At 66.4% G+C, this 206359-nt stretch carries 202 protein-coding genes, 2 tRNA genes and 2 pseudogenes (1 of these 206 only partly in view); 142 read left to right on the top strand and 64 right to left on the bottom strand.

Annotated features, from left to right (window positions below; all coding sequences use genetic code 11):
• Positions 1 to 188: pseudogene (locus AB7I40_RS14980) on the top strand (alanine dehydrogenase); the annotation flags it as partial.
• 7 nt (positions 189 to 195) lie between these two features.
• On the opposite strand, the gene AB7I40_RS14975 reads toward AB7I40_RS14980, so the two are convergent.
• The 4 genes from AB7I40_RS14975 to AB7I40_RS14960 form a co-directional block, all read right to left on the bottom strand.
• Positions 196 to 963, bottom strand: coding sequence for an amino acid ABC transporter ATP-binding protein (locus AB7I40_RS14975; RefSeq protein WP_428347391.1), 768 nt, complete (start codon positions 961 to 963; stop codon positions 196 to 198).
• The gene (locus AB7I40_RS14970) at positions 960 to 1871 is read right to left on the bottom strand and encodes an amino acid ABC transporter permease (protein ID WP_428347390.1); all 912 of its coding nucleotides are present in this window, start codon (positions 1869 to 1871) and stop codon (positions 960 to 962) included. The genes AB7I40_RS14975 and AB7I40_RS14970 overlap by 4 nt, the downstream gene beginning before the upstream one ends.
• Positions 1868 to 2788 (bottom strand): transporter substrate-binding domain-containing protein, encoded by a 921-nt coding sequence (locus AB7I40_RS14965; protein WP_428347389.1) that lies wholly within the window; start codon positions 2786 to 2788, stop codon positions 1868 to 1870. The genes AB7I40_RS14970 and AB7I40_RS14965 overlap by 4 nt, the downstream gene beginning before the upstream one ends.
• 125 nt (positions 2789 to 2913) lie before the next feature.
• Positions 2914 to 3771: a helix-turn-helix domain-containing GNAT family N-acetyltransferase gene (locus tag AB7I40_RS14960; protein ID WP_428347388.1), complete on the bottom strand. Its 858-nt coding sequence runs from the start codon at positions 3769 to 3771 to the stop codon at positions 2914 to 2916.
• Between the two features lie 87 nt (positions 3772 to 3858).
• Between AB7I40_RS14960 and AB7I40_RS14955 the strand changes: the two genes are divergently transcribed.
• Genes AB7I40_RS14955 through AB7I40_RS14935 form a run of 5 tightly spaced genes read left to right on the top strand, consistent with a single transcriptional unit; the run spans position 3859 to position 8226 of the window.
• Entirely contained in the window at positions 3859 to 5208 is a 1350-nt protein-coding gene (locus AB7I40_RS14955) for an FAD-dependent oxidoreductase (RefSeq protein WP_428347387.1), read from the top strand.
• Between the two features lie 36 nt (positions 5209 to 5244).
• A complete protein-coding gene (locus tag AB7I40_RS14950; protein WP_428347386.1) occupies positions 5245 to 5967 on the top strand; it encodes a helix-turn-helix domain-containing protein in 723 nt (240 codons plus the stop codon).
• Positions 5968 to 5987: 20 nt separating this feature from the next.
• Positions 5988 to 6659 carry an arsenate reductase ArsC gene (locus AB7I40_RS14945; RefSeq protein WP_428347385.1) on the top strand — a complete coding sequence of 224 codons (672 nt, stop codon included), beginning with the start codon at positions 5988 to 5990 and terminating at the stop codon, positions 6657 to 6659.
• A complete protein-coding gene (arsB, locus tag AB7I40_RS14940) occupies positions 6659 to 7780 on the top strand; it encodes an ACR3 family arsenite efflux transporter (RefSeq protein ID WP_428347384.1) in 1122 nt (373 codons plus the stop codon). Before AB7I40_RS14945 ends, arsB begins: the two co-directional genes overlap by 1 nt.
• On the top strand, positions 7777 to 8226 hold the full coding sequence (locus tag AB7I40_RS14935; RefSeq protein WP_428347383.1) for a low molecular weight phosphatase family protein: 450 nt from the start codon (positions 7777 to 7779) through the stop codon (positions 8224 to 8226). Before arsB ends, AB7I40_RS14935 begins: the two co-directional genes overlap by 4 nt.
• Here the strand turns inward: AB7I40_RS14935 and AB7I40_RS14930 are convergent.
• Positions 8224 to 8296 (bottom strand) — tRNA-Lys (locus AB7I40_RS14930). The genes AB7I40_RS14935 and AB7I40_RS14930 overlap by 3 nt on opposite strands.
• 153 nt (positions 8297 to 8449) lie before the next feature.
• Here AB7I40_RS14930 and AB7I40_RS14925 point away from each other — a divergent pair.
• The 9 genes from AB7I40_RS14925 (at position 8450) to pstB (ending at position 14947) form a co-directional block, all read left to right on the top strand.
• Positions 8450 to 8707, top strand: a complete 258-nt coding sequence (locus tag AB7I40_RS14925; RefSeq protein WP_428347382.1) for a GlsB/YeaQ/YmgE family stress response membrane protein — start codon at positions 8450 to 8452, stop codon at positions 8705 to 8707.
• 258 nt (positions 8708 to 8965) lie between these two features.
• Positions 8966 to 9169 (top strand): cold-shock protein, encoded by a 204-nt coding sequence (locus tag AB7I40_RS14920; protein ID WP_137064226.1) that lies wholly within the window; start codon positions 8966 to 8968, stop codon positions 9167 to 9169.
• A gap of 166 nt (positions 9170 to 9335) precedes the next feature.
• Positions 9336 to 9512, top strand: a complete 177-nt coding sequence (locus tag AB7I40_RS14915; RefSeq protein ID WP_428347381.1) for a hypothetical protein — start codon at positions 9336 to 9338, stop codon at positions 9510 to 9512.
• Positions 9513 to 9562: 50 nt separating this feature from the next.
• The gene (locus AB7I40_RS14910; RefSeq protein WP_428347380.1) at positions 9563 to 9856 is read left to right on the top strand and encodes a metal-sensitive transcriptional regulator; all 294 of its coding nucleotides are present in this window, start codon (positions 9563 to 9565) and stop codon (positions 9854 to 9856) included.
• A gap of 65 nt (positions 9857 to 9921) precedes the next feature.
• Complete coding sequence (locus tag AB7I40_RS14905; protein ID WP_428347379.1) at positions 9922 to 10788, top strand: NUDIX hydrolase; 867 nt, start codon at positions 9922 to 9924, stop codon at positions 10786 to 10788.
• A gap of 157 nt (positions 10789 to 10945) precedes the next feature.
• Positions 10946 to 12070, top strand: a complete 1125-nt coding sequence (pstS, locus tag AB7I40_RS14900; protein ID WP_428347378.1) for a phosphate ABC transporter substrate-binding protein PstS — start codon at positions 10946 to 10948, stop codon at positions 12068 to 12070.
• 58 nt (positions 12071 to 12128) lie between these two features.
• Positions 12129 to 13088, top strand: a complete 960-nt coding sequence (pstC, locus tag AB7I40_RS14895) for a phosphate ABC transporter permease subunit PstC (protein ID WP_428348099.1) — start codon at positions 12129 to 12131, stop codon at positions 13086 to 13088.
• A complete protein-coding gene (pstA, locus tag AB7I40_RS14890; protein ID WP_428347376.1) occupies positions 13085 to 14152 on the top strand; it encodes a phosphate ABC transporter permease PstA in 1068 nt (355 codons plus the stop codon). Before pstC ends, pstA begins: the two co-directional genes overlap by 4 nt.
• Positions 14153 to 14167: 15 nt before the next feature.
• Positions 14168 to 14947, top strand: coding sequence for a phosphate ABC transporter ATP-binding protein PstB (pstB, locus tag AB7I40_RS14885; RefSeq protein ID WP_428347375.1), 780 nt, complete (start codon positions 14168 to 14170; stop codon positions 14945 to 14947).
• Positions 14948 to 14957: 10 nt separating this feature from the next.
• On the opposite strand, the gene AB7I40_RS14880 is transcribed toward pstB, so the two are convergent.
• From AB7I40_RS14880 to AB7I40_RS14870, 3 genes are all read right to left on the bottom strand, one after another.
• Positions 14958 to 15956 carry an anion permease gene (locus tag AB7I40_RS14880; RefSeq protein ID WP_428347374.1) on the bottom strand — a complete coding sequence of 333 codons (999 nt, stop codon included), beginning with the start codon at positions 15954 to 15956 and terminating at the stop codon, positions 14958 to 14960.
• A gap of 2 nt (positions 15957 to 15958) precedes the next feature.
• Positions 15959 to 16576 (bottom strand): DUF47 domain-containing protein, encoded by a 618-nt coding sequence (locus AB7I40_RS14875; protein WP_428347373.1) that lies wholly within the window; start codon positions 16574 to 16576, stop codon positions 15959 to 15961.
• 76 nt (positions 16577 to 16652) lie between these two features.
• Positions 16653 to 18839, bottom strand: a complete 2187-nt coding sequence (locus AB7I40_RS14870) for an RNA degradosome polyphosphate kinase (protein WP_428347372.1) — start codon at positions 18837 to 18839, stop codon at positions 16653 to 16655.
• 76 nt (positions 18840 to 18915) lie between these two features.
• Between AB7I40_RS14870 and AB7I40_RS14865 the strand changes: the two genes are divergently transcribed.
• Together AB7I40_RS14865 and AB7I40_RS14860 are read left to right on the top strand one after the other, a co-directional pair.
• Positions 18916 to 19158 (top strand): hypothetical protein, encoded by a 243-nt coding sequence (locus AB7I40_RS14865; protein WP_428347371.1) that lies wholly within the window; start codon positions 18916 to 18918, stop codon positions 19156 to 19158.
• On the top strand, positions 19158 to 19964 hold the full coding sequence (locus AB7I40_RS14860; RefSeq protein WP_428347370.1) for an alpha/beta hydrolase: 807 nt from the start codon (positions 19158 to 19160) through the stop codon (positions 19962 to 19964). Before AB7I40_RS14865 ends, AB7I40_RS14860 begins: the two co-directional genes overlap by 1 nt.
• Positions 19965 to 19967: 3 nt before the next feature.
• Here the strand turns inward: AB7I40_RS14860 and mshD are convergent, their stop codons facing one another.
• Both mshD and AB7I40_RS14850 read right to left on the bottom strand, forming a co-directional pair.
• Positions 19968 to 20801, bottom strand: a complete 834-nt coding sequence (gene mshD / locus AB7I40_RS14855; RefSeq protein ID WP_428347369.1) for a mycothiol synthase — start codon at positions 20799 to 20801, stop codon at positions 19968 to 19970.
• A gap of 3 nt (positions 20802 to 20804) precedes the next feature.
• Entirely contained in the window at positions 20805 to 21521 is a 717-nt protein-coding gene (locus AB7I40_RS14850) for a response regulator transcription factor (RefSeq protein ID WP_428347368.1), read from the bottom strand.
• A 52-nt stretch (positions 21522 to 21573) separates the two neighbouring features.
• Between AB7I40_RS14850 and AB7I40_RS14845 the strand changes: the two genes are divergently transcribed.
• The 5 genes from AB7I40_RS14845 to AB7I40_RS14825 all read left to right on the top strand — a co-directional run bounded on the left by AB7I40_RS14845 (position 21574) and on the right by AB7I40_RS14825 (position 24343).
• Complete coding sequence (locus AB7I40_RS14845; protein WP_428347367.1) at positions 21574 to 21876, top strand: MoaD/ThiS family protein; 303 nt, start codon at positions 21574 to 21576, stop codon at positions 21874 to 21876.
• A gap of 44 nt (positions 21877 to 21920) precedes the next feature.
• On the top strand, positions 21921 to 22391 hold the full coding sequence (locus AB7I40_RS14840; RefSeq protein WP_428347365.1) for a TlpA family protein disulfide reductase: 471 nt from the start codon (positions 21921 to 21923) through the stop codon (positions 22389 to 22391).
• Positions 22392 to 22675: 284 nt separating this feature from the next.
• A complete protein-coding gene (locus AB7I40_RS14835) occupies positions 22676 to 23146 on the top strand; it encodes a DUF4395 domain-containing protein (RefSeq protein ID WP_428347364.1) in 471 nt (156 codons plus the stop codon).
• Positions 23147 to 23198: 52 nt separating this feature from the next.
• Complete coding sequence (locus AB7I40_RS14830; protein WP_428347363.1) at positions 23199 to 24047, top strand: sulfurtransferase; 849 nt, start codon at positions 23199 to 23201, stop codon at positions 24045 to 24047.
• Positions 24047 to 24343, top strand: coding sequence for a DUF1416 domain-containing protein (locus AB7I40_RS14825; protein WP_428347362.1), 297 nt, complete (start codon positions 24047 to 24049; stop codon positions 24341 to 24343). The genes AB7I40_RS14830 and AB7I40_RS14825 overlap by 1 nt, the downstream gene beginning before the upstream one ends.
• Before the next feature lie 96 nt (positions 24344 to 24439).
• On the opposite strand, the gene dtd is transcribed toward AB7I40_RS14825, so the two are convergent.
• Positions 24440 to 24865: a D-aminoacyl-tRNA deacylase gene (dtd, locus tag AB7I40_RS14820; RefSeq protein ID WP_428347361.1), complete on the bottom strand. Its 426-nt coding sequence runs from the start codon at positions 24863 to 24865 to the stop codon at positions 24440 to 24442.
• Between the two features lie 61 nt (positions 24866 to 24926).
• On the opposite strand from dtd, the gene AB7I40_RS14815 reads away from it, so the two are divergent.
• On the top strand, positions 24927 to 25772 hold the full coding sequence (locus tag AB7I40_RS14815; RefSeq protein WP_428347360.1) for a 3-keto-5-aminohexanoate cleavage protein: 846 nt from the start codon (positions 24927 to 24929) through the stop codon (positions 25770 to 25772).
• Positions 25773 to 25782: 10 nt separating this feature from the next.
• On the opposite strand, the gene AB7I40_RS14810 is transcribed toward AB7I40_RS14815, so the two are convergent.
• Positions 25783 to 26142 carry a DsrE family protein gene (locus tag AB7I40_RS14810; RefSeq protein ID WP_428347359.1) on the bottom strand — a complete coding sequence of 120 codons (360 nt, stop codon included), beginning with the start codon at positions 26140 to 26142 and terminating at the stop codon, positions 25783 to 25785.
• A gap of 129 nt (positions 26143 to 26271) precedes the next feature.
• Between AB7I40_RS14810 and AB7I40_RS14805 the strand changes: the two genes are divergently transcribed.
• The 5 genes from AB7I40_RS14805 to AB7I40_RS14785 are packed head-to-tail and all read left to right on the top strand — an operon-like array spanning position 26272 to position 29130.
• On the top strand, positions 26272 to 26772 hold the full coding sequence (locus AB7I40_RS14805) for an FABP family protein (RefSeq protein ID WP_428347358.1): 501 nt from the start codon (positions 26272 to 26274) through the stop codon (positions 26770 to 26772).
• Complete coding sequence (locus tag AB7I40_RS14800) at positions 26769 to 27218, top strand: Fur family transcriptional regulator (RefSeq protein WP_428347357.1); 450 nt, start codon at positions 26769 to 26771, stop codon at positions 27216 to 27218. Before AB7I40_RS14805 ends, AB7I40_RS14800 begins: the two co-directional genes overlap by 4 nt.
• Positions 27219 to 27259: 41 nt before the next feature.
• Positions 27260 to 28198 (top strand): YgfZ/GcvT domain-containing protein, encoded by a 939-nt coding sequence (locus AB7I40_RS14795; protein ID WP_428347356.1) that lies wholly within the window; start codon positions 27260 to 27262, stop codon positions 28196 to 28198.
• A 44-nt stretch (positions 28199 to 28242) separates the two neighbouring features.
• A complete protein-coding gene (locus AB7I40_RS14790; protein WP_428347355.1) occupies positions 28243 to 28602 on the top strand; it encodes a phosphomannose isomerase type II C-terminal cupin domain in 360 nt (119 codons plus the stop codon).
• On the top strand, positions 28603 to 29130 hold the full coding sequence (locus AB7I40_RS14785; RefSeq protein ID WP_428347354.1) for a hypothetical protein: 528 nt from the start codon (positions 28603 to 28605) through the stop codon (positions 29128 to 29130).
• Here AB7I40_RS14785 and AB7I40_RS14780 read toward each other — a convergent pair.
• On the bottom strand, positions 29127 to 30533 hold the full coding sequence (locus AB7I40_RS14780; RefSeq protein ID WP_428347353.1) for a polysaccharide biosynthesis tyrosine autokinase: 1407 nt from the start codon (positions 30531 to 30533) through the stop codon (positions 29127 to 29129). The genes AB7I40_RS14785 and AB7I40_RS14780 overlap by 4 nt on opposite strands.
• 169 nt (positions 30534 to 30702) lie before the next feature.
• Here AB7I40_RS14780 and AB7I40_RS14775 point away from each other — a divergent pair, with 169 nt between their 5' ends.
• The 11 genes and pseudogenes from AB7I40_RS14775 to AB7I40_RS14725 all read left to right on the top strand — a co-directional run bounded on the left by AB7I40_RS14775 (position 30703) and on the right by AB7I40_RS14725 (position 43083).
• Positions 30703 to 31107: a hypothetical protein gene (locus AB7I40_RS14775; protein WP_428347352.1), complete on the top strand. Its 405-nt coding sequence runs from the start codon at positions 30703 to 30705 to the stop codon at positions 31105 to 31107.
• A gap of 71 nt (positions 31108 to 31178) precedes the next feature.
• Positions 31179 to 32939 (top strand): DUF4012 domain-containing protein, encoded by a 1761-nt coding sequence (locus AB7I40_RS14770; RefSeq protein WP_428347351.1) that lies wholly within the window; start codon positions 31179 to 31181, stop codon positions 32937 to 32939.
• Complete coding sequence (locus tag AB7I40_RS14765; protein ID WP_428347350.1) at positions 32936 to 34804, top strand: polysaccharide biosynthesis protein; 1869 nt, start codon at positions 32936 to 32938, stop codon at positions 34802 to 34804. The genes AB7I40_RS14770 and AB7I40_RS14765 overlap by 4 nt, the downstream gene beginning before the upstream one ends.
• Positions 34804 to 35940 carry a DegT/DnrJ/EryC1/StrS family aminotransferase gene (locus AB7I40_RS14760; RefSeq protein WP_428347349.1) on the top strand — a complete coding sequence of 379 codons (1137 nt, stop codon included), beginning with the start codon at positions 34804 to 34806 and terminating at the stop codon, positions 35938 to 35940. Before AB7I40_RS14765 ends, AB7I40_RS14760 begins: the two co-directional genes overlap by 1 nt.
• A complete protein-coding gene (locus AB7I40_RS14755; protein WP_428347348.1) occupies positions 35937 to 36563 on the top strand; it encodes a sugar transferase in 627 nt (208 codons plus the stop codon). Before AB7I40_RS14760 ends, AB7I40_RS14755 begins: the two co-directional genes overlap by 4 nt.
• A complete protein-coding gene (locus AB7I40_RS14750) occupies positions 36556 to 37200 on the top strand; it encodes a NeuD/PglB/VioB family sugar acetyltransferase (RefSeq protein ID WP_428347347.1) in 645 nt (214 codons plus the stop codon). The genes AB7I40_RS14755 and AB7I40_RS14750 overlap by 8 nt, the downstream gene beginning before the upstream one ends.
• A complete protein-coding gene (locus AB7I40_RS14745; protein WP_428347346.1) occupies positions 37197 to 38435 on the top strand; it encodes a glycosyltransferase family 4 protein in 1239 nt (412 codons plus the stop codon). The genes AB7I40_RS14750 and AB7I40_RS14745 overlap by 4 nt, the downstream gene beginning before the upstream one ends.
• Positions 38428 to 39705, top strand: coding sequence for a nucleotide sugar dehydrogenase (locus AB7I40_RS14740; RefSeq protein WP_428347345.1), 1278 nt, complete (start codon positions 38428 to 38430; stop codon positions 39703 to 39705). Before AB7I40_RS14745 ends, AB7I40_RS14740 begins: the two co-directional genes overlap by 8 nt.
• A 9-nt stretch (positions 39706 to 39714) precedes the next feature.
• Positions 39715 to 40524, top strand: a pseudogene (locus AB7I40_RS14735) (lipopolysaccharide biosynthesis protein); the annotation flags it as partial.
• A 466-nt stretch (positions 40525 to 40990) separates the two neighbouring features.
• A complete protein-coding gene (locus AB7I40_RS14730; RefSeq protein WP_428347344.1) occupies positions 40991 to 41824 on the top strand; it encodes a glycosyltransferase in 834 nt (277 codons plus the stop codon).
• Positions 41818 to 43083 carry an O-antigen polymerase gene (locus AB7I40_RS14725; RefSeq protein ID WP_428347343.1) on the top strand — a complete coding sequence of 422 codons (1266 nt, stop codon included), beginning with the start codon at positions 41818 to 41820 and terminating at the stop codon, positions 43081 to 43083. Before AB7I40_RS14730 ends, AB7I40_RS14725 begins: the two co-directional genes overlap by 7 nt.
• Positions 43084 to 43134: 51 nt before the next feature.
• On the opposite strand, the gene AB7I40_RS14720 is transcribed toward AB7I40_RS14725, so the two are convergent.
• From AB7I40_RS14720 to cysC, 4 genes are read right to left on the bottom strand one after another with little or no spacing between them, the layout of a single operon-like run.
• Positions 43135 to 44409, bottom strand: a complete 1275-nt coding sequence (locus AB7I40_RS14720) for a sulfate adenylyltransferase subunit 1 (RefSeq protein ID WP_428347342.1) — start codon at positions 44407 to 44409, stop codon at positions 43135 to 43137.
• On the bottom strand, positions 44409 to 45323 hold the full coding sequence (gene cysD, locus AB7I40_RS14715; RefSeq protein ID WP_428347341.1) for a sulfate adenylyltransferase subunit CysD: 915 nt from the start codon (positions 45321 to 45323) through the stop codon (positions 44409 to 44411). Before cysD ends, AB7I40_RS14720 begins: the two co-directional genes overlap by 1 nt.
• Before the next feature lie 59 nt (positions 45324 to 45382).
• Entirely contained in the window at positions 45383 to 46408 is a 1026-nt protein-coding gene (locus AB7I40_RS14710; RefSeq protein WP_428347340.1) for a sulfite exporter TauE/SafE family protein, read from the bottom strand.
• A gap of 38 nt (positions 46409 to 46446) precedes the next feature.
• A complete protein-coding gene (cysC, locus tag AB7I40_RS14705; protein WP_428347339.1) occupies positions 46447 to 47652 on the bottom strand; it encodes an adenylyl-sulfate kinase in 1206 nt (401 codons plus the stop codon).
• A gap of 38 nt (positions 47653 to 47690) precedes the next feature.
• Between cysC and AB7I40_RS14700 the strand changes: the two genes are divergently transcribed.
• The 3 genes from AB7I40_RS14700 (at position 47691) to AB7I40_RS14690 (ending at position 49957) form a co-directional block, all read left to right on the top strand.
• On the top strand, positions 47691 to 48671 hold the full coding sequence (locus tag AB7I40_RS14700) for an asparaginase (RefSeq protein WP_428347338.1): 981 nt from the start codon (positions 47691 to 47693) through the stop codon (positions 48669 to 48671).
• A 120-nt stretch (positions 48672 to 48791) separates the two neighbouring features.
• Positions 48792 to 49163 carry a helix-turn-helix domain-containing protein gene (locus AB7I40_RS14695; protein ID WP_428347337.1) on the top strand — a complete coding sequence of 124 codons (372 nt, stop codon included), beginning with the start codon at positions 48792 to 48794 and terminating at the stop codon, positions 49161 to 49163.
• 59 nt (positions 49164 to 49222) lie between these two features.
• Positions 49223 to 49957 carry a hypothetical protein gene (locus AB7I40_RS14690; protein ID WP_428347336.1) on the top strand — a complete coding sequence of 245 codons (735 nt, stop codon included), beginning with the start codon at positions 49223 to 49225 and terminating at the stop codon, positions 49955 to 49957.
• 48 nt (positions 49958 to 50005) lie between these two features.
• Here AB7I40_RS14690 and rfbD read toward each other — a convergent pair whose 3' ends face one another.
• Positions 50006 to 51400 carry a dTDP-4-dehydrorhamnose reductase gene (gene rfbD, locus AB7I40_RS14685; RefSeq protein ID WP_428347335.1) on the bottom strand — a complete coding sequence of 465 codons (1395 nt, stop codon included), beginning with the start codon at positions 51398 to 51400 and terminating at the stop codon, positions 50006 to 50008.
• Entirely contained in the window at positions 51400 to 52398 is a 999-nt protein-coding gene (rfbB, locus tag AB7I40_RS14680; protein ID WP_428347334.1) for a dTDP-glucose 4,6-dehydratase, read from the bottom strand. Before rfbB ends, rfbD begins: the two co-directional genes overlap by 1 nt.
• A 64-nt stretch (positions 52399 to 52462) precedes the next feature.
• On the opposite strand from rfbB, the gene rfbA reads away from it, so the two are divergent.
• Positions 52463 to 53323 (top strand): glucose-1-phosphate thymidylyltransferase RfbA, encoded by an 861-nt coding sequence (gene rfbA / locus AB7I40_RS14675; protein ID WP_428347333.1) that lies wholly within the window; start codon positions 52463 to 52465, stop codon positions 53321 to 53323.
• 10 nt (positions 53324 to 53333) lie between these two features.
• Here the strand turns inward: rfbA and AB7I40_RS14670 are convergent, their stop codons facing one another.
• Both AB7I40_RS14670 and AB7I40_RS14665 read right to left on the bottom strand, forming a co-directional pair.
• The gene (locus AB7I40_RS14670; RefSeq protein WP_428347332.1) at positions 53334 to 54284 is read right to left on the bottom strand and encodes a GDP-mannose 4,6-dehydratase; all 951 of its coding nucleotides are present in this window, start codon (positions 54282 to 54284) and stop codon (positions 53334 to 53336) included.
• Positions 54281 to 55273, bottom strand: coding sequence for a GDP-mannose 4,6-dehydratase (locus tag AB7I40_RS14665; RefSeq protein WP_428347330.1), 993 nt, complete (start codon positions 55271 to 55273; stop codon positions 54281 to 54283). The genes AB7I40_RS14670 and AB7I40_RS14665 overlap by 4 nt, the downstream gene beginning before the upstream one ends.
• Positions 55274 to 55373: 100 nt before the next feature.
• Here AB7I40_RS14665 and AB7I40_RS14660 point away from each other — a divergent pair, with 100 nt between their 5' ends.
• The 5 genes from AB7I40_RS14660 to AB7I40_RS14640 all read left to right on the top strand — a co-directional run bounded on the left by AB7I40_RS14660 (position 55374) and on the right by AB7I40_RS14640 (position 58508).
• Complete coding sequence (locus tag AB7I40_RS14660; protein ID WP_428347329.1) at positions 55374 to 55793, top strand: ArsR/SmtB family transcription factor; 420 nt, start codon at positions 55374 to 55376, stop codon at positions 55791 to 55793.
• On the top strand, positions 55790 to 56275 hold the full coding sequence (locus tag AB7I40_RS14655) for an SRPBCC family protein (RefSeq protein ID WP_428347328.1): 486 nt from the start codon (positions 55790 to 55792) through the stop codon (positions 56273 to 56275). Before AB7I40_RS14660 ends, AB7I40_RS14655 begins: the two co-directional genes overlap by 4 nt.
• On the top strand, positions 56272 to 56820 hold the full coding sequence (locus AB7I40_RS14650) for a TIGR03086 family metal-binding protein (protein WP_428347327.1): 549 nt from the start codon (positions 56272 to 56274) through the stop codon (positions 56818 to 56820). The genes AB7I40_RS14655 and AB7I40_RS14650 overlap by 4 nt, the downstream gene beginning before the upstream one ends.
• A gap of 73 nt (positions 56821 to 56893) precedes the next feature.
• Positions 56894 to 57709 carry an N-acetylmuramoyl-L-alanine amidase gene (locus AB7I40_RS14645; RefSeq protein ID WP_428347326.1) on the top strand — a complete coding sequence of 272 codons (816 nt, stop codon included), beginning with the start codon at positions 56894 to 56896 and terminating at the stop codon, positions 57707 to 57709.
• Positions 57710 to 57734: 25 nt separating this feature from the next.
• Complete coding sequence (locus tag AB7I40_RS14640; protein ID WP_428347325.1) at positions 57735 to 58508, top strand: N-acetylmuramoyl-L-alanine amidase family protein; 774 nt, start codon at positions 57735 to 57737, stop codon at positions 58506 to 58508.
• An 89-nt stretch (positions 58509 to 58597) separates the two neighbouring features.
• Here AB7I40_RS14640 and typA read toward each other — a convergent pair whose 3' ends face one another.
• Positions 58598 to 60487 carry a translational GTPase TypA gene (gene typA, locus AB7I40_RS14635; protein ID WP_428347324.1) on the bottom strand — a complete coding sequence of 630 codons (1890 nt, stop codon included), beginning with the start codon at positions 60485 to 60487 and terminating at the stop codon, positions 58598 to 58600.
• Positions 60488 to 60602: 115 nt separating this feature from the next.
• Here typA and AB7I40_RS14630 point away from each other — a divergent pair, with 115 nt between their 5' ends.
• Positions 60603 to 60890: a protealysin inhibitor emfourin gene (locus AB7I40_RS14630; protein ID WP_428347323.1), complete on the top strand. Its 288-nt coding sequence runs from the start codon at positions 60603 to 60605 to the stop codon at positions 60888 to 60890.
• A 10-nt stretch (positions 60891 to 60900) separates the two neighbouring features.
• Here AB7I40_RS14630 and AB7I40_RS14625 read toward each other — a convergent pair whose 3' ends face one another.
• The gene (locus AB7I40_RS14625) at positions 60901 to 61590 is read right to left on the bottom strand and encodes an aspartate/glutamate racemase family protein (protein ID WP_428347322.1); all 690 of its coding nucleotides are present in this window, start codon (positions 61588 to 61590) and stop codon (positions 60901 to 60903) included.
• Between the two features lie 9 nt (positions 61591 to 61599).
• Positions 61600 to 61959 carry a thiol-disulfide oxidoreductase DCC family protein gene (locus AB7I40_RS14620; protein ID WP_428347321.1) on the bottom strand — a complete coding sequence of 120 codons (360 nt, stop codon included), beginning with the start codon at positions 61957 to 61959 and terminating at the stop codon, positions 61600 to 61602.
• 97 nt (positions 61960 to 62056) lie between these two features.
• Between AB7I40_RS14620 and mshA the strand changes: the two genes are divergently transcribed.
• Together mshA and AB7I40_RS14610 are read left to right on the top strand one after the other, a co-directional pair.
• Complete coding sequence (mshA, locus tag AB7I40_RS14615) at positions 62057 to 63310, top strand: D-inositol-3-phosphate glycosyltransferase (RefSeq protein WP_428347320.1); 1254 nt, start codon at positions 62057 to 62059, stop codon at positions 63308 to 63310.
• Positions 63307 to 63798, top strand: a complete 492-nt coding sequence (locus AB7I40_RS14610) for a YbjN domain-containing protein (RefSeq protein WP_428347319.1) — start codon at positions 63307 to 63309, stop codon at positions 63796 to 63798. The genes mshA and AB7I40_RS14610 overlap by 4 nt, the downstream gene beginning before the upstream one ends.
• Here AB7I40_RS14610 and AB7I40_RS14605 read toward each other — a convergent pair.
• From AB7I40_RS14605 to AB7I40_RS14595, 3 genes are all read right to left on the bottom strand, one after another.
• Complete coding sequence (locus tag AB7I40_RS14605) at positions 63767 to 64681, bottom strand: DMT family transporter (RefSeq protein WP_428347318.1); 915 nt, start codon at positions 64679 to 64681, stop codon at positions 63767 to 63769. The genes AB7I40_RS14610 and AB7I40_RS14605 overlap by 32 nt on opposite strands.
• 181 nt (positions 64682 to 64862) lie before the next feature.
• Positions 64863 to 65540, bottom strand: coding sequence for a response regulator (locus AB7I40_RS14600; RefSeq protein ID WP_428347317.1), 678 nt, complete (start codon positions 65538 to 65540; stop codon positions 64863 to 64865).
• Positions 65537 to 66670, bottom strand: coding sequence for a sensor histidine kinase (locus AB7I40_RS14595; protein ID WP_428347316.1), 1134 nt, complete (start codon positions 66668 to 66670; stop codon positions 65537 to 65539). Before AB7I40_RS14595 ends, AB7I40_RS14600 begins: the two co-directional genes overlap by 4 nt.
• 121 nt (positions 66671 to 66791) lie before the next feature.
• Between AB7I40_RS14595 and phoU the strand changes: the two genes are divergently transcribed.
• Complete coding sequence (gene phoU, locus AB7I40_RS14590; RefSeq protein ID WP_428347315.1) at positions 66792 to 67448, top strand: phosphate signaling complex protein PhoU; 657 nt, start codon at positions 66792 to 66794, stop codon at positions 67446 to 67448.
• A gap of 25 nt (positions 67449 to 67473) precedes the next feature.
• Here the strand turns inward: phoU and AB7I40_RS14585 are convergent, their stop codons facing one another.
• Together AB7I40_RS14585 and AB7I40_RS14580 are read right to left on the bottom strand one after the other, a co-directional pair.
• Positions 67474 to 68220 carry a phosphoglyceromutase gene (locus AB7I40_RS14585; protein ID WP_428347314.1) on the bottom strand — a complete coding sequence of 249 codons (747 nt, stop codon included), beginning with the start codon at positions 68218 to 68220 and terminating at the stop codon, positions 67474 to 67476.
• Between the two features lie 19 nt (positions 68221 to 68239).
• Positions 68240 to 68785 (bottom strand): hypothetical protein, encoded by a 546-nt coding sequence (locus AB7I40_RS14580; protein WP_428347313.1) that lies wholly within the window; start codon positions 68783 to 68785, stop codon positions 68240 to 68242.
• 222 nt (positions 68786 to 69007) lie between these two features.
• Between AB7I40_RS14580 and AB7I40_RS14575 the strand changes: the two genes are divergently transcribed.
• Together AB7I40_RS14575 and AB7I40_RS14570 are read left to right on the top strand one after the other, a co-directional pair.
• Positions 69008 to 69493 carry a CarD family transcriptional regulator gene (locus AB7I40_RS14575; RefSeq protein ID WP_428347312.1) on the top strand — a complete coding sequence of 162 codons (486 nt, stop codon included), beginning with the start codon at positions 69008 to 69010 and terminating at the stop codon, positions 69491 to 69493.
• Positions 69494 to 69550: 57 nt separating this feature from the next.
• Positions 69551 to 70210, top strand: coding sequence for a 2-C-methyl-D-erythritol 4-phosphate cytidylyltransferase (locus AB7I40_RS14570; RefSeq protein WP_428347311.1), 660 nt, complete (start codon positions 69551 to 69553; stop codon positions 70208 to 70210).
• Between the two features lie 10 nt (positions 70211 to 70220).
• Here AB7I40_RS14570 and AB7I40_RS14565 read toward each other — a convergent pair whose 3' ends face one another.
• The 12 genes from AB7I40_RS14565 to AB7I40_RS14510 form a co-directional block, all read right to left on the bottom strand.
• Positions 70221 to 70529 (bottom strand): hypothetical protein, encoded by a 309-nt coding sequence (locus AB7I40_RS14565; protein WP_428347310.1) that lies wholly within the window; start codon positions 70527 to 70529, stop codon positions 70221 to 70223.
• Complete coding sequence (locus AB7I40_RS14560) at positions 70526 to 71338, bottom strand: IspD/TarI family cytidylyltransferase (protein WP_428347309.1); 813 nt, start codon at positions 71336 to 71338, stop codon at positions 70526 to 70528. The genes AB7I40_RS14565 and AB7I40_RS14560 overlap by 4 nt, the downstream gene beginning before the upstream one ends.
• 65 nt (positions 71339 to 71403) lie before the next feature.
• The gene (locus AB7I40_RS14555) at positions 71404 to 72729 is read right to left on the bottom strand and encodes an NAD(P)H-dependent oxidoreductase (RefSeq protein WP_428347308.1); all 1326 of its coding nucleotides are present in this window, start codon (positions 72727 to 72729) and stop codon (positions 71404 to 71406) included.
• The gene (locus AB7I40_RS14550) at positions 72726 to 73133 is read right to left on the bottom strand and encodes a PTS glucitol/sorbitol transporter subunit IIA (RefSeq protein WP_428347307.1); all 408 of its coding nucleotides are present in this window, start codon (positions 73131 to 73133) and stop codon (positions 72726 to 72728) included. Before AB7I40_RS14550 ends, AB7I40_RS14555 begins: the two co-directional genes overlap by 4 nt.
• Positions 73130 to 73501, bottom strand: a complete 372-nt coding sequence (locus tag AB7I40_RS14545) for a hypothetical protein (RefSeq protein WP_428347306.1) — start codon at positions 73499 to 73501, stop codon at positions 73130 to 73132. Before AB7I40_RS14545 ends, AB7I40_RS14550 begins: the two co-directional genes overlap by 4 nt.
• Before the next feature lie 39 nt (positions 73502 to 73540).
• Entirely contained in the window at positions 73541 to 74116 is a 576-nt protein-coding gene (locus tag AB7I40_RS14540; protein WP_428347305.1) for a hypothetical protein, read from the bottom strand.
• On the bottom strand, positions 74113 to 74733 hold the full coding sequence (gene srlA / locus AB7I40_RS14535; RefSeq protein ID WP_428347304.1) for a PTS glucitol/sorbitol transporter subunit IIC: 621 nt from the start codon (positions 74731 to 74733) through the stop codon (positions 74113 to 74115). Before srlA ends, AB7I40_RS14540 begins: the two co-directional genes overlap by 4 nt.
• Positions 74734 to 74883: 150 nt before the next feature.
• Positions 74884 to 75288 carry a transcriptional regulator GutM gene (locus AB7I40_RS14530; RefSeq protein WP_428347303.1) on the bottom strand — a complete coding sequence of 135 codons (405 nt, stop codon included), beginning with the start codon at positions 75286 to 75288 and terminating at the stop codon, positions 74884 to 74886.
• A 1-nt stretch (position 75289) separates the two neighbouring features.
• A complete protein-coding gene (locus AB7I40_RS14525; protein ID WP_428347302.1) occupies positions 75290 to 76261 on the bottom strand; it encodes a sugar-binding transcriptional regulator in 972 nt (323 codons plus the stop codon).
• A 93-nt stretch (positions 76262 to 76354) separates the two neighbouring features.
• Positions 76355 to 77647, bottom strand: a complete 1293-nt coding sequence (locus AB7I40_RS14520) for a dihydrolipoamide acetyltransferase family protein (protein ID WP_428347301.1) — start codon at positions 77645 to 77647, stop codon at positions 76355 to 76357.
• The gene (locus AB7I40_RS14515; protein WP_428347300.1) at positions 77647 to 78657 is read right to left on the bottom strand and encodes an alpha-ketoacid dehydrogenase subunit beta; all 1011 of its coding nucleotides are present in this window, start codon (positions 78655 to 78657) and stop codon (positions 77647 to 77649) included. The genes AB7I40_RS14520 and AB7I40_RS14515 overlap by 1 nt, the downstream gene beginning before the upstream one ends.
• Positions 78658 to 78683: 26 nt before the next feature.
• Entirely contained in the window at positions 78684 to 79661 is a 978-nt protein-coding gene (locus AB7I40_RS14510) for a thiamine pyrophosphate-dependent dehydrogenase E1 component subunit alpha (RefSeq protein ID WP_428347299.1), read from the bottom strand.
• Positions 79662 to 79781: 120 nt separating this feature from the next.
• Between AB7I40_RS14510 and AB7I40_RS14505 the strand changes: the two genes are divergently transcribed.
• The 4 genes from AB7I40_RS14505 to AB7I40_RS14490 all read left to right on the top strand — a co-directional run bounded on the left by AB7I40_RS14505 (position 79782) and on the right by AB7I40_RS14490 (position 82240).
• Positions 79782 to 80300, top strand: a complete 519-nt coding sequence (locus AB7I40_RS14505; protein ID WP_428347298.1) for a 2-C-methyl-D-erythritol 4-phosphate cytidylyltransferase — start codon at positions 79782 to 79784, stop codon at positions 80298 to 80300.
• Positions 80301 to 80435: 135 nt separating this feature from the next.
• Complete coding sequence (nirD, locus tag AB7I40_RS14500) at positions 80436 to 80789, top strand: nitrite reductase small subunit NirD (RefSeq protein ID WP_428347297.1); 354 nt, start codon at positions 80436 to 80438, stop codon at positions 80787 to 80789.
• Complete coding sequence (locus tag AB7I40_RS14495; protein WP_428347296.1) at positions 80786 to 81487, top strand: sirohydrochlorin chelatase; 702 nt, start codon at positions 80786 to 80788, stop codon at positions 81485 to 81487. The genes nirD and AB7I40_RS14495 overlap by 4 nt, the downstream gene beginning before the upstream one ends.
• Positions 81488 to 81655: 168 nt before the next feature.
• Positions 81656 to 82240, top strand: a complete 585-nt coding sequence (locus AB7I40_RS14490) for a TetR/AcrR family transcriptional regulator (protein WP_428347295.1) — start codon at positions 81656 to 81658, stop codon at positions 82238 to 82240.
• Here AB7I40_RS14490 and ispF read toward each other — a convergent pair.
• Complete coding sequence (gene ispF, locus AB7I40_RS14485; RefSeq protein ID WP_428347294.1) at positions 82228 to 82707, bottom strand: 2-C-methyl-D-erythritol 2,4-cyclodiphosphate synthase; 480 nt, start codon at positions 82705 to 82707, stop codon at positions 82228 to 82230. The two genes, AB7I40_RS14490 and ispF, sit on opposite strands and share 13 nt — an antisense overlap.
• A 33-nt stretch (positions 82708 to 82740) precedes the next feature.
• Between ispF and AB7I40_RS14480 the strand changes: the two genes are divergently transcribed.
• From AB7I40_RS14480 to AB7I40_RS14455, 6 genes are all read left to right on the top strand, one after another.
• A complete protein-coding gene (locus AB7I40_RS14480; protein WP_428347293.1) occupies positions 82741 to 84279 on the top strand; it encodes a molybdopterin-dependent oxidoreductase in 1539 nt (512 codons plus the stop codon).
• A 21-nt stretch (positions 84280 to 84300) separates the two neighbouring features.
• Positions 84301 to 85716, top strand: coding sequence for a cysteine--tRNA ligase (gene cysS, locus AB7I40_RS14475; RefSeq protein WP_428347292.1), 1416 nt, complete (start codon positions 84301 to 84303; stop codon positions 85714 to 85716).
• A gap of 1 nt (position 85717) precedes the next feature.
• A complete protein-coding gene (rlmB, locus tag AB7I40_RS14470) occupies positions 85718 to 86665 on the top strand; it encodes a 23S rRNA (guanosine(2251)-2'-O)-methyltransferase RlmB (RefSeq protein WP_428347291.1) in 948 nt (315 codons plus the stop codon).
• A gap of 2 nt (positions 86666 to 86667) precedes the next feature.
• Positions 86668 to 88155, top strand: a complete 1488-nt coding sequence (locus AB7I40_RS14465) for a metallophosphoesterase (protein WP_428347290.1) — start codon at positions 86668 to 86670, stop codon at positions 88153 to 88155.
• Between the two features lie 62 nt (positions 88156 to 88217).
• Positions 88218 to 88589, top strand: coding sequence for a DUF5709 domain-containing protein (locus AB7I40_RS14460; protein WP_428347289.1), 372 nt, complete (start codon positions 88218 to 88220; stop codon positions 88587 to 88589).
• 37 nt (positions 88590 to 88626) lie between these two features.
• Positions 88627 to 89775: an acyl-CoA dehydrogenase family protein gene (locus AB7I40_RS14455; RefSeq protein ID WP_428347288.1), complete on the top strand. Its 1149-nt coding sequence runs from the start codon at positions 88627 to 88629 to the stop codon at positions 89773 to 89775.
• Between the two features lie 96 nt (positions 89776 to 89871).
• Here the strand turns inward: AB7I40_RS14455 and AB7I40_RS14450 are convergent, their stop codons facing one another.
• Together AB7I40_RS14450 and AB7I40_RS14445 are read right to left on the bottom strand one after the other, a co-directional pair.
• On the bottom strand, positions 89872 to 91089 hold the full coding sequence (locus AB7I40_RS14450; RefSeq protein WP_428347287.1) for a DUF4032 domain-containing protein: 1218 nt from the start codon (positions 91087 to 91089) through the stop codon (positions 89872 to 89874).
• A gap of 18 nt (positions 91090 to 91107) precedes the next feature.
• Positions 91108 to 92937 (bottom strand): glycoside hydrolase family 13 protein, encoded by a 1830-nt coding sequence (locus AB7I40_RS14445; RefSeq protein WP_428347286.1) that lies wholly within the window; start codon positions 92935 to 92937, stop codon positions 91108 to 91110.
• Between the two features lie 249 nt (positions 92938 to 93186).
• On the opposite strand from AB7I40_RS14445, the gene AB7I40_RS14440 reads away from it, so the two are divergent.
• The gene (locus tag AB7I40_RS14440; protein WP_428347285.1) at positions 93187 to 96039 is read left to right on the top strand and encodes a hypothetical protein; all 2853 of its coding nucleotides are present in this window, start codon (positions 93187 to 93189) and stop codon (positions 96037 to 96039) included.
• A gap of 7 nt (positions 96040 to 96046) precedes the next feature.
• On the opposite strand, the gene AB7I40_RS14435 is transcribed toward AB7I40_RS14440, so the two are convergent.
• Positions 96047 to 97630 carry an alpha/beta hydrolase gene (locus tag AB7I40_RS14435; RefSeq protein ID WP_428347284.1) on the bottom strand — a complete coding sequence of 528 codons (1584 nt, stop codon included), beginning with the start codon at positions 97628 to 97630 and terminating at the stop codon, positions 96047 to 96049.
• Positions 97631 to 97727: 97 nt separating this feature from the next.
• Between AB7I40_RS14435 and AB7I40_RS14430 the strand changes: the two genes are divergently transcribed.
• Positions 97728 to 97800, top strand: a tRNA-Thr gene (locus tag AB7I40_RS14430).
• A 17-nt stretch (positions 97801 to 97817) separates the two neighbouring features.
• Here the strand turns inward: AB7I40_RS14430 and AB7I40_RS14425 are convergent.
• From AB7I40_RS14425 to AB7I40_RS14405, 5 genes are all read right to left on the bottom strand, one after another.
• Entirely contained in the window at positions 97818 to 98969 is a 1152-nt protein-coding gene (locus AB7I40_RS14425) for a tyrosine-type recombinase/integrase (RefSeq protein WP_428347282.1), read from the bottom strand.
• Complete coding sequence (locus AB7I40_RS14420; RefSeq protein WP_428347392.1) at positions 98970 to 99137, bottom strand: helix-turn-helix domain-containing protein; 168 nt, start codon at positions 99135 to 99137, stop codon at positions 98970 to 98972.
• Between the two features lie 423 nt (positions 99138 to 99560).
• Entirely contained in the window at positions 99561 to 99848 is a 288-nt protein-coding gene (locus AB7I40_RS14415) for a hypothetical protein (protein ID WP_428347281.1), read from the bottom strand.
• Between the two features lie 91 nt (positions 99849 to 99939).
• A complete protein-coding gene (locus AB7I40_RS14410; RefSeq protein ID WP_428347280.1) occupies positions 99940 to 101079 on the bottom strand; it encodes a hypothetical protein in 1140 nt (379 codons plus the stop codon).
• On the bottom strand, positions 101076 to 101783 hold the full coding sequence (locus AB7I40_RS14405; RefSeq protein ID WP_428347279.1) for a hypothetical protein: 708 nt from the start codon (positions 101781 to 101783) through the stop codon (positions 101076 to 101078). Before AB7I40_RS14405 ends, AB7I40_RS14410 begins: the two co-directional genes overlap by 4 nt.
• Positions 101784 to 101972: 189 nt before the next feature.
• Between AB7I40_RS14405 and AB7I40_RS14400 the strand changes: the two genes are divergently transcribed.
• Entirely contained in the window at positions 101973 to 102731 is a 759-nt protein-coding gene (locus AB7I40_RS14400; RefSeq protein ID WP_428347278.1) for an L-threonylcarbamoyladenylate synthase, read from the top strand.
• Entirely contained in the window at positions 102728 to 102934 is a 207-nt protein-coding gene (locus tag AB7I40_RS14395) for a hypothetical protein (protein WP_428347277.1), read from the top strand. The genes AB7I40_RS14400 and AB7I40_RS14395 overlap by 4 nt, the downstream gene beginning before the upstream one ends.
• A gap of 209 nt (positions 102935 to 103143) precedes the next feature.
• Here the strand turns inward: AB7I40_RS14395 and AB7I40_RS14390 are convergent, their stop codons facing one another.
• Positions 103144 to 103518, bottom strand: a complete 375-nt coding sequence (locus tag AB7I40_RS14390; RefSeq protein WP_428347276.1) for a VOC family protein — start codon at positions 103516 to 103518, stop codon at positions 103144 to 103146.
• Positions 103519 to 104117: 599 nt separating this feature from the next.
• On the opposite strand from AB7I40_RS14390, the gene AB7I40_RS14385 reads away from it, so the two are divergent.
• The 4 genes from AB7I40_RS14385 (at position 104118) to AB7I40_RS14370 (ending at position 106836) form a co-directional block, all read left to right on the top strand.
• A complete protein-coding gene (locus AB7I40_RS14385; protein WP_428347275.1) occupies positions 104118 to 104360 on the top strand; it encodes a hypothetical protein in 243 nt (80 codons plus the stop codon).
• Positions 104361 to 104507: 147 nt separating this feature from the next.
• Positions 104508 to 104909: a hypothetical protein gene (locus tag AB7I40_RS14380; protein WP_428348098.1), complete on the top strand. Its 402-nt coding sequence runs from the start codon at positions 104508 to 104510 to the stop codon at positions 104907 to 104909.
• Positions 104909 to 105499 (top strand): hypothetical protein, encoded by a 591-nt coding sequence (locus AB7I40_RS14375; protein WP_428348097.1) that lies wholly within the window; start codon positions 104909 to 104911, stop codon positions 105497 to 105499. The genes AB7I40_RS14380 and AB7I40_RS14375 overlap by 1 nt, the downstream gene beginning before the upstream one ends.
• 200 nt (positions 105500 to 105699) lie before the next feature.
• A complete protein-coding gene (locus AB7I40_RS14370; protein ID WP_428348096.1) occupies positions 105700 to 106836 on the top strand; it encodes a DUF4365 domain-containing protein in 1137 nt (378 codons plus the stop codon).
• 170 nt (positions 106837 to 107006) lie between these two features.
• Here AB7I40_RS14370 and AB7I40_RS14365 read toward each other — a convergent pair whose 3' ends face one another.
• Positions 107007 to 108206, bottom strand: a complete 1200-nt coding sequence (locus tag AB7I40_RS14365) for an ATP-binding protein (RefSeq protein WP_428348095.1) — start codon at positions 108204 to 108206, stop codon at positions 107007 to 107009.
• A 362-nt stretch (positions 108207 to 108568) separates the two neighbouring features.
• On the opposite strand from AB7I40_RS14365, the gene AB7I40_RS14360 reads away from it, so the two are divergent.
• The 3 genes from AB7I40_RS14360 (at position 108569) to AB7I40_RS14350 (ending at position 111961) form a co-directional block, all read left to right on the top strand.
• A complete protein-coding gene (locus AB7I40_RS14360; protein WP_428348094.1) occupies positions 108569 to 110491 on the top strand; it encodes an AAA family ATPase in 1923 nt (640 codons plus the stop codon).
• A gap of 98 nt (positions 110492 to 110589) precedes the next feature.
• Positions 110590 to 110934: a hypothetical protein gene (locus AB7I40_RS14355; protein ID WP_428348093.1), complete on the top strand. Its 345-nt coding sequence runs from the start codon at positions 110590 to 110592 to the stop codon at positions 110932 to 110934.
• 631 nt (positions 110935 to 111565) lie between these two features.
• The gene (locus tag AB7I40_RS14350; RefSeq protein ID WP_428348092.1) at positions 111566 to 111961 is read left to right on the top strand and encodes a hypothetical protein; all 396 of its coding nucleotides are present in this window, start codon (positions 111566 to 111568) and stop codon (positions 111959 to 111961) included.
• A 422-nt stretch (positions 111962 to 112383) separates the two neighbouring features.
• Here the strand turns inward: AB7I40_RS14350 and AB7I40_RS14345 are convergent, their stop codons facing one another.
• The 5 genes from AB7I40_RS14345 to AB7I40_RS14325 form a co-directional block, all read right to left on the bottom strand.
• On the bottom strand, positions 112384 to 114951 hold the full coding sequence (locus AB7I40_RS14345; protein WP_428348091.1) for a bifunctional FO biosynthesis protein CofGH: 2568 nt from the start codon (positions 114949 to 114951) through the stop codon (positions 112384 to 112386).
• Positions 114948 to 115631, bottom strand: coding sequence for an NADPH-dependent F420 reductase (gene npdG / locus AB7I40_RS14340; protein WP_428348090.1), 684 nt, complete (start codon positions 115629 to 115631; stop codon positions 114948 to 114950). Before npdG ends, AB7I40_RS14345 begins: the two co-directional genes overlap by 4 nt.
• A gap of 72 nt (positions 115632 to 115703) precedes the next feature.
• Positions 115704 to 117050 carry a thiolase family protein gene (locus AB7I40_RS14335; RefSeq protein WP_428348089.1) on the bottom strand — a complete coding sequence of 449 codons (1347 nt, stop codon included), beginning with the start codon at positions 117048 to 117050 and terminating at the stop codon, positions 115704 to 115706.
• Positions 117051 to 117232: 182 nt separating this feature from the next.
• Positions 117233 to 117865: an alpha/beta hydrolase fold domain-containing protein gene (locus AB7I40_RS14330; RefSeq protein ID WP_428348105.1), complete on the bottom strand. Its 633-nt coding sequence runs from the start codon at positions 117863 to 117865 to the stop codon at positions 117233 to 117235.
• A gap of 396 nt (positions 117866 to 118261) precedes the next feature.
• Entirely contained in the window at positions 118262 to 118678 is a 417-nt protein-coding gene (locus AB7I40_RS14325) for a hypothetical protein (protein WP_428348088.1), read from the bottom strand.
• Positions 118679 to 118877: 199 nt separating this feature from the next.
• Here AB7I40_RS14325 and AB7I40_RS14320 point away from each other — a divergent pair, with 199 nt between their 5' ends.
• The 26 genes from AB7I40_RS14320 to AB7I40_RS14195 all read left to right on the top strand — a co-directional run bounded on the left by AB7I40_RS14320 (position 118878) and on the right by AB7I40_RS14195 (position 144063).
• Entirely contained in the window at positions 118878 to 120287 is a 1410-nt protein-coding gene (locus AB7I40_RS14320) for an aldehyde dehydrogenase family protein (protein WP_428348087.1), read from the top strand.
• A gap of 10 nt (positions 120288 to 120297) precedes the next feature.
• Entirely contained in the window at positions 120298 to 122247 is a 1950-nt protein-coding gene (locus tag AB7I40_RS14315; protein WP_428348086.1) for a primary-amine oxidase, read from the top strand.
• 2 nt (positions 122248 to 122249) lie between these two features.
• Positions 122250 to 123014, top strand: coding sequence for an SDR family NAD(P)-dependent oxidoreductase (locus AB7I40_RS14310; protein WP_428348085.1), 765 nt, complete (start codon positions 122250 to 122252; stop codon positions 123012 to 123014).
• 128 nt (positions 123015 to 123142) lie between these two features.
• Complete coding sequence (locus tag AB7I40_RS14305; RefSeq protein WP_428348084.1) at positions 123143 to 124711, top strand: ABC transporter substrate-binding protein; 1569 nt, start codon at positions 123143 to 123145, stop codon at positions 124709 to 124711.
• 59 nt (positions 124712 to 124770) lie between these two features.
• Positions 124771 to 125718 carry an ABC transporter permease gene (locus AB7I40_RS14300; protein WP_428348083.1) on the top strand — a complete coding sequence of 316 codons (948 nt, stop codon included), beginning with the start codon at positions 124771 to 124773 and terminating at the stop codon, positions 125716 to 125718.
• Positions 125715 to 126575, top strand: coding sequence for an ABC transporter permease (locus AB7I40_RS14295; protein ID WP_428348082.1), 861 nt, complete (start codon positions 125715 to 125717; stop codon positions 126573 to 126575). The genes AB7I40_RS14300 and AB7I40_RS14295 overlap by 4 nt, the downstream gene beginning before the upstream one ends.
• Positions 126572 to 128437 (top strand): ABC transporter ATP-binding protein, encoded by a 1866-nt coding sequence (locus AB7I40_RS14290; RefSeq protein ID WP_428348081.1) that lies wholly within the window; start codon positions 126572 to 126574, stop codon positions 128435 to 128437. The genes AB7I40_RS14295 and AB7I40_RS14290 overlap by 4 nt, the downstream gene beginning before the upstream one ends.
• Positions 128438 to 128448: 11 nt before the next feature.
• Entirely contained in the window at positions 128449 to 128856 is a 408-nt protein-coding gene (locus tag AB7I40_RS14285; RefSeq protein ID WP_428348080.1) for a nuclear transport factor 2 family protein, read from the top strand.
• An 8-nt stretch (positions 128857 to 128864) separates the two neighbouring features.
• Positions 128865 to 130253: an aspartate aminotransferase family protein gene (locus tag AB7I40_RS14280; RefSeq protein ID WP_428348079.1), complete on the top strand. Its 1389-nt coding sequence runs from the start codon at positions 128865 to 128867 to the stop codon at positions 130251 to 130253.
• Between the two features lie 23 nt (positions 130254 to 130276).
• On the top strand, positions 130277 to 131164 hold the full coding sequence (locus tag AB7I40_RS14275) for an LLM class F420-dependent oxidoreductase (protein WP_428348104.1): 888 nt from the start codon (positions 130277 to 130279) through the stop codon (positions 131162 to 131164).
• Positions 131161 to 131580, top strand: a complete 420-nt coding sequence (locus AB7I40_RS14270; RefSeq protein ID WP_428348078.1) for a nuclear transport factor 2 family protein — start codon at positions 131161 to 131163, stop codon at positions 131578 to 131580. The genes AB7I40_RS14275 and AB7I40_RS14270 overlap by 4 nt, the downstream gene beginning before the upstream one ends.
• Complete coding sequence (locus AB7I40_RS14265) at positions 131570 to 132712, top strand: class II histone deacetylase (protein WP_428348077.1); 1143 nt, start codon at positions 131570 to 131572, stop codon at positions 132710 to 132712. Before AB7I40_RS14270 ends, AB7I40_RS14265 begins: the two co-directional genes overlap by 11 nt.
• 17 nt (positions 132713 to 132729) lie before the next feature.
• Positions 132730 to 134190, top strand: coding sequence for an aldehyde dehydrogenase family protein (locus AB7I40_RS14260; RefSeq protein WP_428348076.1), 1461 nt, complete (start codon positions 132730 to 132732; stop codon positions 134188 to 134190).
• Between the two features lie 25 nt (positions 134191 to 134215).
• Positions 134216 to 134914: a GntR family transcriptional regulator gene (locus tag AB7I40_RS14255; RefSeq protein WP_428348075.1), complete on the top strand. Its 699-nt coding sequence runs from the start codon at positions 134216 to 134218 to the stop codon at positions 134912 to 134914.
• Positions 134904 to 135845: an NAD(P)-dependent oxidoreductase gene (locus AB7I40_RS14250; RefSeq protein ID WP_428348074.1), complete on the top strand. Its 942-nt coding sequence runs from the start codon at positions 134904 to 134906 to the stop codon at positions 135843 to 135845. Before AB7I40_RS14255 ends, AB7I40_RS14250 begins: the two co-directional genes overlap by 11 nt.
• Before the next feature lie 75 nt (positions 135846 to 135920).
• Entirely contained in the window at positions 135921 to 137063 is a 1143-nt protein-coding gene (locus tag AB7I40_RS14245) for an acyl-CoA dehydrogenase family protein (RefSeq protein ID WP_428348073.1), read from the top strand.
• Positions 137064 to 137072: 9 nt separating this feature from the next.
• Entirely contained in the window at positions 137073 to 138635 is a 1563-nt protein-coding gene (locus AB7I40_RS14240; protein ID WP_428348072.1) for an AMP-binding protein, read from the top strand.
• Positions 138632 to 139096: an FAS1-like dehydratase domain-containing protein gene (locus AB7I40_RS14235; RefSeq protein ID WP_428348071.1), complete on the top strand. Its 465-nt coding sequence runs from the start codon at positions 138632 to 138634 to the stop codon at positions 139094 to 139096. Before AB7I40_RS14240 ends, AB7I40_RS14235 begins: the two co-directional genes overlap by 4 nt.
• 41 nt (positions 139097 to 139137) lie before the next feature.
• Positions 139138 to 139536 (top strand): hypothetical protein, encoded by a 399-nt coding sequence (locus tag AB7I40_RS14230; protein ID WP_428348070.1) that lies wholly within the window; start codon positions 139138 to 139140, stop codon positions 139534 to 139536.
• Positions 139487 to 140497, top strand: a complete 1011-nt coding sequence (locus AB7I40_RS14225) for a thiamine pyrophosphate-dependent dehydrogenase E1 component subunit alpha (RefSeq protein WP_428348069.1) — start codon at positions 139487 to 139489, stop codon at positions 140495 to 140497. Before AB7I40_RS14230 ends, AB7I40_RS14225 begins: the two co-directional genes overlap by 50 nt.
• Positions 140490 to 141473 carry an alpha-ketoacid dehydrogenase subunit beta gene (locus AB7I40_RS14220; RefSeq protein ID WP_428348068.1) on the top strand — a complete coding sequence of 328 codons (984 nt, stop codon included), beginning with the start codon at positions 140490 to 140492 and terminating at the stop codon, positions 141471 to 141473. Before AB7I40_RS14225 ends, AB7I40_RS14220 begins: the two co-directional genes overlap by 8 nt.
• A complete protein-coding gene (locus AB7I40_RS14215; RefSeq protein WP_428348067.1) occupies positions 141470 to 141703 on the top strand; it encodes a biotin/lipoyl-containing protein in 234 nt (77 codons plus the stop codon). The genes AB7I40_RS14220 and AB7I40_RS14215 overlap by 4 nt, the downstream gene beginning before the upstream one ends.
• Positions 141704 to 141738: 35 nt before the next feature.
• The gene (locus AB7I40_RS14210; RefSeq protein WP_428348066.1) at positions 141739 to 142395 is read left to right on the top strand and encodes a 2-oxo acid dehydrogenase subunit E2; all 657 of its coding nucleotides are present in this window, start codon (positions 141739 to 141741) and stop codon (positions 142393 to 142395) included.
• Positions 142392 to 143048, top strand: a complete 657-nt coding sequence (locus AB7I40_RS14205) for an RraA family protein (protein WP_428348065.1) — start codon at positions 142392 to 142394, stop codon at positions 143046 to 143048. The genes AB7I40_RS14210 and AB7I40_RS14205 overlap by 4 nt, the downstream gene beginning before the upstream one ends.
• Positions 143045 to 143683, top strand: a complete 639-nt coding sequence (locus AB7I40_RS14200; RefSeq protein ID WP_428348064.1) for an RraA family protein — start codon at positions 143045 to 143047, stop codon at positions 143681 to 143683. Before AB7I40_RS14205 ends, AB7I40_RS14200 begins: the two co-directional genes overlap by 4 nt.
• Before the next feature lie 5 nt (positions 143684 to 143688).
• Positions 143689 to 144063, top strand: coding sequence for a RidA family protein (locus tag AB7I40_RS14195; protein ID WP_428348063.1), 375 nt, complete (start codon positions 143689 to 143691; stop codon positions 144061 to 144063).
• Positions 144064 to 144838: 775 nt separating this feature from the next.
• Here the strand turns inward: AB7I40_RS14195 and AB7I40_RS14190 are convergent.
• The 4 genes from AB7I40_RS14190 to AB7I40_RS14175 all read right to left on the bottom strand — a co-directional run bounded on the left by AB7I40_RS14190 (position 144839) and on the right by AB7I40_RS14175 (position 147976).
• A complete protein-coding gene (locus AB7I40_RS14190; protein ID WP_428348062.1) occupies positions 144839 to 145750 on the bottom strand; it encodes an alpha/beta hydrolase in 912 nt (303 codons plus the stop codon).
• Complete coding sequence (locus AB7I40_RS14185; RefSeq protein WP_428348061.1) at positions 145747 to 146478, bottom strand: carboxymuconolactone decarboxylase family protein; 732 nt, start codon at positions 146476 to 146478, stop codon at positions 145747 to 145749. The genes AB7I40_RS14190 and AB7I40_RS14185 overlap by 4 nt, the downstream gene beginning before the upstream one ends.
• Positions 146475 to 147215 (bottom strand): SDR family NAD(P)-dependent oxidoreductase, encoded by a 741-nt coding sequence (locus AB7I40_RS14180; RefSeq protein WP_428348103.1) that lies wholly within the window; start codon positions 147213 to 147215, stop codon positions 146475 to 146477. The genes AB7I40_RS14185 and AB7I40_RS14180 overlap by 4 nt, the downstream gene beginning before the upstream one ends.
• Positions 147216 to 147304: 89 nt before the next feature.
• The gene (locus tag AB7I40_RS14175) at positions 147305 to 147976 is read right to left on the bottom strand and encodes an RraA family protein (protein ID WP_428348060.1); all 672 of its coding nucleotides are present in this window, start codon (positions 147974 to 147976) and stop codon (positions 147305 to 147307) included.
• Positions 147977 to 148130: 154 nt separating this feature from the next.
• Between AB7I40_RS14175 and AB7I40_RS14170 the strand changes: the two genes are divergently transcribed.
• Entirely contained in the window at positions 148131 to 149231 is a 1101-nt protein-coding gene (locus tag AB7I40_RS14170) for a flavin reductase (protein WP_428348059.1), read from the top strand.
• A gap of 38 nt (positions 149232 to 149269) precedes the next feature.
• The gene (locus tag AB7I40_RS14165; protein ID WP_428348058.1) at positions 149270 to 149947 is read left to right on the top strand and encodes a GntR family transcriptional regulator; all 678 of its coding nucleotides are present in this window, start codon (positions 149270 to 149272) and stop codon (positions 149945 to 149947) included.
• 120 nt (positions 149948 to 150067) lie between these two features.
• Here AB7I40_RS14165 and AB7I40_RS14160 read toward each other — a convergent pair whose 3' ends face one another.
• Positions 150068 to 151039, bottom strand: a complete 972-nt coding sequence (locus tag AB7I40_RS14160; protein ID WP_428348057.1) for a hypothetical protein — start codon at positions 151037 to 151039, stop codon at positions 150068 to 150070.
• Entirely contained in the window at positions 151036 to 152055 is a 1020-nt protein-coding gene (locus AB7I40_RS14155) for an amidohydrolase family protein (RefSeq protein ID WP_428348056.1), read from the bottom strand. Before AB7I40_RS14155 ends, AB7I40_RS14160 begins: the two co-directional genes overlap by 4 nt.
• A 186-nt stretch (positions 152056 to 152241) precedes the next feature.
• On the opposite strand from AB7I40_RS14155, the gene AB7I40_RS14150 reads away from it, so the two are divergent.
• The 23 genes from AB7I40_RS14150 to AB7I40_RS14040 all read left to right on the top strand — a co-directional run bounded on the left by AB7I40_RS14150 (position 152242) and on the right by AB7I40_RS14040 (position 181823).
• Positions 152242 to 153576 (top strand): Rieske 2Fe-2S domain-containing protein, encoded by a 1335-nt coding sequence (locus AB7I40_RS14150; protein WP_428348055.1) that lies wholly within the window; start codon positions 152242 to 152244, stop codon positions 153574 to 153576.
• Complete coding sequence (locus AB7I40_RS14145) at positions 153573 to 153851, top strand: hypothetical protein (RefSeq protein ID WP_428348054.1); 279 nt, start codon at positions 153573 to 153575, stop codon at positions 153849 to 153851. Before AB7I40_RS14150 ends, AB7I40_RS14145 begins: the two co-directional genes overlap by 4 nt.
• Entirely contained in the window at positions 153848 to 155320 is a 1473-nt protein-coding gene (locus AB7I40_RS14140) for an aldehyde dehydrogenase family protein (RefSeq protein WP_428348053.1), read from the top strand. The genes AB7I40_RS14145 and AB7I40_RS14140 overlap by 4 nt, the downstream gene beginning before the upstream one ends.
• Complete coding sequence (locus AB7I40_RS14135) at positions 155317 to 156990, top strand: thiamine pyrophosphate-binding protein (protein ID WP_428348052.1); 1674 nt, start codon at positions 155317 to 155319, stop codon at positions 156988 to 156990. The genes AB7I40_RS14140 and AB7I40_RS14135 overlap by 4 nt, the downstream gene beginning before the upstream one ends.
• Positions 156991 to 157001: 11 nt before the next feature.
• On the top strand, positions 157002 to 157931 hold the full coding sequence (locus AB7I40_RS14130; protein WP_428348051.1) for a PDR/VanB family oxidoreductase: 930 nt from the start codon (positions 157002 to 157004) through the stop codon (positions 157929 to 157931).
• A gap of 35 nt (positions 157932 to 157966) precedes the next feature.
• Positions 157967 to 159067, top strand: a complete 1101-nt coding sequence (locus tag AB7I40_RS14125) for an LLM class flavin-dependent oxidoreductase (RefSeq protein WP_428348050.1) — start codon at positions 157967 to 157969, stop codon at positions 159065 to 159067.
• Positions 159067 to 160041, top strand: coding sequence for a lipoyl synthase (gene lipA / locus AB7I40_RS14120; RefSeq protein ID WP_428348049.1), 975 nt, complete (start codon positions 159067 to 159069; stop codon positions 160039 to 160041). Before AB7I40_RS14125 ends, lipA begins: the two co-directional genes overlap by 1 nt.
• A gap of 164 nt (positions 160042 to 160205) precedes the next feature.
• Positions 160206 to 160589 carry a helix-turn-helix domain-containing protein gene (locus AB7I40_RS14115; RefSeq protein WP_428348048.1) on the top strand — a complete coding sequence of 128 codons (384 nt, stop codon included), beginning with the start codon at positions 160206 to 160208 and terminating at the stop codon, positions 160587 to 160589.
• Positions 160590 to 161088: 499 nt separating this feature from the next.
• Entirely contained in the window at positions 161089 to 162396 is a 1308-nt protein-coding gene (locus AB7I40_RS14110; protein ID WP_428348047.1) for an NDMA-dependent alcohol dehydrogenase, read from the top strand.
• 268 nt (positions 162397 to 162664) lie between these two features.
• Positions 162665 to 163690 (top strand): sugar ABC transporter substrate-binding protein, encoded by a 1026-nt coding sequence (locus tag AB7I40_RS14105; protein WP_428348046.1) that lies wholly within the window; start codon positions 162665 to 162667, stop codon positions 163688 to 163690.
• Positions 163691 to 163728: 38 nt separating this feature from the next.
• Positions 163729 to 165255, top strand: coding sequence for a sugar ABC transporter ATP-binding protein (locus AB7I40_RS14100; RefSeq protein ID WP_428348045.1), 1527 nt, complete (start codon positions 163729 to 163731; stop codon positions 165253 to 165255).
• Entirely contained in the window at positions 165252 to 166298 is a 1047-nt protein-coding gene (locus tag AB7I40_RS14095; RefSeq protein WP_428348044.1) for an ABC transporter permease, read from the top strand. Before AB7I40_RS14100 ends, AB7I40_RS14095 begins: the two co-directional genes overlap by 4 nt.
• A gap of 40 nt (positions 166299 to 166338) precedes the next feature.
• Positions 166339 to 167811, top strand: a complete 1473-nt coding sequence (locus AB7I40_RS14090) for an aldehyde dehydrogenase (RefSeq protein ID WP_428348043.1) — start codon at positions 166339 to 166341, stop codon at positions 167809 to 167811.
• Positions 167812 to 167855: 44 nt separating this feature from the next.
• A complete protein-coding gene (locus AB7I40_RS14085) occupies positions 167856 to 169463 on the top strand; it encodes an AMP-binding protein (RefSeq protein WP_428348042.1) in 1608 nt (535 codons plus the stop codon).
• Positions 169460 to 170503: a CaiB/BaiF CoA transferase family protein gene (locus AB7I40_RS14080; protein WP_428348041.1), complete on the top strand. Its 1044-nt coding sequence runs from the start codon at positions 169460 to 169462 to the stop codon at positions 170501 to 170503. The genes AB7I40_RS14085 and AB7I40_RS14080 overlap by 4 nt, the downstream gene beginning before the upstream one ends.
• 105 nt (positions 170504 to 170608) lie before the next feature.
• Positions 170609 to 171841, top strand: a complete 1233-nt coding sequence (locus tag AB7I40_RS14075; RefSeq protein WP_428348040.1) for a PucR family transcriptional regulator — start codon at positions 170609 to 170611, stop codon at positions 171839 to 171841.
• Between the two features lie 183 nt (positions 171842 to 172024).
• Positions 172025 to 173260, top strand: coding sequence for a thiolase family protein (locus AB7I40_RS14070; RefSeq protein ID WP_428348039.1), 1236 nt, complete (start codon positions 172025 to 172027; stop codon positions 173258 to 173260).
• Between the two features lie 5 nt (positions 173261 to 173265).
• The gene (locus AB7I40_RS14065; protein WP_428348038.1) at positions 173266 to 174690 is read left to right on the top strand and encodes an aldehyde dehydrogenase family protein; all 1425 of its coding nucleotides are present in this window, start codon (positions 173266 to 173268) and stop codon (positions 174688 to 174690) included.
• Between the two features lie 98 nt (positions 174691 to 174788).
• A complete protein-coding gene (locus AB7I40_RS14060) occupies positions 174789 to 175787 on the top strand; it encodes a zinc-binding dehydrogenase (protein ID WP_428348037.1) in 999 nt (332 codons plus the stop codon).
• Positions 175788 to 175794: 7 nt separating this feature from the next.
• Entirely contained in the window at positions 175795 to 176961 is a 1167-nt protein-coding gene (locus AB7I40_RS14055) for an acyl-CoA dehydrogenase family protein (RefSeq protein ID WP_428348036.1), read from the top strand.
• Positions 176958 to 177800, top strand: coding sequence for an HpcH/HpaI aldolase/citrate lyase family protein (locus AB7I40_RS14050; protein WP_428348035.1), 843 nt, complete (start codon positions 176958 to 176960; stop codon positions 177798 to 177800). The genes AB7I40_RS14055 and AB7I40_RS14050 overlap by 4 nt, the downstream gene beginning before the upstream one ends.
• 215 nt (positions 177801 to 178015) lie before the next feature.
• Positions 178016 to 178639: an FAS1-like dehydratase domain-containing protein gene (locus AB7I40_RS14045; protein WP_428348102.1), complete on the top strand. Its 624-nt coding sequence runs from the start codon at positions 178016 to 178018 to the stop codon at positions 178637 to 178639.
• Positions 178640 to 180203: 1564 nt separating this feature from the next.
• Positions 180204 to 181823, top strand: a complete 1620-nt coding sequence (locus tag AB7I40_RS14040) for an AMP-binding protein (protein WP_428348034.1) — start codon at positions 180204 to 180206, stop codon at positions 181821 to 181823.
• A 748-nt stretch (positions 181824 to 182571) separates the two neighbouring features.
• Here the strand turns inward: AB7I40_RS14040 and AB7I40_RS14035 are convergent.
• Positions 182572 to 183516: a LysR family transcriptional regulator gene (locus AB7I40_RS14035; protein WP_428348033.1), complete on the bottom strand. Its 945-nt coding sequence runs from the start codon at positions 183514 to 183516 to the stop codon at positions 182572 to 182574.
• A gap of 414 nt (positions 183517 to 183930) precedes the next feature.
• On the opposite strand from AB7I40_RS14035, the gene AB7I40_RS14030 reads away from it, so the two are divergent.
• The 16 genes from AB7I40_RS14030 to AB7I40_RS13955 all read left to right on the top strand — a co-directional run.
• Positions 183931 to 185124: an amidohydrolase family protein gene (locus tag AB7I40_RS14030; RefSeq protein ID WP_428348032.1), complete on the top strand. Its 1194-nt coding sequence runs from the start codon at positions 183931 to 183933 to the stop codon at positions 185122 to 185124.
• A gap of 55 nt (positions 185125 to 185179) precedes the next feature.
• Positions 185180 to 185614 carry a metal-sulfur cluster assembly factor gene (locus AB7I40_RS14025; protein WP_428348031.1) on the top strand — a complete coding sequence of 145 codons (435 nt, stop codon included), beginning with the start codon at positions 185180 to 185182 and terminating at the stop codon, positions 185612 to 185614.
• Positions 185611 to 186354, top strand: coding sequence for an SDR family NAD(P)-dependent oxidoreductase (locus AB7I40_RS14020; RefSeq protein ID WP_428348030.1), 744 nt, complete (start codon positions 185611 to 185613; stop codon positions 186352 to 186354). The genes AB7I40_RS14025 and AB7I40_RS14020 overlap by 4 nt, the downstream gene beginning before the upstream one ends.
• Before the next feature lie 39 nt (positions 186355 to 186393).
• On the top strand, positions 186394 to 188196 hold the full coding sequence (locus AB7I40_RS14015) for an ABC transporter ATP-binding protein (protein ID WP_428348029.1): 1803 nt from the start codon (positions 186394 to 186396) through the stop codon (positions 188194 to 188196).
• 33 nt (positions 188197 to 188229) lie between these two features.
• Positions 188230 to 189468 carry an aromatic ring-hydroxylating oxygenase subunit alpha gene (locus AB7I40_RS14010; RefSeq protein WP_428348027.1) on the top strand — a complete coding sequence of 413 codons (1239 nt, stop codon included), beginning with the start codon at positions 188230 to 188232 and terminating at the stop codon, positions 189466 to 189468.
• 17 nt (positions 189469 to 189485) lie between these two features.
• Complete coding sequence (locus AB7I40_RS14005; protein ID WP_428348026.1) at positions 189486 to 190586, top strand: amidohydrolase family protein; 1101 nt, start codon at positions 189486 to 189488, stop codon at positions 190584 to 190586.
• Between the two features lie 94 nt (positions 190587 to 190680).
• Positions 190681 to 192321: an ABC transporter substrate-binding protein gene (locus AB7I40_RS14000; RefSeq protein ID WP_428348024.1), complete on the top strand. Its 1641-nt coding sequence runs from the start codon at positions 190681 to 190683 to the stop codon at positions 192319 to 192321.
• A gap of 78 nt (positions 192322 to 192399) precedes the next feature.
• Positions 192400 to 193356 carry an ABC transporter permease gene (locus AB7I40_RS13995; protein WP_428348023.1) on the top strand — a complete coding sequence of 319 codons (957 nt, stop codon included), beginning with the start codon at positions 192400 to 192402 and terminating at the stop codon, positions 193354 to 193356.
• Positions 193353 to 194183 carry an ABC transporter permease gene (locus AB7I40_RS13990; protein WP_428348022.1) on the top strand — a complete coding sequence of 277 codons (831 nt, stop codon included), beginning with the start codon at positions 193353 to 193355 and terminating at the stop codon, positions 194181 to 194183. Before AB7I40_RS13995 ends, AB7I40_RS13990 begins: the two co-directional genes overlap by 4 nt.
• Before the next feature lie 171 nt (positions 194184 to 194354).
• Positions 194355 to 196100, top strand: coding sequence for a CocE/NonD family hydrolase (locus AB7I40_RS13985; protein ID WP_428348021.1), 1746 nt, complete (start codon positions 194355 to 194357; stop codon positions 196098 to 196100).
• A 574-nt stretch (positions 196101 to 196674) separates the two neighbouring features.
• Positions 196675 to 198240 carry an ABC transporter substrate-binding protein gene (locus tag AB7I40_RS13980; protein WP_428348020.1) on the top strand — a complete coding sequence of 522 codons (1566 nt, stop codon included), beginning with the start codon at positions 196675 to 196677 and terminating at the stop codon, positions 198238 to 198240.
• A 191-nt stretch (positions 198241 to 198431) separates the two neighbouring features.
• Positions 198432 to 200183, top strand: coding sequence for a CocE/NonD family hydrolase (locus AB7I40_RS13975; protein ID WP_428348019.1), 1752 nt, complete (start codon positions 198432 to 198434; stop codon positions 200181 to 200183).
• Between the two features lie 13 nt (positions 200184 to 200196).
• Positions 200197 to 202479 (top strand): CoA transferase, encoded by a 2283-nt coding sequence (locus AB7I40_RS13970; protein ID WP_428348018.1) that lies wholly within the window; start codon positions 200197 to 200199, stop codon positions 202477 to 202479.
• A 323-nt stretch (positions 202480 to 202802) separates the two neighbouring features.
• Positions 202803 to 203771 carry an ABC transporter permease gene (locus AB7I40_RS13965; protein WP_428348017.1) on the top strand — a complete coding sequence of 323 codons (969 nt, stop codon included), beginning with the start codon at positions 202803 to 202805 and terminating at the stop codon, positions 203769 to 203771.
• A complete protein-coding gene (locus AB7I40_RS13960; protein WP_428348016.1) occupies positions 203771 to 204682 on the top strand; it encodes an ABC transporter permease in 912 nt (303 codons plus the stop codon). The genes AB7I40_RS13965 and AB7I40_RS13960 overlap by 1 nt, the downstream gene beginning before the upstream one ends.
• Positions 204672 to 206359, top strand: partial view of a dipeptide ABC transporter ATP-binding protein gene (locus tag AB7I40_RS13955; RefSeq protein WP_428348015.1) — the 5' portion only. The gene runs 115 nt beyond the window's last position; the window shows 1688 of its 1803 coding nt (coding positions 1–1688); its start codon is at positions 204672 to 204674; its stop codon lies off the right edge, out of view. Before AB7I40_RS13960 ends, AB7I40_RS13955 begins: the two co-directional genes overlap by 11 nt.

Below are 206359 nucleotides of genomic sequence, written 5' to 3'. Positions count from 1 at the left end.
CGTATGCGTTGACGAATGTGACGTTGCCGTATGCGGTGGCGTTGGCGGACAAGGGGTGGGTGCGGGCGTGTCGTGAGGATCGGTCGTTGGCGTTGGGGCTCAATACTCATGGTGGTGAGTTGACCTATGCGCCGGTTGGTGAGGCGCATGGCATCGCGGCTGTGTCCCTGGACGACGTACTGGCCTGACGGGCGCTCAGAGCACCGCGTCGAGGAACGTGCGCGTCTCCTGGTGTCGGGTCCGGGTGAACAGCTCCTCCGGGGTGCCCTGCTCGAGGATGACTCCCTCGTGGAAGAAGGCCATGCGGTCGGCGACCTCGCGCGCGAAGCCCATCTCGTGAGTCACCACCATCATCGGCATGTGCAGGTCCAGGGCGAGGCGCTTCATCACACCCAGCACCTCGCCGGTGAGCTCGGGGTCGAGGGCTGAGGTCGGCTCGTCGAAGAGCATCACCTCCGGCTCCATCGCGAGTGCCCGCGCGATCGCGACGCGCTGCTGCTGGCCGCCGGACAGGCGGATCGGGTGTTCGTCGGCCTTGTCCGCAAGGCCGACGCCGTCGAGCAGCTCGAGTGATCGCCGGCGGATCGAGGCGCGGTCGTCCCCGCCGCGGCGGCCCAGCGCCAGTGGTCCCGACATGACGTTGTCCAGGGTGGTCAGGTGGGGGAAGAGGTTGAACTGCTGGAACACCATGCCGACGTGGATGCGGACCTGGCGGATCTGTTCGCGCTTGCGGCGGGTCCGGTGCCCCCCGGACAGACGCTGCCCGGCGATCTCGACGGTCCCTTCGGTGGGGTCCTCGAGGAAGTTCACGCAGCGCAGGAGAGTGGACTTGCCGGAGCCAGATCGACCGAAGATGACGATCACCTCGCCCTGGTGCAGGTCGAGGTCGACCCCGCGCAGCACCTCGTTGTCCCCATAGGCCTTGCGCAGTCCCGAGATCCGCACGACGACGTCGCCGCTCATGCGCCACCCCCCGCGCCCGCGTGGGGCGGCGTGATCGCTTTCGCGATCGACCCGGCGTCGCGCACGTAGCCGGTGGCCATCCTGGCCTCGAGCCGATTCTGGAGCAGTGAGAAGAGCGCGGTCAGTGCCCAGTAGAACAGTGCGACCAGCACGTAGGCCTCGAGGTTCTTGAAGTCGGCCTTGCCGACCAGCTGGCTGCGGCGGAAGATCTCGGCGCTGGCCGCCGTCACGCCGAGGAACGAGATGAGTGCGGTGTCCTTCATCATCGCGATGAACTCGTTGCCGGTCGGCGGGATGATCACTCGCATCGCCTGTGGCAGGATCACCCGCCGCATCTTGGTCACGTACGTCATGCCCAACGCATCGGCGGCCTCGCCCTGGCCGTGGCTGACCGACTGGATCCCGGCTCGGAAGATCTCGGTCATGTAGGCGCCGTAGTTGAGGCCCAGCGCGATCGTGCCGGCGGTGGCTGCCTCGAGGATCAGTGCCTGCTCGAAGTTCGTGCCGAGGTCGGGGAAGCGGTCGACGAGGTTGTTGCCGATCTGGGGCAGGGCTAGATAGATGAGGAACATCTGCACGATCAGCGGGGTGCCGCGGAAGAACGACACGTAGAAGCCCGCGACACCGAAGGCGATGGGGTTGCGCGACAACCTGGCCAGCGACCCCAGGGTCGCGAGCACGATCGCCAGGATGATCCCGCCCAGCGCGATCAATAGCGTGAACCGCAGGCCGCCTGCGATGAAGGTGAAGTTCTCCTTCATCCAGTCCGTGTCGTAGTCGGCGAGGTAGAACAGGGTGCCGACGCCGGCGAACAGCACTGCCCAGACCGCGGCCACCTTGAGCCGGAACGGAACCCGCGCCGAGGCGAGGGCGATCTGCTCCCAACGATCTCCGGGCCGGTCGGTCACTGCTGGACCGTGAGGTCGAGCCCGTCGTACCACTTCTTCGACATCGCGGTGAGTGTGCCGTCGGCGTGCATGTCGGCCACGATCTGGTTGGCCGCCTCGGCCAGGCTGGCCGGGTCGAGCTCGGCGCTCTTGTCGATCGCGACGCTGAGCGGTTCGTAGAACAGCGGGTCGCCGACCAGCTTCACCGGGTTGCCCTCGTTGATGTAGCCCTGACCGGTGGTCGAGGAGGTGATCACCGCGTCGAGGCGGCTGCCGTCACCGAGCGCCAGGTCCTGCAGTGCGGTCGTGTCGGTGTCGTAGCCCTTGATGACGGCGTCGTCCACGACGAAGTCGAAGGTGAAGCCGGCGATGTCGAGCGACTTGTCGAGGAACTGCTCGTAGGTGCAGCCGCTGCAGACGCCGACCTTCGCGCCGTCCAGGTCGGTGCTGAGGTCGCTGATGCTCGTGTTGTCGGCGTTCACCAGCGCGACCGCGGGGGTGAAGTAGTAGGGGTCGGTGAAGTCGAGGACCTCCTGGCGGTCGTTGGTCGGGGTCATCGATCCGACACTCATGTCCCAGCGTCCGTTCCAACCTCCCGCCGTGATGACGTCCCAGGACGGGGTCTCCCACGCGATCTCCACGCCGAGGCGCGTGGCGATCTCGGTCGCGACGTCGATGTCGAAGCCCTCGTACTTCTGCTCCTTGGGCAGGTACTTCGACTGCGGTGGGTACGCCGGGTCCGTGGACACCGTCAGCACTCCCTTGTCACAGATCTGGGCGAGGAGGTCGCCGCTGGCGTCGGTGTTCTCGCAGACGGTGTCTCCACCTGCTGCTGGGGTGTCGCTCGCGGAGCCACCACCACCGGTGTCGGCATCGCCACAGGCGACGAGGACGAGGGCCGAGATCGTCAGGATCGGAAAGAGTAGGACCTTGCGCATGTCGGGCTCCTAGCAGTGACAACAGACGGCGATGTGAGACTGACACGCCTGATCTTGCTTGGGAAGGGTCTTGCGACGGGAGAATCGTTGCGACCCCAGCTCGCGACGGACCCGGCGAGCGGCCCTCAGGCCGTCTCGCTGCGACGCTCGAGCAGCACGGTGTCGCGCCAGATCCCGTCAAGCTGGGCGATCCGTGTGCGCACCGCCAGCGTGCGATAGCCGGCCGAGTGGTGCAGCGCCAGGCTGGCTCGATTCTCGGGGAAGATGGAGGTCTGCAAGGTCCACAGCCCGGCGCGGTCCGCCTCGGTGACCTGGGTGAACAGGAGTGCCTTGCCCACCCCGCGCCCGCGCGCCTCCTCGGTGACGTACACCGATGTCTCACCGACACCGGCGTAGCAGTCGCGGGTGGAGACCGGCATGACCGCAGTCCACCCGACCACCTCGCCGCCGAGCTCGGCGACCCACGCCAAGCCCGGTATCCACTTGGCCCGCAGCTGTTCGGCGCTCGGCAAGGTGGTCTCGAAGGTCGCGTTGCGGGTGGCCAGACCTTCGCCGTAGATCGCGAGTACGGCGGGCAGGTCGGCGTCGGCCGGGACTCGGGTGGTGACGTCCGCCGGGAGATCATCGGGACAGCAGGGGGGCGAGGACAGGGTGCCCATCACGACGTCTGCGGCGTGCGGGAGTCCGGTGCAGCAGGCGGGATTGACCGAGACCATGCTGGCGGTCCCGACCTTGTCGACCACCACGAAGCCCACCCTCTTGAGCAGCTCGACGTGGTGGGAGCACGTGGACTGGCTGACACCCAGGACCGCCGCGAGGTCGCCGATCCGCATCGAGGCGGACGGGGTCGTGGACAGCGCATGGAGCAGTCGCACCCGGGTCGGGTCGGCGAGCAGGGAGAACCACTCGGCGTAGTTCTCGGCGTCTGCCTTGCTGAGGCTCGGTGCCGGTCGCGGGGCGGCTGCGACGGGTGAGGACGTCATGGGTCAACCGTACCTTGCTTTCATCGAGGACCATCGATACAGTCATGCATCGATGTTCGTCGATGCAATAGTCCCGAGGAGCCTTTCATGCGATACCCCGTGGTCATCATCGGTGCAGGCCCCATCGGACTGGCCGCCGCCGCCAACGCCGCCGGGCGAGGCATGCCCTTCGTCGTCCTCGAGGCCGGGTCTGATGCCGGTGCTGCCGTCGGTGAGTGGGGCCACGTCCGACTGTTCTCGTCCTGGTCCGAGCTCGTCGACCCCGTGGCGCGGCGGCTCCTCGACGCCGCGGCCTGGGAGGCCCCGGACGAGACGGCCTACCCGACCGGGGCGGAGTGGCGCGAGCGCTACCTCCAGCCGCTCGCCGACCTGCTCGCGCAGGTGCCTGACGGGGAGGTCCGTTACGGGGCCTGCGTGACCGGCGTCGGGCGCTCCGGTCGTGATCTGCTGGTCGACTCAGGGCGCGAGGCCGACCCGTTCGCCGTACACCTGCGGACCGAGGGTGGGGCCGAGCGTCTCCTGGCCAGTGCCGTGGTGGACGCAACGGGCACCTGGGGCCGACCCAACCCCCTCGGGGCCGACGGCTACCCGGTACTGGGTGAGCAGGAGTCCGCCGACCGGATCACCTACGCGATCCCCGACTTCCGCGACCCCAAGGTCCGAGCGCGGTACGCCGGCAAGCATGTCGCGGTCGCCGGCAAGGGCGCCTCGGCCCAGGGTGTCCTGGTCGGCCTGGCTCAGCTCGCCGACGACCACCCCGGGACCCGGGTGTCCTGGCTGCTGCGTCGGCCAGGTGTCGGGGACGCCTTCGGTGGTGGCGACAACGATCAGCTCGAGGAGCGAGGACGGCTCGGTCAGGCGGCCAAGACGGCGGCGGCGCGAGGTCAGGTCACAGTGGTGACCCAGTTCCGCACCACGTCGGTCACCGGCGAGGAGGACGGACGACTGCGTCTCGTCTCGACCGACGGTCAGGAGGTGACCGAGGTGGACGAGGTCATCGTGGTCACCGGTTTCCGGCCGGACTTCAGTTTCCTGTCCGAGGTGCGGCTGGACCTCGACCCCACGCTGGGGTCCGCCCGCGCCCTGGCCGACCAGATCCATCCCGACCACCACTCCTGTGGTGACGTGGCGCCCCACGGCTACCGGGAGCTCGCCCAGCCGGAACAGGGGCTCTACCTGGTCGGCATGAAGTCCTATGGACGTGCTCCCTCGTTCCTCGCGATGACCGGTTTCGAGCAGGTCCGGTCGGTGATGGCGGCACTCGACGGCGATCTCGAGGCCGCTGGGCGCGTCGAGCTCGTCCTTCCGGAGACCGGCGTGTGCAACGGTGCGGGAGCCTTCGACGACCCCGATGGGGCCTTGGGTCAGGGAGGTTGCTGCGGCGCCCCGGCCGCCGCCGAACCGCAGCTGATCACGCTGGGTCGGGCGGGCGTTTGACATCGTCGCATTAACTCAATCATTATTGAGTCAATGATGACTGAGCGATCAAGGTCGGGTGAGGTCGATCCTCGCGTGCGCATCCTGGCCGCCATCGCGGACCCGGTGCGGCTCCGGGTGCTGGACGCCCTCGTCCTGGGCGACGTGTCGCCGGGAGAGATCGTGGCCCAGCTCGGATTGACCTCGAACCTTCTCGCTCACCATCTCGGGGTGCTGGAACGCGAGGGCCTGGTGACCCGGCACCGCTCCCAGGCGGACCGGCGCCGCAGCTACCTGCACCTGGTGCCCGGCGCCCTCGACGGGCTGCTTCCCGGCCAGCCGTCGAGCCTCACGGGGACCTCGCGCGTCGTGTTCGTCTGCACGGCGAACTCCGCACGTTCGCAGCTGGCCGCTGCGTTGTGGTCCCGGACCAGTGCGCTGCCTGTGACCTCGGCCGGCACCAAGCCTGCCGCGTCCGTGGCTCCGGGCGCCCTCGCCGTCGCCCAGCGGCATGACCTGCCGATGGCCCAGACGGCTCCGCGGTCTCTGGGAGACCTGGACGCTCGGGACTACGTGGTGACGGTGTGCGACCACGCCTACGAGGAGCTGAGTCGCAACGGCGGCCTGGGACCGCTGGAGCGACGCCAGCACTGGTCGGTCCCCGATCCGGTCCGAGACGGGAGCGCCCAAGCGTTCGAAGACGTGTACGCCGACCTCGAGGGCCGCGTCTCGACCCTCGCCCACCACCTCATCCCCGAGCTCGACCGAGCGCCGGCCTGACGGCCGTCAAGGAGCACGACATGTCCGACCCTGTGCACGAGATCACCCTCGACCAGCAGCTCGCGCTGCGGGTCGCCGCCTCCCGCCTGGCGGAGGAGTTCTCCGGGACCTTCAACGCCGAGACCATCGAGCGGTTCCTGACCTCCTCCTATGACCAGTTCGCGGGCCAGGCCGTGATCGTGAACTACCTGCCGCTGCTGGCCGAGCGTTTCGCGCGACAGCGGCTGCACGCCCTGTCGCGGATCGAGAGCCTCGCCACGGATGGTCGGGCGGCGGTGCTGTTCCTCTGCACGCACAATGCGGGCCGCAGCCAGATGGCGATGGGTTTCTTCGCCCACCACGCGGGCGAGGCAGGGATTGCCTGGTCGGGCGGCACCGAGCCTGGGATCGAGGTGAACCCCGCCGCCGTGGCAGCCATGGCCGAGCGAGGCATCGACATCTCACACGAGTACCCGAAGCCCTGGACCGACGAGGTGGTCAGGGCGGCCGACGCCGTCATCTCGATGGGGTGTGGCGACGCGTGCCCGGTCTTCCCGGGCAAGCGTTACGAGGACTGGGACCTGACCGACCCCGACGGTCTCGCCGTGGAGGACGTGCGCTCGATCCGCGACGACATCGAACGACGGGTCCTGATCCTCATCGACGAGCTCGGGATCCCCCGCGCTCCTGACCTCAACCCGACAGGCTCCTGATGACCCAGCAGACCCCCGGCACCTCCGCGCCGACGGAGGGAGGGGCGGGCCCGGACACCTCCGACGTCCTCCACCGGCTCTCGACCCTCGATCGGTTCCTGCCGGTGTGGATCGGCGTCGCCATGCTCGCCGGGCTGTTGCTGGGGCGTCTCGTTCCCGGCCTGGACGACGCGCTGGCAGCCGTGGAGATCGGTTCGGTCTCCCTGCCCATCGCCATCGGGTTGTTGGTGATGATGTATCCGGTGCTGGCCAAGGTCCGCTATGACGAGCTCGGTCACGTCACGGGTGATCGGCGGCTGCTCGCCACCTCGATCCTGCTCAACTGGGTGCTGGGCCCGGCGCTCATGTTCGCCCTCGCCTGGCTCCTGCTGCCGGACCTGCCGGACTACCGCACCGGGCTCATCATCGTCGGGCTGGCCAGGTGCATCGCGATGGTCCTCATCTGGAACGACCTGGCCTGCGGTGACCGTGAGGCTGCAGCGATCCTGGTGGCGATCAACGCCGTCTTCCAGATCCTCGCCTTCGCGTTCCTCGGCTACTTCTACCTCCAGGTGCTGCCCGGTTGGCTGGGGCTGGAGCAGACGCAGCTCGACGTCTCGGTGTGGGGCATCGCGAAGAGCGTCCTGGTCTTCCTCGGCATCCCGCTGCTGGCCGGCTTCCTGACCCGGACCTTCGGGGAGCGAGCTCGCGGCCGTGAGTGGTACGAGTCTCGGTTCCTTCCGAGGATCGGCCCGGCGGCCCTCTATGGTCTGCTGTTCACCATCGTCATCCTGTTCGCGCTCCAGGGCGACACGATCACCAACCAGCCCCTCGACGTGGCCCGCATCGCGGTGCCGTTGCTTGCCTACTTCACGTTGATGTGGGGCGGCTCGATGCTGCTGACGTGGGCGCTCGGCTTCGACTACCCACGCGCGACCGCGGTGGCGTTCACCGCCGCCGGCAACAACTTCGAACTCGCCATCGCTGTCGCGATCGGGGTCTTCGGGGTCACCTCGGGCCAGGCCCTCGCCGGGGTGGTCGGCCCGCTGATCGAGGTGCCCGCCCTCGTCGCACTCGTCTACGTCGGACTCTGGGCACGCCGGTTCTTCCACGAGCACGAGACGGACGGAGCCCGCAGATGACCAGCGCTGAACAGCCCGTGCCACAGGTCGTGTTCGCCTGCGTGCGCAACGGCGGCCGCTCGGTCATCAGCCGGGTGCTGGCCGAGCACTACGCGCAGGGCCGCGTCATCGCGCTGTCGGCCGGCACCCAGCCCGGGGAGCACATCCACCCCGAGGTCGCCTCGGTGCTGGAGAAGCTCGGCCTCGACACCTCGCGCGAGAAGCCCACGCTGCTGACCCGCGAGGCCATCGCAGCCAGCACCATGGCCATCACCCTCGGTTGCGGGGAGGAGTGCCCCTACGTCCCCGGAGTGACGTACGTCGACTGGCCGGTCGCCGACCCCGGCGGCCAGGACGAGGCGACGGTCCGCGCGATCATCGCCGACCTCGACGTCCGGGTGCGTGCCCTGCTGGTCGAGCTGGTCCCGGGCATCGAGCTCGGGCCCAGCGTGCTGCGAAACGAGTAGGCCCCGTGGGACTCGAACCCACAACCAACGGATTAAAAGTCCGGAGCTCTGCCAATTGAGCTAGGGGCCCGCAGGCGGCCCGGCGCCGCCCTGTTGTGCGTGGTCAGTATGCCTGAGACCGAGGTGGGGGCCCGAACTCCGGGTGCGCGGTCCAACCAGTCCGGCGATAGCGTGGAGTCCCTGGGGCTCCACCCCGTGGCCCCATCAAGCAGGAGGACAGAACATGATCGGTTTCATCGTGGCCGGCCTCATCATCGGGGCCCTTGCCCGACTCATCAAGCCCGGCAAGCAGAACCTCGGCATCCTGATGACCCTCGGACTGGGCCTCGTCGGCTCCATCATCGGCGGCCTGATCGCCAGCTTCTTCGACACCGGCAGCATCTGGGAGCTCAACGTCCTGGGCTTCGTGCTCGCAGTCGTCGCCGCCGTACTCCTGATCGGGGTGGCCGAGGGCCTCTCGAGCAAGAAGTCGACTGTCTGAGAGGCGCCGTCAGGGATGCCGATTCTCGCCGTCGCGAGAACGTGTTGCCCTCAACAGTGCTGATATGGCGATGAGTTGGTACGCTCATCGTGCAACAGGTGCAAGTTCCAGCAGGTAGACGCCCGCGGAGTTTGTGATCCAACGGCGTTTCTTCTTCGTGTGTCTGCAAGTCACGCAAGTCGGAGCGACGTGTCACCGCATCTGATGCGGGGCCGTTGAAGTGACGGCCTTTCGCCCCGATAACAGGAGTAACGAGCAATGGCTCAAGGCACCGTGAAGTGGTTCAACGCCGAGAAGGGTTTCGGTTTCATCGCGCAGGAGGACGGCGGAGACGACGTCTTCGTGCACTACTCGGCCATTCAGACCCAGGGCTACAAGTCCCTGGACGAGAACCAGAAGGTTGAGTTCGATGTCACCCAGGGTCCCAAGGGCCCCCAGGCGGAGAACGTTCGCGCTCTCTGATCGAAACCTCAGGACAGCACCTGTCCTGAACTAGTGGGAAGAGGCTCCGACCTTCGGGTCGGGGCCTCTTTCCCTGTCCGGTGAAGAAATCTGTGTCACCCTGTGATTCCCAGCGCAAATTGGGCAGGCTGTAGGGAAGCAACCGCACGAGCGAGAGGTGGACCGGGTGCACGACCAGTTCGACATCTCCCTCGAGGACAGCGACCTGCTGACCGAGGTTGAGCTGACCACCAATCTGATCATCGCCGCGAGCGAGTCAGACGGGCCGCTCACCCTCGAGGCGATCGACAAGATCCTGGGCATCGGGCCGGTCCCGCCAGCGCCCCGCCCGCCGTCGAACTGAGTCGTTCGGCCACCTCTGACCTGATACCCCAGGGGGGTATTCTCGGTCCTATGACAGAACACCACCACGGCTACATCCAGCGGCAGGACGACTACCTCAAGCGTCTCAAGCGGATCGAGGGCCAGGCCCGCGGCCTGCAGCGGATGGTCGAGGAGGAGAAGTACTGCATCGACATCCTCACCCAGATCGCCGCGACCACGAAGGCGCTGCAGGCGGTCAGCCTGGGGCTGCTCGAGGACCACATGAACCACTGCGTCGTCGACGCCGCGCGCCAAGGCGACCGCGAGGCCCAGGAGAAGGTCAAGGAAGCGGTCGACGCGATCAGCCGCCTCGTGCGCTCCTGAGTCCGCAGGGCGCGGACCCGGGTCGGGCCCTTGCATCGACGCACAGAGATGTGAGACTAACGACCATGTCGACCGCGCCCTCGCTGCCCGACGTACGCGCCGCCGGGGCCGTCGTGACCCGGACCGGCGGGCAGGTGCTGCTCGTGCACCGGCCGCGCTACGACGATTGGTCCTTCCCCAAGGGCAAGCTCGACCGCGGTGAGCACGTGACCGCAGCCGGGGTGCGCGAAGTGGCGGAGGAGACCGGGCTGGACATCCGGCTCGGCCCGCCGCTGCGGGCTCAGCGCTACGCGGCCGGCAACCGGATGAAGACCGTGAACTATTGGATGGGCCGCGTGATCGGCGATGACGACGTGAGTCGCTACGCCGCCAACGCCGAGATCGACGAGGTGGCCTGGGTGCCCTTCGACGACGCCATGAGCCTGCTCAGCTATCCCTATGACCGCGAGACCCTGCGCGAGTCCACGTTGGTCCGCAAGAAGACCCGTGCCTTCGTCGTCCTGCGCCACGCCCAGGCCCGCGCCCGGCGTACGTGGCGCAAGGACGACCGGCTCCGCCCCCTGCTCAAGGCAGGGACGCTCCAGGCCCAGCGCGCGGTGCCGGTGCTTGCGGCGTACGACGTCACCCGGCTCGACACCTCCAGCAGCCTGCGCTGCCAGCAGACGCTCGCGCCGTACGCCGACGTGACCGGTCTGCGGCTGCGATCGCACGACGGGCTGAGCGAGGAGGACGCCTCCGCCAGCAGCGTGCTGCGCATCGTGGACAAGCTCGTCGACCTCAACGAGGGCGTCGTGGTGTGCACCCACCGGCCGGTCCTGCCCAGCGTCTTCGACGCCCTCGGGATGGCCGAGGTGCGCCTCGAGCCGGGCGCCATGGTCGTGGCCCACCTACGCAAGGGCAAGGTCGTCGCGACCGAGCGTCACGGCTGCTGACTGCTCGCGTTCATGTGACGTACGCCGCAACGCGGTGCGGGTGTCGTCGAATGGGCCGCGAGCGTTCACCCCTCGTTCACCGGCGCCCATGTATCCAGTCACCTGGCCTGCCTAGTTTTCGTGGTGTCCTTCCCTCACGAATTCAGGAGACACCGAAGTGAACCGCACTTCTATCCGCCGGGCCGTTGTCCCGACCGTTGCTGCTCTCACCGTGGGCTTCGGCCTCGCCGCGTGTGGCGCAGGCAACGACGACAGTGGCTCCGACACCGGAAGCTCAGACGCCGCCTCGAGCCTCAGTGGCACGCTCGCCGGTGGCGGCGCGAGCTCGCAGGACAAGGCCCAGCAGGCCTGGCGCGCCGGCTTCCAGACCGCGAACCCCGACGTCACCATCACCTACGACCCGGTCGGCTCGGGCGACGGTCGTGCCAACTTCATCTCCGGTGCCTACGCGTTCGCCGGCTCCGACTCCTACATGAATGACGACGAGGGCGAGCTCTCGGCCGCCGCCGAGACCTGCGGCGGCGAGGACCCGATCGAGGTCCCGGCCTACGTCAGCCCGATCGCGGTCATGTTCAACGTGGAGGGAGTCGACTCCCTGAACCTGTCGGCCAAGACGATCGCCGAGATCTTCGACGGCAAGATCACCAACTGGAACGACCCGGCCATCGCCGAGGCCAACCCGGACGCCACCCTGCCGGACCTGGCCATCTCGCCCGTCCACCGCTCGGACGACTCCGGCACCACGAACAACTTCACCGACTACCTGTCGAAGGCCGGTGAAGGCGCGTGGAGCTACGACCCCGACGGCATCTGGCCCATCAAGAGCGGTGAGGCTGCCGAGGGCACCTCGGGCGTCGTGGGTGCGGTCACCGACGGCAAGGGCGCGATCGGCTACGCCGACGACAGCGCCGTCAAGGACACGGAACTCGGTGTCGTGTCGGTCCAGGTCGGCGACGGCTTCGAGGCACCCTCTCCTGAGGGCGCTGCGGCCGTGGTCGCGGTTTCTCCGGCCGTCGAGGGGCGTCCCGAGGTGGACATGGCCGTCGACATCGACCGGACCACCACTGAGGCCGGGGCCTACCCCGTCGTCCTGGTGTCCTACCTGATCGCCTGCCAGACCTACGAGGACGCCGAGCAGGCCAGCCTGGTGGAGGGCTTCCTGTCCTACATCATCTCCTCCGACGGCCAGGCCGCCTCGGCTGCCGAGGCCGGTTCCGCGCCGCTCGAGGCGAGCATCCAGAAGCGGGCGGCCGACATCGTCGGCGCGATCGCAGCCAAGTAACTCTCCGACGACACCATGAGGTGCGGCGGCCCGGTTTCCACCGGGTCGCCGCACGTCCATGACTGAACACGAGGCAGGAGCCACGGTGAGCGCCACCCGCATCAACGACAAGCCGCCCCGGCAGCTGGGCGACCGCGTCTTCGCCGGCACAGCACTGGCCGCGGGTCTCACGATCCTGCTGGCCCTGGCCGGGGTGTTCTTCTTCCTCGCGCTCGAGGGGGCCCCGGGGCTCAGCGCTCCCGAGGCCATCTACCGACCCGCCACCGACTTCTGGTCCTACGTCGGACCGCTCGTCTTCGGCACCACGCTGGCGGCGGTCATCGCACTCGTCCTCGCCGTGCCGTTCGCGATCGCCATCGCCCTGTTCATCTCGCACTACGCGCCCCGCCGGCTGGCCACCCCCGTCGCCTACGTGATGGACCTGCTGGCCGCCGTACCCAGCGTCGTCTACGGCCTCTGGGGCGGTGGCGTGCTCAACGTCGCCATCCAGCCCGCCCTGGTCTGGCTCTACGACCACTTCAGCTGGATCCCGTTCTTCGCAGGTCCGCCCTCCTCCACCGGCAAGACGATCCTGACCGCCGGCATCGTGTTGGCGATCATGGTCCTGCCGATCATCAGCGCCCTGTCGCGCGAGGTGTTCGCACAGACGCCGCGCCTCAACGAGGAGGCCGCGCTCGCGCTCGGAGCCACCCGCTGGGAGATGATCCGGATGGCGGTCTTCCCCTACGGCCGCTCGGGCATGGTCTCGGCGGTCATGCTCGGCCTGGGACGTGCGCTCGGTGAGACCATGGCGGTCGCCATGGTGCTGTCGGCCACCCCGATCGTGACGCTCAACCTGATCTCGAGCACCAACCCGGCCACCATCGCCTCCAACATCGCCTCCAACTACAAGGAGGCGACCCCGGACAAGCAGGCGCTGCTCATCGCCACCGGCCTGGTGCTGTTCGCCTTCACCTTCGCGGTGAACTTCGCGGCCCGCTGGATCGCCGGCCGCAGTGATCGGAGGCTCAACCGATGAGTGTCGAACTGCAGAAGGCTCCCGAGTCGATGCCGCTCACCCAGGCCCAGCTCCCGCGATGGGCCGGGGTGCTGGTCGCTGTCGTGGCCCTGGCCGCCGCGGGGCTGCTCGCGATGATCCTCGGCGCGGGGCTGGTGGCCGTGTGCGTCATGGCCGTGGTCCTCTTCGCGGTGGCGTTCCCGGCCTGGTCGCTGGCGGTGGAGAACCGGCGCAAGGCGGTGGACCGCCTGGTCACCACCCTCATCTGGACCGCCTTCGGGGTCGCCTGCGTGCCGCTGGTCTGGCTGCTCCTCACCGTGGTGAAGAACGGCCTCCCGACGATCCTGCACAACTTCCCGGCCTTCCTCACCTACGACATGCGCAACGTCATCGGCGACGCACAAGGGGGGCTCTACCACGCCATCATCGGCACCCTGCTCGTCACGCTGGCCGCCACCCTGATCTCGGTCCCGGTCGGGCTCTTCGCGGCCATCTACCTCGTGGAGTACGGCAAGAAGAACCGCATCGCCAGGGTGATCACCTTCCTGGTGGACGTGATGACCGGCATCCCCTCCATCGTGGCGGGCCTGTTCGCCCTGTCCCTGTTCACCCTCATCTTCGGACCGGGCATCCGCATCGGGCTGGGTGGCTCGGTCGCGCTGTCCCTGCTGATGGTGCCGACGGTGGTGCGCTCGGCGGAGGAGATGCTGCGACTGGTCCCCGACGACCTGCGCGAGGCGTCGTACGCCTTGGGCGTGCCGAAGTGGCGCACGATCACCAAGATGGTGCTGCCGACCGCGCTCGGCGGCATCGTCACCGGCGTCGTGCTGGCGATCTCCCGCGTGATCGGGGAGACCGCGCCGCTGCTGGTCGTGGCCGGCTTCGCCGACTCGGTCAACTTCAACCTCACCGACGGGCGGATGATGACGCTGCCGGTGTTCATCTTCACCCAGTACGCCGCAGCCACGCCCAAGGGCACCGACTACGCCTGGGGCGGCGCGCTGGTCCTCATCGTCATCGTGATGCTGTTGAACCTCATCGCTCGCATCATCGGCAAGATCTTCGCCCCCAAGACCGGGCGCTGAAAGGGAAACTGACTCATGGCCAAGAGCATCGACGTCTCCGACCTCGACATCTACTACGGCGACTTCCTCGCCGTCCAGGGCGTCAACATGACCATCAAGGCACGCTCGGTGACCGCGTTCATCGGCCCGTCCGGGTGTGGCAAGTCAACGATGTTGCGCTCGCTGAACCGGATGCACGAGGTGATCCCCGGCGCGCGTGTCGAGGGCAAGGTGATGGTGGACGGACAGGACCTCTACGGCGACAACGTCGACCCGGTCGCCGTACGGCGCCAGATCGGCATGGTCTTCCAGCGGCCCAACCCGTTCCCCACGATGTCGATCTATGACAACGTGCTGGCCGGCAACCGGCTGAACTCCAAGAAGCTCAAGAAGGCCGCCTCCGACGAGATCGTGGAGCGGTCGCTGAAGCACGCGAACCTCTGGAACGAGGTCAAGGACCGGCTCAACAAGCCGGGCATGGGGCTCTCGGGCGGGCAGCAGCAGCGCCTGTGCATCGCCCGCGCGATCGCGGTGGAGCCGGAGGTGCTCCTCATGGACGAGCCCTGCTCGGCCCTCGACCCGATCTCGACCTCAGCCATCGAGGACCTGATCCACGCCCTGAAGACCGACTACACGATCGTCATCGTCACCCACAACATGCAGCAGGCGGCACGGGTGTCGGACGAGACCGGCTTCTTCAACCTCAAGGCCACCGGCGAACCGGGTCACCTGGTGGAGTTCAACTCGACCCAGAAGATGTTCGCCAACCCCGACAACGAGGCCACCGAGGCCTACATCTCGGGCCGCTTCGGCTGAGGTGGAGGGGTCAGGCACCCAGGATCGGGTGCAGGATCAGGTAGCACCCACCTGCGACGAGGCCGGCCATCGGGAAGGTCAGGACCCAGGCGGTGACGATCGACTTGGCGACGCCCCAGCGCACCGCTGAGAGGCGCTTGGTGGCCCCGACCCCCATCACTGCGGACGTGATGGTGTGCGTGGTCGAGATGGGCGCCTGGTAGAGGTAGGCGGTCGTGTAGAGCACGCTCGCCGCGACGGTCTCGGCGGCGAAGCCACGGGCCGGGTCCAGGTGGATGATCCGGCGCCCCAAGGTCCGCATGATGCGCCAGCCACCCGACCAGGTGCCCAGCGAGATGGCGCCGGCCGCGGCGATGATGACCCATAGCGGCAGACCGTCGCTGGCCGTGACGTAGCCCCCGGTCAACAGGGCCAGGAAGATCACGCCCATCGTCTTCTGTGCGTCCTGGAGGCCATGTCCGAGCGCCATGGCGGCCGCCGAGGCGGTCTGGGCCAACCGGAAGCCGCGCATCGTCTTCTGCGGGTTCTGCCGTCGGAAGAGCCACATGATGGCCAGCATCAGCAGGAACCCGAGGGTGAAGGCCACGATCGGCGACAGGATCATCGGGATGACCACCTTGTCCACCACCGTCGCCCACTGCACGGTCGTGCCGGAGACCACGGCTGCGCCGACCAGGCCGCCGATGAGGGCGTGCGAGGAGGAGGAGGGCAGGCCGTAGTACCAGGTGATCATGTTCCAGGCGATCGCGCCCAGCAGACCCGCCATGACGATCACCAGGCCGTGGGACCCGCTGGGCGGCGTGATGACGTCTGAGACCGTCTTGGCCACCTTCTGCCCGAGGAAGGCGCCCAGGAAGTTCATGACCGCGGCCATGGCGAGCGCGACGCGCGGGGTCAGGGCCCGGGTGGAGACCGACGTGGCGATGGCGTTGGCGGCATCGTGAAAGCCGTTGGTGTAGTCGAAGACCAGAGCAACGACGACGACCGCGATGATGATCGCGAGGTCCACGCTCAGGACTCCTTGACCGCGATCTGCTCCACGATGTTCGCGACCTTCTCGAAGGCATCGATGGCGCCTTCGAGCGAGGTCACGATGTCCTTGAGCTTGAGCACCTCCAGCGCCTTGAACGAGCCTCCGAACAGGTGGGCCAGCGTACGGCGGTAGTTCTTGTCGCCGGTGTTCTCCAGCCGGTTGATCTCGATCCAGTACTCCTCGAGATCCTTGAGGCCACGCAGCTTCGGCATCGACTCCGCCGTGAGCTCGGCACAGCGCTGGAGCACCTCGACCTGTTCGGACAGCGAGGGCGGGAAGTTCTGCACCTCGTAGAGCAGCACGAGGTCGACCGCCTCGTCCATCATGTCCATGACGTCGTCCAGGCCCGAGGCCAGCGAGTAGATGTCCTCACGGTCGAAGGGGGTGACGAAGGTGCTGTTGACCCGGCGGACGATCATGTGGGTCGTCTCGTCGGCGTCGTGCTCCGCGGCGCGCATGCGGGCCGCGACATCGACGCGGTCACTTCCGTCGGCCAGCATCTCCGCGAGGAGGTCGGCGCCGACCACGAGGTGTTGCGCGGCCTCGGTGAAGAGGTCGTAGAAGGTCGAATCGACCGGCCGGAACTTGAAACCCACGGCGAACTCCTGGTGAGCGAGGCCTGAACGCGTCACATGCTAGGGGCAGGTACGCCGTGCCGTGCAACCCGGGCGCTCAGGAGCGGCGTTGGCGCTGCCTCTCGATCAGGGTCTCCTGCAGGTGGACGCTCTGCCCGTTGTGGTTCCACTCGCCGTCCGAGCCGAGCTCCCAGGCGCCGGTCTCGGCGTCGAAGGCAAGGTCGAGGCCGCTGCCCACGCGTTCGATGATCTCCGGCGAAGGCAGCTTCACCAGCACCTCGACCCGCCGTTCGAGGTTGCGGTGCATCAGGTCCGCCGAGCCGATCCAGGCCACCGGGTCGCCACCGTTCTCGAACCAGAAGACGCGGCTGTGCTCCAGGAACCGACCCAGGATGGAGCGGACCTCGATGTTCTCCGACAGACCGGGCACGCCGGGTCGCAGCGCACAGATGCCGCGCACCAGCAGCTGCACCCGCACGCCCTTCTGGGAGGCCAGGTAGAGCGCGTCGATCGTTGCCTCGTCGACGACCGAGTTGGCCTTGAGGCGGATGAGTGCCGGACGACCGGCCTTGTGGTGCTGGATCTCCTGGTGGATCTGGGCGATCAGGCCGTCACGAACCGAGTCCGGGGCCACCAGGAGCTGCTCGTAGGAGGCGTTGCGCGAGTAGCCACTGAGGTTGTTGAACAGGTGGGCGACGTCCTCGCCGATCGCCTCGTTGGTGGTCAGCAGGCCGTAGTCCTCGTACAGCCGCGCGGTCTTGGAGTTGTAGTTGCCGGTGCCGATGTGGGTGTAGCGACGGATGCCCTCAGGTTCGTCGCGCACCACCATGGCCAGCTTGCAGTGGGTCTTCAGGCCCACCAGTCCGTAGACGACATGGCAGCCGGCGTGCTCGAGCTTGCGCGCCCAGCGGATGTTGTTGGACTCGTCGAAGCGCGCCTTCAGCTCGACGAGCACCAGGACCTGCTTGCCGGCCTCCGCGGCATCGACGAGGGCGTCGATGATGGGGGAGTCCCCGGACGTGCGGTAGAGGGTCTGCTTGATGGCCAGCACGTGGGGATCGGCCGCGGCCTGCTCGATGAAGCGCTGCACCGAGGTGCTGAACGAGTCATAGGGGTGGTGCAGCAGGACATCGGTGCGCTTCAGTGCCTTGAAGACGTCGACCGGGGAGGCCGACTCCACCGGAGCCAGGAGTGGGTGGGTGCTGGGCAGGAACGCCTCGTACTTGAGGTCCTGCCTGTCGAGGTCGGCGATGTCGTGCAGTCCGCGCAGGTCGAGCGGGCCGGGGAGCCGGTAGACCTCGTGCTCGGTGACGTCCAGCTCGGAGACGAGCAGCTCCAGGACGGTCGGGTCGATCGACTCCTCGACCTCCAGGCGGACCGGGGGGCCGAACTTGCGCCGCAGCAACTCCCGTTCGAGAGCCGCGAGCAGGTTCTCCGCGTCGTCCTCCTCGACCTCGAGGTCCTCGTTGCGAGTGACCCGGAAGGTGTGGACCTGGAGCACGTCCATGCCGGGGAACAGCCGCTTGAGGTGCTCCCCGATGACGTCCTCCAAGGGCACGAAGCGCTGGTTGCCCAGCGGCACGAACCGGTGGAAGATCGGCGGCACCTTGACCCGTGCGAAGTGCTCCTTGTCGGTCTTGGGGTTGCGCACCAGCACCGCGAGGTTGAGCGAGAGCCCCGAGATGTAGGGGAACGGGTGTGCCGGGTCGACCGCCAGCGGTGTGAGCACCGGGAACACGCGGTCGCGGAACAGGCGCTTGCAATGCTTCTGCTCCTCGCGGTCGAGGTCCTCCCACCGCACGACGTCGATCCCCTCCTCGTTGAGCGCCGGAGCGATCAGGTCGCGGAAGATCTCGGCGTGGCGCTGCATGAGGGTGCTCGCGTGGGCCCAGATCGACTGCAGCACCTCCCGCGGGAGCTGGCCCGATGCCGATCGCACCGCCACGCCGGCTGCGATCCGGCGCTTGAGGCCGGCCACGCGGACCATGAAGAACTCGTCCAGGTTGCTGGTGAAGATCGCCAGGAAGCGGACCCGCTCCAGCAGCGGCAGGGTCGGGTCCTCGGCCAGTTCGAGCACCCGCTGGTTGAAGTGCAGCCAGGAGACCTCGCGGTCGAGGAACCGGTCGTCGAACTGCTCGACCGCGGCCGTCGACTCGGGGGACGGCGTGTAGGGGGGCTCGATGTCGAACGTGTCGCTCGCCACGATCCGAAGTCCCCCGTCGACCGGGCCCTCCTCGATCGAGCCGGCGACGTGCGTGGGCAGGCGTGTGGATTCCGGAGCCATGGGGTGAAGTCTGACAGGCTCACGTGAACAACTGGTGGTGCTTCTGCGAGGTGGTCGGTGGGAGTAGTTTCCCCGCATGGCTCCCACTGCGTCCGTTCGGCTGGCCGACGGCTCCATCGCTGCTCGCCGCGGACTGCTCGCGGGGCTCCTTGCGCTCCCCTCGCCGCTGAGACAACGTCTGGCCGGACCCCCAGCCGTCCTCGACGGGCAACTGCTCGACGTCGACACCCAGCTCGTGCTGCGCCTACAACGGCTGGCCCGCGAGGACGGCATCGAGCGGCTGCCGGTCGGCTCCGGGTGGATGCCCAGTCGCGGGTGATGGCCGGACGGCAACCGATCGCTGCGGTGCGCGACACCCGGCTGGGTGCGGTGCCAGGACGCGTCTACGTGCCACAGGCGCTGCTGCCAGCCACCCAGCCCCGCCCCACTCTGGTCTTCCTGCACGGCGGCGGATTCGTGTACGGCGGCCTCGACAGCCACGACGGAGTCTGCCGGCTGCTGGCCGAGCGGGCCGGCGTACAGGTGATCGCGGTGGACTACCGGCTCGCACCCGAGCATCCGTTCCCCGCGGCGTACGACGACTGCGTGGCCGCGTACGCCTGGATTCTGGAGCATGCGGTCGAGCTGTCGGTGGACCCGGAGCGGGTGGCCGTCGGTGGTGACTCGGCCGGCGGCAACCTGGCGATCGGGGTCGCCCGGGCCGCGGCCGAGGCAGGGCTCCCGCTGGCGTGGCAGCTGCTCGTCTATCCCGTGACCGACATGGTGAACCGCAGCGGGAGCCGGGACCTGTTCGCGCAGGGCTTCTTCCTCACCCAAGGATTCATGGACCTGGCGGCGGACAGCTATCTGCCCCAGCGGGAGGACCGAGCCGACCCTCGCGCCTCGCCGTTGCTGGCCGAGCCACCGCCCGGACTCGCCCCCGCCCTGGTGGTCACGGCCGGGTTCGACCCGCTGCGCGACGAGGGCGAGGCGTATGCGCAACAGCTCAGCCGGGCCGGGATCGAGGTGACGCTACGTCGCGAGGACGCACTGATCCACAGCTTCCTCAACTGGGTCGCCGTGGGGCGGACGTCGCGGGCCGCGGTGCTGTCGATCGCCGACGACCTCGCGGCCGCGCTGCGCTGAGGTTCAGGCCCTGCGGTACTGCACGTGGGTGTCGGCGGGCTGGTGGGTGAAGCCCAGGCCCTCGTAGACCGCACGCGCGGGCCGATTGTCGGACTCCACGTAGAGGATCACCTCGTCGGTGTCGGCGAGGTGGTGCAGCCCGGCGAGGGTCAATGCCTTCCCGAGCCCCCGTCCCTGTGCCTCGGGGGCGATTGCGACCACGTAGACCTCGCCGAGCGAGCGGGAGTGCCGCTTGGTCCAGTGGAAGCCCAGCAGCTCCTCGCCGGCCACGGCCACCAGCAGGCCGGGCGCCTCGAACCATGGCTCGGCCATCCGTTCGGCCAGACCGGCCGCGTCCATGCTGCCCTGCTCGGGATGGTGGGCGAACGCCGCCGCGTTGACCCGGATCACCTCGTCCTCGTCCCCGGCCCGAAAGCCCCGGATGGTGATCCCCGCGGGCTCGTCGAGGTCCGCCAACGGCAGGTCGGTCGCTCGACGCATCACCCAGAGCTCCCGGACCGGCTCGAAGCCGTGGCGGGCCGCGAGGCGAGCCGCGGCTGGGTGGTTGCCGTGCGACCAGGCCAGGGTCGCCTCACCGGCACTGGCCGCCGCGAGCGCTGTGCCCACGCCCTCACTGCGGTGCTCGGGCGCAACGGCGAGGTCCAGGCTTCCGTCATGGAGGAAGGCGAAACCGGCATCCGCGATGCGCCACAGCCGCGACCCGTCCAGACCGTGGTGCTTGAGACGCAGCCGACTGGCCTCGTCGAGCGGGTCGTGGCCGTCGGCGAGCACACAGGCAGCGCGGATCGCTTCCAGTGCCTGGCTCGCGGCCGGCTCGAAGACGCTGGTCTCGATCACGGGTCAGGCTTCGGCGCGGACGTCGGAGGTGTCCTTCTCCTTGGCGGGCAGGACGAAGCGATAACCGACGTTGCGCACGGTGCCGATCAGCGTTTCGTGCTCCGGCCCGAGCTTGGCGCGCAGACGCCGCACGTGGACGTCGACGGTGCGGGTGCCGCCGAAGTAGTCGTAGCCCCAGACCTCCTGCAACAACTGCTGCCGGCTGAACACGCGGCCGGGGTGCTGGGCCAGGAACTTGAGCAGCTCGAACTCCTTGAACGTGAGGTCGAGCGGACGGCCACCGAGCTTGGCGGTGTAGGTGGCGTCGTCGACCACGACCTCGCCGGAGCGGATGACGTGGGACTCCGGGTCGTCTGCCTCCCGCTGGGCGGCCAGTCGGCCGATCGAGAGTCGGATCCGGGCCTCGAGCTCCGCGGGACCGCAGGTGTGCAGCACGACATCGTCCATCGCCCAGTCGATCGCCACGACCGCCAGACCACCCTCGGTGACGATGAGGAGCACCGGGACGTCGCTGCCGGTGGTGCGGATCAGGCGGCACAGGTCGCGGGCGTGCGCCAGGTCCTGCCGGCCGTCGACCAGGACCAGGTCGGAGTCCGGCGCCTCGAGCAGCGCGCTGCCCTCGGCCGGGAGGATCTTCACGGTGTGGCCGAGCAGGGACAGCGCGGGCATCACCTCAGCGCTGGGCTGCAAAGCGCTGGTCAGGAGCAAGAGCGTGCTCACGGCATCTCCTCTGGCGGGCCGGGCCCTGATCGGATGAGCAAGGATATCGGACATGGACACCAGCATCGATTCGTCAGACTATTCCGAGACTGGCGTCGTCACGGTTCACTACTGGGCTTCGGCCCGTGCCGCGGCCGGGGTCGACGCCGAGCGGGTGGCGGTGACTGCCCCGATCACCCTCACCGAGCTGATCGATCTGCTGGTCGCTCGCCACCCCGGCACCAACCTGGTCGACGTACTGCATGCCTGCTCGGTGCTGCGCGGCGACGAGCCGGTGAAGAACCGGGACCCGGCCACGGTGCTGCTGCGTGCTGGCCAGACGGTGGAGTTCCTGCCGCCCTTCGCGGGCGGGTAGTCGGGGGTGGGAATGGTCCCGGGGACCCGGGCGTTCTGACGTTCGTGAGCCCTGGTCAGATCGTGCTGCTCGTCGCCGTCGTGGCGACTCTGGGCTTCGGCGTCTGGCGGGCCCTGACCGACGGTCGGTTCCGGGGGACCCACGCGGTGAAGGGCGTCGCTTCAGCTGGCTCGAGCGGCGAGGAGGTGGTCCCGGCCTCCAGGTCGCTGCCGCCGCCGGTGGTCATCGAGGGTGTCGAGTACGGCGAGCGCGCGACGCTGCTCCAGTTCTCGAGCGCGTTCTGCGCTCCGTGTCGTGCGACTCGTCGGGTGCTGTCGGAGGTGACCGCCGTCGTGCCGGGCGTGAGCCACGTGGAGATCGACGCGGAGCATCACCTGTCGCTGGTGCGCGAGCTGGGCATCCTGCGCACGCCCACCACGCTGGTGCTCGATGCGGACCGGCGCGAGGTACGCCGAGCGGCAGGAGCCCCCCGCAAGGAGGATGTGCTCGCCGCCCTCTCCGAGGCCATCTCATGATTTGGGACGCGTGTCCAATGGATGAGACGCGGAGTTCTGTGCGGAGGGCCGTTGCCCCTACTCTCGAGACCATGTTCACGACCATGCTGACCAAGCGCCGCGCAGTGGATCACTGCCGCACGCGCTCGTCGCTGTGTCGAATGTCCTGACGGGCGCCTCGACCAACCCTCTTTAATCTACTGAACTACTAGATTAATCTCGAGGTTGGACTCCCCAGCCGGGGACCGAGATCGCGCCTGTGCCCATCCCAGGCAGTTCCACAGGCCCATTCGAGCAGGAGTGACATGTCCACCCTCAGCACCCAACGATCAACCTCGGCACTCGGTGGCCGGATCGACCCCCGCGGCCAGCAGTTCGCGGCCGGCATCACCGCAGTCGTCCTGATCGCCGTACTCCTGCTTGCCCCGAGCCCGGCAGGGGTGGCGTTGCTGGCGCTCCAGACCGTGCTCTTCGCCGTCGGCGCCGGCCTCGGCGTCCAGCGCACACCGCATACCTGGGCCTACCGCAACCTGCTCCGCCCGCGACTCGGCCCTCCCGCCGAGCTCGAGGACCCCGAGCCGCCGCGGTTCGCACAGGCCGTGGGCCTGACCTTCGCCCTGGTCGGCCTGGTCGGCTTCCTGGCGGGCGTGTCGATCGTGGGCCTGGTCGCCACCGGCTTCGCGCTCGCCGCTGCGCTGCTCAACGCAGTCTTCGGACTCTGCCTCGGCTGCGAGCTCTACCTCCTGATCCAACGGGTCCGTCCCGTCACCTCCTGACCCACCCCACCAGACCCCGCGCCGGACTTCGGCGCACAAGAAAGGTAAGAACATGAGCCGCGAGAACTCGCTCGTCACCGCCCAGTGGGTGGAGGACAACCTCGACAACCCCCAGGTCGTTGTCGTCGAGGTGGACGAGGACACCACCTCCTACGACAAGGGCCACATCCGGGGAGCCATCAAGCTCGACTGGACCACGGACCTCCAGGACCAGGTCCGTCGCGACTTCGTCAACAAGGCCCAGTTCGAGGCGCTCCTGTCCTCGCGTGGCGTCGGCAACGACCACACCGTCGTTCTCTACGGCGGCAACAACAACTGGTTCGCGGCCTACGCCTACTGGTACTTCAAGCTCTACGGCCACCAGGACGTCAAGCTCATGGACGGTGGCCGCAAGAAGTGGGAGCTCGACTCCCGCGAGCTCACCGACGAGCTGCCCACCCGTGAGGCGACCTCCTACACCGCGACCGAGCAGGACACCTCGATCCGCGCCTTCCGCGACGAGACTGTCGCTGCGATCGGCGTCAAGAACATCATCGACGTGCGCAGCCCGGACGAGTACGCCGGCCGGCTGCTCGCTCCCGCCCACCTCCCGCAGGAGCAGGCGCAGCGTGCCGGTCACGTCCCCACCTCGCTCAACGTGCCGTGGAGCAAGAACGCCAACGACGATGGCACCTTCAAGTCCGACGAGGACCTGAAGGCGCTCTACGCCGAGGTCGGCATCGACAACACCAAGGACACCATCGCCCTGTGCCGCATCGGTGAGCGCTCCTCGCTGACCTGGTTCGTGCTCAAGGAGCTCCTGGGCCACGACAGCGTGAAGAACTACGACGGCTCCTGGACCGAGTACGGCTCCCTCGTCGGCGTGCCCGTGGCCCTCGGCGACGAGCCGGGTGTCGCCTGATGTGCGGCGCGACCGAGGGCGGGCTGTCGCTGGACGGCGTCAACGTCGCCAAGGAGGCCGTGATCCAGGGACAGGTCACCCGCGACGGTGAGCCGGTGGGCAGCGCCTACGTGCGATTGCTCGACCGCACCGGTGAGTTCACCGCCGAGGTGCCCACCTCGGCCACCGGGCACTTCCGGTTCTTCGCCGGTGACGGCGAGTGGACGCTGCGCACGCTGGCTCCCAAGGCTGAGCCCGTCGACAAGCAGGTCGTGGCCGCGGTGGGTTCGGTGGCAGAGGTCTCCATCGCCATCTGACCCGTCGCAGACGCGCGTCGAAAACGCACCGACCCGTCGCAGATGTACCGACATCTGCGACGGGTCGACGCATGTGCGGTGTACATCTGCGACAGGTCAGCGGTCGAGGATGAGGGTGACGGGTCCGTCGTTGACCGAGGACACCTGCATGTCGGCACCGAAGACCCCGCGCTCGACCTGCGCGCCCAGCCCCGCGAGCTCGTCGCAGAAGGCGTCGTACAGAGGCTCGCTGACGGGGCCCGGAGCCGCGGCGATCCAGGTGGGGCGCCGGCCCTTGCGGGTGTCGCCGTACAGCGTGAACTGGGAGATGACCAGGATCGGGGCATCGATGTCACTGGCGGACCGCTCGTCGCGCAGGATGCGAAGCTCCCAGAGCTTGCGGGCCAGCCACTGGACCTCGGCGGTCCCGTCGTCGTGGGTCACGCCGAGGTAGACCAGCAGTCCCGGCGCAGGCAGGCGGCCGACAACCTTCCCGCCAACCGCCACTTCTGCTTGAAGAACTCGCTGTACGACGGCACGCATCCGCAATTCCTTCGCTCACCACGGGTTGAGTCGGTCGGGCACACTCTGTCACGATGACGCCATGAGTGCCGTGCCCGCCGACCGCCTGCTGATCACTGTCGCCCCGACCGGGGCCGAGACCACCAAGGCCGACTGCCCCCAGCTCCCGACCACGCTGGAGGAGCTGGTGGCGACCGCCAAGGAGTGCGAGGCCGCTGGCGCCGCCATGATCCACGTCCACATCCGCGACGACGAGCACCGGCCCACGTTGGATCTCGGTCGCTTGACCGACACCGTGACTGCGCTCAAGGAGTCCACCGACCTCGTCGTCCAGCTCTCGACGGGTGGTTCGGTCCACGATCCGCTGGAGTCCCGGCTCAAGGTGCTCGATGCCGAGCCCGACTCGTGCAGCCTGACGATGGGCACCACCAACTTCGGCGACGACGTGTTCCTCAATCCCTGGCCCTTCGTGTGCGAGCTCTACCAGCTCAGTCAGGACCGCGGGGTCGTGCCGGAGTTCGAGCTGTTCGATCTCGGCCAGGTGCACGCCCTCAACCGGCTGCTCGAGCGCTACGGCCTCCCGGCCGGCGGCAAGGTCCACGTCGATCTGGTGATGGGTGTCCCCGGCGGCATGAACGGCACCACGGACGCCTTGGTTGCTGCCGTCAGGGATCTCCCGGCGGCCACCACGAGCTGGTCGGCTACCGGGATCGGCCGCTCGACCCTCGCGGTGATGCTGGCCTCGCTCTCCAAGGGCGGTCACCTGCGGGTGGGCATGGAGGACGTCCTCACCCTCAGTCGCGGCGTGCCGGTGGAGTCCAACGCCCAGCTGGTGCAGCGGGCGGTCGAGGTCGGGCAGCTGGCGCAGCGCACCCCGATGACGCCCGACGAAGCCCGCAGCCTGCTGGGCCTCGACAACCTCCGGTGATCCCGGCGACTCAGTAGACCAGGGCCTGCACGCCGTCGGCCAGGATCTCCTCGGTGAACACCGCGGCTCCGGCGATCCGGATCCCGGGCAGCACGTCGGCGGCGTTGATGCCGCGTCGGTCCGCGCACTGCGTGCACAGCGTGACCTGACCCCCCTTGAGGATCCCGGCGAGCAGGTCGGCCAGCGGCGTCGCCAAGGGCAGAGTGAACGCCTCGGCGCGGCCTGGCACGGCGAACCACGCCGCCTCGCCCGTCAGCCAGAGCCCGACGTCAGCTCCCGAGGCGACCGCGGTGGCGGCCACCGTGAACGCCTGGTTGCACCGCTCCGCGTCCTCGCCGCCACACGTCACCTTGATCCGCAGGCTCCTCATGGCGCCAGACTAGACTCCCGGTCATGGAGGCCGTCTTCGTCGCGATCATGCTCGCTGTGGTGGTCGCACTCGGGGTGGCCGCGCTCTGGGCGGCGTACAAGCTCCTGTAGACGAGGAAAGCAGTCATCAATGGCCTTCGAGATCCCCGAGAACATCCACCCCAACTGCGCCCGGCTCGCCTGGATGATCGGCACCTGGGCAGGCAACGGGCACGGGGAGTACCCGGGAATCGAGGCGTTCCAGTTCGGCCAGGAGATCATCTTCCAGCAGGACGGCCGCCCGTTCATCCACTACATGAGTCGAGCCTGGATCGTCGACGCTGACGGCAACCACGTCCGTGAGGCCGCCCAGGAGACCGGGTTCCTGCGCCCCCAGGAGGACGGCACGCTTGAGCTGGTGCTCAGTCACAACCTCGGGTTCACCGAGGTGTGGCACGGCGAGCTCCACGCCGAGCAGCCGCGCTTCGAGATCGTCACCGACGCGGTGGCCCGCACCGCCACGGCCAAGGAGTACGTCGGCGGCAAGCGGCTCTACGGCTACGTCAACGGTGACCTGCTCTACGCCTTCGACATGGCGGCCATGGGCCAGCCGCTGCAGCCGCACACCCATGCCCAGCTCGTGCGCCAGTGAACGACCAGACCCCTGCCGAACTGGCTGACCGGCTCCGCGGCAGCGGCTACCGCCTCACGCCGCAGCGCGAGCTCATCCTCCGCGCCGTGCAGCGCCTCAGTCACGCGACTCCCGACGAGGTCCTCGCCGAGGTACGCCGGGAGTCCGCCGCGGTCAACCTGTCGACCATCTACCGCACCCTCGAGGTGCTGGAGGAGCTCGGGCTGATCCGCCACGCGCATCTCAGCGACCGCGCCCCGACGTACCACTCGGCCACCGGTGAGGACCACTTCCACGTGGTCTGCCGGAATTGTGGCCGGGTCACGTCTGTTGACCCAGAGGTGGCCAGTGAGTTCGTGGCCCGACTGGGCGCCGAGCACGGCTTCGTGCCGGATCTCGGACATCTCGCGGTCTTCGGTGCCTGTGTCGACTGCGATGCGCCACCGGCGCCGCACCACCACGACTGACCAATCGACGCGACAACGACGAGCACAGGGACAGGGACGACATGCTGGACGTGGCGGGCGCAGTGGCGGCCAACGGGATCGATGCGAGGGTGGCGGCGCACTACGGGTCCTTCAACGCCGAGCAGTTGGTGCTGGAGGCCGGTGACGGCTTCGTCGACCTGTCGCACCGCGACGTGCTGCGCGTGGCTGGGCCGGACCGGTTGTCCTGGCTGCACTCGATCACGACCCAGTACTTCACCGACCTTCCGGTGGGCCGGCAGGTCACCGCGCTGATCCTCAGCCCCCAGGGGCACGTCGAGCATGCCTTCACCGGGATCGACGACGGAGAGGCGTTCACCGCGCATACCGAGCCCGGCGCCGGTGCCGCGTTGATCGGCTACCTGGAGCGCATGAAGTTCATGACGCGGGTCGACATCACCGACGAGAGCGCCGCGCTGGCGGTCAGCTGGCGCCCGGTCGCCACCGACGCCGGCGTCGGCAAGTTCGACCTGGTGCCGCGTGAGCAGTTCGCGGCGTACGCCGAAGCGGCCGGGCCCGCCTGCGGCGTCTGGGCGTACGACGCCCTGCGGATCGCTCGCGGCGAACCCCGCTTCGGGCTGGACACCGATCACCGCACGATTCCCAACGAGGTCGGCTGGATCGACACCGCCGTGCACATGGACAAGGGCTGCTACCGCGGCCAGGAGACAGTGGCGCGCGTGCACAACCTCGGTCGACCGCCGCGGCGCCTGACCCTCCTGCATCTCGACGGGTCGGAGAACCTGCTGCCCCAGGTGGGCAGCGAGCTGCGAGCGGGGGAGAAGGTCGTGGGCAGGGTGGGCACGTCGGCGCGCCATCACGAACTCGGCCCGATCGCCCTCGCCCTGGTCAAGCGCAACGTGCCGCTGTCCGACGAGCTCGACGCAGGCGGGCTGCCGGCGGCGCAGGAGGTCATCGTCGATCCTGAGATCGGGCGCCACTTCCGTCCGCTCAAGGGTTAGCGAAGTCCGGCCCGCGGCACCCGGCCGCCGGTTACCCTTGAGTCATGTCTCTCGATTCCGCTCAGCGCCCCTGGGGATCCTGGCACGTCCTGGATGTCGGTCCCGGCTACAAGGTCAAGCGCATGCACGTCAGCCCGGGCGAGCGGATGTCCTACCAGACCCACAGCCACCGCTCTGAGCACTGGGTCGTGATCTTCGGGATCGCCACCTGCCTGATCGACGGTGAGCTCCAAGTGGCGCGACCCGGGGAGTCCGTCGACGTCCCCGTCGGCGCGGCCCACCGGATCAGCAACGAGCACAGCGAGGACCTGGTGATCATCGAGGTCCAGCACGGTGCCTACACCGGCGAGGATGACATCTGTCGGCTCGCCGACGACTACGGGCGGCACGAGGCCGAGGTCTGAGTGAAGGTCCTGTTCGTCTGCACGGCCAACATCTGCCGTTCGGCGTATGCCGAGGTGACGGCACGCCATGGCGCTGCTGGCGTGCTCTCCTTCTCCAGTGCGGGGGTGCACGGCTTCCCAGCGGCCGGGATGGAGAGCCTGATGGCATCCGAGGCCGAGGCGCGGGGCGTCTCGAGCGCCCGCTTCCGCAGTGCCCGGCTGACGACTGCGATGATCGACGACGCTGACCTGGTGCTCACCGCCGAGACGCGGCACCGGCAGTTCATCCTGGAGGAGCGTCCAGTGGCCATGAGGACGACGTTCACGCTTGGCCAGTTCGCCCGAGGGCTCGACAGGGTGGACGCGCCCTCGGCCGACCTGATCGCCCAAGTCCGAGCGCAGGCACCCACGTCGCGGCCCGAAGACGACGTCGCCGACCCCTACGGTCGCGGGCCCGATGCCGCGAGTCGGGCCGCCCACGAGATCGACGACCTGCTTGCCCAGATCCTGCCGGCACTCGAGCTGGCGGCGAATGCGCCGGCGGTCTAGCTGACGGAGGTGGCCGTGTCGCCGACCGACTTGCGGCGCTTCCCTGCTTCGGGGGCGTAGCCGTAGCCGTACCCGTATCCATACCCGTAGTTGCCACCGCGCTTCTTGGGCACCATGTTGAACACGACCCCCAAGGTCGAGGCACCCACCGAACCCAGTCGGTCATGGGCGCCGCGCAACTGCTCGCGCGTGGTGTGGCCGTGCCGCACGATCATCAGGGCACCGTCGGTCTGCTCCGCCAGTAGCGCAGCGTCAGTGACCGGCAGCAGCGGGGGAGCATCGATCACGATCGTGTCGTACTCAGCCCTCAGCTTCGCCAGGAGCTCGTGCATCGCCTGGGACTGCAGGAGCTCGGCGGGGTTGGGTGGGATCGCGCCGCTGGACAGGACATGCAACCCGGTCTCGTGCACCTGGATGGCGTCGGCGACGGGGATCTTGCCCAGCAGCACGGTGGTCACCCCGACGCTGGCTTCCAGCCCGAGCATCTGCGCGACCTGGGGCCGGCGAAGGTCGCCGTCGATGATCAGGATCCGGCGTCCGGTCTGGGCCATCGTGATCGCGGTGTTCACCGCGGTGGTGGACTTGCCTTCGCCGGGCACGGAACTGGTCACGACGAAGGCTTTGTTGGCACTGTCGATGTCGACGAACTGAAGGTTGGTTCGCAACACTCGGAACGCCTCGACCCGGGGCTCGTGCGAGCTGAGCGAGGTCACCAGGGGTCTCCTGCTGGTGTCCGGGTCGTAGGCGATGCCGGCCATGATCGCGGCGCCCGCGGCAGCGGTCACGTCCTCGGCGGTCTTGACGGTGGTGTCGAGGATCTCGCGAAGCACCGCGATGCCGAATCCGAGGAGCAGCCCGACCACCAGGGCCAACCCCAGGTTGCGCAGGGGTTGCGGCGAGATGGCTCCGGTGGGCAGGTTGGCGGAGTCGACGATCGTTGCCTTCAGGGCCGGGTTGGCCTGGCCGGGGGCAGTCTCCAGCTCGGCTACCAGGGAGGCCAGCTCGGCACTGTAGGACCGAGCGAGGCGCTGAGCGGTGTCGGGGTCGGGGTCGACGACCGAGATGTCGAGGAGCACGGTCTCCGGAACAGCCGACGCCGTCACCTTCGCGGCGAGCTCACTTGCGGTCAGCTCCAGCCCCTCGGCGTCGATGACGCGCTGCGCAAGCTCCTTGCCGGTGACCAGGTCGGCGTACGACGCCACGCGTTGGGTGGAGAACAGGCTGCCCTGGTAGGCATCGCTGCTGGTGCTGGAGTTGGTCGACACGAAGATCTGCGAGGTCGACTGGTACTGCGGGGTCGATCTCAGGGTGACGAGCCCGGCGACACCGACCGTGACGACGAGGCTGGCGACGATGAGAAGCCACCGGCGACGAAGGATGCGCAGGTAGTCACGGAGTTCCACGAGATGGGTCCTTCCAAAGGACAAGCGACTCCCACCGTAGGTCATGGTGGCAGGAGTTCTGCTTTCTCGGCTCTCCCTGATGGGCTGCTTGACACCCTGTGACACTGTGAGATGTCGGGCCGCATCGGGCGGCCTGCTGCTCCACCCTCTCGGAAGCCGAAGTGATTCTATGAAGGTCCTCACCGGACTGGTCAGTGCCCTGCTCGTCTCACCTTCGGCGCTGATGGTCATGCCGGCGGCGCACGCCGACCCGTATCCCCACACTGTTGACACCACCTGTCACGCACGGTTGCAGGACAGCACCATCACCCGGCGCATCAAGCCGCAGGTCGCCTTCCGGATCACCACACAGGGCAATGCCACACCCAACGCCCGGGTCGGCATCCGGATCAGCCGCGACTCCAACGAGAGGACCGTGCTGCGGACGAGCAGGTACTACTCCGGCGGCACCGAGAACTGGGCGTTCCCGCGACTCAAGGCCGGTCGGTACACGATCGTGTTCCGTGCCCAGACCGCCGCGCGCTCGGTGTACAAGAACTGCTCGGACGCCAGCTTCCTGCGGGTCACCCGCTGATCTGAATCGCCGTCCACCTCTCCCGGCTCGCTGCCGGGAGCTAGCTCGCCCTCTCGGGAAGTAGCTCTGCCATGCGCTTCAAGCGTGCCCTCCTGCTCGTCGTGTTGCTCGCCTTGCTGGTGGTTGGGTACGCCGGCTGGCGAGTCACCCAGGTTCGTTCAGACCTGCAGACGGCCTCGACCAGTGCCTCGCGGCTGCAGGACGCCCTCGCGGCCGGTGACCAGCAAGCCGCGGAGCGGGAACTGGTGCTCCTGCGCGACAGCAGCGCCTCTGCGTCGTACCGGACAGGTGGCCCCTTGTGGTCGACGCTGTCGGCGGTCCCGTTCCTCGGCGACGATGCCGCCGCGGTACGTACGGCCAGCCGGGCCCTGGAGGCGTTGACCCGCGATGGACTCACCCCACTGGTGAGGTCCTCGGCCGGGCTGGAGGCTGGCGCGTTCACCCCGAACAACGGGACCTTTCCGTTGGCGGGCGTGACCGCCCTGGCGAAGCCGGTGGCAGCGGGGGCGACGGCATTCCTCGCGGCCGACGAGCTCCTTGCGGGGGTCGACACGAATGGGTTGGTCGGCCCTGTACGGAGCCCTTTCGAGGAGCTGGCCACGGTGGTTCATGAGAGTGCCGGTTCGCTCAGCTCCGCCGACCGGGCCATCCGACTCCTTCCCACGATGCTGGGCAGCCAGCGTGCGCGGCGCTACCTCCTGATCTTCCAGAACAACGCCGAGGTCCGGGCCAGCGGCGGGATGCCGGGCGCTGTGGCCGTTCTCGAGGCCGACCAGGGTCGGGTCAGGATGACGCGCCTGGCGACCGCCAGCGACTTCCGGCAACTTGCCGAACCGATCCTGCCCCTCACCGAGGACGAGCAGGAGGTCTTCGGCGACCAATTGGGCGTCTATTTCCAGGACGCCAACTTCACCCCGGACTTCGCGAGGACGGCTGCTCTGATGGCGGCCCGTTGGCAGCAGCGGTACGACGAGCGCCTCGACGGCGTGCTCTCGGTGGATCCCGTGGCGATGTCCTACCTCCTCGGAGCCACCCGGCCGGTGACCGCCGGAGGCATCGCCCTGTCCGCTGACACCGTCGTGGAAGAGCTGCTCAACCGGACCTACCTCCGTCTCGAGGACCCGGCCGAGCAGGACGCCTTCTTCCGTGACGTGGCCCAGCAGGTGTTCGAGGCACTCTCCTCGGGCACGGGCTCACCCCAGGTCCTGATCGAGGCGCTGGCTCGCGGCGCCAGCGAGGGTCGCCTGAAGGTCCACTCCTTCGACGCCGACGAGCAGCAGGCTCTCGGCGGCACCCAGGTTGCCGGGGAGTTTCCCGGCGCCAGCGTCCCGGCCAGTCCTCGTCCGCAGGTCGGGGTCTTCCTCAACGACGCCACCGGGTCGAAGATGTCCTACTACCTCGGCTACGAGACGCGGGTGGCCTCGGTCTCGTGCACCGACGATCGGCAGCAGCTGACCGGTCGCCTCACCATGGCCTCGAGGACCCCGCGGGGCGCCCGATCACTACCGGTGTCCATCACCGGCGGCGGCGTACATGACATCCCGCCCGGGTCCCAGCTGGTTGCCACCGATGTCTATGGGCCGGTTGGTGGGTCGATGAGCCACTTCGTGCTCGACGGCAGGAGACTCGCGGTCAAGCAGAAGGAGTACGACGGGCGTCCCGTGGTCTCGCTCGCGCTCTACCTGGATCCGGGACAACAGGTCGTCGTCACCTGGCGCATGGTCACCGGACCTGGCCAGAACGGCGACGTCGCGGTCAGTGTGACTCCCGGCGTGCACCCCGAGGATGAGTCCTCTGTGAGTGCCAGCGCTTGCGGCGCTGATCGCTCGTGAGGGCGATCTGGATCCGGGTGGCGCGTGCCCTACGGGTTCACCGCACCCGCGTGCTGATGCTCTTCGACGCTGGCGCGCTGCTGACGTCGTACGTCGTGACGCTGCTGCTGCACGATGAGATCTCCGACGCCGTCACGCTCGGGCCGGTGGCGGCGCTGGCCATTGCGGCAGTGGTGATCCAGTGGTCGGGGGGCCTGATCTTCCGGGTGTACAGCGGCAGGGTCGCAGTGGCGTCGATCGAGGAGACCATCCTCTTGGGGTTGACCACGGTCGGCGGCGGCGTGTCGCTGGGCTTGGTGAACATGACGACCACGCCCCTCCCCGTGGCCAGATCCCTGCCGTTCACGGCCACCTTCATGGCGCTGTTCGTGATGATGGTCGGACGGGCCGCGTGGCGTCACGAGTCGGACAACAGCTTCGTGCTCTCGACGTCGCTGAGCGAGCCTGCGCTGATCGTGGGGGCCGGGTGGAGCGGCCGGCGACTGGCCGAGTCCATGCTGGTGTCGGACTCGCCGTGGTGGCCCGTCGGTTTCCTGGACGACGACGACTGGAAGCGGCACCGCAAGCACTACGGCGTGGCAGTGCTCGGCGGGACCAACGACCTGGCGGGCGCCGTTGAGGCCACGGGTGCGGAGTGCGTGGTGATCGCCATCCCCAGTGCCTCGGCAGATCTCATCAAGCGGGTGTCGGACACAGCGCGTGGCCTCGACATCGCTGTCAAGGTCCTGCCTTCGCTGCAGGAGACGTTCTCGGCCGGGGTCGACGTGAAGGATGTGCGCGACGTCGAGATCGGGGACCTGCTGGGACGCAGTGCGATCGAGACCGACATCGAGTCCATCGCCGGGTATCTCACCGGGAAGCGGGTGCTGGTCACCGGCGCCGGTGGGTCCATCGGGTCGGAGCTGTGCAGGCAGATCGACCGGTGGGCGCCAGCCGAGCTGATCATGCTGGATCGAGACGAGTCCGCCCTGCACGCCGTACAGCTGATGCTGCACGGCCGGGCTCTCCTCGACTCGCCGGAAGTCGTCCTGAACGACATCCGCGACGAGCCGGCGCTGCGTGAGGTCTTCCTCGAGCGGCGGCCGCACGTGGTCTTCCACGCTGCCGCGCTGAAGCATCTGCCGATGCTGGAGCAGTACCCCGTTGAGGCCATGAAGACCAACGTCCTGGGCACGGCCAACGTGCTGGCCGCAGCCGCCGAGGTGGGTGTGCAGCGCTTCGTGAACATCTCCACCGACAAGGCGGCCGATCCCACCAGCGTGCTCGGCTACTCCAAGAGGGTCGCGGAGCGGTTGACGTCCGAGCTGGCCGGCAACGCGGACGGCTCCTGGATCAGTGTGCGTTTCGGCAATGTCCTGGGCAGCCGCGGATCAGTGCTGATGTCCTTCGCCTCCCAGATCGCCTCAGGAGGCCCGGTCACAGTCACCGACCCGGAGGTCACGCGCTACTTCATGACCGTCGAGGAGGCGGTGCAGCTGGTGATCCAAGCCGGCGCGATCGGCTGCGCGGGAGACGCGCTGGTGCTCGACATGGGGCAACCCGTGAAGATCCTGGACGTCGCCCAACAGCTCATCGAGCAGTCGGGAAGGCCGGTCGAGATCATCTACACCGGCCTGCGCGGAGGCGAGAAGCTGCACGAGAAGCTCTTCGGGGTCGGAGAGACGGATCGGCGTCCCGAGCACCCGTTGATCTCGCACGTCGCGGTCCCGCCGTTGTGCTTCAGCGAGGTGCGCAGCCTGTCGCTCGGTCTGCCGAACAGCGGCATGCTCAGTCAGTTCAAGCAGTGGATGTGTGTTGCGGGAGAGCCCGTCGCGGCCTCCGCCACTCCTGGGGCGCGCGAGTGGCTCTCAGCGGCGGACCGCTGATGTCGGACCCGCCGATCCTGCTGTCGGCGCCGGACGTGGGCGAGCTCGAACAGGAGTACGTGATGCGTGCCCTGCGGTCCGGCTGGATCGCGCCGGCCGGTCCGGACCTGTCCGCGTTCGAGGTCGAGGTTGCCGAACGGGTCGGGACGTCGTACGCCGTCGCGCTGTCGTCGGGTACGGCGGCACTCCACCTGGCCCTGGTCTCGTGGGGCGTCGGCCCGGGTGACGTCGTACCGGTGCCCACCTTCACGTTCGCTGCCACGGTCAATGCGATCCGCTATGTCGGCGCTGAGCCGCACTTCGTCGACTGTGACCCGCTCACGGGCAACATGAACCCGCGGCTGCTGATCGAGGCGGTCGCTGACCTTCGGCGACGTGGGCGATCGATCCCCGCGATCATCTCGGTCGACATGCTGGGCAAGTGCGTCGACTACGACGCCATCGAGAAGATCGCGCAGGAGTGTGGCACCCGGCTGCTGTGCGACGCCGCGGAATCGTTCGGCGCCACGTCCCGAGGCCGTCCTGCCGGCTCCTTCGGCGGGGCCTCGGTGTTGTCCTTCAACGGGAACAAGATCATGACGACCTCGGGCGGTGGCATGCTGCTGACCCAGGACGCCGCCTTGGCCGAGCACGCCAGGAAGCTCTCGTCGCAGGCTCGGGAACCGGTGGCGCACTACGAGCATGCCGAGGTCGGCTACAACTACCGGCTCTCCAACCTCCTGGCGGCACTGGGCCGGGCGCAGCTCACCCGCCTCGAGGAGATGCTGAAGGTCCGGCGAATATGGCGGGAGCGCTACCGAGCGCTCTTCGCCGACCAGCCTGGCGTCCGGATCCTCGGTGGCGAAGACGACGCCGACGACAACTGCTGGCTGACGGCGATCGTGGTCGATCCGGGCACCTCGGAATGGTCGACTGACCAGCTCTCGGCTGCCGCGACCGAGGCCCGGATCGAGACCCGGCCGGTGTGGAAGCCGATGCACCTGCAGCCGGTCTTCGCTGGTCTGGGAGGCACCCTCGACGGCAGCTCGGACGGCCTCTTCCGGGACGGCCTCACGCTCCCGAGCGGCTCGGGCATGAGCGAGGCGGCCTTCTCGAGGATCGAAGCCGTCGTCAGAGGGGTGGTGACTCGGTCGTGACCTCCCACTCCTACGATCCCTACAAGCGGTCGGTCGACGTCCTGGTGTCAGCCATCGGGATCGTCGTGACGCTTCCGCTCCAGGCGGTGCTGGCCCTGCTGGTTCGGAGCACGGTGGGTTCACCGGCCGTGTTCCGCCAGGCGCGACCGGGCAGGCACGAGGTCATCTTCGAGCTCCTGAAGTTCCGGACGATGCACGAGCCGGACCCCGCCCGAGGTCTCGTGAGCGACGACCAGCGCCTCACCCGCCTCGGCAGATTCCTGCGTTCCTCGAGTCTCGACGAGCTTCCGTCACTGTGGAACGTGCTCAAGGGGGACATGAGCCTGGTCGGACCGCGGCCTCTCCTGGTGCGCTATCTCGACCGGTACACCCCGGAGCAACGACGCCGACACGAGGTCCGACCCGGCATCACGGGGCTCGCACAGGTGAGCGGCCGCAATGCGATCGGCTGGAGCGAGAAGTTCGCGAGGGACCTGGAGTACGTCGAGAGCCGCAGCCTGTGGCTCGATCTGCGAATCCTTTGTCGCACCCTCGTCGCGGTCACTCGCCGCCACGGCATCTCCGACGCGACGACCTCGACCATGACCGAGTTCCTTGGACGAGAGGTGAAGGACCATGGCTGAGCCCCTGGTGATCGTCGGCATCGGCGGCTTCGGTCGTGAGGTCGCCGATGTTGTGGAGGCGGTGAACGCTGCTGCGGTCGATCCGCCCTGGCACCTTCTCGGCATGATCGACGATCGTCCCAGCGCGGTGAATCTCGGTCGTCTCAACGATCGGCAGCTGCCGTTCCTCGGAGGCGTCGACGCGTTCCTCGCCTGCGGCACCCCGACGGCGTACGTCGTGGGCATCGGTTCGCCTACGGTACGACGCGACCTGGCGGCCAGGTTCGACGCAGCCGGCCTCGAGGCCGCAACGCTCGTGCACCCCTCGGCCACGTGCGGGTCCATGGTGTCGATCGGCGCGGGCAGTGTGGTGTGCCCCGGGGCACGACTCGGCACCAACTCCACCTTGGGACGCCATGGCCAGGTCAATGCCAACGCGACGGTCGGGCACGACTCGGTGCTGGGGGACTTCGTCAGCCTGAACCCACTCGCCGCGATCTCGGGCGACTGCGCCATCGGTGACAGCGCCCTGATCGGGGTCGCCGGGGTGGTGCTGAACGGGCTGGTGGTGGGCGCAGGGTCCACGGTCGGCGGCAGTGCCTGCGTCGTTCGAGACGTCGCGGAGAACATGGTCGTGCGAGGGGTGCCGGCACGATGAAGGTCGCCTACCTGCATCAGTACTTCAAGACGCCGAGCATGTCGGGCGGCACCCGGTCCTACGAGATGGCTCTGCGTTTCGTGGCTGCCGGTCACGAGGTGCACATGGTGACCACGCGCAGTGACCCCTCGGGTGAGCGCGGATGGTCGCTGGAGGTGATCGACGGCATCCATGTGCACTGGCTCAATCTCGCCTACGACAACAAGATGAGCCACCGTCGTCGGATCCTGTCCTTCGCCGCCTTTGCGCTCCGTTCCACGATACGGGTCCGGTTGCTTCGTGCCGATGTGGTCTTCGCGACCAGCACCCCGCTGACCGTGGCGGTGCCAGGCCTGCTCGCGACGTGGTTCGCGCGACCAAGGCTCGTCTTCGAGGTGAGGGACCTGTGGCCCGCCGTCCCGATCGCCCTCGGGGTCCTCAGGAACCGACAGCTCCAGGTGGCGGCGACCTGGTTGGAGCGATTGGCCTACCGCCGCTCGGCTGCCGTCGTCGCACTGTCGGAGGGAATGGCGGACGGGGTGCGCTCGACCGGCTGCGCGAGCCGCATCGCAGTGATTCCCAACTCCTGCGACAACAGGCTGTTCGACGTGGACCCGGCACGGGGCCGGGAGTTTCGCGGCGACCGGGCCTGGCTCGGCGACCGCCCGCTGGTGGTCTACGCAGGGACACTCGGTGTCGTCAACGGCGTGTCCTACATGGTCGACCTCGCCCACTCGTCCCTGCTCCTTGCGCCCGAGACCCGATTCCTCGTCGTGGGCGACGGGGTGGAGCACGACAAGGTGACGAGGTTCGCCCAGGACAGGGGCGTACTCGGACGGAACTTCTTCATGGAGCCGCCGTTGGCCAAGCGCGAGATGCCCGCTGTGCTGAGCGCCGCGGACGTCAGTTGCTCCTGGGTGATTCCGGTGGTCGAGCTCGAGGCGAACAGCGCCAACAAGTTCTTCGATGCCCTGGCTGCTCGACGGCCGGTCGCCATCAACCACGGGGGCTGGCAGGCGGATCTGATCAAGTCCCGCAGGCTCGGTGTCGTGCTGGATCCGGGTGACCCCGGGTCCGGTGCGGAGACCCTCAACTCGTTCCTCGCTGACGAATCAGCCGTCATCAGGGCGCGCAGCGCGGCGGGTGTGCTGGCCGCAGAGTCGTTCGACCGCGACCGCTTGGCCCAACAGTTGCTGGGAGTCATCAGCGACGCAGCGGGCCTGACCGACTTCAACGAGGAGAGAAACCATGTCTGACCTCGACAGCACAACGCAGAAGCCCCACCTGGTCGTGGTGGGCCTCGGTTACGTCGGGCTGCCGTTGGCGCAGGCTGCGGTCCGGGCCGGCTACGCGGTCACGGGCCTGGACCGATCGAGCGTCGTCGTCGAAGGCCTGAACCGGGGCGTGTCCCATGTCGACGACCTGAGTGACTCCGAGATCGGTGACATGTTGGTGCGCGGGTTCGTGGCCACCGTGGATGAAGGTGCCCTGGGTCAAGCGAACGCCGTGGTCATCTGCGTTCCGACCCCGTTGGCTGTCGACGGCAGCCCCGATCTCCTGGCTGTCACCTCGGCCGGGGCAGCCGTGGCCCGCCACCTGCAGAGGGGAACCCTCGTCGTCCTGGAGTCGACGACGGCTCCCGGGACCACCGAGGAGGTCCTCGCGCCGGTCCTGGCGCAGTCGGGTCTGGTCCTTGGCGAAGACTTCTTCCTGGCCTTCTCTCCCGAGCGGGTCGACCCAGGGAACGAGACCTTCAACATCACCAACACCCCGAAAGTGGTCGGTGGCGCGACACCGCGATGCGCTGCGGCAGCCGCTGAGTTCTACGGGCGAATCGTCGACACCGTCGTGTTGGCCAAGGGGACGAGGGAGGCCGAGACCGCGAAACTGCTCGAGAACACGTACCGTCACATCAACATCGCCCTGGTGAATGAGATGGCGCGGGTGTGTCACGAGATGAACATCGACGTGTGGGATGTCATTCGCTGCGCCGAGACGAAACCCTTCGGGTTCCAGGCGTTCCGTCCGGGCCCAGGAGTGGGTGGTCACTGCATCCCGATCGATCCCAACTACTTGAGTCACGCGGTCAAGACGTCGCTCGGATATCCGTTGAGATTCGTCGAACTCGCGCAGGAGATCAATCAGACCATGCCGGCGTACGTCTTCCGCCGGATCCAGGATCTCCTCAACCAGGACGCCGTGGCAGTCAACGGCGCTCGAGTCCTCGTGGTGGGCGTGACCTACAAGGCGAACATCGCGGACCAGCGTGAGTCGCCCGCCGACGCCCTGTTCGACTTCCTCAGTCGATCCGGGGCGCTCGTCGAGTTCCACGATCCCATGGTCGGGGGGTGGAGCCCGGGTGGCGTTCCGGTGCCGCGCGTCGAAGCGCTGAGCGCCGACGAGTACGACGTGGCAGTGATCCTTCAACACCACGACGCCATCGACAGCGACCAGGTCGTGAAGGCTGCCCGCCGCATCCTCGACACTCGCGGCAAGCTGGATGCGCCGAACGTCGAGCGGCTGTGAGCCAATGACATGGCGGTGGTTGCGATGACTGGGGCGATTGCCTCGGGAACGACGAGCATGCGGATGCCGCCCCGGACACTGGCGGTCTACTTCATGGCGAAGTTGGTGCCGGGTGTGCTGACGATGATGGCCGTACCAATGTGGGTCCGGCTGGTCGGTTTCGAGTCCTACGGTCGTTATGCACTCGCCTGGGCCGTTGCTGTCTGTGCTGCTTCCCTGGGCACGGGCTGGCTGAGGCAATCGGCGTTGCGGTTCGTTGGGTCGGAGCACGGTTCGTTTGGGCTACTGCCCGTGTCGGCGATTGTTGTTTCCATCATCGCCGCGGGAGGCTTCTGCGCCGTCTCCTATGGAATCGTCCTGGAAGGGGCCTCCCTGGGTACTGCGGCCCTTGTTGGTCTCTTCGGGTCGTCCATTGCTGTGGCTGCGATCGTTACGACCGTGCTGCAACGAGACGCCCGGTCTCGTACGTACAACCTCCTCGAGACAATCAAGGTGCTGGCGACGGTCTTGCTGGGAGCTGCCTTCATCACCGTCGGATTCCACGGGGCGGGTGTCATCGTTGCCAGCGCCACAGTGGCGAACGTGTGCGGGGCAGCGGCTCTTGTGCCCAACTTGCGGCGGTCGCAGCAACTTCGTAGGTCGGAGTCGACAGGCACCAGGCCACTCAGTGTCCTGCCACTGTGGTGGAAGTACGGGTGGCCGATGTCCCTCTGGCTCGGCTTGTCCCCAGTTCTGCTGTACCTCGACCGCATGGTCCTGGCAATGTTCGCGGACGCACAAACTGTCGGGAGGTACGCAGCAGTATCCGACCTCTTGGTTAGGGGTGTTGCCATGTTGGCGTTCCCTGTGACCATGGCACTGCATCCGCTCGTCATGCGAGCCGTCAATGACGGACGCCGCGTCGAGGCGTTGCACGCTGTCAAGCGGTGGACGTTGGGGATGCTGCTGGCCCTCGCGTTGGGCACTGCCAGTGCGATAGCGGTAGGCCCCTTCATTTTGGGCGCGCTGCTCGGTACAGAACCGCCGTCTAGAGCCATTGTGGTGCCCTTGCTGCTGGGAGCGGGATTGTGGCAGGTCGCTCAACTCGCTCACAAGCCGATGGAAGTCAATCGGCAGACAGCACTCATGTTGGGGCTGCTGGTCGCTGCGGTGGCACTGGAGGTCGCCGTAGCCCTCGGCTCGGTTCGTATGTTGGGGGACCGCGGAGTCGCGCTCGGGCTTGTCGTAGGTGCCGTCTCATACCTTCTTGGCGTGGCATGGTTCACGCTCCGGAGGTGCGCCCGCGATGGATAACCATGTTCGCTTCATTGCCGTTTCCTACTTTGGCAGTGCCGACGCCGCCGCACTGGTCGAGTCGCTGATGGGGCAGTGGGATCCGCGATGGACGCTCGTCCTCGTGGACAACAGCCAAAGCCCATCGGAATTGGCTGCTCTGGAGGTGTTGGCGTCCATGGACCAACGCGTGCAAGTGTTGGATTCGAGAGGCAACCTGGGCTACTACGGAGGTGCCTCCGCAGCTTTGAGATTGTTGCCCGCCAGTCCAAGATGGACATGCGTGTGCAACGTCGATCTGACGGTTGCGAACGATGCCGTCGGTGAGGTGTTGAGAGATTCCGAGTCATCCATCGGCGTCTTGGCGCCCGGAATCTGGTCCCAGAAGACTGGCCATGACCAGAATCCCTATATGCGGAGTCGGCCGTCGCGACGGGCTACCTTCCTGCGATATTGGATGTTCCGCTGGACCCCAGTGGCTCGAATCTTGGTGGCGGCTTCTGCACTGAAGGGTGGTCTCCGCGTTAGGCCGAGACTCGCGCTTGATACCTCAAGCGATATCTACGCACCACACGGCGCGTGCATCTTCTTCTCAACTCGCTACTTCCAGGCAGGCGGCGACTTCGAGCATCCAGTGTTCCTGTTCGGTGAGGAGATCACCGTTGCCGAGAACTGCGCTCGGCTCGGACTGAAGGTTGGCTATCGACCGCAGGTGCGTGTCTACCATAATGAGCATCGCGCGACAGGAACGTGGCGCTCGAAGAATGTCCTGAATGCCCAGCGAGAAGCTGCTCGCTTCTTGAGGGCAGTTTTGGGTGGCCCCAGGCGAGGAGGGAGTGGGTGCTGACTCCATCCCGAATCTTTGCAGCCTATTGGCTTGCCCTGATCGCGGCGGCTTTGATTTTCTACCCGGGGAGTCTTCTCAGTTGGGGAACTATCCGACTGATCTTGCTGATGGTCGGCGCCTTCACTCTCGGCGTGCTGATCGCCGGTCATGGAGGGTCAGGCGGCAAGACACCCGCGAAAACCGGGCCATCAGTCGACACCTCCAAACGCCGACTATTGGTCGGCATGGTGCGGCTTGGTGTGTTATGCAACGTGCTTGCAGCCGTGCTCGCCCTACGGAGTCACGGGTTCGCCGTAACCCAGGTCCTATCGCTGCCCGGGCTTCTGAGCACGGCGAACAGTGTCACGGTCGCTCGCTACTCGGGCGCCGGAGGATCACTTTTCGTGCCGCCGCTTCTCGGGATTGGATATGCAGCGGCCCTCGTCTCCCCGACTCTGCGGTTCTACGGCGCCGGTTGGCTCACTGTCTTGGCTCCGGTTCTTTCGAGCCTCGCCTTTGCGGCGGTTACAACCGAGCGCCTAGGACTCCTGATCAGTGCGGCTCTTACTGCGGGGAGTCTGATTTCGAATAGCGTTGTGGCGACGGGTTCCGCGCCGAGACTGTCAAAGCGCATTGTCGCCGGTGCATTGGTGGCTGGCCTGACGCTCGGCGCAGCCTTTACTTCAGTTGCTTTCATCCGAGTGGGAAGAATCGACCCTCAAATTGCTGATGTGATCTACCAAAAGCAGAAGGTGTACGCACTGGGGTCACTTCCGGCCTTTTCTGAATGGCTGGAGCGCAATAATGCAACGCCAGTCCAAGGCGTACGCCCCGGTTGGGGCACCTCCACATTGGCGGGAGTCGAGTACGTTACCGGCAGGAGCCGTGAAGCGACCCGGGCCTACGATGAATTTGAAATGATTGATAGCCAGGGATCGCGAAGCAACGTCTATACCGTCTTCAGGGGGCTAATCATGGACTTCGGAGTCGCCGGGGCAATTCTCCTGTTGGCCCTGGCAGGCTTCGTGTTCGGCCGGGTCTTCAGGAGAGTGCAAATCACTCGTTCTTTGCCATGGGCGGCCGTCCTCGCGTGTTTCTACGCGGTGATCTTGCTGACGAACACCATGGCTATCACGTCATTTACCAATGTTATTGGAGCCATGGTGTTGGGTGTGGCCACGCTCGCATGGCGGAGTCCTGGGCGTGCCAGAGAGAATGGCACCCAGCGGCTGGGGTCACCGCCTCCGCCTAGGACGAAGCGGCGGCGGCTTCTCACGTGAAACGCCCGCCGGAGCAGTGCTCCGACGGGCGTCCGCGTGTTCGAGGGCGTGTCAGCTGGCGTTGTTGATCATGCCCGCGCCGACGGTGATGCCGGTCGCCTCGTCGATCAGGATGAACGAGCCCGTGGTCCGGTTCTTCGAGTAGGGATCGCACAGCAGCGGCACCGTGGTGCGCAGCTGGACGCGGCCGATCTCGTTGAGGCCGAGCTCCTTGGTCTCCTGGTCGCGGTGGAGCGTGTTGACGTCGAGGCGGTACTGCACGTCCTTGACCAGGGCCCGGGCGGTGCGCGTGGTGTGCTTGATGGCGAGTTTCTGGCGCGGACGCAGCGGCTCGTTGGTCATCCAGCAGATCATCGCGTCGATGTCCTGGCTCGGCTTGGGGGCGTTGGCGGGCCGTGCGATCATGTCGCCGCGCGAGACGTCGACGTCGTCCTCGAGGCGGACCGTCACCGACATCGGCGGGAAGGCCTCGTCGATCTCCTTGTCGAACAGGTCGATGCCCGCGATCTTGGAGGTCATGCCGCTGGGCAACACGATCACCTCGTCACCGGGCTTCATGACACCGCCGGCCACCATGCCGCCGTAGCCGCGGTAGTCGTGGTGCTCGTCGGACTTCGGGCGCACGACGTACTGCACCGGGAACCGCACGTCGACCAGGTCGCGGTCGGAGGCAACGTGGACGTGCTCGAGGTGGTGCATCAGGGTCGGACCGCTGTACCACGACATCTTCTCGGAACGGGTCACCACGTTGTCGCCCTGGAGCGCGGAGATCGGGATGATCTCGAGGTCCGGGATCGACAGCTTGGTCGCGAACGACGTGAACTCGGCATGGATCTTCTCGTAGACCTCCTCGGAGAAGTCGACGAGGTCCATCTTGTTCACGCAGAGCACCAGGTGGGGCACCCGCAGCAGCGACAGGATGACCGCGTGGCGACGCGACTGCTCGGTGAGGCCCTGCCGGGCATCGACGAGCACGAGGCCGAGGTCCGCGGTGGAGGCACCGGTGACCATGTTGCGGGTGTACTGCACGTGACCGGGGGTGTCGGCGATGATGAACTTGCGGGCCGGGGTGGCGAAGTAGCGGTAGGCCACGTCGATCGTGATGCCCTGCTCGCGCTCGGAGCGCAGACCGTCGGTCAGGAGCGCAAGGTCGGTGTAGTCGTAGCCCTTGGAGGCGCTGGTGGACTCCACCGCCTCGAGCTGGTCCTCGAAGATGGACTTGGAGTCGAGCAGCAGCCGACCGATGAGGGTCGACTTGCCGTCATCGACGGAACCAGCCGTCGCGAACCGCAGCAGGTCCATCTGGTGCATGGTCTCTTCAGGCATCAGAAGTAGCCTTCCTTCTTGCGGTCTTCCATGGCGGCTTCGGAGAAGCGGTCGTCACCACGGGTGGCGCCGCGCTCGGTCACCTTGGCGATGGCGATCTCGTCGATGATCTCCGCGGTGGTCGCGGCGGTGCTCTCGACGCAACCGGTCAGGGTCATGTCGCCCACGGTGCGGAAACGCACGGTGCGCTCGGTGATGGTCTCGTTGCCCTTGGTCTGAACGGCGTCCGAGGCCGACAGCAGCATGCCGTCGCGCTCGATGACCTGGCGCTGGTGGGAGAAGTAGATCGAGGGGATCTCGATCTGCTCGCGGTGGATGTAGTACCAGATGTCCAGCTCGGTCCAGTTGGACAGCGGGAAGATGCGCATGTGCTCGCCGGCGTGGATGCGCCCGTTGTAGAGGCTCCACAGCTCGGGGCGCTGCATCTTCGGGTCCCACTGGCCGAACTCGTCGCGGTGGGAGTAGACGCGTTCCTTGGCGCGGGCCTTCTCCTCGTCGCGACGGCCGCCACCGAAGGCGGCGGTGAAGCCCTCCTCCTCGATGGCGTTGAGCAGGGTGCCGATCTGCATCCGGTTGCGGCTGGTCTTGCCGTCGTCGACGATCACGCCGCTGGCGATGGCCTCGTCGACGCTGGCCACGACCATGCGGACCCCGAGGCGGTTGACCCAGTTGTCGCGCGTCTGGAGGACCTCGGGGAAGTCGAAACCGGTGTCCACCTGGAGCATCGGGAACGGGATCTTCGAGGGATAGAACGCCTTCTCTGCCAGGCGCAGCATCACGATCGAGTCCTTGCCGCCGGAGAACATCAGCACCGGCTTCTCGAACTCGGATGCGACCTCGCGGAAGATGTGGATGGACTCCGCCTCGAGCTGGTCGAGCTGACTCAGCTGGTAGTCGGCGTGGGTTTCAGTCATGTTTGAGGGTGGCCTCTCATCGGGACAGCAGTGGATATCCTAACCACCGCTGAGCGCTCTTATTTAGTCGGCGATGCGTCGTGGTCAGTTGGGCCGCCGTGGCGGTCGGCGCGCAGGGTCTCGATCTGTTCGACGGTGGGCGCTCCGAACATCGGCAGTCCCTCCTTCTTTCGCAGCAAACCCCACACCAGTGGAAGGAGGACGACCATCGCGACTCCGACGCCGGCGACCAGCATCGGGTGGGTGTCGTCCTTGCCGGCGCCCAGGGGGGCCCAGCCGGCCTTGTCGAGCAGGGCGACCCCGGACATGGTGAGGACCACCACGATCCCCCGCCGGATGATCGACTGGGGCACCTTGGGTGCGATCTTGCTGCCCAGGATCGTGCCGGGCACGGACCCCAGGATCAACGGGATCACCAGGCTCCAGTCGAGCCCGTTGATGATGATGTTAGAGATGGCCGCTGCCAGCACCAGCGGCACCGCCTGCACGAGGTCGGTGCCCACGAGCTTGAGGGCCGACAGTGTGGGGTAGAGCATCAGCAGGGCGATCATGATGACCGAGCCGGAGCCGACACTGGTCACGCCGACGAGCAGACCGCCGAGGGCGCCCACCAGCAGGGTCGGGATGGCGCGGATCACGGGCTCGGAGACACCCACGGGGGTGCCGTTGACCTCTTTGCGCAGCCCGACGTAGAGCCGCAGCGCATAGGTAGCGGCGGCCAGCAGCAGCGCGAAGCCGATGCATTCCTTCAGGAGCTTGTCGAGGGTCTCCGGTTCGCCGCCGGCGATGGCATGGATGATGAATGGCCCGAGCAGGGCCATCGGGACGCTGCCGAGGATGAGCCACTTGGCCAGCGAGAAGTTCGGGGAGCCCTCCCGCGAGTGCACGACCGCGCCGCCGGTCTTGTAGACCGCAGCTGCGGTCAGGTCGGCAGTGACCACGGTGGCGGCGTCCCCGACGCCGAGGAAGATCAGCGCCGGGGTCATCAGCGCGCCACCGCCCATGCCGGTGAGGCCGACGATCACGCCGACGAAGAAGCCAGCGGCGAGGATGGCGAAGAAGGATGCGGTGATCAGGTCGCTCATGGCTGGCCTTCGGCAGTCTGTGGTCGGAACACGTTAGTCTACTGACTCACAGTGGAATTGTGTGATTCCTGGGCCAGGTGGAGGTGCCCCGCGCTGGAGAGGCTGGTCAGCACGTCGTCCAGTGCGGCCCCGATGCTGCGACCGGTGGTGTCCACCCTCACCGCGGCGTCCTGCGGCTCCTCGTAGGGCGAGGAGATGCCGGTGAACTCAGGGATCTCGCCGCGGCGGGCCTTGGCGTAGAGGCCCTTGCGGTCGCGTCGCTCGCACTCCTCGAGCGGGGTCGCGACGTGGATCAGGAAGAACGCCCCGCCGGCCTCCTCCACCATGGCGCGCACCTGCTGCCTGGTCTCGTCGAACGGGGCGATCGGGCTGCACACCGCGACCCCACCGTGACGCGAGATCTCGGCGGCCACCCAGCCGATCCGCCGGATGTTGGTCTCGCGGTCGGCCTTGGAGAAGGTGAGCCCGGCGGACAGGTTGCGGCGGACGACGTCGCCGTCGAGGCTGGTCACGCTGCGACTGCCCTGTTCGAGGATCCGGTCCATGAGGGCCTGCGCCAGCGTGGACTTGCCGCTGCCGGAGAGCCCGGTGAAGAACAGCACCAGCCCCTGGCTGTCGGGGGCCGGCCGCTCGACGTCGAGGATGGCCCCGATGCTCGCCGGGAAGTCACTCTGGTCGTCGGCCAGGGCCACCACCGGGTCGTTGCCGGCAAAGTTGCCCACGACCTGGACCCCCAGCGCGTGATCGGCGTCAGGATCCTCTCGCGAGGCGAGGGCCACAGCCACCACGTGAGCCTCAGGCAGCAGGTCGGCGGCCGCAAGGGTGGCTCGGATCAACCCGACCTTCGACATGTCCTCGGGAGTCCCGGTGCCGACCAGCGCCAGGAGCACGACATGCCCCAGTCGGGCGAGCTGGTCGACCTGTCCGGTGGTGAGTGGGCCGCTCACCGGCACGAACGTGGCTCCGGCGTAGGCCTCCCGGGTCTGCGCGGGAGTGAGATACAGACGGCGGAACGGGCCGAACTGGGTGTGTGCGAGCGGCGTGACCGAGCCATCCGGGGCCACGGTGGCCAGCGGCAGACCCTCGGGGTCCACCAGCTCGACCACGCCATCGGCACCGTCCGGGCGCGCCAGGGTCACCGGCGAACCGGGCTCGTCGAAGCCCGCGAGAGGGGCAAGGGCGCCCGTGACGAGGAGCTCGAGGTCGTCGAGCTCACGGGGGGTCGGGCAGAACTGCTGGGTCACGGGCGTCATCCTGCCATTCCCGCCGTAGCCTTGCGGCCATGTCAGCACCAGTAGCCTCCCCAGACTCCCAACCGGTCATTGTTGCCCAGATCGTCCGGTCCCATTTTGTGGAAGGACACCACTACGGGTCGGTGGTCGCACTCGACTCCGACGGTGACCTCGACTGGTCCGTGGGGGCTGCCACCGCGCCGATCCTGCCGCGGTCCAGCAACAAGCCGCTCCAGGCGCTCGGGATGGTGCGGGCGGGCCTGGACCTGCCTGCTGACCTGCTGGCACTGGCCTGCGCGTCCCACTCAGGTGAGCCGTTCCACGTCGAGGGGGTACGCCGGATCCTGGCCGGCGCCGGGCTGTCCGAGTCGGACCTGCAGACGCCGCTGGGCTATCCACTGGACGACGACGCCCGCGAAGCCGTGATCCGGGCCGGCGGTCACCAGTCGTCGATCCTCATGAACTGCTCCGGCAAGCACGCGGCCATGCTGGCGACCTGCGTGGTCAACGGCTGGGACACCAGGTCCTACCTCGACCCGGCGCACCCCGTGCAGCAGGCGATCCTGGCTACCTTCACCGAGTTCACCGAGGAGCCGGCCACGGTCGCGGTCGACGGATGCGGGGCTCCGCTGCTGTCGACCTCGCTCGTCGGCCTGGCGCGCGCCTTCCGCCGGCTTGCGGTGGCCACCGGAGGTCCCGAGCGCCGGGTGGCCGAGGCGATCCGCCGCCACCCAGAGTTCGTCAGCGGCACCACGCGCGACGAGCGGGCCCTGTTGACCGCGATCCCTGGTGCGATCGGGAAGGCCGGCGCCGAATCCTGCTACGTGGTCGCGCTGCCCGATGGCCGTTCGTTCGCGCTCAAGACCGATGACGGCGCACCCCGGGTCCGCCCGGTCCTGATGGCCGAGGCCCTGCGGCGCTCCGGGGTCGACCGCGAGGTCGGGGTCGACGCCGTTGCGGTGACCCGGACCGGCGTACTCACCCTGCTCGGAGGCGGCGTGCCGGTGGGGGAGATCCGCGCCTGCTTCTAGCAGTTGCAAGCAGTACGGCGGCGTCAGAAAGCCTTGAAAATAAGGAGTTCTCGGTGCCGTGTGGGGCGGATCACGCCCTCTCAGTTTGCATTTGCTAACTCCAGCAAGCAGACTGGAGACATGGCAAAGGGGAAGGTCGGCAAGACCGTCGAGTCGCTCGGCGACTACCTCAAGGAGCAGCGGGTCGCCGCCCGTCTCTCGTTGCGGCAGCTGTCGGAGCAGGCCGGTGTGTCCAACCCTTACCTGAGCCAGATCGAGCGCGGTCTGCGGCGCCCCTCGGCTGAGGTGCTCAACCAGATCGCGAAGGCGCTGCGGATCTCCGCGGAGCAACTCTACGTCCGCGCCGGGATCCTCGATCCCGACGAGGATCCCGCGGGCTCGGTCGAACTCGCCGTCCTCGGCGACTCGGGCCTGTCCGAACGTCAGAAGCAGTCCCTGCTCGACGTCTACCACTCTTTCCTGGCCCTCAACAAAGACCTGGCCGGGGACTGAAGACCACCACCACGTCAGCCCGGAACCCCCGGGCCGCGCTGAACAGAAGGAGATTCGACATGCCGAAGACCACGTTCGACATCAAGACCGAAGCCACCCGCTCGCTGCTCGCCGGAGTCGGCGCGGCAGACCTGGCCGTCGAGGCCGTCCGCGACTACGTCGCCGACGTCTCCGCGAAGGCGGGCCACCTGCAGAAGAACGTCTCGAAGAACGTCACCGGCATCGACTACGACCCGGCCGCCCTGCGTGACCAGGCCGTCACCGCCGTCAACGCCCGCTTCGACGCCCTGAGCGCGGACGCCAAGTCCACGCGCGCCATGATCGAGGCCCGCCTCGTCGAGCTCCAGGCCCAACTGCAGGCCGAGGCCAAGGCGCTTCCCGCCAAGGTCCAGACCCTGATCGACGAGAACGTCGCCACCGCCGGTGAGACCTACACCGAGCTCGCCAAGCGCGGCGAGGACCTCGTCGGCCGGATCCGGAAGCAGGAGTCCACCCAGGCCGCCGTGACGTCCGCCAAGACCACGGTCGCCAAGGCGAAGACCACCAAGACGCAGGCCACCAAGTCTGCGAACGTGGCCAAGACCGCCGCCAAGAGCACCGCGAAGAGCACCACCAAGACGGCCAAGACGGCGACCAAGACCGCGACCAAGACGGCCGCCAAGAAGGCCGCCCCCGTCAAGAAGAGCGCCGCCACCGCCGAGAGCAGCGCCAAGGCCACCGTCACCGCAGCCAAGAAGACGGCTTCCACCGCCGTCGAGGCCGTGGTCGACGCCGCCGAGAAGATCGGCGACTGACCCAACGCGAGGAGTGCCCCGGACCTGTAGGTCCGGGGCACTCGAGCGTCACGGGCGGCGCACGTGGCGAGCGAGCGACTCCAGGGCGTCGGTTGCGGTGAATCCCGTCGCCTCCAGCTTGGCCAGGGACAGCACGCTGTGCCGGGGCCGCGGGGCGAGCGCCCTGCCCGCGCCGTACTCCTCGGTGCTGATGGCTCGCACGGCGTCGGGGTCCTGGCCGAGCAAGGTGAAGACGGTCTGGGCGACGGTGTGCCACGAGGTCGGTGGACCGCCGTTGGAGACGTGATAGGTGCCGTACGCCGCCGCGCTGTCGACCAGGTGCCGGGTCGCTCGAGCGAGCTCGTCGGTGAAGGTCAACCGCCCGAACTGGTCGTCCACCACGTCGGGGTGCACCCCGCGCCGGGCCAGGCCGACCATGGTGCGCACGAAGTTGGGCCCCTCGCCGATCAGCCAGCTGGTGCGGACCACGTAGTGCCGCGGTGCAGCGGCCGCGGCGAGCTCGCCGGCCGCCTTGCTCTGCCCGTAGACCCCCAAGGGCGCCGGCGGCTCCGACACCTCGTGCAGCTCAGCGGTGCCGTCGAACACGTAGTCGGTCGAGTAGTGCACCAGGGTCAGGTGGTGGGCCCGGGCAGCCTCGGCCAGGTGGGCCACCGCTGAGGCGTTGACGGCCCAGGCCAGCCGCCGACCCTCCTCGGTCTCTGCCTCGTCGACGGCCGTGTAGGCGCTCGCATTGAGCACGAGGTCGTACGACGACCAGGGCCAGGCCGCGACCGCCCCCGGGTCGGTGACGTCGAGCTCGTCTCGCCCCACGAGCTGCGCCTGCGGCCAGGCCGTCGCGAGGGCCTGACCCAGCTGACCGCCCGATCCGATGATGAGGGTGCGGCGCCGAGGCAGCGGTGTGACCTGCCCCAAGGACGGGTTGGCCCGGTCCTTGTCGGAGACCGACGAGTCCGCCAGGGGAACGGGCCAGGGGATCGCCAGGTCGGGGTCGTCCAGCCGCACCGCGACGTAGTCGACGGTGGGAGTCCAGTGGTCGTTGACCAGATAGGTGTAAGCGGTCGCGTCGACGAGCGTCTGGTAGGAGTTGCCCACCCCGCGCGGGACGAAGACCGCGGTCGTGGGGTCGATCTCGAGGTGGAACGTCGAACCGAACGAGTCACCCTCACGCAGGTCCACCCAGGCCGCGAACACCGCCCCGGTGGCGACCGAGACGAACTTGTCCCAAGGCTCGGCGTGGATGCCACGGGTGGCGCCGCGGAACTGGTTGAACGACACGTTGTTCTGCACCGGGGAGAAGTCGGGGAGGCCAGCGGCCACCATCTTCTCGCGCTGCCAGGCCTCCTTGAACCAACCGCGGGTGTCGGTGTGCACCGGCGTCCTCAGGACGAGCAGGCCCGGGATCGGGGTCTGCTCCACGGTGAGCCCGGCTCCAGGGGATGCCATCACTGGCCCTGCGCGGCGTACGTCGCCTCGGTGCGCTGCTTGTGGGGTCGCCACCAGTCCTCGTGCTGCTGGTACCACTCGATGGTCCGGGTCAGGCCTTCGCTGAAGTCCGCGTGGCGAGGCTCCCAGTCGAGCTCGGTGCGCAGCTTGGTCGCGTCGATCGCGTAGCGCAGGTCGTGGCCGGCCCGGTCGGTGACCAGGTCGAAGTCGTCGGCAGGGCGGCCGAAGTGCGCCAGGATCAGGGCCACCACGTCGAGGTTGTCGCGCTCGCCGTCGGCGCCGACGAGGTAGGTCTCGCCGATGCGGCCCTCGGTCAGGATGCGCCACACCGCCGAGGAGTGGTCCTCGACGTGGATCCAGTCGCGGACGTTGTGTCCGGCCCCGTAGACCTTCGGGCGGCCCCCGTCGATGACGTTGGTGATCTGGCGCGGGATGAACTTCTCGACATGCTGCCAGGGGCCGTAGTTGTTGGAACAGTTGGAGATGGTCGCCTGCACGCCGAAGCTGCGCACCCAGGCCCGCACGAGATGGTCCGAGCCGGCCTTGGCCGCCGAGTAGGGGCTGCTGGGGTTGTACGGCGTCGCCTCGGTGAACCGCGTGCTGTCCTCGAGGGCGAGGTCGCCGTACACCTCGTCGGTCGAGATGTGGTGCAGCCGGGTCCCATGGCGTCGTGCCGCCTCAAGGAGGCAGAAGGTGCCGACCAGGTTCGTGGTGATGAACGGCCCCGGTTCGTTCAGCGAGTTGTCGTTGTGCGACTCCGCGGCGAAGTGCACGACGGCATCGTGGGCGGCGACCAGGGGGTCCACCACTGCGGAGTCGGCCACGTCGCCGACCACGAGGGACACGCGGTCGGTGGGGAGCCCGTCGAGGGCCTCGCGCGAGGCGGCGTACGTCAGCTTGTCGAGGACCGTCACCCGCACATCGGTGTTCGCCATCAGGTGGTGGACGAAGTTGGCGCCGATAAAGCCGGCCCCACCCGTCACAAGCAGGCGATCCATGCGGCGCAGTCTACGAGCAGCCGGCGTCCGGGATCGGCGACCCCGACGCCCTAGGGTGAAGGGCATGCGCGGAATCATCCTGGCCGGAGGCACGGGCACCCGCCTGCACCCGATCACCCAGGGCATCAGCAAGCAGCTCGTTCCGGTGTACGACAAGCCGATGATCTACTACCCGCTCTCGACCCTGATGCTGGCCGGCATCCGGGACGTGCTGGTGATCACCACCCCGCACGAGGCGGAGGCCTTCGAGAGGTTGCTCGGTGACGGGTCGCAGTTCGGGATCTCGATCTCCTACGCCGAGCAGCCGCATCCCGATGGTCTGGCCCAGGCCTTCGTCCTCGGGGCCGACTTCATCGGCGCCGAGAAGGTGGCCCTGGTGCTGGGCGACAACATCTTCCACGGCCCGGGGCTCGGCACTCAGCTGCGCCGCTTCGCCGAGGTCGACGGTGCCGCGATCTTCGCCTACCAGGTCGCGAACCCCTCGTCGTACGGGGTGGTGGAGTTCGATGCCGAGGGACGTGCCCTGTCGCTGGAGGAGAAGCCGGAGCGTCCGCGCAGCCGCTACGCCGTGCCCGGTCTCTACTTCTACGACAACGACGTGGTGGCGCTGGCGGCGACGTTGCAGCCCTCATCTCGCGGCGAGCTCGAGATCACCGACCTCAACCGGCGCTATCTCGAGGCCGGGCGGCTCCAGGTGCAGGTGCTGCCGCGGGGCACGGCCTGGCTGGACACGGGCACCTTCGACTCCCTCAACGACGCCAGCAACTTCGTGCGCACCATCGAGGGACGCCAAGGCACCAAGATCGGCTCGCCCGAGGAGGTCGCCTGGCGGATGGGGTTCCTCACCGACGCCGAGCTCGTCGCCCGGGCCGGACCGCTGCGCGCGAGCGGGTACGGCGACTACCTGCTGAGCCTGCTCGACTGAGCTCCCGCGCTCATGCCGTCCGGTCGGCGGCGACCATCCTGGCCACGATCTCGGCAAAGCCGACGGTGGGTGTCCACCCGAGCGCTTCGCGGGCCAACGAGGCATCCCCGGTCAGGGTTGCCGGATCGTGCTCGCGCACCAGGCCCGGGTCGCTGGTGACCAGGGGCTCCCAGTCCACGAGGTCGACGCAGGCGAAGGCCGCCGCCACGAAGTCACGCACCGAGTGGCTCTGACCGGTGGCCACGACGTAGTCGCGGGCATCCTCGGCGCGGGACATCCGCACCAGGGCGTCCACGTAGTCCGGGGCCCACCCCCAGTCGCGGCGTACGTCGAGACTGCCGAGGGTGAGCCCGGAGGCTTCGCCGCGGGCGATCGCTGCCACCGTGGAGGTGATCCGGCGGGTCACGAACTGGCGCGGCCGGCGCGGCGACTCGTGGTTGTAGAGGATCGCCGCGGAGGCGGCCAGGCCTCGTTCTCGCCACAGCGCCACCCCTCGATGGGCCACGGCCTTGGCCTCCGCGTAGGGGCTCAGCGGGTGCAATGGCGTCTGCTCGGTCTGCGGGCTGAGTCGGGTGTCGCCGAACATCTCCGCGCTCGAGGCCTGGACGAGCCGCACACGATGACCTCGCGACTCCTGCACGGCGTGGGCCGACTCCATCAGCTCCACGGCCGCGGTGCCGTTGAGTCGGGCGGTGAGCTCCGGCTGGCGCCACGACTCGGCCACCGAGCTGAGGGCAGCCAGGTTGAAGACCTCGTCGGGGTCGATCTCGTGCAGCAGGGCCCTGACCGAGGCGCTGTCGGTGAGGTCGCCCGGGTGCAGCAGCACCGAGGCAGGGCAGTGCGGCGGAGGTGGTTCCGAGGCATGGTGGAGCGCGTGCACCTCGACACCGTCGGCGATCAGGCGCTCGGCGAGGTAGGAGCCGTCCTGGCCGCTGATCCCGGTGATGAAGGATCGGGTCACAGGTGGTGCTTCTGCTCGGCGAGATCGCTCTCGACCATCATCGCGACGAGCTCGTGGAAGCCCACCCGAGGCTGCCAGCCCAGCACTCGGCGTGCCTTGCCGGCGTCACCCACCAACCGGTCGACCTCCGCCGGGCGCAGGTGCTGGGCGTCCTGGCGGACATAGGGCGTCCAGTCGTCGATGCCGGCGCACGCGAAGGCGACGTCGAGCAGCTCGCGGACCGAGTGCGTCTGGCCGGTGGCCACCACGTAGTCGTCGGCGACGTCCTGCTGCAGCATCAGCCACATGGCCTCGACGTAGTCACCGGCGAAACCCCAGTCGCGCTCGGCGTCCAGGTTGCCCATCACCAGGTCGTCCTGCAGGCCGAGACTGATCCGGGCCACCGCCTGACTGACCTTGCGGGTCACGAACTCCGGCCCCCGGCGAGGTGACTCGTGGTTGAACAGGATCCCTGACGAGGCGTGCAGGGCGTACGACTCGCGATAGTTGACGGTGAGGTGGTGGCCGTAGGCCTTCGCGACGGCGTAGGGCGAGCGCGGCCACAGCAGGGTGCGCTCGTGTTGGGGTGACTCCTGCACCTTGCCGAACATCTCCGAGCTCGATGCCTGGTAGAACCGGACGGCCGACGTGTCGTCCCCGGAGTGCAGCCGGAGCGCCTCGAGCAGGTTGAGCACGCCGAGGGCGGTGACGTCGGTGGTGACGTGGGGGTTCTGCCAGGAGTAGGCGACGAACGAGACCGCGCCGAGGTTGTAGACCTCGTCGGGTTCGCAGGCGCGCAAGGCCCTCAGCAGGCTGCTCTGGTCGGTCAGGTCGCCGTGGTGGAGCCGTACGTCGGGCACCAGCTGCTCGACCAGCTCACGCTTCGGGTTGTGCTGACCCCGGATCAGCCCGTGCACGGCGTAGCCCTTCGCCAGCAGGAGTTCGGCGAGATACAGACCGTCCTGGCCGGTGATGCCGGTGATCAGGGCGGTACGACGGGGCGCGGACATGGTGGGATTGTGCCCGATGGCTTTACGCAACCAGATGGTTGACAAAGGATCACGCGGGGTTTAGGTTGAATTCAACCAACGAGTTGAGAAAGGTGGGGGAGTGACGGACCAGCTCTCGCGGGTCTTCCAGGCGCTGGCAGATCCGACCCGGCGCGACATCGTGGCCAGACTGGCCACCGATGACGCCACCGTGGGCGAGCTCGCCGCGCCGTACGACGTGAGCCTGCAAGCCATCTCCAAACATCTCAAAGTGCTCCAGGAGGCAGGCCTGGTCTCGCGCAGCCGCGACGCCCAGCGCCGGCCGGTGCACCTGGAGGCGGAGGTCTTCGACCTGATGACGAAATGGATCGAGCGCTACCGCGTGGAGGCCGAGGAGCGGTTCCGGCGCCTCGACGGGGTGCTGGCGGAGATGGTCTCGACAAGCTCGACCACCGACGCTCGCTCGACCACCGAAGGACGCTCGACCACCGACGCTCGCTCGAGCACCGAACATGACGTAAGTGAAGGGGAAGCATCGTGACCACGACCAAGCACGAGACCGAGATCACCGCACCGCCGGACCTGCCCACGATCACCATCGTGCGTGAGTTCGACGCGCCACGCGAGCGGGTCTTCCGGGCCTACACCGACCCCGAGCTGGTGGCGCGTTGGTTGGGCCCGCGCGACACCACCATGCGGATCGACGAGTGGGAGTCGGTGACCGGCGGGCACTACCGCTACGCCGCTGAGCGCAATGGGGAGGTGATCGCGTCCTTCTACGGCTCCTTCCACGAGGTGCGGCCGCACGAGCGACTGGTGCAGACCTTCACCTTCGACGGCTACCCCGATGGGGTCAGCCTCGAGACCATGACGTTCGAGGAGCTCGACGGCGGACGCTGTCGCCTGGTGGGGCTGTCGGTCGTCGACTCGATGGAGGTGCGTGACCTGATCATGTCCAGCGGCATGGACGTGGGCGTCAACGAGGGCTACCAGAAGCTCGACGAGCTGTTGGCGAGCCTGTGAGCGCCGCCAGCGAGCACCGCGTCGTCACCGAACGGTTCGGTGAGCTCGTCAGCGGAACCACCGATTGGGACGCCCCAGCGCCGGTCGAGGGCTGGGTGGCGCGCGACGTCGTCCGCCACCTCGTGGAGTGGCTCCCGCCCTTCCTCGAGACCGGGGCCGGCATCGCCCTGGCGAAGGGCCCGTCCTGCGACGAGGACCCGGTGGCTGCCTGGCGGTCGCACGCCGCAGCGGTGCAGGCGCTGCTCGACGACCCGGCCACGTCGACCCGCGAGTTCAGCCACCCGCGGGCCGGCAACGCCCCGCTGGCTGATGCGATCAACCAGTTCTATACGACGGACGTCTTCCTCCACACGTGGGACCTGGCCCGGGCGACGGGCCAGGACGAGACCCTGGATCCTGAGAAGTGCGCCATGCTCGTCGCCGGGATGGAGCCCTACGACGAGCTGCTGCGCAGCAGCGGACAGTACGGTCCGCGCGTCGAGGTCCCCGACGACGCCGACCCCCAGACCCGGCTCATCGCCTTCATCGGCCGCGACCCGCGCTGACCCCGCCGCAGCCCTGTCGGCGGGCCGACCTGACGGCCCGCCAGCGGCAGGGGCGCACACTAGACTCGCCTGAATGTGGCGACTGCTGAGTGCGCTCCTGCTCCTGGGTGGAGCGGTGGCCAGCGGCGTCCTTCTGCTCCACGGGACCGCCCAGGCGCCGGCAGCCCCGGACCCCCGCGTCCCAGCGGCGCTACGCCAGGCGGAGGCACCGTCGCGCTCCGTGGCCCGCCCGCTGGTAGGCCGCGTGATCGTCCTCGATGCCGGTCATCAGCTCGGCAACCGCAGCCACGTGGCGCAGATCAACGCGCCGGTCGCCGCAGGTGGGTTCGAGAAGGAGTGCAACACGACGGGCACCGCCACGAATGACGGCTACGCCGAGGCGAGTTTCACCTTCGACGTGACCCGTCGAGCAGCCGCCGAGCTGAGACGGCTCGGAGCCCGTGTGGTGCTCACCCGGCAGCACAACTCCGAGGACCTGTGGGGGCCTTGCGTCGATGTCCGCGGTCGGGCCGGCAACGACCTGGGCGCCGACCTGAAGGTGAGCATCCACGCCGACGGCTCGTGGGTGGGTCATGGCTTCCACGTGATCCGTCCTGCCCTGCTGCCCGGGTGGACCGATGACGTGTACGACGAGTCGGGCGAACTGGCCAGGCGGCTGCGCGACGCCCTGGTCGCCTCCGGCCATGCCACGTCGACCTATCGAGGAACCCGCGGGGTCGACGAGCGAGGTGACCTCGCCACCCTGAACCTGTCCGACGTGCCGGTGGCCATGGTGGAAGCGGGCAACATGCGCGACCCGGATGAAGCGGCGCTGATGAGGACGAGGCACGGACGACAGGGGTACGCCGATGCCGTGGTCGCCGGCGTGGTGGCGTTCCTGAGCGACTGATCACCGGGCGCCGTACCCTCGACGGGTGCGACGCCTGACTCTCCTCACCGCTCTCATCGCAGCCTTCCTCTCGTTTGCTGCGCCGACGAGCGCACAGCCGGCCCCCGATCAGCGCGACACCCAGCCGCAGGTCGCCCCGTTGACGGGACTGGTGATCGTGGTGGACCCCGGCCACCAGCTCGGCAACCACAACTTCCCTCGCCGGATCAACCGGCTCGTGCCGGCCGGTGGGTTCAAGAAGCCCTGCAACACCACGGGGACGGCGACCAACGGCGGCTACCCCGAGGCCACGATGGCCATGGCCGTGGCGAGGAAGGTGGCGGCGCGGCTGGAGAGGCTCGGAGCCCGGGTCATCATGACCCGGACCGCCAACCGGCAGGACCTGTGGGGCCCCTGCGTGGACGCGAGGGGTCGGCGCGGCAACAAGGTGGGGGCCGATCTCAAGATCAGCATCCACGGCGACGGGCACTACGGCGGGCGCGGCTTCCACGTCATCGCGGCGAGCGACCGACGGCCCTGGACCCACGACACCTACGCCGGGTCACGGCGCTTGGCGCTCGACGTCCGCGCTGCCCTGAAGGCACGTGGGCTGCCGGTGGCCAACTACATCGCCGGCAACGACGGGCTCGACTTCCGCAGCGACCTGGCCACGCTCAACCTGAGCGACATGCCCACCGTGATGGTCGAGCTGGGCAACATGCGCAGCCCGGTGGACGCGCGCCGGATGACCAGCGTGGCCGGACGCACGGCGTACGCGCGGGCGCTGGTGAGTGCCGCCCGGACCTACCTGACCCGCTGACGGGCAGGTGCGCGGGTGGGTCGCCCTCGGCCTCGGCTCACCCCGCCGGTTCGCCTGCATACCTTGATGAACCGTCGGCGGCGCCTGAGCTACTTGGAGGCCTTGCGGGCCCGCGAAGCGGTCTTGGCGCGCTCGTTGGCGTCCAGCACGACCTTGCGGATCCGCACCATCTCGGGGGTCACCTCGACGCACTCGTCGTCGCGGCAGAACTCCAGGCACTGCTCCAGTGAGAGGCGCCGCGGCGGGATCAGCTTCTCGAAGTTGTCGGAGGTGGCGGACCGGATGTTGGTCTGCTGCTTCTCCTTGGTGATGTTGACGTCCATGTCGTCGGCGCGGGAGTTCTCGCCGATGATCATGCCCTCGTAGACCTCGGTCGTCGGCTCGACGAACATGGTCCCGCGCTCCTGCAGGTTGGTCATCGCGTAGGCCGTCGCAGCGCCCTTGCGGTCGGCGACCAGGGACCCGTTGGTGCGCGAGCGGATCTCGCCGGCCCACGGCTCGTAGCCCTCGGAGATGCCGTGGGCGATGCCGGTGCCGCGGGTGTCGGTGAGGAACTCGGTGCGGAACCCGATGAGGCCGCGTGCCGGGACCAGGAACTCCATGCGCACCCAGCCGGTGCCGTGGTTGGTCATCTGCTCCATGCGGCCCTTCCGGGACGCGAGCAGCTCGGTGATGATGCCGAGGTACTCCTCCGGGGCATCGATCGTCAGACGCTCGAACGGCTCGTGGAGCTTGCCGTTGATCTCGCGGGTGACCACCTGCGGCTTGCCGACGGTCAGCTCGAAGCCCTCGCGGCGCATCTGCTCCACCAGGATGGCGAGCGCGAGCTCGCCGCGCCCCTGGACCTCCCAGGCGTCGGGGCGGTCGGTGGGCAGGATGCGCAGCGACACGTTGCCGACGAGCTCGGTGTCGAGCCGGTCCTTGACCAGGCGGGCGGTGACCTTGCCGCCCTTGGTGCGGCCGACCAGGGGCGAGGTGTTGGTGCCGATGGTCATCGAGATGGCGGGCTCGTCGACATGGATCAGGGGCAGCGCGATCGGGTTCTCGGGGTCGGCGAGCGTCTCACCGATGGTGATGTCGGGGATGCCGGCGATGGCGACGATGTCGCCGGGGCCGGCGCTCTCACCCGGCTTGCGCTCCAGGCCCTCGGTCACCAGCAACTCGGTGATCTTGACGGTCTTGGTGGTGCCGTCCCGCTTGATCCAAGCCACGTTCTGCCCCTTGGTCAGGGTGCCCTCGTGGACCCGGACGAGCGCCAGACGACCGAGGAACGGCGAGGCGTCGAGGTTGGTGACGTGCGCCTGCAGCGGTGCGCCCTCGGTGTAGACCGGGGCCGGGATCGTCTCGAGGATCGTCTTGAACAGCGGCTCGAGGTCACTGCCCTCGGGCATGGTGCCGTTCTCGGGAGCGTTGAGCGAGGCGATGCCGGCGCGACCCGAGGCATAGACGACCGGGAAGTCGAGCGCGTCCTGGCTGTGGGACTCGTCGAGGAGGTCCATGAACAGCTCGTAGGTCTCGTCGACGACCTCGGCGATGCGGGCATCACTCCGGTCGGTTTTGTTGACGACCAGGATCACCGGCATGTCGGCGTTGAGAGCCTTGCGGAGCACGAAACGGGTCTGCGGCAGCGGTCCTTCGCTCGCGTCGACCAGCAGCACGATGCCGTCGACCATGGACAGGCCGCGCTCCACCTCGCCGCCGAAGTCCGCGTGACCGGGGGTGTCGATGATGTTGATCGTCATCGGCTTGCCCTCGGCAGCGGGACCGGCGTAGTGCACGGCAGTGTTCTTCGCGAGGATCGTGATGCCCTTCTCCCGCTCCAGGTCACCGGAGTCCATGACCCGTTCGGCCACGCTCTCGGCCTGGTGCGCCGTGAACGCGCCCGCCTGCCGGAGCATCGCATCGACCAGCGTGGTCTTGCCGTGGTCGACGTGCGCGACGATCGCGACGTTGCGGAGGTCAATTCGGGTTTCGGACATGCGTCAGCCATCTGCTTTCAGAAAAGTTTGGGGAGCACTCCATTCTATCGACGCACGGCCACTGACCTAATCCGGTGCTCGTGACTGGGCCCGATTCCGGTGGTAGACCTGAATCATGACGAGCAGCTCCCAGCCGCCTTCCCTGCTCGAGGTCCGGCGATCAGGTGGCTTCGCCGGACTGACGACGAGTCGGACCCTTGACCTCGCGACGAGTGGAGCCCGTGCCGAGGAGGCCCGGTCGCTGGTGCGGCGGATCGACTTCAGTCAGGCGAGATCCGGCCCGTCCCACCCGGACGGCTACGTCTACCGGTTCCGGATCGGCGACACCGAGGTCACCGTGGCCGAGCAACACGTCGACGACGACCTGCGTCGGCTGGCCGAGCTGGTGCTCGACGAGGGCTGAGGCCCGTTCTTCAGGCCAGGGCCCGGTCCAGGGCCGCGGCCACATGCAACGACGTACACGGGAAGAGGGGGAGCTCGGCGTCGGCCTGCTTCACGAGCAGCTCCAGCTCGGTGCAACCCAGCAGCACCCCGTTGGCACCGTCGTCCCACAGGCGCTCGATCAGGTCCACCACCCGGCTTCGGGTGCGCGGCAGGACCACACCATGCACCAGCTCCTCGTAGATGGCGGTGTTGAGCCACTCGTGGTCAGCGGCCGGCGGCACGATCACCTCGAGGCCGTGGGAGGCCAGCCGATCGGTGAAGAACGGCTCCGACATGGCAACCGTCGTCCCGATCAGGCCGACCTTGGCCATGCCCTCGTCGAGACAGGCCTGCGCCACCACGTCGCCGAGATGCAGCAGCGGGATGTCGACCGCCGCCTCGACCTGCTCGGCCACCTTGTGGAAGGTCGTCGTGCACAACAGGAGGAAGTCGGCGCCCGCACGTTCGACGCCTTGGGCCGCATCAGCAAGCAGCGTCCCGATCTGGTCCCAACGCTCCTCGTCCTCGAACTGGGTCAGCTCCTGGAAGTCGACCGTGCTCAGCACCAGCTTGGGTGAGGACAGCCCGCCCAGGCGATCCTGGACGCCGAGGTTGAGAAGCCGGTAGTAGGAGGCGCTGCTCTCCCAGCTCATGCCGCCGATGAGTCCGATGGTCTGCACACGCGCATCCTAGGCGTTGCGGGGCATCTCGCACGCCGCAGTGCCCCCGGGGAGCTGATGGCGGTGGGCGGCGACCCACGCGTAGGCGGGACCGGCCACCGGGCGCAGCAGTCGACTGCCGATCCCGTGACCCGCCAGCCGGACGACGCCGTACTTCGAGGTGCGCAGCGCCATCGCGATCGCGTCGTGGCCCCGGTGGAGTCTCCCGTCGGCGACGAACCAGGCCGCTTCCAGGGCCATCTCCTCGCTCAACCCGAGCGAGGGCAGGTCACTCTCCTGCGCTGACTGGTAGCCGCACGTCGTGCCGAGGCGGATCATCACTCGCAGACTGCGTTGACAGAAACCGCAGTCAGCGTCGTAGATCAGCACTCTGCCAGTCTATGCAGGCCTCCAGAATCGGGAATGAACACACGGCCGCTGTCTGTTGCCCACTCTGGAGGACTCCGTACGACGAAAGGGTGCCGTTGTGCCACGCGTGGCGATGATCAGCCTGCACACCTCCCCACTGGATCAACCGGGGATCGGCGACGCCGGCGGGATGAACGTCTACGTGATCGAGCTGGCCAAGCGGCTGGCCGCCCGCGGCATCGAGGTCGACATCTTCACCCGCGCCACATCATCGGCGCTCCCGAGCGTGGTCGAGGCCGACGAGGGAGTCCTGGTGCGGCACATCCACGCCGGCCCGTTCGAGGGCCTCACCAAGGGTGAGCTGCCCGGCCAGCTCTGCGTGTTCGCTCGCGAGGTGCTGCGCGCCGAGGCCGGTCAGCCGGTGGGGGCCTACGACGCGGTGCACTCGCACTACTGGCTCTCGGGCCAGGTCGGCGCGCTGGCGCGCGATCGTTGGGGGGTGCCGCTGGTGCACTCCATGCACACCATGGCCAAGGTGAAGAACGCTGCCCTCGCGCTGGATGACACCCCTGAGCCCGTGGCCCGGGTGATCGGCGAGGAACAGGTGGTCGAGGCCGCCGACATGCTCATCGCCAACACCGAGATCGAGGCCAAGCAGCTGATCGAGCTCTACGACGCCGACCCCGCGCGGGTCGAGGTCGTGCACCCCGGGGTGGACCTGTCGGTCTTCGCCCCCCGGTCCCAGGCGAAGGCCCGCACCCGACTCGGCCTCCGACTCGATGCCCACGTCCTGGTCTTCGCCGGTCGCATCCAGCCGTTGAAGGCTCCCGACGTGCTGCTGCGCGCGGTCGCCGTCCTCCTGGACCAGTCGCCCGAGCTGCGGTCGCGGCTGGTCGTCCCGATCGTGGGCGGCCCGTCGGGCAGTGGGCTGGAGCATCCCGAGTCACTCGCCCAGCTGGCGACCGCGCTGGGCCTCGACGACGTCGTGCGTTTCGTCCCGCCGGTGCGGCAGTCTGAGTTGGCAGACTGGTGTGCGGCCGCCACGCTGGTCGCCGTACCGTCCTACAACGAGTCCTTCGGCCTCGTCGCCGCCGAGGCGCAGGCGACCGGCACCCCGGTGCTCGCCGCAGCAGTCGGTGGCCTGCCCACCGTGGTCCGCGACGGGGTCAGCGGACTGCTGATCGCCGGCCACCGCGATCGCGACTGGGCCGCGGCGATCCGCCGGGTGATCAGCGACGACGCCCTGCGCGCCGATCTGTCGGCCGGCGCGATCGTGCAGTCGCAGCAGTTCGCCTGGGAACGCACCGCTGAGCGCACCGTCGAGGTCTACCGTCAGGCCGCGCGAGCGATGCGGGAGGAGCTGGTCGGATGAGCACCGCAGCCGAGACTGTCCGCGCCTGGCTCAGCGACCAGGAGATCGAGCACGAGGAGATCGCCGACGGCGTCTTCTCCCTGAGCCTCCCGGGTGAGAAGAAGCTGCAGACCCCGTGCCGGCTGGACGTGGGCCCGCACGCGCTCGGCGTACACGCCTTCGTGTGTCGCAACCCCGACGAGAACCACGAGGGTGTCTATCGCTGGCTGCTGGAGCGCAACCTGAAGATGTACGCCGTCGCCTTCGCCGTCGACGCGGCCGGTGACATCTACCTCGACGCCCGGCTGCCAATGGGGTCGGTGACCCCGGATGAGCTCGACCGCCTCGTTGGGTCGGTGCTCACCTACGCCGACGGCTCCTTCAACACCATCCTCGAGCTCGGCTTCGCCAGCTCGATCCGCAAGGAGTGGGAGTGGCGCCGCTCTCGCGGTGAGTCCACGGCCAACCTGGAGGCGTTCAAGGGCTGGCTGGAGTCCGACGAGCGCTAGCGGTCCGCCGGCGGGAGATCAGGACACCGGCCACGCACAGGGCGCCCCCGACGTAGGCCAGCGGGGCGGGTGCTTCGTCCAACAGCACCCACGCCAGGGCGATCGCGATCACGGGGACCAAGAACGTGGTGATGGACAACCGAGCCGCCCCCATCCGCTTCAGCGCGTAGGCCCAGGTGCTGAAGGCGAGCGCCGTGGGGAACACACCCAGATAGACGATCCAGCCCCACGTGGCGAGCGGCTGGTGGGCAAGATCCGCGAGACCACCGGCGAACGGCAGTGCGGTCACGATGCCGATCAGGCAGGACAGGAAGATGAGTTCGAACGGGGGGATCCGTGCGGTCAGCGGCTTCTGGGCCACCACTCCGACGGCGTAGGTGATGGCCGCCAGCACCGTGAGGATCACGCCCCAGACGTCGCCTGTGCCGCTCTCCCCGTTCGCCAGGGAGATGACGGCCACGCCGCAGAACGCCACCGCGATGCCGATCAGCACCCAGGGCGTGAGCTGCTCTCCGAGGAACATCGCGGCCAACAGGGCGATCAGCAGGGGGCCGATCTGGATCAGCATGGCCGCGGTGCCGGCGTCGATGCGCCGCTCGGCCTCGTTGAGGGCCAGGTTGTAGACCCCGAACCACATCACCCCACAGGCCAGCAGCAACGGCCAGTCGCGGCGCGCGGGCCAGGTCGGCGTCCGGCGCAGCACCAGGATGCCCAGCACGATCGCGGCCACCGTGAGCCGGCCGAGGGTCAAGGCCCCCGGCGTCACCGTCTCCCCGAGGTGCCGGATGGCGACGAAGGCCGATGCCCACAGGAACAACGTGCACGCCGCCGCGGCGGCCGGTAGCCAGGTCCTGGTGAGCGGGGGAGTCGAGGTCGTGGTCACTGGCCCCAGTCTAGGAACAGGCGAGGTGTTGCGACACGCGGTTTTCGGACGTCGTACGTCGAGATCCAGCCGTCACTGCCGTCACACCTGTCAGGGAGTGCCGGCGGTTGTCAGCCGGTGCAGAGGCTGACAACCGACAGTTTCCCCGGCCGACCGGGGAAACCCGCGGCGGCCCTCGCTGCTAGAGGTCGAGCTTGTAGCCCAACCCGCGCACGGTGACCAGATAGACGGGTTCGCTGGGGTCGGGTTCGAGCTTGGCACGCAGGCGCTTGACATGGACGTCGAGGGTCTTGGTGTCACCGACGTAGTCCGAGCCCCAGACCCGGTCGATGAGCTGCCCACGGGTGAGCACCCGACCGGGGTTGCGCAGGAACATCTCCAGGAGCTCGAACTCCTTGAGGGGCAGTCGTTGCTGGTTGCCGCCGACGGTGACGACGTGACGTTCCACGTCCATCCGGACCGGTCCGGCCTCGAGTGTGGGGGGTGCGAGGTCGGGCTCGGACCCACGACGCAGCACGGCACGGATGCGGGCGACGAGCTCGCGCGGCGAGTAGGGCTTGGTGACGTAGTCGTCGGCGCCGAGTTCGAGCCCGACCACCTTGTCCACCTCGTCGTCCTTGGCGCTGACCATGATCACCGGAACGTTGGAGGTGGCCCTGATCTGGCGGCACACCTCGGTGCCGGGGATGCCAGGGAGCATCAGGTCGAGCAGCACGATGTCGGCGCCGTTGCGGTCGAACTCGTTGAGGGCCTCGTTGCCGTCGTTGGCGATCGCGACCTCGAACCCTTCCTTGCGCAGCATGTATGCGAGGGCGTCGCTGTAGCTCTCCTCGTCCTCTACCACCAGTACCCGGGTCAACCGCGTGCCTCCTGCTCATGTCGGGGGAGCGTCAAGGTGAACGTAGACCCCTGACCCTCCACGGACCACACCCGGACTTCTCCGCCGTGCGTGGCTGCTACGTGCTTCACGATGGACAGCCCCAGCCCTGTTCCCCCGGTGGAACGGTGCCGAGCCGGGTCCACCCGGTAGAAACGCTCGAAGATGCGGTCGATCTCGGCTGCCGGGATCCCGATGCCCTGGTCTGTCACCGAGATGTCGACGCTCCCGGCGTGGCCGCGGGCCGAGACCAGCACCGAGGACTCGGGACTGGAGTAGGCGACAGCGTTGGCCACCAGGTTGCCCACGGCGACCATGACCTGCTCGGGGTTGCCCAGCACCTCGAGCCCGGTCTCACCGGAGGCCACGACGGTGATGTGCTTGGCGCCCGCATCGATCGCGCTGGTGTCGATGGCGGTCGCCATGACCTCGTCCACCGCCAGCGGTCGGGGCTCCTCCAGCGGGTCGTCACCCTGCAGCCGCGACAGCTCGATGATCTGCTGCACCAGCCGGGTCAGCCGGTCGCTCTCGGTGAGCATCCGACCGGCGAACCGTTCCACGGCCTCGGGGTCGTCGGAGGCCTCCTGGACGGCCTCGGAGAGCAGGCGGATCGCTCCGACGGGGGTCTTGAGCTCGTGACTGACGTTGGCGACGAAGTCGCGGCGGATCGCCTCCACCCGGCGCTCCCGGGTCCGGTCCTCCACGAGCGCCAGCACCAACCGGGCGCCGAGCGGTGCCACTCGCGCCGTGACGTTGCGCGAAGGCAGACCGGAACCTCGCGACATCACCAGCTCGGTCTCGCGGATCTGGCCGTCGCGTCGCACCTTGCGCACGATGTCGGCGAGCTGGTCGTCGACCATCTCGCTGCCGCGCACCAGGCCGAGCGCGTACGCCGGCGCCGAGGCCTTGAGCACGACGTCGTTCTCGTCGACCAGGACGGCGCTGCTGCGCAGCACGGACAGGACGGTCGCCACCCCGGGAGGTACGGCGGGGGTTCCGCTGGGGGGCAGCGTGTGCTGCTGCCGGTCACTGATGTGCCAGGCGAGCACGGCGCCTCCACCGACGACGGCGCCCAGGATGGCGGCAAGAAACGCCTGCGTCGTCGGATCCACACTGCGATCGTACGCACGGATTCACCGTGCGTTGGTCCGGGCGGAACGCGTGGGGACGATGTTCACTCCCAGTTCACCGGTCCGCCCCGACTGGTCACTTGGCCACCCTAGGGTCGGCGTCATGCGTGAGGCTTACACCGACCAACTCGATTCCATCTTCTCCGACCTCGTCTCGATTGCGCGCCGCGTCGAGCGTGCTGTCCACGACGCCACCGAGTCGCTGCTGACCGGCAACGTGGAGCTCGCCGAACAGGTGATCTCCCGCGACGCCGTCATCGACGTCGCCCGTGAACGGGTGGAGGACCGGGCGTTCTCGTTGCTGTCGCTGCAGCAACCCGTCGCCGGGGACCTGCGCACCATCGTGGCTGCGCTGCGCATGGTCACCGAGCTGGAGCGGATGGGCGACCTGGCCGGCCACGTCGCCAAGGTGGCCAGGCTGCGGGTCCCCGCGGTCGCCGTACCCCCGAGTGCCGAGCCGACCATCCGGCGGATGGCCGAGGTCGCGGAGGTCATGGTGCACGAGGTGGCGGGCATCATCGAGAACCGGGACATCGACGGTGCCGCCGACCTGCGCAAGGCCGACGAGGAGATGGACGACCTACGCCGCAACAGCTTCCGTGAGCTGCTCGGCAGCGGCTGGGAGCACGGCGTCGAGCCTGCCGTGGACGTGGCTCTGCTCGGGCGCTACTACGAGCGGATCGCCGACCACGCGGTCTCGATCGCCAACCGGGTGATCTTCGTGGTCACCGGGGAGCACCCGCCCAAGCGCGACGACTGAGACGGGCGATGCGAGGCGGGCCGGTTCAGCGGCCCTGGTTGGCCACGGCGGCCGCCGCGGCGGCAGCCGCCTCGGGGTCGAGGTACTCCCCGCCGGTGACGGTGGGGGCGAACGACGACTCGTCGAGCCGATAGACCAGCGGCATCCCGGTCGGGATGTTGAGCCCGGCGATGTCGGCGTCGCTGATGCCGTCGAGGTGCTTCACGACCGCGCGCAGGCTGTTGCCGTGAGCGGCCACCAGGACGGTCTTGCCGCTGGACAGGTCGGGGATGATGTCGGACTCCCAGTAGGGCAGCATCCGCGCGATGACGTCCTTGAGGCACTCGGTCGCGGGCATCTCGTCACCGAGGCCCGCGTAGCGCGGGTCACCGACCTGCGAGAACTCGTCGTCGGCGGCGATCGGCGGTGGGGGGACGTCGAAGCTGCGGCGCCAGAGCATGAACTGCTCCTCGCCGTACTCCGCGAGCGTCTGCTTCTTGTCCTTGCCCTGCAGGGCGCCGTAGTGGCGCTCGTTGAGGCGCCAGGACCGACGCACCGGGATCCAGTGCCGGTCGGCGGAGTCGAGCGCCAGGTTGGCCGTGGTGATCGCGCGACGCTGCACCGAGGTGTGCACGACGTCAGGCAGGATGCCGGCCTCCTTGAGCTGCTGCCCGCCGCGGACGGCCTCGCCGCGGCCTTTCTCGGTCAGGTCGACGTCGACCCAGCCGGTGAAGAGGTTCTTGGCGTTCCACTCGCTCTCGCCGTGGCGCAACAGGATCAGGGTGTGGGTCATGACCGGCTCCGTTGGTGGACTATTCGGTGGGGGAAGCTGTGTCGCTGGGGACGACGTCCCCGCTGACGTCGAGGCCTTCGAACTGGTTGGTCGCGGCGACCACGGGGACCGACATCACGATGTCCTCGGCGTTCTCGAGGTCGACGGTGATCGCCACGTAGTTGCCGGCGATGAAGTCGCCGGTCACGGTCACAGAAGTCACCGGGTCTGCGTCGGACAGGTTGACGATGGCGCCTGGACCGACGGTGAACGGGGTGAAGCCCGCCGTCTCGACCGCGATGTCCCCGGCGGACGGGGTGGGGGTCGGGTCGAGGGCCAGGACACGCTCGGAGGCGTTGCCCTCGTTGTTGGAGAAGGTGGCGAGGAAGGTGCCTCTGCCTGACTCCTCGGACACCACGACCGCGCTCAGGACGTCCAGCGGACCCTCGCGGTAGTCCACTCCGGCCGAGGAGACGTAGATCGAGTCGGTGGAGTAGTTGAAGCCGCAGGCGGACAGCGGTGCCGCGATCAGCAGCACCCCGGCCACGAGGGCCGCCGAGTGGCGCCGGGAACGGAGGAGGGACATCAAATCAGCCTTCGCGTCAGTGGCAGGTCCGTGCCGTTGGAGCAGTGGGCACAGCCTAGCGGTGTGGCGCCGGTGCCATCACCCCACCAGCACCCGAACACTTGCCCACCACAACAACTGGCTTTCTGTCAAGCCCCGATAGTGCCTCTGACCTGCGCAAACGCGTCCATCGACGCTGGGAATCCGTGTTAGACTGGTCACCTTGAAAGGGGTTCACTGCATATGACTTTCACCGTCGGCGAAACGGTTGTTTACCCAAATCACGGAGCAGCGGTCATCGAGGACATCGAGACCCGCACCATCAAGGGGGAGGACAAGAAGTACCTCGTCCTCCGCATTGTCGCCCAGCAGGACCTGGTTGTCCGGGTCCCGGCGTGCAATCTCGATCTGGTCGGCGTGCGTGACGTCGTCGACAAGGCGGGGTTGGACCGGGTGTTCGACATTCTTCGGGCCACGCAGGTCGAGGAGCCGACCAACTGGTCGCGTCGTTACAAGGCGAACCTTGAGAAACTGCATTCCGGTGATGTCATGAAGGTGTCGGAGGTCGTGCGTGACCTGTGGCGTCGTGAACGAGATCGAGGTCTGTCGGCCGGGGAGAAGCGGATGCTGGCGAAGGCTCGCCAGATTCTCGTTTCGGAGCTTGCGCTGGCGGAGCACACCAACGAAGACAAGGCCGAGGCTCTCCTCGACGAGGTCCTGGCCTCGTGATTTCCTTCGAATGCCCCCGGCTGAGGCCGGGGGCATTCGCATGTCCATGATGTGACCGTGACCGACCTGACCCTCCTCCTGGCCCTCACCGGCCGCGGAGACCTCCCCTTCGAGCTCCTCCATGGCGAGCCGCTCTACCTGCACGCGCTGCGCGCGCTCAACGAAGCCTTCCCCGGCGAGTGCCTGGTGAGCGTGCCCGCGGGGCAGTCGGGCCGGATCGCCGACCAGGTGTCAGCGGCCGAGCTGTCGGCCGACGTGGTCGACGGCGATGCCTGGTGGTCGCGGCTGGATCCTGATGCGGGCCGTGACCTGCTCGTCCACGACTCACTGTGCCCGCTGACGTCGGCTGCGTTCCTCCGTGACCTGGCCTATGGCGGGCTTGCCGACGCCGCCACCGACTGCTCCCGGGTGGCCTTCCGGCCAGTCACCGACACCGTCAAGCGCGTCGTGGACGGCCGCATCGTCGGCACGATCGATCGGGAGGGCCTGGCGGCCGTCACCTCGCCCGTGCTGCTCCGCGCCTCGGTGCTCGTCGGGGCCGTCGCGCGCGGTGAGGTGCCGCCCCTGGCCGACCTGGCCGCGCTGGTGGGCTGGCTCCGCGAACGGGGCACCGTCGAGCTCGTCCGGGCGCCGTCGCTGGCCCGGCGGGTCGACGACCCCTCAGCGGTCAACCTGCTCGAGTGCGTGGACGAGATGAGTCGTCGTACCCGCATGTGAGGCTCAGCGCCTACCGCCGCAGCAGCGACCAGAACTCCTGCACGAACTTCTTGGGCTGCCTCAAGACCGCCGCCGGCAGCTGCCTGGCGTAGCCCAGCGGGTCACGCGAGGCCCGGTGCCACATCCGCCGGGGCTTGCTCACGATGCGCTTCTCCAGGTCCATGGCGTACGCCGGCAGCAGGGCGCGCTGCGACACCTCCAGGTGGCTGCCGCACCTCGTGCAGCGCACGGACTCGAGCAGGCGACCGGCGTAGTGCAGCTCGTGGTCGGTGACGTCGTCGCAGGTCTCGCAGCGCAGGTCGGCGTGTTCGACGCTCATCGGGCCTCCCCGGGGTGGCGGCGTACCCGCCCGCGGTGGCGGCGGCTGACAGGCGGCTCCGCGGACGCCCCCGACAGGTCGTAGCCGGCCTTGGCCAGCAGGCGCTCGGCCAGGAACAGGTCCTCGGGGAAGGTGATCTTGATGTTGCCGGCATCGCCGGGGACACAGTGCACCGGCAGGTCGGTGTAGCGCTCGATGCAACTGGCGGTGTCGGTGCCCACGAAGCCGTCGGTGCTGGCGCTGCGGTAGGCCTCCAGCAGCGGTTGGGCCAGGAAGGCCTGAGGGGTCTGTACGGCGACCACCCGCTCGAGCGACGGCGCGCCCTCCCCGATGCTGGCCAGGTGCGGTTGGTCGCGCACCGGCAGGGCGCCGCCGTACTCCTCCGCGGCCAGGATGACGGCCTCGAACAGGGCGGTTCCGGCCAGGGGGCGGGCCGCGTCGTGGATCACCACGACATCCACCTCTCCGGCGCTGATGGCCGGTTCGAGTGCCTGCAGCGCCATCCACTCCGAGGCATGGCGACTGTCCCCGCCGGTCACGATCTGCACGGCGGGCGGGTCCACCTCGCGAGCCACGGCAGCCTCGACCACGTCACGATCCTCCTCGCGGACCACCAGCACCGTGTGGGTGATGGAGGGAAGCAGGCGGGCCCAACGGATGGACCAGGTGAACACCCGGCGACCGGCCAGGGGAAGCAGGACCTTGTTGGTGTGGTGCCCGCTGCGCCGGCCATCGCCGGCGGCCAGCATCACCAGGGCAGCCCGGGGGGTGGCCCGCACAGGAGCCGGGCGGGTGGTGGGGGACTGCACGCGGTGAGCGTACTGCCTGGTCTCCCCAAGCTCGACCCACGAGGAGCCACCCGCCCGGACCGGGCTCAGCCAGCCAGCAGGGTGCGCAGCTCGTCCAGGGTCGGGACCGGAGTGTCCTTGTCCATGGACTCCTGGATGCGGCGCATCTTCACGATCGCCGAGGACTCGACCAGCTCCACGTCGTCGTAGGTCAGCAGGTGGTCGACCGGAACGTCGTGCTTGAGCACCGCGCCGGCCAGCACGCCGAGCGGTACGCCGTTGGCCGCGGCGAAGTCCTCGGCCGGGTCGATCAGTCCGCGGACCGTCATCCCACCGATGCCGTCGATGCGCTCGCCGGCCTTGAGGGCCTTCTTGGTCTCGGCGCCGACCTCGGCGGTCCAGTGCTCGGAGGTGAGGCTGGCCCGCTTGTCCAGCACCATCTCGTAGACCGTCAACGGGGCTTCGATGCTGGCCAGGTGGTAGGGCCGGTAGAGCGCGAAGTACGGGCCGTCACCCATCTGCAGGTAGGTCATCTCGTGGTGCACGTAGGGATCGTGCGTGCGGATCACCACGAAGACGCCGGGTGCCACCGGGCCGGTGCAGTAGTCGACCACGCCGGGCCGGTCCAGCAGGCCGCCGTCCTCCACGAGCGCGAACGTCTCGTGCAGGGTCGGCACCGTGGAGGGCGGTCCGTGCATGCCGCGCTTGCTGACGCCCAGGCCGGTCGTGTTGGCCAGCGAGGCCATCTCGATCATGGCCTTGGAACCGTCCACGAAGCTGGTGAGCATCTTGGGGTTCATGCCCTTGGTAGCGGCGCGCTCGGCAAGGGTCTCGGGGTTGGCGTAGCGGTCGAGCGGGTTGTTCTTGCCCTTGCCGGCACAGATGACCTCGAAGTTCAGGTCCCGGGCGTAGTCGACGAGGATCTTGGTCTCGACGGGCTCGTCGCCACGGCACACCGAGTAGATGGCACCCGACTCCTGGGCCAGCTTGGCCAGGTAGCGGCCGACCGTGACGTCGGCCTCGACGGTGAGGGTGGCCACGTTGATGCCGGCCGACAGTGCCTGGATGGCCACGTTGACCGCCACGTCCGGCACCCCGGTGGCCTCGACCACGACGTCCAGCGGGAGCAGCCCGAGGTCGTCGAGACCCTCCAGCGCCACGCTCTCGCCGTTCTCGATCGCCACCGCGGCGGTCTCGGTGTCATGTGCGGAGGACGGCGTGATGCCGGCCTGCCCGAGGGCGTCGACGGCCCGCTCGCGCTGGACGTCGAAGACGGCCGAGAGCGAGATGCCGGGCATCCGGAGGAGTTGCGCGGCGAAGCCGCGACCCATCTGCCCGGCGCCCACCAGGCCGACCCGGAGGGGCCGCCCGGTCTGGTCGAGCCGTTCTTGGAGTCTGTCGCGATAGCTCATTGGTCCTGCTCCTCGGTGGTCCCGGCGGGACGTGTGATCCGGAAGGCGTCGCCGACTGCGAGCAGCGGGATGTCGCCCTTGCGGACGCACACGTCGCCGGGAAGCTTGGCCTCGGTCCGGCCATCGGCCTTGAGGTCGAGGTGACCGAGGTTGATCAGGTTGTCGCGGACCACGTGGCCGACGGCGAGCACCTCCATGGAGGTGTCCCCGAGATGAACCGTGTCGCCCGGCTGGGGCCCGTCCTCGGCGATGGACGCCTGGTGCAGGACGGAGATGTCGTGGAGCTCTTCGGGCGCGCCGGCAGCGAAGAAGATGAGCAGGCCATGGTCGAGGAACGCCTCGACCTGGCCGCCCACCTGCGTCACTGCCGACTCGTAGACCGCAGTCGAGTCGGCGGTCGTCATGCCTGTTCCACGTCCTCGGGCTTGACCCCGGAGACGAACAGCTCCTCGGTGATGAACATCGCCAGCGGCCCCGCAGGGCTGGTGGCGTGCACGTCGACCGTCTTGACCTTCTTCATCGGGTAGACGCCCACCCGGGCGGTTCCGCCGCAGTCGATGACCGCGACGGCGATCTTGTCGAACGGTGCCGAGCTCTTGAAGCCGTCGAAGGCTTCGCCACCCGTGAGGTCCGCGATCTTCTGCGCGACGGGGTGGATGCCGCCGCCGGTGATCGACGCGACCAGGGGCCGGTCGTCGGTGGGCGTGATGGTCAGGGGACCACCCCATCCGCCGCGACCCTTGCTGACCGTGACTGACTTGTATTCGCTCATGGTGTCCAACTCATTTCGTTTGCGGGTGGGCGTCTGCCGTCAGTTGCTCGTGCTGTAGAGCCCGAAGCTGGCGAAGTAGGCGATCACCACGGAGAGGGGCCCGGTGAACAGTCGGGAGATGAGGACGGCTGGAACGCCGATCTCGACTGTCTCCGGTTCGGCCTCACCGAGTGCGAGACCGACGGGGATGAAGTCACAACCGACCTGGGGGTCGATCGCGAACAGGGCAGGGAGGGCGTACTGCGGCGGAATGTCTCCCTGGGCGATCCGGGTCCCGAGGAGCACACCGACGACCTGGGCGATGACAGCGCCCGGGCCGAGGATCGGGGACAGGATCGGGATGGAGCAGAAGATGCTGATGGCCAGGAGGCCGATCAGGTTGCCGGCCAGCGGCTCCACGAGGTGGGCCAGCCAGTCGCCCAGCCCGGTCTCGTTGATGATGCCGATGAGCATGGCGATGAAGGCCATGAACGGCAGGATGTTGCGGATCACCGTGTCGATGGTGTCGCGGCCGGACTGGTAGAGGACCCCGACCACGCCGCCGACGGACTTGCCGACCGTGACGATGACCTTGTTCAGCCCGTCCAGGGCGCTGGTGCTCGTGGAGGTGCTCATGCCACGGCCTCCTTGTCGGTACGGCGCGACATCATGCGCGCGGTGATGTATTCGGTGACGATGCCGCGGATCAGGATGACCACCATGCCCACGATCAGGTAGCGCACAGCCAGGTCGGCGGTGCCCAGCCCGAGCTCGGTGATGCCGGCTGCGATGCCGAGGTAGACGAACAGCTCACCGGGGTTGGCGTGCGGGAAGATTCCGGTGATCGGGTGCACGAAGCTGACGGCCGAGTCGTAGAAGGCCGGCTTGTACTTCTCGGGCAGGAACCGGCCCATGGTGTAGGCCATCGGGTTGGTCAGGAAGAACACCGACAGCACCGGCAGCACCAGGTAGCGCACCGGGTACCACTGCAGGCCGGGACGACCGGCCATCTCGCCGAGCTTGTCGATCTTCTCCGGCCCGATCAGGCGGATCAGGGCGTTGACCGCGGTGAGCAGGACGACCAGGGTCGGGATGATGCCGACGACCAGGCCCTGGAAGGTCTCGCCACCGGCCTGGAAGAGGCTGATGAACCACTCTGCTGCCTTGGCCAAGGCCCCGAAGAACCCGGTCGGTTCGTCGACCGTGGGCTCCGCGGCCAAGGCGAAGACCGCCGTGAGGGATGTGAATGGCATGATTACTCCTGTCGAGTCGGTCCTCTGTTGAGAACCAGTTCGGTGATGCTTGCCCGGCATCTTGGGGTGTCAGCAGGCCTGGCCCGCCTCGATGTGTTTCTCTCGTACGTCGGTCGTGGGCTCCACCCCGCGCCCGGCGTACGGGTTTTTTCAGACGCGTGCGTCGCTCGGTGTGCGGCTCCCTCCCACCTTGAGCAGCTCGACGGCCTGACGCGCGGCCTCGCGCTGCGTGCGGGAAACGCCTGGGAGCTCCTGGGATCCGGTGACCACGGAGGTCCTCAGGTCCAGGAGTCCGGGAAGGGGACGAGCCCGAGCGAACGTCGTCCACCCCCGGAGCATGATGGCGTCACGGATGACGCCGGACTCGTCGACCGCGATCGCGACGAAGGCGCGGCCTCCGCGGTAGCGACGTCCGGCCACCCCGACGCTGACCCTGCCGGAGACCCGCAGCTTGCGGACCTCTTCGTTGAAGGCCATCGACTGCTTGTAGGTCAAGAAGAGCTGCACGATCCAGCCGGCGACGACTGCGGCGAGCAGGTAGAAAACGGGATCCATGTCAGTGGTCCTCTGGTTGGCGGGACTGGCTCAGGACGCTGCGAGCGAGGCTCTCGTCGCAGACCAGGGAATCGATGATGTGACCACGCAGGGCACCGAGGACGCCGGGTGTCTTGGCCCGGCCGGAGGCGACTCCGACCACATTGGGGATCGCGATCAGGTCACTCAGGGAGACACCGAGGACGTGGTCCTCGACGGCACCGTGCACGGCCTGACCGTTGGCGTTGTAGTAGCGCGCCGCCACGTCGCCCACGGGGCCGGCGTCCCAGAACTCCTTCTCCTCGTCGGCGGAGAGGTCGAGGGAGTTGAGGATCGCGGCCGAGGACCCGTGGCCGGGGGTGCCGATCCCGACGAACGCCAGCTCGGCACCGCGGGCGGCGCTCAGCGCGTTGTCCACCGACGGCTCGGCGAGCATGATGTCGCGCGCCTCCCGGGAGGAGTACGTCGCCGGCGAGTGCAGGAAGCGGTACGACGACCCGAGCCGGGCCGACAGCTCCCGGACCAGCTCGTGGCCGCTGATCTCGTTGCTGATCGAGGACATCCCGCCGACCAGCTGCACGACCTGGGCGTTGTAGTCGTGATCCGCCGTGACCGCCCACACCATGGACTGCAGGGAGTGCCCCCAGGACATGGCGACCGTGGTGGAGTCCTTGAGCTGCTGGACGAGCAGCTGGGCAGCCAGGGCGCCGACCTGGGCCACGACCCGGTCGGCACCGCCGGCGGCGCGCTGGGCGACCAGCACGTCCTGGAGGCCGAACGTCTTCTTGAGCGCGGTCTCCAGGTCACGGGCCCGCCCGGCCGGGTCGTTGACCCGGATCTCGACGATGCCTTGGCGCTGGGCCTCGGTGAGCATCCGCGACACGTTGGAACGGCTGGTGCCCAACACCTTGGCGATGTCGGCCTGCGACTTGCCGTCCAAGTAGTAGAGGCGCGCCGCCTGCATCAAGGTGCGGGGATCGCGTGGTGCGGGCATTTTCACCTCCGTGCGGATAGTCATCACATCTGTTCCAAGGACTTTTATAGGGGTGTGGCGTACGTCACGTCAAGCATTTGCCGGACATTTGGTTCAAATGCCAGCGCCCAGCCGTCGCGACATGCGGTCCAGCAGCTCTGCCGCGTGAGCTCCGTCCGCGACCCGGTGGTCCACGGTGAGACCCGCGTGCACCGTCAGGGCCAGCCCCACCCCGCCCGGGACCGCCACCGGCCGCTGCCGGATCGTGCCGAGCGACAGCACGCTGGCCTGCGGTGGCGTCAGGAGCGCCTGGAAGCGGTCCACACCCAAGCCGCCGAGGTTCGAGACCGAGCCGTTGGCGATCGCCATGTAGGCCTTGTCCAGCTTCCCCGTGTGGGCGGCCTTCACCATGGCCCTGATCTCCGCATCGAGCTCCTGGGCATCACCCAGGTCCGGCTCGGTCAGGGTCGGGACCAGCAGGCCACGGTCGGTGGCCACGGCCAGAGCGACCGCAGGCGGGCCGCTCTCCGTCGCCTGATCGTTCTCCCAACGGCACAGCAGGTCCGGGACCTCGCGAAGCGACGCGGCGTACGCCCGGACCAGGACGGTGGTCCAGGAGACCCCACGCCGCTGGGTGTTGGCGGCGTCCAGTTCGAGCTCGCGCCAGACCGTGAACTGCGGGATCGTGGCGCTCGGCGTCATCTTGCGGGCCACCGCGGCCCGGATGGCCGCCTTGCGGGCGTCGCTCGGGGGTGCCTTGGGGGCAGCCTGGGGTGCTGGCTTGGGGGCCGCCTTGGCGACTGCTGTCGGGACGGGTTCTTCAGCGGCGTGGCGAGGCTCGGGACGTGGCTCGGGAGCTGCTGGTTCGACGAGCGCCTCGACGTCCGGCACACGCACCAGGCCCTCAGGGCCGGTGCCGGTCACCGTCGCCAGGTCGATGCCGTGCTCGTTGGCCAGGCCACGGGCACGGGGGATCGCGGCCACCGGGCCGGTGGGCTTCGGGGGCTCGGGGGTGGTCTCGACAGGCTCGACCACCGAGGGCGGCTCGGGGGTGGTCTCGACAGGCTCGACCACCGAGGGGGGCTCGACCACCGAGGGGGGCTCGACCACCGAGGGTGGCTCGACCACCGAAGGGGAGCTCAGCAGGTCGCCGAAGCCGCCGCCGGTGTCCTCGCCCTCGACCCAGCCGATCGGCTCGCCGACGTCGACCATGCCGGACTCGACCACGATCTCGACCAGGGTGCCGGCGACAGTGCTCTCGACCTCCATGTCGACCTTGTCGGTCATCACCTCGCAGACGACGTCACCTTCGGCGATCTCGTCGCCGACGTTGACCATCCACTCCGACACCTCGCCCTCGGTCATCGTCATCGACATCTTGGGCATCCGGATTGCCAGGCGAGCCATCAGGACTCCTTCATGATGGTGAGGGCGGTGTCCACGATGTCGGCCACCTGCGGCACCGACGCAGTCTCCAGCTGGGGTGCGTAGGGGATCGGGGCATTGAGGCCGCTGAGCCGCTTGATCGGCGCCAGAAGTCGGTAGATCGCAGGGGACTCGGTGATCCTCGCCGCGATCTCGGCGGTGAAGCCGGCGTGGCCCGGCGCCTCCTGCACCAGCAGCGCGCGCCCCGTCCGTGAGACGTCGGCGATGATCGGCGCGTCGTCCAACGGGGTGAGGGTGCGCGGGTCGAGCACCGACACGTCCACGCCCTGCTCGGCCAGGGTCGCAGCGGCCTCCAGTGAGCGCGACACCATCACGCCCGTGGCGACGATGGTCAGGTCGGCTCCTTCGCGGTGCACCGCGGTCTTGCCGATGGGCACCCGGACGGCGTCCTGGGGGACCGGGCCCGAGGTGCGGTAGAGCAGTTTGTGCTCGAGCACGATGACCGGGTTGGGGTCGTCGATCGCCGAGAGCAGCAGGCCCTTGGCGTCGGCTGCGGTGGCGGGCATGACGACCTTCAGGCCGGGCACGTGGGCGAACCATGCCTCGAGGCTCTGGGAGTGCTGGGCCGCGGCACCGGTGCCGGAGCCGGAGGGAGCGCGCAGCACCATCGGCACGGACGCCGCTCCGCCGAGCATGAAGTGGATCTTGGCCGCCTGGTTGACGATCTGGTCCATCGCCTGGTTGGTGAAGTCCGAGAACTGGATCTCCACGATCGGCCGCATCCCGGCCAGGGCCGCACCGACCGCGGCACCGACGATGCCCAGCTCGGAGATCGGGGTGTCACGGATCCGGTCGCCGCCGAAGCGGTGGTAGAGATCGCCGCTGACACCGAAGGCGCCCCCGTAGATCCCGATGTCCTCGCCGAGCATGAAGACCCGGTCGTCGGCCTCCATGGCCTGGCCGATGGCCTCGCGGATCGCTTCGGAGTAGGTGATGATCCGCTGGTCGGTCGCGGTGTCGGTGGTGGTCACGTCGTGCTCCTCGAAGTTGGGGTGGCTCAAGCCGGGGCGAAGACGGCGTCGAGCAGGTCGGTCGGGTCGGCGTCGGGGGCGGCATTGGCGGTGCGGACGGCATCGCGCATCTGCTCCATCGCCTGCGTGCGCACCGACTGGATCTCCTCGTCGCTCAGCAGTGCGTGCTCGCGCACCTGCGCCTCGAACCGCAGGATCGGGTCCTTGCTGCGCCACTCGGCGATCTCCTCCTTGGTGCGGTAGAGGTTCTTGTCCGACTTGCTGTGGCCCTTCCAGCGATAGGTCAGGTTCTCGACCAGCGTCGGGCCCTCACCTGCCCGGGCCCGGTCCACGGCGGTCTGCACGGCGTCGTACACCGCCGCCACGTCGTTGCCGTCGACAGTGACGCCGGGGATCCCGTAGGCAGCTCCGCGCTCGGAGATGTTCTCGATGGCCATCGACTTCTCGGTCGAGAAGGACATGCCGTACTTGTTGTTCTCGCAGATGAACACCACCGGCAGCTTCCAGATCGCCGCGAGGTTGACCGCCTCGTGGAAGGCGCCCTCGTTGGCCGCGCCGTCACCGAAGAAGCAGGCGACGACCCGGTCCTCGCCGCGCATCTGATAGGCCAGAGCTGCCCCCGCGGCGATGGGGATGCCACCGGCCACGATGCCGTTGGCGCCCAGGTTGCCGGTGGCCACGTCCGCGATGTGCATCGAGCCGCCACGTCCGCGGCAGTAGCCGGTCTCCTTCGCGAGCAGCTCAGCCATCATCCGAGTCAGGTCGGCGCCCTTGCCGATGCAGTGTCCGTGCCCGCGGTGCGTGGAGGTGATGGCGTCGTCGGGTCGCAGCGCCATGCACGATCCCGTGGCCGACGCCTCCTGTCCGATGGACAGGTGCATCGTGCCGTGCATCAGTCCGCGGGCGAAGAGATCGTCGACGGCTTCCTCGAAGCGCCTCGTCGTCCACATCGTCAGCAGCGCGTGGCGCGCGGTCTCGGGACTGGCCAGGGGGGAGTTGTTCATGATGCTCCTATGCACATATGTGAAGATGGTCATCACTTATGTCCGGATAGTAGGTGATGCCCATCACGTGCCGCAAGGGGTGAGCGGCAACCGGTTCGGCACCCGCCCTACGGTGGGCAGGTGTCCTTCCCCGATCCGTACGACGAAGACGCCCCGCCACCGGCACTGGGCACCGTGGTCGACGAGGGCCGGGGATCGCTGCCCTACGCGCTCATCCACGGCGAATCCCTCGTCGCATGCGCCTCGTGGGCGCTGGGTGACGCCGGGGTCACCCTGGTCGACTACTCGACCACCTGGGCCGGGATCCGCGACGGGCAGGAGCCCTACGTGCTGCACGACGCCCTCTGCCCGATGACCCCGGCCACATTCCTGAGTGCGTGCGTGGCCAGAGCAGTGGACACCGGGTCGGTCGTGGTCGGCTGCTCCATTGGTCCGGCGGGCCGAGTCGTGACCTCCCCGATCGTGCTCCCGGCGTCCGTCGTCGCCGCCCTGTCCGAGCTGCCGACCTACGACTTCGAGCTGCTGGTGCAGCAGCTCTCCGAGCGCTTCCCCCTCGAGTACGCCGAGTCACCGGCCGTAGGGCGGCGCGTCGTCTCGGTGCCGGATCTGGCCGCGCTCGAGGCGGAGTCGACACCCTGACCCGTTCTCAGCACGCACAAGCATTTTCACGGGCGTAACAAACAGAAACCGGCTATCAACACACGGCCCCTACGTTCGGTTCATCCGGGACGGACCACCGGAGATCTCGGAGCATCACCACCGTAGGAGCCCCGCATGACCCAGACCGACGAATGGCAGCCCGTGTGTCGGCTGGTCGAGCTCGAGGTCGAACGAGGTGCCACGGCCCTCGTGCACGGGCAGGCGTTGGCCATCTTCCGGACTCCGGACGACCGGGTCTATGCCCTCGGGAACTACGACCCGTTCGCTAAGGCATCGGTGCTGGCGCGGGGCATCGTGGGGACCCGGGGCGACGTCCCCTTCGTGGCGTCCCCCTCACACAAGCACGGGTTCGATCTCCGCACCGGCGAGTGCCTGGACGAGCCGACGGTGCACGTCCCGGTCTACGCCGTGAAGGTGGTCGAGGGCGTGGTCCTCGTCGGACTTCGCAAAGCCAGCGTGGTCGCATGAGTCGCTCGGCGCGGCTCGTCACGGTCGCGCACGACACGGCCGCCCTCGACGACAACGCCGTGGCGCGGCTGATCACCGGCCAGGCGGCCCGTCGGCTGGGTCGGCTGGCGAGCGTGTCCACCTATGTCGGGGCCGGTGACCCCTCCTTCGCCTCCGTCATGCGCGACAACGCGGCGCCTGCTGTCGTCGTACCCCTCATGCTGTCGACCGGCGAGCAGCTGCGCAGGCGGCTGGCGCTCGCCCTGGACGCCAGCCGGTCGCCGGTGCTCATCGCCCGTCCGCTCGGTCCGCACCCGCTCCTGGCCGAGGTGATGTGTCGTCACCTGATGGCGGCGGGTGCGCGCCGCGGTGATCCTGTCGTCATGGTTGCCGCGGCCTCGTCGGATCGCGACTGGCCCGACGACCTGAGGGCCATGGGTGCCATGCTCGGTCAGCGTTGGGGTGCCCCGGTGCGGGTGGCCAGCGTCGGTGGACCTGGGCGTCAGCCAGTCGAGGCAGTGGCCGCCGCGCGCTCAGACGGTCGGGTGGCGATCGTGCCCTACGTCCTGACGCCAGGCCACCTGGACCAGCGGATCCGCGCCATCGCTGCCGGCCTGGGCGTGGCCACGGTGGCGGACGTCATCGGCGCGCACTCCTTGGTCTCGGACCTGGTGGTGCGCCGCTACCGGGCTCTGGTCGCGGCCAGGCTCGCCGCCTGACACACCCGTACTACGTCTGGGGACCCTCCCGAATCGGTTGGCAGCACAGGTGTATTGCCAACCGAATCGGGAGGTCCTGTATGCGTGACACGGGTGTGCTGACGGCCCAAGGCGAGGCCCTGTGGATGACGGCGGCAGGAGTGCAGCGAATCTTGCTATCAAGAGCGCATGCCCATGCTGGTTGACTACTCCTCGCGCGGCCCCGACCTGTTCGCGGTGATCTACCGACTCGCGGCTGAAGGCGGGTGCGAGGCGCTCACCGTGCGCAAGATCGCCGCTGGATTCGGGCTGTCGGCGGGATCGCTCCGACACCAGTTCCCCGACCAGCACGACCTCTTGCGGCTGACCATGCTCAAGCTCGCGCGAGACCGAGCCAGGCGCCGGGCGATGGTCTCGCTGCCGTCCGATGCGCTGGGAAGGTTGCAGGCACGCTGTGTCCATGCCCTCCCACACGAGACACCGGACAACGGGAGCTTCATCGAGGCCAGGGCCTGGCTGGCCTTCGAGGAACGCGCTCGCCATGACGACCTGCTGGGCGCGGTCTCCCGTCAGGTGCGTGGCGAAGTCCTCACCGTCACCGAGGGCTGGTTGCGCAGCGCGGGGGTGGCGGCCGATGAGCTGCTGGTCGAGACGAGGAGGTTGCAGGGTCTGATCGAGGGACTCACTGGCCAGCAGTGCGCCTCGGTGGACCCGCTCGACGTCGCGACCGCCAGGCACGCGCTGGCGCTCGACCTCGAGCGCTACGCGGAGTAGACGAGCGCCGTCGCGATGGCTGCGATGCCCTCGCCGCGCCCGGTCAGGCCCAGCCCGTCGGTGGTCGTCGCACTCACCGAGACCGGTGCCCCGACCGCGGCCGACAGTGCGGCCTCCGCCTCCCCCCGGCGTGGGGACAGATGGGGGCGGTTGCCGATCACCTGGATGGACACGTTGGCGATCTCGAAGCCGGCGTCGCGGACCCGGCGTGCGGTCTCGGTCAGGAAGTCGACCCCCGACCCGCCCGCCCACGCCGGGTCGGTGGTCCCGAAGTTGGAGCCCAGGTCACCCAGCCGGGTCGCGGACAGCAGGGCGTCGCACGCCGCGTGAGCGGCGACGTCACCGTCCGAGTGTCCCGACAGCCCACGCTCCTCGTCGGGCCACGACAGGCCGGCCAGGTGCAGGGGTACGCCATCGGTCAGTGTGTGCACATCTGTGCCGACCCCGACGTAAGGGATTTGTTTCATGGGTTTCATGATGCCTGAGCAACAATTGACCTCGTGACCACCCCGATCGCGGCTCCGGCCGTTGCCCCGCGCCGCCGTCTGGGCTGGGGGACCGCCGGCCTCCTGACCGGGTGCCTGGGTTTGGCCGCCAGCGTGCTGACCTCCTCCGCGATGGGGGTGCGGGTGAACCCTGTGGCGAGCGTGGCGGAGGCGATCATCCGGATCACCCCGGGTGGGTTGGCCGAACGAGCCATCCAGGCCGTCGGGAAGAACGACAAGACGATCCTGGTCATCGGGGTGCTGGTCTTCCTCGCCGGAGCCTTCTGGTACGCCGGGCGGGCCAGTCGCAACTCTCCGTCGCGAGCCCAGGTGGTCTTCCTGGTGCTGGCTGCGATCGGCGGGATCGCGGCACTCACCAGTCCGAGCTCACGCCCGACCGACGTGATCCCGGTCTTCGTCGGCGGCGCCGTCTGGCTCGGCGCGCTGCCGTGGCTCACCCAGCCACTGCGAGACGAGGACGACCCCGGCGTCGTGGCGTCGCGCCGCAGCTTCCTGCTGCGTGCCGGAGCCGTCTTCGGTGCGGCCGCGGTCTTCGGGGCGCTGGGCCAGTACGTCGGAAGGAGCCGGCGCCAGGTCGAGGCCAGCCGCAAGCTCCTCAAGCTGCCGATCTCCCTGCGGCCGCCGCCCCCGAAGGCCGTGCTCGACGTCGAGGGGCTCCAGCCCTGGCGGACACCGAACGCGGACTTCTACCAGATCCACACCGCCGTCATCGTGCCCGCCGTTGACCCCAAGGACTGGTCCCTGCGGATCCACGGGATGGTCGAGAAGGAACTGAGGCTGAGCTACCAGGACCTCCTCGGCATGGAACTCACCGAGTCCTGGATGACTCTCAACTGCGTGTCGAACCCGGTCGGTGGCGAGCTGGTCGGCAACGCCTGGTGGAGCGGCGTACGCATCGCCGACCTGCTCGCCGAGGCCGGCGTGCAGGCCGGGGCCGACGCGGTCAAGCAGACCTCGCAGGACGGCTGGACGTGCGGTACGCCGCTCGAGGCGCTCACCGACGACCGCAACGCCATGCTCGCCTTCGGGATGAACGGCGCTCCACTGCCGATCGAGCACGGCTTCCCGGTGCGCATGATCGTGCCCGGGCTCTACGGCTACGTGTCGGCGACCAAGTGGCTGGTCGACCTGGAGGTCACCCGGTTCGCGGACTTCACGGCGTACTGGACCGACAAGGGCTGGTCCGAGCAGGGGCCGGTGAAGCTGGCCTCCCGCATCGACGTGCCGCGCGCTGGCTCGAGCGTGCAGGCCGGGTCGGTCACGGTCGCCGGCACCGCGTGGCGCCAGCATGTCGGGGTCACCGGCGTCGAGGTCTCCCTCGACGGTGGCGCCTGGCAGTCGGTGGACCTGGCCGCCGTGCCGACCAGCGACACCTGGGTGCAGTGGAGCGGCGAGGTGAGCGCGGACGCCGGGGAGCACGAGCTGCGGGTGCGTGCGACCGATGAGACCGGCGACACCCAGACCGGCGTCCTGCGCGACGTCGTACCCGACGGGGCCACGGGCTGGCACACCATCGAATTCAGTGCGGAGTAGCCGCGCCCCTATCCTTGACCAGTGACGTTCAGGCTCCATGACACCGCAACCGGCGAAGTCCGTGACTTCGTGCCCCTCGAGGCGGGCAAAGCCGGGATCTACCTGTGCGGGCTCACAGTCCAGTCGGAGCCGCACGTGGGTCACATCCGGTCGGCGGTCAACTTCGACATCCTCCAGCGCTGGCTGCGTTCCAGCGACTACGAGGTCACGTTCATCCGCAACGTCACCGACATCGACGACAAGATCCTGACCAAGTCGGCCGAGCAGGGCCGGCCCTGGTACAACCTCGCCGCCGCCATGCACCGCGAGCTCGACAAGGCCTACGCCACTCTCAACGTTGCGCCCCCGACCTACGAGCCGTCGGCCACCGGCCACGTCCCGGAGATGCTCGAGCTGATCGAGACCCTGGTCGAGCGCGGCCACGCCTACGCTGCCGCGGACGACTCCGGGGACGTCTACTTCGACGTCCGCTCCTGGCCGGCGTACGGCGAGCTCACCCACCAGAAGATCGACGACATGGAAGCCGCCACCGACGCCGACCCGCGTGGCAAGCGCGACCCGCGCGACTTCGCGCTGTGGAAGGGCTGGAAGCAGGATTCCGAGCCGGTGACGGCTTCGTGGCCCAGCCCCTGGGGGCGCGGGCGACCGGGGTGGCACATCGAGTGCTCGGCGATGGCCAGCAAATACCTCGGCACCGCCTTCGACATCCACGGCGGCGGCGTCGACCTCAGGTTCCCCCACCACGAGAACGAGCAGGCGCAGTCCCGTGCGGCCGGCCACCGGTTCGCCTCGTACTGGATGCACAACGCCTGGATCACCACAGCCGGGGAGAAGATGAGCAAGTCGCTCGGCAACTCCCTGCTGATCCCTGAGGTCCTCAAGCGGGTGCGCCCGATCGAGCTGCGGTTCTACATGGTCGCTGCGCACTACCGCTCCCACGTCGAGTTCTCCTACGAGGCGCTGGAAGAGGCCGCCCAGGGGTTCCGGCGCATCGAGTCCTTCCTGCAGCGCGCCTCCTCGGCCAAGGTCGATCAACGATCCGCGCTCGACCCGCGGTTCGTGGCCGCGATGGACGACGACCTGGGCACGCCGGCTGCCGTGGCGGTCATCTACGACGCGGTCCGCGAAGGCAACCGACTCCTTGGTGCCGGCCAGGACCCCACCGCCGTGGCCGCCCAGGTGAGCGCGATGCTCGGCGTGCTCGGACTTGATCCGGCCGATCCGGTCTGGGGCACGTCCTCGGATGCGGAGACCGAACAGCTCACCAACGCCATCGACGTCCTGGTCGCGGGCCTGCTCGAGCAGCGTGCCGCCGCACGGGCCGCCAAGGACTTCGCCAACGCAGACGCGATCCGCGACCGGATCAAGGCAGCCGGCATCGAGATCGAAGACACTCCCACCGGACCACGGTGGACCCTCGAACAAGGACACAGCTGACATGGCCGGGAACTCCCAGCGCAAGGGATCGATCAAGAAGACCGGCAAGGGCAACCCGACCGCGGGTTCCGGGGGGCGCGTCAAGCGTGGACTCGAGGGTCGCGGCCCGACGCCCAAGGCCAAGGACCGCCCCAACCACAAGGTCTACAAGGAGAACGTCCGGGTCGAGCGCAACAACTCCGCCCGTCCCAAGCGCAAGGTGATCGGGGGCGAGGCGGAGTGGGTGGCCGGCCGCAACTCGGTCGTCGAGGCCCTGCGTGCCCACATGCCGATCACCGCCATCTACGTCGCGGAGGGTGCCGAGCGTGACGCCCGGCTGCGCGAGGCGTTCAAGCTCTCGGCCGAGGCGGGGTTGAACCTCATGGAGGTGCCGCGCTCGGAGATGGACCGGATGACCGGCGGGGCAGTGCACCAGGGGCTGGCCGCCCGGGTGCCGGCGTACTCCTACGCCCACCCCAACGACTTCCTGGACGCGGCCGCGGCAGCCAAGGAACCGGCCCTCATCGTCGCGCTCGACCAGGTCACCGACCCGCGGAACCTCGGTGCTGTGGTGCGCTCGGCGGCTGGTTTCGGGGCCCACGGCGTCCTGATCCCCGAGCGCCGGGCAGCCGGCATGACCGCGAGTGCCTGGAAGACCTCGGCAGGGGCTGCGGCCCGCGTGCCCGTGGCGCAGGCGGTCAACCTGGTGCGCCAGCTGAAGGCCTACCAGGACGCCGGTTGCATGGTCATCGGCCTCGCTGCCGACGGCGACGTCTCGCTGCCCGACCTCGACCTCGCCGACGGCCCGCTCGTCGTGGTTGTCGGGAGCGAGGGCAAGGGGCTGGGCCGTCTGGTGACCGAGACCTGCGACCAACTGGTCTCCATCCCGATGTCACACCAGCTGGAGTCCCTCAACGCCGGGGTGGCCGCCTCGGTGGCGCTCTACGCCATCGCGCAGGCCCGCGCCTGACGATGGACCGCACGCAGCTGGCCCGGCGCTCCGCTCTGGTCGTGGGCTGGCTGGTCGTCTCGTTCGCGGTCGCCGTACCCCTGTTCCTGGGCAGCCAGCGCGAGCTGGTGGTGGCCAGCCACGAGTCCGTCGTACGTCCCACCTTCACCGGGGAGCTCGTCGTGCACACCGGGCCGGTGCTGCCGGACGTACGCCGCTCCTCCGGGAGCGCGCTGGGAGTGGACATCACCCTGGGCAAGACCGAGGCCCGGACCACCACGGAACTGCTCCAGCGCTACGCGTTCATCGCCAGCCAGCCGGCCACCCAGGTGGCCACGGTGCGCGACGCGGTGCTCGACATGGCGGTCGCGGCGCTCCTGCGAGGGGCGCTGGTGGCCGCGGTGCCCTTCGCCGTCTGGTGGCTGCTCGGGCGGCGACGGCGCAGCGAGCTCTGGGCGCGGGCCAAGGGGCCGCGGCTGGTGCCCGTCGTGGGCGTGACGGCGCTGGCGACGCTGCTGGTCTGGCAGCCGTGGCAGGTCCGCCCGCCGGAGGTGGAAGACCAGGGCTGGCAGTCTCTGGCCTCGTTCCTGGGGCCGGACATCCCGCTGCCGGCCGAGGTCGACGGGGTCGAGGTGAGTGCCAGTCTCACCACCGACGAGACCAAGCGGCTCATCGCGAGCGCCGTGGACTCCTACGAGCGGAGCAAGACGTTCTACGCGCAGGCGGAGGAGGACGCCGCGCTGCTGCGACTGCGCCAACCTGAGGCGGGGGAGACCGTGGCCATCCTGGTCTCGGATCGCCACGACAACATCGGCATGGACCCGGTGGCCAGGGCGATCGGGGATGCGGCGGGCGCCACCGCGGTGCTCGATGCGGGCGACGACACCTCGACCGGCAAGTCGTGGGAGACCTTCAGCCTCGACTCGCTCAACAAGGCCTTCGCGGGCTACGAACGGTTCAGTGTGGCCGGCAACCACGATCACGGCGGCTTCGTCAGCGACTACCTGCGAGAGCACGGCTGGGTCACGCTCGACGGTGAGGTGGTCGCCGGACCCGGCGGGTCCACCCTCCTCGGGGTCAACGATCCCCGTTCGTCGGGACTGGGAACGTGGCGTGACGAGACCGGACTGAGCTTCGCCGAGCAGGCCGACCTGATCGCCGACGCTGCCTGCGCCGTGACCGAGCGGGTCAGCACGCTGATGGTCCACGACGCCGCCAGCGGCCAGCCGGCCCTCGAGCGGGGATGCGTGGACCTGGTGATCGGCGGTCACCTCCACGTGCAGGTCGGACCGACAGCGGTGGTGGGCAGCAACGGCAGTGTGGGCCACTCCTACACCAACGGCACCACGGGCGGAGCGGCGTACGCCATCGCGGTGGGCAGCAAGCTGCGCCGCGAGGCACAGGTCACCCTGATCACCTATCGCGACTCTCGACCGGTCGGTCTGCAGCCCGTGACCCTGCAGACCAACGGGGTCTTCACGGTGTCGCGCTACCTCGCGTTGACCTACTGACCGGCTGGCCTTTCCGGGAGCGCCACGCGCGGGGCGTGCATCGGGGGGCTAACGTCAAGGACATGAGTGGAGACCAGCTGCAGCCCGAGGACACGCTCGACGACCGCGGAGTGGACGACATCCTCGACGAGGGGATCTCGCCGCCCGAGGCCTATCGGGGCGTGTTCGACAAGGACACCACCGAGCTCGGCGAGCTGGAGGGCGAGACCATCGAGGAGCGCCTGCGCCAGGAGGAGCCCGAGACCTGGGAGGGCGTCGCCGAGGAGCTCGACGCCGACATCCTCGACGGACCGGTCAGCGGTGAGGTCGGCGACGCGCGGACCGGACGGCTGCTCGCCACCGAGTCCGGCTACGACCTCACGGCCGAGGACGAAGGCATCGACGGTGCCGGGGCGAGCGCCGAAGAGGCCGCCATGCACACGATCGAGGACTGATTCACCAGATTTAGTTTGGCGTCCTACTATGTGGGGCGTGGCTACCACCGTTGATCGTCTGCTGCCCACCGAAGATGCCGAGGCGCTCCTCGAGCTGACCAGCGAGCTCTGCGCCAAGGAGCTCGCTCCCCAGGTCGCCGACTTGGAGGAGAAGGCCGAGTTCCCGGAGGCTGCCTACCGCCTGCTGGGGCGCAGCGGGCTGCTGTCACTTCCCTTCGACGAGCAGTACGGCGGAGCGGCCCAGCCCTACGAGGTCTACCTGCAGGTCATCGAGGAGATCGCATCGGCGTGGCCGAGCGTCGGCGTCGGCACGAGCGTGCACACGCTGACCGCGAGCGTGGTGGCGGCCAACGGCTCACCCGAGCAGTGCGCCGAGTGGTTGCCGAGGATGCTGTCGGGCGACTGGCTGGGTGCCTACTGCCTGTCCGAGCCGCAGGCCGGCTCCGATGTCAGCGGCATCGCCACCCGTGCGGTCCGCGAGGGTGATGAGTACGTCGTGAAGGGCACGAAGTCGTGGATCAGCAACGGCTCGTGCGCCGACTACTACATCCTGTTCGCCCGCACCTCCGAGGACCCGAAGGCAGGTCTGTCGGCGTTCATCGTGCCGGCCGGCACCGAGGGCATGAGCTTCGGTGCGCCGGAGAAGAAGATGGGCCTGGCCTGCGACGTCACCACCCAGGTGCTGTTCGACGGGGCTCGGATCCCGGCCTCGCAGCTGATCGGGGCCGAGGGGCAGGGCATGAAGGTGGCGCTGTCGGCCCTCGACGCGGGGCGTCTCGGGATCGCCGCGGTCGGCACCGGCATCGCCCAGGCGGCACTCGCGTTGGCCGTGGACTACGCGAACGAGCGCCAGCAGTTCGGACGCAGCATCGGGGAGTTCCAGGGACTGCAGTTCCTGTTGGCCGACATGGCCGCCGAGGTCGAGCGTGCGCGCGCGACGTACCTCCTCGCTGCGCGGCTCAAGGACGCCGGGCGACCGTTCTCGCGGCAGGCCAGCATCGCCAAGCTCACCGGCTCGGATGCTGCCATGCGGGTCACCACCGACGCGGTGCAGGTGTTTGGCGGCAACGGCTACACCCGGGACTACCCGGTGGAGCGACTCATGCGTGACGCCAAGGTGACCCAGATCTTCGAGGGCACCAACCAGATCCAGCGGATGGTGATCGGACGCGACCTGCTGCGCTGACCTGTCGCAGATGTACGCGCAGAACGCGCCGACCTGTCGCAGATGTACATAAGGTGATGTACATCTGCGACAGGTCGACGATCAGGACGGGGACATCTACGACAGGTCGGCGGGCGGGGCGACGGCCTCGTCCGGGCGATCGCGCAGGATGTTGAAGATGTAGTCCCGCGCGGTGTCGAAGATGTCGATCTCGAAGCCGGCCCGCTCAGACAGGTACCACCGGTGCACCAGGATCTCGTGGTAGATCTCGGGCTCCTCGAGCTTGCCGCGCAGTTCGGGCGGCACCATCGCGACGACCGGTTCGTAGTAGTTGGTCAGCCAGCGGTTGGCCACCAGCGCCCGGTCCTCGCCACCGAGGTCCGAGTGCGCGGTGTAGGAGGCGATGTCGTTGAGCAGCCGCCGAGCCTGGTTGTCCTCCACGTTCATGCCGGTGAGCTCCTGCAGCTCGCGGGCGTGGTGGCCCAGCTCCACCACACGGGGCCGGATCTGGATCTGGTCGCCGTCGTAGTCGGTGACGATGTCGAGCTCGTCGACGTCGAACCCGAGGTCGTTGAGACGCTCGATCCGCTGCTCGATGCGCCACATCTCGTCAGCGTTGAACTGCTCCTCACGGGTCAGCTCGGACCACAGGGCCGCATAGCGCTCCCGGATCATCTCCACGATCTCGAACGCGGCCACCTCACCCTCGACCGCCTGGCTCGCCTCCAGGTCGAGCAGCTCGGCGAACACGTTCTCGCAGCCGACGGTGAGGTCGTACTCCCGCATGCTGTCCGACAGCGTCGGGTAGAGCTCGCCGGTCTCGGCGTCGACGAGGTACGCCGAGAACGCACCGGCGTCGCGCCGGAACAGGACGTTGGACAGCGACACGTCGCCCCAGTAGAACTCGCTGAGGTGCAACCGGACCAGCAGCACCACGAGGGCGTCGATGAGTGAGGGGATGTTGTCGGCGGTCAGGCCGTGGGAGAACAGCGAGCGGTAGGGCAGGGAGAACCGGAGGTGCTCGGTGAGCAGGGCGGCCGGCAGTTCGTGTCCGTCGGCGTCGACCCGGCCGGTGACCACACCCTGCGCGATGACGGCCGGGAGCCCGAGCCGGTGCAGGTCGCGCAGCATGCGGTACTCGCGGAACGCGATCTCCTCCTCGGTCTCCTTGATCGCGTAGGTGCGAGCGCCTAGCCGGACGATCCGCACGATGTGACGCGACAGACCACGCGGCAGGGGGACGACGTACTCGTCGGTCCAGTCCTCCAGCGGCGTGCTCCACGGCAGGCCGACGATGGCCGGGTCCGGGCGGTTGGCCACGATCCTCAGGGGCATCTGGTCATCCTGCCGTATTCAGAGCCGGTGGACGGCGAACGAGGGCCCATCGCTCGCGGGCAGCACGAGCTCACCCCCCTCGGTGGTCGAGCTCTGCTCACCCCCCTCGGTGGTGCTGAACAACAGCCGCGCGCCGGTGGTGCCCAGAGCAGCCAGGGGGAGCCGGATCGCCGGTCCGGCTGCTCGCCGGGCACACACAAGGACCGAGCCCTCGGGGTGTTCTCGGACGAAGGCCAGCGTGTCGTCGTCGACGTGGGCCCACCGCAGTCCACCGCGTCGCAGGGCCACCTGCTCGCGTCGCAGCCGTGCCAGGGCGCTGTAGCTGTCCAGGGTGTCGTGGTCCCAGGTCTCGGGGCGGTGCCAGGGCATGGTGCGGCGGGAGTCCTCGCCGACGATGCCTTCGAGGCCGAGCTCGTCGCCGGCGAAGATCATGGGTACGCCGGGCAGGGTGAACTGCAGTCCGGCAGCCACCTGGTGCAGCGCGGAGCTGCCGACCACGGTGCGGATCCGGGCGCTGTCGTGTGAGCCGAGGATGTTCCACGACCACTGGTGGGCCTGCCAGCCCAGCCGCCCGGCCCACCAGCGCATCGAGCTGACCACCTGGGGACCGGTGCGCTGGGGGATCGGGACCGGGGTGCCGAACGAGCGCGCCGGGGAGTCGTCGGCGCGCAGCCACTCCCACACCGGCCAGGAGAACCCGGAGTAGTTCATGGTGGCGTGCCAGCCGTCGACGTCGACGTCCTCAGAGGCGTCATGGTTGTGCTCACCGATCACCAGGGCGTCGGGGCGCAGCGCGGTCGCCGTGCGCCGTACGCCGCGCGCGACGTCGTGGTTGATGTCGAGCTCGCGCATCCGGCCGGTCATGTTGGCCACGTCGATGCGCCAGCCGTCGACGTCGTACGGCGGGCGCAGCCAGCGCCCCACGATCGAGTCGGGTCCTTCGACGAATGCGGCTCGCAGGGCGGGGTTGGCGTGGTTGATCTTCGGCAGGCTGGTGAACCCGAGCCAGGATTCGTAGGTGCCGTCGGTCCGGAAGTAGTAGTAGCCGCGCTGGGGTGAGCTGGCATCGGCCGCGGCCGCCTCGAACCATTCGTGGGTGTCGCCGGTGTGGTTGGTGGTGAGGTCGCCGAGGATGCGCCAGCCCCGGGCGTGCACGGCGGTGGAGAGGCGCTCGTAGGCGTCGTCGCCCCCGAGCAGTGGGTCCACCTCGTCGAAGGTGGAGGCGTTGTAGCGGTGGTTGGACTCAGCGGGGAAGACCGGCGTGGTGTAGACGACGTCGGCGCCGACCTCGGCGATGTGGTCGAGATGGTCGACGACCCCGTCGAGGTCACCGCCGAAGAACTGGCTGGCGGTGCGGGGGTCGCTTCGCTCGAAGTGGATCGGGTCGTCCCAGCCCGCCGGTAGCGCCCAGTCGGGCACCGGTCGGTGGTCGGCGGCCGCGGAGCGTGCGAACCGGTCCGGGAAGATCTGGTAGACGACCGCGTCGCGGCCCCAGTCCGGCGGTGGAGCGTAGACGGAGACCTTGAAGTCGAAGGTGTCGGGCACGTCGTGGTCGTGCACGCCGGCTCCGGTGAGCCAGCGCTGGGCACCGGTGCGCTCGACGACCAGGAACCGGTAGTGCATGACCGGGTTGTGCTGCGGGATCTCACCCTCCCACCAGCGGACGTCGCCGTCGGGTTCGCGCAGGACACAGGGGTGGAAGGTGGGCTCGGCGTCCTGCGTGGTCCGGATCCAGACCTCGGCGACGTCGGCGGAGGTGCGACAACGGAGCACGACGCCGTCCCCGAGCGCGGGAGTCTCCTGCGCGCGGTAGAGCGGGGAACCGTCGTGATGGGGATCGGTCAGCACGGCCGCACTCTAGCGGCGCCCGTGGACCCTCTAGTCCGAACGGACCACCACGGGGCACTGCCATCGGTCCATTTCCAGGCACTGGGGTGGTCTCGGTTCACGCGCTGCCCAATGCTTGCTGGATGTGCGCCCACTGGGGCGCACCGCTCGTCGTGCCATCGCGGGGCCGTGGGGACGGTTGCCGCGCGCAAGGGATGTCGCGTGGGTGGGTCGTAATGGGGGAGTGCAGTGCAGGGGAAGAAGCGAGACTTGTCAGTCGTGGTCCGGATGGTGGTGCTGGGCCTGTTGGCCTCCGCGCTGACCGCGTTGGGCCTGTCGGCCGCGACGGGCGCGATCATCACGCATGGCGCCCTGGTGCCCGAAGAGGCCGCCGGCGGATATCCCAAGATCCTGCGCACCCCGCTCTACGTGCCCGACGGCACCCCGATCTACAACAACCCCCAGCCGCGGGAGACCCGCGCGGTCACTCAGACGGGGCGCACCATCGTCTCGGGTGGTGACTTCTGGCAGATCGAGTTGAAGGACGGCACGGTCATCGACCAGCCCTACTTCGCGGCCTGGAACATCGACACCAAGGCGATGACCTGCGAGCAGAAGTTCGTCTTCGACAACAACGTCACCGCGGTGGAGCCGGGACCGACGCCCACGCAGGTCTACGTCGCCGGCCGGTTCGCCAAGATCACGGGTGCCAACGGGGTCGCGAAGAGCCGCACCCGCCTCGCGCTGCTCGACCTGTCGAACTGCTCGGTGGTCGACAAGTTCAAGAGCCCCAACCCCAACGGCGTGGTGCGCGAGATCCTCTACCGCAACGGCCGGCTGTTCGTGGGTGGCGACTTCACCAAGATCGGTGGTCTCACCCTCGAGACGGTCTCCGAGCTGAACCCCACCACGGGGGCGGTGCTGCCGGCGATGAACTTCACCACGACCGGTGAGCTGACCTCCCGCGTCCATGCCCTGGAGATGAACGACGCCGGCACGCGCCTCTACCTCGGTGGCCGGTTCGGCACCATCACCGGCACCGGCGGCACGGCGTACGCCCCGATGGCGATCATCAACATCAGCAACCCGGCTGCGCCCTCGCTCACGGCGCATCGCCTCACCGGGATGACGAACACGCAGGGCAGCTCGCTGTCGATCGCCGACCTGCAGGACATGGCGCTCGACCCGACCCGTGGCAACTATGCGCTCGCCTACGGCACAGCTACCGTCTCGGACTACGTCTACTACGCCTCGACGACGGAGGCCCCGGTCACCCCGCTGTGGCGTCACTACATGCGCGACTCCAGCTTCGGTGTGGCCGTCACCGATGCTGCTGTCTACGTCACGGGTCACTTCTGCCGCCCCGACGCCGGGCCGGGTGCCAGCGAGGTCCTCGAGCCGAAGCTCGGGCTGGACACCTGCACGGGCACGTCGACGAGCGGCGGGGTCTGGCGCTCGCACATGGCGGCGCTGTCGCGCACCGACGGTACGCCGCTCAACTGGAACCCTGGCCAGTCCTCGTTCACCGGGGGCACCACCATCGAGGCCGTGAAGCGTGGCCTGCTGGTCGGCTTCGACGGCGAGTGGACCGGCGGGGTCCGCACCGGGACTACGGCGTTCCTCGACTTCGGTGCCGGTGTGGAGGATGTGGCTCCGCCGAGCGTCGTGACCTTCACCAGCCCCACCGCGGGCGGCTCGCTCAACACCCCGGCCACGCTGACAGGTTTGGCCACCGACGACGCGGGCGTGGTCGAGTACCGGATGCGGATCAAGAGCGCGACCGGGCAGTTCCTGCAGGCCGACGGCACCTTGGGCGCGACCAACTACGCGTTCAAACTGACCCCGGCCGACGACGGCTCCTTCAAGCTCGACACCCCGCTGCCGGCTGGCTCCTACACCGCGGAGGCGTGGGCGATCGACCTCGCCGGGCGGCTGTCGCCGACCAACACGGAGGTGGCCTTCACCGGCACCGGCCTCGACGGGGTCGCCCCGGTGACCGTGCTGACCCTGCCGAGCAACTCCAGCCCGGAGGCCCCGGTGGTCGTGCGTGGCGTCACCACTGACACGGTCTCGGTCAGCGACCTCAAGCTGCGGGTGCAGAACGCGGCCGGCCAGTACCTCCAGGCCAGCGGCGGCTTCGGCACCACGGTCGCCAACCTGTCCTACGACGTCACCGAGGGTGCCCTCGGCACGGGAACACTGTCGTGGTCCAGGGACCTCGGCGTGCTGCCGGTCGGGACCTACACCGTGACCGCCCGTGGCACGGACGCCCGGCCCAACGTGAAGAACTACACCGGCACGTTCACGGTGGCGGTGACCCCGCCGACGGTGTCCATCACCTCGCCGGTCACGTCCCTGCAGTCCGGCACGGCGTTCGACATCGCCGGCGCTGCGGCTGACAACTTCCAGGTCTCCTCGGTCGCCGTCCGGGTCTCGAACGCCGCGGGCAACTTCCTGCGCGCCGATGGCTCGTTCGCGGCGGGGTCGTTCGACCTGCCGGCCAACGTCACCGGCCTGGGGACCGCGAGTGCGTCGTTCTCGTACGGTGCTGGGGTGCTCGCGCCAGGCGACTACACCGTGACGGTGGTCGTCACCGACCCGGCGGGCGGCTCGACGAGCGCCACCCGAGTGGTCAACGTAAAGTCGCAGCCGGTGCCCAGCCTCACGTCGTACTCCCCGGGCGGGGGCACGACGGGGAACTACGTGGTCGGCTACCGGTTCAGCGTCAACGTGGCGACTCCGGTGACCGCCCTGGGTCTGTACGACTACGACAACGACGGCAAGAACGACAACAACCAGAACACCACGGTGGCGATCTACCGCACCGACACCAAGGCGATGGTGGCGAGCGCCGTGGTGCCGGCCGCTGCGACAGCGGAGAACCGGTGGTTCTACACGAACCTGGCGGCACCGGTGACCCTGCAGCCCGGGATCACCTACACCGTCGTCAGCCAGCACTGGTTGTTCGGTGAGTACGTCGGCCTGAACGGGACGGCGACGCGGGACTCGCGCCTGACCATCGCCGGGTATGCCTACGCGAACGGGTCGACCATGACCTACCCGACGCTGCAGTCGACGTCGGGCATGTACGGCGCGCCGAACATGAAGTTCGCTGCTCCGTAGGTCGGGTCTAGCGGAACAGGGGACGGTTGGGGTCGCACGTGGCGCCCTCGGCCGGCAGGGTGAGTGACACGAGGTAGTCGCGCATCGCGTTGTCGATGCAGTTGCTCGTCATGATCGCGCCGTGGCCCCAACCGTTGAGCTGGAGCAGTCGCGATCCGGCGAACAGGTGCGTGGCGACCCTGGCTCCGCTGATCGGCGTGGCCGGGTCGTGACTGTTGCCGATCACCAGAAGCGGTGCCGAGGTGGTCGTCGCGAACGGGCCGCGGAACGCGTCCGCGGAGGCTGCCTTGGGCCAGCGGGCGCAGGGGCTGGAGGCCCAGGTCCACAACCGACCGAAGTAGGGCTGCGCTGGTTCGAACCTTCTCGCCGCCTTGGCCCACACCGCAGGGTCGGACGGGTTGAGGGTGTCGGCACACGCCACCGCATGGAAGGCGTCCGAGATCTGTCCGTATCCGGGCTGGTTCCCCGAGGTCGGGGTGGCGCCGTAGGGCCCGGCGATGCCGCGCGGGTCGGCCGGAACTGGTCGCAGCAGGGCGAGGGGTCGTCGCGGCGCGGACTTCGCGAACACCTGGCGGTGTGCCTGGTTGAGCACGCGCATGAGGAACGGATACGAGTCGGCGGAGTAGAGAAGCCCCAACGTGCTGGACACGAGATCGGCGTAGGTGAGGCGCTGCCCGTGACGGACCGAGGGGCCTTGGCGCAGTCGGTGGACGAGTTGGTTCCAGGTGCGGTGGGCACGTCCCCTAAGCACGCAGTGGGTCGACTGGTTGCACGCGGTGAGGGCTGTGGAGAGCGCGTCGGCGGCGCCGTACCCACTCTTGAGGCGGGTGCTGAACGGCACCTTCGTCCCGTTGCCGTTGCGCCCGGTGGCCCAGGCGACAGGGTCCAGGACGCCGTCGATGATCAGGGCCCGGATGTTGTCGGGGTACATCGCTGCGTAGGTCTGACCCAGGTAGGTGCCGTAGGAGATGCCGTAGTAGGTGAGCTTGTCGTCACCGACGGCCTGGCGGATCAGGTCCATGTCGCGGGCGTCGTCGGCGGTCGTCATGTGGTCGGTGATCGCAGTGGCGCCGGTGCGGCAGGCGCGGCGTTGCCAGGCATCGTGGCGCAGCCACACCGCGACCTGGCTGTCGGTGACGGGGAAGCTGACCACGGGGAACGGGGGCTCACCGTCGGCCCGACAGATGGTGGCCGGGGAGAACGTGCCTCGGGGGTCGATGCCGATGATGTCGAACCGGTTGCTGACCGCTGGGCGGACCAGGAAGGGGAAGAAACGCGCGAAGTCGGTGGCCGTCGCGCCGGGGCCGCCGGGATTGACGAAGAGCGAGCCGATGCGTTGATCGGGCTTGGCGGCCGGGATCTTCAGCAGGTTGAGGCGGGTGGTCGCGCCGGTCGGGTCGTCGTAGTCCAGCGGCACCCGGACCCGGGCGCAGAGCGCCTCATCGCAGGGTTGCCAGTTGATCACCGGCACCTGAGCTGCTGCCGCGGTGGTGGCCGCAGGCCCGGGCGGGGCAGCAGAAGTGGTGGGTGTGGCGCTCAGGACTGCCGCCCCGAGCGCGAGAGTGATCAGGACCGTGATCGAACGACGCATGCTTCCCCCTGGTGAACCGTGTGTTGGGGACCCTACTCAGTTCCAGGGACAGCGCCACCGACCATTACGATGTGCGCGCGCCCTTCGCGGGGTGCATGCCGGTGTAGCTCAGTTGGTAGAGCGCCTCACTTGTAATGAGGATGTCGCGGGTTCGACTCCTGTCACCGGCTCACAGTATTTTCGCAGGTCAGGGGCTTGCTTCGCCCGCGGCGGTCCCGCGATCAGGCGCGGAACTCGGGTTTCGTGTCCCCAATCTGTCCCCGGAACTGCCAACACGTGCCGCGGCGTGCCACAAGTTGTCGTCAATCAGGTGCCCGTAGAGGTCCATCGTCATCGCCGCGGACGCGTGTCCCAGGACTCTCTGGATGACCTTCGGATCGGCCCCTGCGGCAAGCCACAATGAGGCCGCGGTGTGCCTCAGGTCGTGGACGCGCAAGGTGGGTTTCCCGATCGCCTCGATGGCGGCGGACCAGCGCACTGCCCGCTTCCAGTTCGCTCCACTGAGGGGCCCGCCCTGGGGCGCCGCGAACAGCCACGCATCGGCTTGTTTATCGGCCCGCCACTGCTCCACGATAGGGACAAGTTCGGGCACAAGGGGGACCGTGCGACAGCGACTGGTCTTCAGAGTGTCAACGAACAGCGTCCCATCGGTTCGACTGGACAGCACCGCCCGCTGCAGTCGAACGCCGTATCCCGGCTCCTCAACGACATCGCCAACCTGCAGTCCAGCGACCTCACCCCAACGAATCCCAGTGAGGCCGAGGAAGAGAACGAGGTCGGCGTATCTGCCCCTGCATGCAACCCCGAGCTCGCGCAGTTCAACAAGGGAGAGGAACTGGCCCTCGCGTCGCGTGCGCGACCCTCGGGGTGCTTTGACGCCTGCGGCCGCGTTGTGACTCACTCGACCATCCGCCGCCGCGAAGTCGAGAATCGAGCGGAGTGTCGCCAGGTATCGACCAACACTCGACGATGCGGCGCCGCCAGCGCGCAGCCTCCCCAACCAGGTCTCGATGTTCGCGCGGGTGATGGCGTTAACGGGGGTTTGGCCAAACGCGGGTTCCACGTGGAGCCGCCAGTTCGCCTCGTCCAACTCCCGACTCCGTCGCTTCACCGACTGGCGTGCCATCAGCCAGTCGTCGGCGATGCTGGCCAGGGGGACACGTCCGCGCCGAGGATCCGTCCATTCGCCGCCGCGCAGCGCTCGGAGCTGCTCTTGCTCCCAGGCGAGCGCGTCAGTTCTCTTCTCGAACACACGAGAGGCGATCTGCCGACCCTGCGCCTTGATACGCACCCGCCAGCGGGCCTGCCCCGTCGCGGTCGTGTAGCGCTTAACGGACAACTACCCAGTCCGTTCTCGCTGTTCGGCTGCCCAGGCCGCGATGGCACTCTCTTCCCACAGGACGCGCCGGCCGACTCGGATGGCCGGCGCGAACCGACCCTCCTGACGCAGCCAACGCACCGTGTCGGTGGGCACGCGCAGAGCGTCTGCCACCTCTTCCACGGTCATGAGTCGTTCCATCCTGAGCCTCCACATCGCTGATGGTTCCGCGTGAGCAGGTGTACCTGCACGGCGACGAAACCACCTGTGGATGAAGCACATGCCCACCGCGTCTCTGCATGACCACGCTGATTCGCCTGACCTTCAAGTGAGTGCATTGCGCGCGATTGGACACTCGGCAACCCAAATTCGTCGGCCACGCACTCGGCCATGGGTGAAGCAGCCTGAGGAGGACAGGACGACAGGAGCCCTTGCGGTGATATGACGCTGCCGCTCGGAGTCAGGACGCTGGCTACGCGAGCATGTGAAGAGAATCTTTGGCTCGTGGCGGGTGCCCCATATGGCACTTCGGCCCGGGCACCGTGACCCTCAGGAGAACTCGCCACACGGGAGATTCACCTAGGAGGATGCCGATCCCACGGAGACCACGCTCTAGAACAGCGCGTCGTCATTGTTCATGGTCAGATCGACCGCGGCAGTTTCGGACCACTCATCGATGTCGTAATCGTCGTCCTGGACCTCGGTTAAACTCGCGGCACGCAGTGCCAAGTAGCCCTCGCCACCAAGTTCATGGACGACGCTTTGGACAAACTCCCGGTCACCGAGCGCAAAGATCGCTCCGAGTAGCCAAGCCGAGACGCGGGCGACCTCGTCCGAGAGATGGATGCCGCCATCGCGGGGCCGGCCGTCCTCAACGCTGTCCGCCCACATTGGACGCACGCCCGCAGCCGGACTGACCAGCGGTGAGGCCGCTGGCTCGGAGATCAGAGCTCCGGACGACCCTGACCTACCGGCAACGACTCCGGGTTCCTCAAGGCCTTGAATGCCGAGACCTCGACTGGCTCGATGCGACCTCCAGCTCCTCGTCGGTGTCGGTTAACGACCACAAGTGAAGCGTGTCGTCACTGCCGACGAACAGGATGTCACCGGTCGTGATCGATGGTCCTGTGAAGACGACACGCACGACCCTAATCGCCTCGACACAGCCAACAACCATGATTGCCGCACCGCAGGAAACGATCACCTGGGAGGAATAGACGGTTGAGGCAGCCACAGCGATGATCAGCATCGAGAAGTAGCGGACCTGGCGTTCGCGAAGAGAGAACCAAGATCGGTGCCCGGCCTGGAGCGCTGAGACGCGTACAAAAGACGCGAACAGGGAGACCAGCGCCGCTGCCGCCATCACAAGTGCGGTCCACTCGTATCTCAGCTGGACCTGGGCGTAGGCAATGCAACCCAGGACGAAAACATCGCCGGCATGACTGGCCACGCACGAGGCCCACCGAATCTCGGCAGACTTGACCGAGCTCAGTCGGCTGAATGCGGCGTCAAGGATCATCAGAGCACCCATGCCGGACAAACCTGCCAGTGCGACAGTCCAGCGGTCCGTGACAACAAGCAAACCCGAGACGACGGCCATTAGGAGAGTGCTGACGATGACGGCTGAGCGTAGCCGCGTCTGAAACTCTGGCCGGCTCCAGCGCGGCTCCGGCCCATCGGGGTCACGGCCACCAACCAGAGCGACGATGGTGCGATCCAGCCACGGACGGCTCTGGGGAGCCCCGTCTCGGTCGTTGTGTTCGCCGACGTAAAGACGGTAGAGCAGATCGCGCAAAGACCGCCGGGCTTCTTGGCGGACCTCGGGGCTGTCGTCGAGCAGCGACCGCTGTACTTCTGCGATCGACTCGTGGGCGCTGTGGGCCCGTGATGCGACCAAGGCACGCCGGTACCGAGGATGCAGTGGCGTGGCCAGTCGCGAGCCGCGTGCGAGCCCGTGCGTCTTCAGATTGTGCAGGACCTGGTCTTTCAGAAGCCCCTCGAGACGCCTCAGCTCAGCGGTGTCGTCGGGCGCGGGAGGGGTACTCGGGTCGAGCCAGCTCGCCGCGGATGACGTGACCGTCTGCGGCGGGTCGTCCGGGTGCTCCGGAGGAGTGGGCTCGTTCGTGGTCACTTGTTCTCACCTTCGTTGGTGGTGTTACGCAGATGGGTTTGAAGAGAGCCTTCAACCAGTTCTTCGGCGACCCGGTAGAGCAGCGACTTGGGGTTGCTCCGGGCCTTCGAGATCTTCGGGCCGATCGCCTTATAGGTCTGCGGGTCGAAGCCGAGAGCGATGCACGCCTGAGAGATAGGAACGTTGGTGTGGTAGCGGAACTCGACGACCTCGGCGACGCGAGCGTCGAGGTAGGAGCCACGATCCTGGGCGTCGCGGTGAAGGCGGTCGATCGCGGCCAGGCAGCGCTCTACCGCCGCAGTGTGAAACGCGGCGTCCTCGAGAAGATGATGGGCCAACGGATCGCTGACATCCCAGTCCGGAGGCAACGCGGACTCGCGTGACCGGCGCCTCTTGGCGCGTCGAAGTTCCGTGAAGACTCTGTTGCGTAGGGCGGTTGTGGCGTACCCCCGCGGCGAACTGGCCGCAAGAGCCTTCGGCAAGACCTCGATCAGCTCACTGGCCAGCCGGTTCACGACGGCGTCGCGGTCTTCCCTCGGTACGGCGCTCGCGAGCCGGGTGATGAGGGGCGTGAACTGCTTGATCAGATCGTGGGCAGCTTCATCGGTTCGGTCGCGGAGAACCTTCTCTCCGATGACTCGGAACTCTTGGTTGAGCCGCTCCCACTCGGGGTCGAACCCCGGGCCTTTGAACCGCTTTCCCATCTGCCCTCCCCGACACTTTGCGCTCTCACTAAGAAGTAGACGACGGCCGGCGCGGGGTTTTGCCCGGTTGCCGAACTTTTTTCAGATCGCAAGAAGGGTCGAGCCCGCTTCGTCATCCCTGATGTCACCGCCACGAGGGCGGTCGGAAGGCTAGCAGCGCGTTATGCCTTGACTAGAGGAAGTGCGACCATGACTGCCCAGCCCGTACAACCGCCACGCAAGCCGCGTCGAAGGCAGGCCTACCTGCCTGACTTCCAGGTGATGAACCCGGCTGACATTGACCAGCTGAACATGACCCAGGCTCGTCGACTCGCGCAGTGCCTTGCCGACGGCGGCGTCGTCTGGTTCATGTCTGACTGCGCGTATGCGCTCGCTGCAGACCCGCGCAACGCCAGGGGTGTCGCCGCGCTCGACCGACTCCTAGACCACTCCGGTAGCCCGATTCCGGTGACCGTCGGCAACGAGGCCACCGCAGCCAAGGTCATGAAGTACGACTCCCTCGTTCGCGCACTGGCCGGGAGGTTCTGGCCCGGCGGGCTCGGGATCTGGACGCCTGTGCACAACCGCTTGGGTAAGATTCTTGTCAAGCGTCTACGCGGTGAGGGCGGAGTAATGACCCGGATGAGCCGGTCGGTCATCGAACGCCAGCTCAGTGATGCGCTGGGTCTCCCCATCACGTCGGCGGCACTTCGACAGAACGGTGTCCTGGTGTTCGACACCGATCTGGCGTTGGAGCTCGCGCTCGTTCTTCACGACGAGCGAACCCAGGGCCTGGAGACGTTCTTCATCCGCGACCTCCGGCGCCGGCCGGACCTGGCGAACCACTCGACCATGGTTAAGGTGGAGAAGAGCAAGCTCGTCGTCGTGCGCACCGGCTGGATCGACCCGGACGACGTCAAGAAGGTCGCGCTCTCCAACGATGGGGTCAATTGGGGAGATGCGACGTGACGGCCGGCCCGCTGTGGCCGGGGACCTCGGATGCGCCGGGTCTGGTGGCGATCGGCATCGGCGGACGGCGACGTCGGGCCATCAATAGGGTGCACAACGTGTTCGTCACCCTCCTCTGGAACAAGTGGGTCGGTACAGCTGTCGCAGGCGGTATCTCGACCGCGATCGGGAAAGTCGTGGTCGAGAAGATGATGGGTCCCTGATTTTCTGTGAGGAGATGCGGGTCGCGCCTGCACTCCCGCGGTCGTTGAGCTGGAAATTTCGGGGGAGAGCGCGCAATACCGGTCCCTCGCGACTGCCCTGAGGCCCGCCTGAGCGACCCGAGCAAATCCTGCCAGCAAGTGGCGGAAGGACGCACTGCGCTGACGAGGCTTGCGGGCCATCCTGCAGCGCATGAGTGTCGCGGCGCCGCTCAGGCGCCGGCGAGGAACAGGCAGAAGACGTGCCCGTGCGGGTCACGCATCACTCGCACGTCTGGGTTGGGTTGGTGCGTCTCGAGGCTAGCTCCGAGCGCGGCGGCCCGCTGCTGCTCGCTGTCCAGGTCGTCGACGAGAACGTCGAGGTGGGCCTGCATCTGCACGCCCCCCTCGCGCATGGGCCAGGAAGGAGGGGTATCGGCGGGCTCGTACTGAAAACTCAGGCTGGGGCGTTCGTGGTCGACCTGACGCAGCCGAACCCATCCAGATTCGCTGGTGATGACGGACCAGCCGAGCAGGTCCCGGTAGAAGGCGGCCAACTCCTGCGGGTCCGGAGTGCTGAGCACGATCGCGCCCGAGGAAGCGGACATCGCAACATGATGTCATCTGCGCACTGCCGAGCGTGTCGTGCTGCCAAATGCCTTGCAGAGGCACAAGGGTCCGATGTCGGAATGAGCGGACGTCCCTATGACGCCGACAGGCGGCGGAATGGGCTAGCTCTAGTCTCGTGAAATCGCGCCGGCAGGCTCCGTAGCCTCCTGAAGATCGGGCGTGTTTGGGGAATGCTCGAACACGGCCGTAGCTGTCTTGCAGACGCTGTCGACTGGACCCCGACTCGAGGCGGAGCCCAGCACCGTCCGAACGTGCCAACTCGCGCTTGCCAAGGGCTGATCCGAGGGAGACCATCGAACTATGTCCGGCGAGGTGGTCGCAGCCACGATCGCGGCATCAGCGGCGCTGATAAGTCGCCTCTCTGGGCGCGTACTTCACGGTCACTGGCAGCTACAAGCAACGCAGTCTCGACCTCTTGGTGTCTGCACTCGCCGATTTGGAAAGTGGAACTCAACGCCGGAGCGCCGCCATCGCAGCGCTTCAGGCAATGCGTGGTCCCGCCGACAGTGCCGTGTCCTGGCAACACAGAGGTGAATGGGCACAATACGGGAACCCAGTCGGGCAGCAACTCTTCCGAGTGCTCTCGTATGTCCTCAATCACGCCGAGGTCACAACGCACGGGACAGAGAATGCGATCGCGATGGTTGATTGGCTGGTGAGCGACCCGGCGCTCGGCTTCCGCGATACCGACCAACGGCGTCGGCTCAGCACCTATCTGCAAGCCTATGCAGCCAGACTTGATCCGCGCCCCGCCGAGGGGACCGCGCAGCATGCGTTCCGCGGTCGTTTGGAAGGCTGGCGCCACACGCTGGACAGGTGAGCCTTCAGCGACCTTGGCCCCCGTTGGAATGCCCCACCGGCGGCGGATAGGCGCGGGTCGGGCACGGTCATGCCAGCTCCTTGACATTTCTTGTGCGATAGTCGCATCATAGGCAGACATCGCATAGTCGCACAAAGGGAATCAGGCGTGGAGAACAGCGAATACTTCGAGCTGGTAGGGCAGGTGGTGGCGGCCAACCGGAACGAGATAGAGCGTGACCTGACATCGGCTAAACGGTTGCGCAATCAGGCCGAGGGCGATCTCGAGGAAGCCAAGCGGCGCGTTGCGTCGTTCGAGTTCCTGCTTTCTCTAGGTGAGGACTCCCCCTCGATCTCCGAGGAGCGCACGACTCTTCACCAAGCCATGCGTCTGGTGTTGGAGGCGGCTCCGGGGCGACGCATGCCGGCAACCGAGCTGGCCCGGGAGATCAACCGGCGCAACCTCTACAAGATGCGCGACGGTCGTCCGGTGGAGCCGCAGCAGATTCACGCGCGGGCTGGCAACTACGAGGACTTCGATCGCAGCGACCGCGGCATCGGCCTCGTCTGATGGAGGCATTCGAGTCGTTCGTGGCCCTGGCCATGGAAACGGAGGGACTCGTAGTTTCCGAGGCCGTGAAGTTCCCGGTCACACGTCAGACCAAGAAGACGTCACATGCCGAGATTCAAACGCACTGGTATGAAGTCGATCTGGTCGGGGCGAGACGAGACCGGCTGGTGATGGCCACCGTAAAGTCATACCTGGGCTCACAGGGAGTGCGCTCGGACGAAGTGCAGGGCATCAGGGTTGGTCGGACCGATGGGAACCGCAGGTACGCGATGCTCAACGATCCCGAGATCAGGGACGGGATCCTCGCCGGCGCTGCTGCTCGATACGACTACGAACCGAGTCAGATCGAGTATCGCCTCTACGTCGGTAAGTTCGCCGCCGCCAAGCAGGGCACCCACGAGACGGTTATTCGCGACTGGTGCGCCGGCCAGCACGTCGGAGCCGGTCCGATCAGCGTTCATGACCTTGCGGAGGTAGCCATGGCCGCCCGCCGACTGGCCGGGACCAAAACCTATCGAGACAATCCAGCGCTCGTTGCGATTAAGGTTCTGGAGGAAGCGAAGATGCTCGTGCCGCTCCCTCCGGGGTGACCCTGTTCGGGGTAGCCGATGAGGACTGATGTGCCGTGCGCTGTCCGGGAGCACGCGTGTTGTCCTCAAGCGGCGGAATGGGATGCCGCGTCCGACCGGAACGGCACGCGGCGGAAAGACGCGCTTCGAACACGTCAGCCAAAGCACGACGACAAGGCGATGCGCCCGGAGGACTCGCCCTGCTCTGTCTGCTGTGAATAGTGGAGACTGCTGACATGGTGGGAATGGGCCCGGCCGATGAGCTTGAAGAGCGTTACATGGCGAAGTTCGCTGCCTTGGTCGCGGGCCGCGGCGTTGCCATCGAGTACGCCAAGGACCGCTTCGGCGTCGACACCGGCCTTCAGTTCTACGTCGAAGGAACCAAAGCCGACAGCAAGGGCCACGAACGGAAGTACTTCCACGCGACGTCGGTACGTGTCTGGTTCCAGTTCAAGGGAATCCAGGCCGACACTCTGTCGTCTGACGACTTTGCTCAACAGAACTCGGTGGCAGTCCAGGTCGAGATCGAGCACCTGAAGTTCTGGTACGCGTCACCCGAACCGGTCTACGTGACGCTCTACGTCGAGTCCGTCGACCAGTTCCTCGCGATTGATGCTCGCGACTTCGTGGACCAACGGTGGGGCCAGGACTTTTACTCCGAGATGGAGACCTACGCCGGGGATAAGGTCACCGTCACCATCCCGACCCGCTCTGTGCTCACCGCCGACCGCGTCGACAGCATGCTCAGTCACCGGAGCATGCGCATCGACGGGCCCGCGTTCCGAGGCAGGCCGCTGGGTCACCGCATTGATCCGCTGCGCTCGGAGCTGTCCACGCCATCAGACGAGTTTTGGACCGCGCTACTTGCTGGAGTCCTCGAAGCGCACGAATATGAACTCCTGAGCAGTGAGCGGGTCGGCGACGTCGAGGTGCAGCAAGGACGCCTCCATCAGACGCTCTTGTGGCAATCGTCAACTTTCACCGAGATCGGCTGCGGCGACCCCAACGACATCCGTGTGGAAGCGGAGCCCGAATCCCTCTTCGGCGAGGTCTTGTTGTTCCTCGACCACGCTGATGCCAGGGAGCACCTCACCGAGGACGAACGCGGCCTCATCGACAAGCACACCGAACAGACGAATCTCGGCCTGGCATACGCGGTCTTCCTGCGGGGCCCAGACCTGTCCGCGCATGGAGGATTGTGGCGGGGCACCCTCAACGAGACGCCTCTGGCGGGGCACGACCCTCGCTGGACATCTCTCGGCCTGGAAGCGCTCAGCTACCTGGTTCTGACCTGCACGCTCGTCTACCTTGACCACGCGCCGCAACTGCGGTGGCAAGTAGCCAATTACATCCACTGAAGGGCACCAAGGGTCTGACCCGGCCTTCAGGGCGCGGTCTGCATGGACGAAGGGTGTGGTCCCGCAGGCGGCGGTTAGACGCATGTGAAAGGTCACTTCGCGTGCAGCCATTGCGCCTCCGCGTGGTTGGCGGCGCGGTGTTGACTGCGCGGGGCGCAGAGGGTGGGAAGCTACTGCTGGCGTCGATTCACGAATTCGGCAACTCCTGGAAGGCCAATGCGAACCCTCTCCAAGCCATCCACGTCAAGCCACCCATTGGCATACAGACGGTCGACGGCGGACTCCGCCTCGCGGAACGGCATTCCTGCTTCGTCTGCCACCTGCCGTCGGCTCAGGCCCGCCTGATCAGCTGCTGACACGACCGCGAGCACTCGACGCTCGGCATCCGGCGTGTCCGCCCATCTGCCTTCGAAGACACGTCTGATCTCGCCCCCGGCCCGCTCCACCGCCACGCCGATGTCTCCAGTCGAGAAGAACGGTCGCGCGATCATCGACGAGTCACTGACTTCCCACGCGTAGTGTCCGATGAGCTGGATCATGTAAGGGTGCCCCTCGGCAGCGCCGACGGCGGCATCCACTGCACCCGGAAGCCACTGGAAGCCCGCAGGCAAGCCCAGCGTAAATGCGGACATCGAATCGAGGTCGCTCAGTCGTTCTAGCGTCACATACTGGAATCGTTCGGCAAAGCCACCCCGGGCCGCCAAGACTCGGGACAACTGGATTGGCCCAGACCCGATGAACATAAGTGGCGCGGCATTGTGAGCTGCCGTCCACTCTTGCAACGCAGGGACAATAGCTTCGAGATCTTCGCTGGGCGCTGACTGAAGTTCATCGACGAAGAGCATCAAGCCTGTGGCCCCCTTATCGGCGAGCGCCCGTGCCAGCGCAGCCAACTCCGCGGTGAACGACACTTCGATCTTGTCCGAGGATCGTGTCGAGGCTTCAAGTTGCAGAACCCCGGGTAGGCCGGCTGTCAGCTTGATCATGTCTAGCCTTGCCAGGAGGCCGGCCGCCTCTGAGCGCATTGTGTTCGCTATCGCCGACCGCACGCTGGCGAGCAGGGCGCCGACAAGGCTCTCCACGGCATTGGCAGTCACCCACGCTGTGACGAAACCGGCGTCGGTAGCGTGCGTCTGTAACTCGCGCAATAGAACGGTCTTGCCGAGCCCCCGCGGTGCTGTGAAGAAGATTGGTGCGCCAACGCGTCCGGAGTCGATCAACCGGCGGACTGGACGCGCCCATTCCTTGATCTGCGACGTCCGGCCAGCGAGGTACGGCGGTGACTCTCCGGGTCGCGGCCCATACGGATTCTGTCGAAGTCGAGCGTGTAGCGGCTGTCGAGGCTCCTGAGCGTTCGGCGGCTCTGACATTTCCCTGATCCGCCCTTCTGCCCCGCGAACCCATGCCCAGGATCTGGCTAATGGCTTGCTCGGAGATGCTAGCCGTTGGACCACCGACTGAGCAGATCGGATGTAGAGGGCTCCGTTCTGTGTCAGCCGCGGCGGCAGGGCCTGGGCCAGACCGCACAGCGTCCAGAGGCTGCGGGGCGGCCCCTCAGTGCGGCTTGATCACATCTGGGAGCGTTTGGCGGAAGGGTTCATCAGTTCAGCGTCGATCGCCACCTGGTGTTGAATCGGTGCAGGCTTCTCCCCAATGTCGGTGAATGACTCTAGAGTCCGCTGTGATCGACTCGGCGGGATGTCCGGTCGCGGAAGTCAAAAGGTCTGGTGAAATGGAACTCAATAAGGCACGCGTCAAGGTCTACAAGGCCGTCGTGGACTCGACATGGTTCACGCTGGACCAGATGACTTGCCTCGTCGGCAAGAACGAGAGCGGCAAGACCGCCATCCTTGAAGCGTTGGAGAAGGTGAACGCCGCCCGCGGTGAGCGTGCCAACTTCCGAGAGACGGATTACCCGCGCGTGCTCATGGAGGACTTCAACACCGACGAGGTCGCCGTCGAGACGCACTGGACGCTCGATAATGAAGAGTACGACGAACTGGTGCGGCTCGCTGGGTGTGAAGAAGCCGTCACCAGCCGGCTGGTCATCGTCACCAAGAACTACGGCAACAAACTTGACTGGACCCTTCCGCTGAACATGTCCAAGTCGGTCGAAGCTCTGCGAGCGAGCGGCTCGCTAAGCGCAGCCGAAGCCGGGCAACTCGAGGACGCGAAAAATCCGAGCGAACTCGTGAAGTTGCTCGCGGGCCTCCCTGAGCCGACCCCGAAGCAGACGGCACTCCTGGAGACCCTCAAGTCGATGCTGTCTAGCGGCAGCCTCACAGGAACTGCTGTCGACTACCTCAGGAGCCGGCTGCCGGTCTTCGTGTATTACTCCGAGTACGACCGACTCCCCGGACGCATCTCAATCAACCAGGTCATCGAACACCGGAACAACGCGACGCTGGAGAGCCTGACGGGCTCGAACGTCTTCCTTGCCTTGCTTTCGATGGTGGGCACCTCGCTCGACGACTTGGTCAACATCAACACGTCCGAGGGCCTCATCAGCAAGCTGGAGGCCGTCGAGAGTCGAATGTCGCGTCGCATCTTCAAGTACTGGAGCCAAAACAAGCACCTCAAGGTCCGGTTCCGATTCCATGAGGCCGCGCCGGGAGACGACGTCCCGTTCAACACGGGCAAGGTCTTCCAGACCCGCATCGAAAACACTCGACACGAGGCAACCATCTCTCTCGACGAGCGCAGCACCGGCTTCATCTGGTTCTTCTCGTTCCTCGTTTGGTTCTCGGAGGTGCAGAAGACCTTCGGCGAGAACCTCATCGTCCTGCTCGACGAGCCGGGACTAAGCCTCCACGCCAAGGCACAGGAGGACCTGCTCCGCTTCATCAACGAGGAACTGCTGACCAAGTACCAGGTTGTCTACTCGACTCACTCGCCGTTCATGGTTGACACGCAAAACTTGCTCTCGTGCCGCACCGTTGAAGACGCCACAAGCGACGATGGCGAGGTCCTCGGCACAAAGGTCGATTCCGAGGTGCTCAAGGCCAACGGCGACACACTCTTCCCGTTGAGGGCCGCGCTCGGCTATGACATCTCGCAGACTCTCTTCATTGGAGAGAACACATTGTTGGTAGAAGGACCATCGGATCTGCTCTACCTCCAGTGGGCCAGTCAGACCCTTGTCGCCGCCGATCGGATCGGGCTCGACCCGCGCTGGACCGTGACCCCCTGCGGAGGCATCACGAAGGTGCCCTCGTTTCTCGCGCTTTTCTCCGGCAACAACCTCCACGTAGCGGTGCTAGCAGATCTTGCCGAAGGAGCACGCAACAAGGTTCGAGAGATCCAGAACTCGGACCTGTTGCGTGAAGGGCACGTCTTTGTCGCGACTGATTTCTCGGAGAATGAACGAAACGCCGACACGGAAGACATCTTGGGGAGAGCTTTCTACGTCGACCTCGTTAACGCCACCTACGGACTCAATGGAAACAAGAGAATGCCTGCCAAGAAGCCCCCGGATGCCGACGAGCGGGCAGTCGTTGAAGCCACCGCGTTCGCAGCCGGCTGGACCGAGAATTACGACCATTACACGCCGTCGAAGTACCTGATCACGCACCCTGACAGCATCACCGGCAAAGGGTTACAGTCGGCCCTAGACAACTTCGAGGGCCTCTTCCGCGCCCTCAACGCACTCCTCTGACGACAGGCGAGCCCCCCGTCGAAGCGGGGCGCTTTGTTGGGGAACGCGGCGCCGTGCCGATATCGCCAGGAACAGCTCACCACGAGGCTGGGCATGCGATGGCGTGCGAACATCTTGGCCTCGGCTGGATCATCTATGCACCCAACCACGACGAAAACTTCATGGGACGGACCAAGCCCGTCCGCCTGGCAGGCCCACTTATAGGGTTCAACCTGGAGGACGCCGCCGTAATCGCTATGGCGGGCTGGGCCGCAGAGTGCCATCACCTCGATAACTGGAATGACCCCTACGTTCGCGAGGGCGCGGAGCATGACTTCATCGTGCTCGACGAACTTGACGAGCGGAGACGCGATCCGGTTACCGATCGGGCAAAGGAGCTGGTTCTGGCCGAGTGGCAGCGAGTAGGAGAGATTGCGGCCGACATGCTTGAGCGGTTCGGATAGCCTCCTCTTCCTCCCGCGGCGGGTTAAAACAGACCCCTGAGCGCGAGTTGCTCAAGGAGTGATGGTGAACGGCGATTCGCCGCGCCTCATTCGTGGTCCGCGTCAATCTGGGCGAACTGGGGCGCCTGTCTGGTCCGTTAGCAGCCCGCGTGCTGCCGAGTAGGGGCACGGATCCCTAGGGTCGCTATGCGATGCAAACCGGCGTGGTGAGCCGCGTGGTGAGGCCGGTGAGCCAGCCTCGTGCCGGCAGCGCCGTTCGGGGTTTCTGCGCGATTCTCAGATGAGGCGTCCACGTAGTCGCAGACCCCTCACATCTCTCGCCAGAGCCGCTCAGGATGTCGGCGTGACTTTTACCTTCGGCCGTCACATTCGTCACGCATGTCCCTTGCGCCTCGGACTACCGTCCCCGTTCACCTAGTCACCAACTCGGAGGAGCCTGGGATTGTCTCGCTGTACTTTTCTGATCGCCACTGCGCTCGTCGTCGCGTCAGTCGCCGGATGTTCAACCCCGACCAGGTCGTCTTCGCCGCCCTCACCAGAGATTCCTGAGCCGGCTGCGACATCAACTCATTCCATCCCGGGGTACCTCACCACCTACACGGAGGCGGAACGCACGGCGTATACCGAGGCCGTGGCGGCGTACACCCAGTTCGTCGATGCTGATCAACGGTTTGTCGCGGCTGGCAAGACCACCAACGAGGCAGCGAGCTTCTACCGCCGACGCTCGATCGATTGGGTGCACTACTGGGCGACACTCGCCCAGCTTGGGCAGGGCGGCGTCACCATCTCGGGCGAGACGGTCACCGTCTGGATGAGGCCAGAAGATGTCACTGTGGGCTCAACGGGCAATTACGTTGTTCTCCTTCGCCGCTGGGTGGACGCATCAGCGTTGGTCGTGAAGCAAGACGGCCGCGAGGTCGAGCAGCCGAACCTGCAGAAGCCGCACGTGCTGCACATCAGGTTGGAGCGACGCCAATCGGAGACCTGGTGGCGAGTCGGGTCGCCGCGTCAGTGCAAGCCATGTTGAGGCGCCTGATCGCGGCCACGCTTGCTGCCGGATTCGCTGTCGTCCTGAGTCCTCAACCTGTCCAGGCAGGTGATGGATGCCCAGAGGGAGCAACCGCCGTGGCGACGCAAGGGGGCACAGTCTGCGTTGTCGTGACGGATCCCGGCTCCCCCGGCGACGGCGGTCCGACCGCGCCTTCGAACGACAGCGGAACACAACCAGCCGGGTGCTTCAAGGACGATGGCACGCAGGTGCCGCCGGACTCACTTCGGCGTGAGGTGGCCCGGCCAGGACTGCTATGCGAAGCCATACGACGCTCCCCCCGGAACGGCGCCATGGCAGGGGCACACTGACTTGCTCCAACCTCAGCCGGGACTCGCGCTTTGCGTGTCTTTGACCAGAACTACTGCCGATACGGGCTCCGGTGCTGCTGACCCGCCTACTCAGGAGACCCGGACCACTGGAGACCCGTAAGTGGTCGTCCGCTCGACCACTGGGCGTCCAATCCCGTCACCTATCTCAACGAGCTCGGTCACGGTCTTTGCCGAGCCGTGCTCGGAGCCGGCCATGCGGGAGATGGTCTCCTCCATCAGCGTCCCGCCGACATCGTTGGCGCCTGCCTGAAGCATCGCGCGGGTGCCTGCGACGCCGAGCTTGACCCAGCTCGTTTGAATGTTTTCGATGGACTCGTGCAGCATGATCCGGCCCAGCGCGTGTACCGCGAGGTTGTCGCGCAACGTCGGGCCCGGGCGGGCCACACCGGCGAGGTAGATCGGCGAGCTGGTGTGTACGAAGGGCAGTGGGACGAACTCCGTGAACCCCGCCGTCTCGTCTTGGATCCGCCGCAGGACGCGCAGGTGTTGTACCCAGTGCCGCGGGTTATCGACGTGGCCGTACATCATTGTTGAGCTGGATCGCAGACCTACACGGTGTGCGGTGGTGACCACCTCGATCCACGTCTTCGTGGGCAGCTTGCCCTTTGTCAGCACCCAGCGGACGTCGTCGTCCAGGATCTCTGCGGCCGTTCCCGGGATGGTGTCGAGACCGGACTCGCGGGCCTCAATCAGGAAGTCCTCAATAGACCGGCCGGTGCGAGCGGCGCCACTGACGATCTCCATCGGGCTGAAGGCGTGCACGTGCATGCCGGGCACTCGCTGCTTCACTGCGGAGACGAGGTCGAAGTAGGCCGAGGCAGGAAGTTCCGGGTCGATTCCGCCCTGCATGCAGACCTCGGTGGCGCCGAGCTCCCACGCCTCTTGAGCCCTGTCGGCCACCTGGGCGACGGAGAGCGAGAACGCGTCGGCGTCATTCTTGCGCTGCGCGAACGCGCAGAACCTGCACCCGACGTAGCAAATGTTGGTGAAGTTGATGTTGCGGTTGACGACGTAGGTGACGTCGTCGCCGACGGTGTCGCGCCGCAGGTCGTCGGCGAGACGGCAGACCTGCGTCAGTAGGTCGCCCTCGGCGGTCATGAGTGCCAGGGCCTGGTCGTCCGTCAGAGCGGCCGGTTCGGCTTCGGCGGCCCGCAGCGCGGCGTATCCCTCCCTGTCCCGTGATAGTCCAGTCGCACGTGGCTGCCTGAAGGGGTCATCGACAAACGTTGGCGACTTGACTGCCTCCCGGAGGGCAGCCCAGTCGCCGTACACGCTGTCGAAGTCCTCGCGCCGATCAGCGGTCCGACCATCGGTGTCGAGGGTCGCATGCAGGTCGGTGCGGCCGGTGCCATCCAGCGTCGCGTCGGGCTCCTGCCACGGCCTACCCTCGGGGCGGACCCCGATGCGGGCGAGCCCGTCGGGAAGCGCAAGCGCTTCAATGTGGGCGTTGAGGCGCGGGTCGAGCCAGGGGGTACGCTGGCGCACATAGTGCGGGTGCACCGTCAGTCGGGGCGCGAGTTCGAACCCCGCGGCGGCGGTGACCGAGCGCAGCCGATCGACTGACGGCCAGGGCCGTTCCGGGTTGACGTGGTCGGGAGTGAGCGGGGAGATACCGCCCCAGTCATCCACACCGGCGTCGAGCAGGAGACGGCACTCGGCACTGTCGACGAGGTTGGGCGGCGCTTGAATCCGCATTGTCGGCCCCAGAACGATCCGGGAGACCGCGATGACTGCGCGGTAGTCGTCCAGCCCAAGATCGTTCGCGTGGCGCATCGCGGTGTCGGGCTTGGCGCGGAAGTTCTGGACGATCACCTCCTGGATGGAGCCGTAGAGCCTGGCGATTCGCCGCAGCTCGAAGATCGTCTCGGCCCGCTCGGTCAGCGTTTCACCGATGCCGACGAGCAGCCCGGTGGTGAAAGGAATCGACAATCGGCCTGCGTCCTCGAGAACGCGCGAACGGGTCACCGGGTCCTTGTCAGGTGAGCCGAAGTGCGCCTCGCCTTTCGTCTCGAACAGCCGGCGCGCGGTCGTCTCGAGCATCATCCCCATCGACGCCGACACCGGCTTGAGGCGTGTCATCTCCTCCCATGACATGACGCCCGGATTTAGGTGCGGCAGCAGGCCGGTGTCTTCCAGCACCCGGACCGCCATTGCCCGGATGTAGTCGAGCGTTGAATCGAAGCCTCGCTCGTCCAGCCACACCCGTGCCTCGGGCCAGCGGTCCTCGGGCCGGTCGCCGAGGGTGAAGAGCGCCTCGAGACAGCCAAGTGAAGCGCCTTCGCGAGCGATCGCCAGGATCTCGTCGCAGGAGAGGTACGGCGAGGACAGCTTGCCGGGCACCGTAGCGAACGTGCAGTACTGACAAAGGTCGCGGCACAGCCGCGTGATGGGGATGAAGACCTTCGGGGAGTAAGTGACCACGCCCGGTCGTCCTGCCCGCGCCAGCCCCGCGTCGCGTACGCGTGCCGCAACCGCACAAAGCCGGTCAAGGGAGCTCTCGCGCGCCGCCAGCAGTGAGGCGGCCTCCTCGACGCCGAGGGTCGCACCGCGCTCCACGCGTAGCAGTGCCCGCCGGATCTGTTTGTCGTTGGGCTCCGGTCGAAGGGTCGGTCGCGCCTGGCCACGCGGTGTCGTCATGTCGTTCCCACGTCCGTGATGCGCAACCCGGAGTGCGCCTTGTAGCGGCGGTTGACGCTGATGAGGTTTGCCGTCAATGCCTCGACCTGGTGGGCGTTGCGCAGTCGACCCCCGTAGACCCCCCGCACGCCGGGAATGATGTCGGCCAGGGTCTGGACCAGATCCGTCGCCTCGCGAACATCGCCCAGAACGAGCACGTCGGAATCGATCGCAACGACCGCCGGGTCGTCGAGCAGTACCGCGCTGACGTTGTGGAACGCACCGACGACGGTGGAGTTCGGCAGTAGCGCCGCAGCCTGCTGGGTCGCCGATCCCTCGTCGACCGTCAGCGCGTAGGCGCCCTGCTTGTCGAAGCCCAGCGGGTTTACACAGTCGACGACAATCTTCCCGGCCAACACCGGGGCCAGGTCGATCAACAATTCGGCGTGCCCACACCACGGCACCGCCACGACCACGAGTTCGCCAGCTCCAGCCGCGCCGGCGTTGTCATCGCCGGTAACGGTGCCGCCAGTGGCGGTGGCGAGTTCGGCTGCAGTGTCAAGGGCCCGCTGCGCGCTGCGGCTGCCGATCACGACCGAAAGGCCGGCGGCCGCGAACCGCCGTGCCAAACCGCGACCCTGCGGCCCGGTGCCACCGAGGACAGCCACCGCTTTTCGGTCGAGTGACTCAGGCAAACTCATGGATGCTCCTCATGCGAGTTGTGGCGGCGGCGTCACAAGCTTCGCAACTATGTCACATAAACTGCAATATGATCAAATAACGCCCATTCGGGACGCCCACCTAGAAGTTGCCGGTTGCCGTCGCAGGGACCCCGACAGCGTCAGAGTGCGGCTCACGGAGGCTGACATGGACCCTGACTCGTCACCACCGGACCAGCAACCCGCCTTGTTCTCACGCTCAACGATGTGTCCAACGAGACCCCAATGGGGCGGGTTCGTGCTGCTGGGGACGGGGAACAACGCCGAACGGCGGTCTCGGCGATTAGCGAGCCTGTTCAATTTCCAGCACGACGGCGAGACCTTGGCCGACACCGATGCAGACGGCCGCGACACCCCAGCGCTGGTTAGTCTCGCGAAGCACTTTCGCAAGGGTTCCCACCAACCGCCCCCCGAAGCTCCGAGAGGGTGGCCGATGGCGATGGCACCTCCACGCTGGTTGACGATCACCGGGTCGACCGGCCAGGCATCAACGCACGCGAGCGCCTGAACAGCGAAGGCTTCGTTGAGTTCGACGGCCCCGACCTCGTCCCATCGGACGCCCGCCCGCGCCAGCGCTGCGTTGCCTGCTTGTACGGGAGCAATGCCGAACTCTTGAGGTTCGAGGGCAAACGCCGCCCGACCTGCAATGCGTGCCAGCGGCTCCCGGCCGATTCGGTCCGCGGCGGCCTCCGAGCCCAACAGGATCGCAGAGGCACCGTCGCTCAGGGGCGAGGAGTTTCCGGCGGTGATCGTGCCGTCCCTTCGGAAGACGGCTTTGAGACTCGCGAGCGTCTCGGGCGTGCTCGCGGGGCGGATTCCCTCGTCGCGGACGACGTCGGTGCCTGCGACTGGAGCGACGAGGTCCTGGTAGAACCCCTCTTCCCACGCAGCGTGTGCGAGTTGGTGGGACCTGGTGGCGAAGGCGTCCTGGCGCTCACGAGTGATACCGAACCTCTCCTGCAGTTGCTCGTTGGCCGCGCCCAAGCTCACCGTCCATTCCTGTCGCATCAAAGGGTTGACCAACCGCCACCCCAGCGCCGTCGACACCGCGGTGGTGTCGGCGGGCGGGAATGCCCTGTCTGGCTTCGGCAGCACCCAAGGCGCACGAGTCATCGACTCGACGCCGCCGACGAGAACGATGTCGGCGTCATGGGAGACGATGGTGCGCGAACCGATCATCACTGCGTCGAGGCTGGATCCGCAGAGCCGGTTGACTGTCGTTGCCGGAACGCTGACTGGCAGTCCAGCGAGCAAGCCGGCCATCCGCCCGATGTTGCGGTTGTCTTCGCCGGCACCGTTGGCGTTCCCCCACACGATCTCGTCGATCGCAGCAGGATCCAGCCGCGCTGTGCTCGACAAGACGGAGGAGATGATCGCCGCGGCCAGATCGTCGGGTCGCACGCCCGCAAGACCGCCATTGAAACGACCGAAGGGAGTCCGGAGGGCCGCATAGACGTAGGCACTTCGCGCTGCTGATCCTGATCCCACTGCCATCCTCTTGCTTTGCTCTGTTGGGTCCTGTGGATGCTTCGCGACCCACGCCGCGTCGGCAGCCGAGGTTGAAGGTCCGACGCCGCTCCTGATCAATCGATGGTGAGAGGACGGCCGTCACCCTCGAATGCGCGGATAGTCCCCAGTGCTCGTTGAACCCAAGCTCTGCGGACGGCGCTTGACTGCATGGAGAGTTTCGCATCCGCGATGGTCTCGAAGGCGTGGAATCCGCCCGGCCAGATATGGAGCTCAGCCTTCCCTCCAGCAGCCCAGATGGCTGATGCGAACGAGACCGCCTCGTCCCGAAAGGCATCGGCGGAGCCACAGTCGATGAAGACGGGAGGTAGTCCTGCTAGGTCGGTTGCGCGCGCGGGTGCCTCGTAGATGGACACGTCGTTGGTCGCCCTGCGCGCACCGAGCAGGGTCGACCACGCCAAGCGGTTGGTGGCCCGATCCCAGATGACAGCCTTGTCGTGCTGCAGCATCGAGACCGTGGCGTCGCGGTCGTCAAGCATGGGGCACGAGAGGACCACTCCTGCGGCGGTGGGGCGGCCGCGATCGCGAGCCATCAGTGCGATGCCGGCAGCGATGCCGCCTCCAGTGCTGAGCCCCACGATCAGCAGTCGTTTGTCGTCGATCCCGAGCTCCGGCGCGTGCTCGATGATCCACTGCAGGCCGGCATACGCGTCCTCGATGGTCGTTGGCGAAGGATTCTCTGGCGCCAGCCGTATTCAACAGGGACCAGGGTGATGGATTCGTTGACGACGGACGGCAGCGCGGACTCCAGGCCGCTGAAGCGACTGCCGAACATCATGCCGCCGCCGTGGAGCATGTACATCGCGGCCGTTGGTCCGTCGGTGACAGTTGGTGCGACGACCACGAGAGTGATGGGCGGCCCTCCAGACGCACCAGGCACCTCGACCTCATACGGCGTGAGCCCCATCGCTGCAATTGCGACGCGAATGCAGCCTCTTCCGCCTCGAAGCCCCGGAGGTCTGGGAGGTTCTCGATGCTCAGCGTCACGTACGCCGGCCAGTCCATCTCGTCCAGACGGAGGAGCAGCTCGTCGTCGAGCGGGATCGGAGCTAAGTCACCGCCGTCGGAAGGGGAGGGGTGAAGGATCACGACGCGATTCTCCCCCTCGACCTGCGCCGCCGCGTTCGGTACGTCATCAGGTAGAGGCAGATCATCCAGTCCAGCGCCGCCAGGATGAAGCCGACGTGTGCGAGGTCGAAGCCTCGGCCCGAGAGGTGGCGTAGGAGATGGCTGGTTGTCGACTCATCATGGTCCTGCTGTTGCGCTAGCAGTGCGTGCACGCTCACCATGCATGCGCTGGCCAGCCCCATCAGCATCAGGTCGCGGCTGCGCGCGGACATGCAGGCGGTCAACGCCGAGGCACAACAGGCTGCGGCGAGCGCGACGAACCACCATGAACCCCCGTGTGTGGCCGCCAAGACGTGCACCACTACCGAGGCGATGGCTAGCGCGAGCATGGCGACCGGGGCAGCAGTGATCAGGAACCCCTGCGTCCGCGGCACGGGAATCGTCTCGTCGTCTGCTTCAGCGCACGCGGCTGATGAAGTAGCAGTGTGGGTGAGGCTTAGCGGCACGCGGCGACCATAATTGATCACAGATCAAATGACAAACCTGATTGACCTTTGATCAAACAGGTGGCAGTGTGCTTGTGCAAGGAGGTCCCGGCCTCCTCTTGGAAATTGCTCAGAAGGAGATTGGCACATGCACATCGGACAGATGACCGTGGGTGGCGCCGACCTGCCTCCCCGTCCCCTTCTGACGGTATTTGACCCCGCGACCGGGAGGGCGGCGGGGTCCGCGCCAGACGCTTCCCGGGAGGACATCGATGCTGCCTTCGCGGCTGCCGCTGGGGCATTCCCTGCTTGGTCGCGCGACCTCGCTACGCGGCGTGGCGCGCTGAAGGCCCTGGCCGAGGTGCTCGAGGAGAGCGCCGACGCCTTAGGGGGGCTTCTGCTCACTGAGAAAGGCACCCCGCGCGCCGAGTGCGTGGAAGAAGTCGAGGGGTGTGCGCTGTGGCTGCGCCACTTCGCCGATCACGCCTTCGATGCCGAGCTGTCCACCGACGAGATGGGCGCCTTGGTCGAGATTCACCAGCGACCGCTGGGTGTCGTCGCGGCCATCGCGCCCTGGAACTTCCCACTCCTTCTAGCTGCATGGAAGCTCGCGCCCGCGCTGCTCGCCGGAAACACGGTGGTGCTCAAGCCGTCGCCGTTCACGCCACTGGCGACACTCCAATTCGGTGTGCTCGCGCGTCGTGTGTTGCCGCCCGGCGTACTGAACGTGATCTCAGGTGGGGACGAGGTGGGTGCGATGATGACTAGCCACCCGGTCCCGCGCAAGGTGAGTTTCACCGGATCGATCGAGACTGGCAAGCTCATCGCGGCGGCTTCGGCCCCTGATCTCAAACGACTGACCCTCGAGCTCGGTGGCAACGACGCTGCGATCGTTCTTGATGACGCCGATGTCGAAGCCGTAGCCGACGGGGTGTTCTGGGGTGCTTTCGCCAACTCTGGCCAGGTCTGCTCAGCCATCAAACGCGTGTATGTCACTGACGCCAATCACGACACCCTCGTGGACGCCTTGGTCGCCCGAGCGCGGAACACCGTGTGCGGCGACGGCCGGGACCCCCGAAGCCAACTGGGCCCGGTGAGTACGGAGCCGCAACTCGAGCGTCTGGTGGAGCTGACCGAGGATGCGATCGCGCGGGGCGCGAAGGCCGTGATCGGCGGCCACCGGAGAGCGGGCGACGGGTACTTCTTCGAACCGACCATTCTTGTGGATGCTGTCGACGGCATGCCGATCGTCGACGAGGAACAGTTCGGCCCTGTCCTCCCCATCATCCGGGTGTCCGACGCTGAGGAAGCGCTCGCGCGGGCGAATTCCACCCAGTTCGGCCTGTCCGGGTCCGTCTGGGGCACCGACCCCGCGAGACTCTTCAGCTTCGCTGAACGGATGCAGTGCGGCACGTCCTGGATCAACACCCATCTGATGGTCGGTCCTTCGCAGCCGTTCGGCGGTGTCAAGTGGAGTGGAATAGGTGTGGAGAACGGTGCCCACGGATTGCGCGAGTTCACCACGACGCACGTTGTCTACCGCCCGGCTGAAGCGTGATCCTGAGTCAATGGAGGAGCGATCAGTGACGCGACACCCACTAGCCCAGCTCAGCGAGGCAGAGATCCTGGCCGCGCGCGAGATCCTGGTCTCCAGCGGCCTTGTCGTCGCCTCGACCTCAGTTGTCCACCTCGGCCTCGAGGAGCCGGCCAAGGCCACTCTGGTGGCTTGGCGTGGGGAGAAGGTCGACAGGCAGATCTTGGTCCACCTGCTCGACACTGCCACCGGCAAGGGACACAAGGTCATCTGTTCCCTGGGGAAGTCAGCTGTCACGTCTGTCGAGGAAATCGACGCGTCGACTGGCCAGGTCGCCATTCCCGACAGCGAACTGGAAGGAGTAGCGGCAATCCTGGCGGACCACGAGGGCTGGAGATCTGCCCTTCATCGACGGGATCTCGCTCACGACGAGTTGTTCCTCGTTCCCCTGTCCGGTGGCGAGTTCGGTATCGCGGGAGAGTCAGGGCGACGTGTTGTCCGGGTCGTCGGCTACGTCAACCGGGTGGACAGCATTCCGTGGGCCCACCCCGTGGCGGGCCTTTGTGCCTACGTGGACACCATCGAGGGACTCGTCCTGGACGTGATCGATTCAGAGATCCTTGCCGTCCCGGAGGAGTGCGCGAGCTTTTCTCAGCCGGCGAACGGGGGGCCGTTCCGCTCTGACCTCAAGCCGATTGAGATCACCCAACCTGACGGTCCAAGCTTTACGGTCGATGACGGAATGGTCAGTTGGGTCAACTGGCGGATCCGCATCGGTTTCAATGCCCGGGAAGGCCTGGTTCTGCATCAAGTCTCGTTCTTCGACGGAGAAACGGATAGGTCGGTGCTGCACCGTGCATCCGTCGCGGAGATGGTCGTCCCGTACGCCGATCCGTCCCCGACCCGCTATTGGCAGAACTACTTCGACACCGGCGAGTATCTGTTCGGGCGCTACACGAACTCGCTGACCCTCGGGTGCGACTGCGTCGGCGAGATCCACTACCTCGATGCGGTGGTGGCGGACGAGCAGGGCATGCCTCGCCGCATCGCGAACGCCATCTGCATGCACGAGGAGGACGACGGTGTGCTCTGGAAGCACACCGATGAGCAGACCGGACGAGTCGAGGTGCGGCGATCGCGCCGTCTTGTCATCTCGTTCTTCACCACGGTCGGCAACTACGACTACGGGTTCTACTGGTACTTCTACCTCGACGGGCGAATCGAGTGCGAGGCCAAACTCACTGGCATCGTGTTCACCACGGCGCCGGGAGAGTGGACCGACGGCCATGCGAGCATGGTGGCGCCGGGGCTGGCCGCGGCCTACCATCAGCACCTGTTCTGCTTCCGTCTCGACATGTCGGTCGATGGCCAGGAGAACCTCGTCGAGGAGATCGACGTCGTGCGCCTGCCGGTCTCAGAGCAGAATCCTCACGGCAACGCCTGGACGACCTCGGTGACTCCCCTTCGGAGCGAGAAGGACGGCCGACGGATGGCCGACCCGCTCAAGGGCCGGGTCTGGCACGTCGCCAGCAGATGGCGTAAGAACCGGCTCGGAATCCCGACGGCGTACGAACTGCGACCGGAGACCGCGCCCCCGCTTCTGGCCGACCCAAACTCGACCGTGGCCGGGCGAGCCGCCTTCGCGAGCGCCCACCTGTGGGTGACGCGGTACGACGAACAGGAGAGATTCCCCGCGGGTGACAGGGTCCACAGGAGTGTGGCCGGGCAGGGGTTGCCGCAGTACGTCAAGGCAGACCGTGCCCTGGACGGTGAGGACGTCGTCCTGTGGCACGTCTTCGGTCCCTCCCATGTCCCGCGGACCGAGGATTGGCCGATCATGCCCGTCGACCGGGCGAAGTTCGCCCTCGTCCCGGTGAACTTCTTCGACCGGAACCCAACCCTGGATATCCCCCCGAGCACAGCGCGGGGCTGCGCCACCAGCAACGAACCGGGTGCCTGCCACCCGCCGCACGAAGGGACTTGACGATGTCAGACACCCCACTTGAACTTGCAGGCAAGGTAGCGCTCGTCACCGGCGCGGCTCGCGGCCAGGGCGCGTCGCATGCAGTGGTGCTGGCGCGAGCAGGTGCCCACGTGATCCTGACCGATGTCCTCGACGAGGCTGGCGAGGCGGTTGCGGCGAGTCTTGACGGCAAGGGGGACTACCTCCACCTGGATGTCGCCTCCGAGGAGCAGTGGACGTCCGTCATCTCCTCGGTCCGGGCGAGGTGGGGCCGCTTGGACATCCTTGTCAACAACGCCGGCATCATGATGCGCGAGCCGATGCTCGAGGCGTCGGAGACCTCATGGCGCCGAGTCCTGGACATCAACGTCCTTGGGGCTGCCCTCGGCATCCGTCACGGCGGTCGGCTCATCGCCGACTCCGGCGGCGGCAGCATCGTCAACATCTCCTCCCAAGTGGCCGTTAGCCTGGCGCCGCTCACCGGTGCCTACACAGCTTCGAAATGGGCGCTGCGTGGGATGACGCAGATGGCCGCGAAGGAGCTCGGGGAGCTCGGCATCCGCGTGAATGCGCTCCTCCCCGGAATCATCGAAACCGACATGGTTCGTGACCACATGGTCGTCGGAGCGGAGGGTTCGGCCTTCGAGCGGAACAAGCATCGATTGGCAGTGCCCCGGCTCGGTCAGTCCGAGGACGTGTCCGACGCGCTTCTGTTCATCGTCTCCTCGCGCGCCTCTTACATCACGGGGACGGATCTGCTGATCGACGGTGGCTGGACTCTTGGCTGACAATCGAGATCTAATATTTGGTCAAATTTGTTGATTTGATATGAGATCTTCGTTACGTTACCAGCGGAATCTCGGGTCTGCCGGAAGTACGTCCCCCCCGTCCACCTCACATTGAGGGGTAACAACACATGACGCTCAGCAGCTCACACACGCAGCGCATCGACCGCCGAAAGCCGGTTCTGCGCAGTCTCTTGACTCTCCTCGTCCTCGCCCTGGTCGGCACCGCTCTCGCCGCGTGCGGCGGCGGTGACAACGACAGTGACGACATCTCCGCGGACACTGGCGGTGCGCTCCGCATCGGAGTGACGGGTGCCAGTTCAGATGACGGCACCGACCCGCAGAACATCACTAGCTCCATCGGCGTACTGATCGACCGCCAGATCTTCGAGGCGCTGGTCTACTACAACGCTGACTTCGAACTGACCAGCGGCCTAGCGGAATCGATCACGCCCGACGAGACTGGGGCAGTGTGGGACATCAACCTGCGGCCGGGTCTCACAACCTCCGCCGGTGAGCCCTTCAACTCGGCTGACGTCATGTTCTCCCTGGACCGGATCCGTGACCCCGACAGCCCGAAGTTCGCTGCGGCTCGACTGGCCGATGTCACGGATGTCAAACCCGTCGACGACCTGACGGTACGGGTGACCATCAAGGAGCCGGACTTCTTCTTTCCGAGTCGGTTCACGAGCTTCGGTATGGAGATGGTTCCTCGCGATTTCGATCCGAAGAAGCCCGTCGGTACTGGGCCCTGGGTGCTCGAGGAGCTGAAGCCGGGTCAGTATGCAACCTACAAGCGCAACGAGAACTACTGGCAGGCCGACCTGCCGAAGGCTGACAGCCTTGCGATCACCAACTTCGAGAGCCCCACAGCCCTCCTGAACGGCTTCCAGGGCGGCCAACTGGATGCGGCCCTGAACGTCGGAGCCAGCCAGAAGGCCATCGCTTCGGCCATCCCTGGCTCGAAGCTGGTCAACCAGCCTGGTGGTGGATTCGCGGCCTTCACCATGAATGTGACCAAGCCGCCCTTCGACGACAACCGCGTTCGCGAGGCCTTCAAACTGATCGTGGACCGTGACCAGCTGGTCGACCAGGTGTACTCGGGTGAGGGGCGGATCGCCAACGACCTCACCAGCCCTGACGACGACTGCTTTGCGGCTGACCTCCCGCAGCGCCACCAGGACCTCGACCGTGCCGAGCAACTCCTCAAGGAAGCAGGTGTCCCTGACTTGACCGTCGACTTCGTGACGGCTGACGTCACGGATGGAGCGGTTCAGATGGGAGAGGTTCTCAAGGAGCAGGCTGCGGGGATCGGCGTGACGATCAATGTGAAGAAGCTGGCCCCGACGGAGTTCTTCGGCGAGATGTTCTCGGCGCCCTTCGCCATGGACTACTGGCCCGCGACCGGGGTTGCTGATTTCTTGGCGCAGGCGATGCTGCCGGGAGCCGGGGCGAACAGCACCGGTTTCGACTCCGATGAGCTGGTCGCCCTGTTCGGTGAGGCACGAGGAGAGCCGGACGCTGCGACACGATGCGATCTCCTGAAGCAGGCGCAGAAGGTTGTTTGGGACGAGGGCCCATACGTCCTCTGGGGCTACGTGAACCAGTTGGATCTGGTAACCGAGAAGCTGCAGGGCGTCAAGAAGGATTCGACTGGACTGGGCATCAACGCCTGGCACTTCGAGGAACTGGTGCCGTGAGCCTGTCCCCCAGCGTGGTAGGCGCGTCGTCCTGGCGTTCAACACGGACGGCAGTCGTCATGCACAGAGTCTTGCGAGAAGTGGCGGTCGCCTTTGGCCTCCTCTTCGTGATCTCCGTGCTGGTGTTTCTCGGTTGCCGGTTGCTTCCCGGTGATCAGGCCACCGCCACGCTGGGGGGCTCGCACCCCACGGCTGAGCAGCTCGAGGCACTGCGTGACCAGCTCGGTCTCAACCGGCCATTGGTGGTGCAGTATGGCGACTGGGTTCTGTCCCTCCTGCACGGTGACTTGGGCACCACGGCGAACGGCAATCCGGTCATCGACGAGCTCACCAGCCGGTTGCCCACCACGGCTGCCCTGCTCGCACTCACCGTGCTGATCATGGTCCCGCTCGGGCTCCTGCTCGGCTGCCTGTCGGCGCTTCACGTCGGGGGGCGCTTCGACAAGTTCACCTCCGGGGTGACCCTCGTAACCAACGCTCTTCCTGAGTTCGTTGTGGGTGTCGGACTGATCTATCTCCTAGCCACCGGTGTCTTGGGCGTCTTTCCTGCGGTGTCCCAACCGCCGCCGGGGGACTCAGTGCTGGACCACCCCGAAATGATGGTCCTGCCGCTGCTCACCCTGATTCTCCTGACCCTGCCTTACTTCACCCGGATGGTCCGCGCCGTGCTGATCGACGTCCTACGAAGCGACTACGTCGAGATGGCGCGTCTCAAGGGAATGTCCACCCGGCGAGTGCTGGTCAACCACGCGCTGCCGAATGCGCTGGCCCCGTCCATGCAGGTACTGACCCTGCTCCTCACCTATCTCGCCGGAGGCACGATCATTGTGGAGACCGTCTTCAGCTATCCCGGCACGGGGCTGGCCATCGTCCAGGCAATCAGGCTCCGCGACGTCAACCAGCTGCAGGCACTCGCACTGGTCGTCGGCCTGTTCTACGTCGTCGTGTCACGGAGTGCGGACCTCGGATCCTTCCTGACCACCCCGCGCCTGAGGACGGGAAGATGACGGAAGTCGTGATCCGTCGCGCAGCAGCCAGACGGCCCGGCGGGACCGCCGCTGCGGTCCTCCGTCGTCCCGGTGGATTCATCGGCGCTGGACTGGTCCTGGTTGTTGTCGCTGTCGCGTTTGTGGGGCCGTTACTGGGCGGCACACCGGGCGAGTTCGTGGCGTCGCCCTTTGCGACTCCTGGCGGAGGACACGTCTTCGGCGCCGACAACCTCGGACGTGATGTGCTGGCCCTGTTCCTTTCGGGCGGTCGGCGTCTGCTCATCATCGTCTTCTTCGCGACGGTCATCGGCGTGAGCGCAGGTGCCTGTGTCGGCCTCGTCATCGGAGTTTCCCGGGGGCGGGTGGCCCGACTGATGTTGGCCGCCGTGGACGTCTACCTGGCCTTTCCCTTTTACCTATTCATCCTCATCTTCGTTGCCGTGGTCGGTTCCAACCTGGTTGGTGTCGTCCTGGTGGTCGCCATTGTCCACGTAGCGCCGGTGGCGCGCGTCGTGCGACCGGTGGTGGCCGAGGTCAGCCAACGTGACTTCGTGCAGGCCTCCCGAGCCATCGGGGTGCCGCGCCGCAAGATCCTGCTGGGCGAGATCCTCCCCAATGTGGTTCCGACCCTGTCGGTCGAATACGGCATCCGGTTGGTGTTCTCCGTGGGCATCGTGACCGGCCTCAGCTTCCTGGGCTTCGGAACCCCTCCCGGCACGCCTGATTGGGGTCGAATGATCGCCGACAACCAGATCGGGCTCACCGTGCAACCGTGGCCCGTGATCCTGCCGTGCGTCGCGATCGCACTGCTGTCGGTCGGCGCCAACATGGTGACCGACACCGTTGCTCGTGCGACCGGGATCGGTGACTCATGAGCCGGCGACCTGCAGGTGGTTCGCCTGCCGACGAGGTCGTGTCGACCAGTGGGGTCCGAGCTCTGGCCGTCACCGTGCGAACGGCTCGCGGCGACGTGATTGTCGATGCCGTCGACCTGGACCTCCCCACCGGCACCGTTGTCGGTCTCGTGGGGGAGTCCGGGTCAGGCAAGACCAGTCTCGGTCTGGCCATGCTCGGTTACAGCCGCACTGGGACGACGATCGCAGGTGGATCCGTTCTCGTCGGTGGCACGGATCTCCTCCAGCTCGACGACCGCGCACTGCAACGGCGCCGCAGCACATCTGTGTCGTACGTAGCTCAGGATCCCGGGACGGCGTTCAACCCCGCCCGCCGACTTGGCCGACAGCTCTGGGAGGTCTTCGCCCAGCACTCGCCCACCACAAGTAGGGACGCCGCGGGTGCGCGGGTACGTGAGGTCCTTGCGGAGGTCGGTCTGCCGACGACGTACGAATTCTTGAGGCGGTTTCCGCACCAGCTCTCGGGTGGCCAGCTCCAGCGCGTGTCCATCGCGATGGCCTTCTTGCTCCGTCCCGCCCTCGTGGTGATGGACGAGCCGACAACTGGCCTCGACGTCGTGACCCAGTCGCTGATCCTCGACGCCGTAGGGTCGCTGTGCCAACAGCACCGAAGCTCGGTGCTCTACATCAGTCACGATCTGGCGGTCGTGAGCCGCGTTACGGACCGCACGGCTGTGATGTACGCCGGTCGGGTCGTCGAGCAGGGGCCGACGGCACAGGTAATCACCCAGCCGCGCCATCCTTACACGAGACGCATGATCATGGCGGCCCCTGACCCGGGCCGTGCTGTGCACATTCGGGGCATCCCAGGGCGCTCACCGCGTCCTGGCGAGCGCCCTCAGGGCTGCGCATTCTTCGACCGTTGTGATTCGGCGGAGGACGCCTGTGCGACGACGATTCCCGCACTGAGGCAGTTGACCGAGGTCCGGGAGGTGGCTTGCCTCCTGCCGACAGCACGGCCGGTCGAGATTGTGGAGCGCGATGACGTCCAATTCGTTCCGCCATCCGGTCAACCGGTGCTCACGGTCGAGAACCTAGTCGCATCCCATGGCATGAATCAGGTTCTGCACGGAATTGACTTCGAGCTGAACGCTGGCGAGTGCTTGGCGCTGGTGGGCGAATCCGGGTCCGGCAAGTCGACGCTGTCCAGGAGCCTCGCGGGGCTCCACGACGACTGGGCCGGGGAGATCCGGCTCCACGGAGCGGCGGTCCCGGTCGGCGCGCATCGGCGAGACGCCGAGGCGCGGCGCCAACTGGCTTACATCTTTCAGAATCCGTACGCCGCGCTGAATCCTCGCAAGACCATCGGCCAGATCGTCGCCCAGCCCGTGATCACCCTCGGTCTCGCGAATGACCGCTCCGGGGTGTCAGCTGCCGTGAATGCTGCGCTGGAATCTGTCGAGCTGGATCCCGATCTGGTGCACCGATACCCCGGCGCGCTCTCGGGCGGCCAGCGGCAACGGGTGGCGATCGCCCGTGCCCTGGCGGCGAAACCGTCGATCCTGTTGTGCGATGAGGTGACGTCGGCGCTCGATGTCGCTGTTCAGGCCGCGGTGGTCAACCTGCTCGGACAGCTTCGGGAGAGCTTGGGCCTGGCCATGCTCTTCGTCACCCACGACTTCGCTCTCGTGCGCAGTGTCGCCACGAGGGTGGCAGTCCTCTCGGACGGCCGCTTGGTCGAGGTCAACGACACCAAGACCGTTTTCGATGCGCCCCAGCATGACTACACGCGCCATCTCATCTCCAGCACACCCAGCCTGGAGCACGTGCGACGCACCCAGTTCGGCGGCGTTGACGCCGGAAGCCCCACCACCTCGTCCTGAAAGGACCATCCATGACCAGCAAGAGCGACACCCCTATCGCCACCGAGGACCGCCTGGCGATCGTCCAGCTCTTTGCCCGCTACAGCTGGGCCTTCGATGCCCGCGACGGCGATGCTTATGCCGACGTGTTCATGCCTGAGGGCATCATGGAGGGTGGTCCCCGCAGGATGCAGGGACGCGAGGAGTTGAAGGCCTTTGTCGCCCGGTTCGCGGACGCCCCGGCGTCACAACACTGGGTCACGAACACGATGTTGACCGGGAGTCGGGAAACGGGTATCCAGGCCCGCTCGTACCTGGTCGAGTTCGAAGTCGATGAGTCTGGCCCACGACTGGCACTCGTCGGTCAGTATCACGACTCGCTTGTGCACGACGGCTCCGCCTGGCGCATCGCGCACCGACGGTTCGTGGCGATCGGGTAGGGCGCGCGATGACCACCATCAGCCCACGTGCCACTCCATCCGCCGAGTGGTTGCAGGAAGCACGGCGCCGTCACCTTTGGCCCCACGTCACGCCACTCGCTGCCTTCGCCGACCGAGAGATGCGAATCATCGAGCGGGGCGAAGGCGCCTACGTCTACGACGTCAGCGGTCGCAGGTACTTCGATGCCCTCAGCGGCCTGTTCACCACCCAGGTCGGCCATGGGCGCAGCGAGCTGGCTGCGGCAGCTGCCCGTCAGGCAGAGAAGATCGCCTTCCAGCCGGTGTGGGGCGCGGCCCACCGTCCGGCGGTCGAGCTGGCAGAGCGGGTCTCCTCGCTCGCCCCGGGAGACCTCAACCGCATCTTCTTCACCACGGGTGGCAGTGAGGCTGCGGAGTCGGCCTGGAAGCTCGCCCGGTCGTACTTTGCAGCGATCGGTCAGCCTCGCCGCTACAAGGTCATCACCCGGCAGGGCTGCTACCACGGGACGACGCTGGGTGCGCTCTCGCTCACCGCGTTGCCGATGTTCAAGGCGCCGTTCGAACCGCTGGTGCCGGGTAGTGTGGTCGCGGCAAACACGAACTTCTACCGCGCCACGGAGCACCGCGACGACATCCGCGCGTTCGGCGCCTACTGCGCCGACTCGATCGAGCAGGCGATTCTCCGCGAGGGTCCGGAATCGGTCGCCGCAGTGTTCGTCGAGCCGGTGCAGAACTCCGGTGGTTGTCTCCCTCCGCCGCCGGGTTACCTCGAGAGGGTGCGCGAGATCTGCACCCGCTACGGCGTACTGCTCGTGTCGGACGAGGTGATCTGCGCTTTTGGGCGGCTAGGTGCGTACTTCGGCGCTGAGAAGTACGGCTTCGCGCCTGACTTGATCACATGTGCCAAGGGCCTCACGAGCGGATATTCCCCGTTAGGTGCGCTCATCGTGTCGGACCGCATCGCTGAGCCGTTCTTGAATGAAGGTGTGCTCTTCCCCCACGGGCTGACCTTCGCCGGGCACCCGGTGTCGTGTGCGGTCGCCTTGGCGAACCTCGACATATTCGAGCGCGAGGGCATTGTCGACAATGTCGCAGAGCATGAGCCGATGCTTCGTGAGGCTCTGGAGTCTCTCTACCATCACCCGATCGTCGGGGACGTAAGGGGTGCGGGCTACCTGTTCGGCATCGAGTTCGTCAAGGACCAGGCGTCTCGAGAACGCTTCACGGTCGACGAGGCGGACGCCATCATCTCGAGGCTCGACACGGGCCTCGCAGACGCAGGGCTTCTCGCCCGTGCCGACCGCCGCGGCGACCTCGTACTCACCCTAGCCCCACCACTTATCTGCGGTTCGTCAGAGATCGAGATGATCCGCGAAGTACTCGACACGGTCATCGGCGATGTCTGCCGGACTGCGTGACTAAGACAGGAGACAGCATCCAGATGCTTCCCGGAGTGATCTTTCCCCAGACCGAGATCGGGGTTTCCCCGTCCGACCTGCGTCAGTACGCCATGGCAGTGGAGGACATGGGCTACGCCAACTTGCTCGCCTACGACCACGTCGTCGGCGTGGATCGCACCCGTCGTCCCGATTTCCAAGGGCCGTTCGACTCAAAACACGTGTTCCATGACGCGTTCACCCTCTTCGCCTACCTAGCCGGCTGCACGGAGCGGATCCGCTTCTTCACCGGCGTGCTGGTGCTACCGCAACGACAGACTGCCCTGGTGGCAAAGCAGGCCGCTGCGGTGGACGTCTTGTCCTCTGGACGCCTCACGCTCGGCGCGGGTGTCGGGTGGAATCGGGCGGAGTACGACGCGATGGGTATCCCCTTCAAGACTCGGGGCCGGCGCTTCGAGCAGCAGGTCGCGCTCCTTCGGGAGCTCTGGACCAAGGAGTCGGTGGAGTCTGACTTCGACGGCGAGCTGCTCGAGCATGCGGGTATCAACCCGATGCCCGTCCAGCAGCCGATCCCGATCTGGCTCGGCACCAGCGCGCCAGCGCTGCTTGACCGGGTGGCCCGCATTGGCGACGGGTGGATCCCGTTCGACACCGACCCCAAGGTGGCGGCCCCCCAGATCTCCGATCTTCGAACGGCGCTGGCAAGCCACGGTCGGGACTCTGATTCGTTTCCGATCGAGGGCAACCTGATCCTGCGCGAGTGGGAGCGCGAGCGGTGGGCAGACACCATCGCCGACTGGCAGCGGGCCGGAGCCACGCAGGTGAGCGTCGCCACCACGGGGCTGGGAGCGACGACACTGAATGACCATCTTGCAATCCTCGAGCAGGTTCGTGGCTTGTTCCCCTCTGAGAAGGAAGGAGATCAGCAGTGATCTCAGCACAGGACCGATCCGAGATCATCGAGCTGATCGCCCGGTACAACTGGGCCATCGATACCCGGGACGCAGGAGCGTACGCAGGTACGTTCCTTCCCGACGGCGTGTTCGACGGTGGCACGGAGATCCTCACCGGGCACGGCGAGCTGGCGGCCTACGTCAACGACGTCATCGCGCCGAGCCCGCACGCCGCCGGGCTGCAGCACTGGACGACCAACCACGTCCTCGAGAAGATCACCGACGACGAGTGCGACGTGCGGTCGTACATGATCGGACCGCGGGACGGGGGCGAGGACGGCGTCGCCGTTCGGGTTGTCGGGTGGTACCGCGACCGCGTCGTGCGGTCAGGGCATGGATGGCGCTTTGCGCGTCGCACGTGGCGCGAGTGGAACGAAGAGGATGATGCGTCCTGAACGAGGCACCCGGAACCCGCACGACCGGGGCCCGGGTGGCACGGGCTACGTGTGGCGCGAACGCTTCACATGGCACGACACGGGCACCCACACGGGCGCCCAACCATGGGCCCACCCAGAAGGTTCCGAGGCCAAGGCACGCGTGCACAGCCTCGTCGAGGTAAGCGGTCTGCTGGACCATCTCGACGTGCTGCGCGTGAGTCCCGTCAGCGTCGAAGACGTTCAGCGCATCCACAGTCTCGAGCACATCGACCGGATGATGGCCATGAACACGGATGTCCGAGGCGGTGACGCTGGCGACGGAGGGTCGCCCTTCGCCCAGGGCGGCTTCGACATCGCGCTCCTCGCCGCGGGCGGCACATGGGCGGCACTGGAGGCCGTGCTGACGGGGCGTTGCCGAAATGCCTACGCGCTGGTCCGACCACCCGGGCACCATGCCGGTCACGGCGCCGGCATGGGCTTCTGCCTGATCAACAACATCGCAGTCGCGGTGGCTAGGGCTCGCCAGGGTGGTCTCGCGCGCAGAATCTTGGTCGTGGACTGGGATGTGCACCACGGCAACGGCACGCAGGACATCTTCTACGACGACCCGGACGTGTTGACGATTTCGCTCCATCAGGCTGACATGTTCCCTCGTCACTCGGGCGGTATGGAGGAGACGGGCGGGTCTGGTGGCCCAGGTGCCAACATCAACGTTCCGCTGCCTGCCGGAAGCGGCGAGGGCGCCTACCAGTACGCACTGGACACGGTCGTTCGTCCTGCCGCCGCGTGGTTCCAGCCCGACGTCATCGTCGTTGCCAGCGGATACGACGCGAGCATCTTGGATCCCCTCGGGCGGATGATGCTTACGAGTGCGAGCTACGACCGGATGTGCGCCACCGTCATGGAGATCGCCGATGAACTGTGCCTGGGACGCGTGGTCGTCACTCATGAAGGTGGGTATTCGCCGACCTACACCCCGTACTGCGCACTTGCTGTTGTCGCCAGGCTCGCAAGGCAGACGGTCGCTGTCGACGACGAGGTCACGGAGACCTTTCGGGACATCGAGGGCACCGACCTCCAGCCCCATCAGCGGGCAGTCATCGATGCGGTCGCGGCCCGACATGCCGCGCTGCGGAACCGATCCTCTTGAGGAACCAAGGAGTCTTCGTGACGACCACAGAATTGAACGTCGGGTCCTTCATCGCTGGAGAAGTGATCCGCTCCGACCAGGCCACCTTCGAGTCCGTCAACCCTGCGGACGGTTCCACGTTCGCCCAAGTCGCGATCTCCACGGCTGACGAGATCGATCATGCCGTGGCGATTGCCGTCGAGGCGCAGCGCGCATGGGCAGAACTCACCTCTGACGAGCGGGCAAGGGCGATGTGGACGTGGGCCGAGCAGATCGAGGCCAATGCCGAGGAAATCGCCCGCCTGGATGTCCAGGACATGGGCAAGCTTCTTCGCGAGGCCCGCATGGAGATGGGTGCCGGTGCTCGTACGGTCCGGTACTGGTCGTCGGTCGCGGCACGACCCGAGGATGCGCTGCTCCCGGACGTCGCCGGTCACCTGAGTTATACGCGCCGCGAGCCGCTGGGGGTCGTGGCCATCGTCCTTCCCTGGAACGGTCCCGCCATCACATTCATCGCACGAGTTGCGTCGGCCATCGCGTGTGGCAACGCCGTGGTGGTCAAGCCATCGGAACTGTCGCCGGTTTCGGCGGTCCGCCTTGCCCAACTCACGGTTGCGGCCGGCATTCCGGTGGGCCTGGTGAACGTCGTCCAGGGAGACGGCGGGGTGGGGGCGACCCTGGTCGGCCACGAACGCGTCAGCGGCGTGTCGTTCACAGGGAGTGTTCCCACAGGTCGAGCCATCGCCAGCGCCGTTGCGCCGTCGTTCAAGAGCACCGTCCTCGAGCTGGGTGGCAAGGGTCCCGTGGTCGTCTTCGACGACGTCGACCTCGATGAGGTGGCGCGGTCGACGGTCTGGGGTTGCTTCCAGAACGCAGGACAGGTCTGCTGCGCCGGCACTCGGGTGCTCGTCAGCCGCAACCGTCAGAAGGAGCTGGACGACCTGTTGGCCGGACTTACCGCCAAGGTCCGAGTTGGTCATCCCGAGGACGAGGACGCCCACATCGGTCCGCTGGTCTCGCGTGGCCAACTGGAACGCGTCGAGGCTCATGTGGCGAGCGCAGTGGCCAGCGGAGTGGGTCCGCGTGTCGGCGGAGCTCGTGTCGATCGAGCGGGCTTCTACTTCACCCCGACGCTCTTCACCGGCATGAGTCCGGATGCCGCTCTCGTCCGCAACGAGATCTTCGGTCCTGTTCTGACCACGGTAGCCTTCGACGATGAGGATGAGGCGGTCTGGCTGGCCAACTCGACGTCGTACGGGCTGGCAGCGATGATCTGGACCCGGGACGGCGCGCGTGGCCATCGGGTGGCTGCGGCTCTCGACTCTGGCGTCGTCTGGGTCAACAGCCCCAGGCTGATGGACCCGGCGTTGCCGTTCGGAGGTTTCAAGGACAGCGGGGTCGGCAACGCTAGCGGCCCGGAGGCGATCGTCGGGTTGACCAAGGTCAAGCGGGTGAGTGTCCGAACCTCGGTCGTCCCCTATCCGGGGTGGGACCTGTGACCAACGACAGTAGGAAATGGCGAGCATGATGAGTGTTGGGGAGACAGATGGTGTCGCACTGGAGTCAGCGCAGCGGCTTGCTGCCGAGATCCAGGAGCGCCTGCGTGAGGACATCATCTTCGGTCGACTCCGGCCCGATGAGCCTGTCCGGCTGATCCAGACGGCGGAGCGCTTCGGGGTCAGCACGACGCCTGTCCGCGAGGCCATGGCCGCGCTAGAGCGCCAGGGCCTGCTGTCCTCGCAGCCGAACCGAGGTTTCACGGTAAACAACTTCGACGCCCACGATGTCGAGGATCTGTTCGCCGTACACGCCTTCATCATCGGGCGGTGTGCTGCCGCTGCAGTGCCGCTCATGTCCAATGCCGACCTCGATGAGATGGTCGAGCTAGATCAGCAGATGACGCGGGCCGTCGAGGAGGGCCGCACTGAGGAGGCCATCGAGCTCAACGACGAGATCCACCGCCGCATCCGTACCCGAGGAAACTCGATAGTCATGGGGCGGCTGCTCTCGGAGACAGCCCCGTTCGTCAGGAAGCTGAGCGACCGCGACGCGGAGACGGGCCACTACTTAAGGACGGTTCCCCACGTCCACATCCTCGACGCCATGCGGGCACGCGATGCGGACAAGGTGGCGGAGCTGATGACCGAGCACGTCATGGCAGCCGGCATTGCGGCGGTCCAGCACTTCATCGAGCACGACAGGGTGTCGGTCGATGGCCGCTGAGGCCGTCAAACCGGTTCGTCCGCGTGTCGTCCTGACCCGGTCCTTGGCAGATACCGAGCAGCAGGCACGTCTCGCCAGCTTCGCCGACGTCGTCGTGGCCGATCCTGCCGGTCTCGGCGCGGAGTTGGCGAGCGCGCGGGGCCTGATCGCCGTGTGGCCCGATCCCGTCAGCGCGGAATTGTTGTCTGGTGCGTCGCGGCTGCAGGTCATCGCGACCGTCACGGCCGGTTCCGATCATGTCGATGTGGCCGCTGCCGCTAGGCAGGGTGTCGAGGTGGTCACGGGAATCGGCGCTGCCCCGGCGAGTGTCGCGGAATACGTCATCTGGGCTGCGGTCGGGTTGCGTCGACGGTTCTTCGTTCAAGCTACCAGGATGGCCGCCGGGGAGACGGACTGGCCGACTCGCTTCCGCTCGACGCCCGTCTCGCGTGAGGTCGCGGGTCACGTCCTCGGTATCGCTGGCTTCGGGCACATCGGACGGCGGGTCGCCACGGCCGCACGGTCGCTTGGCATGCGGGTGCTGGTGCACGACCCGTATGCCCGGCTCGAGGATGATGACGGGATCGAGGCCTGCGGCCTGGACGAGCTCTTCCGGCGTTCTGACGTTGTGAGCCTCCACGTTCCCCTGACGGCCGCGACGCGCGGTCTCGTGGGACTGCGACAGCTCCAGCTCCTCGGGCCCGAGGGCTATCTCGTCGACGTGTCGAGAGGCGGAGTGCTCGACCTCGACGCACTGGAGTCGGCGCTCAACTCGGGGGATCTCGGTGGAGTCGCTCTCGACGTCTACCCCGATGAGCCCGCACCTGACGAGCTGGTACGCCGCTTGGACGCCACCGGACGAGCGATCCTCACTCCCCATGTGGCTGGCTACAGCCGCGACGCGGCGTCGGCTTTGTGTGCGCGAGCAGTCGACGCCATGGCCGGTCTTTGATCAAATTCTTGACGACGGAATTTAATATCACGTACGCTGGTCACGTTGATATGGATCCGTTGACAGGAGAACATCGTGGACCTGACGGTTCCCGCCGAGCTGGCCGACCTGGTGAAGGTGGTTCGCGGCTTTCGGGAGCGCGAAGTGGACCCGCATGAGGCGGACTTCCTGCGCTCCGGCACCCTTTCGCGCGAAGTCCGCGACACGCTGGACGAAAAGGCTCGCCAGGCCGGCTTGTGGGCACTAGATGTCCCCGAGGTCTATGGCGGTCAAGGACTCACTGTCCTCGGCATGTGCCTCGTCGCAGAGGAGATGTTCAAGAGCCCCACGATGTACCTGTTCGGTGGCAGTCCAGAGCCCGTCCTCTACGAGGCCTCTCCGGAACAGATTGAGCGCTACCTGCTCCCCGTCGTCAGCGGAGAGCGCCGGGGTTGTTATGCCTTCACTGAGCCGGACGCAGGCTCGGACGTGGCCGGAATCAGGACTCGCGCCGAGTGGAGTGGCGAGGCGTGGGTCATCAACGGCGCCAAGACCTTCATCTCCAGAGCGTCCGAGGCTGACTTCGTCATTCTCTACGCCGCCACGGCGCAGAATGGGAAGCGCGGCACCACCTGCTTCCTGGTTGACAAGGGTACGCCGGGTTTCGAGGTGTCCAGAAGCATCCCGACGATGGGCGACGGCTGGGAGCCTTGTGAGCTCACTTTCGACAACTGCGAGGTGCCCGACTCGGCCCGTCTTGGTGCGGTCGGCGCCGGCTGGCAACTTGGCGGGGACCAGCTCACCCACGGGCGCATCAAGATCGCTGCTTACCAACTGGGTATCGCTCGTCGAAGCCTCGACCTGGCCATCGCCTGGGCGCAGACCAGGACCACCTGGGGCAAGCCGATCGCAAGCCGCCAGGCCATTCAGTGGATGATCGCCGACTCCGAGGTCGAGCTCGAGGCAGCACGCCTTCTGGTCTACCGCGCCGCGACGATGGCCGACCAGGGAGACCACTCGCCGACGCCTGCCTTCATGGCGAAGCTCTACGCGACCGAGATGGCGCAACGCGTCACCGATCGATGCCTGCAGATTCACGGCGGCCTGGGCTACACCCGCGAGGCCGCGGTTCAGAGCCTATTCCGGCAAGTGCGCCTGTGGCGCATCGGTCACGGGACCTCCGAGATCCTCCGGTGGATGATCGCGCGGGATGTCCTCGGCCCGGCGGCCAGAGACTGAGGCACCCAGATGACAGATATTGCCGGGAACCGGACGCTCAACACCCTTCTCGACGTTCAGGCACGGGATCGTCCCGATGCGGATGCCATGATCGTGGAGAGGGCTGACGGATCCGTCGACTCGCGCACCTACGCCGAGTTGCGCAGCGAGGTCATCACCCTCGCGCAAGGACTGGCCCGAATGGGCGTCCAGGCGGGCGATGCCGTGCTCCTCCACCTTCCGAACGGCGTGGAGGTCGTGACGGCCTGGTTCGCGCTGGCACGTCTGGGCGCGGTCATGGTGCCGAGCAACCCTCTCTTCACCGAGCGCGAGGTCGCCCACCTCGCCTCCAGTGCGCGTGTGGTCGCGGCTCTCTGCAGGGAGCACGATGCCGTTCGGGTCGGCGCCGCGACGCGGCTGACGCCCGATCGGCTGGTGCTCGTCGGGACCGGACGCCGCGCGCGCAACTCCTATGAGTGGGTGCTCACTCAGGGTGAGCTGCCGAGCGAGCTGCCTGAGGTCGATGGGGACGACCTCGTAGAGATCATCTTCACCTCCGGTACCACGGCCGCTCCCAAGGGCGTAATGCTGACGCATGCCAACTGCGTCCGAGCTGGCGAGCAGATCGCCAAGAGCTTGGCCCTGCGGCCCGACGACCGACTGCTCACCTCCCTTCCGGTGTTCCACGTGAACGCCCAGAGCTCGACCGTGCTCGCTGGGATGTCGGTTGGCGCGGCGTTCGTGCTGCTAGAGACCTATAGCGCGAGCAAGTTCCTCGAGTCGCTCGTCCGTCACCAGGCAACGGTCACCAGTCTCGTGGCGATGCAGGTGCGGACCTTGCTCCGTCAGCCTGCTTCAGATCTCGACCAGGCGCATCGTGTCCGCCTGGTCTTCTACGCGATCAACGTGAGCGACGAGGAGTTTGTCGACTTCGAGTCCAGGTTCGGCATGCGGCTCCTGAACGGTTACGGGCTCTCGGAGGCCATGATGGCAGTGACAATCGCGCCGGCGTACGGCGATCGGCGCTGGCCGTCGGTGGGTTTGTCCGTGGTCGATCGCGAGGTGGTCATCCTCGACGGGGACGGGGGATCGGTCGCCCCAGGACAGAGCGGAGAGATCGGCGTCCGCGGAGTCCCCGGGCGGTCCCTGATGCTGGGCTATCTCGATAACGAGGAGGCTTCAGCTGCTGCACTCGCCGGAGGAGTCTTGCGGACCGGCGACACCGGCTACCTCGATCACGACGGATACCTGTACTTCGTGGACCGGAAGAAGGACATGATCAAGAGGAGCGGGGAGAACGTCGCTGCGCGCGAGGTCGAGGCGGTCCTTCAGCAGCATCCATTCGTCGTCGACGTCGCGGTGATCGGCGTTCCCGATGACATCCGAGACGAGTCGATCCACGCCTACGTGTCGGTGTGCGGGGAGGTCGACGGACAGAGCCTGATCGCGTGGTGCGCGGACCGGCTCGCCCGATTCAAGGTGCCGAGCGTCGTGGAGATCCTCGAAGAGCTGCCCAAGACATCCATCGGGAAGATCGAGAAGCGGACACTCGTTGCGCTTCACGCCCGAGCGGGATCGCCTGGTGCGCGGTGACGCCCCTCGAGCACGCCGAGCGGCACTTGCTGTTGCAGGTCGGGCGAACAATCGTCACCGATGCTGGCGTCATCGACGACCGGTCGGCGCGCCGATTCTCGTCCGCCACGGGACGGTCTCCGCGACGCGACGGGAACGGCGAACTCCTAGTGTCACCACTCTTCCTCACTGCGACTCGAGAGTGGGGGGTGGGTGACGAACTCGCGCCGGACGGCACGACCCTGACAGACGTCGGCCTCCCTGGACACTTCGAGGTCCGTGTCATCGGTGGCGGCCAGGACCTTGAGTTGGGCGTGCCCGTTCGCGTGGGGATGCATGTCACGGTGCATGCCAAGGTCGTCGGGCTGGAGCGGAAGGAGGGGCGCTCCGGCCCCCTCTTGACGGTCAACATCGAGCGGCGCTACGTCGACGGTGACGACCAGCTTCTCGTCCTATGCCGTGAAGCACGGGTGGTGAGATGACGACGGGACTGCCTGGACCACATCCGACGGAGCTCTCAGCGGTGCGTGTCGCGACTGAGATCGACCTCTTCCGATTCAGCGCTGCGACGTGGAACGCCCACCGCATCCACTACGACCGCGACCAGGCGATCGCAGAAGGCCTTGCCGGACCGGTCGTCCAGGCGCACCTCGTCGGCGCGTGGCTATTGGACCTGACCAACGACGCACTGGGCCCTGGGGACTCGGTGGCCCGGTTCTCCTGGCGCAACCTCTTCCCGATCCACCCGCGCACGACGGTCGTCGTGCGAGCGACGCCGAGCGCCGATCCAGATGCCTACGACCTCTCGGTCACTGATACCTCGGGCGTCATCTGCGCCTCTGGACGAGCCGAGATCAAGAGAGGAGTCAGCCGTGACCAAGCCGAACTCGCCTACGGCAGCGATGGTGGAGCTCAGTCGTGAGCACCAGCTGCACTTGTTCGAGGTGATGCACCGAATCCGCGCGTTCGAGAACTCCGGAGCCCGCGCCCTGGCGCAGGGGTTGCTCTCCGGCACGCTTCACCTCTCGGTCGGTCAGGAAGCCGTAGCCGCCGGGGTCTGCGACACGCTGCGAACCGATGACTACGTCGCCTCGACCCATCGTGGGCACGGTCACTGCCTGGCGAAGGGTGCGGATCCGCGCCGGATGATGGCCGAGCTCTTCGGTGCCGAGGATGGCTACTGTCGGGGCCGTTCGGGATCGATGCACATCGCCGACTCGGCGGTGGGAATCCTCGGTGCCAATGGCATCGTGGGTGGTGGCTTCGGCATGGCGACCGGCGCGGCGTTGTCGGCTCAGGTCCGCGGCACCGACCAGGTGTCTGTCGTGTTCTTCGGTGAGGGTGCGGCCGGCGAAGGCGCGCTGCACGAAGCACTCAACCTCGGCGCACTCTGGCGCCTGCCGATCGTCTTCGTTTGCGAGAACAACGGTTACGCCGAGCTCAGCCCGATCAGCGAGGTGCTGGCGACCTCACGGGTTGCGGACTTGGCGGCGCCCTTCGGCATCCCTGCTGACACCTACGACGGCAACGACGTCGAAATCGTGGTCCAGCAGACGCTGGCGGCGCTGGCACGGGCGAGACGGGGAGATGGACCCAGCCTCTTGGAGTTCGAGACGTACCGCCAGTCGGGGCACTTCGAGGGCGACGGTCAGCGCTACCGGACAAAGGCCGAACGCGCTGCCTGGGCCGAGCGCGACCCTTTGCTGATGATGCGCAGGCGGCTCGGGGCGCTGGGGGTCACAGCCGGGGAGCTTGACAGCATCGAGGCGGTCGCGCAGACCGAAATGGCTGGCGCGGTCGAGTGGTCCGCGGGACGTAGGCCGGCCTCAGAGGCAAGCCTGACCGAGGACGTCTATGCGGATGCGGGGTCGAATCATGGCTGAGATCAAGTATTGGCAGGCAGTGAACCTCGCTCTGCGCGAAGAGCTTGCCCATGACGACACCGTGGTCCTGTTCGGTGAGGACGTGGCCAAACCGGGGGGGCCGTTTGGCGCCTCCCGGGGACTGCTCGACGAGTTCGGCGAGTCTCGGGTGCGCGACACCCCGTTGAGCGAGGCCGGGATCGTCGGTGCAGCGGTGGGCGCAGCGATGACCGGGCTGCGCCCGGTCGTCGAGGTGATGTTCTTCGACTTCATCACTCTCACGATGGATCAGATTGTGAATCAGGCGGCGAAGGTCCGCTACATGTCAGGTGGTGCACTGTCCGCGGGGATCGTCATCCGGGCGCTGTGCGGCGCCGGTAGAGGTTCGGGTCCCCAGCACAGCCAGGCGCTCGAGGGGTGGCTGGCCCACGTCCCCGGTGTTCAGGTAGCGGTGCCATCGACCCCCGCCGACGCGCGCAGCGTGTTGAAGTCAGCGATCCGTTCCGATGATCCGGTCGTGGTCGTCGACAGCTCGCGACTGTGGATGCAACGCGGAGAGGTGCCTGAGGCGGTCGACATCGAGCAGCCCGGAACCGCGCGCGTCGAGCGTCGGGGCAACGACGTCACGTTGATCTCGTGGGGCTGGGCGATGGAGCGGACCAGGAAGGCTACTGAGGATCTGGTCGCGAAGGGTGTGGACGTCGACCTGGTGGACCTGCGGTGGCTCATGCCACTGGACCGTGAGGCTGTCCTCGCGTCAGCCGGCCGCACCGGGCGCGTCGTCGTGATCAGTGACGCCTACGCGACCTACGGACCCTCCGCCGAGATCGCTGCACTGCTCGCGGGACCCGGGTTCGACCTCCTTCGGGCTCCAGTCATCCGACTCTCCCCACCGTTTGCGCCCGTGCCCTTTCCCGCGCACCTCGAGCATGCCTTCTACACCCAGACCGACGAGATCGTCGAGACATCCCTCGCGCTCCTGAAAGGAAGCAAATGACTGACATCGTGGTTCCCAAGTGGGGCCTGACCATGGACGAAGCGACTCTCACCGAATGGATGGTCGAGGTTGGCGACGTCGTCGCAGCCGAGCAGTCCATCGCCGAGGTGGAGACCGACAAGACGATCAACGATCTGCCGAGCCCCGCCGCGGGTACGGTCGTCGCGCTCTTGGTCGACGAGGGCGCCACGGTCGAGTCGGGGCAGGTCATCGCCCGGCTCGAGCCGTGACCGAGCTGCAGGGTGCCGGTCGACCCCTCAACCGCATGCGGCGGGTGATCGGCCGGAGGATGCGCGACTCCATGACATCCAAACCCCACGTCACGCTTCACGGTCAGGCCGAGTGCAGTGGCTTGGTCGAGATGTGTCTACTCGAACAGATTTCGCTGACCGCTGGTCTCGTGAGCGTCGTCGGCCGCGTTCTGAGCGAGCATCCCGAGCTGAACGCGTGGCTGGTGGACGATCGATTGATCGAGTGCGACTCGATCGACGTGGGTGTTGCCGTCGACATCCCGGGTGGACTGGTGGTCCCGGTGATCAGGGCAGTCGATCAGCTTGCCCCCGCTGAGGTGGCTGAGCGGTTGTCGGACCTCGCGCGCCGCGCACGAGCGCAGGAGTTGGGGACCGAAGACGTCGTCGATGCGACCTTCACGGTCTCGACGCTCGGCAGTCTGGGCGTTCAGTACTTCACGCCCATTATCTCACCGCCCCAAGTGGCGATCCTCGGCGTCGGCACCCTGGAGTCGCGCTTGACGCTGGATGTCGGCTCCCTTCGCGAGGAGCAGGTCTTGAGCATGAGCCTCAGCTTCGATCACGCAGCGCTCGACGGCGTTCCGGCTGCACGCTTCCTCAAGGCGCTCTCCAGTGCGGTGAAGGACGCCGCGCAGGGCGCCTCGGAACGACGACACCAGGAGGTGCCGTGACCGACCAGGTCAACTTCGCCCGGCTGCTCGCCGCGGGTGCGGCGACCGTGAGTGACGCTCTCGACAAGCTCGGGATTGATGGTGCTTGTCTCGGCATCAGACCGGTTGATCCCGGGTTTCGGCTGGTTGGCCGTGCCCGCACGGTGCGCTACGCGCCGTCGGGGTCGCGCAAGGGGACTGTGGGGGACTACATCGACGACTACGTCGAGGGCACAGTGGCTGTGCTCGATAACGCGGGTCGCAAGGATGCAACGGTCTGGGGGGACATCCTCACCGAGTACGCGACGGCTCACCATCTGGCAGGAACCGTCATCGACGGAGTCTGCCGTGATTCCGCACTCTGTGCGCACCTCGGTTATCCCATCTACTCCCGCGACGTCTACATGCGCACTGGCAAGGACCGAGTGCAGGTGGAGGAACTCGACGGGCCGGTCTCGATCGGTGGCATCCGCGTGGAGCCGAGGGATGTACTGGTGGGCGACCGTGACGGCGTGCTCGTCATCCCTGCCGGTCGGCTGGAAGAAGTGTGTGACGTGGCCGACTCGATCGCGGAGATCGAGGACCGGATCCGTGAAGACGTGCGTCAGGGTGCCCGTTTGGCGGAGGCTCGCGCTGCCCACGGCTACCACGCACTACAGACGAGGGCGACGTGACACCGGTATCGCCGGCGCTTCTCAGCGAGCTGCGCGAACTCGGCTCGGCTACGGTGCACGAAGCGCAAGGGCGATGTGGCGAATTGGACCCTGCAATAAAACCAATCGAGGCGTCGTGGGCGATCGCCGGTCCTGCCTTCCCCGTCGTGACGCCGGGTGGCAGCAACGCCTACATCCACGACGCGATCTACGCGGCGCCCGAAGGGGCGGTTCTTGTCGTCGACACCTGCGGTGCCCGTGATTTCGGCTACTGGGGCGACATCATGAGCACGGCGGCTTCTCAGCGCAGACTCGGTGGACTGGTCATCGACGGTTGTGTCCGTGATGCAGACGGCCTCGTCGGGACGGGGCTCCCGGTGTTCGCCAGGGGGCTCTCGATCCGTGGAACTCACAAGGTCCGCGACCTGTCCGGTCGGGTTGGTGAGCCTGCCAGCGTGGCCGGCCAGCTGGTCCGGGCCGGCGACATCGTGATCGGCGATCGCGATGGCCTGGTCCTGGTGCCGCGGGAGTCGGTAGAACACGTCTGCGCAGCGGCGCACGCACGTCACGACAAGGAGGAAGCCATTATGAGCCGGCTTCGCGCAGGTGAGCGCACCCTGGACATCTTCGACCTCGTCGAACGGGGCGCCAGATGAGACGGGTGTCCATTGAGGTGGACGGGCTCGACCACGGGATGCAGCCGTTCCCGATGGCGTCGCGCCGCGGGCCCCTGTTGTGCACGAGCGCGGTGCACGGCCGCGATCCGGACTCCGGTGAGCTGCTCGAGGACCCGTCAGGCCAGGTCCGCCAGGTCTTCGCCAATCTCGAGCGGGTCCTCGCTGCTGGCGGTGGCACTCTGGCTGACGTTGTCCTTGTCCAGATCTCGGTCGCGAACGGTGACGTCCGACCGCTTGTCAACGAGATCTGGGTTCAGCTGTTTCCCGATGCTGACAGCAGACCGGCGCGCAACACTCAGGTCCGCACCCTCAACGGGGGGCAGATCTGCACGGTCATGGCGACGGCATACGTCTTCTAGGACAAGGAAGTGACAGGTCAAGAAGTCGCGTGTACTCGGCATCCACATCTGGCCTGTGCCACGAACACAGCCGGTGATGGTCGCCAAGCCAACTGACCTTCTTCTGCGCCAGCGTCGCAAACAATCGTTTCGGAGTCTGTGACGGTTCTTTGCGGACGGCGGCGTGGAAGATGTCGACCCGAGGGCGGCGGTAGTCCATTTTCCGCGAGCCATCGCTCAACAGGTTTAAGCTCGAAGGAGGACCTGCTGACGGTTTGCCTACGCACTTCCGCGCTTCCGCACGATGGTCGATGCCACGCCGTGCCCGCGAAGATCCGCTCTCTCGACAGCGGCGTGGGTCAATGCGAAGGGCGCCGAGTCAGGTCTGGGTGTTGGTGTCGAGCCTCTGCTCGCCAACTCTGAACAGAGCAGTCGTGCCGCGCCCTGGTCCACCGTGTACTCACTGAGCCCAATCGACTGGCCGAGAGTCCGTGCTCGGCGCAACGACCCACAGCCGAGCACGCTCACGAGTTCACAGAAGGGTCGTTGGCGACCACGTCGGCAGCGGGCAACACCATTTGGGCCGCCGCCTCACAGGAGCGGGGTCGGTATGTCGTGACCCCATGGTCTCGCGAGCACAACCCCGATGGTGTTTCCCACGCGAACCAGTGAGACCTTCCCTCTCCTTGCCTTTGCCTGCAACGGTAGACGAGGACCGACGCGCCTCGCCACGACCAGGCTATTGCGACTGCCCGTCTCCCTCATGGGCAACTGGCGGTGCGACAGGCGCCTTGGATCACAGCCAGCGCGTGAACCACTCACCGCAGGTGGTGGCGACCTCGGCGATCTTGTCGACGTCCTTGTAGAGCCCGAGGTGGCCGCCCTTGGGGACGATCTCGAGTTGCTTCTTGGGGGTCGGTATCTTGTGGAACGCCTCGATCTCGAGTTCCCACATGGTGTGGTCGTCGGCCTCTGCCACCACCATCATCGTCGGGGTGTCGATCAGCCGTTCGACGTGGGGATACACGCTGTAGTGCAGGAGCATGTCGGTCGATGCGACTGTCGCGCGGTTCTCGTAGCGTGGTCCCTGGGTCTCCTTGAGCCAGGCGAACGTGGGTTGACTCGAGGGGAAGGGCCAGGTCACGACCTCTTCCTGGGGTGTCGCCGACCCGTGCGGCATGTACGTGTGCTCGCCCGTGGCATACAGGTGGCGTCGGCTGTCGCTGATCAGCTCGGTCAGCTTGCGGAACCCAATGGTGCCGTGCGCCTGCTTGAGCGTCGGCAGGCCGTCGACGACGGGCACGATCGACACGACTGCACGGATACGCGGATCGATGGCGCCCAGGACCAGCACGTGGCCGCCGCTGTAGGAGATCCCCCATGCGCCCAGGCGCGAGCTGTCGACGTCCTCGCGAGTCTCAAGGTAGCTGATGGCGTTGCGGTAGTCCTCGATCTGGGCCTGCGGATCGAGGTGCTGGCGGGGGGTTCCCGTGCTTCCTCCGAGCCCGCGGTAGTCGAACAGCAGGACGGCCAGCCCGGCCTTGGCGAACGCCTCGGCGTAGATCGGCTGGACTAGCTCCTTCACGTAGCACCATCCACCCGCCATGACGACGACTGGGGGCGGGGAGGACTGTGGTCCCTGGGGCAGGTAGAGGAAGGCTTCGATGTCCTCCCCGGCGCTGCGGAAAGTGATGGTCTGTCTGCTCATGATCTACTTTCGTGAGTGGTAGTGGACTGGCTCTCGAGCGACGCCAGCACGTCGAACCCGACCAGCGCAGAACGTGCGCTCACCCCGGAGAGCAGTCGCAAGACGTGCATCACCTCGTCGGCATTCAAGCCGAGGGCGAGACTGTTGCGGATGTGTACGCGGGTGCCGTCGGCGAACAGGTGCGTGGTGATTGCGTTGACCGCGACCAGCACCAGTTCCCGAGTCCTAGCGTCCAGGGCCTGCCGTTCGGACGGCAGACTCGAGAAGTCCAGGTAGGCACTGAGGAATCGTGGAGCGAGATTCGCCACGGCGTCCCACATCGGGCTCCAGTAACCCCTGCGCAGCTCGAATTCAGAACGAACCAGCTCGCTGGCGGGAGTCGCCTCGGGGGCGACGTGGCCCGCGGCTTCGAGCTCCTCGAGGAGGATCGGGGTGGCCATCGTCGCCGTGTGGACGCCGAGAACGCACGTGAGTTCGACCACCTCCGCCAGCTGCGCCGAGGTGGCGCCCAAACTGATGGCCAGGCGAACGTGCCGTTCGGCTTCGGCGCGGTCGACTCCCGAGCACGTAACGGCGCCCGCGAACAGGATGAGTGCTCGCGTGACCGGAGGCAGGGGCCCGTCCCAAGCAGCAGCAGCCAGATCGGTCAGCCGTCGCGCGAGCTCGCTATCGAGACGTTGGACGTCCGCCCAACCGTCGGCGTCGTCGGGGTGGGCCGGGCTGGTCATCGGACTGCGAGCACGCCGCCGTCGGCGTACAGGGTGGTGCCGTTGACGAAGTCGGACTCGTCGCTGGCGAGGAAGAGGATGCATGCTGCGATGTCTTCGGGGGTCCCTACACGGCCACGGAGGACTCGATTGAGGAGTCGTGCGGTGTGTGCTTCATCCCGCTCGTAGATCTCGCTCTGACCCATGGCGGTCAGCACGGGGCCGGGGCCCACGGCGTTGACGCGGATGTTGTCTGGCGCCAGGGCGACGGCGAGGCCCTTGGTGAGCATCCGAACGGCGCCCTTGCTCGTCGAGTAGTGGATGTGGTGGGCGTTGGCCAGCTCGGCGGCCACCGAGGAGACATTGACGATCGAGCCGCCGCCCTGCTCCCGCATCACTCTGCCAGCGACCTGGGCGCACAGGAACGTGCCCTTTACGTTGACGTCCATGACGAGGTCGAAGTCCTCCTCGGAAAGCTCGAGGGGGTGGGCCGTGCGCGTGATCCCGGCGGCGTTCACCAGGACGTCGCAGCCGCCCAGCCACGCGATCGCCTCGCCCAGAGCTGCTTCGACATCGGACTTCCTAGCGACGTTGGCCACGTAGGGCCGCACCAGGTGCGGCTGGTCGGCCCAGGCCGCGAGGCCCGCCTCGTTGATGTCGACTGCAGCGACCCGGGCACCTTCCTCGAGCATCCGTGCAACCGTGCCCTTGCCGATACCGCTGGCCCCGCCGGTCACGATGACTCGCTTGCCTTGCATCCTGCCCACAGCTGATTCCTCTTCTCGTTGGTGACCTGCGCGGAGGGATAGGTTGCGTCCCGGTCCGACGGACACGGGTTGCCCACCGATCAGTGCGCAGAGTTCTGATGAAGCATCTCCTCGTAGGAGCGGTCAAGCACCTGGGTCACGACCTCACCGGCGCGCAGGCGGTCGGCCATGGCGGTTTCACGGGACATCAGCCACTCGGCCCTAGCGAGAACCTCGTTGACCCGATCTCGTGGGATGACGACCGCGCCGGATCTGTCCGCCACGACCCAGTCCCCCGGGTGGCATGTGCCAGTGCCGATCGGTACCGGGATGTCGGCGGCCAGTTCAACGACACGTCCTCGCGCGCTCGTCGGGACACCGGCGCGGCCGTACACAGGGAAACCCAGGGCGTGGAAGTCGTCGAGGTCGCGGGCGAGTCCATCGATCAGCACGCCTTCGACACCCCTCAACTGCGCGGCCAGTGATAGGAGCCCTCCCCAGCCGGCGGCGTCGTCGCGGCTGCGGTGGGCGATCACGATCACGTCCCCGGCGTCGGCTTCCTCGATCGCTGCGGTGCCAAGGTGCCGCGGGCGAACACCGTCATCGGCTGGGTGTCCAATCAACACAGTTCGAGCCGGTCCCGCAATGCGCACTGCCGGGCCGAGGGGCTGGACATCGGCAACCGCGTGGATGCCCAGCGTGTCGAGGGCGTCGGAGAGGACGGGGGTGTCAAGCACACGCAGGCGTGCAGAGAGAGAGCTCGAGTTCTTCATCGGGACTCCTTCGATACCGCGGGGTTGTCAGGACCGTGTCATAAGTCTAGATTAAATGTCAAATCTAAATCGGAGGTGGGCATTGAGTTCGGCAGAAATCCCTGAACGGGTCGGAGGACTCCGGGAGGTCGATGGTGGGTACCTGCGTCAGGTGATGGGGCAATTCCCTACCGGCGTAACCGTGGTCACCTCGACAGGGGAAGTGGGAGAGCCGCTGGGCATGGCGATCGGTTCGTTCACGTCGGTCTCCCTCGACCCGCCGCTGGTGGCCTTCCTCCCGGCGAAGTCCTCGTCGAGCTGGCCCGCGATGGCGGCCGCCGGTCGGTTCTGCGTGAACGTGCTCGGCGCGAAACAAGAAGACCTGTGCCGCGGCTTCGCTCGCAGCGGGGGGGAGAAGTTCGATGGGGTCAGGTATTCGAGCTCTCCGCTGGGCAACCCCCTGCTCGACGGGGCGGTCGCTTGGCTGGACTGCGCGATCGAGACGGTCCACGAAGCAGGCGACCACCTCATCGTCCTGGGCAGGGTGGTCGATCTGGCTGTCAGTGGCAATGATCTTCCTCTCGTCTTCTTCCGTGGTGGGTACGGAAGGTTCAGCCCGATGTCGATGGCCGCCGTGGAGCCTGCGTTGCTCGACATCATGCGCGGGGTGGACCTGGTCCGCTCCGAGATGGAGACTCTGGCGAGCGATCTCGACACCGAGTGCATCGCGGTTGCCCCGCATGGCGAGTCGCTCATCTTCTTGGCGAGCGCAGGGCAGGGCCGCCGATCCCGTGTCCCGACTCGTGTGGGGCAACGCGTGCCGTTCATCCCGCCTTTCGGGTCGGTCCTGGTGGCCGGCGACGATCGGGCAGAGGCGGACTGGCTCGGCCGCGGGGCAGCGGTTCCCGATGAGCAGGCGGCGTTGCGCCGACTACTGAATGCCGTACGGGTGCGGGGGTACGCCGTCGGTGAGGGGTACGCCGACTACCAGGTTCTCGAACGTCTGCTCGAGGGGCGGGGTGAGGTGGGCAGGGATGCACTGGGGGGCATGGTGTTCGTCGATGCGCAACGTGCCGCCGACGATGAGTTCGAAGTTCGGAACATGTCGTGCGCAATCCGCGGTGCCGATGGCAAGCCGGTCATGCAGTTGACCATCTACGGTCCAGCCACTCCGTGCTCGCCACGTGAGCTCGCGGACCTGGGCGGTCGGCTGATGAAGGCGTGCGCGGTCGCATCGCGTGCACTTGGCCACACATTGTCGTCACAGGTGGGTTGACATTGACTTTTGGTCAAATCGACCGTCACGCTGACCCCATGTCGGGTGAGATCGAGACCACCAAGGTCAGTGACCGAATAGCCGCACGCCTTCGCGACGAGATCGTCGCGGGAAAGCTCAGGCCGGGTGAACGTCTGCGTCTGGTTGCTCTCGCAGATCGGCTCGGCGTCAGCACGACCCCGGTCCGCGAGGCACTCGCAGTGCTCGAGCGCCAAGGCCTCGTCGAAGGCAGGGCTCACCGTGGCTTCCGTGTCAATGAACTGACGCCGCGCGATGTGGCCGACGCCTATGCTCTGTCGGCCTTCATGCAACGCCGTCTGGCGGAGCGGGCGGTCGAACGCCTCTCCGACATGGAGATCAAGCAGATCGAGGAGCTGGACGAGCGGATGAGGGCCGCCAGCGAGCGGGGCGCCGTGGTGGAGGCCAGCGACTTGAACCACGAGATCCATCGTCGGATCGGACTGGCCGGAAATTCCCAGTTCCTGCTCCGTTTTCTCCGTGAGACGACACCCTTCGTCACGCGTCGTCACTGGCCAGACCTCCCGGGCTGGGACGACCAGCGCAAGCAGGGGCACGTGCTCATTCTCCAGGCGCTCCGCGACAGGAATGCGGGGGAGGCGGGTCGACTGATGGAAGAGCACGTTCTGCACTCCGGGGCGCTCGCCGTGCAGTTCGCCTCGGAAGGTGCCGATTCCCCGGAGACCCGCTCGGTCTAAAGCCGCGCCGAGCCGGGTGGGGCACAGGTCAATCGCATCCGGCGCCACCGGGGTTCTGCAGAGCAGAAAGCGGTCGGACCGCCAACGGGCGTTCCGACCCCTTCTGTATCGAGACTTCGATCAGCCGGATGGCGTCCAGGTGGCGAAGCCCATGCCGCATCCTGTGCCTGCCTCCGAGCGGTATGCCGCCACATAGTCGAGCAGGTGGAACTGTTGGTCCTGCAGGCAGCCCGCGGCGATCACCCAGTTTCTGATCTCCGAGGTTCCGAGGATCAGCTCCGACTCCGGAAGGCGGGACAGCGCCTCGACGTCACCAGCACGAATGGCGTCGATGGCAGCCTGGTCAAGCGCCTCGTCCAGCTTGAAGTGAGACAGGCCCCCCGATCCCACCACCAGCACGCGCCGGTCACTCGTGAAGCTCTCGATCGCCTCACGGAGTGCGGACCCCAGCTCCCAGCAACGCCGCACGCGCGGTGCGCTGAGCACGTGGTCGGTGTTGACCATGATCGGGACGATCGGGACCATCCGGTCGACCATGATGCGTCGCTGGACGAAGGTGAAAGCGTGACCCAGCGTGCAGCCGGGAGGCTGGTTGCGGATCTGGGTGATCTCAAAGCCGGCATCGGTGAGCGCCCCCACGAGGTGCAGCGCAAGTTCTGCGTCGACCGCGCGGGTGGCGACCTCGGTGCCGTGGTACGCCCACTCACCCGGCACCTGAGACGGATGCAGCTTGTCCAGGGGACGAGGGATGTCGTCGACCTCGGGACCGCAGTAGACGGCAACGGCAGGGATGACGTCGCCGGTGAACATCTCGTGCTGGTCATCGCCGATGATCACGACGACATCGGGCTCCAACTCGAGGTAGAGCTCGCGAAGCCGCTCGAGCGCCTCCTGGCAGGCTGCATGCGTCTTCCGGAAGGCCGCAACGCCCAGAAGCCCGCTGAGGTCCGGCAGGTCGGGTCGTTCCAGGAGATCCTCGTACCGGAAGACCGGATTGGATCGGTCCCACTCGGCGCGTTGAATCCACACCTCGGGTCCGGTGTTGAGCTGGGGGCTGTGCGACGTCGACAGGCCGCCGATCAGTTGTGTCATGAACGGGTCTCCGTGCTAGCTCGGATGCTCTCGGGGAACCTGAACAACCCCCGGGCATTGCCCTCGAGGATCAGGTGCTTGTCGTGGTCGGAGAGCCACGGGATCTGCTGCTCGATCACCGGGCGAAGGTCGTCGAAGACCCGACCGGTCGCGCTGTCCAACTCAGTCCCGGTGCCGGGCAGTTCGGTTCCGAACAGGCACCGGTCAGTGCCAACGACTTTGAACAGGAGGTCGAGGCCCGTCGCGTTGTAGACACAGGTGTCGAACCAGAGTCTCCGCATGGACTCCTCGAAGCGCTCCGGGTTCTTGTTCTTTACGCGCCACGATTCGAAACGGGCGATCTGATACGGGATCGCTCCTCCACCGTGGCTTACGACGACCTTCAGGTCGGGGAAGCGCTCGAAGACCTCCGACTCGAGCAAGGAGACGACGGCGATGCTCTCCTCGTTGATGAAGTGCAACGTGTACGACTCTCGCAATGACCGGCAAGCCGCCGAGTGGATGAGCATCGGAACGTCGAGCTCGCAGAACCTCTCGTACAGCGGGTACCAGTAGGGATCGCCCATGCCCGGCGGGATCGGCATACCACCCTCGCTGGGATCTGGATTCACGATGAACCCGATGAAGCCGTACTCGTCGACACAGCGCTGCATCTCTGCGATCGCCGTGTCGTGCGGTTCGCCTGTCGCCTGCGGCAGGCCGCCCATGCCGATATGACGATCGGGGAACATCTGGCACGTGCGGGCGATGATGTCGTTCACGTGCCTCGTCCAGTCCACCACGATCGAATGCGGACGCTGGGAGTGCCACGCGTGGAACGGACGGGGCGAGATGACCTGGAGGTCGGTGCCGACCCCGTCGAGGAGGCGTAGGTGCCGCTCGGCGACCTCGCGAAGGCGCTCGTCCGGCACCTTCGGGGCCCCGACGTCGGGGTTGCCGAGGCTGGCTGAGAGCTGAGCCTTGTAGGCGAGTACCTCGGGGGGGAGCGAGACATGGCCGTGGATGTCGATGATCACTGCGGAGCCTTTCTGACACAAGAATATGATCAAATACTATATCTACTTCGTCCGTGCGGCCAAGTGCGAGAGTGGAGCCATGTGAGATTTGGCCAAATTGATTGACTTTTGACCAAGTACGATGGAACTGTGGTCTCGCCCAGATAGGCGCCCGCGTGGAACACGTGGTGGAACGAGGAGGCTTGCATGCTGTCCGCCGAGGAAAACGAGCGACTGGTCCGGGTCGGCCCAGACAGTCCGATGGGTCGGATGCTGCGTCGGTACTGGGTCCCTGCGGTCATTGCGAGCGACCTGCAGATCGGGGGAGCGCCCAAGTCCGTCCGGCTCCTGGGAGAGGACCTGGTCGCCTACCGCGGCAACGACGGAACTGTGGGGTTGCTGGACGCGTACTGCTCCCACCGGGGCGCATCACTAGTGATCGCCCGCAACGAGGACGACTGTGCGTTGCGGTGTCTCTACCACGGCTGGAAGTTCGACGCCACCGGGCGCGTCATCGATATGCCGGCAGAACCCGAGGAGAGCCGGTATGCGGAGCGGATCCGTCAGACGGCGTACCCCACTCGCGAGGCGGGCGGGATGATCTGGGCCTACATGGGGCCGGAGGGCACGATGCCCGCCTTCCCCGCGTGGGACTGGACCGACCACCCCGCCGAGCAGATTCTGGTGCTCAAGGCCGTGGCTGACTGCAACTGGGTCCAGACCCTCGAGGGTGCCATCGACTCCGCACACCAGACCTACCTACACGACAGCAAGTCCCGCCTTGAGCGCGACGAGGCGTACGCCGCTCGCGCTGCAGCACAGGATCTGGATCCGACCGACGGCTTCGACGAGACCGGTCAGACCGTGCGTCCGTGGAACGACGGCCGTCCCAAACTGGAGGTCGAGGACACTGACTACGGCTTCTGGTACGCCGCCGTGCGCAAGCCGATGTTCAAGGAGGACCGATTCAAGAACGTCCGGGTCACCCATTACGTGGCCCCCTGGTACGCCGCCATTCCGTCGCCGGACGGCTGGAGCCAGATCCTGATGCACGTCCCGATCGACGATGAGACAACGGCGTTCTACCACGTCCGGTGCCGCCTAGACGCGCCCTATGACGAACGGACCCGGCGCATCCACCAGGACGCCGCCGGCCTGGTCCCGGGCGTCGACATCGACGCTGACTATCGAAAGTTCGCCACCGCTGCCAATGTGTGGAACCAGGACAGGGTCGAGATGGACAACGACCGATTCTCAGGTATCCGCGGCACGGTCGTCGAGGACCACGCCGTCCAGGAGAGCATGGGCCGGATCCTTGATCGCTCCAAGGAGCACCTCGCCACCAGCGACCTCGCCGTCATTCGCATGCGCCGCCAGCTCCTGCAGTCGCTGCGCGACTTCGAGGACAACGGGACAGCCCCGGTTGGGACCTCCGCCGACGTGCCCTATGGCCGCATCCGGGGTCAGGAGAAGACGATCCCCCTGGAGGACCCGTGGCAGTCCGTGGGTCGGATCCTGGACGACGTCGCGGATTCCCAATGACCACTCCGGGTGTGCTGCACTACTCGGCCGAGTTCGGGGACGAGTCCTCGCTCGCCGCTCTGTTCGACGTCGTACGCGCCTTGCTGGTCGGCGCGATCGAGAACGGCGAAGTCGTCGATGAGCTGGTCGTCGATTCTCGTGTGCATGAGGTCCTGGCCACGACCAAGGCCAAGGAGCTCTCTCGCGGCCGACCGCTCACCGTGCTCGGACTTGCTGTTCGCCCGGTCCGCGCCGAGCTCGCTCCGCCGACACCAGGCCGATGGAGTGAAGCGTGAGCGGGCCTCAGCTCGACGGACAGGAAGCGCCGCCTTGTCAGCTCCTTATCGACGGGCAGTGGGTGGACGCGCTGGCTGGCGCGACACTCGACAGCATCGACCCGGCGACCGGCGATGTCTGGGCGAGGTTCGCGTGCGGTGACGAGTCAGACGTCGATGCCGCCGTCGCTGCTTCCGTGGCCGCGTTCGAGCGCCACGAGTTTGCCGCACCGGATCAACGCGCCCGGTGGTTGTTCCGCCTCGCTGACCTCATGGAGGAGCGCGCGGACTGGCTGGCACTCATCACCACGCGCGACATGGGGATGCCGCTGGTGGGGGCACGGGCGCAGGTGGTCGCCGCCGCGGAACAGTGCCGCTACATCGCCGGTTGGGCGACCAAGATCGAGGGGTCTGTCGTCTATCCGTCGGCTCCGGGCGACTTTCACGCGTACGTCGATCGCCACCCACTCGGCGTTGTGGCGGCCATCGTGCCGTGGAACGCTCCGATCCTGTTGACGATGCTCAAGCTCGCCCCTGCTCTGGCCACCGGCAATGCCATCGTGATCAAGCCCTCCGAGGAGGCCTCGGTGTCGATGCTTGCCCTCGGAGCCCTTGTTCTCGAGGCGGGCGTGCCGGATGGGCTGGTCAACATCGTGACGGGTCTCGGTCCGATCGCCGGCGCGGCGCTAGCCTCCCACCCCGGGGTGGCGAAGGTGACCGTGACTGGCTCGGTCGAGACGGGGCGTCGGATCGTGCAGCTTGCGGGCCAGAGCCTGAAGAGAGTCACGCTGGAGCTCGGGGGAAAGTCTCCTAACATCATCTGTGCCGATGCGGATCTCGACATCGCCGTTCCCGAGTCCGGCCTCGGTGTCTTCGCCTTCTCCGGGCAGCTCTGTGTAGCTGGCACGCGCATCCTCGTGCACCGCAGTCGGTACGACGAGTTCGCCGAACGTCTCGGTGCTTACGCCTCGGCACTGACCGTGGGGCCCGGGACCGATCCGGGCACCCAGATCGGTCCGCTCGTGTCGCAGCGTCAGCTCGAGAGAGCGCGAGGATACGTCGACCGCGCCGTTGCAGCAGATCTGCGCCGGGTGGAGGGCGGCGGTCGCCCCGGCCTCGCCAACATGCGCGGGTTCTACCTCGAGCCCCAGGTTTTCGCCGATGTGCCCAACGGCAGCGAGCTCGGCAGCGAAGAGGTCTTCGGACCGGTGGCGAGTCTCATGACCTTCGACGATGTCGAGGAGGCGGTGCGGATCGCCAACGATTCACCGTTCGGTCTTGCCGCAGGGATCTACTCCAACGACGTCAACGTCGTGCACCGCGTGGCCAGACGTCTGCGTGCGGGGGTGGTCTGGGTCAACGGCTATCTCGCGAGTGATCCTGCCATGCCCTTCGGAGGCACCAAGCTCAGCGGCTACGGCCGGGAGAAGGGCCGCGAGGTGCTTCACGAGTACACCGAGACCAAGGCGGTCTGGATGAGGATCCGATGAAGTCTGCGCCTACCCTTCGCCGCGGTGTCGAAGCCTTTGCCGAACAACTCGTCTCGATCGGCGTACGCCATGTCTTCGGAAACCCCGGCACGACCGAGCAGGCCTTCATCGATCATCTTCAGGACGTCGACGAGCTCGACCTTGTGCTTGCCCTCCACGAGGGTGTCGCTGTCGGCGCCGCCGAGGGCTACGCGCGGGCGTCCGGCGAGCCAGCCTTCGTCCTGCTGCACACGGCAGCGGGACTGGGCAATGCCATGGGCATGCTGGCCAATGCCTCGCTAGGGCAGACCCCGATGGTGGTCTACGTCGGCGACATGCCAAGGTCGGGGCTGTTCCAGGAGCCGACACTGAGTGGACCGATCGTCGCGATGGCGGATTCGGTGGCGCGCTGGGCCCACGAGGTCCGTTGCGCCGACGAGCTACCGCAGGTGCTGCGCCGCGCATTCAAGGTTGCCGCACAGGACCCGCCAGGCCCGGTCGTGCTCAGCATTCCCTGCGATGTCATGGAAGAGCTGACCGCCGCTCCGATCCTGGGAGCCAGCTACATCACCGGTGATCTGTGGCCGGATCCTCAGCTGGTGGCTCAGGCGGCGCGCGCGTTGGGCGGGGCTCAGAGGCCGGCCATCCTGGTGGGGGACGGAATACCGCGAGCTGGGGGTCAGGAGTCGGTTGCCAGGCTCGCCGATCTGGTCGGTGCCCCGGTACACCACGGCTACGTGACGGAAGTCTGCATGCCGCCGAACCACCCGCTCGACGCTGGACCGCTACCCCTCTTCGCACCCGGGCGGGTTAGCCAAGTCCTGTCCCGGTACGACTGCGTCCTGGCCGTGGGGACGGAAGTCCTCAAGCAGGCGTTTCCTGGTGCAGGTCTCCCGCTCCCCGAAGAGACAACGATCATCCACGTGCACACCGATCCGCACGAGCTGTCGAAGAATCAGCCCGCGCTAAACGTCCAGGGCAACCCGCGTGTCGTCGTCGAGCAGTTGGCAGCCGTCCTGTCGCCCACGATCGATTCAGATGTGACGAGCAGGCGGCGTGAGGAGACCGTCGCCCGGTTGGCGGGCGACCGTGAGGCATTCCTGAGAGCCGTCCCGGACGAGAAGACAGCCACGGTCCTCCATCCGGCCCACGTGGCGGCGGCTGTTGCGGAATGCCTGCCCGACCACGCGATCATCGTCGATGAGTCGGTGTCGGCCCAGCCCTGGATTGCTCAGGCTCTCAGCCCAGGTCCGGGCTCCTGGTTCCGCTCGCGCGGCGGCGGGCTGGGCGCGGGGATGTCCATGGCGCCGGGGGTGCAGCTCGCCGTGGGTGATCGGCCCGTGGTGGCGCTCGTGGGCGATGGCTCGGCGATGTACACCCTCACGAGCCTGTGGACGGCGGCGCACCACAGACTGCCAGTGACCTTCGTGATTCTCGACAACGCGGCTTACGCCATGTTGAAGGTGAACGTCGACCAGTACCGCAAAGCCGAAGGTCAGGACGGGGGACGCCCCTACGTGGCGATGGACCTGGTCGATCCCGAGCTCGACTTCGTGTCGCTCGCGCGTGGTCTCGGGGTTGATGCAGTGCGTGTCTGCTCGGCAGCCGAGCTACGCGACGCGCTCACGAGCGCCATCGCGGCTGACGTACCGATCTTGATCGACGTAGTAGTCGGACGGAGCTTGCCGTGAGTGCGGCGGCCATGGCCCTCCTGGTGCGCGACATGCGGGTGGAATCCGACGCAGTGGTCTCAGTGGGACTCGTTCGAGAGGACGGCGGGTTGTTGCCCGAATGGTCACCTGGGAGCCACGTCGACCTGGCGTTGCCGAACGGAATGGTTCGTCAGTACTCGCTCTGCGGTGCCTTGGAGGATAGGCGCCGGTGGCAGGTCGCTGTGCTTAAGGAGCCCATGAGTCGAGGTGGTTCGAAGTTTCTTCACGACCAGCTGCACCTGAGGGACCGGATCGAGGTCGCGGGACCCCGGAACAACTTCCAACTCGTCACCGCATCGGCGTACGTCTTCGTGGCTGGGGGCATCGGGATCACCCCCTTCCTGCCGATGATCCACGCGGTCGATGGGCAAGATCTGCCGTGGATGCTCTACTACGGTGGGCGCACCCGCGCGGGCATGGCGTTCGTCGACGAACTGGAGAGCCGGGGGGATCCAGTTCGCGTGTTGCCTCAGGACGAGCACGGGCTGCTTCCGCTGGAGGACATCCTGGGGGGTGCACCGGTTGGTGCGGCGGTGTACTGCTGTGGGCCTGAGCCACTCCTTGCAGCCATCGAAGAGGCCGCCACCGGTTGCTCGGGGGTGACCCTGCACCTTGAGCGGTTCAGCGCGAAGCCCCTGTCTGAAGGTGGTGAAGGCGCATTCGCCGTGACTCTCGAGCGATCCGGTCTGACGGTGGACGTCCCCGCTGACAAGTCGATCGTGGACGTGCTCGAAGACGCTGGTGTCACCGTCCAGCAGTCCTGTCTCGAGGGGGTGTGCGGGTCGTGCGAGACCAGGGTGCTCGGGGGTGTTCCCGACCACCGCGACTCGATTCTCAGTCCGCAGGAGCGTGCAACCGGGAAGTCGATGTTCATCTGCGTCTCCCGCTCATCCGGGGACCGCCTCGTCCTCGATCTGTGATCCCGCTCCACCCATTGCAACGAGAGGAAACTCCCATGACCCTGAAGATCCACTGGTTCCTGCCGACGGGTGGCGACGCGAGGCGCCTCGTCGACGACGGCGCCGGTCAGGCCAATGCCGGCAAGCAGCACCGCGGCTCCTACCGTGCTGCGACCCTCGACTATCTCGGCAGCGTGGCTTCGGCCGCCGATCAACTCGGCTACGAGAGCATTCTCACGCCGACCGGCTCGCAGTGCGAGGACGCATGGGTGAGCACCGCCTCGCTCCTGGCCCGAACTGAGAACCTCAAGTTCATGGTCGCCTTCCGTCCGAGCCAGCTCTCTCCAGTTCTGGCGGCCCAGATGGCGGCGACCTATCAGCTCATGTCTGGCAACCGGTTGGTCCTGAACATCGTGACCGGGTCAGCAGATGCCGAGGCCCACCGTTATGGCGACTGGTGGGACAAGGATCAGCGTTACGCGCAGACGGGCGAGTTCCTCGAGGTCATGCGACGCTCGTGGGAGGGCGAGCCCTTCGACTTCCAGGGTGAATACTTCAACGTCAAGGGCGCTGCCATTCGCAACGTGCCCGAGGTGCCACCCACCGTGTACTTCGGGGGTTCGTCCGAGCAGGCCGGCCGCGTGGCGGCGCGACACGTCGACGTCTATCTGACTTGGGGTGAACCTGTCGAAGCCGTGGCGGAGAAGATTGCCTGGATGCGGAGGCAGGCAGTCGAGGTCGGGCGAGAACTCAAGTTTGGGATCAGGTTCCAAGTGGTCGCCCGATCCACGACCGATGCGGCGTTCGAACAGGCCGAGAGCCTTCTGGAGGGTGTGACCGACGAGATGATCGCCAACGCCCAGACGGTCCTTCGTGGCCGGGGGTCGGTCGGGCAGCAGCGCCTGCTCGACCTGACCGGTGGCAACCGCGACAAGCTGCTCATCGCTCCGAACCTGTGGGCGGGGATCTCACTCGTTCGCGGAGGCGGTGGGACGGCCTTGGTCGGGAGCTACGCCGAGATTGCTGACCGAATGGAGGACTACATGGCTGTCGGCGTCGACGAGTTCATCCTCGGCGGATACCCGCACGTCGAGGAAGCCTACTGGTTTGCGGAGGGGGTTATGCCCGAGCTGCGCAAACGGGGACTGCTGAACTGATGGCCGCCGCGATCTCGGCGGGGGAACGCAAGCTCCTCCGTCTCGAAGCCCGCAACGCCGGGACCCCCATCGAACGCAAGCCGGAGTGGATCAAGACCACGGCCAAGATGGGGCCGGAGTACACCGCGCTGCAGAACCTCGTGAAGTCCGAGGGACTGCACACGGTCTGCCAGTCGGCCGGCTGCCCCAACATCTTCGAGTGCTGGGAGGACAAGGAAGCCACGTTTCTCATCGGCGGCGACCAGTGCACGCGGCGCTGCGACTTCTGTCAGATCGACACCGGCAAGCCGCAGCCCCTCGACCGCGACGAGCCGCGTCGCGTCGCGGAGTCGGTGCAGAAGATGGAGCTGCGCTACGCCACCATCACCGGTGTCGCGCGCGACGACCTGCCCGATGGCGGCGCCTGGTTGTACGCCGAGACCGTGCGCAAGATCCACGAGCTCAACCCGGGCACCGGGGTGGAGAACCTGATCCCGGACTTCAACGGCAAGCCCGATCTGCTGGCCGAGGTCTTCGAGTCCCGACCCGAGGTGCTGGCCCACAACGTGGAGACCGTGCCGCGGATCTTCAAGCGGATCCGCCCGGCCTTCCGCTACGACCGATCCCTCGACGTGCTGACCCAGGCCAGGGCGTTCGGCCTGGTCACCAAGTCCAACCTGATCCTGGGCATGGGTGAGACCCGCGAGGAGATCTCCCAGGCGCTGCGGGACCTGCACGAGGCCGGCACCGAGCTGATCACGATCACCCAGTACCTGCGCCCCTCAGCGCGGCACCACCCCGTCGAGCGGTGGGTCAAGCCGCAGGAGTTCGTCGAGATGGCGGCCGAGGCTGAGGAGATCGGGTTCTCGGGCGTACTGTCAGGCCCACTGGTCCGTTCGTCCTACCGCGCCGGACACCTGTACCGAAAGGCCCGGGCATTGCGGCCGAGCGACACATGTATCGGCCCTGCGATGCCGCTTCCGCGGGCTCGATGAGTTGTTCGTCGGGCGTACCCGCATCGGAGGACGAGCACGAGAGCGGCGCTGTTGCGCAGCCGGGTCGCCAGGTCCAGCAGTCTGCCAACTGGCACCGAATCAAGGTCGCGTTCGCCACCATCCCCAGTTCACCGCGAGTAAGCCCGCCAGGCATGAGGGTCTAGATGACAAACGAGCTCAGTGAGACGGCCTGCGGCTGTCCCATTCCTACCGCCTCGACCTTCCACTTGGGTCGCAATGCAGGTCTCGCCTACCGAGGTAGTCGAGAGTTGGCCCTGTCGGCCATTGAATTTCGAGTCCTCGCGACCGTGGTGCTCGCGAGAGGTCGGACGGTTGGCGCCGAGGAGCTGGTCGCAGGGGTGTACGGGGAGCACCGGGTCGGCAGCGAGCCCACCGCTCGTCGGTGGATCCGGGAGGTCAGGAGAAAGCTCGGGTCGCCCGACCCGGTGAGGACGGTCTTCTGCGGCGGATACGCATGGGACCCACTCTTCACCGTGTCCGTGTGCGATCGACCAACCTCGACGGTCGTCGACCTGGCTTTGGGTTGAAGCGTGTCCCAGCGAGGCACTAGTCCCTATTCGGCATCGATCGACCCTTCGGTGAGCAACCAGGAGTTCACGGGCTGGTGCCTGGACCGGAGGGTGCGCGTCCCCGAAATGTCCCCGCAGGGCCACATCCAGCCACCACTAGTCACGACGAAGAACGACGATTCACGCTCAGCCATGGGTCTCGATTCGAGCGCCAGGCGGGGAGAATCAGACTTGTAATGAGGATGTCGCGGGTTCGACTCCTGTCACCGGCTCTCGTGCTGGTCCCCGGTCTTCTACGACCAACCGTCATCGTGAGGTGAGACCCTCTTTCTCGCTGGTCAGAACAGGGCCTGAACGACACCACCTCACGGGACGTCACCGCCCGTCTCCCGCGACGTGTCCCCGATTTGTCCCCGCTCACTTCGCCATGTAGTCGCGCTCGCACGCAGCCACCATTCCCGCGTCACGTCTGGACACAGGCGTCACCCTCACGCAGACGGGTATTCGGTTGTGCGGCATGCCGGTGATCTCCCGCGCGGGGCGGACGAGAACTCGGTTGACGGTCGGTCGTTGTGAAAAGCACAAGAAGCTATCTCGTGATCCTTCCTGCGAGACAACTAGTGAGCGTCATCACACGCCCTACTGTGACGAAGCCGGTATCGCACCGGCTCGCTGCGACGGAAGGGAATCCAACATGAAGACGCGAGCTGCCGTTCTCACTGGTCCGGAGAAGCCGTTCGAGATCATGGAGCTGGAGCTCGACCCCCCGCGGGCATTCGAGGTTCGGCTGCGGATGGTTGCGGCCGGTCTGTGCCATTCCGATCTACACATGATCGACGGCGACCTGGCCGTGAGTTTCCCGGTCGTCGGGGGTCACGAGGCCGCGGGCATCGTGGAGGAGGTCGGGGAAGGAGTTACCAAGGTTTCCGTCGGTGATCATGTGGTTTGCTCCTACATCCCCAGCTGCGGTCACTGCCGCTACTGCTCGACGGGCCACCAGAACCTCTGCGACCAAGGTGCCACCATCCTCGCCGGCACCATGCCGGACGGAACCTACCGATTCCATTCCATCCCGGGCGCTGGGGAAGCACGGACCGACTATGGCGCGCTGTGCATGCTCGGAGCGTTCTCTGAGCACATCGTCATCTCAGAGCTATCAGTCGTGAAGGTGGACTCGTGGCTTCCGCTCGATAAGGCGGTCCTCGTCGGGTGCGGCGTTACCGCGGGATGGGGTACCGCGGTGCGCGCTGGGAACATCCGTCCTGGCGACACCACCGTCATCTACGGCGCCGGAGGGCTCGGTCAGAACGCCATCCAAGGTGCCAAGTTCGCCGGATCCCGGCACATCGTGGTCATCGATCCCGTCGAGTTCAAGCGCGATACGGCTCTGCAGTTCGGAGCCACCCACGTCTTCGCCGAGGCGAAGGAAGCCCACGAGGCAGTAGTCGAGATGACCTGGGGACAGGGTGCCGACCAAGCTTTGGTCATCGTGAGCAGCGTCGATGAAGAGGTCGTCCAGAACGCGTTCAACATCATCGGGAAAGGCGGCACGGTCGTCATGACCGCGATCGCCGATCCCGCGCTCCTCACCATCCACGTCTCCGGCTCGGACATGGTTTTCAACGAGAAGGTTATCCGCGGCTGCCAGTTTGGCTCATCCAACCCGCAGTACGACATCGTGAAGATGCTGCGCATGTACGACCAGGGACTTCTCAAGCTCGATGAGCTCATCACGCGTCGCTACACCCTCGACCAGATCAACGACGGCTACCAAGACCTGCGCGATGGCAAGAACATCCGCGGAATCATCGACTTCTCCCTCTGACCCGGCGCTCACCCTGCGCGTCTTGACGCGACATCTCGGGCTGTCCGTCTGAACCACCCCAGCCGTTCGGCGCACGTGCGTCGCTGCGCGCTATCCGGAAATCACCGAGAAAGAAGGCTGAACCATGCCCAAGCCCATCCGGTCGACCAGGTCGACCATGTCGCGGTGGCTCGCCCTGGGAACCGTTGTCATGTCCATGTCACTCGCTGCTGCGTGCGGTTCCGACGCAGAAGGCTCAGACACAGTCACAACCGGGGATGCCTCGCAGTTGGAGGCTTTCGAGGCGACTGTCAAGGCCGGCTTCGCAGCCAGCACCGCCGAGCAGACCTATAAGCCACCGACGACCGGCCCCAAGGGGGTGTCCGGAAAGTCGCTCTTCGTCATCACCTGTCCGATGGTCGCCGAGGGATGCAAGCGGATGGGGGAGGCCACCAAGCAGGCGGCCGGGGACCTCGGCTGGGACGTGACGATGATCGACGGCAAGGGTGATCCCAGTGTGGGCTCGTCGGCCGTAGAGCAGGCCATCGCTGCTGGGGCTGATGGATTGGCATTAGTGGCTGTGGACGCTGTCACCATCCAAGGCGCCCTCCAGAACGCCAAAGACAAGGGTCTGGCCGCTGTGTGTGCCTTCTGTGGGAACTCGGACGGCGAGACGGGTCTTTACGACGCCATCGTGCCCTCGGTGAAGTCCTTCGAGGATGACGGCTACGCCCTTGGCCAGGCGCTCTACACCTTGACCGACGGCCATGTTCACCAGCTGATGTTGACCGACCCCGAGTTTGTCGATGTGGTCGGCAGGCAGGATGGAAACCGCAGGTTCATCAAGGAGTGCCAGCAGGCCGGTGGCGACTGCAAGATCGTCGCAGAGCAGCAGTTCTTGGTGAGCGAGCTCGGCACCAACGTCCCGACGAAGGTGGCTGCGGCCGCACGTCAGAACCCGGACTTCAACATCCTCTGGGCTCCGTACGACGACGCACTCGTCTTCGCTCTCCAGGGACTGCAGCAAGCGGGGCTGGCCGACGGAAAGCGCTGGGGCGCCGGGTTCGACTCCAACACACCCTCGCTCGACCGCATTCGCGAGGACACGGACCAGAAGGCGAGCGTCGGGCTCCCGGGTGTGTGGGTCGGCTACGCGATGGTTGACAACCTCAACCGGCTCTTTGCAGGCGAGCAGCCAGTGGACCAGAACGTGCACACGAAGGTGCTGGTCAAGGAGAACGCCCCGGCGACTGGTCCCTGGGACGGAGACATCGACGTTCGTCCGCTGTACCACGAGCTATGGGGCGTCAACTGATTCTGTTCCCATCCAAGCCGTACGAGAGGAGGCACCTGATGCACGACGTGGCGCTAACCCTGCGCAATCTCGGCAAGACCTATGCCGGACAGGTCGCTCTGTCGGGTGTCTCCTTCGAGGTGCGCGCCGGTGAGGTGCACGCTCTCGTGGGGGAGAACGGCTGTGGCAAGTCGACCCTGATCAAGTCGCTATCCGGGTATCACACCTCCGATGCCGGGAGCGAGATCTGGGTGGGAGGGGAGCGGCTTCCCGACGGGCACGGCTCCCGGCAGGCCCGGGATGTGGGACTTGCGTTCGTCCACCAGGACCTCGGCCTCATCCCGAGTCTGACGGTTGTCGAGAACCTTGCGCTGGGGCGCGGGTTTCTGGCCGGGCGACCGTGGCGCATCAACTGGGCGGCGGAGTGCCGGCGAGCAAGCTCCTTGCTATCTGAGCTCGGCATCGATGTCGACCCGCGGACGCGCCTTGGGGACCTCTCCCAGGCCGACCGGACGCTGGTGGCCATCGCCCGAGGACTGAACGATGCCGGCTCGGGCGGCAGGGTGCTGGTCCTCGACGAGCCCACGGCCGCTCTGCCTGACGCCGAGGTCGAGCGCCTTTTCGCCTTCGTTCGTAGGCTTCAGGCGCGGGGACTGGGCATCATCTATGTCTCGCACCGGTTCGACGAGATCTTCGAACTCGCCCAGCGCGTCACGGTGCTGCGCGACGGCCGTCACGTCGGCACCTATGACGTAGCGGACCTCGACGAAAGAAGCCTTGTCACGACCATGATCGGCCGCCCGATGGACGAACTCGTTCCTCAGCCAGCCCGAAGGGTCACGTCCGAGACCGTCCTGAGAGCCGACGGACTCTGCGGGAGCCGGGTGGCTCAGATCTCTTTTGACCTGCGTCGCGGCGAGGTGCTCGGAATTGCGGGTCTCCTCGGCTCGGGCCGCAGCGAGTTGGGCCGTCTCATCGCCGGAACCCAGGTCAGGACCGGCGGTTCACTTGAGATCGAAGGGCGCCAGGTGACGTGGCGCCGGCCCCTCGATGCCATCCGTGCAGGGGTCGTTCTCGTCCCCGAGGACCGTCGGCGCGACGGCGGGATCCTGTCCATGGGGGTCGCCGCCAACATCACCCTCCCCGACGTGTGGTCGTTCTTCCGCCGTGGGCGTTTCCGTCACGGTCAAGAGCGACTAGAGGCGGAGAGACTGAGCGAGCTTTACGACATCAGGCCGCGGGACAGCGCCAAGCTCTTCGCACAGCTCTCAGGCGGAAATCAGCAGAAGGTCGTGCTCGCCAAGTGGATGCGGTTACGGCCACGGGTGATCGTCTTCGACGAGCCCGTCCAGGGCGTTGACGTCGGCGCCAAGGGACAGATCTACGCCGAGGTCGACCGCGCCGCCGCGGACGGCGCCGGAGTGCTGCTCATCGACTCCGACTTCGAGGACCTGGCACGGGTCTGCAGCCGAGTGCTTGTCCTGCGTAGCGGCCGAATCTGCGCGGAACTCACCGGCTCTGACCTCACCCGCGACCGGATCGCGGAGTACGTCTATCTCACCGACCAGGAAGCAGGTGTCGCATGACCAACGAGACGAGTCGCGGTGTGTTGACAGAGCCCGTGGACACGCATGCCCCTCCGGCGGCCACGCCGACGAATCGGGGTATTGCGAGCGGGTCGACGCGGGTACGGCGGGACCGAGCGGCCGCCTTGGCGCTTCCAGCGATCCTCGTGGGTCTGTGCCTGCTCTTCTCACTGCTCCGGCCAGACACTTTCGCCACGCTCGACAATGTCCGGGCGATTGTGCTCACCCAATCAGTGTTGGCGGTGCTCTCGATCGCGGTGTTGCTACCTCTGGTCATCGGGGAGTTCGACCTCTCGGTCGGAGCCAACCTCGGTCTCGGCGCGGTCATGGTGCCCGGTCTCATCTCGAAGCAGGGACTGGGCCTCGTGCCGGCGATCCTGTGCGGTGTGGCGATCTGCACCCTGGTCGGTGCCATCAACGGGTTCATGGTCGCGAAGGTCAAGATCGCAGCTTTCATCGCGACCTTGGGTATGGCGACCATCATCTCCGGTGTGGTCCTTTGGTATACCGACTCGACGGCGATCTACAGTGGCCTGCCGCCCGCGCTCACCGATATCGCTCGCAAGTCCGTGGTGGGTGTGCCACTGCCGGGCATCTACCTCGTGGTGATCGCCACGGCTGTTTGGTACGTCTTGGAGCACACTCCTGTAGGGCGGTACCTGTATGCCCTCGGGGGGTCACGCGATGCAGCGCGCCTCGCCGGACTAGGCGTTGATCGCCTGGTGCTGTCGACGTTCGCAGCCACCGGGTTCCTGTGCGGGATCGGAGGCGTCCTCCAAGCGGCGAGCCTGGGAGTAGGCAACCCCAATGTCGGCCCACCACTCCTGTTGCCCGCATTCGCGGCAGCGTTCCTCGGCGCCACGGCGATCAAGGTCGGGGTCTTCAACGTTTGGGGGACGCTGGTGGCCGTCTTCACGCTCGCGGTCGGGATCACGGGGCTGTCCCTCCTCGGTGTGCCTACCTTCATCGAGCCCCTGTTCAACGGCATCGCTCTCATCGTTGCGGTCACGGCGACGCGCTACCTGCGCCGAGACGTGTCCTGAGCACCTGTCCATCACCCACATCATTCGAAGGGAACTAGACATGACCATCAACGCAGCGACAACCGAGTTGGACCGACCGCGCTTCTTCATCGATGGGCAGTGGGCAACGCCCAACGGAAGTGAGAGCATTCCCAAGTTCGAGGCATCGACCGGACGCCTTCTCGGGACTGCGGCTCTCGGCAACGCTCACGACATCGACGCAGCTGTGCGAGCTGCGCGCCGCGCTTTTGACCTGGGGCCGTGGGGTCGAACGACGCCCGCTGAACGAGCCAAGGTGATGTTCCGCTTCGCCCAGGCGTTGAGAGCGCACGAGGGCGTCGCCAGTGATCTTGTCAGCCGCGAGAACGGGATGCCGATCACGCTGTCCCAGCCGTTCAATGACGTGGCACCCGCAGCCCTGCTCGACATGTACGCGAACATGGTGCTGACCGATCCTCTCGAAACGGTGCAGCCCAGCCCCTCAGGGGCGACGATCGTCCGACGCGAGCCTGTCGGAGTTGTCGGCGCCATCACACCGTGGAACTTTCCGATGTCCGTCGCGATGATGAAGATCGCGCCCGCCCTGGCGGCAGGCTGCACAGTGGTCCTCAAGCACGCGCCCGACACCGCCCTGGATTCCTACCTGATCGCCGAAGCCGCCGCCGAGGCCGGGTTGCCCGCCGGTGTGCTCAACATCGTGCTGGGTGATCGCGACGCCGGTGCAGCCCTCGTCTCGCACCCAGGCGTGGACAAGATCGCGTTCACCGGCTCGACCGCGGCTGGCCGCCTCATCGGAGCTGAGTGCGGCCGCCTGATCCGTCGCTGTTCACTCGAGCTTGGCGGCAAGTCGGCTGCCATCTTCTGCGAGGACGGGGACGTTGAGACCCTTCTGGCTGGGCTCTCCGGCTCATCCTTCATGAACAACGGCCAGACCTGTACCGCACAGATGCGCTTGTTGGCCCCGCGGTCACGCTACCGCGAAGTCGTAGACGCGGTGGCTGGGTACGCCGACAGCATGGTGGTAGGCGACCCGCTCGACCCGGCCACCACCCTCGGCCCGATGGCAACCGAGCACCACCTTGCTCGGGTGATGGGCTTCATCGACGACGCCCGCGACAACAGCGAGGCCCGGCTGGTTGCCGGCGGCGGCCGACCGAAAGGCCTTGACGACGGCTGGTTCGTCTCCGCCACGGTCTTCGCGGATGTGAAGCCGAGCGACCGTCTCTCCCGGGAGGAGGTCTTCGGCCCCGTCATGTCGATCACCCCGTACGACACCGAGGACGAAGCGGTCGAGATGGCCAACGACAGCAACTACGGTCTCGGCGGGTCACTCTGGACGGCGGACGAGCAGAAGGGCATCGACATGGCGCGCCGAATCAGGGCGGGCAACATCGGGGTCAACTACTGGATCCTCGACATGGACGCGCCCTTCGGCGGTTACAAGGACAGCGGGATCGGTCGCGAGCTCGGCCCCCAGGGTCTTGAGCACTACTTCGAATGGAAGTCGATCATGGCGAGCGCTGATCAGCTCTGAGCCGCCCGCGCCGTCCTGCCGCATCCCACCTCCAGGAAGTGAACATGCTGCACGTCCCCCCATCCGGGATCTGGCACCAGCTGGACCAGCTCGTCGCTCAAGACCCTGACCGACTCACCCTCACCTTCGGGACAGCGCCCGGGTGGTCCCGGGCTGCTCTCCGAACCGGAGCACTCGGGGTCGCTGCCGGGCTCGAGGCCGCGGGAGTGCGCCCCGGCGATCGGGTGCTCGTCATGGTGGGGAATCGGCCCGAGATCGTCCTGACCTGGCTGGCCTGTCTCCGGATCGGGGCGGTGTTGGTTCCGGTCAATACGAGCATGAGAGGAGACATCCTGCGACACATGGTGCAGGTCGCCGAGCCCTCGCTCGTCGTGGTCGAGAAGGGGCTGTGGCCGCAGCTCAGGCTTGAGCTTGCACAGACTTCCGCGTCCGACGCTCGCATCGTGCTGGTGGATGGTGTGGGCGACGAGGATGGGAACAACGTCACGGGGTGGCCGAGTCTCAACCGACCCATCACGACGACCTCGCACGAGCTCACACCCTCCCAGCCCGCCGCGATCCTCTTCACCTCCGGGACCACCGGCCCCTCCAAAGGCGTCGTGTGGACCGAGCGCGCAGTGCTCTCGCTCGCGCGTGGTGCGCACCTGGTTGCGGAGTACAACGACGACGACATCGTCTACGTGACGCTGCCGCTCTTCCATGCCAATGGGCTGTTCGTCACGTTGCTGCCAGCCTTGATGGTGGGCGCACACACCATCGTCGATGAGCGCTTCAGTGCTTCAGCATTCTGGCACCGCGTCCGCCACACCGGGGCGACGGTGACCAGCATGCTGGGCATCATGGCCCCGGTGCTGGTCGGCCGCCCAAGTCAGGGAGACGACCGGGACCATGCACTCAGCCGAGCCTTGGTCGTTCCGGCGCCATTGGACCCCGAAACGTTCACAGCGCGATTCGGTGCGAAGGTGCGGACGTTCTACGCGCTCACCGACGTCGGTATGCCGATCGGGGTCGTTGCTGGTGAACCGTTCCCACCCGGCTCGTGCGGTCGAGCCTTGCCCGACTGGGAGTGCCAGGTCGTCGACGAGCACGACGAGCCCGTGTCACCGGGCGTCCAGGGGGAGCTGGTGGTGCGCCCACGAAGCCCGTGGACAACGTCACTGGGCTACTGGGGCAATCCAGACGCGACAGTCGCTGCTTGGCAGAACCTTTGGTTGCACACAGCGGACCTCGTGGTCCAGGACCGAGAGGGTTGGTTCTACTTCCGTGACCGCAGCAAAGACGCGATTCGAAGGTCAGGAGAGAATGTTTCGTCGTTCGAGGTGGAGGCCGTGCTCGAAGCACACCCCAACGTCGGTGAGGCAGCTGTGTTTGCGGTGGCGTCCGCCCTTGCCGAGGACGAGGTGATGGCGTGCGTCGTGGCCGCCGACGGCGCTGCGATCGACGTGGATGCTCTGGCTCGGCACTGCCGACAGCGATTGCCCTACTTCGCGGTGCCACGTTATCTGGAGGTGCGGGACCACTTGCCCCGCACGTCCTCGCAGAAGGTACTTAAGGCGGAGTTGCGTGCTGCGGGAGTAACTGCGGCAACGGTCGACCTGGGCCGCGCGCTTCGGACAGACATCGTCGTTGAGATCGACGGGGTGGCGGGATGACCGGGCCGCTGTCCGGTTTGAAGGTTCTCGAACTGGGGGGTCTGGGGGCCGTCCCGTTTGCGGGGATGATGCTCGCCGACCTCGGCGCGGACGTACTGGTGGCGGACCGTCCGGGGACCCCCGCCGCGGTCCGCGACGACCCGCTTCGGCGCGGCAAGGTGGCCTCGGAGTTGGACTTGAAGTCGCCAGGAGGCCGTGACCACGTCCTCGCGCTCGTGCGTGGGCACGACATTCTGCTCGAAGGTTTTCGCCCGGGAGTGACCGAGCGCATGGGCCTGGGACCGAAGGACTGTCATGCCGTGGCGCCAGCCCTCGTCTACGGCCGGATGACTGGTTACGGACAGGTCGGCCCACTTGCTGCTGTGGCAGGGCATGACATCAACTTCATCTCCATGGCTGGAGTCTTGGCTCACGTCGGTTCGGTGGACAGGCCCCCGACGCTTCCTCTCAACCTGATCGCTGACTACGCCGGCGGCGGGATGCTCCTCGCATTCGGGGTGCTGGCTGCCCTGCGCCGTTCGGCGGCCACGGGGAAAGGAGACGTGGTGGACGCGGCGATGGTCGATGGCGCCTCGCTGCTGATGACGCCGTTCCACGCCATGGTTGCGCGCGGTGAGTGGAGCCTGGCGCGAGGCACGAACGCTTGGGACGGCGGCGCCCCGTACGTCCAGGTGTACGAGACAAAGGACCACCGGTACATCTCAGTGGGGGCCGTCGAGGCGCACTTCTACGCCGCGCTTGTGAGCACGTTGGGGATGACCGAGCAAGAGGCCTACCCTCAAGAGGACTCAGGTGCGTGGCCCGCGAGGTCTGCTCGCATGGCGGCGATCTTCGGCACCCGCACCCGTGATGAGTGGGTGTCGGCCTTCGACGGTATCGATGCCTGCATGACCCCCGTCCTAGACCTGCTCGAGGCATCCGCACATGCGCACGCCAGGGCCAGGACCGCGTTCGTGGAACGCGACGGGATAGTGCTTCCAGCGTCGGCCCCTCGTTTCTTGTCCGATGTGGATACCCCCGCGGACCCAGCTAGGGCGTGACGGGCTTCCCAAGTCGGGGTGGTGTGACTACATTCACAAAGCACGACTCGGCGGACGCCAGACTGGTTCGGTTCCGACTCGGGGAGTACGGGAAGGTGGCACAACGTGAAGGGCAGTTACGCGGCTGCTGGTGCGACCGAGCAGCACGACACCAGGGAGGATCTCGGCCTCGCCGAGGTGGCGCGTCTACTCACCGAACACTCTGAGGACCTCGTGGGGCGTCAGGTGACCGCACTGCGCGAGCGGTTCGTCGTCTACAGGCAGGACACCAAGCTCATCCCGGACGAGTCGCTCATGCCCTCGGCGTTGCGCAACGTCAGGCGAGCGGCAAAGACCATGGTCGATGGCAAGGCCCCCAGTCCCGATGAGGTAGATGAGGCGTGGGTCGGGCGCGAGCGCGCTGAGCAAGGCATGGCCGTTGGCGAGATGATGGATGGCTACCGGCTGTGTCACAGTGTCATCCGCGATGGGTGCTTGGAGTTGGGCGGTGCCGAAGCCGTTGCTCCAGCCACCATGCTCAAGGCCACCAAGCTCCTCTGGGAGACCGCTGATGCCTGTTCCTCTCAGATCTTCCTGGTGCGTCGCGCGTTCGAACTGACGCGGGAGAGATTTGACGAGGAACGCAAGCTGCACCTGGTGCGTGGTCTCCTCCGCGGGTCGGTCGATGCCGGTCAGCGCCGTGAGTTCGCCGCGTCGTTCGGACTGGACCCGGATGGCGCCTACATCGCGCTGCGGGGCATGCCGCTCGGTGACACCACCACGGAGGCCTTGCGTCGCCGCCTCGAGTCATCGAGCCGGAACAACGGCCGATCGGGACTCGTGGTCATTGACGATGGTGTCGTGCTCGGCATCGTCCCTCGGCCTCCGCGACTCGGAGACGTGACGGGTGTTGTCGGAGTGAGTCATCCCGGGCCGTTTGCCCAGGTCGCAGCTTCGTATCAGAGCGCGAGCCAGATGAGCCACGCAGCCGAACGGTTCGGTCTTGTTGGGGTCTTCGGGCCAGACGACCTGGGCCTGCGGGTCGCGATTGCAAGCGAGCCCGGGATCGCTGGGCGTATGGTCGAGCGCTACTTCGGGCCCCTCAGAGCCGGGAGTCACGTGGGAGCTCAGATCGAGGAGACCGTCCGCGCCTTTCTCGCCCACGACCGCAACCCGGCTCGAACCGCACGGCTGCTGGGGATCCACCCGAATACGCTGCGCTACCGACTGCGTCGATTCGAGCAGCTCGTCGGCGTGGATCTCGACAGTCCGCGCTGCCTGGCTGAACTCTGGTGGGCGATCGAAGCCGGTGCCCTTGTCGACGCTCCCACGAGTCCGCACGACGCGCAGCGCGACTGACTGGCCCCTGGCCCTTGGCGCGCCGGACTCGGTCCGTCGGTGGTTGTGAAAACGACAACTTTCGAGCATGGGGATCTGCCAGCAGGACAACGAGCAGACCTCCCTACTGGACCTAGCGTGGCGAGCGCTGAGTCACTCATACCTCGGCCCCGCTCGTCGCGGGTGAGCGAATGATAGGGAGCCATGCCCGCACACATCATGGGGGTCTCGATGACCGAGTTCGGTCGTCATCCATCCACCTCGGTCAAGCAGCTGGTCGAGGAGGTGGTGACCGGCGTGCTCAAGGACGCGGGACTCACCCTGGACGCGATCCGGGCCACCTTCTTCTCCTGCACCATGCAGGGCGCCCTCGAGGGGCAGCACGCGGTCGCCGGTCAGATTGCCCTGCGTCCGCTCGGTCTTCAGGAGTGGCCGGTGTTCAACGTGGAGAACGCATGCGCGAGTGGCGACACGGCCCTGATGCTGGCGGACGCCCACGTCCGTGCCGGGCTGGCCGACGTCGTCCTCGTCGTCGGAGTCGAGCGAATGACGGCCAACAAGCCTGGAGCGCTCGAGTGGTTCAACGGTGCCTGGGACGTCACTGCTGTCGACGCCACCATGGCTGGGCTGACCGCGCTCGGAACAGGTGTGGCCACTCCCACAGATGTCCGCGAGCCCGCCCCGGAGCAGAAGAGCCTGTTCATGGACGTCTACGGCGCACTGGCAAAGTCCCACATGCGCGAGTACGGACTCACCGCCCGACAATTGGCCGCCGTTGCTGCCAAGGACCACCAACACAGCGTCCACAACCCCAAGGCCCAGTACCAGCGGGCGTTCTCCATCGAGGAGGTGCTTGCCGCGCCAACCATCTCGTGGCCAATCACACTTCCGATGTGCGCGCCAATGACCGACGGCGCGGCTGCGGTGCTCATCTGCAGCGACGAAGTTCTGGGGAGCATGGACGCACGCCGGGCGGTACCGATCCGCGCGATCGAGTTGGGCAGCGGATCCGACCGCGACCCGCTCGACCTGAATGGGCACCTGACAGTGAAGACCGCTGCGCGTGCTTATGCAAGAGCAGGCATTGGGCCGGAGGACATCGATGTTGCCGAGGTGCATGACGCAACGAGCTTCGGCGAGGTGCTGCAGACCGAGAACCTGGGCCTGGTGCCGCGCGGCGAGGGAGGGGTCGCGGCTGAGCGGGGTGACACGGCGATCGGAGGCCGCATACCGGTGAACCTGTCGGGTGGGTTGGTCTCCAAGGGCCACCCCATCGCAGCGACGGGGCTCGCGAAGACCTACGAACTGGTCCGACAGTTGCGGGGGGAGGCCGGTCCAATGCAGGTAGAGGGTGCCCGCTGGTCGATCAGCCAAGGTGGCGGTGGCTTCTACGGAATCGAGGACGCTTCGACGTGCGTCACGATCCTTGGCGGACGGTGATGACGGTGACCCAGCCAAAGCACGACCTGCTGTATCTGGGCGGAGAGTGGCGCGCCCCCCACGGCCACGAAGCAATCGAGGTCGTCAACGCTGCGACAGAGCTGGCGATGAGTGCTGTACCCGCTGGCGATGAAGCTGATGTGGACGCGGCTGTCTCCGCCGCCGCGGAGGCGTTTCCGACCTGGTCCGAGACATCACCGCAGCAGCGAGCCGCCCTGCTGCGCGCGCTGGCCGGGGTGCTCGAAAGGCACAACGAAGCGCTCGCTCAATCCATCACGGATGAGGTGGGAACGCCGATACGGACCAGCCAGCGGATCCAGGCAGTCTTGCCGGTGACGGTGCTCAACGCATACGCCGACCAGCTCGAGCAGGGGCGCCCCGAGGAGAAGATCGGGAACACGATGGTCCTGCGCGAACCGGTGGGAGTGGTCGCGGCAATCACGCCTTGGAACTACCCGCTGCACCAGGTGGTGGCGAAACTGGCGCCCGCGTTGGCGGCAGGGTGCACCCTGGTTCTCAAGCCGAGCGAGGTGGCGCCGCTCACGGCGTGGATGTTGGCCGAGGCGGTTGACGAGGTTGGGCTACCTGCCGGCGTGTTCAACCTGGTGAGTGGGACCGGGCCGGTGGTCGGAGAGGCCTTGTCGCGGCACCCCCGGGTGGATGCTGTCTCGTTCACCGGGTCGATGCGGGCCGGGACCCGGGTGGCCGCGCTGGCGGCGGAGACTGTCAAGAGGGTCACGCTCGAGCTCGGCGGGAAGTCGGCGAACGTCGTTCTCGACGACGCCGACCTGAGCCTCGCCGTGAAGGTCGGCATCGCCAACGCCTTCCTCAACAATGGCCAGACCTGCGCGGCCTGGACCCGACTGTTGGTGCCCCGTTCGCGGCACGCCGAGGCCTGCGCCCTCGCACGGACCTACGCCGAGGCCTTCTCCCCGGGCGACCCACGTGACGCCCGGACAAGGCTCGGTCCGCTCGCCAGCCGCATGCAGCGAGACATCGTCCGGTCGTACATCGCAGCCGGAGTCGACGACGGTGCCGAGCTGATCACAGGTGGCGCCGAGCAGCCCGAGGGTCTCGACTGCGGTTTCTACGTCCGGCCGACCGTGTTCGGGTCGGTCGACCCAGCGGCCCGAATCGCCCAGGAGGAGATCTTCGGGCCGGTTCTCAGCATCATCGCGCACGACGGCGACGACGACGCAGTGCGGATCGCCAACGACTCCGACTACGGCCTGCACGGCGCGGTCTGGTCCGCCGACCAGAACCGCGCCTTCGCCGTGGCCCGCCGGATGCGCACCGGCACCGTCGACATCAACGGTGCGGCGTACAACCCGCTTGCACCGTTCGGTGGCTACAAGCGCTCCGGCCTCGGCCGGGAGATGGGGCCTTACGGACTCGAGGACTACCTCGAGCTCAAATCCATCCAGATCTGAGAGGAACCGGAACTGTGGTCAAAGCAATGGTCGCCTTCGCCGTCGACACCCCACCCGATTTGGTCGACGTTGTACTGCCGGACCTCGGCCCTAGAGACGTGCGGGTCGAGATACGCGCAGCCGGGGTGTGCCACTCCGACCTGTCGATGGTCAACGGGACCATCGTGCCCGAGTTTCCTCTCGTCCTGGGACACGAGGCCTCCGGCCTGGTTGCTGCGGTCGGTAGCGAGGTATCGGACCTGTCGGTCGGCATGCCCGTCGTGCTCAACTGGGCTGCCCCGTGCCGCACCTGTTGGTTCTGCCTGCATTCCCAGCCGTGGCTGTGTCGCCGGGTGGAAGGGGTCGTCAGCCGGCCCTCAGGGACGCTGGCGGACGGAACCCCGCTGCACGTGTCTCTGGGCGTCGGTGCGTTCGCCGAGGAAGCAATTGTGCACAGAGACGGTGTGGTGCCATTGCCCGACGGGATCGGATTGGACGTCGGAGCCGTGATGGGCTGCGCGGTCCTCACCGGCGCCGGAGCAGTCCGCAACACCGCGTCGGTTCGCACCGGCGACCACGTCCTGGTCGTCGGACTTGGTGGAATAGGGCTGTCGGCTGTCGCCGCGGCCTCAGTGGCCGGGGCAGACCGGATCATCGCGGTCGACGTCAGCGCGACGAAGGAGGAAGTCGCCCGCGCCATGGGTGCCACGGACTTCCTGCTGTACGACGAGACGCTGGCCCGGTCCGTGCGGGCGCTGACCGAGAGGCGCGGCGTCGACCACGCCTTTGAGTGTGTCGGCAAGCCAGCGACGATCCGAGCGGCCTGGTCGTCAACGCGTCGAGGTGGTCAATGCACTGTCGTCGGAGTTGGCCGCACCACTGATGAGGTGACGTTCTCTGCCATGGAGCTTTACCACTACGCCCGGACTCTCACCAGCTCGGTCTTCGGGTCCAGCGACCCTGAGCGGGACGTACCAGTGCTCGCCTCGCTCGTTCGCGCTGGGCGGCTTGACCTGAGCCCCTTGATCACACACCGTGAGGGGCTCGCCGACCTTGGCGCAGCGTTTGAGCGGATGAAACAGGGCGACGGGGTCCGCACCATCATCGAGATCGGGTGACCCGAGGATGAGCTATGAGCTGAACGCCGAGGAGACCGAGATCGTCGGGCTCGTCAGGGAATGGGTGAACCGCGAGGTCAAGCCCGTAGTGCACGAGTTGGAGCATGCCAACGTCTACCCGGAGGCGCTCATCGAGCAGATGAAGCAATTGGGGATGTTCGGGCTGGCGGTGCCTGAGCCGTGGCACGACGCGGGGGTGACGGCCTCTTGCTACGCAGCGGTGACCGAGGAGGTCGCTCGAGGCTGGATGAGCCTGGCAGGCGCCATGGGTGGACACAGCGTGGTCGCCAAACTGCTCGTTGGCTTTGGGACCGACGAGCAGCAGGAGCGCTATCTGCCGCGCATGGCCACCGGCGAAATCCGCGCCACGATGGCACTGACTGAGCCCGGGGGAGGCAGTGACTTGCAAGCCCTGCGCACCGCAGCCCGGGTGGACGGGGAGGACTACCTCGTCAACGGAGCCAAGACCTGGATCACCAACGCCCGGCACTCTCATCTGGTCGCACTGTTGTGTCGCACCGATTCCGCAGCGACGCCGGCCCATCGCGGGATCAGCATCCTCCTGGTCGAACCCGGTCCCGGTTTCGAGATCTCCAGGGATCTGCCCAAGCTGGGGTACAAAGGCGTGGAGAGTTGCGAGCTATTCTTTGACGACTTCCGGGTGCCTCGCTCCACCCTGTTGGGCAAGGACGAGGGGCACGGCTTCGCGCAGATGATGCGCGGTCTCGAGATCGGCAGGATCCAAGTTGCCTCGCGCGCGCTTGGTGTGGCCCGGGCCGCACTCGAGGACTCCTTGCGATACGCCCAGGAGCGCGAATCGTTCGGAAAGCCGATCTGGCAGCACCAATCGATCGGCAACCTCCTTGCTGACATGGCTACCCAACTGACTGCCGCCCGCCAACTGGTGCAATACGCGGCCCGTCGATACGACTCCGGGGAGCGCGCCGATCTGGAGGCGGGCATGGCCAAGTTGTTCGCGTCGGAGACCGCGATGAAGGTGGCACTGGACGCGGTCCGCGTCCACGGAGGCTACGGCTACTCCACCGAGTTCGACGTGGAGCGATACTTCCGGGATGCGCCATTGATGATCGTCGGCGAGGGCACCAACGAGATTCAGCGCAACGTGATCGCACGCGGGCTGGTCGAGCGCTCCCGCCTCGGCGACCGCACATGACAAAGCCGTGGGGGGCCTCGCTGTCCTGGCTGTTCGTCCCCGGAGATCGGCCCGACCGTTACGCCAAGGCGGTCGCCTCTGGCGCGCACCAGGTCATCATCGACCTCGAGGACGCCGTCGCCGTGCCGGAGAAGGAGGCCGCGCGCCACGAGGTGGTGACCTGGCTGCTGGCGTCCGGCGCCGCTTGGGTGCGGGTGAACGCCGTGGGCACGGCTTGGCATGCCGCGGATCTCGATGCAGTGCTCGACCTGCCGGGGCTCCGCGGGCTGGTGCTACCCAAGGCGACCGCGTCGAGCGTGGCAGAGGCGGCCGATCGCAGTCGGCACGGGGTGCCGATCCTTGCCCTGGTGGAGACGGCAGTCGGCATCGTCGACGTGTCCACGACCGCCGCGCACCCGGACGTCGTCGCATTGGCGTTCGGTGCGGTCGACCTGGCCGCCGATCTCGAGGTCGAGGAGACCGGGGACGCGTTGCTGTACGGCCGTTCGCGAGTCGTGCTCGCTGCGCGCGCGAGCGGTCTTCCAGCACCGATCGACGGGGTGACCCTCGATGTCCGCGACCCGGCCACGACCGCCGCGTCCGCTCGTCGAGCTGTCGGGCTGGGGTTCGGCGGGAAGCTGTGCGTGCACCCATTGCAAGTACCGGTCGTGCACGACGCGTTCGCGCCCACGCCAGAGCAACTCCGATGGGCCACACGTGTGGCAGAGGCGATTGGTGGCTTGAACACAGGAGGCGGGGAGGTCCCCTCGGGAACTTGGGTGGTGGACGGCCAGTTCGTGGACCGCCCCGTGCTGCTGCGCGTCCAGCGCCTGCTCACTTTGGCCGAGGCGTCGGTTTGACGACCGCAGTGGAGCGTCACGACGTCGTGACTGCCGGACCTGCCCTGGCCCTCAGCGGCCTTCTCGGTGTCGATACGCCCGACCTCGACGCAGGTCTGCCGCTCTTGTGGCACTGGCTCTATTGCCTCGAGCGACCGGCGCAGGCCGACCTCGGCCTCGACGGACACCCCTTACGAGGCACCATCCCGGCACCTCCGGAGTTGGGGCTTCGCCGGATGTGGGCCGGAGGTCGGATTCAGACTCGTGGTCCACTCCTGGTCGGGCACGGTCTCACCCGACGTACCCGGATCGTGCGCACCGAGGAAAGACAGGGTCGCTCGGGGCTCCTGCGCTTCGTGACGGTCGCGCACGAAGTCGAGCAACGCGGACAGATCGTCGTCGAGGAGTGGCAGGACGTGGTCTACCGCAGCCCCAACACCGGTTCCGCCGCAACACGCGACCTTGTTACCGGCTGCTTGCCGCTGACCGCGGGCGAGCGACGGTTCCCCGTCGACCCGACCATGCTGTTCCGTTTTTCCGCGCTGACCTACAACGCTCATCGGATCCACTACGACCGCGAATTCGCGGGCGAGGTCGAGGGCTATCCCGGACTCGTGACACATGGACCCCTCCAGGCACTAGCAATGACAGAGACCGCGCGTGCCGCGGGACTCATGCCAACGGGGCAAGCCGTACTTGAGTACCGCCTGCGGGCACCACTTTTCGAACACCAAGGGCTGGTGGCGCGCGCCCGCGCTATCGGCGACGGGAGCGTCGATGTCGGAGTCCGTGATCTGTCAGGCCGGCAGACAGCAACGGGGACCTTGACCACGGAAGACGGTCGAACGTCGTGGCCGTGACTGGCCCCGGCTGGGATCGGCGGAGCCGGCCGCACGCCGCGGTGCGCGAGCGAGCGCGAGGGGATGCGCGCGCGGGTTTGGAGGGTGACGGTGCTTGCTGGCCAAAGGCATGCCGATTACGAACAACATCTGTCGCTGAGCCCGGCATCGGGGGCGTACTCGGAGCTTGCGTATCCCCACAATGTCCCCGCAGGCCCACATCCAGCCAGCAGCAGCGACGAGGAGCGCGGTCTCACGCTCAGCCACAAGCCCTCGATTCGAGTGTCAGGCGTGGGGAATCGGACTTGTAACGAGGATGTCGCGGGTTCGACTCCTGTCACCGGATCTCACGCGGATTCTCGGTGATCGGGGTGACCCCTCGGTGGTCGAGCGTGCCCTTCGGTGGTCGAGCTTGTGGAGACCACGGCCCTCGCACCTTCGGCTGACGGGCCGACGACGACGGGCATGGTGGAACGGTTTCACCGGGGATCCACCCACTCGCCGACTCGCAACCCTCGTGTCTGTTCCTGCTCCAAGGCGAGGGCGTCGGGGCTCGGCGGCCGAAGACCCGGGACGCGACCTGCTTCCTTGGACCTTCAACCGCACCCGAAAGCGGACCCGACCATCAGCAGTCGTGTAGTGCGTGAATGACACCTATCCGGTCTGCTCTCGCTGTTCGGCCGCCCAGGAGGCGATCTCGCGTTCCTCCCAGACCACGCGTCGGCCGACGCGGATGGCGGGTGCGAACCTGCCCTCCTGGCCAGACTTGAAGGTGAATATCGGGCCATTGAGTGGACACCCGAGTCGCGACATTTGTCTGCGATGTTCGGTGCGTGACGAGGGAGTGGGGAGGACTGGGGCTACTACGCCTGCTGCGGGCGTGCGCCATTCTCGGCGAAGTGGGGGCTGGTGAGCAGAACAGCGCTCAGTCCAGGGTCGCGATGACACTCTCGGCCAGGGCGTTCCAAGCAGTACGCGACGCCGCCCATGGACGCCAGGGGCCGTGGTGACGCTGTTCCTGCTCGAGCTGGTGACTGCGACCGACTACCGGCATCGCCCGCAGTGAAGGTGATGCCGACCCACCAGGGCATCGGCACCTTGTCGCAGTCCGAGACGAAAGAGCAACCGCGACCTGGTGGGCCACAGCCGGCAGCCGAGACCAGCCGAGCCTCCAATTCGATGGCGCAAGCTCCGCCGCAAGAGGGGACCACGGATCTACCTCAGTCGAATCGGGACGAGCCTTGGATCGATTGACAACCGGCACGAAGGAGGTAGAGGCGCATTTGGTGTTTCCCCTTTCTAGGGGGCTGGACCAGAATCGCGCCATGGGCCCTTCTCGGCTGCAGGGTTCATAGTGGAGCGAAATTCGGGACCGAAGTTGCGTTGCTCGCTAGACAGCTCAGGTTGCCACGTGCCCCGAGCCCCCGCGGGCAAGAGCGGAATGCTCGGCGCACCTCCCTGAGGAGCACTGTGGACGGGATCACCAGGGTGCATGGCGACGCCGCCCACCCTGAGCTCCGATTGCTCCGCTCTGGGAAGGCCACAGGGCGAAACAATAGACCGCAATCAGAACAGAGGATCGACTATGACAAGTGTGATCAATGGATGGACCCATCTTGGGTCGGTAATCGAGGAACAAGCAGCGCGTTACTCGGACAAGACGTTCTTGGCGTGGCACGCGGAGCGCTATTCCTACGAGGAGGTAAACCACCTGGCTGATCAGTATCGGTATGGGCTTGAAGAATCCGGGGCAGCCACCGGGGATGTGGTGTGCATCATGATGCGGAATTGCCCGGAGTACGTCTTCACTATGTTCGCTCTCGCCAAGCTTGCCGCCATCGAGGCCGGAATCAATCCGGACTCTGTCGGATCGGCGCTGGTCCATCAACTAGAGCTCGCGCAGCCGAAAGTAATCGTTCTTGAGGAATCCTCTGCCCGGGCGGTCGCGCAAGTTGCCGACCAGCTGACAACGCTCGAAACCATCGTGTTCAAGGGTGCGCCGGATTGGGAGCCGCCCGCCGAACTGCTCCGTTTCAGGTGGGTTGTGCTCTCCGACTTTCATGCGCTGACGGTCTCAGCGCCGCGGCCGGTCGTTGAGGTGCCACTTGACGCTCCGTGCATGCTCCGGGGAACCTCAGGCACGACCGGCCCTTCGAAGATGGTCGAGATCAGTCACAACTACCTCCTCCACCTCGCCTCGGAGGTGGTGTGGCACGTCGGTATACGCGAGGACGACGTCCTCTTCACCCCATACCCCCTATTCCACGGACAAGCGCCGGTTTGCTGCATCTACCCCGCGCTTCTCACCGGCGGCACGGCAGCGATCGTCGAAAGGTTCAGCGCCTCAAAGTTTTGGAGCCAGATCCGCGAGGTCAACGCCACGGTCTTTGATTACATCGGTGCCGCCCTCACCATCTTGGCCAAGCAGCCCGAGCGTCCAGACGACCGCGACAACACCGTTCGACTCGCGCATGGATGTCCGACACCGGGCAACTGGCGTGAACTTGAACAGAGGTACGGACTCAAGTTGGCCGAGAACTACGGGTCCACCGAAGCGTGCCTCCCGGCATGGGACTCCTTGAGCGAGCCGCACCATGATGGATCCTGCGGACGCGTCTGTGAGCACCATGACGTTCAGATCATTGGCGATTTCGATCGTCCCCTAGCTCCCGGCGAGGTAGGCGAAATCGCCGTCAGACCGCGAGACCCCTTCACGCAGATGACGGGGTACTGGCGCAATCCAGAGGCTTCCGCTGTGGCGATGCGCAACTTTTGGTTTCACACCGGTGACCTGGGCTACCTCGACGTCGATCAACGTCTGCATTTCTCGGGGCGTAAGAAGGATGTGATCCGGAGGCGTGGGCAGAACATTTCTGCCTTTGAGATCGAGTCGGTGATGGAACGCGATCCGGCGATCCTTGAGGCGGCGGCCATTGGAGTTCCGTCCGACCTTACGGAGGAAGACGTGAAACTAGTCGTTGTTCCCGTGGCGGGGATCGGACTGACCACGGACGAGGTGCTCGCCATCGCACGCCGAGGCCTCGCAAAGTATATGACTCCCCGATACGTGGAGATCGTCGATGCACTCCCGAAGGGGCCAAGCGGCAAGGTGAACAAGTACGTGCTCCGTGACAACTGGCGAAACGAAAACACGTTTGATGACGGGTTGGCGCACCACGGCTCGCCAGTCCGGGGAGCCGTCTAGGGCGGCCCTTGATAGGGCGTCAGTGACACGGGCTGGAGCGGCCCTTCACCTTAGTGGAGATATTTGCCGTCGCCGCTGAGTTGGTGGGCTCTCATCTCTCCGTGTCGGCTGGATTTGCTTGGTGCCGACTGGATCGTCCCCCGGATATCGGACACGCCGCGGATTATTCACGTCCCGAGCGGGATCGATAACCTCCCGCCGGTGCGGCCGTCGGTGGACACCTCGCTACCGCATGAGGTGATCTGCGCGATCTTCTCGGCGTCGAGGTCCGTGGCGCAAGTCGTCGGTCGGTGAGCAGCGGGTCCTGGATCTGGCCGCGGGGGCAGCGGCGGGGACGAGACTGGACCGGTCTCAAGTTGGGCTGGCCGTCGTTCTCGACGATCCTGCGTCGAACTCGACGGCTTGGGGTTGCTCGCCCCGCGGCCGTGGAGAGGCTCCCCGGCGATGGTGGCGCGGGGTCCAGATCGCAAAAGCGGGCCGCACGCCGAGGCGAGCGAGCCCGGATAAAGGTTCGACCGCATCCAGTGGCTGATCGATCCGGGTCACAGGGCGTAGCAGCCCCTGAAGGCAGAATGCTCCGTCGCATGGAGTCGCGTTGGCCTAGCACTCGTGTTTCTCATCAACCCGGGTGAGTACCGCCGCGCCGGGAGCGCTGGCTGGAGTGTCACGACGCTGGAGGACGCCACGCAGCCTCTGGGGGCCGCCGTCAATCAGTTGGCTGTCAGGACGTGCCGGTCAGCCCAGCACATCAGAACGTTTTGGGATTGCCATTGGCTGCGGCAATCCGGAAGAGCAGCCCGGGCTCACGGTCCCGGACTTCCATGACGATCTCACGAAAAGCCTCAGTGCGCGGTGTACCACGCCCGCGCCAGCCGAGGACCAGTTCTGAACCCACAACGTCAGCGATCGAACGAAAGACTACCGACGTCCTCGGCGTGAACCGAGACATCGAAGCAGCGGTGACTGAGATGGCGAAACCGGCGGCGACGGCCTCGAGCTCCTCCTCCATAGACCTCGCCGCGCGGTGTGGATGTGGCAGCGCCGCCTCATCGCGACCAGTGTCCCGAAGGGTCCAGAACGCGGCCCAGGCCTCATCGTCAGTGCTCGGTGCCATGATTCGCTCCCCGGCAAGATCGCTCAACGTCACGGATGAGCGCGTGGCCAGGGGGTGAGAGGAGTGGACCCCGATTGCGCGGGGTTCCACAAGTACTGGTTCGGTCTGAATGTCACCCAAATCGATGGGCATCCGCACGAATGCGACGTCGGTGGCTCCTGAGTGCAGCCCACACGATGGGTCTTGCCATCCATAAGGTTGCAGATCTACCGAGACGGCCGGGTAGCGCGACTGAAACTCCCGGAGGATCGGGGACGTCAACTCAAGCGCCGAGCACACGGTGAAGCCGACCCGCAGGTGGCCAGCCACCTTGCCGTGCACCGAGCGTGCCGCTTCCGCAGACGTATCCAGGGTCGCGAGCATGGCCCGTGCCCCGCCGAGAAACACCTGCCCGGCCTCTGTCAACGCGACGAATCGCTTCGTGCGCACCAAGAGCGGGGCACCAACCTCGCGCTCGAGTTGGCTGATGCTCCGACTCAGTCCCTGTTGCGAGATGTGGAGGGCTTGAGCAGCGCGCGTGAAATGTAGCTCCTCGGCAAGGGTCACGAAGTGCTGTAGACGACGTGAACTGACGTCCATTGTGACTCCTGTCGTCCCAGAAAAGGTCTGGTCTTTAAACCTAACAGAGGTCGACGGATCTCGAAACGGGGAGGCGCGCGACAAATCCAGGTCAGGCCAGGTCCGTGGCGAGGGGAGGACACGCCGCCGACACGGCCGACCATCGCTCGACTCCCCTGCAAGGGTCGCTGAGGTCGCGAGGCCGCCTTGATTCGGCACGTCCGGCCGGTTCCGACCCCTTTGGCGCCCCGGGTCGCAGGGCACCTCGCCGAGCTCCGCGAAATCGGCTGGCAGGCCGCAACGATCCTCGGCCTGCGCAAGGGTGACCTTTCACCGTTCCACAAGCGGCTGAGCCGTCCGCCGCAGATTAAACAACCTGCGTGGTACGAACCTGGAACAACTGCTGTTTCTCATCATCATCACATCCGGTGAAGCATGGCCAGCATCGAACATCAACTCCAGCTTCGCGATGGAAGGTTGGGGCCAGAGAAAGGTGGAAGCGGCATGTTTCAGGACAGCATCGTAATCGACGGGGTTGGTCATTCTTTCGACTTCTCACCCTCAAATTGCGCGGACAGTTGCCCCCCTGAGGTCTTCAGCGCGTTTGTCGAGGAGGACTGGAAGGGCAATACCGTGGTCCTGGAGTCGAATGCGCCTGGATTCCAGAAGACCCTTGACGAGGTCCGTACGGCGTGGAGCGCTGAGGAGACTGCGCAGCTGTATTTCGAGGAGAGCGATGTTGATCTCCTCGTCTACCACGAGGTCGTCATCTCTGGCATCTTCAAGAATGGCATCTCGCCGTGGGAACGAGGCGCCGAGTTGAAGCGGGCGAACCCGGACCGGGTATTGCTCTACGCGTACGTGGACCCGCTGCTTGGACCGAGCCAGCTTGAGCACATGGAGGAACGTCACGCGACGGGCCTGGTGGACGGTTTCAAGTTCTACCCGACCAACGGAGTGTTCGACGAGGTGACTGGTCTCGTGGAGACGGCCTTCTACGATGATCGAGAGCTGGTGTTCCCGTTCTTCGAGAAGGCTCGGGAATTGGGCGTGCATCAGATCGCGGTGCACAAGGCGATGCCGGTTGGTCCGGGCCGGCTTGACAAGGATCGCGTGGAGGACGTCTCGGTCGCTGCGGCTGCGTTCCCCGATCTGACGTTCGAGGTCGTGCACAGTGGCTGGGCTTTCCTGGAAGAGTGCATCATGCAGCTTCAGGTGAGCCCCAATGTGTACGCCAACCTCGAGTGCACGGCGAATATCGGAGTTCGTCAGCCGCGGAGGCTTGCCGAGATCCTCGGCCAGTTCCTCCGGGCGGGGGTTGGCGATCGGTTGCTGTTCGGTACCGGAGCCACAGCCACGCATCCCCAGCCCGTGGTCGAGGCGCTGGCCAATCTCGAGATGCCACAGGATCTGATCGACGGGTATGACTACCCCGAGCTGACGCCCGAGATCAAGAAGAAGATCTTCGGACTCAACTACGCGCGTCTGCACGGGATCGATCCGCAGGCGCGACTGGCGAAGCTCGCGACGGACGACTGGCACTCTCGCCGCGAGGCCGCGCGCGTGAACAAGGTGGGCCCCTGGCAAGCACACCGCGACAACCTCGCCGCCGCTGCTGCCACGGTCTGACCTCCGCGAAGAGGGTCGATGACCGTCCCACCCGACTCCACAGAAAGGACCAGGGATGACTCTGACCGTGGAGCAAGTCAAAGCTGAGCTCAACAAGATTCAGGACCCGTGCAGCCTCTCGCAGGCGTTCGGCATCGGGATGGTCGACATGGGTCTCGTCGTTGATGTCAACGTCACCCCGGCTGTTGACGAGCAGCACGACGTGGATATCCAGCTTCGAGTCACGTTCCCGGGCTGCACGTTCGTGCCCTTCTTCGAACAGGCGGTGCACCGACTGCTGGAACCCCGTAGCGACGTCCGGGCCATTTCCGTGGGTTGGGGCGCACACGGCACTTGGTCACCCGACCAGATGTCCGAGGAAGTCAAGGTCAAGTTGGATGCGCGTCGGCGCGACATCGCTCGCACCGTTCCCGGTGCCAGTGGGTCGCCGCGACCCTCGAACGCAGTCGAAGTCAACATCGATTCAGCCAGATTGGAGCCAGAGGCATGACGGACTTTCAGGGAAAGACAGTGATTATCACGGGTGGTGCAAGCGGCATCGGAGCTGCCACTGGGAGGCTCTTCGCAGACATCGGAGCCTCCGTCGTGCTGGCCGATATCGACGATGAACGCGGCGAGAAGGTATCAGAAGAAATTCGCGCTGACGGCGGCGATTGCTCCTATCAGCATTGTGATGTCAGTTCCCTGCCAGACTGGGAGCGGCTCGCGGCTTCTGCCCTGGAGCGTTACGGACAAATTGATGTTGTCTACAACAACGCCTTTACGGTCGTCGAACAGCCTACGCACGAGCTCGACCTGAAAGAATGGGACGGGCAGCTGGGTGTTTGCCTCACGGCAATATTTCTCTCGGTCAAAGCATGCATGCCGCACCTGGTGAACTCCGGGGGAGCCATGGTGAACTCGGGGTCGATCCACGCTCGAATGTCGTTCGGTTCGCACGCTGGCCACGACGCTGCCGAGGGTGGTGTGCTCTCACTCACCCGGTCGTTGGCCGCTGAATACGGACCGACGGTGCGGGTGAATGCCATCGTCCCGGGCGCCATCGATACGCCGGTCTGGGAAGGCGTGGACGACGAAGGGCGCCAACCTTTCGTTGATCGCAGCGCGCTCAAGCGCATGGGCACAGCCGAGGAAGTCGCGGCCGTCGTCCGGTTTCTAGCCTCCGATGAAGCCTCGTTCATCACGGGCTCCAGCATCGTCGTCGACGGCGGGCTGCACTTTGTGTTCTGAGTGGGATCGACATCCGCTCACCTGGGAAGTGATCGTGCCGTGACCACTCGAAAGGGCCCAGAGACGCCGGTGCTCGAATTGACGGGACTGCGGGTGGAGCTCCTCTCGGGACGCCCGATCGTGGAAGACGTCTCGCTGCGACTGAACGCGGGACAGGCCCTGGGGATTGTCGGAGAGTCGGGCTCCGGAAAGACGACGACGGGTCTCGGCCTTCTCGGCTACGCGCGGCCAGGCATGCGGATCACCGATGGAGTGATCACCATCGCAGGTGAAAACGTGCAGCTGACCGACAAGCGTGCCTCTCGGAGCATCCGCGGCCGCCTCCTGTCGTATGTTCCTCAGGATCCGGCAACCAGCCTCAATCCATCGATGCGAATCGGCTCCTTCTTGGAGGACGTCCGCTACGCACAGCGGACGGAGCGTGCAGAACTCGGTCCAGTCTTGGCTGCGCTTGATCGGGTGCAACTCCCAACGACCCGAGAGTTCACCCGGCGCTTCCCGCATCAACTCTCCGGCGGTCAGCAGCAGCGGGTGCTCATCGCATCGGCGCTCGTGTCGGAGCCACCCGTGGTTGTGCTCGACGAGCCGACGACCGGCCTGGACGTGGTCACCCAGGCGCGAGTATTGCAGGAGATCAAGCGACTGCACCTCGAGCGCGGGCTGGCGATGGTCTACGTCTCACACGACCTCGCCGTCATCTCTCAGGTAGTAGACCGCATTGCGGTCATGTACGGGGGGAGGGTGGTGGAGGAGGGGCCGACCGCGAGCATCCTGTCCCGCCCAAGACACCCCTACACCCGCGGCCTCCTCGCAGCCAGCCCTGATCATTCTGCCCGCTACGTCTTGCAAGGAATCCCGGGTATCGCCGCCGGCCCGCAGGATCGTCTGCAAGGCTGCGCCTTTGCTCCACGCTGCGACCAGGGCGTCGCCCGCTGCACGGAGCAGGTGCCTCCGCTGGAGGATCTCGGTGCTGGTCGTCTCGTCCGCTGCATCGAAGCCGAACGCACGCCGCCTCCAGGTCGGGTCGAACTGATCCTGACACGCCAAGCGCGCAGTGACCCGATCCTGGTGGTCGAAGATCTCAAGGCTGAGCACAAGGGACCCGGAAACACAGTGACCGTCGCATCCGGAATCTCGTTCACCGTTGGCAAAGGTTCGTGCGTTGCGCTTGTGGGTGAATCGGGCTCGGGCAAGACAACCATTGCCAGATCGATCGTGGGGTTGCACGCCCGGAGCGGCGGCACCATCACATTGGTGGGCGAAATGCTCGCGCCCAGCGCCCGGGACCGCCCACGTGAACTGCGCCGGCGCTGCCAGATCATCTTCCAGAATCCTTATGAGTCACTCAACCCAAGGCAACAGGTCGGCGACCAAGTGAGCCGTCCCGCTCGCATACTCCGAGGTCTGCCGAGAGTGAAGGCCGAGGCAGAAGCCACCGAACTACTCAGGCGCGTCAAGTTGCCCGAACGTCTGGCCCGCAAGTTTCCAGGAGAGCTCTCCGGAGGAGAGCGCCAACGAGTAGCGATCGCCCGGGCACTGGCCGCCAAACCGGAGCTCCTGATTTGCGACGAGATCACCTCCGCTCTGGACGTCTCCGTGCAAGCCGCGGTCATCGAGCTGCTCACCGAGCTGCGAGACGAGCTCGGGCTTGCCCTGCTCTTCGTCACCCACAACCTCGGCGTAGTCAACGCCATTGCCGACAACGTGGTCATTCTCGACAGCGGCCGGATCTGCGAGCAGGGTGCCGTCGACACCGTGTTCACGACACCCCAGCACCACCGCACCCGTGAGCTGTTGAGCAGCGCGCCGATCCTGCGGCGCTTCGAGCAAGCGATCGACTGAAAGCGAACAGCCCTACCTGTGAAGGAGACAGATATGCCGATCACCGGCAAGGCAATGAGGCGAACCCGGGCGGTTGACCTCGGTGGCCTCAACTGGGTTCAGCCGGACCTCGTGCAGCAGCGGCTCGACGAGGGGTATGGTTTGCCCGCTCGTTTCCACACCGACCCGGCCATCGAGGTCCTCGAGGACGAGTACATCTTCAAGCCTTCATGGCAAATGGCTTGCACGCTTGGGGACGTCCGCGAGCCGGGGGATTTCGTGACGGCGCAGCTGGGAAAGTATCCGGTGATCGTCGTGCGGAACGAAGACAACCAGTTGGGCGCCTTCCTCAACGTCTGTTCCCACCGCGGGATGATCGTTGCCGAGGAGCGGGAGGGGAACTGTAAGGCGTTCACCTGTCGATATCACGGATGGCGGTTCGGCCTGGACGGAGGGCTACAGCGCGCTCCGGGCTGGGCCCTCAGCGCAGGGGGCAGTGGAGATACTCGCCGTCCGGTTCTCCCAAAGGCTGAGACTCTTGGCCTCCGACCTCTGTCGCTCGATATCTGGGCAGGCATCGTCTTCGTCTCCATCGCGCCGGAGCAGTCCCTCATGGACTCACTGGGCGAACTGCCAGAGCTGGCGCAGCAGGTGGCCTACAGCGAGCCCTTCGTCGATGACGAAATGACGTTCGTGAGCGAATGGCACTTCGACAACAAGGCGAACTGGAAGGCGGTAGCCCATCAGACGATGGAGTGCTATCACTGCCCAACCTCCCATCCAAAATCTCTCGCCCCGCTCTTCAAACTCGACGACAACAACTTTCGTGCGCGCGTGGCTCCGCGGGCAAATCACATCTCCACATCATTCCGTGACGGTATCCGCGGCGTGGTCGGGGAAGACACCGGTCAGGAACTCGAAGAGCATGTAAAACGAAGCGGCGAGCTTCCATTTCAGCAGCTTTGGGGGTACCCGAACACATTCCTATCCTTCGGCATCGGAGTGGGGGTCACCGCGGGCCGCTTGGACCCGCTTGGCCCCGACGCTTCGCGACTGACCGTGCGCTACTACGCGCGAGCGAGCGAGAGGGAAATGCAGTCGGGAATCGACGCATTGTTCGACCAGGTTGTCAGCGAAGACGTCGATATCATCGCCAAGGTTCAGCAGGGCTTCCGCACGGGGCTGATCGATCCTGGACCCGAACTCCATGACCGCGAGGCCACTGTCCGTGGGTTCGACCGTGATTACTGGTCAGCCATGCTCCCCGCTTTCGACCGAGTAGGGAACGCCTGATGTGGGACGAGAGTGTTGTGATCGACGCCGTTGCGCACGGCATGGACTACAGCCCGGAGAATTGCGCGGACGGCTGTCCGCCACACGTGTACGAGAGCTTCGTCGAGCAGGACTGGGCCGGTGTATTCCAAGTCCTGGAGTCGAATGCGCCTGGATTCCAGAAGACCCTTGACGAGGTCCGTACGGCGTGGAGCGCTGAGGAGACTGCGCAGCTGTATTTCGAGGAGAGCGATGTTGATCTCCTCGTCTACCACGAGGTCGTCATCTCTGGCATCTTCAAGAATGGCATCTCGCCGTGGGAACGAGGCGCCGAGTTGAAGCGGGCGAACCCGGACCGGGTATTGCTCTACGCGTACGTGGACCCGCTGCTTGGACCGAGCCAGCTTGAGCACATGGAGGAACGTCACGCGACGGGCCTGGTGGACGGTTTCAAGTTCTACCCGACCAACGGAGTGTTCGACGAGGTGACTGGTCTCGTGGAGACGGCCTTCTACGATGATCGAGAGCTGGTGTTCCCGTTCTTCGAGAAGGCTCGGGAATTGGGCGTGCATCAGATCGCGGTGCACAAGGCGATGCCGGTTGGTCCGGGCCGGCTTGACAAGGATCGCGTGGAGGACGTCTCGGTCGCTGCGGCTGCGTTCCCCGATCTGACGTTCGAGGTCGTGCACAGTGGCTGGGCTTTCCTGGAAGAGTGCATCATGCAGCTTCAGGTGAGCCCCAATGTGTACGCCAACCTCGAGTGCACGGCGAATATCGGAGTTCGTCAGCCGCGGAGGCTTGCCGAGATCCTCGGCCAGTTCCTCCGGGCGGGGGTTGGCGATCGGTTGCTGTTCGGTACCGGAGCCACAGCCACGCATCCCCAGCCCGTGGTCGAGGCGCTGGCCAATCTCGAGATGCCACAGGATCTGATCGACGGGTATGACTACCCCGAGCTGACGCCCGAGATCAAGAAGAAGATCTTCGGACTCAACTACGCGCGTCTGCACGGGATCGATCCGCAGGCGCGACTGGCGAAGCTCGCGACGGACGACTGGCACTCTCGCCGCGAGGCCGCGCGCGTGAACAAGGTGGGCCCCTGGCAAGCACACCGCGACAACCTCGCCGTCAGCAAGCATTGACAACTTCCCGCACGCGGACCGGCGACAAGGTTCTGTTTCTCTTTCTTACGTGTGGCCGCGAAGATTCCGATATCGACTGCGAGGAGTGAAGCAAATGAACGACGGCGCATACGGAAGTTCGATTGGACAAAGTCGATTTGGTCGACGCGGGTTCATGATGGGGCTAAGCGCTGGCGCGGCGCTGGCTGGGAGTTCAACACTCCTGGCCGCATGCAGTAGCGACGCAGTGCCGAATTCGTCGAGTTCCGGCGAAGACCCTTTCGGCGCCTACGCAGCGACTAAGCCGACCCCTTCTGCGGGCGGAACACTACGGATTGGTTACATCGGTGCGGGCAACGCCGAGACCTATAACCCGTTTGTCCAGCCGGCTCCCATTTCCCAGCTTCAAACCTTTGCCGTCTTCGACCCGATGATCCGCGTCGGCGAGTCAGGTGGCCGCGAACCTGGCCTGATCGTCGACTGGCAGTCAAACCGCGACGCCTCGGAGTGGGAACTCACTCTTCGTCCCGACGTGACCTGGCACGACGGCAAGCCATTTACGCCCGAGGACGTGATCTATTCGCTCCGGCAACTCAAAGAGTCCTGGGTAAGTGCCGCAGTCGAGTCGGTCAAGCTCGACGAGCTGCGGAAGACCGGACAGTACACGCTTCGGGTTCCCCTCAGCGCTCCCGTCGCCGACCTGCCTGGCTTCTTCTTCTTCGCCCCTACCACGTTCATAGTGCAGGACGGCACGACGGACTACTCGAAACCCATTGGGACCGGTCCTTACAAACTGGAGTCGTTCAGCCCGGGTCAGCGCAGCACCTTCAGCGCGAACCGTGACTACTGGGACTCGCCTAGACCGTACCCCGACGAGCTCGAAATCATCGGGATCACTGATCCCACGGCGCGACTCAACGCGCTGATCGGCGGGGAGATCGACATCTGCGGGCAGCTGCCCTTTGCGATGGCGAAGGCAAATCTGGATAGTAGCGAATACAAGGTGATTGTCGGCAGTCCCGGACAGCAGTACGTGATGTACATGCGCTGCGACGCTGAGCCTTTCCAGGATCCGCGCGTGCGGCAGGCGATGAAGTTGATTCCCGATCGCCAGGCGATGATCGATGCTGCGCTGTCTGGCTTCGGTGCAGTGGCCAACGACATCTTTTGTCTTCCCGGTTCGAAATACTTCAACAAAAGTCTGCCGCAGCGGACCCAGGACCTAGCGCAGGCGAAGGCGCTACTCAAGGCCGCAGGGGTCCCAAACTTGGAGGTCACACTCAATACGGCTGAGTCTGTGACCGGGTTCAATGCCGCCGCGGAAGTATTCTCCCAGCACGCGAAAGAAGCGGGTGTGACGGTTCACGTGAACGTTCAGCAGCCCGCACAGTACTTTGATCCATCCGTCTTGTACTTGAAGCAGACGTTCGCACAAGATATCTGGCCGGGTCCATCGCTGGTCAACAACTACTCGCTCGCATTCCTGAAGGACTCGATTCTCAACGAGTCGCACTACTTCAACGATGACTTCGACGAACTCTTCGCACGAGCGCGGGCTGAGAAGGATCCCCGCGAGGCGCAGAAACTGTGGGATCAAGTCCAGGAGATTCAATACAACGACGGCGGGAACATCGGTTGGGCTTATGCCCGCAACGTAGACGCCGTGTCCAACAACGTTCGGGGGTTCGGAGGCAAGGGCCAGGGATGGCTCTATCAGACGGATGACTGCCGCGTTTACAACTGGGGCCTAGCGTAGATGACGGCTGTGGAAGCTACAGACCTCGATAGCACCACACGCCGCTTAGTTCCGCCGAGGGGCGCCTACCCGATCCCGATGTTCATCCTGCGCCGGATCGCGGCCGGACTCGGCACGCTCATCGTCGCATCCATGCTCGTGTTCCTCGCCACCTCGGTGATCCCCGGATCCCCGGCATCGGCCGTGCTCGGACGACAGGCCACTCCGGAGGCCGTTGCCGAGATTGACCACCGACTTGGGTACGACCGCCCCATCGTCACGCGGTACCTCGACTGGCTGGGCGGCGCTGTGAAGGGTGATTTCGGCGACTCTGCGCTCGCTGAGGTCCAAGGGCTCAACTCGCCGGTCCAGGAGATCATTCGAGAACCAGCACAGAACACAATCGTGCTGGCGCTGATTGCGGTTCTCTTCCTCATTCCTATTTCGCTTGTCTGGGGAATGATTGCTGGAAGTTATGCCGGACGCTGGCAGGACCACGCCATTTCTACGCTGACCCTCGTCATGATCTCGATGCCCGAGTTCATCATTGGCGCGCTCCTCGTGGCGGTCTTCTCCGTCGGACTCGACATCTTGCCGCCGGTATCGCTGCTCGCCCCCGGCGCCAGCCCATTGGGCGACCCCAAGATCCTCGTCCTTCCAGTCCTGACGCTGCTGTGCGTGTCGATCGCGTGGACGGTCCGCCTGGTCAGGGTGGGGGTTGTCGAGGTCCAGAAGTCGGACTATGTGCAGATGGCCCGAATGCAGGGCATAGGCGCTCGCAGGGTTCTGAGCCGGTACGTGCTCAGGAACGCGCTCGCTCCGAGCGTGCAAGTGTTCGCATTGTCCATCCAGTTCATGTTCGGGGGTGTCATTGTGACCGAGGCGGTGTTCAACTACCCCGGCCTTGGCACCCAACTCGTCAGCGCGGTCCAGAACCATGACGGACCGCAAGTGCAAGCAATCTCAGTGCTACTGGCCGTTGTCTACATCGCGACCAACATCATTGCTGACCTCATGGTGGTGCTCTTGGTGCCGAAGCTAAGGACGCAGTCTTGAAAGGCCGGCTCCGATTTGCGCGCACGGGACGTGGTGGGGCCGGGTTGGTGATCCTTGGGCTGACCGTCGCGGTGGCGCTGTTCGGGCCGTTGCTGGCATTGAACGACCCGACGGCCATTCTTGGGGCACCAGGTCAGCCCCCCGGTGGTGGATTGCTCCTGGGAACTGACTACCTTGGGCGCGACGTGCTGAGCCGAGTCCTGTCAGGCGGGCGCAGTGTTTTGGTGCTCTCACTGTGCGCCACCGCGTTGGCGTTCGCGTTAGGGACCCTTGTCGGGCTGGTTGCAGGCTACAACCGCAACCTACTGGACCCACTGCTGATGCGATCGACCGAAGTCATTCTCGTGTTTCCTCCCCTGCTGTTCTTCATGCTGGCGGCAACTGCTTTCGGCACCGGCCAGCTCGTGCTACTCGTTGGAGTCGCGCTCGTGCTCGCGCCCGGAATCGCGCGGATCGTCTACGCCGCGACGCGCGAAGTTGCAGTCCGTGGATACGTCGAGGCCGCGGTCGCTCGAGGTGAACGGACCGGATCGGTGCTGCGCCGCGAGATCCTCCCTAACATCATGGGGCCGGTGATCGCCAACGCAGGCATCACGGCGACATTCGCAGTCCTTTTGGTGGCCGCAATCAACTTCCTGGGCCTGGGTCTACAGCCGCCGGCGTCGAATTGGGCACTCATGATCTCCGAGAACCGCGCGGTGCTCTCACTCAACATCTGGTCGACCTTTGCGCCTGCGTTTCTCATCGCTGGGTTCACAATCGGGATCAATCTCGTCGGCGACGCGGTCTCGCACAGCCTGGGGCGAAGCATCGGGGATCCGCAGTAGCGCGAGACGTTGGTACCTGGCTCCTTTGAACCTGCCTCGAGGTCTGTGGTCAGTCGCGTGCAAGTCCCGAACGGCCGGGCGGCCAAGGTTCGAGGAGCGCGCAGTTCGTCGGTGCACTAGATCTTCGGAGCGGACTGCGCACCCCATCATCTGGCGACAAGGAGGAGACCAATGAGCTCTGACGGTTTGACACCAGCATCCAAGATCCAGATCGAGATCGGGCTGGGTGTACCCATGCGTGACGGGGCCGTGCTACGCGCGGATGTGTTTCGTGCGTCGGACGACATTCGCCGTCCAGTCATCCTGATCCGGACGCCGTATGGCCGACAGACTCGGACTCACACCGATCCGGGATGGGCGCTCGATGTGCACGAGGCGGCACGCGCCGGCTACGCGGTCGTGGTCCAAGACACCCGCGGTGCATTCGCTTCGGAAGGCCACTTCAGCGTCTTCGTGAGCGACGCCGACGACGGCGAAGACACCATCGCATGGGCGGCACGTCAGCCGTGGAGCGACGGGCGGGTCGGCATGGTTGGTGTCTCCTACCTCGGTCTCACCCAGATGCTGGCAGCGATGCGCACTCCACCTGCTTTGCGGGCCGTTGTGCCGGGGATCACGGGGTCCGAGTGTTACGACGGCTGGGCGTACCAAGGCGGAGCATTCAACCTCGGGTTGTCTCTCTCGTGGGGTGCGGGCCTCGCCGAAGCAGCACTACGTCGCCGAGAGGCTGAGGGGGAGGACATCGCCGACGACATGGCTCGGCTCGCTGCCCTGCGGGCCAATCCATGCGACGGGTTGAAACGGCTCCCCCTCGTCGCCTTGCCCACAGAGATTTCGGCGCTCGAGGAGTATGGGGAATGGCTTGCGCATCCGGATCGCGATTCGTACTGGCAAGAAACCGCGATAAACGATCGCTACGACCAAATTGTCACCCCTGGCCTTCATATCGCAGGACTGTTCGATTGTTTCTTAAAAGGGACTCTGGAGAATTACGTCGGATTACGCAGGAACGCAGGGACCGAACACGCGAGGGAGAATCAACGGCTAATCATCGTGCCGTGGGGACACGCCGACTGGCCTAACGAGGTGGTGGGTGATCTGTGGTTGGGGCCGATGGCGAGCTCTGCGGCTCCTGATCTTCCCCAACGAACTCTGGAATGGATGAATGCGTTTCTCAAGGGCGAGCCGATCGACAAGCAGCCACGGGTGAGCGTGTTCGTCATGGGAACCAATGACTGGCGAGAGGCTCTGGACTGGCCGCTTCCTCATGCGGTACAGACGCCCTACTTCTTGCGGGCCGGCGGCAATCTCTCACGTAGCTTGCCGGGCGATGAGCGGCCGGATGAGTTTGTCTACGACCCTTCCCACCCAGTTCCCACGGTTGGCGGTAACACGCGTATCAGCATGGGTGGACTGCTACAGCGGATGGGGCCTCGAGACCGCCGAGAAGTAGAAGAACGAGATGACGTGCTCACGTACACCTCACAGGAACTTGACGAAGACGTGGAGGTCATCGGGCCAGTATCTGCCACGCTGTTCGTGTCGAGTTCGGCGCTCGATACGGACTTCACGGCGGCGCTCATCGATGTCTACCCCGACGGCCGGGCGATCGGTCTCGCGGACGGGATTCTCCGCTTGCGATACCGTGACGGGCTGGCGACGCCAGAGCCCCTCGTCCCGGGCTTGGTCTACGAAGTCGAGATAGATCTCGTCGCGGTTGCCAACGTGTTCAAGGCCGGCCATCGCATTCGTGTGGAGATCTCGAGTTCGAACTTTCCTCGGTTCGATCGCAACCCGAACACGGGTGGCATCAACGCGCAAGCGAGCAATGGCGATCTGCGTAAAGCAGACCAGAAGGTCTTCCACGACACGGACCATGCATCACACGTCAGCCTCCCTCTTGTCGCGGTGCGCTAACTGCGACGGTTGCTCGGCGCACGTTCGCAGGCAACATGAACCGCTCGAGGGGGTAGCGGGAGACCTTGACCACCAATCGGTTGAGTCCGGTGTGGATCCTCGTCCCGCGGGAGAAGTGGCACAACACCACCATCGGCGAGGGCGCTGAAACGAGTGGCCAGAGGACACGCCTTCGGCATGGTGCACACCCTTCCAGCCGACACACATTGACGCAGATCAGAGTCACCTGTCCGTGCAGAGACCTTTGCCTCCGGGTTGCAGTGGTGCCGAGGGGAGTCCTCCGACCTAGGCCGTGAGGCTCGCCGCCCCGCCTCGATGGAGGCCACTTAACCCTGTCCGCGTGATTTTTCTTCATGTGTCGCCGAGCGGAACTGACGCATCGGGAGTGTCAATCGAACGCGAAAGATTTGTTTCCCTTTGCCGCCGGCCAAGAGAAGAGTACGTCCATCGCAGGACCCCAGCGAGAACTGAATCCAACTGTCGTGCAAACACCTTTCGGGGCAACGATGAAGGACCACTCTCGGCCCGTTGCGGGGGTGCAGCGGCTCGATCGATTGCACAAAGGAGACCACACATGAATGCTGAGCACCCGACCCCCTCTCGCCGAGGATTCCTCGCCGGAGGGCTGGCGATTGGGGGGGTAGCAGCGCTCTCGGCCTGCGGCGTTGGGGACAGTCCAGCACCCGAAAAGTCGCTGAAGATCTCCCCCGGAGGGCGGCTGCGCGTCGGCGTGGCCGGGGCCGGGAGCACGGAGAGCTTTCCGGGTCCGAAGATGGTGTCGTACATCGATGTCATCAGGACACGTCAGGTCTACGAGCGACTCACCACCTTTGATCCAAGCGGCCAGATTGTGAATGAACTGGCGCAGGATTTCAAGGCAAACGACTCGCTGGACACATGGACGATGCGGCTGATCCCGGACGTCAAGTTCTCTGACGGCAAGGAACTCACCGCAGCCGACGTTGTTTACACGTTCCGTTGGCATATGGACAAGAAGAATGCTTCGCTGGCAGCGAATGCCATCTCGAACATCGATCCTTCACGCGTGCGAAAGGTGGACGACAGAACAGTCGAGTTCGGCCTTTTCACGCCCAACGCGCTTTTTCCCCAGGATCTGGTTAACCAGAGCCTCGTCATGATGCCCGAGGGGACGACCGACTTCCGCAATCCCATCGGAACAGGCCCCTACGTCATGGAGTCGTTCGATCCGGGCAGCCGCATGGTCTTCGGCAAGAACCCGCACTACCGCATCGAGGGACGCCCGTATCTGGATCGTCTCGAAATTGTTTCCGTAGACGACCCTGATGCCCGAGTCGCGGCCCTGACAAGCGGGCAACTGGACGTTATCGGTGATGTCTCGCCTCTGAGAGCTCGCGAGATCTCACAGTCGCCGAGCCTGACACTGGCAGCGTCCAAGTCGGGATTCTTCCTCGAACACCTCATGTCGTGTACGCAGGCGCCGTTCAACGACGTCCGCGTGCGTCAAGCAATGCGGCTCCTCGTCGATCGCGAGGAGTTGGTGCAGAACGCCTTCCAAGGTTATGCGATGGTCGGCAACGATATGCCGAGCTGGTTCGACACCTCTGCGTACCCGGATGTTCCCCAGCGAACCTACGACCCTGACCAGGCGCGGTCCCTGCTCAAGGCTGCGGGTCGCGAAGACCTGGTCATCGATCTCTTTACCGGGAAGCACACTGCAGGCCTGTTGGAGATCGGGACCCTTTCCGCACAGCAGGCGAAGGCGGCTGGAGTCACCATCAAGGTGCATGACCAGGCGGAGCAGGTGTACTACGCAGAGGACTACGCAATCAAGCCATTCTTCTCCGACTACGTGACCGGTGGTCCGTATTGGTTCAACGGCCCGCGGCTTCAGCTCAAGGATGCGCCCTACAACGCTGCCGGATGGGTTGATCCTGACTTTGAGCGGCTGTATGCAGAGACGCGCCGGACTCCGGATCAGGGACGGCAGTTCGAACTTATGCGCGAGATGCAAACGATCACGTACGAGCGAGGCGCATGCATCATCCCCGTCTTCCCCGACTTCCTCGACGCTCACACGAAGAAGGTGGGCGGCCTCAAGAAGTCGGTCGTCCTCGGCCTTGGCTACCACAACTTCGTCGATGCGCACGTGCTCGCTTAGCTGGCAACCAACGCCCCGGTTCACACAGCCTGGGCTGGATCACCTGTCGAGAAAGATCTTCTGAGTTCGAGCGACCGTTGGCCGAGTATCCCCCACGCGACCCTCGAGAGTCGCGTGGGGGATGGCGCGCTCCATTGCACCGCGTCGTTCGAGCAGCGGGCTGGCGGACCACACTCCAACGGAGACTCGCAATGAGAACTTCTGGCCACCCACTGCCTGAAACGGATTTCACCGTCCACAGCAACATCGAAATGGCGATGCGCGACGGAACTCTACTCAAGGGGGACCTCTTCCTGCCGAGGGGCGATGGACCGTTCCCAACAGTGTTGATACGCACTCCCTACGGGAGGCACACGACGCTGCACTCCGAGCCGGGATGGTCGCTAAATGCACTCGAGGCGGCCCGCGCTGGCTACGCGGTCCTGATCCAAGGTGCACGCGGAACGTTCGACTCCGAAGGGGAGTTTGTCGAGTTCCTGGACGAGGCCCAGGATGGCGAAGACTCCGTTGCCTGGGTCGCGGCCCAGGCCTGGTGCAATGGCTCCGTCGGCATGGTCGGCGTCTCCTACCTCGGGATCACACAGTTGCTCGCCGCGGCCAATGGACCCGACGCTCTGCGTGCAATCGTGCCCGGTATCACTGCCTCAGAGGCCTACAACGGATGGACGTATCAGGGCGGCGCGTTCAACCTGGGTCTGGCCCTCTCGTGGAACGCGCGGCTCGCGTTGGCACGCCTGGAACGACGGGCCCAGATGGGCGAGGACGTCGCCAACGAAAAGGCGCGAATCGAACGTATCTTCGCCGATCCCGTCTCAGCGATGGAAACGTTGCCGCTGACCGCGTTGGCCGACGGTGTCTCGTCCATGTCCACCTACACTGATTGGCTGGCACATCCAAGTAGGGACCACTACTGGGCGGCAGGTTCTGTCGACGGGAAGTACGACCACGTTCGAGTGCCCGCCCTTCACACCGGCGGTCTTTACGACTGCTTCATCCAAGGCACTCTCAGAAACTACGTAGGACTGCGGCAAGGTGCCGCAACCAAGTTTGCGCGCGAGAATCAACGCCTGATCCTGACCCCGTGGGGTCACATCGCAACTCCTACGGATCTAGTCGGAGACCTATGGCTTGGTCCCGAAGCCAACTTTGACAACGCGGCCCTACCCGCCGAGACCCAAGCGTGGATGGACACCTTCCTCAAAGGCAAGCCAGCTGACGGTCAAGCACGAGTCAAAGTCTTCGTAATGGGGTCCAACACCTGGCGGACTTCGTCGGACTGGCCATTGCCAGAAGCAACCCCGACGCACTGGTTCCTGCGCAGCGACGGACGGCTGTCGCAAGTGGAGCCAGGGGCTGAGGCTCCTGATCATTTCACCTATGACCCAAGAAATCCTGTGCCGACAACCGGAGGGAGCACCCGGATCTGGATGGCAGGCATGCTTATGGGGCACGGGCCGCGAGATCGCTCAGCGATCGAACTGCGCGGAGACGTTTTGACCTATACCTCAGAAGTCCTCGACCGTGATCTGGAGATGGTCGGACCTGTCACCGTGACACTCGTTGTATCCAGCTCCGCGCCCGACACTGACTTCACAGCCGCACTCGTAGACGTGCACCCGGACGGGCGAGCGATCGGGCTGACTGACGGGATCCTGCGCATGCGATATCGCAATGGTTTCGAGACGCCCGAGATGCTCACGCCTGGAGTGGAGGTGCAGATCGAGATCGACCTGGTCGCTGTCGCAAACGTGTTCAAAGTTGGCCACCGAATTCGAGTGGAAGTCTCAAGCTCTAATTTCCCGCGCTTCGACAGGAACCCAAACTCCGGGGGGCCGGTGGCAGGCGCTCGGGAAGACGACATGAGAGAAGCCCACCAGTGCGTTTTCCACGACGATGCTCGTCGGTCGTACATCACGCTGCCGCAACTGAACAGCCACGAGTAGACGGGTATCACAATTGTCGACAAATGATCGTCTCCACGTCGTAGACCTCGCAGGGCTGCTCGCGGGCCAACTAGCTGCTCGAGCGCTTTCGGATGCTGGTGCGCATGTCATTCGCATCGACGGGCTTTCAGGCAACCCGCTAGGCGCTTTCGCTGCCGACCTGAGGCGTTCTCATCTCGCTACCTTGGCCTCAGTTGGCAAGACGCTCATGCGTGTGAATCTTGAAGAAACAGATGGGTCGGAATCGGCCGAGAGGGTACTCGAGCGGGCTGACGTCGTGGTGTTGAGCTACGACACGCCCCAAGAACTGCGGTTGTTGGCTGAGAGGATTGCGGGTCCAAGAGCTGTTGTCTGTGACATCAGCGTGGCTGATGAAGGTCTCGTGAACACCGACGACCCGATCGCGCAGGACGCGTTCGTGCAGGCACTTGCAGGCACTGCCCAAGTAAACGGTGATCCGATCGGCGCACCACTTCCGAATGCGGTCGGGCTCCTTCACAGTCTGACGGCATGCCACGCTGCAATCGCGATCTTGGCCGCCTGCATCCCGATCAGCGGCAGGAAGCCGGGCATCCGACTGACGGTCAGCATGCGGGACGTGGCCATCTCCATGGCGCTTGAGCACCACGCCCTGGCCCGCGATACCGGTGGCAGGCTGCCCGAGCGACGCCAGGGCAACCATTCGGACGGGGACACGCTTGGCATCTATCAAGGTCCAACCGCCGACTATGTCATCGAAGTGTGGGGCGAAGGTCCTGACAGCATGTGGGCCAGACTTGCCCGTGCGATGGATCGTCCAGACCTCGCGACGGACTCCCGATTTGCAACCGACCGCGCGCGTGTGGATCGCATGCCAGAGATCGCCGACGTGGTGGAGGCCTGGCTCCGCAGGTACTCGGACAGTGAAGTCGAGCGTCGCCTTGATGCCGCAAAGGTCACATTTGGGCGGGTCCTTCGAAGCGATGAGACCTTGCGCTTGCCTCAGCTTCGGGAGCGGGGAATCAGCACCGGGCGGTCGGGCGACAGCGCCCTGGTGTGCTTGCCGCTGTCTGGCGTGAGGCGAATCCCTGGTCTTCGGAATTCGGACGACGCTTCCCCTAGCGCTCACCTACCCAGTCGTGAGCACTTCCCGTCAGCTCCGTCCAAGAGCTCTGCGACCGTCAGCCCACTGGCGGGCATGAAGGTGGTGGAACTCGGCGCCGCGATTGCCGGGCCGATGGCCACTCGCATCCTCGCTGACCTCGGTGCGACCGTAGTCAAGATCGAATCACCGGGCGGCGACATGATGCGGTCATATCGACCAGCAACGTACGACGGCATGGCGATCTTCGCGCAGTTCTCGGCGGGCAAGCGGAGCATCGCCTTGAATCTGCAGAGACGGGGAGAGCGTGACATTGCGCACCGGCTGATCGCTCAGGCGGACGTCGTGGTTCAAAATGTCACCGCTGGATCATTGGACCGACTCGGACTCGGGTATGACCATTGTCGCCGTCTCAATCCTCAGCTCATCTACTGCTCTGTGAGCGGCTTTGGGCAGTCAGGGGACTGGCGGGCCAGGCGAGCGGTTGACCCCACTATCCAAGGATGGGCAGGAATCGTTTCGCTGATGGGCGAGCCAGGTGGTCCTGCGTTCCTCGATCGAGCAGGTTTTCTCGATTCAGGAACGGCTTCCCAGGCAGCCTTGTCATGCATCGCGGAGTGGGTAAGGGGATCTGAAGAAGAAGCAGATCGCAGTCTGGATGTCGCGATGCTGGACTCGGCGCTTGCCCTTGACTGTTTCGTGGCAGGGGCCATGTGGGGCGGGGCCGGTCACCTGCCGTTCCGCGCAGGCCGACTCCACGCCTTGGGCGCAACCGTGTCTGTAGTGATTGAGGATGCTTGGCACTTCGTTGAGGTATCAGGTTCGGGCCCAACGAGCGCTTGGGGTCGGCTCGCCTCGGCCCTTGGTCTCGATCAGAAGATCGAGGATCCCAGGTTCGTCGATGACGCCTCGCGACTGAGCAACTCTGCTGCCTTTGTGGACCTTCTGGATTCGGCGCTGAAGCAGGACCCTCCTACGGTGCGCTCGCTTGCGGCGATGAATGTCGCAGCGGTTCGTGCGGCAACCCCGTGGGAGGCAGTTCGCGACGGCACGGAGTCAGGGGGGCCGATGTTCGAGACTGTTGTTCAGGGCGATGGAAGAGCGTGCGAGACCATGCTGATGCCATGGAGGTTCGAGGACGAGCGGCTCGCTGTTGGCGTCTGTCCTGCACTGGACGAAGCACGAGCTGACCTTAGTGGTGTCTTCGAAATCTGAGTGAACGACTCGGTCGAACTCAGGCGACCCGAATTTCGCTGGAGTCATGTCGCATGCAGCGCTGCCGGCACGTTGAGTTCCTCGACTCACACAATCCGCATGTCAATGAAGCGCGAAGATTCTGTTTCTCTTTCTCGTGAACGTTGGAAAAACTAGACCAACTGGATGCCGAATCCGTCCGCCGGTGCCGACGGCCCTGTCAACGCAGAAGTGCCTCGCGGTGACTCTCGGGCCTCACGCAACGCGCTCTTCTTGCATTTCTAACGGTAGGAAATGATGACTCCGTTCCGAACTCTCTGCCACGCCGATGGGGGCGAGGAAGCATGAACCTCGCGCGCGTTGCTCGGGAGGTCCTGCTGCGGATCGTTGCTGCCCTCGGCATCATGTTGGGTGCATCAGCCGTTCTCTTCTTTGGGATGAACGCCCTGCCCGGAGACGCAGCGCTCGCCGCGCTCGGGAACCAGTCTGGTAACACTGAAGTAGTCGAACAGCTTCGCGTCGACTACGGCCTCAACCGGAACGTTTTCGCCCGGTACGGTGACTGGCTCATCGGAGCAGTCCATGGTGACTTCGGAACTTCGTTGTCGACGGGGATCCCGGTGTGGAAGCTCATCGAGTCGAGCGTGCGCAACACACTGGCTCTGACGTCGATCGTGGTGATCGCGCTGCTCGTGCTTGCGCTGCTACTCGGCGTCGTGTCGGCTTTGCGGAGCGGAGGGCTCGTAGACAACTTCATTGCGGTCGTCTCCTTGATCTTTGTTGCCACGCCTGAATTCGTCATGGGCGCGGTGCTGATCCTCGTTCTTTCGTCCGGGCTCGGCCTCTTGCCGTCTGCCTCGCTACTCGATCCCAGCCTGCCGACTCTTGCCCAGCCTTCCCTCTTGGTCCTCCCAGCGTTGACGTTGGTGTTGGTGACAGTGGCCCAGGCCACCCGAATGGTGCGGGCGGCGATGATTCAAGTTCTGGACTCTGACTACATCCAAGCCTCGGTCCTGCGAGGGGTACCGATGCGTCGCATCGTGTGGAGACACGCCTTGCCCAATGCCTCCGATGCCACCGTGCAGGTCATGGCGCTGACGATCGGCTGGCTCGTGAGCGGAGTAGTCGTCACAGAGGCGCTCTTCAACTACCCCGGCCTGGGATCAACGATCGTCAAATCCGTTGCCTCGCAAGACGTTTCCACTGTGGTCGCGGCCTCGATGCTTGTAACGGCGGCGTACGTCTTCGTTCAACTGATCGCCGAAGTGGTCACTATCCTGGTCGATCCCAAATTGCGAAGGGGAACCCAGTAATGGATGAGCGCGCAATTGCGGGACTGGTCTCGTCCGGTACTGAACCGGTGACCCTGGAAGAGTTGCCGGGGGAGACCCGGAACGGAATCTGGCGGCGAACGCTGCGGTCGCGACGAGGATGGATTGGCGTCACCCTTTTGGTGCTGGTGTCATCCGTGGCAGCGATCGGTCCCTTCGTGATGCCGCACGATCCGGCCGAAGTCGTGGGATTGTCCTACCTGCCCCCGAACGGGTCGCACCTCCTAGGGACCGACCAGTTGGGGAGAGACGTCCTCAGTCGCGTCCTGGACGGTGGCTGGTTGCTACTCATTTCAGCCTTGGTTGCGACATTGATCGCCTACGCCGTAGGTGGATCGATCGGGATGCTGGCCGGCTATCGTCGCGCACGGGCCCTCGACGTTACGGCTAGCTCAGTCGCGGACATATTCATCGCCGTTCCCCCCATCATCATGGCTCTCGGACTACTCACCACTCTCGGCACGGGTGTGGTAGTGACGACGGCCGCGATCGCGCTCGTGCAAGCGCCCAGAATCATGAGACTTGTTCGCACGTTCACAATAAGCATCCGTTCGAATGAGTATGTAGAAGCCGCAGTGGCGCGCGGGGAGAGCACGGCTTCAATACTTCTGCGCGAAATCGCACCGAACCTTCGATCACTCGTCCTGGCGGACTTCGGAATTCGACTCTGCTGGTCATTCATCATGTACGCATCCTTAAGCTTCCTCGGCCTCGGTCAACCGCCGCCCGCAGCGGATTGGGGACTGATGATCAGCGAAAACCGGGTCGGGCTCACCCTCCAGCCTTGGTCGGTCCTTGCGCCGATTCTCTGTATCTCGGTCCTCACGGTCGGGGTCAATATGGCTGCCGAAGCTGTCTCGGACTCAATCGGAAGGTCTGGCGGTGAAGCCTAAGACGGAGCAAGTCCCCGCCTTGGAGGTGCGGGGCCTGCGGATCGAGACATCGACGGGCATCGAGATCGTCGACGAAGTGAGCTTCTCGGTGAAGCCGGGGGAAGTGCTCGCCTTGGTCGGGGAATCAGGTTGCGGCAAGACGAGCACAGCCCTTGCGATCCTTGGCTACGCACGAAAAGGCCTGCGCATCGCGGCGGGTCAGGTCCTTATCGGCGGGGCCGATATCGCCGCCGCCACCGCCGCAGAACTGCGCCGCATCCGAGGGGCGCGCGTTGCCTACGTTCCTCAGGACGCATCAACGGCGCTCAATCCGCGGCGAAGAGTCGGCACGCAGATGCTCGAGGCGTTGACAGTACATGGGCATTCGGCCACCGAGGCGCGGGCGCGGACTCTGGAGATGCTGGCGAACCTGGAGTTCGCCAAGCCCGAAGAGATCCTGGGCCGGTATCCGTTCGAACTGTCTGGTGGACAGCAGCAGCGAATCTTGATCGCGATGGCACTCGTGGGTGAGCCTGACGTCGTCGTCCTTGACGAGCCGACGACTGGCTTGGACGTCACTACTCAGGCTGAGGTCTTGAAGGTTCTCAACAGTCTCGTCCTGCGGGGGACCAGCGCGTTCGTCTACGTCACTCACGATTTGGCGGTGGTTCAGGAGATCAGCCACCGCGTCGCGGTCATGTACGCCGGACGCATCATCGAATCAGGACCGGTCGACGATGTCTTCGGACAGCCGGCCCACCCCTACACCGCGATGCTCCTTGGATCTGTCCCGCTCATCAGAGAGAGACGAAGACTCACGAACGTCCCGGGGATGGTCGCCCCACCAGGTCAAAGGCCAACGGGGTGTTGGTTCCATCCGCGTTGTCCACTCGCGGAGTCACGGTGTCGAGATTCCGAGCCTGCAGTCACCTACTGGGAGGACCGCACTGTTCGATGTCTTCACCGTGGTGAGCTCAACTCACAGGCCGGCGACTTCGCGGCCGAGAGCGAGCCGATCGACGACGGCCCTCTCCTTCAGGTATCGAGCGTGTCAGCACGATATTCAAGGAAGTCCGAACCGGTCGTCGATGGCGTTACCTTCACAGTCTTCCCGCACGAGTGCGTCGCCCTGGTGGGTGAAAGCGGTAGCGGCAAGTCGACGCTAGGCCGATGTATTGCTGGGCTTCATGCCCCCAGCGGGGGACGCATTGAGCTGTTCGGACAGGGCCTCGCCAGTGTCGCGGATAGGCGCACGAAAGAACAGCGTCGAGCGATCCAGTTCGTGTTCCAGAATCCTCATCGATCTCTGAACCCCAGTCACACTGTCGAGCAGGCCATATCCCGGCCGTTGGAACTGTTCGGTGTCCCGCCCGATACCAAGACGATCGAACTCGTGTGGAAAGCCCTCGAGCGAGTCCACCTGCCACGACGAGCGCTGCACAAGTATCCCCGTGAGTTGTCTGGAGGCGAGAAGCAGCGGGTTGCCATCGCCCGCGCAATCGTCATCAACCCTCAGATCCTCGTCTGCGATGAGGTGACGTCAGCACTCGATGTCTCGATCCAGGCCGCAATCATCACGCTGCTGCAGGAGCTTCTCCACGATGGTCTCGGCATGCTCTTCATCACCCACAATTTGGGTGTCGTGAACTCCCTGGCTGATCGCGTTCTTGTCATGCGTGACGGACAACTTCGAGAGGA

Origin of the sequence: Nocardioides sp. (genome assembly GCF_050246775.1) — a bacterium.
Lineage (GTDB): Bacteria > Actinomycetota > Actinomycetes > Propionibacteriales > Nocardioidaceae > Nocardioides.
Note: the sequence above shows the minus strand (reverse complement) of the source record. Positions and strands in the feature narration are given on the sequence as shown.

Coding starts and splice junctions, on each gene's coding strand:
- AB7I40_RS14175 (WP_428348060.1), bottom strand. CDS start 147,976: ATGAAGAACTCGAGCTCTCTCTCTGCACGCCTGCGTGTGCTTGACACC.
- AB7I40_RS13975 (WP_428348019.1), top strand. CDS start 198,432: ATGAGAACTTCTGGCCACCCACTGCCTGAAACGGATTTCACCGTCCAC.
- AB7I40_RS14360 (WP_428348094.1), top strand. CDS start 108,569: ATGGAACTCAATAAGGCACGCGTCAAGGTCTACAAGGCCGTCGTGGAC.
- AB7I40_RS14525 (WP_428347302.1), bottom strand. CDS start 76,261: ATGCCCGCACCACGCGATCCCCGCACCTTGATGCAGGCGGCGCGCCTC.
- AB7I40_RS14040 (WP_428348034.1), top strand. CDS start 180,204: ATGACAAGTGTGATCAATGGATGGACCCATCTTGGGTCGGTAATCGAG.
- AB7I40_RS14580 (WP_428347313.1), bottom strand. CDS start 68,785: ATGTCCCTCCTCCGTTCCCGGCGCCACTCGGCGGCCCTCGTGGCCGGG.
- AB7I40_RS13985 (WP_428348021.1), top strand. CDS start 194,355: ATGAGCTCTGACGGTTTGACACCAGCATCCAAGATCCAGATCGAGATC.
- AB7I40_RS14320 (WP_428348087.1), top strand. CDS start 118,878: ATGCACATCGGACAGATGACCGTGGGTGGCGCCGACCTGCCTCCCCGT.
- AB7I40_RS14465 (WP_428347290.1), top strand. CDS start 86,668: ATGGACCGCACGCAGCTGGCCCGGCGCTCCGCTCTGGTCGTGGGCTGG.
- AB7I40_RS14310 (WP_428348085.1), top strand. CDS start 122,250: ATGTCAGACACCCCACTTGAACTTGCAGGCAAGGTAGCGCTCGTCACC.
- AB7I40_RS14775 (WP_428347352.1), top strand. CDS start 30,703: ATGAAGGTCCTCACCGGACTGGTCAGTGCCCTGCTCGTCTCACCTTCG.
- AB7I40_RS14130 (WP_428348051.1), top strand. CDS start 157,002: ATGGCCCTCCTGGTGCGCGACATGCGGGTGGAATCCGACGCAGTGGTC.
- AB7I40_RS14000 (WP_428348024.1), top strand. CDS start 190,681: ATGAACGACGGCGCATACGGAAGTTCGATTGGACAAAGTCGATTTGGT.
- AB7I40_RS14865 (WP_428347371.1), top strand. CDS start 18,916: ATGGCTCCCACTGCGTCCGTTCGGCTGGCCGACGGCTCCATCGCTGCT.
- AB7I40_RS14960 (WP_428347388.1), bottom strand. CDS start 3,771: ATGACGTCCTCACCCGTCGCAGCCGCCCCGCGACCGGCACCGAGCCTC.
- AB7I40_RS14285 (WP_428348080.1), top strand. CDS start 128,449: ATGACCAGCAAGAGCGACACCCCTATCGCCACCGAGGACCGCCTGGCG.
- AB7I40_RS14965 (WP_428347389.1), bottom strand. CDS start 2,788: ATGCGCAAGGTCCTACTCTTTCCGATCCTGACGATCTCGGCCCTCGTC.
- AB7I40_RS14355 (WP_428348093.1), top strand. CDS start 110,590: ATGGCGTGCGAACATCTTGGCCTCGGCTGGATCATCTATGCACCCAAC.
- AB7I40_RS14170 (WP_428348059.1), top strand. CDS start 148,131: ATGGGGCAATTCCCTACCGGCGTAACCGTGGTCACCTCGACAGGGGAA.
- AB7I40_RS14700 (WP_428347338.1), top strand. CDS start 47,691: ATGTCAGCACCAGTAGCCTCCCCAGACTCCCAACCGGTCATTGTTGCC.
- AB7I40_RS14435 (WP_428347284.1), bottom strand. CDS start 97,630: ATGCGTCGTTCGATCACGGTCCTGATCACTCTCGCGCTCGGGGCGGCA.
- cysD (WP_428347341.1), bottom strand. CDS start 45,323: ATGACTGAAACCCACGCCGACTACCAGCTGAGTCAGCTCGACCAGCTC.
- AB7I40_RS14860 (WP_428347370.1), top strand. CDS start 19,158: ATGGCCGGACGGCAACCGATCGCTGCGGTGCGCGACACCCGGCTGGGT.
- AB7I40_RS14585 (WP_428347314.1), bottom strand. CDS start 68,220: ATGACCCACACCCTGATCCTGTTGCGCCACGGCGAGAGCGAGTGGAAC.
- AB7I40_RS14830 (WP_428347363.1), top strand. CDS start 23,199: ATGAGCCGCGAGAACTCGCTCGTCACCGCCCAGTGGGTGGAGGACAAC.
- AB7I40_RS14400 (WP_428347278.1), top strand. CDS start 101,973: ATGACTGCCCAGCCCGTACAACCGCCACGCAAGCCGCGTCGAAGGCAG.
- AB7I40_RS14100 (WP_428348045.1), top strand. CDS start 163,729: ATGCACGACGTGGCGCTAACCCTGCGCAATCTCGGCAAGACCTATGCC.
- AB7I40_RS14045 (WP_428348102.1), top strand. CDS start 178,016: ATGTGGGCCGGAGGTCGGATTCAGACTCGTGGTCCACTCCTGGTCGGG.
- AB7I40_RS14070 (WP_428348039.1), top strand. CDS start 172,025: ATGCCCGCACACATCATGGGGGTCTCGATGACCGAGTTCGGTCGTCAT.
- AB7I40_RS14760 (WP_428347349.1), top strand. CDS start 34,804: ATGTCGGACCCGCCGATCCTGCTGTCGGCGCCGGACGTGGGCGAGCTC.
- AB7I40_RS14450 (WP_428347287.1), bottom strand. CDS start 91,089: ATGCCCCTGAGGATCGTGGCCAACCGCCCGGACCCGGCCATCGTCGGC.
- AB7I40_RS14460 (WP_428347289.1), top strand. CDS start 88,218: ATGAGTGGAGACCAGCTGCAGCCCGAGGACACGCTCGACGACCGCGGA.
- AB7I40_RS14255 (WP_428348075.1), top strand. CDS start 134,216: ATGATGAGTGTTGGGGAGACAGATGGTGTCGCACTGGAGTCAGCGCAG.
- AB7I40_RS14910 (WP_428347380.1), top strand. CDS start 9,563: ATGACAGAACACCACCACGGCTACATCCAGCGGCAGGACGACTACCTC.
- AB7I40_RS14925 (WP_428347382.1), top strand. CDS start 8,450: ATGATCGGTTTCATCGTGGCCGGCCTCATCATCGGGGCCCTTGCCCGA.
- AB7I40_RS14375 (WP_428348097.1), top strand. CDS start 104,909: ATGGAGGCATTCGAGTCGTTCGTGGCCCTGGCCATGGAAACGGAGGGA.
- pstB (WP_428347375.1), top strand. CDS start 14,168: ATGGCCAAGAGCATCGACGTCTCCGACCTCGACATCTACTACGGCGAC.
- AB7I40_RS14315 (WP_428348086.1), top strand. CDS start 120,298: ATGGAGGAGCGATCAGTGACGCGACACCCACTAGCCCAGCTCAGCGAG.
- AB7I40_RS14950 (WP_428347386.1), top strand. CDS start 5,245: ATGACTGAGCGATCAAGGTCGGGTGAGGTCGATCCTCGCGTGCGCATC.
- rfbA (WP_428347333.1), top strand. CDS start 52,463: ATGCGCGGAATCATCCTGGCCGGAGGCACGGGCACCCGCCTGCACCCG.
- AB7I40_RS14420 (WP_428347392.1), bottom strand. CDS start 99,137: ATGACCGTGGAAGAGGTGGCAGACGCTCTGCGCGTGCCCACCGACACG.
- AB7I40_RS14280 (WP_428348079.1), top strand. CDS start 128,865: ATGACCACCATCAGCCCACGTGCCACTCCATCCGCCGAGTGGTTGCAG.
- AB7I40_RS14190 (WP_428348062.1), bottom strand. CDS start 145,750: ATGAGCAGACAGACCATCACTTTCCGCAGCGCCGGGGAGGACATCGAA.
- AB7I40_RS14575 (WP_428347312.1), top strand. CDS start 69,008: ATGACTTTCACCGTCGGCGAAACGGTTGTTTACCCAAATCACGGAGCA.
- AB7I40_RS14645 (WP_428347326.1), top strand. CDS start 56,894: ATGTGGCGACTGCTGAGTGCGCTCCTGCTCCTGGGTGGAGCGGTGGCC.
- AB7I40_RS14220 (WP_428348068.1), top strand. CDS start 140,490: ATGGCTGAGATCAAGTATTGGCAGGCAGTGAACCTCGCTCTGCGCGAA.
- nirD (WP_428347297.1), top strand. CDS start 80,436: ATGACCCAGACCGACGAATGGCAGCCCGTGTGTCGGCTGGTCGAGCTC.
- AB7I40_RS14975 (WP_428347391.1), bottom strand. CDS start 963: ATGAGCGGCGACGTCGTCGTGCGGATCTCGGGACTGCGCAAGGCCTAT.
- AB7I40_RS14695 (WP_428347337.1), top strand. CDS start 48,792: ATGGCAAAGGGGAAGGTCGGCAAGACCGTCGAGTCGCTCGGCGACTAC.
- AB7I40_RS14720 (WP_428347342.1), bottom strand. CDS start 44,409: ATGCCTGAAGAGACCATGCACCAGATGGACCTGCTGCGGTTCGCGACG.
- AB7I40_RS14710 (WP_428347340.1), bottom strand. CDS start 46,408: ATGAGCGACCTGATCACCGCATCCTTCTTCGCCATCCTCGCCGCTGGC.
- AB7I40_RS14610 (WP_428347319.1), top strand. CDS start 63,307: ATGAGCACCGCAGCCGAGACTGTCCGCGCCTGGCTCAGCGACCAGGAG.
- AB7I40_RS14945 (WP_428347385.1), top strand. CDS start 5,988: ATGTCCGACCCTGTGCACGAGATCACCCTCGACCAGCAGCTCGCGCTG.
- AB7I40_RS13960 (WP_428348016.1), top strand. CDS start 203,771: ATGGATGAGCGCGCAATTGCGGGACTGGTCTCGTCCGGTACTGAACCG.
- AB7I40_RS14920 (WP_137064226.1), top strand. CDS start 8,966: ATGGCTCAAGGCACCGTGAAGTGGTTCAACGCCGAGAAGGGTTTCGGT.
- AB7I40_RS14825 (WP_428347362.1), top strand. CDS start 24,047: ATGTGCGGCGCGACCGAGGGCGGGCTGTCGCTGGACGGCGTCAACGTC.
- dtd (WP_428347361.1), bottom strand. CDS start 24,865: ATGCGTGCCGTCGTACAGCGAGTTCTTCAAGCAGAAGTGGCGGTTGGC.
- AB7I40_RS14520 (WP_428347301.1), bottom strand. CDS start 77,647: ATGGCTCGCCTGGCAATCCGGATGCCCAAGATGTCGATGACGATGACC.
- AB7I40_RS14905 (WP_428347379.1), top strand. CDS start 9,922: ATGTCGACCGCGCCCTCGCTGCCCGACGTACGCGCCGCCGGGGCCGTC.
- AB7I40_RS14815 (WP_428347360.1), top strand. CDS start 24,927: ATGAGTGCCGTGCCCGCCGACCGCCTGCTGATCACTGTCGCCCCGACC.
- AB7I40_RS14545 (WP_428347306.1), bottom strand. CDS start 73,501: ATGAGCGAATACAAGTCAGTCACGGTCAGCAAGGGTCGCGGCGGATGG.
- AB7I40_RS14180 (WP_428348103.1), bottom strand. CDS start 147,215: ATGCAAGGCAAGCGAGTCATCGTGACCGGCGGGGCCAGCGGTATCGGC.
- arsB (WP_428347384.1), top strand. CDS start 6,659: ATGACCCAGCAGACCCCCGGCACCTCCGCGCCGACGGAGGGAGGGGCG.
- rlmB (WP_428347291.1), top strand. CDS start 85,718: ATGGCCGGGAACTCCCAGCGCAAGGGATCGATCAAGAAGACCGGCAAG.
- AB7I40_RS14565 (WP_428347310.1), bottom strand. CDS start 70,529: ATGAGCGTCGAACACGCCGACCTGCGCTGCGAGACCTGCGACGACGTC.
- AB7I40_RS14495 (WP_428347296.1), top strand. CDS start 80,786: ATGAGTCGCTCGGCGCGGCTCGTCACGGTCGCGCACGACACGGCCGCC.
- AB7I40_RS14030 (WP_428348032.1), top strand. CDS start 183,931: ATGGCCAGCATCGAACATCAACTCCAGCTTCGCGATGGAAGGTTGGGG.
- lipA (WP_428348049.1), top strand. CDS start 159,067: ATGGCCGCCGCGATCTCGGCGGGGGAACGCAAGCTCCTCCGTCTCGAA.
- AB7I40_RS14935 (WP_428347383.1), top strand. CDS start 7,777: ATGACCAGCGCTGAACAGCCCGTGCCACAGGTCGTGTTCGCCTGCGTG.
- typA (WP_428347324.1), bottom strand. CDS start 60,487: ATGTCCGAAACCCGAATTGACCTCCGCAACGTCGCGATCGTCGCGCAC.
- AB7I40_RS14160 (WP_428348057.1), bottom strand. CDS start 151,039: ATGACACAACTGATCGGCGGCCTGTCGACGTCGCACAGCCCCCAGCTC.
- AB7I40_RS14090 (WP_428348043.1), top strand. CDS start 166,339: ATGACCATCAACGCAGCGACAACCGAGTTGGACCGACCGCGCTTCTTC.
- AB7I40_RS14145 (WP_428348054.1), top strand. CDS start 153,573: ATGACCACTCCGGGTGTGCTGCACTACTCGGCCGAGTTCGGGGACGAG.
- AB7I40_RS14630 (WP_428347323.1), top strand. CDS start 60,603: ATGACGAGCAGCTCCCAGCCGCCTTCCCTGCTCGAGGTCCGGCGATCA.
- AB7I40_RS14275 (WP_428348104.1), top strand. CDS start 130,277: ATGCTTCCCGGAGTGATCTTTCCCCAGACCGAGATCGGGGTTTCCCCG.
- AB7I40_RS14790 (WP_428347355.1), top strand. CDS start 28,243: ATGTCTCTCGATTCCGCTCAGCGCCCCTGGGGATCCTGGCACGTCCTG.
- AB7I40_RS14300 (WP_428348083.1), top strand. CDS start 124,771: ATGCACAGAGTCTTGCGAGAAGTGGCGGTCGCCTTTGGCCTCCTCTTC.
- AB7I40_RS14295 (WP_428348082.1), top strand. CDS start 125,715: ATGACGGAAGTCGTGATCCGTCGCGCAGCAGCCAGACGGCCCGGCGGG.
- AB7I40_RS14290 (WP_428348081.1), top strand. CDS start 126,572: ATGAGCCGGCGACCTGCAGGTGGTTCGCCTGCCGACGAGGTCGTGTCG.
- AB7I40_RS14125 (WP_428348050.1), top strand. CDS start 157,967: ATGACCCTGAAGATCCACTGGTTCCTGCCGACGGGTGGCGACGCGAGG.
- AB7I40_RS14085 (WP_428348042.1), top strand. CDS start 167,856: ATGCTGCACGTCCCCCCATCCGGGATCTGGCACCAGCTGGACCAGCTC.
- AB7I40_RS14080 (WP_428348041.1), top strand. CDS start 169,460: ATGACCGGGCCGCTGTCCGGTTTGAAGGTTCTCGAACTGGGGGGTCTG.
- AB7I40_RS13995 (WP_428348023.1), top strand. CDS start 192,400: ATGTTCATCCTGCGCCGGATCGCGGCCGGACTCGGCACGCTCATCGTC.
- AB7I40_RS14010 (WP_428348027.1), top strand. CDS start 188,230: ATGCCGATCACCGGCAAGGCAATGAGGCGAACCCGGGCGGTTGACCTC.
- AB7I40_RS14115 (WP_428348048.1), top strand. CDS start 160,206: ATGACAAACGAGCTCAGTGAGACGGCCTGCGGCTGTCCCATTCCTACC.
- AB7I40_RS14215 (WP_428348067.1), top strand. CDS start 141,470: ATGACTGACATCGTGGTTCCCAAGTGGGGCCTGACCATGGACGAAGCG.
- AB7I40_RS14795 (WP_428347356.1), top strand. CDS start 27,260: ATGCTGGACGTGGCGGGCGCAGTGGCGGCCAACGGGATCGATGCGAGG.
- AB7I40_RS14540 (WP_428347305.1), bottom strand. CDS start 74,116: ATGAGCACCTCCACGAGCACCAGCGCCCTGGACGGGCTGAACAAGGTC.
- AB7I40_RS14510 (WP_428347299.1), bottom strand. CDS start 79,661: ATGAACAACTCCCCCCTGGCCAGTCCCGAGACCGCGCGCCACGCGCTG.
- AB7I40_RS14050 (WP_428348035.1), top strand. CDS start 176,958: ATGACAAAGCCGTGGGGGGCCTCGCTGTCCTGGCTGTTCGTCCCCGGA.
- AB7I40_RS14530 (WP_428347303.1), bottom strand. CDS start 75,288: ATGGATCCCGTTTTCTACCTGCTCGCCGCAGTCGTCGCCGGCTGGATC.
- ispF (WP_428347294.1), bottom strand. CDS start 82,707: ATGAAACAAATCCCTTACGTCGGGGTCGGCACAGATGTGCACACACTG.
- AB7I40_RS14490 (WP_428347295.1), top strand. CDS start 81,656: ATGCCCATGCTGGTTGACTACTCCTCGCGCGGCCCCGACCTGTTCGCG.
- AB7I40_RS14665 (WP_428347330.1), bottom strand. CDS start 55,273: ATGTCCGCGCCCCGTCGTACCGCCCTGATCACCGGCATCACCGGCCAG.
- AB7I40_RS14835 (WP_428347364.1), top strand. CDS start 22,676: ATGTCCACCCTCAGCACCCAACGATCAACCTCGGCACTCGGTGGCCGG.
- AB7I40_RS14870 (WP_428347372.1), bottom strand. CDS start 18,839: ATGGCTCCGGAATCCACACGCCTGCCCACGCACGTCGCCGGCTCGATC.
- AB7I40_RS14810 (WP_428347359.1), bottom strand. CDS start 26,142: ATGAGGAGCCTGCGGATCAAGGTGACGTGTGGCGGCGAGGACGCGGAG.
- rfbB (WP_428347334.1), bottom strand. CDS start 52,398: ATGGATCGCCTGCTTGTGACGGGTGGGGCCGGCTTTATCGGCGCCAAC.
- AB7I40_RS14805 (WP_428347358.1), top strand. CDS start 26,272: ATGGCCTTCGAGATCCCCGAGAACATCCACCCCAACTGCGCCCGGCTC.
- AB7I40_RS14770 (WP_428347351.1), top strand. CDS start 31,179: ATGCGCTTCAAGCGTGCCCTCCTGCTCGTCGTGTTGCTCGCCTTGCTG.
- rfbD (WP_428347335.1), bottom strand. CDS start 51,400: ATGGCATCCCCTGGAGCCGGGCTCACCGTGGAGCAGACCCCGATCCCG.
- AB7I40_RS14185 (WP_428348061.1), bottom strand. CDS start 146,478: ATGACCAGCCCGGCCCACCCCGACGACGCCGACGGTTGGGCGGACGTC.
- AB7I40_RS14550 (WP_428347307.1), bottom strand. CDS start 73,133: ATGACGACCGCCGACTCGACTGCGGTCTACGAGTCGGCAGTGACGCAG.
- AB7I40_RS14305 (WP_428348084.1), top strand. CDS start 123,143: ATGACGCTCAGCAGCTCACACACGCAGCGCATCGACCGCCGAAAGCCG.
- AB7I40_RS14690 (WP_428347336.1), top strand. CDS start 49,223: ATGCCGAAGACCACGTTCGACATCAAGACCGAAGCCACCCGCTCGCTG.
- AB7I40_RS14405 (WP_428347279.1), bottom strand. CDS start 101,783: ATGGGAAAGCGGTTCAAAGGCCCGGGGTTCGACCCCGAGTGGGAGCGG.
- phoU (WP_428347315.1), top strand. CDS start 66,792: ATGCGTGAGGCTTACACCGACCAACTCGATTCCATCTTCTCCGACCTC.
- AB7I40_RS14095 (WP_428348044.1), top strand. CDS start 165,252: ATGACCAACGAGACGAGTCGCGGTGTGTTGACAGAGCCCGTGGACACG.
- AB7I40_RS14745 (WP_428347346.1), top strand. CDS start 37,197: ATGAAGGTCGCCTACCTGCATCAGTACTTCAAGACGCCGAGCATGTCG.
- AB7I40_RS14555 (WP_428347308.1), bottom strand. CDS start 72,729: ATGAGCTATCGCGACAGACTCCAAGAACGGCTCGACCAGACCGGGCGG.
- AB7I40_RS14750 (WP_428347347.1), top strand. CDS start 36,556: ATGGCTGAGCCCCTGGTGATCGTCGGCATCGGCGGCTTCGGTCGTGAG.
- AB7I40_RS14265 (WP_428348077.1), top strand. CDS start 131,570: ATGCGTCCTGAACGAGGCACCCGGAACCCGCACGACCGGGGCCCGGGT.
- AB7I40_RS14845 (WP_428347367.1), top strand. CDS start 21,574: ATGGACACCAGCATCGATTCGTCAGACTATTCCGAGACTGGCGTCGTC.
- AB7I40_RS14020 (WP_428348030.1), top strand. CDS start 185,611: ATGACGGACTTTCAGGGAAAGACAGTGATTATCACGGGTGGTGCAAGC.
- AB7I40_RS14135 (WP_428348052.1), top strand. CDS start 155,317: ATGAAGTCTGCGCCTACCCTTCGCCGCGGTGTCGAAGCCTTTGCCGAA.
- AB7I40_RS13965 (WP_428348017.1), top strand. CDS start 202,803: ATGAACCTCGCGCGCGTTGCTCGGGAGGTCCTGCTGCGGATCGTTGCT.
- AB7I40_RS14730 (WP_428347344.1), top strand. CDS start 40,991: ATGGATAACCATGTTCGCTTCATTGCCGTTTCCTACTTTGGCAGTGCC.
- AB7I40_RS14955 (WP_428347387.1), top strand. CDS start 3,859: ATGCGATACCCCGTGGTCATCATCGGTGCAGGCCCCATCGGACTGGCC.
- AB7I40_RS14250 (WP_428348074.1), top strand. CDS start 134,904: ATGGCCGCTGAGGCCGTCAAACCGGTTCGTCCGCGTGTCGTCCTGACC.
- AB7I40_RS14055 (WP_428348036.1), top strand. CDS start 175,795: ATGAGCTATGAGCTGAACGCCGAGGAGACCGAGATCGTCGGGCTCGTC.
- AB7I40_RS14240 (WP_428348072.1), top strand. CDS start 137,073: ATGACAGATATTGCCGGGAACCGGACGCTCAACACCCTTCTCGACGTT.
- AB7I40_RS14150 (WP_428348055.1), top strand. CDS start 152,242: ATGCTGTCCGCCGAGGAAAACGAGCGACTGGTCCGGGTCGGCCCAGAC.
- npdG (WP_428348090.1), bottom strand. CDS start 115,631: ATGAGTTTGCCTGAGTCACTCGACCGAAAAGCGGTGGCTGTCCTCGGT.
- srlA (WP_428347304.1), bottom strand. CDS start 74,733: ATGCCATTCACATCCCTCACGGCGGTCTTCGCCTTGGCCGCGGAGCCC.
- pstA (WP_428347376.1), top strand. CDS start 13,085: ATGAGTGTCGAACTGCAGAAGGCTCCCGAGTCGATGCCGCTCACCCAG.
- pstC (WP_428348099.1), top strand. CDS start 12,129: ATGACTGAACACGAGGCAGGAGCCACGGTGAGCGCCACCCGCATCAAC.
- AB7I40_RS14740 (WP_428347345.1), top strand. CDS start 38,428: ATGTCTGACCTCGACAGCACAACGCAGAAGCCCCACCTGGTCGTGGTG.
- AB7I40_RS14390 (WP_428347276.1), bottom strand. CDS start 103,518: ATGTCCGCTTCCTCGGGCGCGATCGTGCTCAGCACTCCGGACCCGCAG.
- AB7I40_RS14025 (WP_428348031.1), top strand. CDS start 185,180: ATGACTCTGACCGTGGAGCAAGTCAAAGCTGAGCTCAACAAGATTCAG.
- AB7I40_RS14165 (WP_428348058.1), top strand. CDS start 149,270: ATGTCGGGTGAGATCGAGACCACCAAGGTCAGTGACCGAATAGCCGCA.
- AB7I40_RS14365 (WP_428348095.1), bottom strand. CDS start 108,206: ATGTCAGAGCCGCCGAACGCTCAGGAGCCTCGACAGCCGCTACACGCT.
- AB7I40_RS14110 (WP_428348047.1), top strand. CDS start 161,089: ATGCCGGTGATCTCCCGCGCGGGGCGGACGAGAACTCGGTTGACGGTC.
- AB7I40_RS14035 (WP_428348033.1), bottom strand. CDS start 183,516: ATGGACGTCAGTTCACGTCGTCTACAGCACTTCGTGACCCTTGCCGAG.
- AB7I40_RS14210 (WP_428348066.1), top strand. CDS start 141,739: ATGCGGCGGGTGATCGGCCGGAGGATGCGCGACTCCATGACATCCAAA.
- AB7I40_RS14345 (WP_428348091.1), bottom strand. CDS start 114,951: ATGACGACACCGCGTGGCCAGGCGCGACCGACCCTTCGACCGGAGCCC.
- AB7I40_RS13980 (WP_428348020.1), top strand. CDS start 196,675: ATGAATGCTGAGCACCCGACCCCCTCTCGCCGAGGATTCCTCGCCGGA.